Consider the following 230,686-nt stretch of genomic DNA (forward strand, 5'->3'; position numbering starts at 1 on the left):
CGCCATAGTAAAACTTCTGATACAGATGCTAGATTTTCTACAGCATACATATCATAATACGGATTTGCTGCTGCGGTCGTACTCTGTTGCAATACGCCTGTATTTACTGTCAATTTACTTTTATACTTGTCTGCAACTTCTTTAGAAGCTACCATTGCCTGATCTAAGAAATAGTTGATTTCACTGTCAATATTTCCACTCGGAAACTGATAATTGGCATTGTAATCTTTTAATTTCCCTGGCCATTCTGTTCCATTTGGAACAAAAGCTGTTCCTTTAAAATATTTCAACCAAGTTCCTTCATACAAAGCTACTCTGGACTTTATTAGAAGGGCAAGGTCACGATTTATCCGTGTGGTAGCCAAATCTTTGCTATTAAGCAAGGTTATTGCTTTATCTAAATCAGAAAGAATAAAACGTGCTACCTCATTACGAGGCATACGTTTGCTAGCTTCATTAAGAATTGTTTGGTCATCGGATAATGGTTCAGTAATGATTGGAAAATCACCAAAATTTTGATAACGGTTGAAATATTCAAGTGCACGTAATACATACATTTCACCAATAAAATGACGTACACTTCCTAAATCTCCTGTAATCGTATTATTGGCACCAGTAAGGTCTGTTCCGAAATTAGGTAAGACTCTTGAAAAAAAATAATTACAACGGTAAATATTTCCAAATGACCAGTTTCCTCCTGACTGAGGTACTTTCCACTGGCCTTCAAAGAAAATATCAGGAGAAGAACTTGCTATCTGATTATCAGTTCCTGCATCAGTAGCATAGTAACCATAGGAGTTATTAGCACTTCCAGGTAATATACGTGGGTACATATCATCTGAGTAAGCTTGTAGTTGCGAAGCAACTGTAAAATAGGATTCAGGTGATACACTAGATAAAGGCTCACGGTCGAGATAATCCTGACAGGAAGTCATTCCAGCAAAAACAAGTGCAAATAATGTTATATTGATATACTTTTTCATTTTATTAGTATTATAAAGTTAGACTTAAACCAAAAGACCATGTCTTTGATAGTGGATAAACATTTCCACCATTACCTCCACCAGCAGTTTCAGGATCAAACACATCAAATATTGAACTTAAGGTCAGCAAATTTTCGCCAGATATAAAAAAGCGACATTTAGAAATCCCTACTTTAGACATCAAAAAAGAAGGCAACGAATAACCAAACTGAAGGTTTTTTAAACGCATGTATCCTGCATTCTGCATGTAGCGGGTTTGAACTCGTTGATTTTTACCTCCACCTACATAACTTAACAGTGGACGAGGAAAATAAGCATCTAAATTGGCCGGAATTTCATGACCATCTAAGCCAATAGCTTCTGCACGGAAATAGTCATTGTGCTGTACGAATCCTCTATTATGAAACTCCCCTTTATTACCACGAACACCCCAGAAATATCCTCCGGCCCCTTCATCGTTTCCAGTAGAGTCTCCCCCAGGCCAAAAATCTTTTTTTGCAACTCCCTGAACAAAACAACGAATATCAAATCCCTTCCAATCGGCTGTTAAATCAACTCCATAAAAATAATGCGAGTAGGAATCACCAATTACTTTTAAATCTCCGTGATCACCTAGTGTATTGGCACCTGTTGAGATCTTTCCATCTCCATTCAGGTCTTTATACATGATATCACCAGCATCCCAGCTACCACCGATTGCTGTTTGTCCTCCATTTGGCAATGAAGCTAAGTGAGCATCCATTTCAGCTTTGCTCTTTGCAATACCAATTGTTTCGAACCCCCATATTAATCCGTCACGTTGTCCACTAATATAATTACTTAAAGAATTAGACTTATTGTTACTGTAACTGTCTATAAAAGTATTTTGGTCAGACAATGTCATGTTAATGCCATAATTCAAACCATTTTTTAAACGATCACGCCACACTAAAGAAAGCTCCCAACCTCTTGTTTGTAAATCACTGTTGTTAGTGTTTGGCGCAGAAATTCCCAACGTTGCTGGAAGCTCTGGTGATGGTCCCACCATATTTTTTGTATAACGGATAAAATAATCCGCAGAACCTGACAAACGATTATTGAACAGGCCATAATCCAATCCAACATTCCATGAGCGAACTGACTCCCAAGTCAGAGCAGTACTTATTAAACCACCAACTGAGGCTGTATTAGGTCTAGTTCCTCCCTGTAACCAGCTGCCATTTAGTGCTCCTAAACTCATACTTCTGTAGGTTGGATACCAATCATTTGTATTTTGATTACTTAATTGACCATAAGAACCACGTAATTTTAACTGATTTACAACATCACTAATTGGTTCCCAGAATTTTTCCTGTGCAATATTCCATCCAGCAGAAAATGATGGTGATCCTTGCCAACGTCTGTCACTACGAAAACGGGAAGTTCCATCGTAACGCATATTAAGTTCCAATAAATAGCGCCCCTTATAATCGTAATTCAAACGTCCAAAAAATCCGGCTGTAGCCCATTCGTTACTGTATCCGTTTACTGAAGCAGGAAGAGCAGCTCCATTAATTTCTGATATTCCACTTGTTAAATTAAATTCTGGAAGGTCTGTTAAAATTAATCCATTTTTGAAAGCATTAAAATCAGACTGTTTCATTTCTTCTGCCTGAAAACCCCCCATAATCTTAAAATTATGCGCTTCGGCTATTGACTGCGAATATTCGGTAAAAACATTCACATTCATGTAGTTTTCTTTTTTACTATCCTGATACAACCCCGTATTCTTATTAGCGTATAATATATTTTCTGTTGGCGTATATGTATAGTGTTGCAGAGTAACCTCTTTCACTCGTTCGTCCAAAATACGATAGTTAAGTTGTACATTTGTTATCCAATTTTTTACCGGTTGAATTATAAAAGCTGTTTGGTAGTAATGCTGATCGGTCTGAACATCGCGATCCCCGCCTGAAGCCAGCTCTACTGCATTAGGACCTATTAGGTGCCCGTTAGGATCATACATCGCTATAGTTGGCCAGTTTTGGCGTCCGTAAAAATTATAAAATGAGTCCCCAAAATATCTAGGTCGCCATACATTGTTGCGGGTAAATCGGGAAGTAAAATCAAGTTTTAACCAATTAGTCACCTCACTACTAAACTTCCCTGTTAAATTAAAACGTTTCATTCCATCTTCACCAATTTTAATCAAACCTCCCTGATCAAGAAGATTGAAAGAACCAAAATAGGTTGTTTTTCCTGAACCACCAGAAACACTTAGGTTGTGTTCTTGGGAATTAACATTCTTTTTATAAAGTTCATTATATATATCAGTATTAGCATAACCATTTCTATAAAGATCGTCCCATGCGTTTGGATTAGTTGGACTAACGTCAATTCCACCTGTTGAGGTTCCACCTGTAGCCTGAAAGTCAAGCATCTTTTGCATCTGAGCATCTGAAAAAAACTGAGCCTTACCACTATTTAATAAAGACTGGTTCATCATTACTGCGAATGTATAAGAGTCCATTGATTCCGGTAATCCCATAGGGCTAGCAATACGATAACTTGTATTGTAATTTATAGTTGTTTTTCCTGCTTTACCTTTTTTGGTAGTAACCAGAATGACTCCAAAAGGTGCACGAGAACCGTAAATTGATGAAGATGCCGCATCTTTTAATACTGATACATTATCAATATCCTGAGGATTTACAGTATTTAGATCTCCTTCCATTCCGTCAATTAAAATTAACGGTGAACCGCTAGAACTTCCAATCGTACCTGTTCCACGAACAGAAATACTCATGTTTTTGTCCAAAGCCCCATTATTAGTGCTAATTTTCAAACCCGGTACCAAACCTTGTAATGCCTGAACAGCTGAAGTAACCGGACGCCCCTCAATTTCTTTAGCCGTTGTAATACCAACAGCACCTGTTAAGTTCACTTTTTTTTGAGTACCAAAACCCACTACAACAACTTCTTCCAATGACTTGATATCTTCTTTCAATATAACTGTTAGTTTTTCATTTTTGCCCACTGCTATTTCTTGACTTTGATAACCAATACTTGTTATTACTAAGGTCGCATTTTGTTTTACCGATAATGAGAATTCTCCATTTAGATCAGTTACAATTCCATTAGCAGTTCCTTTTTCTACTACATTTGCACCAATTATAGGTAAACCATATTGGTCTTTCACAGTACCTGAAATAATTTGCTTTTGTTGCTGGATAGATATCACTACAGAAGCATTATCCATAGCTTCAATAGGATAACTTACAATACAACTTGCACCTAATAAAAAGGTTGCAAAATTTTTTCGATACCAACTAGTTAAATCTGGTTTCTTCATTTGTTTTTTGTTTAGTTAAAAAATTAAGGTTAGTTAACTCACAATATTTTCATATTAATGAGATTTACAAATGTATCGGGAGTATGCAAATCAAATAGCTGGTAAATCGTGCTAATAGCAAAGGTAAATTAGGCAAAAGCAATGATTATTTTAACGATAGTATAACAAATAAAATATTTAAAATATTGATTTTGATTGCTTTAAATCGTTTGATTAAATGCTAAGACCTTATGTGTATCCATCTTATACAATAAAAAGCAGGAAACAATCTACAGCATTTTTGTCGTATTTTTGTTTTGTCTCCTACTTATCTTTTTTATTATGCTACAAAAACATTTCATATCTTCTTTCTATCTGTTAATGACATGCTTATCTGGCATCGCCCAACCCTACAGCATAAAACATTTAGCAATAGAAAATGGTTTGTCTAATAATTATGTAACAGATATTGCTCAAGACAAACAAGGTTGTATATGGATAGCTACAGCATCAGGGCTTAACAGATTTGACGGAAAAAACTTTGTTACTTATCAAAAAAATAATTCTCAGCTAGGCAGCAATGGTCTTAATGCATTGTTCTATGATAAAGGAGATAATAAAATGTGGATTGGTAGAAAGGACGGTTTATCAATATTAGATTTATCAACTTATGAATATAATAATTATACTATTAAGGATAATGTGAAAATTAATAATGTTGTTCATATTTCCAGTTCAGTAAACAATGGTATATGGATTACAAATCATAGTGAGGGAATTGTATTTTATGACAAGTATAGAAAACAATTCCAATCTTATTCAGAAAAAAATGTAAAGGGTCTGAAAGGTAACAACTGGTGTTCTTTTGATGATGGCAAGGGACATCTTTATGTAGGGCATGCACAGAATGGATTAAGCATAATTGATTTAAAAAAGAAAACTGCTCGTAAGTTTTTGAATAATCCACAAAATCCAAAAAGTTTGCCTGGAAACAGTGTTTATTCTATTTGTATAGATCATCTAGGCAATATTTGGATTGGAACTAATGATGGTCTTGCATTATTTAATCCGCGAACGAATGAATTTTTATCTTTCAAACATGAAGAAAATAATACCAATTCATTAATAGCTGATCATATTTATTCTATCAAAGAAATGAAAGATGGGACTTTATGGATAGCCAGTGATATTGGCGGGATTAGTATTCTTGATTTACATAATATTACTTTTGTAAACCCAAAGAACATCCAATTTCATAATATAACTGTAAATAATAACAATAACGGACTTTCATCCGGTAATATAAGGAGTTTATTACAAGATTCATTTGGTAATATCTGGATTGGTAACTACAGTACTGGTTTAGATTTTATAAGTTATGCGCAATCTTCTTTCCATATACTTCCTTATTATCAAAGCAACAACGTTTTAAAAAACAGACCTGTATGGGGTATCTGTACCGATAAAGAACAACAAGTTTGGGTTGGAACAGAAACTGAAATTGCAAATTTTAAAGATTTTAAATTGAAAAAAACTTTTAATCTTGCACCTTCTTTTGCCAGATCTTATGGTCAGGTATTTTCCATTAAAAGCATTAAAAATGGACTACTTTTGGGTATTTATGACGATGGTCTTTTAAAATTTAACCTTCATAACAATCAAATTGAAAGAATCAAATTAGGTTCAAACTATCTGGATGTAATTACATTTTTTGAAGATTCGGATAATACAATCTGGATAGGTACTGAATATGGAATTTACACCTATACTAATAATGTGATTCATAAAGAAGACAAAATTAACAATCAACTCAGTGACAAATCTGTATATGGTATAGTAAAAGACAAACAGGGTAAATTATGGATTGGAACAACCGGAAGCGGTATTTTTGTTTTTGATAAAAATGAGAAACTATTACTCCATCTTACAGAAGATAATGCTTTAAAATCAAACTCGATTAATCAGCTTTATTCAGATTCTAAGGGAGGAGTTTGGGCTACAAGTCGTGATGGTATTGCCTATTTTAGAGATACTGAATTTCCAAGTAAAATTAAGATTTATAATGAAAAACAAGGTCTTAAAGACAGTTATGTAAGAGCTATTCAAGAAGACAGAAATGGTGGAATCTGGATTAGTTCAAATAACAGCATATCTTATTTGGACAAAACAAAAAAGAGATTTGACAATTATGATTACCGAGACGGTTTACCAACAGGAAATTTCATTGAAGGATCAGCTTGCTCAGCAAAAGGGTATCTTTATTTTGGTTCATTAAGTGGTGTATGTTATTTCAATCCGGATGATTTAATTACGAGAAATAAAGTTGCTCCAGTAAAAATTATTGATTGTAAAAGATTTAAGAGTCATACCGAAGGTAAACAGGATGAAGATTTAATATTACCAAAAGAGGGAGAAATAAGCTTAGCTTATAATCAAAACTCTTTCCGTATTTCTTATTCTGTTACTGATTTTACTCAAAATCAGCAAGTAGAGTATGCTTATATGATGGAAGGACTGGACAACAACTGGTATAACACATTACAAGAAAATTATGTAACATTTAGAAATATTCCTCATGGTAACTACATTTTCAAAGTAAAAGCCAGATTGAGAAATCAAAATTGGGATGAAGCTCACATAGCTTCTATTTCTATCTATGTCAGTCCTCCTTTGTGGTTAACCTGGTATGCAAAGCTTTTTTATGCAGTTATTATTTTCTTTGTTGCATACAAGCTGCTACGTGCATATAAACATAAACTTACTTTAAAAAACTCATTAGAGCTAGAAAGAAGAAACAGTATTAATGAACAAGAACTTAATAAAGAACGACTGCGTTTTTACACCAATATAACTCATGAACTCAGAACGCCACTTACATTGATTTTAGGTCCGTTGGAAGATTTAATTCATGATAAAAATTTATCTTCTTACCATGGCAGGAAGATTAATGTTATCCATAGCAGTGCTTTACGTTTGCTGAATTTAATTAATCAAATATTAGAATTCAGAACAACAGAAACACAAAATAGAAAGCTTACTGTTTGTAAAGATAATATTGGCAATTTAGTAACAGAGATTGGTCTGCGTTTTAAAGAGTTGAACAGAAACGAGGAAGTAACATTTCATATAAATATAGACACGATTGAAACTATTATTTATTTTGATTCTGATATAATTACCTCGATACTTAAAAATCTACTATCCAATGCTGTGAAATATACTGTAGAAGGAGAAATATATCTTATTCTTCGCTCAGTAAAAGAACAAGGGAATTTATACACAGAAATAGAAGTTAAAGATACCGGATACGGTATTAACGAAAAAGATCTTCCACGTATTTTTGACCGATATTTTCAAGTCAGAGGAGAACATCAGGCATCAGGTACCGGCATTGGACTTGCTTTGGTAAAATCACTTTCAGAACTACATGAGGGTTTTCTTTCTGTTAAGAGTGCAATTGGAGAAGGAACTAGTTTTACATTTCGCATATTAACTCAAAATACTTATCCTGATGCGCTTCATAAAGATGTTAATAATTTGCCTTCGGAAAACGATCTTTTTGTTGAAAACAATGAGACAGAAAAGGATGTTGTTGAGAAACCAATTGTTCTTGTTATTGAAGACAATACGGATATTCGTGATTACATCACCACTTCTTTAGAAAATGATTATAATGTAATAGTTGCTGAAAATGGAAAAACAGGACTGGAAATAGCACAAAATAATATACCAAACATTATTGTTAGTGATATTATGATGCCAATAATGGATGGTATAGCATTATGTCAAAGTATAAAAGAAGATGTTCGTACCAGTCACATTCCCGTAATTCTATTGACTGCTAAAGATTCTATTCAGGATAAAGAGGAAGGATATGAACACGGAGCCGATTCCTATATAACCAAACCTTTTAGTGCTAAACTTTTAAGGATTCGAATTCAAAACATATTGGAATCCCGTAAAAAATTAGCCGAGCAAATTGCATCACAAACTTCTAGATCCAGTTCAAATCTATCGGAAAATGAAACAAAGTTAAGCAAGCTGGATGAAAACTTTTTATCGAAAATTACCACTATTGTTGAAGAAAATCTAGAATCTGAAAAGCTGAATATCGCATTCATGATGGAAAAGATGAATATGAGCCATACAGCATTTTACCGAAAAGTTAAAGCCCTAACCGGCATGTCGGCTAATGAATTCATCCGTAAAATAAGACTTAAAAATAGTCTACAACTTATTCTAAGTGGTTCTTTTAATATTTCTGAAGCAGCTTATAAATCAGGTTTTAATGATCTGGGATACTTCAGAGAGTGTTTTAAAGAGGAATACAAAATTTCAGCTTCTGAATATATGAAGCAAGTACAAAAAATGAATAAAAATAATTAATTATTAACGATACTATATTTAAGAAAAATTTTAAACTTTTCTTTTTGTTTAAAAATTTATCTTTTAAAACCCTCACATCCTCACTCATTTTTTTAATCAAAACTTTAGCGTAATGTTGAGTGGTTCTCAAATTTTTATGACTAAGGATTTTACTAACACTTTCAATTGGAACTCCATTAGTTAAAGTACAGTCGTTGCAAAAGTATATCTAGCAATGTGAAAAGTTAATTCTTTTTCTATCTTGTAAACATCATCAATGTTTTTTTGTTTATATAATATATTTATTTTCTTACTTGTAGTAAACTTGTGTATATTTGATGTAATCTACTAGTTGAGATTATGGGATGATTTTTTATTTTTTTTATATGTTATCTTTTATTTATGATTTAGAAATAGAATAAACACAAAAGGTAATTCACTTATAATTTATTTTTTCACACACATTTAATGGCAAGTTCCCTAGATAAAGATTTAAGACTTAGTAATTCAATTGAATTAGCAAGCAGGAGTAAGCGCTTAATTCCAGAAATAAAACATTGGTGTTCGCATTTGAAAGTTCATTCTGAATATGGTGGTTTGATTGGTCAAATGGGCTTACCAACAATGAATTATGTATCTTGTCCACAAGCTGATGGAGGTGGCGGAATGAATTTAGAATGGGTTGCAAATGATTTCATCATTCAAAATTGTCAAAGCTGTCAGTTACATACCGAAGTTTTTCATAAGAACTTTGGACGGATGACAATTGAAAGGTATCGGGACTATAAAGAAAAACAAGATCGTGAGCAGGCTGAAGAAGAAAAAATAATTAATGAAGTAAGGTCAAAAATAAAGGGAAAAATCTTTGATCGTTATAAATCTTCAAAAACAACAGAAGTTTCAATCCTAAAATTAGTTAATAAACTTAATGTAGCTGATGATAGATTGTCTGTAGCACAGAGTGTTTTGGAATCAAGTAAACTAAAACCTGTTTTTTTTAATTCCTTGGCACTAGATTATCTAGTTCTATTTCTTGATGATGAAAATATTTCACAAGCTTTGGTAAATGTAGTGCTTCTTTTTCCAGACAAGCTATCTGATTTTTCAAGGGAGCGTGTTAAAGATTCAATTGCAAGAGGAGAAAATCACAATATTCTTATACAATTAGCTGATTGTTTAGAATTGCAAGAGAATGAGAAATTACTTTTAATTGACACGTTATTAAAAAGATATACAACAGAAGACATAATGGGGCATAGCGACCCTTTTGGAAATTCCAATCCTTTTATAATAAAGCACTTTAAAAAATTTTATCTTTCTACACCGTAAATTTTCATATCAGTTATAGAAAGTGCCTTAAAAAATCCTACTTCCTTAATTCGTAAAAATGTCTGCTTTATTTTGTACCAATTGTATTTGGTTATAAAAATATGGTTCTCTCTTTTCTTGATAAAATAATATTAGCATTTAATGTTGATGAAGATGAAGATGGCGGAGCAGATTGGGCGATTTGTCGTACTCTAATAAAGTTTTGCTACACTGATTGTAATTTGATTATAGAAAATATAGATAATTGTTATCTAAAATTATCTAAAGGTGGTAAAGTTCAGATTTTAAAATTTTATAATAAATTTTTGAAATCTGATGATTTGAGAGAATCTTTTCCTGAAGTAAGTGATATTCTTATTGATAAGATCATAGAATTCGCAGGTAAAAATGAATTAGAGGATGAATTAGACACGCCTTATTTAGTACTTAGAGATTTAACAAGGTCATATCCGGCAAAGTTTAATACTAAGATTGAAACATTTGTTGGTTTCTTGATAACTACTTTAAAGGAGAAAAATACATTCAATTGGTATAGAGAAAATCTGGATAAAAATAGGACAACATTTAATCCTCTTACGAATTTAAATGTTTATGAAATAATAGATAAGGAAACGAAAATTTCTTCAAAGCTTTCTAATGTTAGAGAGATGATTTCGAATGTACTACAAGTAAATCAATATATACACTTTGAAAACATTATAAAAATTATCCGAAACTTAGATTCAAAAAAAGATGATGAATCTGAATTAAAAATTTATTTGATAGATACTGTTCGTCGAGCAAAATGTTCCAACATAAATTTGGTTCAGATTCTTCCAGATCTTTATAATTGGATTCTCGATATGGATGCTTTGTCTGTAAGGATGGAAGCGCTTAAGCTTTTAGCCGTTTTAGTAGAAAAGCATTTTGAAATTCTACCACAAACGTTGATTGACTTATTGCAGATATTGATAAATGATACAGACGTTGTAATAAAAAAATTAGCGATTGATGCATACGGCAATATTTTTACAAAAAAGCCTGCTATAATTACAGAAGAAACAATTAACTTTTTACTTGATCAATATGATAGTAAATATATTGGTATTCATCAGGCGATGTCTGGGTTGACTTATAAACTTTTTGAAATTTTGCCTGTTGAGAAACACGGAAAGCTTTACGGAAAAATTGTCTTTCTACTTCACGCACATTCAAAGGAAGTAGATAAGAAACAAGAATTGTACGAAACACTTTTTCAGCAAGCACTATTTCTTAACCGAAAGGTTAATGGAGAAAAAGCAGTAATTTTTGAGCGTAATATTATTGAAAATTATTTGTTGCCAGATTGCTATACGAATGATTTTTATAAAAGTGAAAAAGCTATTAAAATGCTTTCAAATCTACGTTATAAAAATGATTCGTTAAATGATCTTTGGTTTAGAGTAGCATTAAATTTTATTTGTAAATATAAGCCTCATAGGCATGAAGGATCTATTTCTAATTCATTTAGAAAAGATTATTATAAAGAAATGTACAAATTAAAGCAGTCAGAAATTCTCAAAGAATATACAATAATAAGTGACTATATAGATAAACATGTAGTTGATATAGAACTTTATGATTATGATATTATAAACATGCTGAATGTTCTAGGTTATTTTAATTTGCATACTGAAATTTCTCAGTTATGTGATAATATTATTTCGAAAGTTTCTGAAGTTCCATCGCTTGTATATTTTTTTCGTGTTGTAAATGATCATAAATTTCTATCTGGATTAGCTATATCTTCTGAGAGTGATACTTTATCCCAATTTTTAAATAATATAAAATAATGGCTGTACTTTACGAATTGGATCTCGTTAAACTTCAAAAACAATTGCGTCTTGAAGTTGCAAAATTATTTTCGTCCTTTAGTCTTGATCTAATTTCGACCATTTTAGAGAAAAGAAAAAAAATTGAAGAATTACAGATAGCACTGATAACTGCTACAGTTGGTAGTAGGGAAAATTTAATTTTTAGAAACGAAAAACTGTTATTAGATAGTATTTTTATGCTTTTTGAATGGTGTGAGAAAGTATTATTGGGAAGCCAAGATGCAGAGATAAAAAGAAATGCTGCTATTGCAAACATTAATTTATTTGACTTAAATAGTTTTTCATATTTGGAAGTATTTGATCATAAAATATTAGAGATTAAGCTTCTTATTAATGAGATTGATACCAGTCATTTGGATAATGTAAAAAATGTGGTTAAATTATATCTTCAATTGCAACATCCAACGATTGCATATTTAAACTCTGATAATTCATATAAGATTGATTTTAGTAATAACGAAGAAGTAAAAGAGCTTAAAACTGAATTAATTGTGATTTCGCTTGAGTTTTATTTGCAAGAAACTCCGTGGGCAAATCCACAAGTATTAAAAGCAAAGGAAATTTATACAATTACAGGGTCATTAAAATTTAATAAATTTCCTGAAAACTTTAAAATACTGAAAATCTTGTCGGCTACAACTTCTTCAGAAATTTTTGAATTAAAATTATCTGATATTGAGATCACAAATGAATTAGAATATAAGGTTGAAGGAACACTATTATTTAAATATGCGCAAAGTAATTTTGAAGATAATTTATCAATTAAGCTTGTTCCTTACCTAATTGGAAACGCGAAAGAGGAATTACAGCCAGTGATAATTGGTTATGATGAATTAAACGCTAAAATTCTGGATCAGAATAATAGTTTGTTTCAGACAGGGTTTGAAACCATTAATAAGAAAGTATTTGAGATATATACCAATCCACTTTTAACAAAAATTGGTTTGCAGGATAGAAATGAATTCATAACCCTACTGAATGGCATTGCTAATTTTCAGGGATATTGCCTTCAGAGCGGCTTGTATAAAAATGTATCTTCTCTAAAAGAAGATCAATTTAGAGACAAACTTATTCAACACCTTATCGCTATCCCTCAAATTGGAGAGAAAATTGTAAAAGAGTCTCAAGTTGCAGGAGGAAGAGTAGAGATTTCATATAAAGGGCATATTGCTGAATTAAAAGTTGAAACAGTAACGTCAGACCGGGCAAAACTAATGAGTAAATTTTCCTCTCAGGCAGTGGCATATGCCTCGGGAAATGGAAAATTAGCATCTATAGTTTGCATTTTAGATTTGACAGAAAAATTACAGCCACCAGGTTCTCCTGCAAATAACATTATACTAAAATCTCCTTCGATTCATGGCTTTGACAGTGTTCAACCTAATGCTCATGTTCAGGTGTTTATATTCATTGATGGCAACACTAAAAATCCTAGTGATTATAGTAAATAATTTATTTATTGAATGTAACTTTTATAGATTATGCTTCAGAGTTAAGTGTTGCGGTCTATAATGAGGTAGTTATGATGTTTTAGTGATCAACTCTTCTTTTTTGTTTAAAAATTTATTTTTTAAAATTTTCATATCCTCACTCACTTTTCTGTCTAATACTTTTGCATAATGTTGAGTAGTTCGAAGGTTTTTATGTCCAAGCATTTTACTAACACTTTCAATAGGAACGCCATTTGTAAGAGTCACAGTTGTAGCAAAAGTATGTCTGGCAATGTGGCAGGTTAATTCTTTTTCGATTTCACAAATTCCGGCAATTTCTTTTAAATACTCATTCATTTTTTGGTTAGATAAGATGGGAAGTAGTTTATTTTGATTGCTGCTTTGTGGGTGGTTGTTGTATTTATCGATAATCATTTGGGTGACCGGAAGAATTGGAATTTTGGAAGCACTTTCTGTTTTTTGCCTGTGAGTGAATATCCATTTCTCACCATCAATTCCTAAGCTTATGTGTGACTTTGTTAGTTTTTTCACATCAATGTATGCCAGCCCAGTAAAGCAGCTGAAAACGAAGATATCTCGTACTAGTGATAATCTTTCTGTTTTGAAATCTTTTTCAAATATAGATTGAATTTCTGTTTCTGTAAGGTAAACTCGTTCAACTTCTTTGACTTTTGATTTATAATTGGCAAAAGGATTTTTCTCTAGCCAATCATTGGCCAAACAAATCTTGATAATCTTATTGAAGTTTTTGATGTATTTAACAGCAGTGTTATTGGCACAGTTTCTAACGCTTCGTAACCAAAATTCATAATCGGTTACAAAAGCATGATCTATTTTTTTAATATCGATATCTGAAACGTTGTATTTCCATTGCAAGAATTCAATAGTATGACTCAGTGAAGTTTTATAACGTTCTAATGTTCCTGAAGCGTATTCTTTTCCAATGAGTTCTTTTATTTTGTTGTTGAGGTCTTTAAAAATAGGAATAAGCATTCGTTTGGATTCAGACAAACCAAACAATTCATTCTTTAAATTTTCTGAATTTAAATTAATGTCTTTTTTGAAAAGTTTCTTCTCAGCTTCTAAAACTTGATTTTTTAAATAATCAAGATGGCTATTGATTGTTCTGGCTTCTTTTGTAGTGCCTTTAATTTTATTACCTTCTGAGGACCATTTATCAGGATTGATGTATTTGTTGGTGCTAAACTCAAATCTTTTGGCATTTACTGTAACTCTGGTGTAGATCGGACAAATCCCTAAATTATTGGTTTTTGCTCTCTTGATATAAAAGAGAATGGATACTGATGTGTTCATGGTTGGTGACCTTAAAGTTATTATTAAATTTATTTGATTTAATAACTACAATCAAGATGTACACTTTTTGAATATGCTGTTGAACACCCTGTAGTAGCGGTGTTTTTCGTTGTGAGGTGTCACTTAAAATTTGATTTTTTAGTGACACCTTGAAAGACACCTAAACTTTGAGATTTAATGAATAATTTGGTACAGCTTAAAAAGTAAAAACCCACTAAATTGTTGAATTTAGTGGGTTTTAGTACCGTTTGCTTTTCAGCTTGCGGAGAAAGAGGGATTCGAACCCCCGGACCTGTTACAGTCAACAGTTTTCAAGACTGCCGCATTCGACCGCTCTGCCATTTCTCCAATAAGTGTCAACCGTTTTGCGATTGCGAGTGCAAATATAGAATGTTTTTCCCGATAAAAAAATATAACACAAAGAAAAAATGAAATGTTTTTGATTTTTTTAGATAAGGTGTTTTTTTAGATTGAAACTTACGATAATCCAGAACTAATAATTGATATATTCTGTAATTTCAAGTCCATAACCTATCATTCCCACTCTTTTTGTTTGTGCAGAGTTAGATACTAAACGGATTTTTGAAATGTCGAGATCATGTAAAATTTGAGCTCCAATACCATAATCCTTAATGTCTATGACTACTTTAGGTGCTTTCATAGTTCCTTGGGCTTGTAATTCTTTTAACTCAGTAATGCGATTAAGTAAGTTTACTGCCGTCATATCCTGATTGATAAATATTACCGCCCCGCGTCCATTTTCATTGATAATTTTAAACATGGAATCCAATTGCTGGTCAACATTATTAGTTAAGGTTCCTAATAAGTCATTGTTTACTTGTGACGAATGGATTCTTGTTAGAATAGGTTCACCAAGATTCCAGTTCCCTTTTGTTAGAGCAATATGGATTTGTTTATTGGTTACTTGTTCGTAGGCTCTCAATCGGTAAGTTCCAAAACGGGTGTTGATATCAAAATCTTCTTTTTTAACGATGATACTATCGTGTTGCATTCGATAGGCAACAAGCGCTTCGATAGAAACAATTTTCATATCGAATTTTTTAGCAATTTTGACCAATTGAGGTAACCTTGCCATTGTACCATCTTCATTCATTACTTCAACAATAACTCCAGCAGGTTTAAACCCAGCTAATCTTGCGAAGTCTATTGCGGCTTCAGTATGACCAGTTCTTCTTAAAACACCACCTTCTTTAGCAATAAGCGGGAATATATGTCCAGGTCTAGCTAAATCATGGGGTTTAGTAGCAGGATTTGTTAATGCTAAAATTGTCTTGGCTCTATCTGATGCCGAAATTCCTGTTGTTACTCCGTTTCCTCTTAAATCTACCGAAACTGTAAATGCGGTTTCCATAGGATCAGTATTATTACTAACCATTACTTGTAGACCTAGTTCTTTACAACGACTTTCGCTTAACGGAGCACAAATTAATCCGCGACCGTGAGTGGCCATGAAATTAATCATTTCAGGAGTCGCTTTTTCTGCTGCGGCTAAAAAATCACCTTCATTTTCTCTGTTTTCATCATCAACAACTAAGATGATTTTTCCTTGACGGATATCTTCAATTGCTTCTTCAATTGTGTTAAGTTGTATTTTATCTTTTACCATTTTAGGTGTTTTTGTTTTTATTAGGGATGATTTTTTGAAAAAGTTTTTGAACAGGGGCTAAAATTACATCCATGTTTATTAAACCAATGTCATTTGTAGCTCGGTATGTTAATAATATTGCTAGTGGAGTTAATATTATTGAAGACATCCATGAGCCCATAAATGGTGTCATTCCATTTTCCTGAGCAAATCTTTTTCCAAAAGTGTTGATAAAGTGAAACGATATAAATATTAATACCGCAAAAATAATAGGTAAGCCAAGACCTCCTTTTCTGATAATTGCTCCAAGTGGTGCTCCAATAAAAAACATCATGATACAACCATAGGCAATAACAAACTTATCATATAAAGCCAATAAGTGTGTGTTGATATTTTTTTGTTTCACTTCTAGATTTGTTTTACTTCCTTCAATACTATAACCTACACTGTTTAGATTATTAGCAGCATTGGATAAAATGCTCACTTTTGCAGTGTTATCGTATAATGATAGAATATCCAAGGGTAATTTTTTTTGCTTTTTCTCTGCTGCTATATTTCCAGGATTGTTAAATGTAGTATTTTGGATAATAGTTCTTTGATTAATATTTTCAGAATAAGATGCAATTTCTGTTTTGAAATCTTTTTTCAAAGAATCTAGGGTATAATTTAATTCGTTTACATTAAGCATTGTATTCGAATTCGTAACTTTTTCTTTGTCGGCATCAATATCGTTTAATTGTGACAAATCAATATTGATTGTGTATTTTTTAAACGAACTTTTGGCAAAAGGATATTTCTTTCTGTCGTTAAATTGCCTAGGAGTAATGTCTTCGTAGTAATTACCATTGTTTAAAACGAGTTGTAAAATACTGGATTGTTCACTACTAATCAATTCTCCATCTTTTGCTTTAATAACGGTTTTGCCACCCTCACCACTCACAGGTTTTTTATGAATGGTAATTCCTTTAAGTATGTTGCCGTTTTCGCCTAATTTTTTATCAACTCTAATATTGTAAAAACCTACATCACTAAATTGTCCTTCGGTTATTGCCATAGCAGGTTTTAATTGTGCTATGTTTTTTCTGAAATTAATAAACTTATATTCAGCATAAGGAATTACATTATTAGCAAATAGGAAAGCAACAAAACTGAGGAAAATAATGAAAATAGTAAGACCTCTCATGGCTCTTTGCAAAGAGATTCCAGAGGATTTCATTGCAGCAAATTCATAATTCTCGGCAAGATTTCCAAAAGTCATAATTGATGATAGTAGTACGGAAAGGGGTAATACTAATGGAACAATTCTAGGCATAGAGAAAAGCAAGAATTTGATAATCATCGTGATATCTAAGTCTTTCCCTGCTAGTTCAGCTATAAATAGCCAAATAGTTTGCAATATGAATATAAAAAACAAGATTACAAATACCGTAGCAAATGTAATCAAGTATGTTTTTAATAAGTATTTATCGAGAATTTTCACGTAAAGGATTAATCTAATTTATTGATGTAGTAATTTGGATATTTATTAGCTACAAAGGTAAATTGATTTTTTGATAAAGGTTGATTGGTTTTAAAAGAATTAACGGTTAAAGTGGTTTTAGTCCCTTTTTTTCCAGTTTCAATTAAGTTGTAGATGTGTTTTGTTTGTACATCAATACCTAAAAGAATTTCTTTTCTTTGGTCTTTAGCGTTAATTGGGATTAATTTGATGTATTGAATTTTTCTTCCTCTTACATTTTGTAAAATATCCATTGAATATTTGTAACCACTATTAAAGAAAGTAAGCATTTTAGAAGGAGTCACAGCATTGTCATCATTTTCGTTTACAGATGAAATGTTTACTTCTTCGTCTTCAGGAACAATGGTATAGGTTTTTTTACCGTCAAATATTTTAGTCATTCCCATAAAGTTAAGTACATATTGATTTCCTTTTAGGGTAACATTTCCTTTGCTATCTTGATTGATATTTTCTTTACTATTATTAAGTGAGTATTTAAAATCAATTACAATATTGTTGTAGCTTTTTACTTTGGCGGTAACTTGGTCTAAAAGAGCTTTGGCTTTTTTGTCTTGTGCTTGGCTTGTAAAAGAAATAAGTAAAAAAAATGTAATTTGAATAAGCTTTTTCATTGTATTAATTGTTTTCTTCATTATTAAAAAATTGATCAAGAGCTTGCATGTCAGAGATATTAACAGCACGTGCTTTGCTTCCTTCAAAAGGACCTACAATTCCAGCAGCTTCCAGTTGATCAATTAGTCGGCCGGCTCTATTATAACCTAATTTAAGTTTACGCTGAAGCAAAGAGGCCGATCCTTGTTGTGCGTTTACGATAATTTCTGCTGCTTCTCTAAACAAAGAATCTCTTTCGGAAATATCTATATCAAGATTAATGCCATTTTCTTCTCCCACATATTCAGGAAGTAAGTAGGCGGTAGCATATGCTTTTTGTGAACCAATAAAATCGGTAATTTTTTCAACCTCAGGTGTGTCGATAAAGGCACATTGAACACGTACTACATCATTTCCATTAGTGTACAATAAATCTCCACGACCTATTAATTGATCAGCACCTTGCGTATCTAAAATGGTTCTAGAGTCAATTTTAGAAGTTACTCTAAAGGCAATCCTAGCAGGGAAGTTGGCTTTAATCAAACCTGTAATTACGTTTACCGACGGTCTTTGGGTGGCAATAATTAAGTGTATACCAATCGCACGGGCTAATTGCGCCAAACGAGCAATGGGGACTTCTACTTCTTTACCAGCGGTCATAATTAAGTCGGCAAACTCGTCTACTACAAGTATGATATAAGGTAAAAAGCGGTGTCCGTTTTCAGGATTTAATTTGCGCGATTTGAATTTTTCGTTGTATTCTTTAATGTTACGCACCATAGCGTCTTTTAATAAAGAATAACGGTTGTCCATCTCCACACAAAGCGAATTCAATGTATTGATTACTTTGGCATTATCAGTAATAATAGCATCTTCAACATCAGGAAGTTTTGCTAAATAATGTCTTTCGATTTTGTTGAATAAAGTAAGTTCTACTTTTTTAGGGTCAACCAATACAAATTTTACTTCGGCTGGATGTTTTTTGTATAATAAAGAAGTCAAAACAGCATTTAAACCAACTGATTTTCCTTGACCAGTTGCTCCCGCCATCAAAAGGTGAGGCATTTTGGCTAAATCAACGACAAAGGTTTCATTAGAAATCGTTTTTCCAAGCGCCACTGGTAATTCCATTTCGGCTTCTTGAAATTTAGTAGAGCCAATAACACTTTTCATAGAAACCATCGTTGGGTTCTTATTTGGTACTTCAATACCAATGGTTCCTTTACCAGGAATAGGAGCGATGATACGGATTCCTAAAGCCGAAAGTGATAAAGCGATATCGTCTTCTAAACTTTTAATCTTAGAAATTCGGATACCGGCTTCAGGAACAATTTCGTATAAAGTAACCGATGGACCTACTGTTGCCTTAATTTGTGCAATCTCAATTTTGTAATTACGAAGAGTATCGACAATTTTATTCTTGTTTTCCTCTAATTCTTCTTGGTTGATGGTGATACCACCTGTAGAGTATTCTTTTAGTAAATCAATGGTTGGGAATTTGTAATTCGACAAGTCTAATGTTGGGTCAAATAAACCAAAATCAGAAACCAATCGAGCGGCAAGATTTTCTTCAAGGACTTCTTCTTCAGAAGCTGCTTCAATCACAAATTCTTCATTGATGGCAACAGGAATAGCTGGAATTTTCTCAGCAGCAGGTGATTTAGATATTGGATCTAAATTAATTTCTGATGGGTGATTGATAGTTGGTTTTAAAGCTTCTTTGTTAATTTCAAACTGAGAAGGTTTAAATTCTGGAATTTTTTCGGCAACAACTTCTTGTACGTCTTCCTCTTCGGTGATTGCAAATTCTTCTAAATTATAGGCGGAAGCCGCATCCATTTTAGGGGCAGCAATATTATTTTCTGGTGTGATTTCGTTTTTACTACTTTCAAAAAAAGATTGAATCTTTTCGGGAGATAATTTTAGTTTGAAAATGGTATAAATTACTAATCCAAAAATTAATAGTAAAAGTGTTCCGGTTTTCCCGATATAATCTTGAAGTAAAATATTGATTTCGTAGCCAATAGTTCCTCCTAATTCAGGTAAAGATGTGGCAAAAAATCCAAACAGTACTGATACATTAATCATTACAAATAAGTCCCAAAACCAGATGTTTTTGAGTTTTCGGCTAGATAAACCAAGTATCAAGAAGATTCCGCTCAAAAATAATAAACGAACAAAAAGGAAAGAAGCTAAACCAAAACCTTGATAAACGATTAAATTAGCTAGGTAAGCACCAAACTTTCCTAGCCAATTTTTTACTGTTTCAGTTCTGTTCGATAGTTCAAGAACAGCACTTTGATCTTCTTGTCCATAAATATAGAAAGAGACAAAAGCAACTAATAAAGCAATAGAAAAAAGCACGAGTAAACAACCTAAAATAGTTTTATGCTGCTTGGACATTTCCCATGATTTAAAAACTTTAGTTTTAGAATTATTGTTCGCGTCTAAAGTCTCTTTTTTTGTTGTTTTTGCCATTCTATAATGTAACTTAATCTTTTAAATAAAGTGAGGTACGTATATGATTAAACCAATGATAATTGCTGTCATAGCTGCAAAAAATACAGAACCAGCAGCAATATCCTTTATGAAACCAATTTTTTCGTGGTAATCGGGATGGATAAAATCGGCTATTTTTTCTACTGCAGTGTTCAATCCTTCAATACTTAATACTAAACCAATTGCAAAAGTTTGAAATAACCACTCTGTTTGGTTTAATCCAATAACAAATCCTGTTATCGTTAAAATAACACCCAGAGAGGTTTGAACCATTACACTATGTTCAGTGGAGATGAGTTTTAAAGCACCTCTTACAGCGAAACCAACACTTTTTAACCTTCCAGAAACAAAGGTATTGTCTTTTTGAAAAGCCATTAATTAAAAATTAAAGTACTGCTAATGCAGCTTCATAATTAGGTTCGTTAGCAATTTCAGCAACTTGCTCAGTGTGTAAAATTGTTCCGTCTGCATCAGCTACAATTAACACTCTAGAATGTAAACCTTTTAGAGGACCATCAACAATTTCTAATCCATTAGCTTTACCAAAACTTCCTTCTTGAAAATCAGATAAATTGATTACATTTTCAATTCCTTCTGCACCACAAAAACGTTTTTGAGCAAATGGTAAATCTCTAGAAATACATAAAACAGCTGTGTTTTCTAAATTAGCTGCCGTTTCATTAAATTTTCTTACTGAAGTAGCACATGTTCCTGTATCAATACTAGGGAAAATATTTAAAACTAATTTTTTTCCACTAAAATCGCTCAAAGAAGCTACGGAAAGATCGTTTTTTACTAATTTAAAATCTGCCAATTTTGAACCTACTTTTGGTAATTCACCCGCAGTGTTTATTGGATTTCCTCCTAATGTAATTGAAGCCATAATTAATTTTTTTAATGAGGTTCAAAAGTATGAAAATTATTTAAGAATTGGGATTCTGATGAAAGATTTTAAATCAGGAAGGAAGGTTTTTTAATGCAGTGAAAATGGGAGAAATAGGGGTAAACGCAAAAAAATGCAATCAATAATGATGCATTTTAGTGCTTTTTTTAGGGTTTAAAATGTATTATTTGTCGATAGAACCCAATACTCTTTTCATAAAAGTATTTAATGCTTCTTTTTTATCGGTTCCGTCTTTAATTAATTTGTGTACTTCAAGTGCACCGTACATATTTGAAATTAATTCACCAATAACATCTAGTTCTTCGTCTTTAAGTGAAGAAACCTCTGTTAATGCTTCTAATACTTCAATAGTTTCGATGATATAATCTTGATCGTTTTCTTCAATAAACTGTGTCAGTTGTTTGATTACAGGTAATTTCATTTAGGTTTATGGTTTATTGTTAGTGGTTTGTTGTTAAAGTTTTTGGGTGAACCATAAACTAGAAACAACAAACTATAAACTTTTAAGCAATTTCGTTTACCAAATCAATTAACACTTCTTGCTTGTTTGTTTGTGTTTCGTTTACCAAATTTCCATTTACAAAAGTGGCAAACGTTGGTAAATTACTCACATTAGCTAATTTTCTTGATTCAGGTGCGTTTTCCGCATCAACCACTACAAAAGTCATAGCTTCATTTTCGGTAGCTAATTTTTTGAATTTTGGTTTCATAATTCGGCAATTACCACACCATGAAGCTGAAAATTGAACAACTACTTTCTCGTTTTGAGCCACTAAATTGGCCAAAGTATCTTCGTTTAATTCTATCAACATATCTTTTGATTTAAATTCCAATTGCTGTAAATCCCAAGTTCCTAATCTTACGATTGAATTCAGTACATTTTAATTTTTGGAATGTTAATGATTCTTTTAGAAAAAACTCCAAATCCCAAAATTGGAATTTGGAATTTTTAATATTTGGAAATTTGACTTCTTAGTTAGCGCTTAAGTAAGCAGCAGTACTATTTCTGTCAGCAGTCATAGCTTCTTTTCCTTCTTCCCAGTTAGCAGGACAAACTTCACCTTTTGTTTGAACGTGAGTATACGCATCTACTAAACGTAAATATTCGTTTACGTTACGTCCTAATGGCATATCATTAACACTTTCGTGGAAAATTTTTCCTGTTTCGTCGATTAAGTAAGTAGCTCTGTAAGTAACGTTAGAACCTTCCACTAAATAAGTGTCAGCATCTTCGTTGTAAACACCTGCCTCAGCATCTAAAATACCTAAAGCAGCTGATAAATTTCTTGTAGTATCGGCTAAAAGTGGGTAAGTAACACCTTCGATTCCACCGTTGTTTTTTGGAGTATTTAACCAAGCAAAGTGTACTTCGTTAGTATCACAAGAAGCACCAATTACGATTGTGTTTCTTTTTTCAAATTCTGGTAAAGCAGCTTGAAAAGCGTGTAATTCAGTTGGACAAACAAAAGTAAAATCTTTTGGGTACCAAAATAAAAGTACTTTTTTGTTGTTGTTTACTGCTTCTTCAAAAATGTTGATTTTCAAGTTATCACCCATTTCAGAAATGGCGTCTACTGCAATACTTGGGAATTTTTTTCCTACTAATGACATATTATTTGTTTTTAAAGTTATTATTTGATAGTGCAAAAATAAGGGTTTAAAGAAGTTTTTAGTAATAGTGGTTGATTATAAAAACTTATTTAGTAATAATATTTGTTTATTGTTTTTGTTTAACTCATTGAATTTCAATATATACAGGTGTTTTTCCAATGCAATTCACTCGAGATAAAAATTGTTGAGCAGCATTAATTTGGAATTCTTTGAAATCTTGATAGACTTCTATGACGCTGTAAGCCTTAGATAAATTAGGAATTAATGGCAAAACATAAGGATTTCCAAATACATATACCTCGCATTTTTGTGTTGACAATAATCTATCTAAAAATGCGAAAATAGCATCATCAATTTCAAAACGATTCAATGGTTTCGCTTTAGGAACAAATAATGCGATAGTTATTAAATCAAATGAGGCTAATTCTTTTTCTAATGAAACAAAGTCTAGGTTATTTATCGATTCAATTGCAAAAACGGCGCAGTTTGTTTCAGTTTGAATGCATTTAGAAAAATCATTTTCTACCGATTTGTATATAGAAAGAACTGCTTTTTTTGGATTGGTTAAGGTTACGTTAGTACTATTGTCAATTACTTTGGTAATGCTACATTCAGCTATTTGCGCATTTAATTCGGATGCTTTTTCAAAATCGAGTTGGGTTTCTTTTTCAGTTTGTAAATTAAACAAACCTACTTTTTCCTTGCATTTCCAGATTCGGTTGAAACTTTCGTTGATTCGTTCTTCTGAGGCATTTTCTAAAATAGCCTGAATTCCTTCGGGTACATTTTCGGCAAAGCACAATACATCATTTCCGGCATTAAAAGCTTCCCATTCCAAATGACCTTTTACATCGTATAATTTTGAAACACTATGCATGTTCAAAGCATCCGAAATCACCAAACCTTCATATCCTAATTGCTCTCTCAGTAATTTTTGAATAATGTTTTTCGAAAGAGTAGCAGAGGTGTTTTTTCCTTCGTTCAAGGCAGGAACAGCCAAATGTCCTATCATAATCGAATCGACTTGATTTTCGATTCCTTTAATAAACGGATACAATTCATTAGCTAATAATTGTTCTAAGTTTTCTTCTAAAATAGGCAATCCTAAATGTGAATCGACATTGGTGTTTCCGTGCCCCGGAAAATGTTTCAAACAGCCTAATACGCCTGCATCGCTCATGCCACGTAAATATTCCAAGGCAAAATTGGCTACTTTTTCTTTGTTTTCACCAAAAGAACGATAACCAATCACAGGATTATTTGGATTGTTATTGATGTCGGCCAATGGAGCCAAATTGTATTGAATTCCAGCCGATTTTAAATCCAAAGCAATTTGTTTTCCAACTTGGTAAACCAAGTCTTTTTTGTCTTCAGGCAAAGCCCCCAAAGTGATGGCATAAGGATATTGTGGTGTTTTTTCCACACGCATGGCTAATCCCCATTCGGCATCAATACTCATTAAAAGGGGAGTGGAAGCACATTTTTGATAACGAACAATCAATTCTTTCAATCGTTGGTAACTATCATCGTTGAATTCTACTTTTTTCTTGGATTCATAGTTGGTTGCCGCACTGGCACGACTATGGAAAAAAGTCAATCCGCCAATGTTGTATTTTTTGATTAATGCTTCGGTTGCCTGAATATTTTCTTCAGTATCATTGATAAAAACAGCAGGGAAAAAGAATTGTCCTATTTTTTGTTCGAGTGTCATTGTCGTTTATTATAATTGTATGCTTAGGGGCTAAATTAATTCCACGCAGATTACGCAGATTTAGCGGATAAGACAGATTTAAAATCTAAATCTGTGAAAATCTGTTTCATCCGTTTCATCTGTGTTCCTAAAAAATTGTTACTCCGTTTTCTTCCCGAAATCCTTTGGGTAAATCAAGAATCTGGATAAAATAATTCCCGGAATCGTAGCCAGTAAAACCCAGATAAAGAAATTTCCATAACCTAAATATTCCTGAATGTAACCACTAGCCATTCCTGGTAACATCATTCCTAAAGCCATAAAACCAGTAGCTATCGCATAATGAGAAGTTTTAGATTCGCCTTCTGCTACATAAATCAAGTACATCATAAAAGCAGCAAATCCAAAACCGTAACCAAATTGTTCCGCAATAACCGTGATATAGACATAGTAAACAGAAGCTGGGTGAAAATGAGCTAGTAAAATAAAGCCAATAATAGGTAAGTGCATGGCTAAAATCATAGGGAGCATCCATTTGCCTAATCCATTTTTAGAAATGGCAATTCCGCCTAAAATTCCACCAATAGTTAGAGCCAAAACACCAAAAGTTCCATAAATAACACCTACATCTTGGGTAGTCAACCCTAATCCGCCCACTTTTATATCGTCAATCAGGAAAGGAGTCAACATTTTTAATAATTGTGATTCCCCCAAGCGGAATAATAAAATAAAAGCTAATATCAAACCAATCTGTTTCTTTTGGAAAAAACTGCCAAAAACACTAAAGAAATTCGCTTTCGATTCTGAATTTTCGGATAGTTTGTTTTGGTTAGTTTCTGTTTTTGGCGTAGCAAAAAAGTTATAAACCGTAATCAAGGTCATTAATAATCCCACGAAAATCATGGTATACGACCAGGCTTTCTGGTTATCGCCATATCCTTGTTCCAAATAACCTCCAATGATTACTATTAATCCGTTTCCGGTAAGCATTGATAAACGATAGAAAGTACTTCTAATTCCTAAGAAAAAAGATTGCTGGTCTTTGGTTAAAGCCAAAAGATAAAATCCATCACTAGCTACGTCATTGGAAGCCGAAGCAAAGGCAGCTACCCAAAAAATAGCCAAACTAATCATGAAAAACTGATTCGTCGGAATCGTTAATCCGACAACTAAAAAAGCAATAGAAATAAGCAATTGCATGCTTAAAAACCATTTCCTTTTGGTCGAATACAATTCGATAAACGGACTCCATAGTGGTTTGATTACCCAAGGTAAATAGAGCCAGCTGGTGTACAGACCAATATCTTCATTGGAAATTCCTAGATTTTTGTACATGATTACCGAAACCGAAATAATAATAGCATAGGGTAATCCAGAAGCAAAGTTCAAAACGGGAATCCAGTACCAAGGTTTGTTATCTGTTTTCATTCGTGATTGTTTTTTTGTTAGAGGCTTTTAATAAGGTTGCTTGGCTTTCATTTCCAAAATAATCAATAAAAGTTAACGCACAATTATTGTGTTTTTCCAAGTATAATTTGGGGATATCTACGGTAATACTGTCACTATTATTTGCTACGTGAATTTTATCAATAATTTGGCTTGGATTAGTAATGTCGATTTGGTTTTTATGCGTTGCACCATATACCATCACATATCGAATTTTACTTTGCTTAGGGAAATCCAAAGTTACAATTGTAGTAGGACTTTGGTTGTTGATATTGGTGATAATTGGCGTATCCAAAACTTCTTTTCTTGAATTTGGAACTACGTAAGGCAAAGCTGGATATTGGTACTGATTGTCCTGCAATAATTGGGTAACCGCATTGTTTTTATTCACAAACCATTTGGCACTAAAAAAAGCATTTCCGTTAATATTATTAAAACCACGTGTTAAATCAATTTGGTTAGGGATTTCAGTAGGGTTAGACCATTTTTTATCCGAATCATTATTAATCTTGTAGCTTCCGTTTCCTATGTATAAAGCGGTGCTGTTATTAGTATTTTCAGACCACCATTTGGCTAACTTTGCATAAGATGCCTTAGGGTGATCGATGCTCCAATACAATTGTGGTAATAAATAATCGATATAATTGCCTTCCATCCAAGCCATTGGATCGGCATATAAATCATCATAATTGGTTTGTCCTGCCTGCGTGTCAGAACCTTTTGGATCTACTGATTTGTTTCTCCAAACACCAAACGGACTAATACCAAATTGAACCCAAGGTTTTAAATTTTTGATTGCGGTGTAAGTATTTTTTAAATAGGTGTTCACATTGTCACGACGCCAATCTTCACGACTTAGTCCTTTTCCATATTTTTTATAGGATGCCGTATCGTTAAATTCCAATCCTTTTATGCGGTACGGATAAAAATAATCGTCAAAATGTACTGCGTCAATATCATAATTGGCCACAACTTCTTCAATAACTGTTATTAAATGTTTTTGAACTTCAGGTAGTGCAGGGTTGTAATAGTATTTGTCACTGTATTTGATCATCCATTCCGGATGTTTAATTACGTCATGATTTCTGTTTAATTCGGCTGTATTTAAATCCATTGTTGCTCGGTAAGGATTGAACCAGGCGTGAAATTCAAAACCGCGATTGTGCGCTTCTTCAATCATCCATTCTAAAGGATCATAATAAGGTGATGGAGCCTGTCCTTGTTTACCCGTTAAATATTTAGACCAAGGTGCTAGTGTGGTTGGGTACAAAGCATCGCCAGATGTTCGTATTTGAACAATAACGACATTGTAGTTTAGTTTTTTATAAGTATCTAGAATTTCCAGAAAATCAGCCTTTTGTTTGGCTACCGAATCTGTATTTTTAACTGGCCAGTCAATATTGGCTACCGTTGCAATCCAAACAGCCCTGAATTCATTTTTAGGTTTTAAACTTTTTTGTTCTTGGCTGTAGCCAATATTAAGTATTAAAAAAGAAAGAAATAGGCAAAAAAGATTTTTAATTCTCATTGAAATATAAGTTTTACAGTTACCAAAAATAGTTTTTTTAGTGAAGTTTACGTCTTAAATAGGGATTAATTTTTCACAGATTTCATAGCACAATTTTTTTGCCAAAATAAAACAGCTATTTTTTTTCTTGATAAAAAAAACATTCGATAAGGGCTAAAGATTATTTTAATTATGGATATTATATATTTGTCAAATGATTTTATAAAAACCGTATTCAAAATACACAAAAGATAATTCGATTATGTCTAATTCACACACTTTAGAGCAATTGGCTGATTCTTTAGAAGGAGATCTTTTTTACGATAATTTACATAAAACCTTATATGCTACGGATGCTTCGGCATATCGTATTATTCCTCAAGCAGTTGCCTTGCCTAAGTCGGTGGAGGACATCGTTCGATTGGTACAATTTGCGATTGCTAACAAAACTACCCTCATTCCCAGAACCGCAGGAACTTCCTTAGCGGGACAAACTGTTGGGAACGGAATTGTGGTAGATGTTTCGAAATATTTTACCGGAATATTGGCTTTTGATGCTGAAAATAAAACCGTTACGGTACAACCAGGGGTCATTCGCGACGAATTGAATTTATTCCTAAAACCTCATGGCGTTTTTTTTGGACCCAATACTTCGACTTCTAATCGCTGTATGATTGGGGGAATGGTAGGAAACAATTCTTCGGGTACGACTTCCATTCGTTATGGGGTAACCCGTGATAAAATTGTAGAAATCAAAGCCGTTTTAGCCGATGGTTCGAAAGCCGTTTTCAATACCATAACTTCGGCTGAATTTATCGAAAAAACCAAAGGCGATTCTTTAGAAAGTGCTATTTACAGAAAATTGTACGAAGAATTATCCAATGAGGCGAATCAGCAGGAAATTAAAAACGAATTTCCAAAACCTGAAATTCACCGTCGCAATACCGGTTATGCCGTAGATGTATTGCTAAAATCGGATTTATTTGGAGGAACGGAACCAACCATTAATGTTGGGAAACTCCTTTGCGGAAGCGAGGGAACGCTTGCCATTACTACCGAAGTTACCTTAAAAGTAGACGATTTACCACCATCTAATAATATCATGGTGGTGACGCATTTTAATAGTATTCAAGAGAGTTTGGAGGCGGTGATGATCGCCATGAAGCATCATTTGTACACCTGCGAAATGATTGATGATACCATTTTGGATTGTACCAAACACAATAAGGAGCAAAGCAAAAACCGTTTTTTTATTCAGGGTGAACCCAAAGCGATTATGCTATTTGAGGTAGGTTCGTACATCAGTATGGACGAAGCCGAAAAACAGGCGGATGATTTAATCCGTGATTTAGAAGCGAGTAATTTTGGTTATGCTTCGCCAAAATTGTATGGTGCGGATATCGAAAAAGTAAACGAATTACGTAAGGCTGGTTTGGGGCTTTTAGGAAGTATCGTAGGTGATGACAAAGCAGCCGATTCTATTGAAGATACAGCGGTTGAATTGAGTGATTTGCCTAATTATATAGCCGATTTCTCAGCGATGATGGAACGCCACGGACAATCGGCGATTTATTATGCGCATGCGGGTGCGGGCGAATTGCACCTGCGTCCGGTGTTGAATTTAAAAACCAAAGAGGGCGTTTACCAATTTAGAAATATCGCTACCGAAGTGGCTATTTTGGTCAAAAAATACCGTGGTTCGCTAAGTGGTGAGCACGGAGACGGAATTGTAAGAGGGGAGTTTTTACCTTTTATGATTGGCGAAAAGAACTACGAATTACTAAAAAGAGTAAAATTGGCTTTCGACCCGAATTCAGTATTGAATATGGGGAAAATTGTCAATGCCTTAAAAATGGATGAAAACTTCCGTTTTGAAGCAGGCAGGGTAGAACCGGATATCAAAACCATTCAGGATTTCTCGGATAGTTTAGGGATTTTACGTGCTGCCGAAAAATGTAACGGTTCCGGCGATTGTAGAAAAATGCCTTCGGCAGGAGGAACTTTATGCCCAAGTTACCGCGCTACTCGTAATGAAAAAGATACCACTCGTGCGCGTGCCAACGCTTTACGAGAATATTTGACGCATTCAGACAAGGAAAATAAATTCGATTATAAGGAATTATACGAAGTTTTTGAATTGTGCGTGAGCTGTAAGGCTTGTGCCAGCGAATGTCCTTCGAATGTGGATGTGGCAACTTTAAAAGCCGAATTTTTATACCAATACCAAAAGGTAAATGGTTTTTCGTTGCGTAACAAATTATTTGCAAACAATGCCAAAATGAACAAGATGGGAAGTTTGTTTCCGTCGTTGACCAATATTGTTTCGAATCTTTCCATGGTAAAAAAAGCGATGGGAATTGCTCCGGAACGTGAAGTACCTCATTTGGCCAAAACGACTTTCAGGAAATGGCTGGAGAAAAACGGAAAAAACAAAAGCAATGGCATTGGTAAAAAAGTGGTGTTGTTTTGTGATGAATTTACCAATTATTACGATGTGAATGTAGGAATTGATGCTTTCGAATTGTTGACGCAATTAGGTTACGAAGTCATTACGGTGGATCATGAAGAAAGCGGTAGGGCTTATTTGTCAAAAGGATTCCTGGAAGAAGTCAAAATGCTGGCAGTTAAAAACGTGGCTACTTTTGCGCCAATCATTACCGAAGATTGTCCGTTAATTGGGTTGGAACCTTCGGCGATATTGACTTTTAGAGATGAATATTTACGTTTAGCGGAAGATAAAGATGCCGCGCAAAAATTAGCCAAAAACGTCTTTACGATTGAAGAGTTTTTCAAGAAAGAAATTCTGGCGGGACGTATTCATGCAGGACAATTTTCAACGGCTGAAAAGCAGATTAAAATCCACGGACACTGCCACCAAAAATCATTAAGTGCTGTTGAAGCTACTTTCGCGATGCTGAATGTGCCTAAAAACAATACTGTTACCATTTACAACTCCGGTTGTTGCGGAATGGCAGGTTCTTTTGGTTACGAAGCAGAGCATTACGACATTAGTATGAAAATGGGTGAGGACACCTTATTCCCTAAAATTAGGGCTACCGAAGCCGATGTTGCCATTGCAGCTGCAGGAACTTCTTGCCGTCACCAGATATACGACGGTACCAGCCGCGAAGCCCAACATCCGGTAAGTATTTTAAAAAGCTGTTTGAAATAAGACAATAACAATTGCAATGACAAATACAAAAAGCTATGCTTCGAAAGGAGTGTAGCTTTTTTTGTTTATTTGTAACGCTTTTCTTTTTTATGTAAGAAATATTTTTAAATTTGTTTAAAAAATAATACACAATAATTTAAACTAAAATATGCGAATAACATGTCGATAAGGAATATAACGGCTTTAATTTATGCGTGTATATATTAGTTGGCAGACATTTTAACCTAAAAAATTGTGAAAAGAATAATATTAAGCATTTTACTTTTCAATTTTATTAATTGTATTTCTCAAATATCGAAAGAATTAGAAAGTTTTATTAAACCTTTTGAGGATTATAAAACTTTCAATGCAATCGGTTGGAAAAATGATTCTATTTCAAAATTGCTAAACAAAAAAGCGACTGAAGAAGAATTAGTTTATCTTTCATTAAATGGTAAAAACACATTCACAAAAGGAATTTCAATTGAAACGCTAATAAATAGAAAAAGTGAAAAAGTGTTTGATGTTTATGATAATTTGATTGATTCGAAATACGCCTTAGTTTATGCAACTGAATGTTTATCAGATAGCACAAGTTTTCCAAACTTTATTTTTCAAAGTTTAACTTTTAATCAAAACTATTCAAAAGATGAAATAACTTCAAACAAAGAAATATTAATTCGTAAAATATTAAATAAAAATCCAGTAAATATAAAATTATTGGAAAGCATAAATTATTGGATTCCGCAAAATGAAGAATTCTATGAACCAATAAGAAATATTGTGATAGAAAATAAGTCTTCTGCCCTATTAGTCACTATTGCAAAATATAAAAAAGAAAAAGATATAGAATTAATTAAAAGCTTCGGAATTGATGCTTTACCTGCAATTGAAGAATTTCCAAACGAAAAATTTAGAGAAATATTAGAAGCTAATATTAAGTTTGATGACTTTCAATATATGTTTGCTTTAGCAAAATCTTGCACTCCCGAAACTGTTAAAACAGTTGAAAAAGCTATTCAACTCAAAATTGAAGATTTAAAAAATAATGATTGTGGGAATAACTGTTTAAGCACAATTTACAATCAAATTGAAATGAATAAATGTGAATTATTTTATCCAGCATTAGAAAAATTATGGCTTACAAATAAAATAATCTCATATAATATTCTCGATAATTATAAAAAAAGGCATTCAAAAATAGAGACAAAAAATTTCTTATTTAATGGTTTAATGCTAAAAGGAAAATCAGAAATTATTCATAAAAATATTTACGATGATAGTGATTTCGTAGAAAATATGGAAAGTGGTTTGACTTGGAATAAAGAAGGTAAATTAATCCATATCTTAAACGAGTTAAAAAAAATATCTAAAGAAGAATATTTAAAAGCTTTAGAAAATAACATAATCGAAAGCGAGGATTTAGGTTTGCCAAATTTTGTAAAAGAATTAAACGACAAAAAAAGTTTATTGATAGTTAAAAATTCATTCATTGAGAAACTCAAAATAAACGAAAATACTTACGGTTTGTTATTAATAATGGAAGCAATTAAATTATTAAAAGATAAAGAAACTTTTAATAAAGGTTTTGAAGTTTTAAAAACCAGAAAAGAAGAATTTAAAAAATTTCCGGGTTGGGAAAAAGACTTAAAAGATTTTGTAAAATTGAACAACCTAACATTAGAATAAAAAAAAACAGCTAGCGCGAGCATCTTGCTCGTGCTCATATCGAGAAGAGTTTGTATAGGTTTTAAAGGAGAAATATGAAAAATATATTTATAACACTTATTTTATTGTTATTTTCGAATATTACAGTATCGCAAAATACAATTGATGAGAAAGTTACAGGAAATTGAATTGTTAAACGAATAGTTAAATCAAATAGCAATCCTAACTTTAAAGAAATTACAGATAGTTTTGCCACAGTCACTTTATAAATTTATGAAAGACCATTCATTTTTAATGACTTCAAAAAGTAATTCAAAGTTATTCAAAATGTTAACCAATATGACCAATGGAAAAAAATGGATTACTCAAGACAATTCTATTATCCATATTAGGTCAAAAAGTGATAATTATAACATCATGAAAATAATTTATAAAGAAGAAAATAATTATATCACTTTTACAATTTATGAAAGTGATTTGGTTTTTGTGGTTGAAAAGCAAATATAAAACTGACTATGCAAAGTAAAAGAAAATCAGACTGTGTTGATTTACCATAATCGGCTATGTAGATTTATAATAAAAACTCCAGACCGCTCGGATATGATCGACAGTCGATAACAATCATAGCATAAATTGGTTTTTAGAATTACTAGATGAGATTGCCGCGCTATCGCTCGCAAAGACATCGTTGAGGAAAAATGGGTAGGATAGGTAGAAAAGCTTTTTTCTTACTAAAAAATGATGGGCATAAAGGGAATATTTATCGCTGATTGATGAATTTTGTTTTCGAACAGAACAAATAAAAAAATCCCGTCTCATTTATATGCGAGACGGGATTTTTCAGTTTTAAGACAAGCTTATTTTTTTAAATGCACATTAAAATAATCAGCAATTTTAGCATACATATGGATTCTGTCATAACCACCTACATTGTGTTCGTGGTTAGGGTATAAGAAGTAATCTACTTGTTTTCCTGCTTTGATACAAGACTCCACAAAGTTCATGCTATGTTGTTGCACCACTACAGGATCCTGAGCACCGTGGATGATTAATAATCTTCCTTTTAGGTTTTTAGCTTTATCTAATAAAGAGGCTTTAGCATAACCTTCTGGGTTTTCTTGTGGGGTATCCATGTATCTTTCACCATACATTACTTCGTAATATTTCCAGTCGATTACAGGACCACCGGCAACACCTACTTTGAATGTATCGGCTTGGTTGGTCATTAACGAAGTAGTCATGAAACCACCAAAACTCCAACCAAAGATTCCAATTTTATCAGCATCCACAAATGATTTGGATTTTAAGAATTCAATTCCTTTCATTTGGTCGGCCATTTCGTTCACACCCAATTGACGGTGATTCACATCGCAGAATTTCTTTCCACGATTATCACTACCACGATTATCCATAGTGAAGACAATATATCCTTGTTGTGCCATGTACAAATCAAAATAACCAGCACCCGTTAACCATTTGTTACTAACTAATTGCGCATGCGAACCACCGTATAAATACACCATTACGGGATATTTTTTAGTTGCATCAAAATTAGCCGGATAAATAATTCTTCCGTGCAATGGTGTTTTTCCGTCAGCGGATACTAAATCGACCATTTCGATTTTTGGTAAATTGATTTTTCCTGTGAAAGGATTTTCAGCCTTTACTAAAACGGTCGCTTTCGAAGGATTTTTAGCATCCAGAATCGAAATTTCATTTGGCGTAGCAGTGTTGCTGTATTGGTCTAAAATTAGACTTCCATCTGAAGAAACAGATGCAGCATGCACTCCAGAAATAGAAGTTAATTGTGTTGTTTTTCCTGATTTTAAATCTACTTGGAACAATTGCTGTTCTAAACCTGAATTTGTTACTCCTAGGTAATTGATTTTGCTGGCTGTAGCATCAAATCCCAGAACTTGTTTTACGATAACATCTTTGTAACCAAGATTTTTTAAAAGTTTTCCATCGGTATTGTATAAATACATTTGGTTGAAACCGAGGTTATCGGTTTGGTAAATAAATTGTGATGGATTGTTTGGAACAAATGTCAAGGCGTGTTGTGGTTCTACCCAAGTTGCTGCTTTTTCTTCGAATAAAGTTTTGACAAAAGAACCAGTTTTCGCATCATATTTGTTTAATTTTAGATGATTTTGCTCTCTGTTTAAAACGCCAATATAAATAAACTTACCAGTAGGTTCCCAAGTAACCATCGTTAAATATTGTTCTTTAGGTTCGTCAGTTTGGATAGTAATACTTTTTTGTGAGGCTACATCATAGACTACAACGGTGACATTTTCGCTGGTCATACCCGCCATTGGATATTTGATGTTATTGTTTACTGCTTCGCGTTCGTTCCAGTTGATAATTGGGTAATCACCAACCATTGTTTCGTCTTTTCGATAAAAAGCCAATTGACTTCCATCAGCGTTCCACCATATTCCGTTATCGATTCCAAATTCTTGACGGTGAACGTAATCGGAACCATTTACAATCCCTTTGTTAGTGTCATTAGTTACTTCAAGTACTTTTCCGCTAGGAGTTGTAATGCGAATGTTGTTTTCTTTTGTCCAAGCTACATTGTCGTTTGAGGCTATTTTTAGTTGTGCAGCATCATTAGGAAGAATTACTACGGCAGTTATTTTTTTGCTATTTACGTCAAAAGTTACTTTGTAATTGTTGTTTTTTCCTGTTACCTCAGTATCAAATGAAGTAGCGTTCTTCCATTTAATTTCGTAAGGAAATATTCTTAAACTAAAAATATCAGTTGGGATTTTGTCTTTAAGCGCTGCTTCAAATTCAGATTTGGTAGCCAAAGAGGTGGCTTTCCAGCCGTTTTGAGCGCTTTTTTCTAATAAAGTTGCATAATCATTACTTAAAAAGCTAATGGATTTGCTGTCTTTTCGCCATTGTTGGGCTACTTGAGTGATTGGGGCGTATTTTCGAGGACCTGTTACTGTTTCTTCAATGGTTAAATTTTGAGCCATTGCAAAACTACCCACTAATAAAAACCCTAGAATGTGTTTTTTCATCAAGTTTGATTTTTTAAATTAAGGAAACAAAAATAACAAATTGACTCGGAGTTTAATCTTTTAATTATCCGAACTATTAGGGAGAATCTGTTATATTATTGTTAAAATTCAACTTTGATTTATGGCTTTGTTTGAAGATAAAGCAATCGGATTCAGTGGGTATGCTTTTTTAGTGCAATGTTTATTTTTGTTGATTTATAACAAAATATCCTAAACTTTAAAGTTTAAACCAGTAAGAATTCCTTAATTTTGTCGCTCAATATATAAAAACATACAAAAAAAATATACTATGAATTCATTTGACGTAGTCGTTATAGGTTCGGGACCTGGAGGATATGTATCAGCGATTCGTTGTGCGCAACTAGGTTTTAAAACAGCTATTATCGAAAAATATTCCACTCTTGGAGGAACTTGTTTAAATGTAGGATGTATTCCTTCTAAAGCTTTATTGTCTTCTTCTCATCACTATGCTGAAATTGCTCATTTTGCAGATCACGGTATTGAAGTTGCAGGAGAAGTAAAAGTGAACTTAGAGAAGATGATTGCTCGTAAAAAAGCAGTCGTAGATCAAACTTCTGGTGGAATTAACTACTTGATGGATAAAAACAAAATTACTGTTTTCAATGGTTTAGGTTCCTTTGTAGATGCTACTCATGTTGCTATTGCTAAAGCTGATGGTACTTCTGAAACTATTGAAGCAAAACATACTATCATTGCTACTGGTTCTAAACCGTCTTCTTTGCCTTTTATCAAAATTGATAAAGAAAGAATCATTACATCTACTGAAGCTTTAAGCCTAACAGAAGTGCCTAAACACCTTGTGATCATTGGTGGAGGAGTTATCGGAATCGAATTAGGACAGGTGTATTTACGTTTGGGAGCTCAAGTATCGGTAGTGGAATTCATGGACAGAATCATTCCAGGAATGGATGGTGCTTTGTCTAAAGAATTGACTAAAGTCTTGAAAAAACAAGGAATGAAATTCTATACTTCTCACAAAGTGCAATCTGTTGAAAGAGCAGGCGATGTTGTAACGGTGAAAGCAGAGAATGCAAAAGGTGAGGTTATTACTCTTGAAGGAGATTATTCATTAGTATCAGTAGGTCGTCGTCCATACACTGACGGATTGAATGCTGAAGCTGCAGGTGTTAAAATCACTGAAAGAGGTCAAATTGAAGTAAACGATCATTTGCAAACTACCGCTTCAAATATTTATGCGATTGGTGATGTAGTTCGTGGTGCGATGTTAGCGCACAAAGCAGAGGAAGAAGGAACTATGGTTGCTGAAATCTTAGCAGGACAAAAACCACATATCGATTATAATTTAATTCCGGGTGTTGTTTATACTTGGCCAGAAGTTGCCGCTGTTGGAAAAACAGAAGAGCAATTAAAAGCTGAAGGTGTAGCATACAAATCAGGAAGTTTCCCATTCAAAGCTTTAGGTCGTGCAAGAGCAAGTGCTGATTTAGATGGATTTGTAAAAATCTTAGCAGATGCTAAAACGGATGAAGTATTAGGTGTTCACATGATTGGAGCAAGAACAGCTGATTTAATTGCAGAGGCAGTTGTAGCAATGGAATACAAAGCTTCTGCTGAAGATATTTCTAGAATGTCTCATGCGCATCCAACATTTGCGGAAGCAGTAAAAGAAGCAGCATTAGCAGCAACTGATAACAGAGCGATTCACGTTTAATAAACGCTGTTTTTAGATATAAAAAAAGTCCCGAGTTTTTATCCGGGACTTTTTTTTGGAGTAATTTTTAACCATTCATTTTGAATAAACCTTCGTAATTGTGCCAGTGGCTGTAAATAAGAAATATATTGCCTGCAAAGACTGCAATTGCTATAGGTAAATCTGTAGGTCTTAGAAAATAATTAATTAATAAAATATTGATGATAACAGGAAAAATTACAATGTTAGCAAGAGTAGTAAATTTTCCTGTCAAGAATGATAATCCACACAAAAATTCAACTGATTTTGCTAATGGCATTAAATAAGTTGAGGCAATTAATCCAACTTGAAAAGCTTTGAAATCACCTGTAGTAGCTGGTTCTGGATTGGAAAGGACAAAGTAACTAATAGAAGTACAAAGAAACATGGCTCCCATGAGCGTACGAACAATAAGGGTTGCGATTTTCATGATATATAGGGTTTATGGGTTAGCAAATCAAAAAAAATCTGTGCGGTTTGTCTCTTTCATGTTGGTGAAAACTCTCCCTTGGTAACCGTGTTCCATCAGAAAAACGATTGTTATTACAATCAAAGTTGGGGGTTTATTGTAATTTTGTTTTCTGTGTATCGTAAATTTACAAAAAAAATAAACTGAATTTTCAATTTTAAACAATTATTGCAGGAATATTTGTTAATTTAATAATTAATACACAGTTGTTTAGATGTAAATGTGAATGTTTTCTTTAGTTGTTTCTTTTTTCCTTTTGTGTTTTTTATTGAAATTATTCTTTAGAATTATATTTCTTAAATAAAAACCAAGCAGCTATTCCAATAATGAAAAACCACCAAATTTGTAAAATGAAAACAATAATATCGAGCAAAACATTCCATCCTGTTTTAAGAGAATCAATAATACGGAAACCAAGATTAGGCTTGTAATCATTGTAATCTTTAGTGTTAGCAATTAATTCTTGTTTAAAAGTCTCACTTTGGTAAATTTGGATTGTTAAGGTGCTAAAGTTGATTTGGTCTTGAAGGGATAAATTTTCAAGTGTAGCGGCATCTTTTTGTTCTTTTTGGTTGGCCAAATTATTTTCGGCATCCATGATGTCGTTGATTTTTTTACCTTTTGTATCAATCGCTTTTTCAACTCTTTTTTCTTTAGTAGCACTTCTTTTTTGCGAAAGTTGATTGGCGAGTATTTTTAATGAAACATCATCGGCTTTAATTACTCTATAATCCAGAAAATCAATTTGTTTAGCAATACTTTTTAGTACAGTATCTAGTCGTTTGTTTGGTACGCGTATTGTGATGTTGTTTTCTACAGAATAACGAGTAGTTTCTAGTGTACTGTCTTGACTAATTTTAGTTTTATTTTGTTCAATAATATTGCTTTGGAGATTTGTGAAACTAACAAATCCATCAAACTTACTAACAATGTTTTCAATGTAATAAGTGCTTTGGGGTACGTTTTTTACTTTGAATTTTAGATCAGCGGTGCGAATAAATTTATGTGTACTATCCTCTTTGGCTACTGCAGCTGAAGAAGATATTGTTTCGGTATTACTTAGTTGTACTTCACTAACTTCACTATTTTCATTTACTTCTGCTTTTTTACAACTAAAAATGATTGTTGAAATTGTTAGGACAATAAGGCTGGTTTTAGCGATTCTGTTCATAGAGAATTCTGTTTTTGAGGTTGGTGTTTTGTTTTTCGTCTCTCTAAATTCTTTAAAAAATTTATATCAAATGTATTAATTTTTAACACGAAAAATCTCTTTTAGAATTTATTTAACTAAAACGTTGTTTAGTGAAAAATCTTATAAGCCAACTCTTTTTTTTATTGTAATTTTACCTTTTAAAATTTTACTTTGAGAACATCTTTTATACAAGACATAACGGATCAAGACGATTTCAAAAGAAAGTTGTTATTGTGGTCACAACAATTTAGAGAAGTGACTTTTATGGATAGCAATAATTACCAACAAGAGTATTCAAATTACGATTGGATATTGGCAGTTGATGCTTTTACTTCTATTAAAACAGATTATTTTAATGCCTTTGAAGATTTAAAGCAATACCAACAATCCAGTAAAGATTGGCTTTTTGGGTATTTGTCTTATGATTTAAAAAACGATACTGAAGAATTGCAATCCAACAATTTTGACGGTTTGGGTTTTCCGGATTTGTTTTTTTATCAGCCTAAGAAATTGTTTTTAGCAAAAGGGAGCCAACTTGAAATTCGTTATTTGCACTTTTGTGATGATGAACTGGAAGATGACTGGAAAGAGATTTTGTCAATGGGAAGTGATTTTGAAACAAAGTCTTCAAAAGTTAATATCCAACAGCGTATTTCGGCTAAATCGTATCTAGAAAAAGCTAGTAAAATGTTGGATTACATTCATAGAGGGGATTTGTATGAGGCTAATTTTTGCATGGAATTCTATGCTGAAAATGCTCAAATCGAACCATTGGAAGTATTTTTAAAGTTAAATGAAATTTCGAAGCCACCTTTTGCCGTGTTTTTCAAAAATCACAAACAATATTTGTTATCAGCCTCTCCAGAGCGTTATTTGAAAAAAGAAGAAGATACCATTATTTCTCAGCCTATCAAAGGAACTGCAAAACGGTTTTCAGATCCAGAAGAAGATGAAAAATCCAAAAACGAATTAGCAAATAATGCTAAAGAACGTGCCGAAAATATCATGATAACCGATTTAGTTCGTAATGATTTATCACATACAGCACAAAAAGGTTCTGTTCAAGTAACGGAATTATGTGGTATTTATTCGTTCTTACAGGTACATCAAATGATTTCAACTATTACTTCAAAATTAGACCCGCAACATACTGCAGTTGATGCTTTAAGATTTACTTTTCCAATGGGGAGTATGACGGGAGCACCAAAGATTTCTGTGATGAAAATCATCGAAGAATTGGAAGAAACTAAAAGAGGTTTGTATAGTGGTGCGGTGGGTTATTTTACTCCTGAGGGCGATTTTGATTTTAATGTAGTTATTCGAAGTATTCTATACAATCAACAAAATCAGTATTTGTCTTTTTCGGTAGGTAGTGCGATTACGTCGCTTTCGGTTCCTGAAAATGAATATCAGGAATGTTTGCTCAAGGCAAAAGCGATGTTTGAAGTTTTAAAATAAATTATATTCCAAATCCATGCTCGATAAGCTCAAAGAACATATCAATCAAAATTTTCCTTTTTTGAATAAAAGCAAATTGCTTTTGGCTACTAGTGGAGGAATTGATAGTATGGTTATGGTTCATTTATTACATCAATTAAGGTTTGATATTGCGCTGTGCCACTGTAATTTTCAGTTGAGAGGTTTGGAAAGTTTTGGCGATCAAAATTTTGTTCAGGAGTATGCAAATACTAATCAGATTCCGTTGTTTTTGACCCAATTTGACACTGAAGCTTTCGCAAATGACTACAAGCTTTCTACTCAAATTGCAGCTCGTGAATTGCGCTACAATTGGTTTTATGAATTATTAGAAACAGAAGGATATGATTATATTGTAACAGCCCATCATGCTGATGATAACATTGAAACCTTTTTGATTAATCTGAGTCGGGGAACTGGTTTAGAAGGGTTAGTTGGAATTCCTGCTCAAAACGATAAAATTATCCGTCCTTTATTGGTTTTTTCCAGAGAAGAAATTCAGGAATATGCTAAGCAAAATCATATTCAATGGCGTGAAGATAGCAGCAATGCTTCTGATAAATATTTACGAAATAAAATCAGGCATCATCTTGTTCCTTTGTTGAAAGAATTAAATCCTAAATTTCTGGAAAGCTTTCAAAAAACGCAAACATATCTTCAAGAATCTCAAGAATTAGTTGAAGATGCAGCTGTAATGGTCTATCAACAAGTAGCGAAAGAAGAAGGTGATACTATTGTATTCAATTTAGAACAATTATTACGATTACCCAATTATAAATCCTATTTGTACCAATGGTTAAATGAGTTTGGTTTTACAGCTTGGGAGGATGTTTATGAATTAGTAGAAGCCCAATCTGGAAAACAGGTTTTTTCGGCTGATTTCCGTTTGTTGAAAGATAGAACGACTTTGATTTTAAGTCCGATTCAGGAGGAAGAAGCAGAAGTCTTTTTTATTGAAAAAGATATAAAAACTATTGAAACACCTTTGCAACTTTCTTTTTCAAAAGTAAGTAAAATTGAGAATGTTTCTCACTCGACTATTTTTGTGGACGAAGACCTATTGGTTTATCCTTTGGTATTAAAAAAATGGGAAGAAGGTGATAGTTTTCAGCCTTTTGGGATGAACGGAAAAACAAAAAAGTTAAGTAAACTTTTTAAGGATGAAAAATTATCACTGATCGAAAAAGAAAATACTTGGGTGCTTTGGTCTGGAAACCAGATCGTTTGGGTGGTTGGAATTCGTCAGGATGAAAGATTCAGGATTGATGATACCACTAAAAGTGTTTTGAGAATTAAATTAAACTCATAACATTTACCCTAGCCAACCATCTCTGTCCAAACTTCGATACTGAATAGCTTCGGCAATATGCGACGAACCTACTTCGGGAGAAGCTTCTAAGTCGGCGATGGTGCGTGCTACTTTCAAAATCCTGTCGTAGGCCCGAGCTGAAAGATTAAGTCTTTCCATCGCATTTTTTAATAAGTTTTTAGAAGCGTCATCTAATTCGCAAAATTCGCGAATGTGTTTGGTGTTCATTTGTGCATTATAATGAATTTTATCGATGTTCTCAAATCGCGCCGATTGAATTTCGCGGGCAGCAGTTACTCTTTCACGAATGGTCATACTGCTTTCTGCTTTTTGATTATCCGATAATTTTTCGAAAGGAACAGGTGTTACTTCTATATGAATATCAATTCGGTCTAATAGTGGACCAGAGATTTTACTCAAATACCGTTGCATTTCGTATGGCGAAGCGGTTTGGGCAGCATTAGGATCGTTGAAGAAACCACTCGGACTAGGGTTCATGCTCGCCACTAACATAAACGATGAAGGATAGGTAACTGTAAATTTGGCTCTGGAAATGGTTACTTCTCGGTCTTCCAATGGTTGGCGCATCACTTCCAAAACATCGCGCTTGAATTCGGGTAATTCGTCTAAAAATAGAACACCATTATGTGCCATAGAGATTTCTCCCGGTTGTGGGTAACTACCGCCGCCAACGAGTGCTACATTTGAAATGGTATGATGCGGACTTCGAAAAGGTCGTTGATTCATTAATCCCACCTCTTTTAATTTTCCAGCCACACTATGAATTTTGGTAGTTTCTAAAGCTTCGTGTAAAGTCATAGGAGGGAGGATGCTAGGTAAGCGTTTGGCTAACATGGTTTTTCCTGCTCCAGGAGGGCCAATTAAGATAATATTGTGTCCGCCCGCAGCAGCTATTTCCATACATCTTTTAATACTTTCTTGTCCTTTAACATCGGAAAAATCAAATTCAGGAAAATCTAAATCTTTGTAGAATTCGGCTCGAGTATCGATTTTTGTTGGTTCTAAATTGCCTTTTCCTTCAAAAAAATCAATAACTTCCTGTACATTTTCTACTCCATATACATCAAGTCCTTTGACAATAGCAGCTTCTTTTACATTGTGTTTAGGCAGGAAAAAGCCTTTAAAACCTTCTTCTTTGGCTTTGATTGCAATGGGTAATGCCCCTTTTATGGGTTGGAGACTTCCATCAAGAGACAATTCGCCCATAATAATATACTGGTCAATTTCATCTCCTTTAATTTGTCCCGATGCAACCAATATCCCTAAGGCAAGTGTCAAATCGTATGCTGAACCTTCTTTTCGTAAATCAGCAGGCGCCATGTTGATGGTTATTTTTTTACCAGGCAGCATATAGCCATTGTTTTTTAATGCAGCCGCAATTCGATAGCTACTTTCTTTAATCGCATTGTCTGGCAGTCCTACTAAATGATAGCCTACGCCTTTATCTATATTTACTTCGACTGTTATAGTAGTAGCTTCCACTCCAAAAACGGCACTACCGAAAACTTTTACTAGCATACTATTAATGTTTTAATGGAATTAGGTTTAATTTAAATTAGAATTATACAGGAAAGGCTAACCCAATTTGTTTTTTTACTTCGTCGACGATTTTAATGAGATCTAAACTGTTTTGATGCGACCATAATTGACTTTCTATCACATTGTTTTGGATGCATTGATGGCATTCCTCGATTTCGTAGGTATATCCCATGCCGTTAGTAGGTAAGGAGTATTTTGTTTTGGTATTGTTTTTAACTACGGTATAAGATTCGGCCATATGCCAAATAGTATCGATATTGATTCTGCCTTCAGAACCGCTTATGGTTGCCTTCATATTAGAAGTGTGGCAAATTCCGGAGTATAGAATAGCTTGTGCATCTGAATATTGTAAAATCATAGCTGTTTGAGCATCTACTCCTGAAGAGTGAAAAATAGATTGTGCATGAATTTTTTCTGGAATACCTAAAAGTGTATATGCTAGAAACAGAGGGTATACCCCTATATCCATTAGAGAACCACCACCCAATTTTAAATCAAATAATCTGTTTCTGTTTTTTCCTTTTGCTGAAAAAGCAAAATCGGCATTGATATAATGGATTTGACCAATTTCTCCTTTTTTTACATTTTCAAAAGTAGCTTTGAAAGAAGGGTTGAATCTTGTCCAGAAAGCTTCCATGAAAAACTTGTTGTGTTTTTTTGAAGCAGCTATCATTTTTTCGGCATCAGGATAATTTAGTGCTATTGGTTTTTCACAAAGTACATGTTTGTTATTTTCTAGGGCTAGAAGGCTAAGTTCGGCATGTGAATTATGAGGAGTTGCTATGTATAAAATGTCGATAGTATCATCTTTCATTATTGCTTCATAAGAGTCGTAGGCTTTTGCGCAATGATGCATATTGGCGAAAGTTTCTGCATTTTCTTTACTTCTTGAGGCAACTGCAACTAATTCAGCTCCATTTACTAATTTTAATTCATATGCAAATTTATGAGCAATATTCCCTAGTCCAATGATTCCCCATTTAATCGTTTTATTTTTTGGCATTAATTATTTCTTTTAGGTGTTTTTTTACATAATTGTATTAATGAATTTTAAAAATAAGTATTTTTTATAAACTAGAAAGTTAGAATGTAATTTTTTTTGTAAGAGATTGTTACAGCTTTTTGTTTTGTTTGTTTTTATTGTGTTTTTAACATACAATGTCTTTAAAATTATTGTTTTTTCAATAAAAATGACAGCATTACTCTGTTTTGGCTGTAGTATTTTCATTTTTGTGTTTAAATTCTTGCTTTTTAAGTAAGGAAAATCAAATAAAATGTTAATTTGGATTTTTTGAATTTAACAAATCGTTATTTTTTGTCTGTTTTATGGTTTTATGTATCAAAATTTAGGGGGGTAAACTGTTTAAATGATAAAAGTTAAAAGAAATAGGGGGTATTTTTATGGGGGTTATTCATAGTTTTATATTTTTGAGAAAATTTTAAAACCAAAAATAATGAGAAAAGTAAGTTTAAGTGTTATTATGATTGCGATGTTAGTCGTGACACTATTTTCAAGTTTTATCTTAACTGGAAACCCAGTTCCATCAGAAGCTGTTAAATTTGATACAGGTGATACTGCCTGGATGATTGTAGCAACAGCATTAGTATTAATAATGACTCCAGGATTAGGATTCTTTTATGGAGGTATGGTTGGTAAAAAAAATGTGATTAGTACAATGTTGCAAAGTTTTATGGCAATGATTATTGTAACTGTTTTATGGATTGTAGTAGGTTTTAGTTTGTCTTTTGGTACTACTATGGGTGGAATCATTGGAGATCCAACTACGTATCCATTCTTTCAAGGTGTAGGTACTAATACAGCATGGAGTTTAGCTGGTACTATTCCTTTTATGTTATTTGCTTTATTTCAAGCTAAATTTGCTATCATTACTCCAGCCTTAATAACAGGAGCTTTTGCTGAAAGAATTCGTTTTTGGGCTTATATGTTGTTTATGGTATTGTTTATCCTAGTAATTTATGCTCCATTATGTCATATGACTTGGCATCCTGATGGATTGTTCTTTAAAATGGGAGTATTAGATTTCGCTGGAGGAACAGTAGTACACATGAGTGCTGGATGGGCTGCACTTGCTGGTGCCATTTTCTTAGGAAAAAGAAAAGTACAAAAAGTAAATCCTGCTCGTATTACTTATGTATTATTAGGTACAGGACTATTATGGTTTGGATGGTTTGGTTTCAACGCAGGATCTGCTTTAGGTTCTAATGGATTAGCTGTTCAAGCTTTAGGAACAACTACAGTTGCTGCTGCTGCTGCAGGTATGGCTTGGGTATTTATGGATAAAATTTTAGGACATAAACTATCTGCAATGGGAGCTTGTATAGGAACTGTTGTTGGATTAGTTGCTATTACTCCAGCTGCTGGATTTGTAAGTTTACCACACGCAATCTTCATTGGATTATTCAGTAGTATCATAAGTAACTTTATGGTGAGTAAATTCCCTAAAGGTAAAATTGATGATGCGTTAGATGTATTTGCTTGTCACGGAGTAGGTGGTATGGTAGGTATGTTGTTAACAGGAGTTTTTGCTTCAAAAGATATTAACGCTGCTGTTGTTGATCAAGGACTTATCTTTGGTGAATCTACATTATTCATCAACCAATTAACAGCTTTAGTAATTGTATCTGTATTTGCTTTTGCTGCTTCTTATGCATTATTCTTTATTGTAAACAAAATCACTCCATTAAGAGTTAGTGAGGATAAAGAAGAATTAGGATTAGATATCTCTCAACACGGAGAATATTTGTAAAGAACTACCAAAGAATAGTCTTAACCAGATTATTATCAAATAGAAAAAGCTTAGTTGGTTTTCCAGCTAAGCTTTTTTTGTGGGTTATGGTTTATCCTTTTTTAAATTATTGATACTATTTAAAATTGTTTTATTCAAAACTTTATACTTGCCTAATGTCAAATGTATTTTATGTTACATATTAATTAAAGAAGAATTTATTTTATCTAAAAAAAGCTTAGTTGTGTAACTAAGCTCAATAATTTTAATTTTAACTATCTTTTAAAGAATTTTTTTAGTAGAGGTCGAGTTCTTTAAAAGTATTTCCTTGTTTAATATCTCCTGTTTTATATCCTTTTAAAAACCAATATTTTCGTTGTTCAGAAGTACCATGAGTAAATGATTCCGGAACTATATGGCCTTGAATTTTGGCTTGAATGGCATCATCACCTACAGCTTGTGCGGCACTTAAAGCTTCTTCTATATCACCTTGTTCAAGTATATTGTTTATTTGTTGATTGTAATGTGTCCATATTCCAGCATAAAAATCAGCTTGAAGTTCTAAAGCAACTGACAGTTTATTGGCTTCAGTTTTACTAAGTCCTTCTTGCATTTGCCTCATTTTTGCTGAAGTACCTAAAAGCGTTTGAACATGATGTCCTATTTCATGAGCAAGTACATATGCTGTTGCAAAATCGCCACCTTTGGCTCCAAATCTAGTTTTTAGTTCATTGAAGAAAGTCAAATCCATGTATACTTTTTGGTCTGCTGGACAGTAGAAAGGACCTGAAGCGGAAGTAGCATTACCACAAGCCGTTTGAACCCTTTGACTGAATAGGACAACAGTTGGTTTATCGTAAACTAAATTGTTTTCTTCGAAAATTTTAGTCCAAACCTCTTCGTTATCTGCTAATAGTGTTTTTATGAATGCCTGTTCTTCTAACTCATCACGAGTTAATTCTCTTTGCTCGATAGCTGAATTTTGTCCTTCGTTAAGTTGTTCTAAAACAGGAGTTATCATTTGAGCGTTTTCTCCGCCAAAAATTTGAACTAAAAGAATTATTAATCCAATTACACCACCTCCCACTATAGTTTTTCCTCCAGATGACATTCCTCTTCTGTCTTCGACATTGTTACTTTGTCTACGTCCTATCCATTTCATTTTATAAGGATTTATTATTTAATCCATTTTAGTAATGTTTGTTCTACGATACCTTTTACAATTGGTTTTGACACATAATCGTTCATTTGCATTTCGAAACATTTGTTTTTTTCGTCCTTTTCTGTGCCTGCTGTGATAGCAATAATAGGTACAATTATTCCTTTTTCAAGTTTTCGTATTGCTTCGGTAGCTTCATATCCGTTCATAATTGGCATTTGAATATCCATGAAAATGATATCAGGTAAAACATTTTCAAATTTAAGGATTGCTTCTTCTCCATTTGAAGCTTCGTATATTTGAGCTTCGGGAAGGCTATTTTTAATTATTGTTTTTAACAACAACATATTGATTTTATTATCTTCTACCAATAAAATCTTTGTATTTTGTAATTTGGGATTGATTCTAATAAGGTTAGAATGGTCGGCAATAGTATTCGGTACTGAATCTTGTTTGTTTTCGGTAATTTCGTTAATTGTCTTTAAATCAAGGTCAAAATAGAAACAACTTCCTTTTCCAAGTTCACTTTTAAGTTCTAAATGACTGTTCATCAAATTAAGAAGTTTGTTTGAAATAGTCAGTCCTAGTCCAGTACCTCCAAATTTTTTAGTGGTAGAGGTGTCTCCTTGTGAAAAGGCTTTGAATATTTTTGTTTGATTTTGTTCTAAAATTCCAATTCCGGTATCAACTACTGAAAAACGTAGGCGAGTTTGATCATCTGATTTTTTTTCTAATAAATCTACATTTAATTTTACGCTACCTTCTTCTGTGAATTTAACAGCATTTGACAATAAATTTATCAAGATCTGTTTGATTCGTACGATATCGAGCCAAACAAAATGGGGTACATTAGCATCAATATTTAGCTCTAGTTTTATTTTCTTTTGAGTGGCTTCGTATTGAATTAGATCGATTACTTGATGTAATAATTCTTTAATTTCATGTTTTTCGATGAGTAATTCGAGTTTGCCTGCTTCAATTTTAGAGAAATCTAATATATCATTTACAATTTCTAATAAGGTATGAGCCGATTGACTTACAGTGATCATGTGTTTTTCTTGGACATCATCAAGTTTCGTTTTCATCAATAAATCCGTAAAACCAATAATACCATTAAGAGGTGTACGAATTTCATGACTCATATTGGCTAGAAATTCAGATTTGGCTCTGTTAGCAGTTTCGGCATATTCTTTTTCTTTTATTGCTTTTTCTGCCTCTTTACGTTTGCTGATATCAAGCATGATACCTTCAATGTATTTTATTTCTCCATTTTTGACAACGGTGTCTACAAATTCGTCTATCCAAATAATGTTTCCTTTTTTATTAAAAATGCGATAAGTAAGGTGGAAAGGTTCTAATTTGGCAAGCTTTTGAGTTGATTTAGTAATTGTTTTTTCTAAATCTTCAGGGTGTATTAAATCTTTAAATACGATTCTTTTTTCTAGAAATTCTTCTTTTGGATATCCTGTAAGTTTTTCAATTTCATCGTTTAAGTATATTTTGCTAAAATCTTCATCATTTTCAGAAAGATAGACGGTTCCAGGAATATTGTTAGCTAACAATCTAAATTTTTCTTCACTTTCGTTTATGGCGATTTCAGTTTCTATTCGCTCAATAGAAGACCCAATATTCATTGTAAGGGTTTGTAAGATTTGAATTTCATCTTCGGCCCAGATACGGTTTTCGTTCAAATCATTCAACCCGAGTATTCCGTGAAATTTATTTTTTACGAATACAGGAAGTAGAATAATAGAAACTACCTCTAGTGTTTCTAATTTCTTTCTTAAATTTTGGTCTTCTATTTGCCAAATTTGGCATTGGTATACTTTGTTTTCAATCTTTTCAGGGTTGAATTCCCCAAAAAAAGAATAAGGTAAATTTTGATAGTTAGGATCAGTCTTATTTAGTTTATCATTCCCTTTTGTCCAACGGTGTTTTTGACTAAGTGTTTGATTTATAGGATCATTTTGGTAATAAAAACTGCGGTACGAATTTGTTGCTTTTCCAATGATAATTAATACATCAGCAAATACATCATCAATGTTTTTTACATTCAAAAATCGTTCTGTGCACAAGTTCATTGCTGAAAGCAATTCACTTTTGTAGGTGAGCCTTTGTTCTATTTGCAATCTTTTTTTGTATTCAAAAGCAAAGGCAATACTGTCCGCAATTGCTCGAGTAAAATTAATATCTTCATTATCCCATTGTTTTACTACATGGGAGGATTCGATACAAATTAATCCAACGAGTTCACCGTTAATAAATACAGGTGTTTTTATAAATGAGATCACATCCTGATTTTCAACAATAGTAGATTGTAGTTCTTTTGAAATTGGATAGTTTTTGATATTAGAAACTACGATTGGAGTTTTGTTTTCTAGAGCTTGAAATAATTGAGGATATTTTTCTTTGGTTAAAACAGTTCCTTCTGTAAATGAGTTGTTTCTTGAATCATAAGAAAGTAAACAAACAATTTTATCACTTGCATATTCCCAATAACTTGCTTTATCTGTTTCAATAGTTTGAGTAGTATTTTCTAAAATTGATTTCAGTTTTGATTCTATAGTATCTTCGCTCGAAAAACTTTTTGATGTAAATTTCTTTAGGCTTTCTGTGTATTTTTTATTTTTCTCGTTTCTTTTTTGTTTCTCTATATCTATATTTTTAACATAAGTAATGTCTCGGGAAATACTGGAGTATTTTTTGTTTTTACCAAAATCATCTCCTGAAATTATTACTTTTTGAGCAATCCAAATTATTTCTCCATTTTTTTTCAAAACAGGAATTTCTAATGTTGGAAATTCATTTTCTCCTTCCTCGGTACTATGATAAAATGATTTTAAAAAATCTAAATAATCTTTTCGAATAAATTTTGAATAGTGTTGGTTTAGAATTTCATCTTCCTCATAACCTAATGTTTTTAGGGTGTAATTATTTGCAAATACAATGTTTCCATTTAAATCGAATTCGTAAATGAAATCTAGTGCATTTTGAATTAGGTTTTTATATCGATTTTGAATTTGAATTTCATTAGTTATATCCTGTCCAATTCCGATAATCAAATTTTTAGAAAATTGTTTGTTTTTCCATTGAATGTATTTGATTTCTCCATTTTTACATTTTAAACGTCTGACAAAAATTCGGTCATTGATTTGACTTTCAAAAGATTCATTAACAATTTTATCTGGATGTTCCGTTAAGTTGTAATAACCAAAACCCATTAAATCGTCTATTTCATAGCCCAGTATGTCTTTGGCACTTTCACTACAAAATACAATTCTGTTTGTTTCGTCCTTAGCCATTACAAGGGAATTTCCTTTATTGATGATTTGGTTGTAAAATTCCAGTTTGTTACTGGAATTTTTATGCGACATATGTCGGATGTAATTAATAAAAATAATTATTAAGGTATAATTAAATACAACCGTGATTTTGTTTTCTGGAGCCCATTTTAGAAAAAAAGTAATACTTAAAAAACATAATGCAGCACCAATAAATAAAATATACAACTTTAATGGTTTGAGTGTTGTATATGAAAAATAAATAAATAATAAAAAACTTAAAAAAGGGATATTATCATTTTCTAATTTTATTAAATTGGAGGATACTTGTATAAAAGCTATCACATAGACAACTCGAAAAATTTTTTTAATATTCTGATAAATATATTTCGATTTATAGCTTAGATAAGCTATCCCCATAAGAATTAACGAAATAGCTGAATTGATAGAGAAAAGACTTTTAGGTCTTACTTTAAAATATTCAAAACTTAATTCTAATATGAGAACAATCAGACCTAAAAAAAGGAAATAAAGTTGGTATTCTTTTCTTTCAGCGTCATCTGAATTGAAATTTTTGATGAACTTGTTTCCAATAGAATATTTTATTTGATGAAATTTGTAGATTAACAAAAAAACAATCAAAAAAATAAAGGGTATTACTATGCGGTAGATGTCTTTATTGATAGTAAGTTGATCGAACAAATCAAACATGTTTATGGCATGAAAATTATTATTTCCAATATAATTAGTACTATTTAATAAAGTATTGAGCATATATTTTGTAATGTCTTCTTAGTTTTAAAACATTAATTTTTTTAGGATAAAAATGCTGATATAAATTTTTCTAAAAATAGTAATTATTTAAAAGAAAAAGGCGAAAGCGTTTAATTATAAAACACTAAATTTAATTTGAAAGGGATTACTTAAAATCTACAACTGTTTTAAAAATAGCATAATACATCGAGTATAAAAAGGGCAAAGTAAAAAAGAGACCAACAAAGAATACAAAAAAACCAGTCACAACAAAAATATAAGTAACAGCCATAATTAGTAAGAAAAGTAGTGGTTTTTTCGAAATTAAAGCAAAACTGTTATTTAGAGCTTCAAACGCTTTACAATCACTAAAAATAATAAAAGGAACAGTCAGTATACTGAGCAAAGAGATTGTTAAAGATCCCATTAATCCAAGGGCAGGAATTCCTGATGCATCTAATACGGATGAAATTCCAAAATTTAAAAGCGAAATAGTTAAAGTGGCTAGAAAAAGTTCCTTAAAATATTTGAATTGATAATATTCGAATGCTGTACTTACATGAAATTCTTCGTCAATATCAGCGCAATGAGCCATTTTAATTAATCCTGCTGAAAAGGGACTTACTAAACAACTAAATAAGGTTAAACTTCCGATGTAAATTATTAAAAATTCATCAGAAAATTTTTTAGGATCCAGATTTTCAGGTTGTATTACTTTCATGAAATTGTCTATTCCAAAGGTGAATGCTATTATGAAGAAAGCAATAATACACAAAAACACAGAGGAAACTAATACCAATAAACCTGCATAAAGAGCGATCTTTTTATAATTTTCAAAAGCTATATTAAATACATTTTCAAAAGAAATGTTATATCCATTGTTTTTTATTTCTTGAATTCTTTCTTTATTCGTTTTCATAAGATAATGTTGAATATTTTTGGTTGATTCGTTTTTTGTAGTTCATATTTTTTCTCTAAACGGCGTTCCAAATCACATCATCGGGTGTTGGAGCTACAATGGTAAGAGTTTCTTTTGACACAGGGTGAACAAAAATTAATTTTCGGGCATGCAAATGAATACCTCCGTCAGGATTACTTCTGTCAAAACCATATTTTAAGTCACCTTTTATAGGCGAGCCTATTGCTGCTAGTTGAGCTCTAATTTGATGATGTCTACCGGTATGAAGATTGATTTCTAGAGCGGTATAATTGTTTAGTTCTTTAATGATTTGGTAATCTAAACTAGCTAGTTTACTATCTGGAACTTCTTTTAAGTGCGCTTTAGAGGTATTGTTTTTTTCGTTTCGTTTAAGGTAATGAACTAGTTTAGCTGATTGTTGCGAAGGTTTGTTTTTTACAATAGCCCAATAGGTTTTTTGTGTTTCTCTATTTTTAAATAAATCATTTAGTCTTGTTAGTGCCTTAGAAGTTCTAGCAAAAACGACTATTCCAGTTGTTGGTCGATCTAAGCGATGAACAACACCTAAAAACACCTCTCCAGGTTTGTTGTACTTTTCTTTGATGTATTCTTTAACAACTTCACTTAGGGGTTTGTCGCCCGTTTTATCACCTTGAACAATATCGCCTACACGTTTGTTAACTACAATGATATGATTGTCTTCGTGTAAAACCTGAAGATTATTTTTATTTGAAATTACTTTCATTAATAACTTAATTTAATTACAAAAATAGTGGTTTTAAAGTTGTTATCAGTCGAAAAATAGAAGGCTCGAAATAACTTTTTTTATACAATTTTCTAATTAAGTATAAAATCGAAAGTTATTTCGAGCTACTGTGTAAAATTAAAAATAGCGAAAGTGGTTTAGGTTGAATTTATAGAAACTAATATTGTTCTTTTTCGTTGGGGAAATCCTTAGATTTAACATCTTCAACATATTGACTAACCGCTTGTGTCATTCCTTCGTATAAATTCATGTAACGTCTAAGGAATCTTGGGCTGAATTCATTGTTCATACCTAACATATCGTGAATTACTAAAACCTGTCCGTCTACACCTGAACCTGCACCAATTCCGATAACAGGAATAGATATACTTTTAGCAATTTGTTGGGCTAATTTGGCTGGTATTTTTTCTAAAACTAATGCGAAACAGCCTAATTTTTCCAATAATTTTGCATCTTCAATTAATTTTAGCGCTTCTTGTTCCTCTTTGGCTCTAACCGTGTATGTTCCAAATTTATAAATAGACTGAGGAGTTAATCCTAAGTGGCCCATTACTGGAATTCCAGCATTTAATATTTTCTTAATAGATTCTTTAATTTCTTTTCCTCCTTCTAATTTTACAGCATGACCACCACTTTCTTTCATGATTCGGATGGCAGAACGTAATGCTTCTTTCGAATCGGATTGATAACTACCAAAAGGTAAATCAACAACAACTAATGCTCTGTCAGCTCCTCTCACAACAGATGAAGCATGATAAATCATTTGGTCTAAGGTAATAGGGAGCGTTGTTTCGTGTCCTGCCATTACATTAGAAGCCGAGTCTCCTACAAGGATCACGTCGATTCCAGCTGAATCCACAATTTTAGCCATTGTATAATCGTAAGCTGTGAGCATGGAGATTTTTTCTCCCTGCGCTTTCATATCGATTAAGGACTTGGTTGTAATTTTTTTATAGTCTTTTTTTGCTGTTGACATAGTTCTAAAATTTAGGAAATGCAAAAGTACTAAAACAAATTTGGATGCAATGTACAAATGCTAATTAACTATTTTAGAAGATTGATGTAGGGCTTTATTTGATTGATTTGTTGTTTACTACTACGTTTTTAAGTTTTAAACCCGTAATGATACTTTTGTCTATGCTGTCTTTTTTGGCTTCAATTTTTAAGTTTTCAAAAGTAAAGTTGCTCAATTTATCGTATTCTGTGATAGCCATATCATAAAACACATCACATTTGATAGTAATGTTTTTCATGGTAATATTATCGCAGTAGGAAAGAGGTACATCTTTTCGCCCTTTTAAATCAAAAAATTGCGTCCATGGTTTTACGTAAATCATACTTTTAGCATAACCTGTAATGTTTTCTACTGTAATGAATTCATATTTTTGAGGGGTGTCAGGACGCATTTTTAACCATAAAAGGCGAACAGCATTATTTACGGTACAATTTCGAACAATGATGTTTTTGTTGTGAATAGCTTCGCTACCTGCAGTTAATGCTCCGTGGCAAAATCCAAAATCACAGTTTTCAATAATGATGTTTTCGTTTTTACCGTTACTTGCATTTTTATCTGCCCAAGGTCCTTTACCGCCTTTGAGAGCGATTGCATCATCATTCACTGCCATGTAACATCCTTTTATTAACATATTGGTACACACGTCAATATCAATTGCGTCTGTGCTTGGTGCTTTAACAGGTTCATGTGGTGAGGTAATGCGTAAATCAAGGATTTTAACATTATTGCATTGGTAGTAATGACTCGTCCAAAAACCTGAATTGCGCAATTTTACATCTTGAACTTGGACATTGTCGCATTTCCAGATAAATACTAGTCTTGGTCTTGAAACTTCAAGATTAGTACATTGTGGATTTTCTTTTCTTCTTTGCCAAAAAGCTTCCCAGTATTTTAATCCGTTTCCGTCAATGATTCCGTTTCCAGTAATTGTAAAACCATTTACTCCAAATGCATTGATCAGGGCTGAAAAATATTCGATACTTTGTCCTTCAATACGAGAAGGTAAATATGGGTAATCATTAATAGTATTGGAGCCTTTTAAAATAGCATTCTCTGATAAATGCAAATGTGTATTTGGTCTAAAGAATAAGGCGCCACTCATAAAAGTTCCTTTAGGAATAACTATCACACCACCGCCATTACGGTAGGCTTCATCTATGGTTTTTTGAATAGCCACTGTTTGAACTATTGTGCTATCATTGATAGCGCCGTAATCAGATATGGAATAGAATTTACCTAATTCATTTGGATTGATTTTGGTTGTGTCATGGAACCAATCAGGTATTAGAGTGCCATCAGGAAAAAGATCTTTGTTCTTTTTTTGTGAGAACGATTTAGGGGAAATTGTAAATAGAACAATCAGTAATAAACAGATTTTTTTCATGTTTTCGTATCTTGAATAATTAAAGAGATTTAAGCAGAAAATTGATTTTATAACAACCAAAATTTTGCGGTATACGAAGATAGGAAAACAATAATGTTTCTACATCCTGTATCTTGTGCAGGATAGCTGAATTTGATTATTGTAGATAGAAATGAGATGGAATATAGCTTCTATATTGAGTTTATTTTTTATTTCTAATAAAACGAATTAAAAAATAAATAAAAGATAATGAAGCTATCGCAATTGCACTACCGATGATTTCATTTTGAGTCAAATTTGATAAAAAATAAAGTATGATTGCAATACAAATAACAGGAACGATTAATCCGCCTGGAATTGTAAACTCATCGGATTTGGATTGGTGTGTATAACGCAATTTAATAACAGCCAAAACTACTCCTAAATAAACCATTAATATCGAACTACTTGCAATAACCACAAGACTTTCAAAACTTCCAGTAGCTGCAATTAAAAAGCCAATTGAAGCGTAAACTATAATTGAAATGTATGGTGTAGCAAATGAAGTATGTATTTTAGATAATGCTTTGATAGGAATAACGCGGTCGCGTGAAAGGGCATATAGTGTTCTTGGGTTATTAAGAATATCACCACTTAGGAATCCAAACATTGATATTGCTGCACCTGTAGTTAAAATTATGAAACCAATAGGACCAAATATTACATTTGCTGCAGCAGCTAGAGGAGTAGCAGTATGTTGTGGCAATTCATCACCCAAGACTCCTTGAGCGACAGTTTGAATTAGCATGTATAGAATGACAATTGCTGTGATACTGATAAAAATAGCTTTAGGAATGGTACGTTTTGGATTAATAACTTCGCCCGAAACGACAATTCCAGATTCGCAACCCTGAAAAGCAAAAAATAAGACTAACGAGGTTTTACCTAATTCTTGTATACCAGGTAAACTTTCAATGACTAAATTATCTACTGAAACCGCTTGCCAACCAAATAGAACTAAAAGCATCAACGGGATTAATTTGGCTACCGTATTGATTTTTACTAATCCGATTCCTTGTTTTACACCAATTACATTAATGAATGCCAAGCCACCAAAAACCAGAAATAGACATAGAATACGCATCCAAGCGAGTTCAAAAATAGGATGAGTGGATGCAAGAACATTAATTAAGGCATTAGAAACGGCTGCATCAGCCAAAAGAGTACCTGTTACGGTAAAAATTCCAGCTAAAAAACCAGCGTAAGGTCCAAAAGCTGTTTCGATGTAGGAATACACACCTCCTGTTTGGGTCACTTTACTCGACGCTTCGGCAAAGCAAAGCATGATAAGCGCCATTAATAGTCCGCAAAAGAAGTAAGCAATGATACTTGATGCTCCCATTGAAGAGGCAACTATAGCAGGAAGAGCAAAAATTCCAGCGCCAATAATTACATTCATAATATTAGCCGATAAACCGAATACTCCTATAGTTCGTTTGAATTCTTCTTCTTGCTGTATCATTTTAAATTGTATTTGTTTTGTTTTCTTATAAAAACGAAGTTAGGTAAAATAATTTTTTAAGCAACAAACTAATCGAATTTTGGGTGATAATATATTTTTAGGAAACGCAAAATTTGATATAGTTCTAATAAATCACTGCAATATTTCGGTTATTCTAAATGCGCGTTCTGTACCTAAATAGGATGGATTTCCATGTTTTTCTGACCAAAATCCATCTAGTAAGTCTTTTGATAAACATCGGTAGACAACCACTCCTTTGTATAGGTGGTTTTCTTCACCTTGGTATTTGAAATTGATAATCAAAATATTATCTCTGAAAAAACCGTTACCTGTTTGTATTTGTTCATTATTAATAAGCCATTTTGCTTTTATTCTTTTATTTTGATCTAAGCTTAAAGACAATATTCCTTTGTAATTATACACTTCGGCATCTTGATTGCTTCCAACGATTTCAAAACGTCCTACTAAATCTTCTATATTCATTTACTTTAGGTTTTTCCTTTTACTTCTTTTTGCAAGATTACTGATTTCTTATGGAAAAGGCATAAAAAAATCGAAGTTTTGAGGCTTCGATTTTGTTTGTGAAAATAATGTAAAAAGCTTTGAGGCTACCTTTTTGAAGGTATTTTTAAAAATGAAAGTGTTTTATTTTTTTGATGAGAATATTTGCGGGTTGATGTTTACCATTAAATACGCCCAGTTGTTTGTTGTGTCGTCTAAACCATTTTTTAAGACAGCCATTGAATTAGAAGCAAACATTTGAGAATAGCCAGCAATTAACGTAATGTCTTTTGTTGCTTTGTACACAGCAGTTAAATCAACTTCTGTTCCTAAATACGAATCTTGTGCAACTGTTCCTGATTTGATCGTATTAGGAGCGTAGAATAGGTGTGGAGCAACTGAAAGGTTTACTTTTTTGATAGGGAAATCTAATTTTAAAGATACATCTTGTAAACCAACAGAATTTAGATGATTTCCTACGTAGAAATAATCCATAAAACCGTTGAAAGCGTGGTTTGTACCAAAAATTGGGTTGAATGATTTTACCATTGGTGATGAAGGTGTTCCTTGATCTTTTCCAGATAAGAATTCATATCCTACTGTAGCTTTGAATTTTGGAGTAAAAGCATATCCTAAGTTAGCCGCTGTTTGCCATGCAGAAACTTTATTTGCTCCAATTTTTCCTGTTTGGCCATAGAAACTAAAATCAAGACTTAATTTTTTACCTGCATAATTAGCATAAGTACCTAAAGTTTGGTAATAATTGGTTTCTACTTCTGTTGTTTTTAAATATTCTTTTCCCACGTTTAAAGCTAAGAAACTTACGCCTAATTTTTTAATCGAAGTGTGGTACCAAGCATATTGAAAATCTTTAAAATCTAAGTCAGTACCAAAAAGTATCGCTGTTTGAGGATTTGGAAGTGTTTTTGATTCATCTTTTGCATTCATTGCAAATCCTAAATCTAATTGTGATTTAGCTCCTTTGAATTTGATTAAAGCCGCATCAAAACTACGTCCTTGATTTGCCCAATCTAATCCTCCAAAGATTCTTTGATTGTCGTAAGATATTATTTGGCGTCCTATTTTGGTGCTCCATTTTTGAGTAAAACTGTATTCTGCCCATCCTTCAAATAACACAAAGCTGTTAGTAGCATTTGAAACACCACCAGTAAGATGATTTACCGCTCCCCAAGTACGAACATTTTGTAATGCAACTTTGGCTTTTAATTTTGTATCAGTATAGTTTAAGGTAACTCTTGTACGATTCCCTACAAATGAAGTGTGTGAAGTTGTTGGTGTTAATAGGGTTCCGAAACCATTTGTGTATTCATAACGAGGTCTGATTTGAATATCTGAACTAAATTCCTGTGCTATTGCACTAGTTCCTATAAGTCCAATTACTGATAAAGAAAGTGTTTTAAGTAATTTCATAATAGTAGATTTAAAAAATTGTTTTTGTTAGTTATTACATGACAAATATACTTACGTAAATTTACTTATGTTTTATAGCTAGCGCAATAAAAACTAGTTTTTTAAACCTTTTTTACTTATATTTTTAAGCATATAATTTTTTGCTAAATAACATATTTTATGGATAAATTATTGATTTTTAGCTATTTTTAAATGTTTGTTGTACTTAGTGGTTTTGTGAAATGATGTTGGTGAATTGAAATTTATACGTAGTAATTACCTTTTGTTTTACTTTTAAAATAAATAAAATACGTAGAAATTTATTTAATGCTTATATTCTTGTGCAATAAAAAAGCCCGAGATAAACTCGAGCTTTCCGATTATAAATCATAGTTAATTAGCGATAATTTTAGATGTTCGCACCAGCACTTTATTATTGTGACATTTTAAAATAATAATCGGCGGAATGTTTTCCGCTTCCATACACCAAGAAGAATAAACAAATTGCTAATATAATCAAGGCTAAAAACAGATTTTCAGTTTGCATTTCACCTGTGAAATTGACTAAAATAGCACCCATTAAAATTGGTAATTGTGCAATAATAGCCCAACGGGTAAGCAATCCAAAAGCAATCATTATTCCGCCAATCATATGGGCAGGAGTAATGTAATGAACGAGGAACATTCCTCCTCCAATTTTGTCGATGGGTGAAATCAAATCCACTAAATAAGGAATATTAGTGATGAATTTTACCCCTTTTACGAATAAAAACACTCCAAGAGCAATTCGTAGCAAATCTAATGTGAAATAAGTGTGCGCATTGGCCCATTTATTCAGTTGTTTAACATTGTTCATATTGCTGTATATTAAAATTGGTACTACTAAGTTAGTAAATTTTGATATATAAGAAGTGAAAATGGATGTTAAATAAGCTGTTATTCAGTGTTTTAAAATGTGTTTTGACGTTTTTATTACTTTGTGTTTTGTTTTACTATCCAATTGAGTTCGGGATCGTTATCTTTAATGCGATCTTCTACATTGGGTTGAATTTCAATATCAGGAAAAACTCCTCGACCATGTATTTGGTTTTGATAAAATGGAGCAAAATGTATAGTTCCTATCCGAACTTTTAATTTTGAATTCGGTAATTCAATAATAGGCATAAAACCAGCAACGGTACCATTGAAATCACCACCAGTTTCTTGTCCTACAAACAAGGCTCTTTTGGATCCTTTTAAATTGGATGAAATAATACTAGAAGCCGAAAAACTACCGCCATTTATCATAACGTATAATTTATGTTTAAATGCATTTGGCTTTGGCTTTTGAGGATTGGTAGCGGTGGAAATATATTTTTTTCCATTTTTATCTGTACGGACAGTTAGTAATAAATAACCATACACAATGGGAGAAAATAGTGTTTTGGTCATTTTTACCGCAAAATTACCTTTGTTAAAATAGGCCCCTTCAAAAAGACTTCCTCTAGAAACTACTTCCGATTTTTGTAAAAATGTATAAGTCGAATCAGCAAGGTAGGAGTAAAGATGGATGATTTCACTCAAACGTCCTCCGCCGTTATTTCGTAGATCAATAATGAGTGTTTTACAATTTTGTTTCTTTATTTCGGTAAATGTTTGTCTGTAAAATTGTTTAAAATGCCCTTTGGTGAAGCTTCTAATTTTTAATAACGCAATGCTGCTATCCTTACTGACATACTTTAGTTCACGAATAAAAGTATTGGCACTTTTATCAAATCCATTTATTCTTTTTTTCTTGTTGATCATTCTTTGTTTGGCTCTATCAACAATTACTTTTTTATGTGAAGCTTTCTTTGTTTTTTGATTTAAACTGTCTGATTTTACCCTTTTTATAGTTATGTTTTTAATGCTATCATTGTATTTGAAAACATATTCCAAACTGTCTTTTATGCCATTTTCAATGGTAAAATAACGAACAAATCGGTTTGCTGCTGCTTCTTTTTTGAAACTGGTATTAAATCCATCTGAACTATAATAATTATCGTATTCAGATAGTAATTCATGCGGTTTTATTCCATTTACTGACTGAACCTCCGTTCCAGGGATTATTTTTTTATTATTTGATTTGTTTTTAACTACATATAATTTATCATCATAGTAAGTGAAATCAAATTGAGAAAAAGGTCCAACTCCTTTTTTAGTTAATGCTTTGGTTTCTTTCTTTGTGTATTGTTTTTCGGGAGGAATGACATAACTGTGTCCTTGTCTTATTGCTGCTACAACTGGACTTAATTTTTTGTAAAAGGTTAATGGAATTAAAGGGGTTTTAATACTGTTTTTTAAACTATCGAATTTAAAGTTTAGTTTTTCTGCACTAATGTAATAATCCAATTTAGGATGTAATCTTTGAAATTTTCTTCTAGTTAATTCAATATCTTGATGAAGCTGTTTTACAGCAATGGGCTTTTGTAAATGTAAATTGTATCTTTTTATAGAGCTGCATTCAACAAAAAGAAATAACAATACTAGCGGCATTATTCTTTTTACTAAAAAATGACTTTGAAACATTTACTGTGATTTTAAATTAGTCTCGTATTATTACTCTAAAATACAAATAGTATAGTTTGTTTTAGTTTTTAAAAGAATTTATGCTTGATTATTTGATGATTCCAATAGAACCTTCTTCGGAAGGAAGGAGTTCAAATATAGCATTTGGTGCCAAAGTAGGTTCGGCACGATGCGAAACATAAACAATAGTCATGTTAGATTCTTGTTTGAGTAAATTAATGAGTTGGCAAACTAAAGCAACACTTTCATCATCCAGTCCCTCAACAGGTTCGTCTAATATAACCAATGGAGGATGTTTTAAAACCGAACGAACGATCATCGCTAATCGTTGTTGTCCTACTGAAAGACGTTTGAACATTTTGTTTTTTAAATGTTTCATTCCAATCAGGTCTAGCCACTGGTCGGTGATGTTTTTTTGTAGGGTAGTAGGTAGGTCATACAAACCAATGGAATCAAAAAAACCGGAAAGAATCATTTGTTCTAATGTATGATTTCTAGTAAACAAACTGGTCATATTGGTAGCAAAATAACCAATGTTTTTCTTGATTTCCCATACACTTTCGCCACTTCCTTTTTTGCGCCCAAAAAGGTACATGTCTTGTCCGTATCCCTTGGGGTTATCACCATTTATTAGCGATAAAAGAGTGCTTTTTCCAGATCCATTAGGGCCAATTAATTGCCAGAATTCTCCCTGCTCAATGGTCCAATTTATATTTTTAACTACTGAACGACCTTCATAACTAACGGATACATTGTTCATTTGAACCAAAATTTTTTCCTTGTATTCTGGAGGATGAACAGCATGAGGAATTCCTGATTGGCTAATGATTTTAGTTTCGTGTATTTCTTGTGAAATATTTTCTAGTATAAAAGCGTCGGAATTAATTTGCCGATTATTAGTAATAAAAGGCAATATATCGGAGATACGATTAATGATTTGAATTATTTTGATATGTGAGGCCATTTCTTCTAAAGCTATCGCTAATTCAGCTCTTGAAGCCTGATCTAAATGATCCATTGGGTTGTCAAAAATGATATAATCTGGTTTTTGTGCAATACAATACTGTAAGAATTTCTTTTTGCGTTGGCCAGAAGAAAATGTGCTTAATTTTCTATTGGAATCTATAGCGGTTAATTCGATGTATTGGAATTCTTTTTGGATGAAATGATCAATAGCCAAATCTGAATATAAGATTCCTTTGAGTTTGTTAAATGGAGCTAGCTCTCCAATTGCATGACCAGAAAGAATGGTGTTTATAAATTCTTTTTTATTGATTTGATTGGAAAGTAAAATGTTCCAATGGGTAGCAGTATTCATCAAAAAATGTCTTTTTTATGGAGCGTAAAGATAAGGAGTTTGAAGTTAGAAAGTAGAAATTAGATTTTAGAACGAAGTTCAAATACCTTAAACAACTAACCACAATGCATAAACTACAAAACATATTTATTACTCAATATCCAATGATTTGATTTGATCTTCTAATGTTAGGGCATATTGATAACTGTATTCAAAAATTTCATCAGCGTTTTTAAGGTTGTAGAGACTGTATTGACTCATATTAGGTGGTTCAAAATAGACATCACAACTATGTGTTTTTTGTTCTACAGAACTTTTCATAGCCAAATGAAAACAACGGTCTAAGATGTTATTCATATTGACTTTGTCTACTTCTTTTTTTATCGAATTTACATAGCTACCTATAATAATATCACATTGATTTAATAATGGTTCAATAGGAAAGTTGTTCATCACGCCTCCATCAACATACAAGGTTTCATTGTATTTTACGGGATGAAATAAAATAGGCAAACAGGAGGAAGCTAGAATAGCATGAGATAAATTTCCAGAAGAAAAATAAACCAACTCTCCTTTTAAAATGTCAGTGGCTGCAATGTATAGCGGAATTTGTAAATCATCGAAGGAATTACTGGGAAAACATTCCAAATAAATATCATGGAATCCTTTCATTGCAAAAAGACCTTGCCTTTTAATCAAGAGATTCGAAAAACTAAAAATATGTCCTTTTTTGAGAATATTTAATATTTCGGTTGCTGAATAACCCGCTGCATAAAATGCACCTGCTATAGCACCAGCACTGGTTCCAGAAACTACTGAAGCTTTAATTCCAAATTCTTCCAAGGCTTTCAGCAAGCCTAAGTGAGCTATCCCACGCGCACCACCACCTGAAAATACAATTCCTACTTTAGTTTTCATTTTAAAAGTTTGTTGTTTATTGTTTATTGTCTTTCGCATTGTATTGTTTAAGATTCAATAAAATCTTCACTTTTAGGAATGCTCATAAGTGCTTGTATTGCAATTTCAGGAACAGGGTCAACTAATTTACGTGATTTGGTATCCATCCAGGCTCCATCAACGGTTAATGTAGCGCATAAGAGATTATCTTCGGTGCGAAATTCATGTGAAATAGACCAACGGGAAGCATCGACTCTCATTTTAGCAATAGTGGTATGTATATAAACCGAATCACCTTGTTTTATTTCTTTTCTAAAAAAACACTCTTCTCTAAAAAGAATAGGACCAAAATGCATTTTTTGAAAGACTTTTAAATTCAAGCCCAAACTGTCTAAGATTTCCATTCGGTGTTGGGCGGCACAATCGTAATAGACACTATGGCGAACATGAAAATTAGGGTCTAAATCAGCCCAGCGAAAGGTGAGATGTTTGTTGAAAGAGGTCATTTTTTGATTTTTAATTAATTATTGCTGAAATAAGTGAATCTATTTATAAATTTAAGAAATTAGATTTCATATCAGTAAAAAACGTATGTTTTAACAGTACTTTAATAACAAAAAAGCGATTTCAAATCATTGAAATCGCTTTGTTTTGTTCTATTTGAAGGCCGTTAATTATAGGTTAAAGTCCCATTTGTTTAGCCCATTGTTTCCATTTAGAAATCATTTCGTTTGCTTTTTGAGGTTTTTCTAAAATAATGTTTTTTGTTTCAGTTTTGTCATGAGAAAGGTCGTATAAAGCCCATTTTTCATTTGCCAAAGCAACAATTTTATAATTACCTGAAATTAAAGCTTTACCTCCTTCATGTTCAAAAAATAAATCTTTATAATTTGTTGCGTTTTTTCCTTTCATGATAGAAACTAAACTGTGACCATCTAATGTGTTAGTCTGATTTCCTTTGTAAATTGTTGGATAGGAAGTTTTAGATATTTCTAAGCAAGTAGGTAAAATATCCATTACATGTGCAAGGGAATAATTAGTTCCTTTTTTTATACCGGGTCCCACCATAATAAAAGGTGTTTTTGCTCCGCCGTTATAGGATTCTTTTTTCCAATATCGGTAAGGGCTGTTAAGAGCATTAGCCCAGCCACTTCCTATAGAAGTATAGGATACAGGACTTCCTATTTTGTCATACTCCGGACTTTCGTATTGTAAGGGAGTGCCATCGCGTAGGGCTGATGGTCTGTCGTATCCGGGTTGGTAACCAGGTACGTTTAACATTTCCGGAGAGGCGCCATTATCTGATAAAAAGAAAATAATTGTATTTTCATATTGATTGTTAGCTTTCAACTGTGCAATTAAACGTCCGACTCCCTGATCTACTTCATCTACCATTGCTGCGTGTGTAGCCATTCTTTTTGCAAAGTTTTTCTTTTTTTCCTCAGTTAATGTATTCCACTTTAAAGCTTCATCTTCTTCATTGACATAAGGGTAGTCTTCTTTAGTAATTATTTTTTTGGCAACCAGATTTTCGTATCTCTTTTTTCTAAGTGCATCCCATCCGTCTATATAAGTTTGTTCATATTTTTTAATTGTTGCCGCGGGTGCTTGAACTGGCCAGTGAGGTGCGTTATAAGCTAAATACATAAAGAAAGGTTTACTGTCTTTTTTGTATTCGTTGACATATTCAATTGCTTTGTTAGTAAAAGCGTGAGTAGTGTAAAAATCTTTAGGAATATTTTGAACTGCTTTTACACCATCAACTAAAGAAAAAGGCTCGTAATAATTAACGACTCCCCAAATTAGACCATAAAACTTATCAAATCCTCTACGGGCAGGGTAGGTGTCTACAGCTGCGAATGTCGAGTCGGGTGTATATTGGTGGTTGAGCCATTCGAGATGTTTTTTTTCATTTTTAATAGTTTTAGCTTCTGATAGGTGCCATTTCCCTACCATGGCTGTGTTGTAACCATTTTGCTGTAATACTTCAGCAATGGTAACTCCTGATTTGCTTAAACTGGCGCCGTTACGACCTAATCCTACTTTGTGTTGGTATTGCCCTGTTAATAATGAAGCTCTCGTAGGACAGCATCTGGCGTCATTATAAAAATTGTTCATCATCATGCCGTTATTGGCAAGTTGGTCTATATTTGGAGTTTGTATTTCACTGCCATAGCAACTTAAGTCAGAATAGCCCATGTCATCGACCATGATTACAATAAAATTTGGTTTTTTTTGGGCTGCAGTATTTATCCATAATATAATTGAAAAACAGATTAGTAGTTTGTTCATTTTTTTATTGTTGATGTTTTTAGATTATATTTTTTAGTATTGTAGTTTTATAGAGGCATAGCAATATATCAGTTAAGATTGTTATTCAATCCAGAATGATAGTTAGCTAACTAAATTAATCGTCAATTGTCTGTTCAGCTAAAACTTGGAATTTCCAAGAAGTAGCATCGGAAGTCTTTTGTGTTTGCTTTAGGATAATTCCAATTAATTCTTCTTTTGGGTCGGCAAAGTATTGTGTATTGAAATAACCACCCCAATTGAAAGTACCCTCGCTACCTTGACCGCCTAAATTTTGACCTTTCTCGTTTAAAATTCTAAATCCTAGTCCATGTCCAGCATCACTATTTGCCCACAAATCGCCCAACTGATTACTTAACATAAATTGTACAGTAGTTCGACTAAGCAATCGAATGCCGTTATATTCACCTTGGTTAAGAAACATTTGTAAGAAGGTTGCGTAGTCTTTAGCAGTACTTGATAGTCCAGCACCTCCTGAGAAAAAGCTTTTGGCTCCTTTTATTGGGTAGTTGGTGTCATAAAAAGTAGTTGGATACGGAATCCACTTTCCTTTTTCTTTGGTTTGAACAGTCACCAATCGGTTTGATTTTGTTTCAGGCAAATAGAAATAGGTGTCATTCATACCTAGTGGTTCGAAAATGTGCTTTCTGTAATATTCGTCCATTGGCATGCCTGACATGATTTCAATAAAATACCCAATAACATCTAGTCCTTCGCTATAAGTGAATTTTTCTCCCGGATTGTGGTGCAGTGGCAATTTGGCTAACTTTTTTACACTTTCGGCTATTGTAATTTTTTCGGTGGTAAATAAATCGGTAACACCTGCATCTTGATATATTTTTGTAAAACGGGAATCACTATCAATTTGACCGTACCCAATTCCAGATGTATGGGTGATTAAATCTCTAATGGTGATTTCTCTTTTTGCAGCTTTGGTTGTATATTTTCCATCTGGATATAATGAATCTAAAACTTGCGGATTTTTAAATTCAGGAATGTATTTTGAAATAGGATCATCTAATTTGAATTTACCCTCTTCCCATAGCATCATCACGGCAGTCGTAGTTATGGCTTTGGATTGTGATGCAATTCTAAAAATAGCATCCGTATTTAGTTTTTTAGATGAAGTATTATCGGCCATTCCAAAAGCCTTCAAATAAACAATTTTTCCATGACGGGCTACTAAGGCAACCGCTCCCGGAATTTCTGATTCGGCAATGGCTTTGTTAAGCATATTGTCTATTCGAGTTAGTCTTTCGCTCGAAATACCTACGCTTTCAGGTGTGGCTTCAGTAAGTTTAGGAGAATTTTTAATGGAATGTGTTTGCGCGAGTAGGCTTAAACTCCAAACGCTTAAAAGTGTTACTAGTGTTTTTTTCATGGTTGGTTGATATATAAAATAGATTTAATAATTTCTATTCGGGGATTTTTTCAATTAATATAGGATTATTAGCATTGTCATAATAAGTACAGGTCATTTCGATAATGTCCACGCGCCATTTGGCAATACCACAAATAGCAGCATGTTGACAAAAAGTAGAATAATCGGTTTGACCGTCTTGATGCATCACTAAAAATTCGATGAAGCGTTCTTTGTTGGCTACTGTAGAAATCGGAATAGCATCGTATTTTTTTTCCAAACTTACCTCAAAGTCATTGTCTCCATAATAGGAAACACGTCCATCAGTCACAATGGTGTCATATCCTTTTACGCCCAATTCGATAATTTCTTGAATGTATTTTGGGAAATCAGTTCCTGTTTTTACTTTGGCATGAGCCGCTTTAATTTGATCTATTGAAAACATCTTTATTTTTTTAGGTTTTCAAATATAGTTTAAAATCGAATAATTTTGGTTTTGAAATGTATTTACGAAAAGAGTAAGCCGTTTTTAGTCTAAATTACACAAAAGTCAAGGAATTAGGGGGTATCTCCTTAATATGACAGTCTTTTTTATTGTTTTTGTAAGTATGTCAGTTGGATTAAAATGCCATCTTGTCAGTGCTTTTTTTATAATGTTATTAAATTATGACAATTTTCATGAGGTTTTTAACTTGGCACAAAGATTGACTTATGCACGATGAGTTACTAAACTAGTATATTAAAAATTAAATATAAATAAAAATGGGTAAAATAATCGGAATTGATTTAGGTACGACCAACTCTTGTGTTTCTGTAATGGAAGGTAGTGAGGCAGTTGTTATTCCTAACGCAGAAGGAAAAAGAACTACACCATCTATCATCGCTTTTGTTGAAGGTGGAGAAATTAAAGTGGGAGATCCTGCAAAAAGACAAGCGGTAACTAATCCAACTAAGACTATTGCTTCTATCAAACGTTTTATGGGACATACTTTTGCTGAAACTGAAGAAGAAGCAAAAAGAGTTCCTTACAGTGTAGTAAAAGGGGACAACAATACGCCACGTGTGGATATTGATGGTCGTTTATACACTGCTCAAGAATTGTCTGCAATGACACTTCAAAAAATGAAAAAAACTGCTGAAGACTATTTAGGTCAAACAGTTACTGAGGCAGTTATTACTGTTCCTGCTTACTTTAACGATGCACAACGTCAAGCTACAAAAGAAGCTGGTGAAATCGCTGGTTTAAAAGTAATGCGTATCATCAACGAGCCTACTGCTGCTGCTTTGGCTTACGGATTAGATAAAAAAGGAAAAGATCAAAAAATTGCTGTTTACGATTTAGGTGGAGGTACTTTTGATATCTCTGTATTAGAATTAGGAGACGGAGTTTTCGAAGTATTATCTACAAATGGAGATACTCACTTAGGAGGAGATGACTTTGACCAAGTAATCATTGACTGGTTAGCTGACGAATTCAAAGCTGAAGAAGGAATTGATTTACGTCTTGATCCAATGTCATTACAACGTATCAAAGAAGCTGCTGAAAAAGCTAAGATTGAATTATCTGCATCTGCTGAAACTGAAATCAACTTACCATACGTAACTGCTACAGCTTCAGGGCCTAAGCACTTAGTGAAAAAATTATCTCGTTCTAAATTCGAGCAATTAGCTGATTCTTTAGTAAAACGTTCTATGGAGCCAGTTGCTAAAGCGTTAAAAGATGCTGGTTTATCAGTTTCTGATATCGACGAAGTAATCTTGGTAGGAGGTTCTACTCGTATTCCAAGAATCGTTGAAGAAGTGGAGAAATTCTTCGGTAAAAAAGCGTCTAAAGGAGTTAACCCTGATGAGGTTGTAGCTATTGGTGCTGCTATCCAAGGTGGTGTACTTTCTGGAGATGTAAAAGATGTATTATTACTTGACGTTACTCCATTATCTTTAGGTATCGAAACTATGGGTGGTGTAATGACAGTTCTTATCGAAGCTAACACTACTATCCCAACTAAAAAATCCCAAGTATTCTCTACTGCTGCTGATTCTCAACCATCTGTTGAAATTCACGTATTACAAGGAGCTAGAGCAATGGCTGCAGATAACAAAACAATTGGTCGTTTCCACTTAGATGGTATTCCACCAGCACCAAGAGGAGTTCCTCAAATCGAAGTTTCTTTCGATATCGATGCTAATGGTATCATCAAAGTTTCTGCTACAGATAAAGGAACTGGAAAATCTCACGATATCCGTATCGAAGCTTCTTCTGGTTTAACTGCTGAAGAAATCGAACAAATGAAAAAAGATGCTGAAGCTAACGCTGACGCTGACAGACAAGCTAAAGAAAGAGCTGAAAAATTAAACGAAGCTGACAGCACTATCTTCCAAACTGAATCTCAATTGAAAGAGTTAGGAGATAAAATTTCAGACGAGAATAAAACAGCTATCGAGTACGCTTTAACTGAATTAAGAATGGCTCACCAATCTCAAGATTTAGCTGCTATTCAAAAAGGTTTAGATAACGTAAACGCTGCTTGGAAAAAAGCTACTGAAGCTATGTATGCTCAAGGAGAGCAAGGTCAAGCTGCTGCTGAGCCACAAGCTGAAGGTGATAACGTTCAAGACGTAGATTACGAAGAAGTAAAATAATCTTTGTATTAAGTTTTTAGTACTAAGTATTAAGATAGAACCGAGCCAGAAATGGCTCGGTTTTTTTGTTATATTTACACTGTAATTAGAAAACAAGAAATGGAAAAATTAATAGTTAAAAATTTTGGACCAATTAAAGAAGCTGAAATAGATCTCACTAAATATGTAGTATTTATAGGAGATACCTCTACAGGAAAAAGTGTTTTGGCAAAGTTGATTTCTATTTTTAGGGATAACGATTTAACTTTTGCAATAGATAGACTCGAGGAATTAAGAAAATTATTCATCCATTATAATATTGATTTTAGCTTTAAAAAATCTTCGTTTGAATACATTAATGATAGTTTAAAGATAGCAGTATTTAATAGGGAGATAAAAGTTTTTGAAAATGAAAATTTATTGATTTTTGATGAAGACTCTGATAGACATAGATATACTAAAAAAGAAGCTTTAATAGATATTAATAATAGAATAAATAAGATTTTAAAAAATGATAAAAATCTCTATGGATTTGAAGAGATAGATGAAGTAAAAAAAATGCTTGAAGAATTTATAGCTGTGAATAAAAAATCACCTTATTCATTACCTATATATATACCTGCTGAAAGGATATTGGTTTCTATGCTTAGTACTTCTGTATCTGGATTATGGGCAAATAATGTAGCTTTACCTAGTTGTTTTAAAGATTTTTCAGCAAGATATGAGGTTGCAAGAAAAGAAATTAAAGAATTATATTTTGAACCATTCGGAATTCAATATAATTCAGATAATGAATCTGATTATGTCAAATTTGAGAATAATGAATATAGATTAACTCAAACTTCAAGTGGAATTCAATCATTAATGCCTTTGTTGTTGGTTTTTGAATATGAAATTAATTACAGTAATAATAAACTTAACAAAACAATTTTGATTGAGGAACCAGAATTAAATTTATTTCCTATTAAGCAAAAAAAACTTATTGATTGTATTATTCAGAAAATAAGGTTGACAGATCATAAATTAATTATAACAACACACAGTCCCTATATACTTTCATCTCTTGATACATTAATGTTAGCTAAAAATACCTTCAATGAACATTCTGATTTAAAAGAGGAAATAGCAGCAATTGTTTCAGAAGATAAATGGATAGATTACGATGATATTTCTGTTTATGAAGTAAGAAATGATGGAAAAGTATATTCTATCAAAAATGAAGAGTTTCGTAGTATCGATGCTAATGCAATAGATGGAGTTTCGGATATTATTTCAGAAGAGTTTGATAAATTAACAGAGTTAAGATATGCACACTGATTTTGATGAATTGATTGAAGCTCATCAAAATTGTTGTATAAAAAGCAAAGTAGCTTCAGAAAATGGAAAGCGATTTGAAATTGTTAAAAATGAAGATTTTACTAGAATTAGAATTGATAATTGTTTAATAACTTCACAGCAAGTTCAAAAATGTGATTTTGGTTTTGTCAGACATTCTAATAATGAATTTTATTTTGTGGAATTAAAAGGAAAAGAAGTGAATACTGCTTTTGACCAAATTGTTAGTGCCATCAATATTTTTGAAACTACTATTGTCAAAATTCCTAAAGAAAAAAGATTAGGTTTTATTGTGAGTTCTAAAAATCCTTTATCCGGTCAAAAGACAAATAATTTAAAGCAAGCTTTTGCTAAAAAGTATGGTAAGATTTTAGAAATTAAAAATATTCATTGTAAATATATTCCAAAGTAAACCGAGTCAGAAATGGCTCGGTTTTTTTTGTGCTTTATTTTTTTTAAACATGATTTTTAATTCGAAGAAAATTTTTAAAACATGATTTATCTCATAAAAGAGCATTGTATTTCAAGCTACTTTTGACACAATTAAAAGCATGTTTTTAAATTGTTAAGTTGTTCTTTTTTGCCAAAAGTTTTTCGTAATATTACTGTTATACCATTTAGAATATCAAAATAGTTCAATTTTAGAGGTATAGTGCCGTAGTATATTTCATTTAGTAGAATTTTTATTGGACTAATTTGAAATAACAAACGGTTTTAAATGATTTTTGTATGAGAAAAATAAAATATAAGAAAGCAAGGAAAGTACAACCTTACCAATTGATTTATACTGGTAAACACAAGAATCAAGAGTCTAAAATGCAGTTGTTTGTTTACAACGATTTAGATTTTACAGAATATCAGGATTTAAGAATACATGATTTTAGTGAGTGTATTGATACAACTCAAACAAATTGGCTTAATTTACATGGATTGAGTGATGTTAAAACAGTTGAAGGTATTGGAGATTTTTTTAATATTGATAATTATTTGCTTTCGGATATTTTAAATACTTCCAGAAGAACTAAAATGGAAGAATCCGCAAGTAGTTTGTTTTTCAATATAAAGTCAATTTTACCAACAGAAGATTCAGATAATATTAATGTAGAGCAAATAAGTTTCTTTGTGAAAGATGATATTTTAATTTCATTTCAAGAAAAAAGTAGTGATTTTTTCACTCACATACGAGAAAGATTGCGTACGCATTCGGGTGTGGTTAGAACAAAAAAAGCGGATTATCTTCTGTCTCTTCTTCTAGATGCAGTAATGGATAATTTTTATATTACCATTGAAAATGAGGAAGAAAAAGTTGAGGAATTAATCAATTTATCTAAAGTAAGTACCAATCAAGATATTTTGGTACGAATAGAAAAGCATCGTGATAATTTTAATTTTTTAAAACGTTCGATAGTGCCTCTTCGAGATTCTTTGTATGGAATTAAAACCTTAAAAGAAGATGTAGTTTGTAATGTAATTGAGGAAGATTCATATGTATATTTTTCCCGTTTGCACCAGAAAAGTTTGGAGCTTTTAGAACAAATAGAATCAGATTTGGAGATGCTAGAAAGCGCTTCAAATTTCTTTTTCTCTTTACAATCCCATAAGATGAATGAGATTATGAAAACCTTGACGATTGTCTCGGCTATTTTTATTCCGTTGACATTTATAGTTGGAGTTTACGGGATGAATTTTGATCATATGCCGGAATTAAGATATGAAAATGGCTACTACATAGTTATTGGAGTTATGTTTTTAATTAGTGTATTGATGGTTGTCTATTTTAAAAAGCGAAAATGGTTTTAGAAACAAACGCTCATTACTTTAAAAAAAAAATAATAGAAATAAAAAAAGGATTAAATCTAATAGAATGAACAAAGCTATTTATATCGCAACTTCAGAAAGTAATAGCGGAAAATCGATTATTACTTTAGGATTGATGAGTATGCTAATTGGTAAAACAGCTAAGGTGGGTTATTTCCGGCCAATAATTGAAGATTTTGAAGATGGAAAGTTGGACAACCATATTGAAACCGTAATTTCTTATTTCGGATTAGATATTCGCTTTGAGGATGCTTTTGCTATTACCAAAAGTCAATTAATCAAAAAGAAGAATAAAGGTAAAATCGGGGATGTTCTGGATTTGATTATTGAAAAATTTAAACATCTGGAAGAGCGTTTCGATTTTGTTTTAGTAGAAGGAACCAGCTTTAGTGGAGAAGGTACAGCTATCGAATTGGATATGAATGTGCTAATTGCTAAAAACTTGGGTATTCCAACAATTATTGTTGGTTCAGGTGTTGGTAAAACTCTGGAAGAATTTCTTGATGGAGAATACCTGGCTTATGATTCTTTCAAAAACAAAGAAGTGGAAGTTTTAGCTTTTATTGCTAATAAAATCCAACCGGAAAATTTAAAATTAGCAGAGGATGGCTTGCGTAGTGTTTTACCCAAAGAAGTTTTGGTAAGTGCTATCCCCGTTATTTCGAGTTTGAATAATCCAACAGTTAAAGAGATTGTTGAAGAATTAGATGCTACCGTTCTTTTTGGAAAAGAGTATCTTAATAATGAAGTGGGCAATTACAGCGTGGGAGCGATGCAGTTGCGTAATTATTTGTCTCATCTTAAAGAAAATGCTCTTGTAATTACACCTGGTGATAGAGCTGATATTATTTTAGGAGCATTACAGGCACATGAATCAGCTAATTATCCATCGATTTCAGGTATTATTTTGACAGGAAATATTCTGCCAGAGGATACTATTTTAAAACTAATTGAAGGATTGCATAGTGTTGTACCTATTATTTCGGTAGAAGGAGGTACGTATCGTATTACCAACCAAATAGGGTCTATTCAATCTAAAATATACGCAGAAAATAAACATAAAATTGAAACATCGATTACTACATTTGAAAAATATGTTGATATTGATGCTTTAGCAGATAAATTAAGCGCCTTTCAAGCTGAAGGAATGACGCCTAAAATGTTTCAATACAATTTGGTTAAAAGAGCCAAACAACATCGTAAACACATCGTTTTGCCGGAAGGAAACGATGATCGAATTATCATTGCGGCTTCTAGGTTGTTAGCAATGGATGTGGTGGATATTTCGATTATTGGTAGCAAAAAACAAATAGAAAACAAAGTAGCCGAATTAGGAATTGCATTCGATTTTTCGAAAGTGCATATTATTGTTCCAATAGAATCCCCTAATTATGAAGATTACGTTAATACGTATTACGAACTCCGAAAAAATAAAAACATTTCAATGGCTATGGCTAGGGATTTAATGGAGGATGTGTCTTATTTTGGAACGATGATGGTGTACAAAGGTCATGCAGACGGAATGGTTTCGGGAGCAGCTCACACCACACAGCATACTATTTTACCGGCATTGCAATTCATTAAAACCAAACCAAATTCAAGTGTTGTTTCCTCAATATTTTTCATGTGTTTAGAAGATAGGGTTTCAATTTTTGGGGATTGTGCTATCAATCCGAATCCTACTGCAGAGCAATTGGCCGAAATAGCGATTTCTTCAGCCGATTCAAGTTTGGCTTTTGGTATTGAACCAAAAGTAGCCATGTTGTCTTATTCTTCGGGTTCGTCAGGAAAAGGGGATGAAGTAGAAAAAGTGCGAACAGCAACTGAAATTGTAAAGAAAAAACGTCCCGATTTAAAAATAGAAGGTCCTATTCAATATGATGCTGCTGTAGATATGGAGGTGGGACAAAGTAAAATGCCAAATTCGGAAGTAGCAGGACAAGCAAGTGTGCTTATTTTTCCGGATTTGAATACAGGAAACAATACTTATAAAGCAGTTCAGCGAGAAACAGGCGCTTTGGCCATTGGGCCAATGTTGCAAGGTTTAAATAAACCTGTAAACGATTTAAGTCGTGGTTGTACCGTAGATGATATTATTAACACAGTCGTGATTACAGCGATTCAGGCACAGGGATTGTAATTTTTAAATTGTAATTTAATGAAAATAGTTATCATCAATTCAGGGAGTTCCTCTATAAAATACCAATTAATCGATATGCCAACCCAAGACGTAATTTGTAGTGGTATGATTGATAGAATCGGTTTGGATACTTCCAATTTCACTTATAAAACCAATAAAGATTCCATTGAGGATATTTTAGCTATTCCGAATCATAAAGTAGGATTGGAGAAGATTTCGACTTTGTTATTAGATGAAAAAGTAGGTGTAATTCAAAGTACTGCCGAAATTGAAGCGGTGGGACATCGAGTGGTTCATGGTGGAGCAAGTTTTTCGGATACGGTTTTAATTACTGAAGAAGTAAAAGAAAAAATAAAACAGCTTTTTGAATTAGCTCCCTTGCATAATCCGGCTAATTTAGAAGGTATTGTTGTTGCTGAGGAAGTATTTCCATCGGCGAAACAAGTGGCGGTTTTTGATACGGCTTTCCATCAAACCATGCCCGAAGTCGCTTATCGTTATGCAATCCCTAATTATTTGCTAACCGAAAACAAAATCAGAGCCTACGGATTTCATGGAACTTCCCATAAATATGTTTCCGATAAAGCAATTTCTTTTTTAGAAATAAACGGCAAAATAATTAGTGTGCATTTGGGGAATGGTTGCAGTATTACTGCTATTAAGGATGGTAAAAGTGTGGATCATAGTATGGGATTTGGTCCCATGAATGGATTAATAATGGGAACCCGAAGTGGCGATATTGACCAATCAGTTGTTTTTTATATGGTGAATACTTTGGGGTATGATTTAAACGAAGTTAATACTGTGTTGAATAAACAAAGTGGAATGCTTGGTATTACGGGGCTTAGCGATTTGAGGGACATTGAAGCCAATGCCGAAAAAGGAGATTTGAATTGTCAATTAGCTTTAGATATGAATGTTTATCGTATTAAAAAATACATAGGAGCTTATGCAGCGGCAATGAATGGGGTAGATGCTATTGTTTTTACTGCTGGAATTGGTGAAAACTCTTCTTATATCCGAAAATCAGTTTGTAAGGATATGGAATTTTTAGGAATTGAATTGGATGAAGCAAAAAACGAAATTCGCTCTAAAGAAATAAGAGAAATCAATACGGTAAATTCTAAAACTAAAGTTTTGGTAGTTCCAACCAATGAAGAACTAGAAATTGCAAATCAGGTTTATGATTTGATTTTGAAATAAATCACAAAACCCCTCTCGTTAGGGGTTTTGTTTTTTTGTGGGCAATTTACCTTCTCCTAAAAGTATTGAAAGTGGTTTTAAACTATCGGTACGGTCAGCAATGAGTTTTATGATACTCGTAAACGGAATAAATAAAATCATTCCCGCAGCGCCCCATAAAATACCTCCTAGTGTAATCATGATGATAATAACCAGGGTGTTTATCTTTAATCGGTTGCCAACTATATATGGAAAAATGATATAAGCTTCTAGGATTTGAACAATTCCAAAAACGCTAATTACACCTATTGGGTACCAAATTGAATCAAAAGTAATCCATGAAATAGCTATAGGTAATAGTGATGATATCATAATACCTACGTATGGGATAAAAGTTAATATGGCAGCTATAAAACCAAATGTAAATGGATTAGGGATGCCAATTATTAATAGTCCGATACTGTTTAAAAATCCCACAATGATATACACAAATAGCATTCCTTTTATGAAATTATGATAAGCACTGATGGTTTCTGTTAGAATTTCGAGAACATTATTTTTTTGATCTATGGGAAATGTATGAAGTAAAGCTTCTGTTAACATTTTTCGGTGAAAAAGTATCAATGCAGAAAATACGGGAATGATAATAGTGTAGTATAAAGTGTGTGAAAACGAATAAAATGATGATTCCAGAATAGCTAGTACTTGATTTTCCGAATGGTCTATTAGGTTTTTAAAGAAGATAATTTGTTCGGTATTAGTTATGTTAAAATATTGTGCAATTAACATACTTATTTGGTTGAGAGCTTCTAAAATTTTTATTTTAAAAGGTTCCCATTCCATAACAAATTCTTTGATTTGGAAAAAGAGTAAACTCAAAAGACTGATTAATAAAACAAAAACAATTGTTAAAGAAAGACCTATAGCGATAATAGGATTAATACCTTTCTTTTCTAACCATTTGCATACAGGATGAAGTATAAAGCTAATAAGTATAGCAAAACTTAAAGGGATAAAAAGTAGTTTCCCAAAATATAGAATTATTGATGCTAAAACAAAATATTGTAACAATACTAATCCTGAAATGTTCTTGTTGGTTAAAGGTATTTTAGGAATCAAGTCCATAATTAAGATTATTTTTGCTTTAAATTACTAAAAATAATCGATATACCGTCTTTTAATCCTTAAAAGTAATGGTGAAGGTAGAACCTTCGTTTACTTTGCTGTCTAATGAAATTTTGCCACCAAGATTAGTTACGTGTTTGTAAACTAAATACAAACCTATACCGTTGCTGTCAATGTGATTGCTAAACGTTTCGTATAGACCAAATACTTTGTTGTGTACTTTTTCAAGGTCAAAGCCTATTCCGTTATCAGAGATGATTAATTGGGTAGCATTGTTTGTAATTTCAGAACGAATAGAGATATTGGCTAATGTATTTGGTTTGGCATATTTGATAGAATTGGTGATTAAGTTTAAAAAAATACTTTTCAAATACGATTTATTGAATTTGATTATGTCAATTTTGGAAAAATCAATACTTATGGATGCTTGTGAATTTTGAATTAATGAATTAATTGAAATTAAAACTTCATTCAATGTGTTACTTAAGGAAATATCCTCTTTGTTTATGTTGTAGTTTTGGTTATTAGCATTTAAAAGTTTTATATATCCATTTAAGTTTTCTTTTAGTGTGTCGGTAGTGCTTTTAAGAATGTTAATGAATTCTAAGGTTTCAGAATTTTTGATGTCTGTTGTTTCTAAAAGTTCAAAAATCGAAATCATATTATTTACAGGTGACCTTAAATCATGAGCTGTGCTATAACTTAAATTTTTAAATTCTTCGTTAATTTCTGTAAGCCGTTTTAAGTGTAATTTTCGTTCCTCTTCAAGCTCTTTTTTGTGAGTGATATTTTTAGCTACTGCATAAATAAGTTGTTCTTCTTCAACAGGGATTGAAGTCCAGGATAGCCAAATAACGCGACCACTTTTAGTTACATATCTATTTTCAAAATCAAATAAAGGAACTTGATTCTTCAATTCATTTCTAGCTGAACTTGTTTTTTCTTTGTCATTTTCATGAACAAAATGATTAATCGGTCGTTCTAGTAATTCTTCATTTGTGTATTCTAATAGATTTGAAACTGAGGGGTTTATTCTCTTAAAATATCCGTCGTATCCAGAAATGCAAAACAAGTCATGAGAAAGATCAAAAAACCTTTCAAAATTGGTAAAAACCTCAAAGTTGCAAACAAATTCATTTTCTTTGTTCTTTGTCATAAATATTTACAAAATAGGGTTAGACTACAAGTAAATAGGTTTATTCAAAAAAAGATCTGGGGTGATTTTTATACAAAAATAATTTTTTTTTGGAATTTGGAGTGTTTTTTTTATAAAAAAAAGATTATATTTTTTTAATTACACCAGAGGGTAATAAAAAAGGCTTGTTAATCAACAAGCCTCTGTATCTGAATATTGCAGTTAGGTCATTTTTAAATTTTAAAAATTCCGCCAAAAGTTATAATTCTTTGGAAAAAGAAAAAATCTTGTTTTGCTTTATCATCTGTACTTTGAGTTGTACGAATGTCTTGCATATTGATGTATCCACCTTTTAATTCGCCTTGAATAAAGAAATGTTTGAAAAAAGTAATATTCAAACCCGCTTTTGCCGATAAACCATATCCCGAAACATGAAAATCATCATGACGCTCTTTACCTAACAAAGTGGTATTGGTTCTGGGGTATAAAAGCCCAGCTCCTAAACCTTCAGTGATGTTAATTTGTATTTTATCTGTATTTGGAAGCTTGAATAACGATGAAATGTCGTCAAATCGTGAAACTTCGGTATGCACATAATTCAATCCGTCTGTATGCTCATACATTAAAAAAGTTTCATCAGAAAAATTTACAGGTGTATTGTTATAGACCCCATTATGAATTGCTCCAGCTTCTGATAATGGAAGGTTGATATTTCCAGTAACATTTGCAGTTTGATTTTGAGTCATTACGTATTTCATGTGATCTACACCAATTGAAACGCTATAATGGTCGCTAATAAAATAACCTAAACGTAAATTCGTTTGCGGGATTGTCATTTTCGTTGGATTGATATAATCGATATGCCAACCTTTAGGTTTGTCATGTGCTACCATGTTGTCTACTGTAAAATGGTAGTTTTTACCCGTAAAAGTTACATCAGATTTCGAATAGGATTCTCTGTTACCTCCCCAGTTTATAAAAAATTTTCCTTTGTTGTGAGCTGTGTATTTTTCCTGCGTACTGATGGTTTCTTGCGCACTAAGGTTATTTATGAATACGAATGCTGTTATTGCAGCAGTGAATATATTTTTCACGTTTTTTATATTGTTTTTTAGAATGAATTAACCGTTTTTCTAATTGCTACTAATTTGGTCATTAAATCTTCAAAATAGTCTAAATGCAGCATATTAGCACCATCACTTTTGGCGTTAGCTGGGTCAAAATGGGTTTCAATGAAAATTCCATCTACACCTACAGCAATTCCAGCTTTTGCAATGGTTTCAATCATATCTGGACGACCACCTGTAACTCCTGCTGTTTGATTAGGTTGTTGTAATGAATGTGTAACATCGAGTACAGTAGAAGCATATTGTTGCATAGTAGGAATTCCACGGAAGTCAACAATCATGTCTTGGTATCCAAACATGGTTCCGCGGTCAGTAACCATTACATTTTGATTGTTGCAATCCAAAACTTTTTGAACGGCATGTTTCATGCTTTCAGGACTCATAAATTGTCCTTTTTTTAAGTTAACGGTTTTTCCTGTATTGGCAGCTGCTACAACTAAATCGGTTTGACGTACCAAAAAAGCTGGGATTTGTAAAACATCTACATATTGTGCAGCTTTGTCAGCATCTTCATTAGTGTGAATGTCGGTAACAGTTGGTACATGAAAAGTTTCAGATACTTTTCGTAGAATTTTTAATGCTTTTTCATCTCCAATACCAGAAAAGCTATCAATTCGTGAACGATTTGCTTTTTTGAATGAACCTTTAAAAACATAAGGGATTTGTAATTTATCCGTTATGCCAACTATTTTTTCAGCTATACGCATAGCCATTTCTTCTCCTTCGATAGCACATGGCCCTGAAAGTAAAAAGAAGTTACCACTTTCAGTATGTTTAATTTGAGGTATGTTTTGTATATTCATAAGTGATTATTAGAAGTTGCAAATGTAATTAGGATTTGCGACTTGGTGTTTTATTTCGTTTTTTATTCTATTTTTTTTATGGAAAGTCCCATTGGACACATTAAGTAGCCTTTTTCATAAATGTTAAGGTATAAGATTACAGGTTTTTTTTGTCCTTCCCAGCGAATTTCATAAACATTTAAAAATCCAGCTCCCATAGTTGTTCTTTTTGATGGAAAAGGACAGCAGCTTTCTAATTTGTTGTAAGTGATTTTTTCTCCTTTTGGTCCTGCCAAAGCATTTAAAAATCGTTCTTCGTTTAGTTTTTCGTTAGTGGTAGTGTAGTAAAAAATATTTATCGGGTAATCTTTATTATAGCCGTATCTTTTATCCTTGCTGTACTCCGTAATAATAAAGGTATTTTCTTTAGAAAGTCTAGGTGTTGGAGCATTATCATCAACATTGCGTAATGTAGATTTAGTACTAATACAAGAACTACTCAAAAACATAAGTATCAATCCAAGAATGATTTTTTTTGAGATTACAAAAGCGATAAGTTTTTTGTTTTCTTTAATTTTTTTGTAAAAAATATTGATTAATTGTGATTTCATAAAATTGAATTAACCCCTAATGTAGGTTTTATTAATACTAGTACAAAGATATTGAGAACTTCAATGTTTAGATTCATTTTTTTACTTTTTTTAAAAAATTGAATTCTTTTTGTCTTATGTAACCTTTCTCACATAGTTTTGGTATTTTAGTTTTTAAATTTGCATAAAAAATTATCAATATGGAGTTAATTTATCATACCTGGTCTTGGTATATTTCAGGTTTTGTAATTGGTTTAGTGATGCTAAGCTTAATTTATTTTGGAAAAACATTCGGTATGTCTTCTAATTTGCGAACCTTATGCAGTTTGGCAGGAGCTGGAAAAAAAGTTTCCTTTTTTAATTGGGACTGGAAAGCACAACGCTGGAATTTAGCAGTTGTGGCAGGTGCCATGTTAGGAGGTTTTGTTGCTACTCATTATTTGAGTGATGCTTCAAATGTGTCTATTAATCCTAAAACAATTGAGCAACTTCAGGCTATGAATATAGATGCGCCAAAAGGAAAATTGATGCCAGATGCTTTGTTTTCACCTGAAGTTATGAACTCTCCAAAAGGGCTATTGATTTTACTTATTGGGGGAGTACTTATTGGTTTTGGTTCTCGTTATGCTGGTGGTTGTACTTCAGGGCATGCGATTTCAGGCTTGAGTAACCTGCAATTACCATCATTAAAAGCTGTTATTGGTTTTTTTATAGGTGGATTAATTATGTCTCATTTTATTTTACCATTAATTTTTTAAGTTATGAAATTGATAAAATTTATTTTAGTTGGATTTGTTTTTGGAATCGTACTGACTAAATCAGAGGCCGTTTCATGGTATCGTATTTATGAAATGTTTCAATTTCAGTCTTTTCACATGTATGGTATAATTATGATAGCTGTTCTTACGGGAGTTATAGGGATTCAGTTAATCAAAAAGTTTAATGTAAAAGATTATTCAGGAGAACCTATAAAAATTGAAAACAAAGAACCATCAACAGTTCGTTATCTTTTAGGAGGATTAATTTTTGGTTTAGGTTGGGCTTTAGCTGGTTCTTGTCCTGGTCCAATTTTTATATTAATTGGAGCGGGTTTTAATACAGTAATTATCGTTTTATTGGGAGCTTTATTAGGTACCTTTCTTTATGGGGTATTAAAAGATAAATTACCACATTAATTTATTACAATTGAGCTTAAAAAAATGCATTCGCTACAAACGAATGCATTTTTTTTATGTGATAGTAAAGGAAAACTAAATAATCTCTGCACTAAGTCCTGCTTCTAAAAGCTGAGTACATTGTGGTTTTAATTTGTCCATAGGACCTGTTTTTACAGTACATTTTCCATTATAATGAACAATTAATGAACATTGCTCTGCTTGTTCTGGAGTGTGTTCACAAACACGCATTAAGGTTTCAATAACGTGGTCAAAAGTATTTACATCGTCATTATAAAGAATGATTTCATTGTTTTTAGTGGTAATTTCTTGGACACTAACTTTTTCTCTTACTTTTTCAATAGTACTCATTATAATCTTTATTTGTGCTATAATTATTTGATAATTAACAAAGTACTAATTTACATATTTTAGTGATACCCAATTGTTTCTTTCGAATTTTTTAACATAAGTTAGCCCTTTTTCTGTACAAGAAGCATCTATAAAAGGGATGTCTTCGTTGTAAAATCCGCTTAGTAATAAGGTTCCTTTTGGGTTCAAACAATCAACATAAGTTTGCATATCATTCAACAGAATATTTCTGTTGATGTTTGCAATTATTAGATCGTATTTTTTTCCTTTTAATAAAGATGCGTCACCTTCATAAACACTTATTTTTGTGCAATTATTACGTTCGGCATTTTCAATAGAATTTAAATAGCACCAGTTGTCAATATCGATAGCGTCAATTGGTTGTGCGCCTTTCATTTCTGCCAAAATAGCCAAAATAGCTGTTCCGCATCCCATATCTAAGGTTTTCAATCCTGTAACATCCATTTCTAACAAATGTTGAATCATCATGTGTGTCGTTTCGTGATGACCGGTTCCAAAACTCATTTTTGGTTCTATGAGAATGTCAAATTCAGCATCTGTTTTAGGATGAAAAGGCGCTCTTACATGGCATCTTCCATCAACGTCTATTGGTTCAAAGTTTTTTTCCCATTCTTCGTTCCAGTTTACCTGCTCAATTTCTTCATAGCTGTAGTCAATTTCAAATTCCTCAGAATGAAGAATGTTTACATTGTCAAGAATCATTTCGTCCCACAACTCTTTTTGAACAAAAGCTGAAATTCCAGTTTCGGTTTCAGTAAAACTTTCAAAGGCAAGTTCGCCTAATTCGGCAACTAAAATTTCCGAAGCCAATTGTTTAGCTTCTTCACTGTTATTAGTATTTTTTGGTTCAATACTAAAATGATAGGCGATATAAATATTTGACATAGTGTTATTTTTTGCGCAAAGGTAAGTAATTATTTCAGGAATAAATTAGTCTAATAGGCTTTAGAAAACTTTTAAAAAAATGTTTTTTAAATGAAGTCAATTAAAATTTTTCTCAAGTCATGTAGCGGTTTTAAAGAAATTTCAGTTCCACTTTCACCGTTGTTAGAATAGTCAAAAGGGTTATCCAAATCTTTAATTAGCAAAAACATATATGCAATTAAAAAAGTAACTACTAAAGTAAAAAATAGTGAAGCATAAAAAGGTTCCATCTTTATTATTAGCAAGCAGCTTCCTATAATAACACCCATAGCTTCTAAAATTGTATAAGCTGAACTCACAAAATTTGTATCTCTTATAGTATCAATCCTCAAAATCATTTTTCGCAGATTGTTTTGTTCGTTTTTCAATTTTAAAATATATGGCGGTGGAACCCCTTCTTTGTTAAGTTCGATTAAAAAGTGGTTCATGTCACTTATTTTCTTCAAAATATTTTTGGTTTTTTCTTTTTTGTAAAACCAATTTATAAGAGAGGTACAAAACATTTTTTGAAATTCTATAAATTCAAGTGCTGTTAATGTATTTTTGGTTTTATAAATGGTATAGGTATCATCAACTAACGATTTGATTGAAGCGGAAAGTTCGCTAGGTATCTTTTCACTTTCTTTGTAGTCAGAAAGCACACCACTAATTAAAAAACCAATTAAAAATATTGTACCTGCTACTAAACTCGTAAATAAGGCATTTAATTCAAGAACTTCCCATCCGAGATAATGTGTAAAAATTTTAAGTAGTGCAAGAATAATGATTAATGGTGTGATACGAATTGCGATTGACCATTTTTGCCAAATTTTGTTTGCTGAATTTTTGATTAGCTCTTTAGGTTCCATTTTTTAAACAATGTTTTTTAGATAACGTATTTCTAATGATAGTGGTATTTGAGTATTGTTTATTAATCAAAAAATCCTCAATCACGGCTGTGATTGAGGATTCTTATAAAAAAAGTATTTTATTAGATAGCTGTAACGATAGCTACGAAATCATCTGCTTTTAAGGCAGCTCCACCAATAAGACCTCCGTCTACGTCTGGTTTAGAAAATATTTCTTTTGCATTTTCTGGTTTTACAGAACCTCCGTAAAGGATAGTTGCATTTTCAGCGATTTCTTTACCATAGGCTTTAAAGATCGTTTCTCTGATAAATTCGTGCATTTCTTGCGCTTGTTCAGGTGAAGCAGTTTCTCCAGTTCCAATAGCCCAAACTGGTTCGTAAGCCAATACAATTTTGTCCCAAGCTTTAGCGTCGATTTGGAATAATCCATCTTTTAATTGGTTTTCAACTACGTTGAAGTGATTGTTAGATTGACGGTCTTTTAATTCTTCTCCAAAGCAAAAAATTACGGTCATATCGTGTTTTAACGCTGTGTTTACTTTATCAGCAATTAAAGCATCAGTTTCGTGAAAAATAGCTCTACGCTCAGAGTGACCAAGGATAACTGTGTTTACACCAACAGAAGTTAACATATCAGCAGAGATTTCTCCTGTAAATGCACCGCTTTCCGTTTGATGAACATTTTGAGCCGAAACACTAATGTTAGTTCCTTTTAGTTGATTTACTGCTGCAGCCAAGTTTACAAATGTTGGCGCAACAATTACTTGTGCTGTAGTGTTAGCAGGCACTTTAGCAATTAATTCGCTTAATAATTCGCTAGTTTGTGCTGCATTTTTGTGCATTTTCCAGTTTCCTGCTACAATTTTTTTTCTCATTTTCGTAGTGTTATATTTGATTTTGTTTTTAATTATTTTCGTTTTCTAATTGACTTAATGTATTGTTTATTTTTTCAAAATCGGTCTCAATAGCACGATATACAACTATTTTTCCTTTTTTATCAATAATAATAGTTCTTGGAATCCAGTCTAAATCTATCGCTTTGGCAAAAATACCTTTCATTTGGTCTTTAGCCATATAATGTATTCCTTTTAAATCGTATTTTTCTATTCCATATTTCCATTTTTCGGCAGTGTCATCCATCGAAATGTAAATGTAGGTAGCGTCTGGATGAGCGGCTTGTATTTCTTTAGCTTTCGGGATGTCTTTTATACAATCACGACACCAAGATGCCCAAATTTTGATTACAACATTTTTTCCTTTGTTTTGTGATAAAATCTTTTTAAAAGCAATAGGAGAGCCATCAGTGTTTAAGACAGATTCAGCTAGTGCTACTTTAGAAAAAGCTGTTTTTTGAGCGTTCGATTTTGAGCAAGATAAGGTTATAAATACCAATACTATTGCAATTGTGTTTTTCATTTTCTTCATAGGGACAAAGTTAAAATAAACCTATTTTGAATAGGGCTGTTTTTTGATTTTTATTAAAAAAAATAACAAATACAGTTGTATGAGTTATAAAAGTGACAATGAAAACGTAATAGTTGGTTTTCTAGTACTTATAAATTAATTAAAATGGCGATTTTTTTCATTCAAAAATGATTAAAAAGCACGGTTTAATCAGTGTTTTTTAGATTAACTTAACTTAAAAAAGCTCCTAATTGTCTTTTTACAGAACAAAATTAGGAGCTTTAATCTATTTATAATTTTAGTTTATCAGTATCGTTATAATGTACTTTTTGTTTTATAGTTCCTTTGTTAAGAATTACAATACTTGGATTGGCTCTTTCTACGGTTTTGAGTGCAATTGCGTCGCAGGTATAAAAATCAAATTTTAGATTGTATTTTTTTTGTGCTTTTGCAATTTCATCTTGTGATGAGTTGGTCATACCTATAACCTTGTATCCCTTAGAAGTTGCCTCTTTTTCAATAGCGCTAAGTTTTTGCATTCCTTCTTCTTTAGACGATTTCAAATCATAAGTAACAATCATTACTAATTTTGGTTCTAGAAGCAATTCGTCTTTATAATCTGAATTGTCTTTTGTCATTGTAAAATCATGAATAGGAGGAACGTAACCTTGGCTAATAATCTTGTCTTTTCTATCTACAAATTCAGCTCCTTCAGGTAGACTCATTAAATCTTTTTCACTGAATTCTTTTAGTGTACCATTTACTTTGTAAATAAAAATCATTTCTACCACAGGAGTTGGCGCTCCTGCTGGAATTTCCATTCCCTTTTGAATATTAGTGCCTACTTTGTAAGGTCTAAAATCGATATAAGGTAAATGGTTGATAACCATGTAAGCTATGAAAATGCATACGGCTAATCCTAAATATACAATAGCATTTTGAAAATTATTGTTATTAAATAAAGGTCGGATAAGTCTTTGGTTAACAAATAAAATAAGAATGAATACTAATAAAATAACGTCTTTTCCAAATGATTCCCATGGTGTTAGGTGTAAGGCATCTCCAAAACAACCACAATCTTTAACCACATTAAAATAAGCAGAATAAAAAGTAAGGAAAGTAAAGAATACAATCATTAATAGTAAACTCCAAATGGTCAACTTGGTTTTGTAACCTATGAGTAACATAATTCCTAAAACGACTTCTACAATAACCAAAAATACGGCTAAATATAAGCTAATAGGTTCTAAAAAGGGTAGGTTGAAAACAGGTTCACTAAAATATTCTGCTAGTTTATAGGAGAAACCTATAGGATCATTTAATTTAATCAATCCGGAAATGATAAATAAAATACCGACAAATAGTCTTGAAAATTGTGTGATGAAATTCTTCATATAGTATTATTTGTTATTAGTAAAACCCATTAATATTAATGCAAATACAGAGTAATTAATCATGTCCTGGTAATTAGCATCAATTCCTTCTGATACAAGAGTTTTTCCTTTGTTGTCTTCAATTTGTTTTACACGAAGTAATTTTTGCAAAATCAAATCAGTTAAAGAACTGACACGCATTTCTCTCCAAGCTTCACCATAATCGTGGTTTTTTGCTTCCATTAAATCTTTGGTCAATTGTACTTTGGCATCATACAGTTCACTTGCTTTTTCAACATTTAGATCTGGCTGGTCTACAACTCCAAGTTCTAATTGAATTAAAGCCATAATCGAATAGTTGATGATACCAATAAATTCACTTGATTCATCTTCGTCTACTTTTCGAACTTCATTTTCTTGTAAACTGCGAATTCTTTGTGCTTTGATAAAAATTTGATCGGTTAAAGAAGGTATGCGTAAAATGCGCCAAGCACTTCCGTAATCTTGCATTTTATTAACGAAAAGGGAACGACAAATTTCAATTATTTTGTCATATTCTTGAGAAGTATTCTTCATTATTATTACTGTATATTTGTCTAAAATTTTCCCAAAAATAGGGATAATATTTAAAATGTTTATTGTTTGCTATTTTAAAGTTCTCACAAACTAATTGTTTTTAAGACTTTACTAACTTTAAATACCAAACAGATAAAATTAATTAATTAAAGTATGACCATAAATTGCAAAGGAAAGCTCGTTGATTTATCAAAACCTAAGGTTATGGGGATTTTGAACATTACTCCAAATTCTTTTTTTGATGGTGGAAAATATACAAGTGACGATGAAATTATTGCTAAAGTTGAAAAAATGCTTAACGAAGGAGCCACATTTATTGATGTAGGGGCTTATTCGAGTAAACCTAGTGCTGAATATGTTTCGGAGGAAGAAGAGTTAAATCGTATTTTACCAGTTGTTCAATTATTGGTCAATAAATTTCCAGATATTTTACTTTCTATTGATACTTTTAGAAGTAAAGTGGCGAGCGCTTGTATTGAAAACGGAGCAGCTATAATTAATGATATTTCGGCAGGAAATTTAGATGATAAAATGCTCGAAATAATTGCTCAATATCAAGTTCCGTATATTATGATGCACATGCGTGGGACACCACAAACAATGCAAAGTTTGACTAATTATGAAGATATTATAAAAGAAATTCTTCTTTATTTCTCTCAAAAAATAAGTCAAGCCAGAAGCTTAGGAATTAATGATTTAATTGTTGATCCTGGTTTTGGTTTTGCAAAAACAATAGAACAGAATTATGAAGTAATGCAAAAAATGCAATTATTACATCATTTAGAATTGCCCATTTTAATTGGTATTTCCAGAAAATCGATGATTTATAAAACACTAGAAATATCTGCTGACGAAGCTTTGAATGGAACTACTTTTTTAAATACTTTTGCGCTGACAAAAGGAGCTCATATTTTACGAGTTCACGATGTAGCTGCAGCCGTTGAGTGTGTAAAATTGTTTGAAAAATTGAATGCTTAAAATGAAATATTTTAGTCTTATTGCTTTGTCTTTTTTGTTTTCTTGCGGAAATAAAGAAGATATTTTACTTCCTAAATCGGATACAACTGTGGTTAATGATGTTCAAGATCATTCGCCAATTTATTTGTTTTTTAGAGAACAAAATAACGATACACTAGTCGAAGTCAATAGAAACAATAGTATTATTACAACCAATTGGATTTTTAATATTGACAAACGATTACCATTAAAAATTGTTGTTCCTGAAGTAATCAAATTGCAGGAAAAAAAGCGAAAAGAAAAAGCGCATAAAAACGAAAAGGCTGAGAATTATTATGCTTATGCCGATTCTATCAAGAAAAATATGGCTTTTATTCCTTTTACAAAAGTGAATTATTATCTTAGAAAACCTAAAAAAAATGATTTTGTTATTGCTTTTAAAAAAGGGAGTGACAAGGTTTCTCTTAACGGAAGATTTGTAAAAAAATCAGATTTATTACAGGAATTTTTTAGTATTCAGTTTATAATTAAACCTCGTTTTGTAGTTCAATTTGATAAAAACATGTCTTATGGAGAATATATTCAAAACAAGATTTTATTACGAAAATTTGATTTGTATAATGTGAATCCTATTTCTCCTAACGAGTTTGTTAATTAAAGTTATGTGTTAAGTGTTATGAGTTTTAGGTTAGGATTGTTTATTTATTCTGCCTTCTAACTTCTATTGATGGTGATAAGGTTCGTTTCTTAAAATCGTAAAACCGCGATATAGTTGTTCGATGAAAAATAAACGTACCATTTGGTGAGAAAAAGTCATTTTAGAAAGTGAAATTTTGCCTTGTGCTTTAGCATAAACAGTATCCGAAAAACCATAAGGCCCTCCAATTACAAAAACCAAGGTTTTAATTCCTGAATTCATTTTCTTTTGTAATTCTTCCGAAAACCCTAAGCTGGAAAAGTTTTTTCCGTTTTCATCCAATAAAATTAATTGATCTGATGAACTAATTTTGGACAAAATTAATTCGCTTTCTTTTTCTTTTTGTTGGCTTTCGGATAAGTTTTTTACATTTTTAATATCAGGAATAATTTCCAAATCAAATTTGATATAAAAAGACAAACGTTTGGTGTAGTCGTCAATTAAACTTTGTAATGCTTTGTTATCTGTTTTGCCAATGGCGAGAAGTTTGATGTTCATTTTAGGATTATTTTCGAAGCAGCAAAGATATAAAACCATTGCTTTTTATTTTTATTTTGGGTTGTTTGTAGTGATAACAAATACAATTAAAATAGAATCTGTAGTATTTGTTAAGGAGTGAAAACCTTCGCCACTCATCGCAGTAATACTTCCTTTTTTTAGATTTTTTTTACGAATGATACCGTCTTTTTTTGTCATTTCAAGATATTCGCCTTCGCCATGCATAACAATATATAATTCTTCCTCATTTCGAGTTCCATGAGTGTGAAAACCCGCTTGGTCGCCTTTATTTAAAAAGACCATATAAGCACCAATACGATTGTTGGTTAATTCCCCTTCGTCAAACATTTGCAACAAATAAACAATTCCATTTCCTCCGTACATTGGATCGCGTTTGTCTACTCTCACAACGGTTTTTGCTGGCTTATTGAAAGGGGTAACACTAAGATCGATATATTGAGACACTAATTTGATTATTTCGTTGTTTTCAGCGGTGATATCAGTCATTTTGCAATGGTTTTCTTTGTGATGCTTATATTTTTTTTCAAATGTAAAACATAAATTGCTTTTCAAAATTACTTTGGAATAATTTTGGTTGGAATAGAAACAAATTTTCAATTCCACAAAATATGTTCTACTTTAGCAAGATATAAATTTGTAGTAAAAATGATTAGCGAAGCACAATTTCAAAACGAGTTAGAAGTATTAATAGCAAATGCCATTCGTGAGGATGTAGGAGATGGAGATCATAGTTCATTAGCCTGTATTCCTTCATCAGCGCAAGGTAAAGCCAAACTTTTAGTGAAAGACAATGGAATTATTGCTGGAGTAGAATTTGCTAAAATGATTTTTAATTATGTTGACGCTAATTTGAAAGTGGAAACCTTTATCGAAGATGGAACTCCAGTGCAATATGGAGATGTGGTTTTTCATGTTTCTGGAAGTTCGCAATCTATTTTAAAGGCAGAGCGAATGGTTTTGAATTCAATGCAAAGAATGTCGGCAATTGCAACTAAAACGAATAGTTATGTACAATTGTTAGAAGGTACCAATACTAAAATTTTAGATACTAGAAAAACAACCCCTGGTTTTCGTGTAGCCGAAAAATGGGCAGTGAAAATTGGAGGAGGGGAGAACCATCGTTTTGCTTTGTATGATATGGTGATGCTAAAAGACAATCATATTGATTTTGCTGGAGGAATTACTTTGGCTATTGCTAAAACCAAGGCATATTTGAAAGAGACTAACCGTGATTTAAAAATTATTGTTGAGGCAAGAGACCTTGATGAAGTAAAGGAAATTGTTGCAGCAGGTGGTGTTTACCGTATTCTTTTAGATAATTTTGATTACGAAATGACTAAAAAGGCTGTTGCTTATATTGGAAATGCTTCAATGACAGAATCATCAGGAAATATCAATGAAGAAACGATTCGTTTGTATGCTGAATGTGGTGTCAATTATATTTCTTCTGGAGCATTGACCCATTCTATTTATAATATGGATTTGAGTTTAAAGGCAATCGAATAATTGCCAAAGAAAATACAATTAATTAATGTCAGTAGAAATAGAAGAAAGGCTAAGAAAAATTCCAGTAGTTCGCAATTTTGTCAATTGGGCAAAAAAAGTGAAGTTGAAAAGACTAAGCGGGATGTCTTTGTATGATTTATTAGAATTGTACATCATAGGACTTACCGAAGGTGCTTTGTCTAATCGTGCGGGAGCGATTGCATTTAGTTTTTTTATGGCATTGTTTCCTTTTGCATTATTTATTTTAAACTTAATACCTTATATTCCTATTGAGGGTTTTCAGGATGATTTTTTAGAATTTGTTGCCGATGGAGTCCCGCCTAATACTTTTTATGCTATTAAAAATATCATTAACGATATCTTGCATAATAGTCACTCTGGATTAGTTTCTTCAGGTTTTTTATTATCCATTTTGTTGATGGCTAATGGATTGAATGCTATTTTAGGAGGCTTTGAAAATTCTAAGCACGTATTAGTTAAACGAGGATTTTTACATCAATATTTAGTAGCCTTAGGTATGTCATTGTTTATGGCTTTTTTGTTGATACTTACTGTGGCAATAATCGTTGTGTTTGAAGTTGTAATTCAACATCTCAACGCAAAAGATTTTTTAAGCGAAAAGATTCCGTTAATTGTAATGGGGCGTTATGCTTTCTTGATTTTGATGATTTTAATTACGACTTCTGTGCTGTTTAAATTTGGAACTAAAAATCAAGAAAATCGTTCTTTTATATCCATAGGTTCTGTGTTTACTACTATTTTAACGATTATTAGTTCTTATTTCTTCGGGGTTTGGGTAATTAAGTTTTCAAAATACAATGAATTGTATGGTTCTATAGGAACATTACTAATTGTTATGTTTTACATTTGGATTAACTGTATGATATTATTGCTTGGTTTTGAGTTGAATGAGGTAATGAATAAATTAAAAAAGAAGAAAGAACATTCTCTGGTACATTAATAGGGTTTGTGGAGAGTAGGTTTTTAATAGTAAAGAATAAGTAATAATAGATGTATTTTGTTGAAGTAATTTTGCCATTAGCACTCGCTAAGACCTTTACCTATAGTGTTTCTGAAGCAGAATACCATTATATACAAAAAGGAATGCGTATAGCAGTTCCATTTGGGAAAAGTAAAATATACACAGCTTTAGCAATCGATTTACATCAAAACCAACCCCTTTTATACGAAGCAAAAGAAATTCATCAAATCTTAGATGAAAAACCTATTGTTACTGAAAATCAAATTAAACATTGGCAATGGATTGCTTCGTATTATATGTGTGCCATCGGCGATGTGTATCGTGGTGCAATTCCTAGTGCATTATTATTGGAAAACGAAACTTTGATTACTCAAAAAGTCAGAGGTTTTGTGGACGAAAGTTTGTTAACTGACGATGAGTTTTTGGTCTTTCAGGCGTTGCAACAACAATCTTCTTTGCGAGTACAGGATGTGATGGGAATTTTGAATAAAAAAAATATTTTTCCCATTATTCAAAAAATGATTGATAAGAATATTGTGGTTTTGCAAGATGAAATCCAAGAATCGTACAAGCCTAAATTAGTTCGATATATTCGATTACATTCCCAGTACGAATCTAATGAAGGATTGTCTCAATTATTAGAAGTCTTAAAAAATGCTGCAAAACAACGAGAAATTGTACTTTCTTATTTCCAACTTAGTGCTAGAAATCATAATAAACCCATTGCAGTAAAAGAATTAACCGAAGCATCAGGGAGTACAGCGGCGGTAGTAAAGGCTTTAATTGAAAAGCAAATTTTAGAGGATTATTTCATTCAAGAAGATCGAGTAAATTATAAGGGTGAATCTAACGATGCATTATTAAAATTAAGTGAAGCGCAACTTCAAGCTTTTGATGGAATTAAAAACAGTTTCTTAGATAAAGAAGTTTGTTTGTTACACGGAGTAACTTCGAGTGGAAAAACAGAAATTTACATTAAGCTGATAGAAGATTATTTAGCAACTGGACAACAAATATTGTATTTGTTGCCAGAAATTGCTCTTACCACTCAATTGGTTTCTCGTTTGCAGGCGCATTTTGGAAACAAAGTGGCGGTTTTTCACTCCAAATACAATAATAATGAACGAGTAGAAGTTTGGAATCAGGTTTTAAGTAATTCAGAAAAAGCACAAATAGTCATTGGGGCTCGTTCGGCATTATTTTTACCTTTTTCAAATCTAGGTTTTATTATAGTTGATGAAGAACACGAGCAAACTTTTAAGCAAATGGATCCCGCACCCAGATATCACGCCCGTGACGCTGCAATTGTGTTGGCTAGTTTTTTTGAAGCAAAGGTTTTGTTAGGTTCGGCTACGCCAAGTATAGAGTCCTATTATAATACTACAACAGGGAAATATGCTTTAGTGGAACTTAAAGCGCGTTATGGAAATGTAATGTTGCCAGAAATCGAATTAGTCGATTTAAAGGATAAGTATTTTCGAAAGCGAATGACGGGACATTTTAGTGATGTTTTAATCGATGCGATAGCGACAGCTGTATCTTCGGGAGAACAAGTGATATTGTTCCAAAATAGGAGAGGGTATTCGCCTTTGTTAGAATGTATGACTTGTGGTCATGTTCCTCAATGTCAACAATGCGATGTGAGTTTAACCTATCACAAGCATAAAAACGAATTGCGTTGTCATTATTGTGGCTATTCGATTGCTAAACCTACCCGTTGTCATAGCTGTTCAGGAATCGATTTAACGACTAAAGGATTTGGTACTGAGCAAATTCAGCAAGAATTGATTCAATTATTTCCAGAACGGAAAATAGGAAGGATGGATCAGGATACTACTCGAGGAAAATTTGGTTTTGAAAAAATTATCGATAGTTTCAAAAACAGAGAAATTGATATTATGGTTGGAACCCAAATGTTAGCAAAAGGATTGGATTTTGATAATGTGAGTTTGGTAGGAATCATGAATGCAGATAATATGCTTTATCATCCTGATTTTAGAGCTTTTGAAAGAAGCTTTCAAACCATGGTACAGGTTGCTGGTCGTGCAGGTCGTTCAGAAAAACAAGGAAAAGTAATTATTCAAACCTATAATCCGCTACATAATACGATTCAACAAGTTACTAATAATGATTACTTAGGAATGTATAAAGAACAATTGTATGATCGTTTAATTTATAAATATCCGCCTTATTTTAGAATTATTAAATTAAGTTTAAAACATCGTGACTTTAATAAATTAAAAGAAGCTTCTATGTGGTTGTATCAAGTTTTGTCTCAAAATTTAGGAATTCCAGTTCTTGGGCCAGAGGAGCCACCTATTAATAGAATCAGGAATGAATATATCAGAACTATAATGGTAAAAATTCCTCAAGAGGTCTCCGTATTGGGTACAAAAAAAACTATCCAAAAAATATTGAATAGTTTTGAGAGTGTAGCTGCTTTTAGAGCTGTAAAAGTTACTTTAAATGTAGACTTTTATTAATATTTTTTTAAGCGTAAGAAAGAGCTTTGATTAAGTCTTCTTTCTTGTTTCTGCTTAATGGAATTTTAGTGGTTCCAATTTCAGCAAATTTACTATTGAAACGTTCAACTTTGTCAATGTTTATAATGTAGGATTTATGAACACGTACAAATTTTTTCCTTGGCAAGTCATTTTCAAAAGATTTCATGGTAGAAAGCACTAAGTGGCTATCGTCTTCAGTAACTACTCTAACATAATCTCCAAAAGCTTCTATCCATTTAATTCTAGCAGTGAATATTTTTAACTTTTTTAAATTACTTTTTATAAAGATGTGTTCTCCTTCTTCTTCTTTAATATCTTGTTTAAGAAGATAAAGGTCTAAAGCTCTTTTTACAGAAGCATTAAAACGATCTACAGCGATAGGTTTTTGTAGATAATCAGTTGCGTCATAATCAAAAGCTTTTAAGGCATATTCAGCCTTTGAAGTAATAAAAATAATTTGTGGTTTGGTTTTTAGACCATCTAAAAAGTCAAAACCACTAATAACAGGCATTTCTACATCAAGGAATATAAGGTCTACATTGTTTACAGACATGCAGCTCTTAGCTTCAATTGCATTAGAAAAATCCCCCACTAAGTGTAGGTTTGGGTGATTATTTACTAATTTTGCGATGATCATCCTTTGTATCGAACTGTCATCAACTACGACACAATTTAGTTTCATAATTATTTGATTTAAAGATTTGGTAGTGTAAAAGTAAATACATTTTTTTTAAAAAACTAATGTTTGTCGATTTTTTTTGCATTACATCGAATAAAAATGTATTACATCGATATTTTTTAAAATTAAATTTGGTGGTTGAATAAAAAGAACTATTTTTGCAGCCAATTTAACAAAATAAATTATTTCTTATGAATTATTATGAAACTGTTTTCATTTTAAATCCCGTTTTATCTGATGTTCAGGTAAAGGAAACAGTAAGCAAATTTGAAGATTTTCTTACTAGTAGAGGAGCAGAAATGGTAGCTAAAGAGGATTGGGGTCTTAAAAAAATGGCTTACGAAATCCAAAACAAAAAATCTGGTTTTTACCATTTATTCGAATTCAAAGTAGCTCCTGAAGTATTAGTAGCTTTTGAAACTGAATTTAGACGTGACGAAAGAGTTATGCGTTTCTTAACTGTAAGTCTTGACAAACATGCTATCTCTTGGGCTGAAAGAAGAAGAGCAAAACTTAAATCTCAAAAAGCTTAATTATCATGGCAACATTACAACAATCTGCTTCAGGAAAAAAAGACGGAGATATCAGATATCTTACTCCTTTAAATATCGAAACTAACAAAACTAAAAAGTATTGTCGTTTCAAAAAATCAGGTATCAAATATGTAGATTATAAAGATGCTGATTTCTTATTGAAATTTGTAAACGAGCAAGGTAAAATTTTACCACGTCGTTTAACTGGTACTTCTTTGAAATACCAAAGAAAAGTGTCTGTAGCTGTAAAAAGAGCTCGTCACTTAGCTTTAATGCCATATGTGGCTGACTTATTAAAATAATAATAATTAATTAAGTTGTTGCCTCGCCGTTGGCGGGCTAACTTCTAAAATACAAGGACAACAACATGGAACTTATTTTAAAGAAAGACGTTCAAAACTTAGGTTTTAAAGATGATATCGTAACTGTAAAAAACGGATACGGTCGTAACTACTTAATCCCACAAGGATTTGCTCAGTTAGCTACTGCTTCTGCTAAAAAAGTATTAGCTGAAAACCTAAAACAAAGAGCGCACAAAGAAGCTAAAATTATTGCTGATGCTAAAGCTACTGCTGAAGCTTTGAAAGCTCTTGAAATTAAAATCGCTGCTAAAGCAGGAGGTGAAAAATTATTTGGTTCAATCACAAATATCGACATCGTTGAAGCTTTAGAAAAAGCAGGTCAAACTATCGAAAGAAAATTCATCACTAGTGGAATTGTTAAACGTACTGGTAAATATTCAGCTACAGTAAGATTACACAGAGATGTTATCGTTGACTTACCTTACGAAATTGTTGCTGAAAAAGCATAATTTCTTATCACTTATACTAAAATCCCGATGCAAATCGGGATTTTTTTTTATAATTAATTTCTGTGTCTGGATTTAGGCGCAAAAAAATATTTAACATTAATGAAATATTCAAGATTAACCAAAGAACAGTTTGAAGAATTGCATCCAGAGTTTACTAACTTTTTAGCGACTCAATCTATTGATAAGGCAGAGTGGGATAAAATTAAAGTTGAAAAGCCAGAAGTGGCAGAGCAAGAATTAGATGTTTTTTCTGATTTAATTTGGGAAGGAGTTTTATCAAAGGCGGAATATTTAGAGCATTTTTCTAAAAATCATATTTTCTTGTTTCAAGCATTTGATAGCTACGTTCAGTCAATTGTTTTAAAATCGTTAGTTCCAGAAGTAGACTTTTTGACGAAAGAAGGTTTGCAATGGCTTAGTGATAATATGTTTACCGAAACTATTGAAATGAAAGTAGGTAAAAAAGTGTTTACGGAAGAGCGAAATACATCAATTTTTTCATTAATTCAACAAGGTGCTTTCTTGAGCGACGGACAATTATTTAAACAAATAAATTCTATTATTGAATCTTAAAATAAGATGTTTTTTATATTAAATTGGTTATTTTAGTGCGCTGTTTGCAGTAACTAAAATGACCAATTTTTTTATATGGATGTACTAAATACAATTCAAAAATTAAGAGAAGAACTGGATCTTCATAACTATAATTATTATGTGTTGGATAATCCAACGATATCCGATTATGAGTTTGATATCAAATTAAAAGAGCTTCAAGATCTAGAAAATTCACATCCGGAGTATTTTGATGCTAATTCGCCAACGCAAAGGGTGGGTGGTACAATTACTAAAAATTTCCAAACTGTTACGCATACGTATCGAATGTATTCTTTGGATAATTCCTATTCTAAAGAAGATTTATTGGATTGGGAAACCCGAATTCAAAAAGTTTTAGGTGATGTCGATTTGCAATATACTTGTGAATTAAAGTATGATGGTGCGTCAATTAGTATAACTTACGAAAATGGAAAGTTACTTCGTGCAGTCACTCGTGGAGATGGTTTTCAAGGGGATGATGTAACAAATAATATTAAAACTATAAAATCCATTCCATTACAATTAAAGGGTAGTGGTTATCCTGAAAAGTTTGATATTCGAGGCGAAATTATTTTGCCTTTTGCTGGTTTTGAAAAAATGAATCAAGAATTGATTGAAATTGGCGAAACCCCTTATTCGAATCCTAGAAATACAGCTTCCGGTAGTTTGAAATTACAAGATAGTGCTGAAGTAGCTAAACGTCCTTTAGAGTGTTTATTGTATTTTATGACAGGAGCTAGTGAAGTTTGTTGGTCTTCTCAACATGAAGCTTTGGAGTATGCTAATAATTGGGGGTTTAAAGTTCCTAAAAAAGAAAAGAAGCAGTATAAGTTTGCCTCTAATATGCAAGAGGTTTTTGAATTTATCGATTATTGGGATGTGCATCGTCATGATTTACCTTATGAAACCGATGGTGTGGTTGTAAAGGTTGATAATTGTTATTATCAAGAGGAGTTAGGTTATACGGCAAAGTCGCCTCGTTGGGCTATTGCGTATAAGTTTAAATCGGAACAGGTTGCTACCAGATTAGAGTCTATTTCCTATCAGGTTGGAAGAACGGGAGCTATTACTCCTGTGGCAAATTTGGAACCAGTACAATTAGCTGGGACCATTGTAAAACGAGCTTCTTTGCATAATGCTGATCAAATTGAAAAATTGGATATCCGAATTGGAGATTCTGTTTTTGTTGAAAAAGGAGGAGAGATTATCCCAAAAATTATAGCGGTTGATTTAGCGAAACGACCTGAAAATTCAGTGCCAACCATTTACATCACGCATTGTCCGGAATGTCAAACCGAATTGGTTAGAAATGATGGAGAAGCGAATCATTATTGTCCTAATTTTTACGGATGTCCTCCGCAAATTATAGGGAGAATTCAGCATTTCATTTCCCGTAAAGCGATGGATATTGAAGGTTTGGGTGGTGAGACGGTGGCTTTGTTGTATAATAATAATCTGGTTCACAATTATGCCGATTTATACGAATTGAAAGTTGAGGATATTTTGCCTTTGGAACGTATGGCGCAAAAATCTGCAGAGAATTTAGTAAATGGTGTGAAAAAATCGACAGCAATTCCTTTTGAAAGTGTTTTGTATGCTTTGGGAATTCGTTATGTAGGAGAAACAGTAGCTAAAAAATTAGCTAAGCATTACAAAAACATTGATGCTTTAACTAAGGCAACATTGATGGATTTAGTTTTAGTGGACGAAATTGGAGAACGAATTGCGCAAAGCGTAGTTGATTTTTTCGAAAATGAAGAGAATAAAGTGATTATAAGTCGCTTAAAAAATTATGGTGTTCAATTTGAAATTGTAGAAAAAGTAAATCTGAATGCTACAACTATCCTCGAAGGAAAAACCTTTGTGGTTTCTGGTGTGTTTACACAATTCTCTAGAGATGAACTTAAAAATGCTATAGAGGATAATGGAGGAAAAGTAGGTAGTTCGATTTCATCTAAAACAGATTATGTTGTTGCGGGGGATAATATGGGGCCAGCTAAATTAGAAAAAGCAAATAAATTAAATATTCCAATCCTGTCTGAAACTGATTTTATAAATATGATTACCACTTCTTAATTGTATTCCAAGGATTGTTATTTGCATTTTTTGATGAAAAATGTGTTAAGAATATAACAAATAGTTTTAAATCATCATTATACTTTTTTAGATTTGCCGCCTTTAGTCTGACTTAATTAATTAATTTTGTTTGCTTATAAAATAAGTTATGGTTATAAATTACTTGAAAGAATTTTTAGTTAAGAAAAAAATTAAAAGTAGTTTACTTACTGCGAATTTAGATTCTGATTTGGGTTTCATAAAAACAGTAGGATTAATTGTTGATGAGAGTTATTTTAAAGAAACACAATCTTTAATTGATGAAATCATCGCTAATGATATAGCCAAAGAAGATATAGAATTACTCCTTTTTAAAAGTAAAAGCACAGCAGATTTTGCTGTTAGAGTAGTTAGATTAGAATCGGGTTTTTTAGATAGAAAAGCAAAAATCACTAGTAAAGAGGTGAATGAATTTCTAGAAAAGAATTTTGATTTATTAGTTAATTATTATGATGTTGAAAAAGCAATTTTACTTGTTGTTTCAAGTCAATCGAAAGCCAAATTTAAAGTTGGTTTTTCGAGTATAGACAAGCGCTTGAATAATTTTATGATTACTACTAATCTGGGAAATTATAAAGTTTTTGTTCGAGAATTATTTAGGTATTTAAAAATTTTAAACAAAATATAATCTATAACATGCAATCATTAATAGGAACAGGTGTTGCTCTTGTGACTCCTTTCAAAGAAGATTTTTCAATTGACACTGAAGCTTTAATAAGAATCGTGAATTTATCTGTGGATGGTGGAGTTGAATATCTAGTAATTTTAGGAACAACTGCTGAAAATGCGACTTTAAATAATGAAGAGAAAGAGTTGGTAATTAAAACAGTTATTGAGGCTAATAACGGTCGTTTGCCATTAGTTCTAGGTGTGGGTGGAAATAATACGATGAAAGTTGTTGAGGAGTTAAAAACAAGAGATATGTCTCCTTTTGAAGCTATTTTATCTGTATCTCCTTACTACAATAAACCTACTCAGGAAGGAATTTATCAGCATTTTAAAGCCATCGCCGAAGCTTCTCCAATTCCTGTTGTGATTTATAATGTACCAGGTAGAACATCGAGTAATATGTTGCCAAAAACAGTTTTGCGTTTAGCAAATGATTTTGAAAATATCGTAGGGATTAAAGAGGCTGTTGGGGATATAGTCCAAGCGATGCAATTAATAAAAGACAAACCAGCAGGTTTTCATGTGATTTCTGGAGATGATATGACCGCTTTGGCTACTGTTTTGGCTGGTGGTTCAGGAGTAATATCTGTTATAGGGCAAGGGTATCCAAAAGAGTTTTCTGAGATGATTCGATTAGGTTTAAACCGTAAAGTTGATGAAGCCTACAAACTACAATATTTATTATCAGATTGTATTGATATGATTTTTGAACAAGGAAATCCAGCTGGTATTAAACAGGTATTTAAAGAATTAGGTATTTCAGAAAACACGGTTCGTTTACCACTTGTATCGGTAGATGAAGATTTGCAACAAAGAATTGCTAATTTTGTAAATACCATCAATAAATAGGAGTATTTGCGAGTATTTTTTTAAATAAAGAAATATTTTGTAGTCGCTAAATTAATAACTAAATTTGCCACCGAATCTTCGGTATGATTTTTTATAGGCTAACGTTGCCTTTTATAAGTAAAACACACAAAATAATGAAAAAAATTGTATCCTTTTTGCTTCTTGTTGTTCTTTTCGGTTCATGTAATGAATATCAAAAAGCTTTAAAAAGTGAAGATGTTTCGGTTAAATATAAAATGGCTGATACTTTATATGGTCAGGCAAAATATACAAAAGCATTACGTTTATTTGAACAAATAGCAACGGAGTATAGAGGAAAACCTCAGGCAGAAAAGATGTTTTATATGTTTGCACAATCGTACTATAAAACAAAGCAATTTTATTTGGCAGCTTATCAGTTTGAAAGTTTTGCTTCTAGTTATCCTAAAAGTGAAAAAATACAAGAAGCTTCTTTTTTAGCAGCAAAAAGTTATGCTATCTTATCGCCAGTATATAGTTTAGATCAGGCTGATACATTTAAAGCTATTGAAAAAATGCAAGGTTTTATCGATCGTTTTCCTAATTCAGAGTATTTAGGCGAAGCTAATATATTGACAAAAGAATTATCGGAAAAAATCGAGAAAAAAGTGTATGAAAATGCAAAAGGTTATAATACCATTTCTGATTTTAAATCGGCTATTGTTGCTTTCGATAATTTTTTAATTGATTATCCTGGTACAAAATACAAAGAAGATGCTTTGTATTATAAATTTGAATCTGCTTATCAATTAGGTATTAATAGTATACCTGATAAAATGAAAGACCGATTAAATGTTGCAAAAGTTTCGTATCAAAATTTAATTAAATTTAAAGGAGATACTAAATATAAAGAAAAGGCAGACGAAATGTATGCTCGAGTTGAACAAGAATTACAAAAATATACTAAATAATAAAGTCATGGATTTAAAAAAGACGAATGCTCCAGTAAACACAATAACGTATAACAAAACGCTTATTGAGCAACCTACTGGAAATGTGTATGAAGCAATTACCATTATGGCTAAAAGAGCAAACCAAATCAATTCTGAAATCAAAAAAGAATTGACTGAAAAATTAGAAGAGTTTGCTACCTATAATGACAGTCTTGAAGAAGTTTTTGAAAACAAAGAGCAAATCGAGGTTTCAAAATTCTATGAAAAATTACCAAAACCACATGCTTTAGCAGTTCAAGAATGGTTAGATGGTAAAATTTATTACAGAGAATCAAATAAATAAGATAAGATGTCAGTTTTAAGCGGTAAAAAAATTTTGCTAGGTGTTTCTGGCGGAATTGCCGCCTATAAAACAGCGTCTTTAGTTCGACTTTTTATAAAAGCAGGTGCACATGTCCAAGTGATAATGACACCTGCTTCTAAGGATTTTGTAACCCCACTTACATTATCTACCTTATCTAAAAATCCAGTTTACTCTACATTTTACAATCAAGACGATGAAGATGAAAAATGGAATAATCATGTAGAATTTGGACTTTGGGCAGATGTAATGATTGTTGCTCCTGCAACTGCAAATACCTTGTCAAAAATGGCATATGGTACTTGTGACAATCTACTTATAGCTACTTATCTTTCAGCTAAATGTCCTGTGTATTTTGCGCCAGCAATGGATTTAGATATGTACAAACATCCTTCTACAATTGCTAGTTTTAAAGCCTTACAACAATTTGGTAATATCATGATTCCTGCCGAAAGCGGAGAATTAGCCAGTGGTTTGTCTGGAGAAGGAAGAATGGCTGAACCCGAAAATATTGTTGCTTTTCTGGAAGCCGATTTAGAAAGTAAATTACCTTTAAAAGGAAAGAAAATTTTAATTACAGCTGGTCCTACTTATGAGGCTATCGATCCCGTTCGTTTTATTGGAAATCATTCTTCTGGAAAAATGGGCTTTGATATTGCTAAAAGTGCCGCAAATTTAGGCGCATCGGTAATATTAATTTCAGGACCTACGCATTGTGAGACTACTCATTCTTTGATTAAACTTGTTAAGGTAGTTTCTGCTCAACAAATGTATGATGCCTGTCATCAATATTATGCTGATGTTGATGTGGCAATAGCTGCAGCCGCCGTTGCAGATTATAGACCTAAAAATGTGGCGGATCAAAAAATTAAAAAAGCAGCCGAAAATTTCGTAATCGAATTAGAGAAAACTAAAGATATATTATCCTCATTTGGAGAAAATAAAAAACACCAATATTTAATTGGTTTTGCATTAGAAACTGAAAATGAAATTGAGAATGCAAAGGCTAAAATTCAGAAAAAAAACTTAGATTTGATTGTTTTAAATTCTTTGCAAGATGAAGGTGCTGGTTTTCAAAAAATGACAAACAAAGTTACTTTTATTGATAAAGAATTTACTATTGAACCGATGGAGTTAAAATCCAAAGAAGCAGTTGCTGATGACATTATAAATAAAGTAATAGCGCATTTTTATGAATAAGATAGTGGTCTTTTTTTTGTTTTTTAGTTTTGGTTTTGTTCATGGGCAACAATTGAACTGCACTGTAACTGTTAATGCGCAAAAAATGGGTAATCCCAACCAGCAAATCTATAAAACGCTGGAAACTTCCCTCAATGAATTTGTCAATAAGACAGATTGGACAGGACAAAATTTTAAACAACAGGAAAAAATTAATTGTTCGATGTATATCACTTTGATGTCGCATAGTTCGGATCAATTTGTTGCTACTATTCAAGTTCAATCTTCTCGACCTGTATTCAATTCGTCTTATGAAACTCCGGTATTAAATATCAATGATAAAGAATTTGGTTTTACGTATACTGAATTTGAAAATTTAGTATTTAATGTAAATACTTTTCAAACGAATTTAATTTCTGTGATTTCTTTTTATACCTACATTATTTTAGGTGCTGATCGCGATACTTTTGAAATGAAAGCTGGTGATGAAAATTTTCAAATTGCACAAACTATCGCAACTGTCGCGCAGCAAAGTGGATATAAAGGCTGGAGTCAATTAGACGGAAACCAAAATCGCTATTTTTTAATCAACGATTTATTGTCGCCTACCTATACTGAAATTCGAAAAACGGTTTTCGATTATCACCAAGGATTGGATATTATGACTGATAATGTGAAGACTGCTAAAGAAAAAGTGAAAACAGCCATTTTAGGACTGAATAAATTATATAATTCAAAGCCTAATGCGTATCTAACCCGTATTTTTTTTGATGCCAAATCAGATGAAATAGCATCCATTTTTACAGGAGGGCCAAGTATTAATATCACTGATTTAGTTGATAATTTGAATAAAATTTCGCCTATTAATTCTAGCAAATGGGCTGCTCTTAAATATTAATTTTTTTGAAATTTAAAATTTCTTTACAAAACCCATAATAAATACAAGTAATGATTACTGCGCTATCAATAAAAAATTATGCTTTAATTGAGAGATTGACGATTGATTTTTCTAAAGGATTTTCAATTATTACTGGTGAAACAGGAGCAGGAAAATCGATTATATTAGGCGCTTTAGGATTGGTTTTAGGGAAAAGAGCTGATTTAACCTCTTTAAAAAATAAAGAAGAAAAATGCATTATCGAAGCACAGTTTGATATTTCAAAATACAATTTAAAAGTTTTTTTCGAAGCAAATGATTTGGATTATGAAGAAGAAACGATAATAAGAAGAGAAATTCTACCTTCAGGAAAATCACGTGCATTTGTGAATGACAGTCCAGTAAACTTACAAGAATTGCAGGATTTAGGTTTGTTTTTAATTGACATACATTCGCAACAACAAACCAGAGAATTGACAGATGAAAACGTACAGTTTGATATTATCGATGCAATTGCAGTGAATCAAGAGATTATCACGGAATATCAGTCACTTCTTAAAAGTTATAAATCGGATAAGTCAAAATTGAATTCGCTCATAAAAAAACAAAGTGAATCTAATAAAGAAAAAGAGTATCATACTTTTTTATTGAACGAATTGCAAGCTGCTCAATTAAAAGCTGGGGAACAGGAAGAATTAGAAAGTGTTTTTGAAAAACTTAATAATGTTGAAAGTATTCGAGAGGCTATTGACAAATCTTTAGCTATTGCCAACGAAGAGCAATTTGGTGTTTCCGGAAATTTGAAAGAGATTAAAAATGCACTTTCTAAAATTGCGTCTTTTGCACCCGAATATCAGGAATTGTTGGAGCGAATTATAAGTTTATCAATTGAATTTGATGATATTTCTAGTGAAATGAATAGTTGTTCAGAAAAAATTGTTTTGGATCCAGAACAATTGGAACAAACTAATCAAAAATTGCAACTAATTTACAATTTACAAAAGAAACATCAAGTAGCTACGGTTGAGGAATTATTAGAAATTCAATCGCAATTAGAAAATGAAGTCGTTGAATTAGGAAATATTGAAGAGGAAATTGCTCATTTGAATGCTGAAATTATTCAAAAAACTACTCAATTAGATCTTTTAGCCAATACCATTCACAATAACAGGGTAGAAGCGATTCCTCTTTTGTCTGAAAAAATGATTGGAATTTTGGCTACACTTGGAATGCCTAACTCTCGCTTTAATATTGAAGTTACTCAAGGAGAAAGTTATTTTGCAAACGGAAAAGACGAAATACAATTTTTATTTTCGGCTAATAAAGGAACTGATTTTGGTTTACTGAAAAAAGTAGCTTCAGGAGGAGAAATGTCGCGTATAATGTTGGCTGTTAAAGCGATTTTGGCACAATACTCCAAATTACCAACATTAATTTTTGACGAAATTGACACTGGAGTTTCGGGTGAAATTGCCATTAAAATGGGGGAGATTATGAAGCAAATGAGTCATACAATGCAAATTTTTGCTATTACCCATTTACCACAAATTGCGGCAAAAGGAGATGCTCATTTTAAAGTTTCAAAATCTACGATAGGTGATGATACTCAATCGGAGTTGAAATTATTGACAGATGATGAAAGAGTGGTCGAAATTGCTCAAATGTTATCGGGTGCAATAATTTCTGATTCGGCTCTAAATCATGCGAAAGCCTTGTTGAACTAAAAAATTGCCCTATATTTGCCAACCAAAAATAATAGCTTTTTGATTAAAGTTGTTCATAGATTGCTTAAAGAAAAAATTAAAATATAATATTGATACATTATGATCATAGAACCTAGAATGAGAGGATTTATTTGCTTGACAGCACACCCTGCAGGATGCGAGCAAAATGTTAAAAATCAAATTGAATATGTTAAATCAAAAGGAGCAATTGATGGTGCTAAAAAAGTATTGGTAATTGGCGCTTCTACTGGATTTGGTTTAGCTTCAAGAATTTCAAGTGCTTTTGGTTCTGATGCTGCTACTATTGGAGTGTTTTTTGAAAAACCACCTATGCCTGGTAAAACGGCTTCACCGGGATGGTACAATTCTGCGGCTTTTGAAAAAGAGGCTCACAAAGCAGGTTTATATGCAAAAAGTATCAATGGAGATGCTTTCTCTAATGAGGTAAAAAGAGAGACTTTAGATTTAATTAAAGCCGATTTGGGTCAGGTTGATTTAGTAATTTACAGTTTAGCTTCACCAGTACGTACAAATCCTAATACAGGAGTTACACACCGTTCTGTTTTGAAACCAATTGGAGGAACTTTTACTAATAAAACTGTAGATTTTCATACTGGAAAAGTTTCAGAAGTTTCTATCGAACCATGTTCTGGTGATGATATCGAAAATACAATCGCTGTTATGGGTGGAGAAGATTGGGCAATGTGGATTGATGCTTTAAAAGCTGAAAATTTATTGGCACCTGGAGCTACAACAGTTGCCTATTCTTATATTGGGCCAGAGGTAACTGAGGCTGTATATAGAAAAGGAACAATTGGTAGAGCTAAAGATCATTTAGAAGCTACTGCTTTTACCATTTCAGATAGTTTAGCTGATATTAACGGTAAAGCATATGTTTCTGTTAATAAAGCATTAGTGACACAAGCGAGTTCGGCAATTCCTGTAATTCCATTGTATATTTCCTTATTGTATAAAACAATGAAAGAAAAAGGAATTCACGAAGGGTGTATTGAACAAATTCAACGTTTATATCAACAAAGATTATTTACAGGTGCTGAAGTTCCTGTTGATGAAAAAGGAAGAATCCGTATTGACGATTGGGAAATGCGCGAAGATGTTCAGGCTAATGTGGCTAAATTATGGACAGAAGCTACAACGGAAAACTTAGCTGAAATAGGTGATTTAGAAGGATACAGAAATGATTTCTATAACTTATTTGGTTTTGAATTAGCTGGAGTAGATTATAAAGCAGAAGCTGACGAAATGGTTCAGGTTGAAAGCATAGCTCAATAATTTTCAACAAAAATTACAAAGATAAATTAGTGATTCGCCTTAGTTTTAAATGTATAAAAAGCATTTAAAGTTAAGGCGAATTGTTGTTTAAAGTCTATCTTTGTTAAAAAATTACATTTATATTGTATCATTAATACCTTTTTTAAGAATATGTATTTTTCTTTGATTATTCCTGTATATAATCGTCCGGATGAAGTAGATGAACTTTTGGATAGTTTATCAAAATTAGATTATAAAGAAGCTTTTGAAGTTGTTATAGTGGAAGATGGGTCTTCTATTCGTTGTGATGATGTAGTCCGAAAATATGCAGGTAAGCTCGCAATGGCTTATCACTTTAAAGAAAACTCAGGACCTGGGGATTCTAGAAATTATGGAATGAAAGTAGCAAAAGGTGACTATTTTATCATTTTTGATTCGGATTGTATTATTCCATCTGAATATTTATCTGAGGTAGATAAGGCCTTGAAAGAGAATTATGTAGATTGTTTTGGTGGTCCTGATCGTGCTTTAAAAAGTTTTTCGGATATTCAAAAAGCAATTAATTTTGCAATGACTTCTTTTTTAACTACTGGAGGAATTCGTGGAGGTTCGGAAAAAATTGGAAAATTTCAACCTCGTAGTTTTAATATGGGAATTTCTCGTAAAGCATTTGAGGCTTCTAAAGGTTTTGGGAATATTCATCCAGGAGAAGATCCAGATTTATCCATACGTTTATGGAATTTAGGTTTTGAAACAAGATTGATTCCTACAGCCTATGTATATCATAAAAGAAGGATTGATTGGGATAAATTTTCTATTCAGGTGAATAAATTTGGTAAAGCAAGACCAATTTTAAATAGTTGGTATCCTCAGTATAGTAAGTTAACTTTCTTTTTTCCAACTTTTTTCGTTATCGGATTAGCACTTTCTGTTGCTTTATTGGTATTTACTTATGATTTTTTAGCTAAATTGTATTGTGTTTACTTTTTCATGATTTTTTTAGTTTCAACCTATCAAAATAGAAGTGTCAAAATTGGTTATTTATCGGTTACAGCAGTTTGGAAACAATTTTTAGGTTACGGAATGGGTTTTATGGAATCCTATTATAAAGTGATTATTTTAAAACAAAAACCGGAAGTCGCTTTTCCTAATTTATTTTTCAATGTAAAAAAATGAAGCCCAAAATCATTGGTTTAACAGGAGGAATTGGCAGTGGTAAATCCACAATAGCTAATTATTTAGTTTCTTTAGGTTATCCTGTTTATATTGCTGATGATGCAGGTAGGAAAGTGATGCAGGAGCAAGAAGTTCTAGATGCGATTAAAGAGAAATTTGGCCTAGAAATTTTTGAGAATAATCAATTAAACAGAGCTAAACTGGCTCAAATTGTATTTAATGATCCCGTTCAATTAAAAGCTTTAAATGCTATTGTGCATCCTGCTGTTAGGAAGGATTTTAAAAATTGGCAGACACAGCATCAAGAATCAAATTTAGTTTTTTATGAATCCGCTATTTTATTTGAAAGCGGTAGTTATACAGATTTTGACAAAATAATAACGGTAACAGCACCAATAGAAACCAGAATTTCAAGGGTTTTAGAAAGAGATGATACTGAAAGAACGCAAATTTTGAATCGAATGAAGGCACAATGGACAGATGATGAACGTATTTCAAAGAGTGATTTTGTTATAGAAAATATAAATATTGATCTTGCAAAGCGAAAAATGGATGAATTTCTTAAAATTTTATCGATTAATTAATTGAAACGCCAGATGTTAATGTTTGGTTAATGTATTATCAAGCATAATGTTAAAATATTAATTTTGTTTTGATGAATAAATTATTTTTTAGATTTCTTGTTCTTTTGATGAGTTTGTCCCTGATAGGGATAATACTTGTTCAGGTGTATTGGTTTAATACCTCTTTTAAAAACAATGATGATCAATTTGGTTATCATGTCACTCAAGTAATAGATAATGTTGCTGATAAAATTGAAAAGCAAGAGGCTTATAACTTTTATGCTAAATACAATAGTTATAAAGATAGTACAGGTAAGCTGCCTAAAAAAGAAGATTTATCCGAGATATATTACGTTCAAAAAGATTTAAAAACGAATAAAACAATCGTTTATTCTAATAGTATCATTTCTGAAGATTACGATATTACGGCTGATTTATTTAATAAAAAATTTAGTAGTGAACGTTTTAAAACTTTTAATTCTAAAAGAGTTACTGAGGTTTATAACAATAATAATGTTGATAAATCTAGTCTGCAACAAAGTTTGGTGCCGGATTTAAAAGTTGAAAAATCAGGAAATCTTGATATTTTAGGTAATGCTCAGTTTGAAATTTTTTTCAAAGACATAGCTTCTGCAATGCCTTTGGAAGAAAGGGTGTCTAAGGAAACCGTACAAAGACTCATTAAAAAAGAATTAGAAGTATATGGAGTTGATACAAAATTTGAGTTTGCAATATTAAGTAATGGAAGTGAGACCAAAATAAAATCAAATGGTTTTCATTTTGACAGAGAGGCTACCTATTCCGTTCCAATTTTATCAGATAATGAAGGGAATGAAAAATATCGATTATCAATTACTTTTCCTCAGAAGAAGCGATTTCTTTTATCAGAATTAGTAAGTATAACAATCTTATCGATCGTCTTTACGTTAATTATTTTAATTGCATACACTAGTGCTTTAAATCAGTTGATCCGTCAACGTCAAATATCGGAGATTAAGACTGATTTTATAAACAATATGACGCATGAGTTTAAAACACCTATCGCTACCATAAATTTAGCTTTAGATGCTATTAAAAACCCAAAGATTATTGAAGATAAGGAAAAAGTTTTTCGCTATTTACAAATGATTAGGGATGAAAATAAACGAATGCATGCTCAAGTAGAAAATGTATTACGTATTTCTAAACTAGAGAAAAAAGAATTAGATATAGAAAAAGGGTCAAGTAATGTCGAAGATGTTATTTATGATGCTATTGAGCATGTAAATTTGATTTTGCAAGACAGAGGAGGAGTAATAAGAAATCATTTTGAAGCTGTACGAACTACTGTTTTAATTAATGAAGTGCATTTTACAAATGTTATTGTGAATATTTTGGAAAATGCCATTAAATATTCTCCAGAAGATCCACAAATAGATATTTATACAGAGAATATCAAAGATATGATTCTCATAAAGGTAAAAGATCAAGGATTAGGAATGAGTAAGGTGGCTCAAAAAAGGGTTTTTGAAAAATTTTATCGAGAACATACTGGTGATTTACATAATGTTAAAGGTCATGGTTTGGGCTTGGCTTATGTAAAAAGAATAGTAGAGGACCATAACGGTCAAGTTTATGTAGAAAGTGAAAAGGGAAAAGGAAGTACCTTCATTATAAAATTACCTCTAATAAATTAGATTATGGAAAATAGCAATAAAAAAATTCTCTTAGTAGAAGATGACTTGAATTTTGGAGCTGTATTGAAAGATTATTTGATGTTAAATGACTTTGATGTTACTTTAGCAAAAAATGGTATGGAAGGTTTTGAGAAGTTTAAAAAAGATTCTTATGATTTGTGTATACTGGATGTAATGATGCCATATAAAGATGGTTATACATTAGCAAAAGAAATAAGAGAGAAAAATGCCGATGTGCCTATTATCTTTCTTACCGCTAAATCAATGAAAGAAGATGTTTTAAAAGGATATAAAGCAGGTGCTGATGATTATTTGAATAAGCCTTTTGACTCTGAAGTTCTATTGATGAAAATCAAAGCGATTATTCAAAGAAAAGCTTCTGATGTCAAAACAGAACAAGTACCATTTGAGTTCACTATTGGTAAATTCCATTTGAATTCTAAATTACGTTTCTTAAGTTTTGCTGGTGAAGAACCAGTTAAACTTTCTCCAAAAGAGAATGAATTATTAAAAATGTTAATTCTTCATGAGAATGATTTAATGCCAAGAGAACTGGCTCTTACTAAAATTTGGAGAGATGACAACTATTTTACTTCTAGAAGTATGGATGTTTATATTGCCAAATTGCGTAAATATTTGAAACAAGATGAAGATGTTGAAATTTTAAATATTCATGGTGAAGGTTTCCGATTGGTAATTAAAAATAAGGCTTAATAATTAAAGTTTTGAAGCTAAGATTGCCCCGATAGTATACACTTTTGGGGCTTTTTTATGAATTATTGTTTTTAAAAAATTGTCATGTTGTATTTGTTTTTAAGTGTGATTTGCAGCGTTTCGGTTGGGGTTGTTTTTAAAATTGCTAAATCAAGGTCGACTAATGCAAAACAAATTGTACTGTTTAATTACGTTTTTGCACTCTTACTTTGTTATGCTTTTTTTTCTCCTAAGGTGGAAAAAATTACTACTGAAGCTCCTTTATTTTTGTATGGCAGTTTAGGGGTTTTGTTACCAGTTGTATTTATGTTTTTAATTACTTCTATCAAAAACATTGGCATTGTAAAGACTGATGCGGCGCAGCGATTGTCTCTGTTTGTTTCTATACTTGCGGCCTGGTTGGTTTTTGGAGAGGTTTTTTCTATGATAAAACTTATCGGAATTGTAATTGGTTTTCTAGCTTTATTTTGTGTTTTGTATAAAACATCAGATGTTGAAAATACTAATTTGAAGTATCCAATTTTAGTTTTCTTAGGTTTTGGTGTAATTGATATATTGTTTAAAAAGGTTGCCGCATTTACTTTAGTACCCTATACGACTTCTTTATTTGTAATCTTTGCAATTGCGCTACTGATTATGTCAATTATTGTGGTATATGAAAACTTAAAATTGAAAAATACAATTGAAATTAAAAATTTTCTTTTTGGATTGCTTGTTGGATGTTTGAATTTTGGGAATATTCTTTTTTATCTTAAAGCGCATCAGTTGTACTCCACCAATCCATCCACTGTTTTTGCAGGGATGAATATGGGAGTTATTTTTTTAGGAAGTGTAGTTGGAATTATTGTTTTTAAAGAAAAGTTATCAAAACTAAATTTTGTTGGTCTTTTGTTGGCTCTAGTTTCAATTGTCTTTATAGTTCTTTCTGTTTAGATTCAATTTTAAAGTTTTTTTCAATTGCTCTAATCATTTCTCCTGCAATATCTTTATTGGTTGCTGTTTCGATTCCTTCAAGACCTGGGGATGAATTTACTTCTAATAGTAAAGGTCCTTTTGAAGAACGGATAATGTCTACTCCGGCGACTCTTAAATCCATAGCCTTTGCGGCTTTGATGGCAATTTTCTTCTCTTCGGATGTAGCTTTAATAACTGAAGCAGTCCCTCCAAGATGAATATTTGCTCTAAATTCACCAGACATAGCCTCACGTTGGATGGTGGCTACTACTTTTCCATCTACAACAAACAGACGAAGGTCTTTTCCATTGGCCTCTTTAATAAATTCCTGTACAAGAATATTTGCATTTAAACTTTTGAAAGCGTTAATAACGCTCTCAGCAGCTTTTTTAGTTTCAGCTAATACAACTCCTTTACCTTGAGTTCCTTCTAATAATTTGATAATAAGAGGAGAACCACCCACCATTTTGATTAAGTCGTCGGTATCTAATGGAGAATTGGCGAAACCTGTCGTCGGGATACCAATGCCGCTTTGCAATAATAGTTGCAATGAAAACAATTTATCTCTTGATTGTGTAATAGCTGTAGATGAATTCAAACAAAATACATTTAAGGCTTCGAATTGTCTGGTTAATGAGCAACCATAAAACGTGATACTTGGTCGAATTCTAGGGATAATAGCGTCAAATTCGTTTAATATTTTACCACCTCTATAATGAATTTCAGGTTTTTTAGCATCGAGTTTGATGTAGCATTCTTTGATGTTTAAAAAATGCATTTCGTGACCACGCATTTCTCCAGCTTCCATAATTCTTTTGTTGCTATATAATTCAGGATTGCTGGCTAACAAACCTATACGTAATCCGCTAGGTGCTTTTTCAGAATTTTTATAGATTTCTTTTATACTGTCGTTTGTGGGTTCTCCTAAAAGGAATTGCTGCTCAGGATCAACTAATATTCTGCCACTCATTGCCTCACGACCCAAAAGCATTCGGAAGCCCATAGTGTCCCTGTTTGTTAGTGTCATTTCTATAGGCCATGCCGATTCTCCAATTTTAAGATTGGTTTGTATTACATAGCGTTGTTCTCTATAGCCACTTGAGCTTTTTACAATTCTTTTGTCGATCAAAGGAGCTTCACAATGAATGATGGTTTTTGAATTGTTTTGGATAGGATTAATGTCAAACTTAACCCAATTGGCATCATCTTTAATAAATGGAGCAATATTAATAGCATGAAGAGCAGAGGTTTTTGCGCCAGAATCAACTCTTGCTTTAATTATTGGAATTCCTAATTCAGGAAAAGAACACCATTCTTCGCTGCCTACTACTAATTTATTCATTTTGATATTGGTTGAATTGGTCTGTGTTTTCAAACTTCAAATGTAGTTATTTGTTATTTATATTGATGGGAAATATGTTAAATGAATAAACCCGTTACGTTATGAAAACGTAACGGGTTTGGTTATGTTTTTTCGGAAGAGTTACAAATTAGTTGTTTCTCCTGCCTTGTTAATTTTAACTTTTAATTCTTGAGTGCCTTCTTCGATATCCATGAAAATTTCGTCACCAGCAGCTATTTTAGAAGTAATAATTTCTTCTGCTAAAGCATCTTCAACGTATTTTTGGATCGCTCTTTTAAGAGGTCTTGCTCCAAATTGTTTATCGAAACCTTTTTCGGCAATAAAAGCTTTTGCTTCGTCAGAAAGTTTTAAGATATATCCTAAATCAGCAATTCTAGCATATAATTTTTTCAACTCGATTTCGATAATTAAATCAATATCATGTTTTTCTAAAGCATTAAACACAATTACATCATCAATTCTGTTTAAGAATTCTGGCGCAAAAGTTTTCTTTAAAGCATTTTCAATGATACTTTTCGAATTATCATCTGCCTGAGCAACTTTAGCTGCTGTTCCAAAACCAACTCCTTGACCAAAATCTTTTAATTGTCGTGCTCCTACGTTAGAAGTCATAATGATTATGGTGTTTTTAAAGTCGATTTTTCTACCTAAGCTATCAGTTAAAAAACCATCATCTAATACTTGTAATAACATATTAAATACATCGGGATGCGCTTTTTCGATTTCGTCTAAAAGAACAACTGCATATGGTTTTCTACGTACTTTTTCTGTTAATTGTCCACCTTCTTCGTAACCAACGTATCCTGGAGGTGCTCCAATTAAACGAGAAATAGCAAATTTCTCCATGTATTCACTCATATCGATACGAACTAAAGCATCTTCAGAATCGAATAATTCTTTTGCTAAAACTTTTGCTAATTGTGTTTTACCTACCCCTGTTTGTCCTAAGAAGATAAATGATCCAATAGGTCTGTTAGGGTCTTTTAAACCAGCACGATTTCTTTGAATTGAACGCGCAATTTTAATAACCGCTTCTTTTTGACCAATTACTTTACTTTCAATAAGTTCAGGTAATTTAGCTAACTTGTTGCTTTCAGTTTGTGCAATACGATTTACAGGGATTCCAGTCATCATAGAAACAACATCTGCAACATTGTCTTCTGTTACTTGAATACGATTGCTTTTAGCGTCTTCTTCCCATTGTTCTTGTGCAATTGCTAAATCTTTTTCAAGACGTTTTTCGTCATCACGAAGTTTAGCAGCTTCCTCGTATTTTTGTTTCTTAACAACAGCATTTTTTAATTCTCTAATTTCTTCTAATTGACGTTCTAAGTCTAATATTTTCTTTGGAACTTCAATATTAGTAATATGTACACGAGAACCAGCCTCGTCCATTGCATCAATAGCTTTGTCTGGCAAGAAACGTTCTGACATGTATCGATTTGTTAATTTTACACAAGCTTCGATTGCTTCAGGTGTGTAAGTAACATTGTGGTGGTCTTCGTATTTGTTTTTAACGTTATTCAAAATGGTAATTGTTTCCTCTACAGAAGTAGGTTCTACAATAATTTTCTGAAAACGTCTTTCTAGAGCACCATCTTTTTCTATGTATTGTCTGTATTCGTCTAATGTTGTAGCTCCAATGCACTGGATTTCACCTCTTGCTAATGCAGGTTTGAACATATTAGAAGCGTCTAAAGAACCAGTAGCACCTCCAGCGCCTACAATAGTGTGAATCTCGTCTATGAAAAGAATGATATCGTCATTTTTTTCTAGCTCATTCATTACAGCTTTCATTCTTTCTTCAAACTGTCCTCTGTATTTAGTACCGGCAACTAAGCTAGCTAGATCTAGGGTAACTACTCGTTTATTGAATAGAATTCTGGAAACTTTCTTTTGGATGATTCGTAATGCTAATCCTTCGGCAATAGCAGATTTACCCACTCCAGGTTCACCAATTAGTAAAGGGTTGTTTTTTTTACGACGGCTCAAAATTTGGCAAACACGTTCAATTTCTTTTTCGCGTCCTACCACAGGATCAAGTTTGCCTTCTTCGGCCATATCTGTCAAATCTCTACCAAAATTGTCCAAAACCGGAGTTTTAGATTTTTTATTGGACTTATTAGCAGGATTATTAAAATTGCCTTCTTTTAGACTGTCATCTTGTCCTAAATCATCATTGTAAGAGTCAGTAGCTCTTGGTAAGTTTTCTAAGAATTCTTCTTCGTTTGGTGTCATATTTAAATATTGTTCTTTAGCTACATCGTAATCTATTTTTAGTTTATTCAATAGCTTGGTTGTAGGATCGTTTTCGTTTCTTAAAATACACAACAACAAGTGTGCTGTACTTACCGATGGGCTTTGGAAAACCTTAGCTTCTAAAAAGGTTGTTTTGAGCGCGCGCTCTGCCTGACGGGTCAAGTGCAAGTTTTTCTTTTCTAAATTGTTGTCTATTCCAGGGATTGCAGGGCTTAGGATTTCTACCTTTCTACGCAAATGATCAAGGTCTATAGATAAATTGTTTAATATCTGTATTGCTTTCCCATTACCATCTCTAAGGATACCAAGCATCAAGTGTTCTGTCCCAATGAAGTCATGACCTAGTCGTAAAGCTTCTTCTTTACTGTAGGTAATAACATCTTTTACTCTTGGTGAAAAATTGTCATCCATAATATTTATTTCTAATAATGTAAATTTAGTGAATTACTAATTGAAAAACAAAAACCGTACCCAAGTACTTCTTTTAGCTAATTGACAAAAAAAATGATAAAAACACCTGATTTTTATTTGAAATTAGTAAACAAAACCTAATGTTAATTTGTTAATAAATCGTTGAAATTAGTAGCTTGAAAAGCTTTTAGAAATTTCAAAAATCCGTATATTGGCACGTTTTGAAACGAATATAATTAATTAATATAACAACTTATGTCTGAAGGAGAAAAGTTAATTCCTATTAACATAGAAGATGAAATGAAATCAGCTTACATCGATTATTCGATGTCGGTAATTGTATCCAGAGCGCTTCCTGATGTTAGAGATGGTTTGAAACCTGTGCATCGAAGAGTACTTTATGGTATGTATGATTTAGGAGTAACTTCAAGATCTGCTCATAAAAAATCGGCAAGAATTGTTGGGGAAGTTTTAGGAAAGTACCACCCACACGGAGATACATCTGTATATGATACTATGGTGCGTATGGCACAGGAGTGGAGTATGCGTTATTTGTTAATTGATGGTCAAGGTAACTTCGGATCTGTAGATGGTGATAGTCCAGCTGCGATGCGTTATACCGAGGCTAGAATGAAAAAGATTTCAGAAGAAATTCTGGCTGATATCGAAAAAGAAACGGTTGATTTTCAATTGAACTTTGATGATACTTTGTATGAGCCAAAAGTAATGCCTACACGAGTTCCTACTTTATTAGTAAATGGAGCGACAGGTATTGCAGTAGGTATGGCTACAAACATGCCTCCACACAACCTTACTGAAGTAGTAAATGGTACATTGGCTTACATTGATAACAATGATATTGAAATCGATGAGTTAATGACTCATATTAAAGCTCCAGATTTCCCTACAGGAGGAGTGATTTATGGTTATGAGGGTGTTCGTGAAGCATTCAAAACGGGTAGAGGACGTGTTGTAATGCGTGCTAAAGTTGTTTTTGAGGAAGTTGAAGGAAGAGAATGTATTGTTGTTACTGAAATCCCGTATCAGGTTAACAAAGCAGATATGATTAAACGTACTGCAGATTTAGTTAACGAGAAAAAAATTGAAGGAATAGTCAATATTCGTGACGAATCGGATCGAAATGGTATGCGTATCGTTTATATTTTGAAACGTGATGCAACGCCAAACGTAGTATTAAATACTTTATTCAAGTTTACTCAATTACAATCATCTTTCAGTGTTAATAACATTGCATTGGTAAAAGGTCGTCCACAAATGTTGAATCTGAAAGATCTGATTCATTATTTTGTTGAACACCGCCACGATGTTGTTATTCGTAGAACACAATTCGAATTACGCAAAGCAGAAGAAAGAGCGCATATCTTAGAAGGATTAATTATTGCTTCTGATAATATAGATGAAGTAATTGCGTTAATTAGAGGTTCTAAGAATACGGAAGAAGCTCGTGAAAAATTAATCGAAAGATTCAATCTTTCCGATATTCAGGCTAGAGCAATTGTTGAGATGCGTTTGCGTCAATTGACAGGTCTGGAACAAGATAAGTTAAGGGCTGAATATGAAGAGTTAATGAAGTTAATTGAGCATTTAAAAGCTTTATTAGCAGATGTTAACTTAAGAACAAATGTTATCAAAGAAGAATTAATCGAGATTCGTGACAAATATGGTGACGAACGTCGTTCAACAATTGAATATTCAGGTGGTGATGTAAGTATAGAGGATTTAATTGCAGATGAAAATGTGGTTATTACAATTTCTCACGCTGGTTATATTAAGCGTACCAACTTATCTGAATACAAAACGCAAAACAGAGGAGGAGTAGGACAGAAGAGTGCAGGAACTAGAGATCAAGATTTCTTAGAACATATGTTTGTGGCTACAAACCACCAATACATGATGTTCTTTACTCAAAAAGGAAAATGTTTCTGGATGCGTGTTTATGAAATTCCTGAAGGAACGAAAACGGCTAAAGGAAGAGCCATCCAAAACTTGATTAATATTGAAAGTGATGATAAGGTTAAAGCCTTCATTTGTACTCAAGATTTAAAAGATCAGGATTATATCAAGACTCATAACTTAGTGATGGTAACTAAGCAAGGTCAGGTTAAGAAAACTTCTTTGGAGAAATATTCTAAACCAAGAGCTAATGGAGTTGCTGCAATTACGATTAAAGAAGGTGATGAATTATTAGGTGCTGAATTGACTAATGGAGAAAGCCAAATTATCTTAGCAGTTAAATCTGGTAAGTTAGTTCGTTTTGAAGAAACGAAGACGCGTCCAATGGGAAGAACTGCTTCTGGTGTTCGAGGAATTACCCTGAAAGACGAGAAAGACGAAGTAATTGGCATGGTAACTGTTGATAAAGATGCAATTAGTGATTCTCAAATTTTAGTTGTAACTGAAAATGGATACGGTAAACGTACTAAATTGGTTGAAGATGATGGTGTAGATGTATACCGAATCACAAACCGTGGAGGTAAAGGTGTTAAAACACTTAATATTACTGAAAAGACAGGAAGTTTAATTTCGATTTCTGCGGTAACGGATGCAGATGACTTAATGATTATCAATAAATCAGGATTAACTATCCGAATGGCTATTGAAGATCTAAGAGTAATGGGTCGTGCAACTCAAGGTGTGAAGTTGATTAACTTGAAAGGAAATGATTCTATTGCTGCTGTTGCAAAAGTAATGAAGGACGAAGAAGAAGAAGTGGTTGTTGACGAAGAAGGAAACGTAATTCAAGCAGAAGCAATCGAGCGAGTTAAACCTGTTTTAGAAGTATTAGAAGATGAAGGTCCAGTAGAGGATGACGATGAAGAGGAAGAGGAAGATGAAGAAATTATTGACGATGAATCTGATGATGATTCAAATGACGAAGATTAGTAATAACTACATTTAAACAATTATTAAATTTTAAAAATGAATATTATGAATGGTAAATTTATAATGCTTACATCAACTTTATTGCTTTCTTTTGCAACTTTTGCTCAGAAAAAAGAGTTAAAAGCAGCTGAAAAAGCTTTAAAAGGAGGTGATGCTAAAGAAACTTTAAACCTGTTAAAAGCTGCTGATGCTGTAATGTCAGCTGCAACTGATGAAGAAAAAGCCCAATATCTTTTTCTAGAAGGAAATGCTTATTTAGATCTTGTAGATAAAAAAATTGACGCCGATGCTAATATGACTTTGGCAGCTAATGCATATAAAAAGCTAATCGAAGCTGAAAAAGTTTCAGGCAAATTAAAATATTCTGCTCAAGCAGCAACTTCAGTTGACAAAATCAAAAATTTATTAATTAATAGTGCTGTTGCTGCTACTAAAGAGAATAATAACATTGATGGGGCAAAAAAATTGTACGAAGCCTATATGTTAGACAAAAAAGATACAATTAATTTGTATTATGCTGCATCAACTTATGTAAATGCTAAAGATTATGATAAAGCAATGGAGTTGTATTCTGAATTAAAAAGATTAAATTATTCAGGGAAAATGACGCAATACCTTGCTGTAAGTAAAATAAATGATCAAGAGAATAATTTTGCTACAGCTGCTGAAAGAGACAAAGCGGTAAAATTAGGTACACACGAAAAACCAAGAACAGAGGAAATCCCTTCAAAAAGAGGTGAGATTTATAAGAACATGGCTTTGATTTTAGTGGAGAAAGGTCAAATTGCAGAAGCTAAACAAGCAGTAGCTGATGCCGTTAAAGCAAACCCTGATGATAATTCATTAAAGTTAACAGAGGCTAATTTGTACTTGCAAACAAAAGATTTTGAAAAATACAAGCAAATCATAAATGATGTATTGGCTAAAAATCCTAACGACTATGCTTTAATTTATAATTTGGGTGTAATTGCTGCAAATAATAATAATAATGAAGAAGCAGAGAAATATTATAAAAAAACTATCGAATTAAAACCGGATTATTTGAATGCTTATATCAATTTAGCAGTTCTAAAATTGCAAAATGAAAAAGTGCTAATTGAGGAAATGAACAAATTAGGTACTTCTGATAAAGACATGAAAAGATATGATGTTTTGAAAAAGAAGAGAGAAGATTTGTTTAGAAGTGTTTTACCTTATTTGAAAAAAGCATATGAATTAGATCCTGAAAATGAAGATGTTGCTAAAACGCTTTCAGGAGTGTATTCAGCTTTAGAGATGACGGCAGAGAAAAATGCTATAAAAGAAAAAATGAAAAAATAAATTTTATTCATTCTATAAAATTTGAGCCATCTTTGATTGAATCAATGATGGCTTTTTTATTTTGTGAATGAGATTCAACAGGCTGTCAATTATTTGTAATTTTGATGCCAATAATAAGAACTCGATTTGGAGTTTAGTGAATTTATAAAACATTTGATTGTAATGATAATCATAAATAACAAACAATTTTTATTAGAAAATGTACTTTTTGTTTTTGCTTTGGAAATGGAAGCAGCGGCGGTTTTTGATAAACACAACACCTTGTTTGTTGGTGTAGGAAAAGTAAATGCTTCGTATCAATTAACAAAAGCAATCCATCAAAAAAGACCTGAATTGATTGTTAATTTAGGTTCGGCAGGAAGTAGTAAATTTCAAAAAGGAGATGTGATTTGTTGTACCCAATTTGTGCAACGTGATATGGATGTTAGTGGATTGGGCTATGAACGTTATGTAACTCCTTATACAAATATTCCTTCTGTTTTAGAATATGGTTTGCAAATAGAAAATCTACCTCATGGAGTATGTGGAACTGGGGATAGTTTTGAAATGGGGCATATCGAAACTAAATACAATGTAGTTGATATGGAGGCTTATGCGCTAGCTACAATTGCAAAAAATGAAGAAATTCCCTTTTTATGTCTTAAATATATCTCTGATGGAGCTGATGATAATGCTGCAGAAGATTGGCCGGTTTTGGTACATAAAGCAGCTGTTGCTTTTGGCGAGTTATTCCGAATTTAAGGTTTGTAATTTTCTACCCAATCGGAGGTTTTAATGGCCGAAACTAAATTTTCAGCATTTATAAAAACACGTAATTCTTTGTTGGCTACCTTTTTGGTATACATGGCTTTAAATCGATAAATAGTAGTTTTATTATCCTTATTTTGATATACTTCTGCTAATTGTAGGTCTATAAATGTGCCATACCACATTCGGTATTTAGTGCAAGTTTTTGATAATTTATCAATTGTTATGTTGTTGATTACGCTTTGTGTAGCTTCGTTACTAGTAAAAGGCTTGAATTTAGAAGTGTTACATGTCATTAATACGCGTTTACCTAGTTCATAAGCTTTGTTTTTCTGACTGCTACTGATTTGGTTAGAGGGTAGTTTTACTATATCATTTTCTTTTGGTTCGTCGTAATTAACTTTTTTTGATTTACATCCTACAACTACTATCAGACTTAAGATAAGTATTAGTTTTTTCATTTTAGATTTTAATTTTTAATAATAAATTAGGGTCAGGGCAATTTTCTTTATAAAAATCTAAATTAGATTGACTGCAAACACCAGGGTAATCGCCTCTATAATCACCAATATTTTTAATAATTTGAAAATGCAAATGCGGAGCATAATCCCCATTTATTTCAGCTATTCCTAATGTTGCTAGTTGGTTTCCTTTTGTAAAAGGCATTCCGATTTTTAGATTTTCTATACTTTCTAACGAAAGATGTCCGTATAAAGTATAAAAAGTTTCCTTTTTTATTGAATGTTTTAAAATGATCGTAGGGCCATAATCACCAATTTCAGTGTTATTGTTGAAGCTATGAACGATTCCATCAAGTGGGCAAATTACTGGAGTACCTGCCGCTGTCCATAAATCTATTCCTAAATGGATATTGCGTTCTTCGGTACTTTCGTTGTTAAAATGAGTACTTCTTTGGTACAAATTTCTTTTTTCTAAATAGCCACCAAAAGCAATTTTCGAATTGAATTGTTTTCTTTTTTCTTCAATATAATTTTCAACCGAAACGGCATCTGTTAGATTGACTTTTGATAATTCAGAATTGTAGACGGATAAATCCAAAGGAATATAATCCTTTTGCGAATGAGCATTAGCTAATAAATGGATTGGGTTGGTATTTTGAAAAATAGTTTCGATAACTATTAAATTTTTTGTTTTAAAGTTAAATAGAAAAAACCAAGCTGACAATCTGGTTTGGCATGATAACTTTTTGTAAATAACAATTTTAGATTGTTCTTAGAATTTACTTCAAATTCATTTCAAATTCATTTCAAATTCATTTGCAAGGCATAGCAGTTTTTATCTTCTTTGGTAATACTAAAAACAATACAATCATCGGATACATTCTCATGAATCATTACTTTATCTCTTAGCGAAAGTTCTTTCATGAAATTCATTTCAAAACTTTTGACTTTTTGTTTCAGAATAATATTTTCATCAACCAAATCCATACACCATTCCAGGTATTTGACATTATTTACATGATTAACAATATCCAAGTCAGATAAAATAACCGTTTTGCTAAAAACTTCTTCCTTTTCAGGATTAATGTCAATTTTAGAAAAACCTTCTTCTGTTGCCCGTACATCTGGATATAATTCAAAATGATCATGCGGTAAAGTTAATAATTCTGGACGACGTTTTTGAGTATTGAAAACAGCCCAGAAAGTTTCGCAACCCACCATTTTTTCACCATTCACGTACATTTCCAAAGCACGTACCGAACGTGAATTTTCTAAGCTATTAATCCATGTTTTTACCGTTACTGTATCTTTCCATTTGGGCAAAGCGCTAATTTCAACACGCATTCGACTCAAAACCCAGGCTTGATCAAATTCTTGCATATCACTAAAGCTGATACCACCAATTTCGGCATGTTCGGCTGCGGTCAATTGCAAAAGATTGCATAATTCGGTGTATTTTAAACTTCCTGACGGCAAACATTGGGTAAAATTGATTTCATATTCTTTGCTGTATATTGAAGTGAAATTAGCTACTATTGGCATTTTGATTTGTTTGTTGTTTTTTGTTTATTGTTTGTAGTTACGAACGTAATCAATAATTTCTTCTTTGTTGGTTAAATAATCAAACCATTTGGTGTTTTCCTCACGTTTGAACCAAGTTAATTGTCTTTTGGCAAAGCGACGGGTATTTTTCTTGATTTCTTCAATGGCAAAGTCCAAAGTGAGTTCTTTGTCAAAATAACTAAATAATTCTCTGTAACCCACTGTTTGAAGTGCATTTAACTCTTTGTAAGGATATAAAGCTTTGGCTTCTGCCAATAAACCTTCATTCATCATAATGTCCACACGCAGATTGATGCGGTTGTACAAAATATTTCTATCGGCTTCCAAACCGATGATAATAGGAGTGAAGCTTCTTTCGTTTTTCTTTTGGTTTAAAAAAGAAGAATAAGGTTTTTCGGTTCCAATGCAAACTTCTACAAAGCGCATCATACGTTGCGGATTAAGTAAGGTTTGTGGGTTTTCATTATTTATTTTTTCGAAATAATTAGGATCTCTTTCTTTGAGTTGCTCCTGTAAATAGTTAATTCCTAATTTTTCATATTTGGCATTTACTTCTTCACGGATAGCTGAATCTATTTCGGGGAAATCGTCAAAACCTTTTAAAACAGCATTTACATACAAACCTGAACCACCAACTAAAACTACATAATCGTTTGTTTTGAATAATTCTTCAATACAGTTGATGGCTTCTTTTTCATAATCACCAACGGTATAATTCTCAAAAATCGATTTATTTTGAATAAAATGATGTTTTGCTGCTGCTAATTCCTCAGGATTGGGAACAGCAGTACCGATAGTCATTTCCTTAAAAAACTGCCTGCTATCACAAGAAACGATATCGCATTTAAAGTGATTAGCAATTTGTATGCTCAAGGCTGTTTTTCCTATCGCTGTAGGACCGACAATGGTGATTAAATATTTCATAAATTACTTTGCTTAACTTGTTTAAGGGCTTAAAAATGAATGATTTTTAATGCTTTCTTTTTTCTGATGTAAGCTTGAATAATACGTTGAACATCTCTGTTGTTTTCCATCGGAATGAGGATGTTTTTTAAAATATCAGGGTTTGTTATTTGGTAATTTAAATCAAAAAAAGCATAGCCTTTGAATAGTCCATTTTCAACTAATACAGCACTTCTTTCATTTATATTTCGACCACGATCAATAATAATCATGTTTTTATTTTCAAATGAAAGGCTTTTAATGCAGTTTTGAACACGTTCATTGTAACTTTCTACAGGCTCTTGATTGATGCAGGCGCCTTTGCATTCTTTTAAATTATATTGGAAACATTCTTTTTTGGAATCATAGAGACCATTGATTTTTTGGCATAGTTCAAATTCTTCTGTTATTTTGTATAAAAATGATTTTCCTTCTTGTAGAGAGGCAAATGAAGTTATTTCCTTTTTTCGACCGTCTGTTTTTTGTAATTTAAGGTTTAAGTAGCCGTTAGTATCTGTTTCTAAATAAAGCGCATAGATAAAGATATTTTTACGCTGTGCTCGGTTAAGAATTGGTTTGTTGATTTTAATTTCTAAACTTTCTTTTAATAGCGCAATTAACTCACTTCCTGTTTCATCATAGTTTACGGTATAAACATCGTTTTGAATTCGTTTGCTTTTTTTTGTAATTCCAGTAAAATGTTGGTTGATTCTTTTTTTGATATTATTGCTTTTGCCAATGTAAATGATAATACCATTTTGATTGTGTATGTAATAGACTCCTGTTTTAGAAGGTAAACTTTCAATAATATCTAGTAGTTTTGGCGCAATTCCTTTTTTAATTTCTGTTTTGATTAGACCAGTAATGATTGTTTTTTCAAGGTCTTTTTCCAATAGCATTTTGAATAACTTAACCGTTGCCATGGCGTCGCCACTAGCACGATGCCTGTCGGCCATTGGAATACCCAAAGCACGAACTAACTTTCCTAAACTGTGAGAAGTTTGTTCTGGTAGTAATTTCTTTGACAGCTCTACAGTACAAAGCGTTTTAGTATTGAAATCATAACCCAAACGACGGAACTCTGTTCGAAGGATGCGGTAATCAAAATCAGCATTATGGGCTACCAAAATACAATCAGTAGTGATTTCAATGATGCGCTTAGCTACTTCATAAAACTTAGGAGCCGAGCGCAACATTGCATTGTTAATTCCAGTCAATTTTACCACAAACGGCTGAATGGGAATTTCAGGGTTGACCAAACTGATAAATTGATCCACTATTTGATGGCCATCAAACTTATAAATAGCAATTTCGGTAATGCCTTCTTCATTATATTGACCTCCAGTGGTTTCTATGTCTAATATTGCGTACAAAATAAGTATTCCGTTTTAAGTGTCATTGCGAGGAACGAAGCAATTTCATTAAGCTGTTTAAATGACTTTGTTCCTTGTAATGTCGAGTTCATGTTTATCTTCCTCCAAAAATACTGCTTCCAACTCTAATCATGTTGCTGCCACAATCAATGGCAACTTTATAATCTCCAGACATTCCCATGGACAAAGTTAGGAGTTGGATGTTAGAAGTTGGAAGTTGGTTTACCATATCAAAAATAGTTTTTAAATGAGTAAATTCTTTTTTGATTTGCTCCTGATTATCAGTAAAAGTAGCCATTCCCATTAAACCTACCACTCGAATGTTTTGTAATTCTTCTTTGTTGTTTTGAATAAAATCAAGGATTTCGTTCAATTCGGTTTCGTTAAGTCCAAATTTTGTTTCTTCTTCGGCAATATGCATTTGAAGTAAACAATCAATTATACGGTTGTTTTTTTGAGCCTGTTTGTTGATTTCTTGTAATAATTTCAGACTGTCTACTCCGTGAATCAAACTCACAAAAGGTGCCATGAATTTCACTTTGTTGGTTTGAACATGACCAATCATGTGCCATTGAATGTCTTTTGGCATTTGTTCCCATTTTTCAGTCATTTCCTGAATTTTGTTTTCGCCAAAAATTCGTTGACCTGCTTCATAAGCCTGCATTAAATCCGATACTGGTTTGGTTTTAGAAACCGCAACCAGTGTAACTTTTTCGGGTAAGGTGGATTTTATATTTTCTAAATTGGATTGTATCGACATGTTCAATATTTTATTTAACTAATTCAACTAAAGAAACTGTTTAGCAACCTTTTCTGCTTTTTTGCTTTCACTATAATCGTAAAATCCTTCTCCCGATTTTACACCCAGTTTTTTAGCATTCACCATATTGATTAAAAGGGGACAAGGAGCGTATTTAGGGTTTTTAAAACCATCATACAATACATTCATAATCGAAAGACAAACATCCAATCCTATGAAATCAGCAAGTTGTAAAGGCCCCATTGGATGCGCCATTCCCAATTTCATTACATTGTCGATTTCGCTTACACCGGCCACTTTGTTGTATAGCGTTTCAATAGCTTCGTTAATCATGGGCATTAAAATTCTATTGGCAACAAATCCTGGATAATCATGAGCTTCAACTGGAGTTTTGCCTAATTTTACAGATAAATCCATGATGAACTTTGTTACTTCGTTGCTGGTGTTATAACCACGAATAACTTCGACCAAAGGCATTATTGGTACTGGATTCATAAAATGCATTCCAATGACACGTTCAGGATGCGCCACAGTAGCAGCAATTTGTGTAATGGAAATAGAAGAAGTGTTTGTTGCAAAAACAGTGTTGTGCGAACAGTATTCGTTCAGCTTTCTAAAGATTCTAAGTTTTAAATCAAGATTTTCGGTAGCAGCTTCAATGACTAAATCAGCTCCTACAACGCCATCTTCAATGTCGGTATAGCAAATAATATTTGAAAGGGTTTTTATTTTATCTTCGGCAGTAATGCTTCCTTTTTTTTGCATTCTGTCCAAATTGGTAAAAATAGTATTCATGCCTTTTTCTAAAGCTTCTTCGGAAATGTCAACTAATTTTACCGTAAAACCGTTTTGAGCAAAAGTATGAGCAATTCCGTTGCCCATTGTTCCTGCACCTATTACTGCTACTATTTTCATTCTCTAAATTTATTAAATTTAAAAAGTTTAAGGTTTAGAGTTATTAATAACAACTTTAAACCTTAAACTTTGAACTTGTTTTTTGAATTATTTCTTAAAACAAGCTATAATTTGATGCGCTACTCTTAAAGCATCGGTAGCTTGATCCAGTGTTACAATTGGTGTTGTATCGTTGTTAATGGCATCTGCAAATGTTTCTAATTCGTCTAAGATGGCATTGTTTTGCTGTACATCAGGATTTGAAAAATAGATTTGTTTTTTCACACCTTCAGCATTTTGCAAAATCATATCAAAATCTCCCGGAACTTCAGGAGCGTCTTTCATTTTTACTACTTCACATTTCTTTTCTAAAAAATCAACTGATATGTAAGCATCTTTTTGAAAAAAACGGGTTTTGCGCATGTTTTTCATCGAAATTCGGCTGGCTGTCAAGTTGGCAACACATCCATTTTCAAATTCGATTCGGGCATTAGCAATATCCGGAGTTTCACTAATTACCGATACTCCGCTAGCACTAATGTTTTTTACTTTTGATTTTACCACACTCAAAATCACATCAATATCATGGATCATTAAATCCAAAACCACTGGAACATCGGTACCTCGAGGATTGAATTCAGCCAAACGGTGTGTTTCAATAAACATTGGGCTTTCAATCATGTTTTTAGTAGCTATAAAGGCTGGATTAAAACGTTCTACGTGACCAACTTGCCCTTTAACATTGTACTCTTTAGCCAAAGCGATAATTTCTTCTGCTTCTTCAATAGTATTAGCGATTGGTTTTTCAATAAAAACGTGTTTCCCTGATTTTATGGCAGTTCTTGCACATTTATAGTGGGAAAGGGTAGGAGTTACAATATCAATTACGTCTACGGCATGAATTAATTTAGCAATGGTATTAAAGTTAGTATATCCAAATTCTTTAGCAATTTTTTGAGCGTACTCTTGATTTTCATCATAAAAACCAACCAATTCGTATTTTTCAGACTGTTGTAATAAACGCAAATGAATTTTTCCAAGATGACCAGCACCTAAAACTCCTACTTTTAGCATGATAATGTATTTTTAACAAAAGTAGGAAATTCAAATTGAAAAAATAGTATAATTGATTTGGATTTTGGATTTTGCTTTTTGGAATTTTTACTGTTATTTTTACAAAAAAATAAACCCTAAACATTGAAAGATACTGCCAAACATCAAGGACTTCGCAATCAATTAGTAAGCACTTTGCAACAAAAAGGGATTACTGATCTAGCAGTGCTTGATGCGATTAAAAAAATTCCAAGACATCTGTTTTTAAACTCCAGTTTTGAAGATTATGCCTATCAAGATAAGGCATTTCCTATTGGAGCAGGACAAACAATTTCCCAGCCTTATACTGTTGCTTTTCAATCGCAGTTATTAGAAGTGAAAAAAGATCATAAAGTATTGGAAATTGGTACAGGATCTGGTTATCAAACAGCAGTATTGTGCAAAATGGGGGCTAAAGTTTACAGTGTAGAAAGGCAGAATGAATTGTTCAAACAAACCTCGGTTTTGTTGCCAAAATTAGGAATCCGACCGAAGCATCTTACTTTTGGAGATGGTTATAAAGGCTTACCAACTTATGCGCCTTTTGATAGCATTATTGTAACTGCTGGCGCACCGGTTATTCCACAACCTTTAATGGCGCAGTTGAAAATAGGAGGAAGATTAGTAATTCCATTAGGTGAAGAAGTACAAATTATGACCTTACTTATTCGTAAAAACGAAACCCAATTCGAAAAACATGAATTGGGTGAGTTTCGTTTTGTTCCTTTATTAGAAGATAAAAATTGATTTAACAGTCGGATAAACTTACTGCAACTGCTAATCCTCCCTCTGAAGTTTCTTTGTATTTATAGTTCATGTCCTTAGCGGTTTCCCACATGGTTTTGATTACTTTATCTAAAGGAACTTTTGTGTTTTTGGGGTCGGTTCCTAAGGCTAATTCAGCGGCATTAATCGCTTTAATTGCGCCCATTGTATTTCTTTCAATACAAGGAATTTGAACTAATCCACCAATAGGATCACAGGTTAATCCCAAATGATGTTCCATAGCAATTTCGGCAGCAATTAAAACTTGCTCCGGAGTTCCGCCCATTAATTCGCATAGTGCTGCGGCTGCCATTGATGATGAAACACCAATTTCGGCTTGACATCCACCCATTGCAGCAGAAATAGTTGAACCTTGCTTAAAAACACTGCCAATTTCGCTGGCTACCAATAAAAATTGTTTGATTTCGTTTTCGTCTGCTTGATGATTTTCGATGACCATGTAATACATTAAAACAGCTGGAATTACACCTGCACTTCCGTTAGTAGGAGCGGTAACCACTCTTCCCAGTGAAGCGTTGACTTCGTTTACAGCTAATGCAAAACAACTTACCCATTGTAATATTTGTCTAAATTTAACTTCGGTCAAACGAATTTGTTCCAGCCAACTTTGTGGAGCATCGTATTGTGATAAACCAATAAGGTTTTTGTGCATGTCAAATGCTCGTCTTCTTACATTAAGTCCTCCAGGTAAAATTCCTTCTGAATGGCATCCAATATACATGCATTCAAGCATGGTGTCCCAAATTCGCATTAAGCCATTATGTAAATCTTCTTCTGAATGCATTGACTTTTCATTTTCGTATACAATTTCAGATATTTTTTTATTCTCGGCTTGGCAATGTTTTAATAATTGGTCAGCATTATCAATTGGATAAGGAAAAGCGCATTTGAGTTCTAATTTGTTTTTTGCTTCTTCACGTTCTTCATTTACCACAAAACCACCACCAATTGAGTAATAGGTATTACTGTATGTTTCATCATTTTTAGTAGTAATCGATAGGGTCATTCCATTGGCATGAAATGGCAAAAACTGCTTGTTGAAAATAATAGCATTGGAAGGATCAAAAGGGGTTACTATTTCATTTCCTAAATTGATTTTCTTTTCTTGTTGAATCTTTTCGATTATTGTGTTTATGTTTTGTACCGGAATATATTCGGGGTCTTGTCCGCTGAGTCCTAACATAATCGCTAAATCAGTAGCGTGACCTTTTCCGGTAAGGGAAAGTGAACCATAAAGATTAACTTCAATTGTTGCAACTGTATGTAGAAGTCCTTGCTCTCGTACTTCTTTTAAAAATCTTTCAGCAGCACGCCACGGACCTAAGGTATGGGAACTTGAAGGGCCAATACCTATTTTAAGCATATCAAAAACTGAAATACATTCTTCCATAATACAAAACTTTTTTTGGGGTTATTCGAAATAGATTCTTAGGATTCATCTGATTTGTATAAAGAAGTTTCGGGTGATTTTAATCAATTAAACGATTTCTTGATTCGATCTAAATCCCTTTTAGTATCCTGTTCTTTTAAAGATTCTCGTTTATCGTAATTTTTCTTACCCTTACAAAGTCCAATTTCTAGTTTAGCAATTCCTTTTTCGCTTGTAAATAATCGAAGAGGTATGATTGTTAAACCTTTAGCTTGTACACTTCGGGCAAGATTTTTTAATTCGCGTCTGTTCAAAAGCAATTTTCGTTCACTTCTGGATTTATGATTAAATTGATTTCCAAAAGCGTATTCTTCAATATAGGTGTTAATTGCGAAAAGTTCGTTTTTTTCATTAAATTCACAGAAGCTTTCAGTAATATTCGCTTTTCCTAATCGGACGGATTTGATTTCAGTTCCCGCCAGTACAATTCCAGCAGTATATTTTTCGATTATCTCGTAATCAAATCGCGCTCTCTTGTTGAGTATGTTGACTGTCTTTAGCATAGCTACAAATGTAGAAACAATTAGTAAAAAACCACAATTTTTAAACGAATTTGAATTATTTTTGCATTTATGGAAAAACCAATATCAAATGATCCGCTTCATGGTGTAACTTTAAAAGTTATAGTAGAAAAATTAGCCGATTATTATGGATTTGATACTTTAGCCGAATTGATTCCTATACGCTGCTTTTCTCATGATCCAAGTGTAAAATCCAGTTTGACTTTTTTACGAAAAACCAATTGGGCTCGAAAAAAAGTAGAGGAATTGTATGTAAAGTCCTTGTCTAAGTTTGATTAAATAATTTCAATTATAAATTTAGAGTTGAAAGTTTTATTGGCATCAATAATCTGGATTCCTTCTTTATTAAAAAGATTTCCATCAGATCCATTAGTGTCCGAATAGCCATACCAAGGTTCAATGCAAAGAAAAGGAGCGTTGTTTGGAGTCCAAATCCCTAAATGTGGAAAACCTTGAAAATGTACTTTTAAAAAGGGATTTTTATTTTTTAAGAGACTTACACTTTTTGATTCTAACTTTTTAAAAATTAAAGCGTCGTTTTCAAAGAGTTGATGTCGTAATTCAACTAGACCTCCTTTTTTTTCTAAAAATTCAGTTTGATTTGAAATTAAATTATTCTCTAGTAAATTGAATTCGAGTGGTTCATTTTTTTCAAATTCAAGTTGGTAATCCTCAAAATTTCCATCTAATGTAAAAGCTGGGTGTGCACCAATTGAGAAAGGTAATTTTGCAGCTGTTTTATTGAGGACTGTATATTCAATATTTAATTTGTTTTCCTCAAGACTATATCGGATTTGTAATTCGAAATCAAACGGATATACTTTCAAGGTTTCATCAGAAGATTGAACTGAAAAGGTAGCACTATTTTCATGTTTATCTATCAATTCAAATGTCATGTCTCTGGCAAACCCATGTCGGTTTAATTCATAATCTTTGTCGGCAATATGATATTTATTGTCTTTAAGCGTACCAACAATAGGAAATAAAATAGGGGAATGTTTTCCCCAATAATCTGGATTGCCTTCCCAGATGTATTCCTGATTGTTTTTTAAGGATGTTAAAGAAAATAATTCAGCTCCTTTGTGATTGATTTTGGCCGAAAGTATAGAATTAGATATAGTAGTTATCACTGTATAAAATAATTAAAGCTTAAGCGAATGTAGCGATATTTGGTTTAATGCTCAGGAAAAATATCTTAAAATTCAATTAAATTTATAAAACATCGAAAACATATGTATATTTTTTTATTAATTTGTCTAAAATAGGAAAAAATATGAAAATAAATAAGTTTAGCGCTATTTTTCAAATAGTAGTATTACTGGGAGGAACTTCGCTTGTAGCACAAGAAAACACTCCGTCAAAACAAGTTTCTAATTATAATTATCGTGATGCTTTTGCTCCTTTTTTTTATGAAAACAATGGAACATTAACACGTTCAGCCAGCGGACAGCCAGGTGCTGCTTATTGGCAAAATAGAGCCGATTATAAATTAACGGCGGTATTGAATGAAAAAACAAATGAAATTACTGGAACTGATATTATTAGCTACACTAATAACAGTACAGATTCAATGTCTTTTTTATGGTTGAATTTAGATCAAAATTTATTCAAATCAGATTCAAGAGGTGAGGCTGTTGTTCCTATTACAGGAAGTAGAAATGGCCGACAAGGACAGGTTTTTGATGGAGGTCATAAAATCAAATCGGTTAAAATTACTAAAATCGATAACAAACCAATTAATCCAGTTGAAGCTAAATTTGTCATTACAGATACTCGTATGCAATTGTTTCTTCCATCTGAATTAAAAGCAAAAGGTGGTAAAGTAGAGTTTAAAATTGATTTTTCATACATCTCTCCAAACGAAGGTTCGGACAGAACAGGTGTTTTAGAAACTAAAAATGGAAAGATTTTTACAATCGCTCAATGGTATCCAAGAATGTGTGTATACGATGATGTGAGAGGATGGAATACCAATCCGTATTTAGGTGCTTCTGAATTTTATTTAGAGTACGGTAATTTTGATATTTCGATTACTGCTCCATCTAATCATATTGTTGTTTGTTCAGGAGAATTAATTAATCCTACGGAGGTTTTTTCGGCAGATGAATTAAAAAAGTACAACGAAGCAAAGGCTAGTGATAAAACAGTAATGATTCGTTCGCTAGAAGGAGTTTTGGCTGCTAAAAATAAAGGAACAACTACTAAAACTTGGAAATTTAAATTATTGAATTCTCGTGATATTTCATGGGCTTCTTCGGCAGCATTTATAGTTGATGGTGCTCGAATTAATCTGCCAAGTGGAAAAAAATCTTTAGCCCTTTCGGTTTATCCAGAGGAAAGTGCCGGAAATCAGGCATGGGGTCGTTCAACAGAATATGTAAAATATTCAATAGAAAATTATTCAAAAAGATGGTTTGAATATACTTATCCAGTGGCAACGAATGTTGCTGGTAATGAAGGAGGAATGGAGTATCCAGGAATTGTTTTTTGTAGTTGGAAATCAAAAGGACAAGGATTATGGGGCGTTACTGACCATGAATTTGGGCATAACTGGTTCCCAATGATTGTTGGTTCTAATGAACGCTTGTTTGGATGGATGGATGAAGGATTTAATACTTTTATCAATAGTTTAAGTAATCATGATTTTAATAACGGAGAGTACAAGCATGAAAAAGAAGACATGCATGAAGCCAGTCTTATTTATACTGACCCCGAATTAGAACCAGTTATGACTTCTCCTGATAATATGAAAGAAGCTAATATTGGTGAATTGTGTTATTCTAAACCAAGTGCTGGTTTAGTAATTTTAAGAGAGCAAGTTTTAGGACCAGAGCGTTTTGATTTGGCTTTCAGGACTTACATTAAACGTTGGGCTTTCAAACATCCACAGCCAGATGATTTCTTTAGAACGATGGAAAATTTAGGAGGAGAGGATTTGAGTTGGTTTTGGAGAGGTTGGTTCCAAAATAATTGGAAGTTTGATCAAGGTGTAAATTCAATTAAATATGTAAAAAATAATCCTGCAAATGGAGTGTTTATTACTATAGAAAATTTCGAAAAAATGCCTATGCCAGTTATAATGGATATTAAATTTAAAAGTGGCAAAGTAGATAGAGTAAAATTGCCTGTTGAAATTTGGCAAAAAAATATTGAGTGGACTTTCAAACATCCTTCAACTGAAGAAGTAGAAAGTATTACCCTTGACCCGGAACATGTGTTTCCAGATAGTAATCCAGAAAATAATATTTGGAAAGCAGGAACAGGCTTAGTAGAAAAAGCAATTGATCCTGCGCCATATATAGGATCTTATTCTAATCCAAGAGTTCCTTATAAAATTACCGTATCTGAAAAAAATACTTTTTTAAACGTAGATATTCCAGATTATGCTTCTTTTATTGTGGATCCGATAGGAGAAAATTTATTCGAATCAAAACGTACAGGGTTAAAATTTAAATTTAAAGATGATAAATCGGGATTTGATATGATTGTAGATGCCGAAACAACCATTCCATTTACAAGATCAAAATAATTTCTTTTTAAAAATTTTATCAAACGGCTGTTGACATTATCGACAGCCGTTTTTGTTGTTAATTATATCAAGGAATTTTTTGTATGCTAAACTTAAAATAATGTACTTTTATCGTTTTAATGACAACCTATTTAGAAGACTTATATTTTGGATAAAAAGATTACAATTGCAATAGATGGTTTTTCATCTACAGGGAAAAGTACTTTGGCTAAACAATTGGCTAAAGCCTTGGGTTATGTATATGTGGATACAGGCGCTATGTATCGTGCGATTGCTCTTTTTTCAATGCAAAATGGCTTCATTAAAACCGATTATTTAGACAAAGAATCCTTGATAAAAAGTTTGCCAAACATTCAATTGCAGTTTCAATTCAATCCAGATTTAGGTTTTGCCGAAATGTATTTAAATGGTGAAAATGTAGAAAAACAAATTCGTACCATTGCGGTTTCTAGTTTTGTGAGTAAGGTGGCCGAAATTCCAGAAGTTCGTTCGAAATTGGTAGAACAACAGCAACAAATGGGCAAAGACAAAGGTGTCGTGATGGACGGAAGGGATATAGGAACAGTAGTTTTTCCTGATGCTGAGCTTAAAATTTACATGACAGCAAGTGCACAAACCCGTGCGCAAAGACGTTATGGCGAATTAATTCAAAAAGGCGATATGGTAACTTTTGAAGAGGTGCTGCACAATGTAGAAGAACGCGATTATATTGATACCCACCGTAGTAATTCTCCTTTAGTTAAGGCAGAAGACGCTGTCGAAATTGATAATTCCAATTTAAACAGAGAAGAGCAATTCGATTTGGTTTTAGATTTGGTACAACAAAAATTAGTATAGTGGTTTCTTAAAAACTACAAACGCTAAAAGAAAAAATATATTTCTTCTTTTAGCGTTTTTTTATTGGTTACTTTCTCTTGCGTCCCCACCAGATTATAAAACCGGTTATTGGAGCTGTTGCCGCAACTAGACAAACTAAAAAAGCAATAATTTTAGTGGGTAAACCATAAATACTTCCTGTGTGAATAGGGTAAATAATCCGTCTTAATTTATCGCCTTGACTAAAAGATTCATAAGGTTTAGTCTGAATGTTTGCACCTGTATATCGGTCAAAATAAGCGATGCTAGATTGATTTGGGATTGTTTTTTCTGTATTTTCTTTGGTTACTAAAATACTATTTACTGTATCATTGGGTAAACGTATTTGAATGTTTCCTTGGTACGGAAAAAGGGTATTGGTCTGGTCTATAATATTTTGATAAAAATAAGTTTGATGATTTATGTTTTGCGGTTTTGGTGGGTTTGCGACTTTGATGGATGGTTTTTTTGCAACACCGTCTGTTATATAATACAGGCTGTTTTCAAACCATTTAAACGACCAAGTTAATCCTGTAAGTGCTATGATTAATAAAAATAAAAAACTGTAAAAACCTAAAGTAGAATGAAAATCCCAATTAACTCTTTTAAACGAAGCCTTCCATTTGATGGTTAATCTTTGTTTGAGGTTTTTACGTTTTTTGGGCCACCACAAACACAAGCCACTGATAAGTAATATTATAAAAGTCAAACAAGAGATTCCCGTTATTAATTTTCCTGTTTTACCTAACAAAAGATTTCGGTGTAAGTGATTGACTATTGTAAAGAAATGTTTTGTTGGTTCGATACTTCCAATAACTTTTGCAGTATAGGGATTGATAGCAAAGTAAAATGTTTTTTTGTCTTTCGTTTTTGCAATAATTAATGCTGTTTTTTGAGCTTCCTGATAAGTGTAAATACGTTGAATAGAATCAATTGCAAATGATTTGTTTAAATTTTTAATTGCCTCGTCAATGGGCTTTTTAGTTGAACCAATGTTCTCTACCTTATACAATTCAGGATGTAAAAAGGAATCAATTTCTTTTTCAAAGACCAATAAACTTCCCGTTAATGCTACTATGAATACAATAAGCCCGGACGAAAGTCCGAGCCATAAATGTATTTTTCCAATGCTTTTTTTTATTGTTTTGTCCATTAATCAATAGTGTGTTTGTTTACAAATAAACTGCAATTAGAATGTATATCCAAGAGTTAATAGCCAGTTTTTAGGAGCTCCCGGGAATAATCGGATGTAGTCGTATCCTCCAACCCAATAGGTTTTATTAGCTAGATTATTAGCGTTCAGCTGTATTTTGAATTTGTTAATATTGTAATACAAAGCGGCATTCATGATCGTATAACCCGGAATAGTTTGCGTAGCATTATTGCTTAGGTTTCTTGTAGTTACAAAGTTAGATCCAAAGCCAATTCCAAAATCTTTTAATACCCCATCGGTAAAATTGTATTTTGTCCAGATGTTTCCTTGGTGTTTAGGAGTATTTGGTTTTTGTCGTCCTATTTCGCTAGCTACAGGGCTGTCGGTAATACTGGCTTCATTAAAAGAGTAAGCTGCCGAGATGCTCCATTGGGTATTGATACGTCCATTGATGTCAATTTCAATTCCTTTAGATTCTTGTTCGCCAATTGCTCTCATTAAATCAACATTACTGCTGTCATTGGCACTATACAAACTGTTTTTTTCTTTTATTTTATAAAGTGATAAGGTTACTAATAAACTTTCGTTGAACCATGATGATTTTCCTCCAAATTCAATCATATTGCTTTCTAAAGGATCAAAAGGTCCTCCGGCATTAGGATTAGCAAGTACTGAAGCGGTTTGCGGATTGTATCCTTTTACGTAGGTTCCGTATAAATTGATATTTGAGTTTAAGGTATAGGTAAGACCTAATCGTGGTAATAACGAATGTTGTTTTACTTTCTTTTCATTTTGTTTAGTGTAATTTTCTCTGTCGATATACTCATCGTAACGCAATCCAATTAAGGCTTTCAAAGGGCCTAATTTTATTTGGTCTTGCAAATAAACACCATAAGTAGAATAGAAAGTAGGATCATATGCTCTCGTCGTATAAAAATATTTACTGATATCTTTTAATTGCTGTGAACTGTAAGGATTTGATAAGTCAAAATGAGCAACATTAGGAACTGGATTTCCATTAGCATCTAATAAATAAGCGCTTTTATTGTTTGGATTGTAAGTGTTAATAGCGCCTGTGTTAGCGGCATTTCTATAACCTTTGGCTTCTAATTGAGAACCTCCTGCCGGAAGTTTTTCCTGTGCATAATCATATCCAACAACAATGTTATGATCTAGTTTTCCGGTTTGTGTTTTGTACACAAAAAAGTTGGAAATATTATCAATATATCTTTTTCTTTTTCTCATGAAAAGCTGCATTTCAATTGCGGTAGGAATAGAATTACCATCACCATCTACTGCATATTTGTTAGCTCCACGGTGTTCCAATAAATCCTCATTGTATCCTGTTCTAATGTAAGAAGCCGAAAAGGATAGTTTGTCAGTAAATTGATGATTTAATGAAGTAGTAAGAATATAAGTTTCTTCATTAAGATAATCATTTGTTGCGTTTAGAGACTGTCTAATATTAGTAGAATACAAATCATTCTCATACGTAGATTGACCTCTGTCGAGAATACTTTTGGAGTTATTATAAATTAAATCAAAGTTGACTCTTGTTTTATCATTAGGTAAAAATGAAAAGGATGGTGCAATCACTATGTTTTTGTCAAATTGTAAATCTCTAAAAGAATTGGCATTTTCGTAACCCAAATTTAAACGGTACAAAAGTGTTTTTTCTTCGTTCAAAGGTCCGGTGAAATCCCCCAATGTTCTTAATGTGTTGAAACTTCCCGTAGAAAAACTAATGCTATTTGCTGCTTGCTCCAACGGCTTTTTGGTTACACGATTGACCACTCCACCTGGCGAAGCGTTTCCAAATAGGGCGGAAGAAGGTCCTTTTAATACTTCGACTCTTTCTAAGTAGTTCGTTAATGGTTGTTTCCAGAAACCGGTTGAAGTACGTAATCCGTTCAATAATTGCGTGTTGCTTTGTCCGTTTATTCTAAACCCACGTATCGAAATGTCGTCATAAAAGGTATATTGTGTTACACCGCTAAAATTTTTAACTACTTCACCGATGCGCATTGTTCCTTGGTCGGCAATTAATTCTTTAGTAGCATACGATACTGATTGGGGTAAGTCTTTTAGTGCGATTTCAGTTTTTGCTCCAATAAAAGAACGGGTGTTTTTATATGATTTTTCTTTTCTACCAGTTATTTCAACTGTTTGTAAAGCGTTGATGTTTTCTTTTAAAATTACATTGATGTTTTTGTTTTCATTATCGCTAATAGTTACTTTTTTTTCTTGATTGATATAACCCAATGCTGTGAAAAGTAAGGTATAGGTGCCAGACTGTAAATTTTTTATAGTATAGTTTCCGTTTTTATCAGCATCAACTTGTTTGTTGTTTTCTTTGATAATAACCGATGCATATAGGTATTCGGGGGTGTTTTCGGTTTGTATTTTTCCTTTTATGGAACTGATTTGTGCTTTTCCTATTGATGTTATAGTTAGCAATAGCATTATGTAAATTGATTTCATAGAGATGTTAATTTTTGCACAAAGTTATTTTTATTTAGAATAAATACAAATAAAAACATGCTTTAATTCTGAACTATTTTGTAAGTTGTTGTTTATTAGTTGTTTGTTTTTATTCGATAAAAACGATTTTCTAATAGAATAGTTTGAGTTTTAATTTAACGAACAAAAAAAAAGAGTTAGTGGAAGCTAACTCTTTTTTGGTTCATTTGTCGTTGGTGCAAGCGTTACGCTCGTTCCTGAGAAGTAATTTTTTATTGTGTTTGATTCTAATATTTAGTTGGTTTCGATTTAGGAATATTAACCACTCCGGAGCCATCAACTAAAGAAATACCGTTTTTTTCTATCACTTTTAAGGTTATTTCAAAATTTGGTGCTGATTTACCTTTTACAAACACATAATCATCAAGTGAATCGATTTTTTTTATTTCAAATCCCTGATCGTCTGAATCCTGTGCGTTGATAATTGGGTCAAAATCCAATCCTAATTCCGGGTCAGCTGTAGTAGCCGAATCTAATAGCTGTTAGTATTGTTCAATGAAATTTGGAGTTACATTTTTATTTTTTGAAAGCCATTCCAAAGTTTCAATACGTGGATTAAGAAAGTCTTTATTGTAATCGTTAATGAATTTCAGCGCTACGGTGTAATCTTTGTTGTCACTCGATCTTGAGTGTGCTTTTTTTGAATGAATAGCTTCTTTACAACTGAAAGTTAGTAATAGGATGATTATATTGGATAGTGTTTCATTTTAAAATTGGTTTGCTGGTGCGAGCGTCACGCTCGTACCTAATAAAAAAGGTTTTACTTATTTGCTACGGGCACGAGCAAGATGCTCGCGCTAGCTGGAGGCTAGAATTTTTTATTTCCATGATATAAATCTTTTGGTGTGTCGGATATTATTTGAAATCCAAAATCTTTATCTTCAATTTTGTATTCTTTTAATAGTAGTTCTTTACTTATAAATTTTATTGATTTAAAGACTTTATCATCAATTGCTGCTAAATCACCCTCGAAATTTTCGTTTAATACTCTGTCATTAATTATATATTGGACGTTGTTGTCATCTGTAGAATTAACTAAATTTTGATATTCAGTAGATTTAGATGTAAAATATTTCCAATATCTGTTTTTGCAAAATTTTTTAGTTTCTATATAAACTACACCGTCTTTTCCATCTTCTCCCAGTAAATCATAAGCGTTTTTGTCTTTATAAACTGTTACAGAACTAATTTCATTAGGATTGTATTTTTGTAAATCTTCTTTTTCTACGCTGATGCTATCAATGAAAAAAATAGGATTGGTGCCAATTTTTTTAACCATTCTTTTAGGTGATTGTGCAAACGAAATGGTGAATGAAAACAGAGTAATTAATAGGTATTTCATAGTTTTTTTATTGATTGGTTTTGTTTATTTGTTGCGGGCACGAGCAAGATGCTCGCGCGATCTGGGTAGTCGTTCATTCTTCAAATTTGTAGGGAGTAAACAATTCAACTTCCGTTTTTCCTAATGACCAAAGAGTAAAATCTTTTAGAAATGAATATTTTGAAATTACTTTTTCAATTTCTTTCAATGTTTTCTCATCAGTGTTATTTTCTTTTATGTGTTGATGTTTATCAATTTGATATTGAATTAAGTTTAATATGTCTTCTTTAGTTTTAGTTGTTGTTTCAGGACTTAAGTTTGATTTTGCTTCTTCAAAAATTGGTTTAGTTAAGGAAGATGTCATTTTCAATAATGAATTTGTCATCTTTGTTAAAGGATCGTCATCCTCGTTTTCAATTATTAAATTTTCTAAAGTTGAATTTAAATAGTTTAAATACTTCGTTGAATTGTCTAGAAAATCAAAAGGATTTAAAAATATTTTAGATTGATTGTTTTTATAAATTAGCATAGTATCTTTTATAAAAAGACCCTTTTCATTCTCTTTAAAATTATGTTGAAGCCTTTCAATAACATTGTCATCAATCGCAATGATTGGATAAATAGCGGCTTGTTCAAGTTTGTAGGCTTTTACTAAACCACCTGAAAAAATCATGTTTTTATCAGCATAGAAACTACCTATTGATATCCCACCTCTCACAAAAAAACCTTTTTGCATCATTGCTAGTTGATATGCTTTTACGATACTTGATAAAGAATGGAATTGGATATGAAAATCATTACCAAATTCAATAAATGGAAGCGAAATACAAATACAATCAGAAAACATTCTATACTCTAAATATTCTTTTACATCAGTTTGACTTTTTGGGTCAATCATCTTTTCAATTGATAATTTAATTGCAATTTCTAATGTATCGTGAAGTTCGTTTAAGATGTTTGAACTTTCATCAGAATCATATTCTTCAATGATTGCTGAAAAACCCAGAATATCCATAAAAGCAACTATTCGCAGTTCAGTGTCAACTAAATTATTTTTAAATAATTTTTTTGGTGTATCTAAAATGTTAACTTTCATTCTACCCCTTTTCGAAACTTTGATAAAACATTCTTCAAATATTAAAGCAATTTCGTTTTCTATGATTGTTAAATCAATTTCTTGCTGATTTAACAAAATGCTTGTTTGCTTTTCAATTTCTGAGATAATAAGATTAATGCTGTCATAGAAATTATTTTTTTCATCAAATGTTCCGTTGTCAAATTTCACTTCTAAACATCTACGAATTAGAAAATCTATTTCTGTCATAATTTTAGTCCAGAAGGTACTTACATCCAGGTCTTTTTGATGTTGAAAATGATATTTTCTAATATTTCTTTTAAATGAGTCTACGAATATTTTTGAATTTTCGTGCTTAAATTCTTCTTCAACAGTAAAGTTTTTTTCTAAAATATTGCTAATTACTTTTGTTGCCCATTGAGAAAAATGAATTCTTATAACTTCATTAAATGGGGTTTCAAGCTCGTATTGTTGAGAAACTGGAAAAATATTCGAGATTAGGTCGTCAGCATAAATTTCCAATATTTGTTCAAGAAAAATTTGCCCAGTATGCTTAGACCAGGCATTTACATTGACAGCGTCAAAAAAGACTTTCTTGTTTCCATCAAAATTTATTGTTTTGGCAATGGCTTTAAATTCTCTGCTTATTGTTATATCAGGAGTTCTAAACCGCTCTTCACAATAGCGCTTAATTTCACCTCGAATGTCATCGGTAATAATTATTTCGGTTATGTTAGGACTTAAAAATTTTTGCTCTTTTATAGTTTCTAAAAGACTTGAAAAATACTCTTGGTTGTGTTCAACAAATTTTTCAGAATCAATAGTGTAAATTTTATATACTATCATTGTTTTTTATGATTTGTTGTGTCGAACGATTACCACTAACTTGTTTATATACTCAGTTTTTACTCTTTTAGTTGAGCTAATACAACCAATTTCGGTTTGATAAGCTCAACTCAAGTTGTGTTTTATTTGTTTTCAAATATATCAAAATATTTTTACAAAAAGTAGTTATGGAAAGGATATACGATAGATAGCCCTGATGGAAGCGGTATCCTTTTTATTTTGTCCTTCGACAGGCTCAGGATGACAAAATAAAAAGATAGAGCGGACAGCAGGAGGGAAGTGGTTTTGGAAATCAGTGCGTTCTGCTTCAAAAACAAATAAGAAGCACCGTTAAGGTTATTATTTTGATTTAGTTGTGATTATGAGTGGAATTTGTTTTGTAGTTAGAGAATAATGTTTTAATTTTGCGCACCTTTTGGTGAATAAGAGTTTCCTTTAGGTATCAACAATTTATATCAACAACTTCTGTTGTTTTCTCTCACATTAAGAAGCTCAAGAGGACACAGAATACAAATTTACAAATCAGCATGTCTGAACAATTAAAATCACAAGAAGAGTTTTTAGCAAATTTTAACTGGCACAATTTCGAAGAAGGTATTGATGCAGTTGATGAGAAAAACTTACAAGAATTCGAAGAATTAGTATCTAAAACTTTCATCTCTACAGATCAAGAAGAAGTAGTAGAAGGAGTTGTTGTAAGAATTACTGATAGAGACGTTATCGTTGATATCAATGCTAAATCTGAAGGTGTTATCTCTTTAAACGAATTTCGTTACAACCCTAACTTAAAAGTTGGAGATAAAGTAGAAGTATTAATCGACATCCGTGAGGATAAAACAGGTCAATTAGTATTGTCTCACAGAAAAGCTCGTACAATCAAATCATGGGATAGAGTTATTGCTGCTAATGAAACTGGAGAAATCGTTAATGGTTTCGTTAAATGCAGAACTAAAGGTGGTATGATCGTAGACGTATTCGGAATCGAAGCGTTCTTACCAGGATCTCAAATTGATGTTAAACCAATTAGAGATTACGATGTTTACGTAAACAAAACTATGGAATTCAAAGTGGTAAAAATCAACCACGAATTCAAAAACGTTGTTGTATCTCACAAAGCGCTTATCGAAGCTGATATCGAGGTACAGAAAAAAGAAATCATCGGTCAATTACAAAAAGGACAAGTTTTAGAAGGTGTTGTTAAAAACATTACTTCTTACGGTGTATTTATTGACTTAGGTGGTGTTGACGGATTAATCCACATTACTGACCTTTCTTGGTCAAGAATCAACCACCCTTCTGAAGTTCTTGAATTAGACCAAAAATTAAACGTTGTTATCCTTGATTTCGATGATGAGAAAACAAGAATCCAATTAGGATTGAAACAATTAAACGCTCACCCTTGGGATGCATTAGATGCAAACTTAACTGTAGGTGATAAAGTTTCTGGAAAAGTAGTTGTTATTGCTGATTACGGTGCTTTCATCGAAGTTGCTGAAGGTGTTGAAGGTTTAATCCACGTTTCTGAAATGTCATGGTCTACTCACTTACGTTCTGCTCAAGATTTCGTAAAAGTAGGAGATGTTGTTGAGGCTGTTATCTTAACTTTAGATAGAGACGATCGTAAGATGTCTTTAGGTATCAAACAATTGACTCAAGATCCATGGACTGATATCACTGCTAAATACCCAGTAGGTTCTAAACATACAGGTATCGTTAGAAACTTTACAAACTTTGGAATTTTCGTAGAATTAGAAGAAGGAATTGATGGATTAATCTACATCTCTGACTTATCTTGGACTAAGAAAATTAAACACCCATCTGAATTTGTAAACGTTGGTGAAAAATTAGACGTAGTTGTATTAGAATTAGATGTTGAAGGACGTAAATTATCTTTAGGTCACAAACAAACTACTGCTAATCCTTGGGATCAATACGAAGATTCATTCGCTGTTGGAACAATCCACAACGGAGAAATCTCTGAAATCGTTGACAAAGGAGCTACTGTAGAATTTGGTGATGATATCGTTGCTTTCATTCCTACTCGTCACTTAGAAAAAGAAGACGGTAAGAAATTGAAAAAAGGTGAATCTGCTGATTTCAAAGTAATCGAATTCAACAAAGAATTCAAAAGAGTAGTTGCTTCTCACACTGCTATCTTCCGTGAAGAAGAAGAGAAAAACGTGAAAGCTGCTGCTGAAAACACTGCATCTGCTACTTCTACTAATGCACCTGCTGCTACTTTAGGAGATAACAATGATGTATTAGCTGCTTTGAAAGCTAAAATGGAAAAATCTGAGAAAAAATAATTCTCAACTTTCTTATAAATCTAAAAGTCCCGAGTAATCGGGACTTTTTTTTTGCTTCTATTTATTTATCAATGATTTAGGTTTTTTAAACCTTGAGTATTTTATGAGAATGAATTGTTTTAGTCTTTTTTAAAATTAAATATTTTTTTGAAAGATTGTTATAAACTGTATTTTGTTAGGTTTTTTACAAAATTTTGCTACTTTATTTCTTACATTAGCGTAATATTCTCAAAACTACCTTTAAATAATGTGCGTATGAAAGTAAAAATACTCTATTTTGTAAAAAACAACTTTCTAAAATTACTCCTCTTTTTTCTTTTTATTTTCTCTGCTAATTCCTATTCACAGTGCGCAGGATCTGATGCTACAATAACAATTTGCGATTTGGCTAATCCAGCAAACCAAAGCATTAATTTGTATAGTTATTTAGGAGGTACTCCCACACCAGGAGGAGTTTGGAGAGATAATTCGAAACCGCTATCTTCCAACACATTCAATGGTATTTTGAACGCTCAGTTAATTCGTAATAGTGGAGCTTATACCTTTACTTATATTCAAGATCCTTCTTCTTGTTCGGATAATGAAGCGACTATAACCGTAAATATAGGTCCATATGCTGGAGTTCCAAGTCCCAATGTAACGGTTTGTGATGATGATGGTTCATTTAATTTATTTCAAGCATTTGATGGTACAAAATTAGCACCGCAACAAAATGGAAAGTGGACAGCAAATACTAATTCTTCATCATTGGTGGGAAGTACGATTAAACCCAATGTATTAAGAGAAGGTTATTATTCTTATACTTATACTATTCCAGCTTTAGGAACATGTCCAGAACAATCAGCTGAAATTTTTGTTTCGATAGTTAGAAAACCCGTTTCTGGAGCACCTTTAAATTTGCAAATTTGTAGTACGGTTGATTTTAATTTGTATAAAAATGTAAATTTAAATGATTTACTTTCTAATGAAGATCCTGATGGTGCATGGTTAGAGCAATCAGGAACCACCGAATTATCTTCGTCTGGGGATAATATCATTGACGTTCAAAATATTTATAATACTTTGGGAGCAGGAACCTATAGTTTTGCTTATAAAGTTGAATCTCCAAATCCTATTTGTACATTTTCTCAGTCGGTAGTAGAAATCGTTATCGAAGACCCACTGGATTTTAGAGGTTCAACCTTAACTGTAAATTCGGATATATGTGAAGACCAAATTGCAACAGCAACCTACAATGGTGTTTTAAAAAGAGGACCACAACCTATTCCTGATGGAACTTATGCGGTAACTTATTCCATAAATTCAGGAACTTCTACACAAAGTGTTTCGGTTAATGGAAATTTTACTAATGGAAATTTTAATTTTACACTTGATCGTTCTAAATTTCCTGCAGTAGGGGATTACACGGTTACGATAAATAGTATTATAAAATCGACTTCTACGGGTATTTGTAGTAATCTTTTAGGAACCATATCAGATGTGGTAAGTATTTTTGCAACTCCTAAAATTAATTCGGCTACTTTAAAAATAGATCCTATTTGTTCTGGTTTTGATGCTAATGTTGAAATTTCAGGAAATACAAACCTAGGTAATGGTACTTACCGAATTACCTATTCGCTTTCAGGGGATAATACAGTTGCTAACCAACAAATCGATTTCACAGCCGTTAATGGTGTCGCTACTTTTACTATTCCGGCTAATTTGATTCCAAATGCAGGTACTAACACTGTTTTTGCAATTAGCAATATCGTTAATCTTACTTCTACCTGTTCTAGTGCAGTTAGTCTATCAAAAACATTTGTTATCAATCAAACTCCTGATGTAGCCGCCATTGCTGTGAGTATCGAAAATGAATGTTTAGAAGGGGATACGGTTGTTCAAATTACAGGATTAGATAAAGTTACAAATGCTACTTTAACCTATTCATTATCGGGTGCGAATAGCATTTCTAATCAAACTATCGAATTAAATGTGGAATCGACGAATGCTAGTTTTATAATTCCAATGGAAAATTTAACTAATTCAGGAACGAATACATTTACACTTCACTCGGTAAAAAATACGACAACGCAATGTAGTATAGAAACAACTACAAACAATACCGCTTCTTTCACACTTGAAAATTGTAATTTTTTAATCCCTGATGGTTTTTCACCTAATGGAGACACTGTAAATGATACTTTTAGAGTTCCTAAAATTGAATTTATCTACCCTAATTTCACTTTAGAAATTTATAATCGTTATGGGAATTTAATGTTTAAAGGAGATAAAAACAAAACAGAGTGGGATGGTAGAAATTCAGATTACAAAGTAGGAATTGATGGAATGGCTCCTAATGGAGTATATTTTTACATTCTTCAGCTTAATAAAGGAAACAAAAAACCAATCCAAGGAAGACTATATCTTAACCGATAATAGTTAGCATTACTTTAAATTAAATTTCGAATGAAAAAAATAATATTCAGCATCAGTTTTTTATTGTTTATACTAAAAGTTTCAGCCCAGCAAGACCCTGAATACACTCATTATATGTATAATATGAATGTGGTAAATCCAGCTTATGCAACAGGAACTCAGGCTATGTTAGATTTTGGGGTTTTATATCGTTCTCAATGGGCAGGAATGGTTGGTGCACCAAAAACTTTTAACTTTTTTAGCCATATTCCATTGAATAAAAAAGTAGAAATGGGAGTTTCCATAATTTCTGATGATATAGGGGATGGCGCTAAAAAAGAAGATAATTTTTATGCTGATTTTGCCTATGTACTTGATGTAAATAGCAGTGCTAAATTATCTTTAGGTTTGAAAGCGGGTTTTACTTCATTTAAGACAAATTTTAATGGATTTGTTTTTGAAAGTGGAGATTCATCTACAGATATGGCTTTTTCAGAAAATGTCAATTCTATCTTTCCTAATATAGGAGTAGGGGCTTACTATTTTACCGATCGCTACTATGTTGGATTCTCAGCGCCTAATTTATTGTCTTCAAAACATATTGAAGAGCGCTCTGGAATTAATGCTTTTGGTTCTGAAAAAATACATATGTTCTTAACAGGAGGTTACGTTTTTGACTTATCGGATACTTTTAAACTAAAGCCAGCTTTTATGACTAGAATTGTCCCAGGTTCAGCGGCTTCTATGGATGTTTCGGCAAATGTGTTGTTTAATGAAAAATTTGAATTAGGTGCTTCTTACCGTATCGATGATTCAATAAGTGGTTTGATGAGTATCAAAGTTTCTCCAAGTATTAGAGTGGGTTATGCTTATGATCACACAACTTCAAATTTGGGGCAATTTAACTCAGGAACACATGAGTTTTTTATGTTGTTCAACATAGATTTATTAGGCAAAGGATTCGACAAATCACCAAGATTCTTTTAATATGATAGCAATGAAAAGAATATACCTTATTTTAATTGTATGTAGTATACAATTCACTCAAGCACAAACACAGCAATCTATAAGAGCTAAACGTTTATTTGATAGAACGCATTATAGTGAAGCGATTCCGTTATACGAATCACTTATAAAAAATAATCGCTCATTTGAAATTGTTCAAAATCTAGCCGATTGCTATTATAACACGAATGATTATGGGAATGCGCAAAGCCAATATCGTTTTTTAATTGCCCGATTCCCTGAGGCTGCTACGGCTGAAAATTATTTTAAATACGTCCAAACGTTAAAAGCTTCTGGTAATTATGAGGAAGCTAACAAGGTAATTAAGGAGTATTATGTTAGTACAAATAATCAAAAAGCAATTGAAAAATTAGATAAAGATAATTTGGTTTTAGAAAATATTTCGGCTTTAGGTGATCGATACAAAATTAAAAACATGAGTATCAATACACCAAATTCGGAATTTGGAGCTGTTCCTTATGGACAAAAATTAGTTTTCTCGGCGGTGAATATAAAGCCTTTTCTTTTTGAAAAGATGTATAAGTGGAACAATCAAAGTTATTTGAATTTGATGTCTGTTGAACTTAAAAATCCAACTTCAGATTCGATTCGAAAATTTGCTATTGAATTAGAAACACCTTTGCACGAATCCAATGCTATTTTTACTAAGGATGGAAAAACAATGTATTTTACACGTAACAATTCTGTTGACGGAGTAAGAGTAAAGAATACGGATAAAGTTTCGACTTTGAAAATATACAGAGCAGATTTAATAGATGGTAAATGGCGAAATGTAACTGCTTTACCATTTAATAGCGATACTTATTCTGTAGAGCACCCAGCATTAAGTACGGATGAAAAAATCTTATATTTTGCTTCCGACATGCCAGGAAGCTTAGGTTCTTTTGATATTTATAGTGTTTCAATTTCAGGGGGAAATTTTGGTACACCTAAAAATCTTGGTCCAAGTATTAACACAGATCAATTAGAACAATTTCCATTTGTATCAAAAGATAACAAATTATACTTTTCTTCGAATGGTCATGCTGGATATGGGATGTTAGATGTATTTGTTTCGGAAATCAAAAACGGAGAATTTACTACCGCTCTAAATGTTGGTTTACCTATCAATTCGGGTTATGATGATTTTTCATTTGTAATTGATTCAGCAACTAACAGCGGTTATTTTGCTTCGAATAGAAAAGGCGGTAAGGGTGCAGACGATATTTATGAAATTAGTGAATTACAGCCTTTGATAGTTGAAAATTGTATGCAATATATATCTGGTGTCATAACGGATGTTGATACAAAACAAGCATTGGCTAACGCTAAAGTAACATTGCAAGATGCTAATAAAAAAGAATTGGAGTCTGTAGTTACTTTGGCTGATGGGCGCTTTAATTTTACGGTAGATTGTGAAAAAAGTTATACTGTTTTCGCATCGAAAGAAGAATATACCAATGCTTCTAAATTCTTAAAACTGTACAAGGAGAGAAAGAAAGTAAATGATGCTTCATTAGCATTAAAATCGAATGAAGTGATTAAAAAAGAAAACGAGGAACTGCTTAAGAAAGCTAAAATAGACAAAGAAATAGCATTGAAAAAAGCAATTACTGATTCTGTAAATAAGAAAAAACAAAAAATTACTTTGATTATAGATTCTGAGAAAGATATTATAAAAGATAAAGATCGATTATTGATAAAGACAGATCCAATTTACTTTGATTACGATTTATGGTATATTCGAAAAGAATCAAAACCAATCCTGAATAAGGTAATTGAATTGATGAAAAAATATCCAGAAATGGTAGTTGAGATTGGTTCACACACGGATAATCGTGGAAATGCTAAATACAATGCTGAGCTTTCATCAAAAAGAGCTAATTCAACACGTGAGTATTTTATTAGTCAAGGGATTCCAGCTAAACGAATCTTGGCTAAAGGTTATGGAGAATCAGTTCAAATTGTAAAATGTGAACCAAGTGAATCTTGTACCGAAGAGCAGCATGAATTGAACAGACGAAGTGAGTTTGTAATTAAGAATTTATAACTATACCATTTAGGATTTAAAGGAAGGTTTTCAAAGTGTAATTTGAAAACCTTTTTTTTATGTAGTTTAATTCTAATTATTAAAGTGTGTTTTAATTTAATAGAGAAAGATTTTAATGAACCCCGATTTCAGCTTTGAAATCGGGGTTTTTATTTGTGTTTAATAGGTTCGTTTTTAATGTTTTAGTGGTTTGATATGATTTTTATTTGATTTTTATTTGATTTTTTTAAAACCAAAAGAAATCTATCATCGTAAATGCTTTTATATAACTTAAAATATTTTTTATGAAAACTAAAAACCTATTATCAGCAGTAATTATGGCCTTTGTATTTGGAGCTACATCTTTTGCACAAAAGGCAGTTACAGTAGGAGGTGCCCCAATGTATCCTACTAAAAACATTATTGAGAATGCCGTTAATTCTAAAGACCACACTACTTTGGTCGCTGCTGTTAAAGCAGCAAAATTAGTAGAAACTTTGCAAGGAAAAGGACCATTCACCGTTTTTGCCCCAACAAATGCCGCTTTTGGTAAATTACCAAAAGGAACTGTGGAAACATTATTAAAGCCTGAAAACAAAAAAATGCTACAAACTATTTTGACTTATCATGTGGTTGCTGGAAAAATGAATGCTTCAGATATTGCAAAAGCAATCAAAGCAGGAAATGGAAAAGCTACACTGAAAACCGTAAGTGGTGGTACATTAACAGCTTGGATGAAAGGTAAAAAATTATATATCACGGATGAGAAAGGTTCGATGTCTGAAGTTACAATCGCTGATGTAAATCAATCGAATGGAGTGATACATGTTGTTGATAGCGTTTTGCTACCTAAGGCATAGTTAGATTTGGTTAACTATATTTTGTTAGAAATGAAAAACCCATTCGCTTTGGCGAATGGGTTTTGATTTTTATAAGTTCTAATAGAATTATCGTAAAGAAGCTCCAAGTTCCGTTTCAAAATTCTTTTGCAACTTGCTCATGATTTTATCAATTTGAGCATCAGTAAGTGTTTTGGAGTCGTCTTGCAAAATGAAACTCAAAGCATAAGACTTTTTGCCTTCAGGAAGATTTTTTCCTTCGTAAACATCAAAAAGGTTAATATTCTTTAACAAACTTTTCTCTGTTTGTCTGGCAATGGTGTAAATGCTATCGTAGCTTACATTTTGATCAATTAATAAAGCTAAATCTCTTCTTACCTCAGGGTATTTAGTGATTTCGCTGAATTTTATTTTAGTTGGAATTGTTTTTAATACTGTTTCCCAATTAAAATCGGCAAAGAAAACTTCTTGTTTGATACCAAAATGTTTTAAGATGGATTTTTTTACCACACCAAATTCAACTAAAACATTATGTCCAGAAGTAATTGCTATCCCCTCAGAAAATATATCCGATTTTACAGGAGAATTTTGTGTTTTTGCAATCCCTAATCGGGTAAAAATACCTTCTACATAACCTTTAAATAAAAAGAAATCAGATGGTTTTTGAGTGTTAGTCCAATTTTCTTGATTTCTGTTTCCAGTTACAAACATAGTAAGATGTTTGTGCTCTTCATAACCGGCTAAAAATTTATGGTAAGATTTGCCAAATTCGAATAATCTTAAATCGGAATTTTTTCGATTAATATTGTATGCAATCGCTTCTAATCCTGAAAACAATAAGGATTGACGCATGGCAGCTAAATCGTTACTCAATGGGTTTAACATCGTAACATTGTGTTCTTCTTTGAGCATTTCAGAAAGTTGAACATAAGAGGCCGTTGTTAACGAGTTAGCCATCATTTCGTGGAATCCTTGCGAGTTTAATTGATTCCCAACGATGTTTTGTACTTTGTAATCTTCGTTTCTAGGTGCATTAAAAACGGTTGCACTCAATTTGTTTGAAAAATCAATTTTATTGTAACCGTATACTCTTAGGATTTCTTCAATTACATCAATTTCTCTTTGAACATCAACACGATATGCAGGAATCGTCAAACCTAAACCAGCATCCGAAACGCTATTGATTTTAATATCTAATGATGCTAATATTTTCTTTATAGTGTCTTTTGGAATTTGTTGGCCGATGATTTTAGTCACTTTATCAAAGTTTACAAATACCGAGAAATCTTCTATTTTTTTAGTGTAAACATCTAAAACTTCAGAAGTGATTTGTCCACCTGCTACTTCCTGAATTAATAAAGCTGCACGTTTTAAGGCATAAGCCGTAATTGATGGATCAATTCCTCTTTCAAATCTAAAAGAAGCATCAGTATTAATCTGGTGTCTTTTAGCTGTTTTTCTAACACTAACAGGATTAAAATAAGCACTTTCTAAAAAGATAGAAGTGGTATTATTGGTTACTCCTGAGTTTTGTCCTCCTAAAACACCAGCAATACACAATGGCCCTTTGTCGTCACAAATCATTAAATCTTCTTCATGTAACGTTCTTTCTACCTCGTCAAGCGTTGTGAATTTTGTTCCCGCTTCAACTGTTTTTACGTGTATTTTACCATTTATTTTGGCAGCGTCAAAAGCGTGAAGTGGTTGTCCTAAATCGTGCAATACATAATTAGTTACATCGACAATATTGTTTTTTGGATTAATTCCAATGGCTTTTAATCGATCTTGTAACCAAGCTGGCGATGGTTTTACAGTAACACCAGAAATGGTTACTCCGCAATAACGAGGGGCTAATGTTGGAGCTTCCACATTCACGTCAATTTTTAAAGTACGCATATCTACTCTAAAATTGCTTATCGAAGGAGTGATTAGTTCGACACTTACACCATTTTGTAATAATCCAGCTCTCAAATCTCGGGCTGTTCCTAAATGGCTCATGGCATCGGCACGGTTAGGTGTTAATCCGATTTCAAAAACTTCGTCATTTTCAATTTTGAAAACTTTAGCAGCAGGAGTTCCAGGTACTAAGTCGTTATCTAATACCATAATTCCGTCATGACTGTTACCTAGGCCTAATTCGTCTTCGGCACAAATCATTCCATGACTTTCCTGTCCACGGATTTTTCCTTTTTTTATGGTAAATGCATTTCCTTCTTTATCGTATAAAACGGTTCCAATGGTTGCTACAGGTACTTTTTGACCTGCTGCTACATTGCTTGCACCACAAACAACTTGAATAGGTGCTCCGTTTCCTAAATCAACGGTAGTTACTTTTAATTTGTCGGCATCGGGATGTTTTTCGCAAGTAAGAACGTGACCTACTACAATACCTTCTAATCCTCCTTTTACAGATTGATATTTTTCAACAACTTCTACTTCAAGTCCTAAATCAGTAAGTAATGCTGCTGTTTGTTCAGAATTCCAATCGGTTTTAATGAATTGTTTTAACCAGTTGTATGATATTTTCATTTGAGTATTTTAATAAGGCTGCAAATATAAGGATTGCGATTTGGAGAAAGAAACAATTTTTAGCTTTTTTACGTAGTTTAAAGCTATGTTTTAATTGATGTTTTTTTGTTTCTAATGCTGTTTTTAGTATAATAAATTATTAATAGTTTAGTAAAAACAACTTAAAAAAATAGATATGTAAATTTTGTGCTATAAACTGAAAAGATAGTGCTACTCTTTTGTTTTTCATAAAAGTAAATTTGATAGAATTAAAAAATTATACATTATGAGTGATATAGCACAAAGACCTGAATTTAAGGCAAAGTATGATAATTATATTGGGGGTGCGTTTGTAGCACCAATTAAAGGAGCTTATTTTGATGTAGTTTCTCCAATTGATGGAAAAGTTTTTACTCAGGCAGCACATTCCGGGAAGGAAGATTTAGAACTGGCAGTTGATACCGCTTATCAGGCTTTTCAAAGTTGGGGAAAAACTTCAGTAACAGAAAGGAGTAATTTATTAAATAAGATAGCGCAGCGAATAGAGGATAATTTAGAATATATTGCAACAGTTGAAACAATTGATAATGGAAAAGCAATAAGAGAAACTCTTGCCGCAGATATTCCACTGGCAATTGATCATTTTAGATATTTTGCAAGTGTAATACGTGCAGAGGAAAGTTCCATTACTGAGTTAGATTCGCAAACGGTTTCCATTGCGTTGAGCGAACCTTTAGGAGTTGTAGCACAGATTATTCCATGGAATTTCCCAATTTTAATGGCGGTCTGGAAATTAGCTCCGGCGTTAGCTGCCGGAAATACCGTTGTTTTAAAACCAGCTGAAAGTACTCCAATTTCTATTATGGTTTTAATGGAATTAATTGGTGATATTCTGCCACCCGGAGTTGTAAATATTGTTAATGGTTTTGGGGCTGAATTAGGGCGAGCTTTGGTAACGAATAAAAAAGTATCTAAAGCTGCTTTTACTGGTTCAACAGCTACAGGGCGTTTTGTGATGCAATATGCTACAGAAAATATTGTGCCGGTTACTTTAGAGTTAGGAGGAAAATCGCCTAATATTTTTATGAAATCAGTAGCTGATGCTGATGATGCTTTTTTTGATAAAGCAGTAGAAGGAGCGGTTCTTTTTGCTTTGAATCAGGGAGAAATTTGTACTTGTCCGTCCCGATTGTTAGTTCATGAAGATATTTATGAGCAATTTATTGCCAAAGTGATTGAAAGAACGGCAGCAATCAAAACCGGAAATCCATTGGATAAATCGACAATGATGGGCGCACAAGCCTCTTTGGTACAAAAAGAAAAAATTATGTCTTATTTGAAATTAGGAAAAGAGGAAGGTGCTGAAGTATTGATTGGAGGAGATGTAAATCAGCTTGAAGGTGATTTAGAAGGAGGATATTATATTAAACCTACTATTTTTAAAGGACATAATAAGATGCGAATTTTTCAGGAAGAAATTTTCGGGCCTGTATTGGCAGTAACGACTTTTAAAACTACAGAAGAAGCTATTGAAATAGCTAATGATACCATGTACGGATTAGGAGCAGGAGTCTGGACACGTGATGCGCATGAAATTTATCAGGTTCCAAGAGCCATTCAGGCAGGAAGAGTATGGATTAATCAGTACCATTCGTATCCGGCTGGAGCTCCTTTTGGAGGATACAAACAATCTGGAATTGGACGTGAAAATCATAAAATGATGTTGGGACATTATCGTCAAACTAAAAATATGCTGATTTCTTATGATAAAAATAAATTAGGTTTCTTTTAAAAATGAATTGTCCATCAAAAAAAGGCGAGTTTAGGCTTGCCTTTTTTTATAATTTAAAAAGTATGATAAAAAGAATTGATGCAACAGATGAAGCGATTGCGCTTATACAGCTTTTAAAAGAGAAGCATGGAGATCTTATGTTTTATCAGGCAGGTGGATGTTGTGAAGGGACTCAACCACAGTGTTTTGAGAAAGGAGGGTTTTATCAGCGTATGGGCGATGTTTGTATTGGGAGTATTGAAGATACTGAATTTTGGGTAGATAAAGATTTATTTGAATACTGGAAACATGCTCATTTTACTTTAAAAGTAATTGATGCTTTTGGTGTTGGCGGATTTTCATTAGAGGCGCCTTTGAAGAAAACGTTTCAAATTGAATATCGTATTTTTACACCCGAAGAAGAAAAGGATTTAGAACCTTTAAAGTACATTGAATAGTTTAGTTAATGTGTAAAAGCTGGTATTGTTTAGGTGTGATTCCTTCGTATTTTTTGAAAATGCGAATGAAATAATTACTGTCTTCAAATCCGGACATATAACATACTTCGTTTATTTGTATTGCAGGGTTTTTTAGTAGTTGTTTCGCATGTCTGATTTTTTCATTAATTACAAATTCAATCGGACTCATTCCTAGTTCTCTTTTGAAAAAACGGGAGAAAGAAGTAGTACTCATGCATGCCGTTTCGCTTAATTTTTTTAAGCTTATATTTTCTCTTATATTTAATCGGATGTATTCTAAAATTTCGTTTATTGGTGAATCCGGATTAGTAAAAACACCATCATTAATCGATTTTGCAGTTTGAGTTTGTATAATACGAATCAGCAATTCCTGTAAAGTAAGATCAGCAAGAATGTCTTTTGTTACTGATGTACTCATACATTCTTTAATGAGTTTGTTCATAGTAGTGGCGAGCTCTAAATTATTATAAAAATAATAGTTTTGATAGTTAAGTTGCCAAAATTGATTAGCTCCTTCTTTAGGATATCGTTCGTTTAAAAATTGCAATGTATCGTTAATTTTGGTCTGATCGATGGTCAAAGCCAGACATTGTGTCGGATTTTGTACAGAAGCTTCCGGAAAATCAATTTTCATTTCTACGTTTGAAGGAATCATAACTGTTTCTCCAGGCAGATAGTCAAAACTGGGATCATCAAAAAGATGCATCACTTTTTTTCCTCTAAGCATGCTTGTAACAACTAAATCATTGAATTTTAAAGGAATTAATTCAGAAGATTTATAGGTTTCAAATAAGTTTAATTCACAATGATTTAAGTTGTAAACCGTTCTGTTTTCTACTAAAGTTTTTAATGATTTTTCATTCGATAACTTAGGAGGAGTAATTAAAGCACGATTTGTATTCATATGTAGAAATACTTTAAAGTGAACTTTAAATTTAATAAAATTATTTTCTAAAACTGGTAACGAAATGTTATAATTTTAAATGATTTCTTTTAGTTAGTTTTTTTTAAATAATCTAAGAATTAATCTGTCAGAAGAAAGAAAAAAAGTCGCTTCAATTTTTAATTGAAGTGACTTTTTAAAATGGAAATTATATTTGGTTTGTGTGGTTTAATGAAAATTATAGACAGTGGTGAGCATCAATATAAGTCCCTATCGCGCTTTCCGCGTCTTTCACTTGTTTTTTAGTATATCCTCCTGCTTCGGCTGGTAAAATAAAACTTCCATTTACAAATGCATTTGTAACGTTGATACCATTAAAATAAGAATCAATAATTGTAGCATAGGCAGCAACTTCAGCTTCAGCATTACTCAAGCGAACTGCTCCAAGTTGGAAAAAAGCATTTAATGTTGTGTCTTTACCTTCGCCATTATTGAGATCCCATAAGTTCATTCCCTCAGCCTGAGTATATGAAATACCACCAATTATTAATCCATTTGCCCATAAATCAGAAGCTCTATTGTTAGTAGCACCGTTAGCAAAGAAATAACCTTGAGAGTAAGAACAACGGTCTTCTTTCGGACATCCAGGAGCAGGAACTGTACCTTGGTTGCAAGAAGAGCCAGCTTTAATCCATGCAGCACTTGTTGCAAATGTTTTATATCCACGATCAAATTGAATTACAATTGTCCAAGAATTAGCAACAGAAAATGAAGGGAATTTAATAAAGTTAGAGGTTGTTTCTTGTGGATTACACCCTGTTCCAGAACCTTCTGTTTTAGAAATATCGGTTGGAATTCCATTAATTGAAGCGGAAATAACATCACTAAAAGTAGCACTATTTTCTCCACAATTATCAAGACTGATAATAAAATGACTTAATGTTTTAGCATTTGCTTTTGCTTTTGTGATAGTGTAAGTCCATAAAGAACCGTCAGGACTAACTGAAACAGCAATGTTGTAATCTGAAAAATTACTGGTTGAAGCTAAAGAAGCTTTTTATGTTGTAGTTAATTTTGAAGTTAGGTTTGTTAAATCAGAATCGTTTGCTACTGCTGTTTCACTGTTTAGTGTTTCATTTGTACAGCTAAAGATTGCTAAAGCGAAAAAAGAGAGTAATATTTTTTTTATATTTTACAGAAGATTAATTTACTAATTGTAAGTTTTTATTTTGAAATCTTTTATAAATATTGTTATATAAATAGTTTGAATAAAAAAAAACGTTGAAACTATTTTAAAATCGATAAAGTGTAGAAATGATGTTTTGAAGACTTAGTTATATGTAATTAATATGTTGTATGAGTGTTAATTAATTGTGTAAAAATTTGTTTTTGGAGTTTTTTGTAAAGAATATTTCAAAGAATTTAAAAATGTTTTTTTACGGTTAAACAAGGGTATTTCCTAAAAAAAGCATAGTTATATAATTTCTTCTACATGCTTTTTTATGTTTTCTGCTATTTTAGTTGTTGGTAAATCATTAGCATCGTGTCCAAAAGGTTCTTCAATTTCTTCGGCAATTAGTTCTAAACTTGCCAAAACATAAAAGATGAAAATGACAACGGGAATAACAAAATAACCGAGGTTGAAAACATAGCCAAAAGGCAAGGTCATTACATAGAAAAATATAAATTTTTTCAAGAAAACACTGTAAGAATAGGGTATGGGTGTGTTTTTAATTCGCTCACAAGCGCCACAAATATCAGTTAGGGATTGGATTTCGCTGTTTAGGATAATCAATTGATCTCCTGATATTTTTTTCTCTTTGTATAAATCATTTATTTTTGAAAAAAGTATTTTAGCCACTTGATTTGGTTTGTGGCTATGAGTCTCATTCAGTTCGATATCTTCATCTAATTGTTTTCCTGTTGCTTCATCTTTAAGATGTTTGTTTAGAATAGAAGCATAGAGTGGGATGATTTTTCTAAAAAAACACCTGTCTTTTTCATCTTCAAGAATAGCATGGAGTTTGATGGCTAGATTACGACTGTTATTTACTAATGCACCCCAGGCTTTTCGTCCTTCCCACCAACGGTCGTAAGCGGTATTGGTTCTAAAAACCAATAAAAGTGAAATAACAAACCCCAGCATACCATGCATGATTGATATGTTTTTTACTCTACTATCATCAGGTAAGTGCCAATATTCTAATTCCAAATAGGCAATTAGCGCAGAATACACTCCTATCAAAATAATAAGCGGCAATAGTTTTCTAAAAGTATCGGCTTTATGAAAACGAAATATAAAAGTGAACCAGTCTTTTGGATTGTATGAGATCATGAAAATAAATTTTGCAAGTAAAAGTAAAGGATAATTTTTGGACTAAAACAATCCTTTGGCAATAAATTAAGAATCAAAGCTATGCTAACTAATGTAATTCCAGATGTTCTTTTTCTTCGTTAATTCCATATAAACCGTTTTTAAAACGGCATGTTCGGGCTTGTTTAATCCCATATCCGAATTGATAATTTGCATGGCGTGTGCTCTGGCTAAGGAAAGAATTTCTTGGTCTTTGACTATATCGGCAATTTGAAGGTTTAAAACACCACTTTGTTGGGTTCCCATTAGGTTTCCGGGACCTCTTAACTTCAAATCTACCTCGGCAATTTCAAATCCATCATTGGTACGAACCATCGTTTCCATTCGGGTTTTACTGTCAGAACTCAGTTTATGGTTTGTAATTAGGATGCAATAACTTTGTTCGGCACCACGACCTACACGACCTCTTAATTGGTGTAATTGCGAAAGTCCAAAACGTTCCGCACTTTCGATAATCATTACTGAAGCATTAGGTACATTAACACCAACTTCTATTACGGTAGTAGCGACCATAATATTGGTTTTTCCTTCAGAAAAGCGTTTCATTTCGGCATCTTTGTCAGCTGGTTTCATTTTGCCATGAACAATAGAAATAGCATATTGAGGCAACGGAAAATCACGGGAAATACTTTCATAACCATCCATCAAATCTTTGTAATCCATTTTTTCCGATTCCTGAATCAACGGATATACAATGTATATTTGGCGTCCTTTGGCTATTTCGTCCCGAATAAATTTCCAAATCTTCAAACGATTACTGTCGTAGCGATGCACGGTTTGAATGGGTTTTCTTCCCGGAGGCAGCTCATCAATTACGGAAATATCCAAATCTCCATATAAACTCATGGCTAATGTTCGCGGAATAGGAGTGGCGGTCATCACAAGAATATGTGGCGGAATATGGTTTTTTTTCCATAATTTGGAGCGTTGTTCTACCCCAAAACGATGTTGTTCGTCAATAATAGCTAAACCTAAATTATGGAATTTTACCTTGTCTTCTATAAGAGCATGGGTTCCAATTAGAATTTGTAAATTCCCATTTTCGAGTTCTTTATGAATAATTTTTCTTTCTGAAGTTTTAGTTGAACCCGTAAGAATTTTGATGCTAACATTGAGTTTGTTTGCTAATTCTGAAAGTCCTAAAAAATGTTGGTTGGCTAGGATTTCTGTGGGAGCCATTAAGCAAGCTTGAAAGCCGTTGTCTAAGGCTAAAAGCATGCTCATAAATGCCACAATGGTTTTTCCTGAACCTACATCTCCTTGTAGCAAACGATTCATTTGGGCATTGCTTCCCATGTCCGTTCGGATTTCCTTGATTACTCTTTTTTGAGCGTTTGTCAGTTCAAAAGGAAGATGGTTTTGGTAAAAATCATTAAAAAGTTCGCCAACCTTTGTAAAAGGATGCCCTTTTATTTTGTGTTTTTGAATCAGGTTTTTCATGATCAATTGTAGCTGAATGAAAAACAATTCTTCAAATTTTAATCGGAATTGGGCTTTCGCTAAAGCTTCGGCGCTCTTTGGAAAATGAATATTGAATAATGCGGCATTCTTTGGAATCAACTTCAAGTTTTCAATGAGGTAATTAGGTAAAGTTTCTGAAAACAAGGCTTGTGTTTCCAAAAATAATTGCTGCATCATCTTGTTGATAACCCTATTTGAAATTCCCCGATTCGTCAAAGTTTCGGTTGAAGGATACACCGCCTGCATAGCCGAACGCAAACTCTGTTCGTGTTCGCTCCAGAGTTCGATTTCAGGATGTGCCATATTGTAGACACCATTGAAGGATGTACATTTTCCAAAAATGACCATCAATTCATTTATCTTCAAAGATTCGCGAATCCATTTGTGTCCCTGAAACCAAACTAATTCCATTTGACCGGTATCATCCACAAAAGTGGCCACCAATCGTTTTTTGCCTTTGGCAAATTCAACGGTTTTGACGTTGATGATTTTCCCGATAATCTGAACCTCAGCAATGTTATTTTGCAGTTGGTTGATTTTGTAATATCGGGTTCGGTCAATGTAACGGTTGGGGTAAAAATTCAGTAAATCTCCATATTTGTGAATCCCTAATTCCTTACGAAGCAATTCGCCCCTGCTGGGACCAACGCCTTTTAAGTATTCGATAGGAGTGAGTAGGAGATTGTTAGAAGACATGTATTGATTTTTAATTTAAGAATGCTGATTTCAGATTTTAGATTTGGAGGCGGTTGTTTTTGTACCAATCTTTAAATTTTCAAATCATTTAATCTTTAAATTTCAAAAACGAAGATAGTTCTTAATTGGGAATTTTAAAAATGGGATTTTTTTGAAGAATACTTGATTTTAGCTATCGTCTTAAAAGGTGATATTCTTAATTATCGCTTAATTTGACGATATTTTAAATTATCGCTTAATTTGGCGATATTTTTTTGTATCTTGCATTAAATTTCAAAATATGAAAGCAGTAATTACAGGAGATATTATCAATTCCAGAAAGGTAGCTTCGGGTTTGTGGCTGGAAGATTTAAAGAAAGTACTCAATGTGTATGGTAGCGAACCTAAGGATTGGGAGATTTACCGTGGAGATAGTTTTCAGCTGGTTTTAGTCTCCGAAAAAGCACTAGAAGCAGCATTAATTATCAAAGCAACAATCAAACAATACAAAGAATTGGATGTACGTATGGCAATAGGTCTTGGTGAAATGGACTATATTGCAGATAAAATAACCGAATCTAATGGTTCGGCTTTTGTCAATTCAGGGGAATGTTTTGAAGAGTTGAAAAAACAAACATTAGGTATTAAAACGCCTTGGGCAGCATTTAATAGTAGTTTTAATCTTTTATTTTCTTTTGTGTTGATGGTGGCAGATAACTGGTCGAGTACATCGGCAGAAATTTTGAAAAAAGCGCTTGAAAATCCAGAATTTAATCAAAGTCAATTAGCACAGTCCTTGAATAGAAAAAGTCAAAGTTCTATCAGTGCGTCGCTTAAAAGAGCGGGTTATGAAGAGCTGAAAAACATGATTGCTTTTTATAAACAACAAATACAAAAACAATGACAGCATTATTTTTAAGTTTCATTTTGGCGCATTTGCTTGGGGATTTTTTATTACAGCCAACAGCTTGGGTTAAAGACAAGAAAAAAAAGAAAATTAAATCGCAGTATCTGTACTATCATGGTTTGCTGCATTTGCTATTGCTGTTAATTACTACCCAGTTTAAAAGTGATTATTTTTTAGGAATCCTGGTAATTGTGTTAAGTCATATCGGGATTGATTGTGCCAAAATCTATTTTGAAAAAAAGAAAACGGCTAAGCTGTGGTTTTTTGCCGATCAATTATTGCATCTGTTAATTATTGCCATAGTGGTGTATTGCTATTTCCCGTACACAATTCCTCTTGATTTATTGTATTCCAAACAGAGTTTAGCCTTAATTACTTCTTTGGTTTTGGTAACCTATGTAAGTGCTATTGTGTTGAAAGTATTGTTATCCAAATGGAGTGCTCAAATCACAAAGCCAGACACGGCTAATACAAACAATGCCGGAAAATACATTGGGATTTTAGAAAGATTATTCATTTTCTTTTTTGTGGTGATAAATTTCTGGGAAGGAATTGGTTTTTTAATGGCAGCCAAATCTATTTTTAGATTCGGAGATTTAAAAGAATCTAAAGACGTCCGATTAACCGAATACATACTGATAGGAACTTTATTGAGTTTCGGTTTAGGAATTTTGTGTGCAATGCTGTATCGAACTTTAATTTAACCGCAAAGGACACAAAGAAATCGCTAAGCTCGCAAAGAAAATTTGTGATAATTTGTGATTAAAATATTTAACCGCAAAGATTTGAAAGTTCATCGCAAAGTTTTCAAAGAAAATAATCTGTGATAATTTGTGTAACCCGTCTACCAGCGAAGCAGGTTTGTGACCAATTATTTTTAAAACATATAAGTCATATAAGTTTTTGAGTTTTTAAAAAGAGAATAAAAAGTTTAGATGAGTTATTTTCATTAATGAAAACTAGAAATAAATCTGCTAAAATCCGTAAAATCTGCGTGCCAAAACTTTTTATACAGATTTAAAAACAACAAAGCCTCGCAGGTTTTTTTTTTGAAACTTTGCGAAGCTTTGCGGGAACTTATTTTCTTTGCGGTAGGAAATAATTAAACCTTATTCTGGGATTTGCTGACTCAAGCAGTGTAAAGTCCCAAATCCCCAGATTAAATCAATTGCGCTAATACCGATAACTTCTCTGTCTGGGAAACATTCCGCCAAGATGTTCAATGCTTTTCTGTCGTTCACATCGTTAAATGTGGGAACCAATACACAATTATTCAAAATCAAGAAGTTAGCATAACTCGCTGGTAAACGTAAATCTTCAAAATCCAATCTTTTTGGCATCGGAAGTGTAACAATTACAGGCGATTGTCCGTTTTCTAGTTTAGCGTTTTGCAAACGTTTTAAGTTGTCTTGCAAAGGCTTGTAATTTGAATCATTAGGGTCTGTTTCAACGATAGTTACAATCGTATCTTCGTTGACAAAACGAGCTAAATCATCAATATGTCCGTGCGTGTCATCACCTTCCACACCATCACCAAGCCAAATCACATTGGTAACACCAAGATATTCTTTAAAAACCGCTTCGTAATCCTCTTTGGTAAATCCGGCATTACGCACCTGGATACTAGGGTGCATCAGGCATTCCTCCGAAGTTAATAACGTACCACGACCGTTTACATCAATCGCACCACCTTCTACAATTACGGGTTTTCCTTTATAAGTTACCTGTGTCAAAGGCATTTGCAAAGCATCCGCCACCTTAGCAGGAACGTGTTTGTCCAGTTGGTAATTTTTGTATTTCGCCCAACCGTTAAAGTTAAAATTCAAAGCCTCTCTTTTGCCGTCTTTGTACACCACAATAGGTCCCGAATCACGCATCCAGCTACGATTCGTTTTTTGAAGAATAAATTGCACCTGATCCAAATTGACACGTGCTCTGTCCAGCATATCGGTAACCTTAGCCTGAAGTTTTTCGTCAATAACAACTAAGAAGACCTTTTCGTAAGTAGCCACTTTTTTAATAAACTCCACAAAAGCCCATTGAATCGCTTCGTATTTCCCTGGCCAATCGTTTCCGTTGTGCGGAAAACAAAGTAAAATTCCCTCTTGTTTTTCCCATTCAGCAGGAAAACGTCTGTTAGTAGTTGTCATAAAAAAGGCGTATTATTTTAAGACCGCAAATATAAGCATTCAGGAGGATTATAAAAACCGAGCCGAACAAAAGTGCAACATTAGATCATTTCATTTTTCACCATTAATGAGCTAAAGGAATTAAGCAAAATGAGATTCGTATTTCAAGGAGCTATTTCCAGCCCTCTGTTACAAGGTATTTGGGATTTCCTTCTTTTTCTAAGCGCTGGCAGGAGCTTCTTGCAGTCGCTCTGCCAGCACAAGAAAAAAGCAAGGCTCTCCCTGCATACGCTTTTCACTTGGGTCTGGGCTAGGGAAGTGGTGTTTTTTAAAAATGTGATTTTTGATAAATTAACATTTCAAAGATTTTCGAAACGATTTTCTAACACGACATCTATTCTTGTTAATTATTAAATAATATAGGCTTAATCCTAAGCTTTCATGTTGCTTCTACTTTTGTGGCAAACTATCAAAAATAATAAAACATGAAAAATTTTGGAATTTCATTAGTTGCAGCCTTGTTTGTTTTTTGCAGCTGTGAGAATGATAAAGTAAAAGACAACGAAGAATTTGAAGTAAATGAAGACGTAGCCAGTTTTAAAGAAGTAGGAACAATCACTATTGGTGGTGCAGGAGCTGCTGAAATTAGTGCCTATGACGAAACTACTAAAAGACTTTTTACGGTAAATAACAGTACTACGAATCAAATTGATGTAATTGATTTATCAAATCCGATGAGTCCGGTAAAAATTGCTTCTATCAATTTGACTCCTTACGATGGTGCTTCGAATAGTGTGGCGGTTTATGGAGGTAAATTGGCTGTTGCTATGGAATCGGTTAGTAACAAACAAAATAATGGTAAAGTAGTTGTTTTTAATACTTCTGATTTGAATGTAATTAAAAATATTACGGTTGGTGCTTTGCCAGATATGGTTACTTTTTCTCCAGATGGAAAATACATTATGACGGCCAACGAAGGAGAACCAAACACTGATTATACGGTAGATCCTGAGGGTTCAGTTTCGATTATCGAAGTAAACAAAGATTATGCAGTTACTACTTTGAATTTTGCAGGTTTTGCGAGTCAAGTGGCTACATTAAGAACGCAAGGATTTAGAGTTTCAAAAACGGCTACGAGTTTTGCTGCTGATATTGAACCAGAATACATCACAATCGACGCTGATTCTAAAACGGCTTGGGTTTCCTTGCAGGAAAACAATGGAGTGGCTAAAGTAGATTTGGCTTCTAAAAAAATCACTTCGCTTTTTGGATTGGGATACAAAGATTTCAATACTGCTGATAATGCGATTGATGTAAGTGACAAAGATGGGGCTATTGCTTTTAATCCTTGGAAAGTAAAAGGTATGTATATGCCAGATGCAATTGCCAATTATACAGTAAACGGAACGCCTTATTTTGTAACGGCTAACGAAGGTGATGCTAGAGAATACGGAACTTATGCTGATGTAGCAAGATTAAAAACATTAAATTTAGATGCTACAATTTTCCCCAATGCAGCTACTTTAAAAGCAGATGCTTCTATGGGACGTTTGAACTTGATTTCAACTGAAGGTGATACGGATAACGATGGCGATTTGGACGAATTAATCAGTTTTGGTGGACGTTCATTTACGATTTGGAACGGAAACACAGGAAGTTTAGTTTACGATAGCAAAAACGATTTAGACAAGCGTTCGAATGATTTTGGAACTTATGATGATGCTCGTAGTGATGATAAAGGTTCTGAACCTGAAGCGGTAGTGGTGGCTAAAATGGGTACTAAAAACATTTTATTCGTAGGTTTAGAAAGAACAGATACAGTGATTGTTTATGATATTACCAATCCTTCTGCTCCACAATATTTACAAAGTATCAAAACAGGTGATGCTCCTGAAGGTTTACTTTTTGTCCCTGCCTCTAAAAGCCCTAATCAAAGAAGTTTATTAGTGGTAAGTAGTGAAGGGGATGGAGTAGTTAAATTCTTCCAACCTGATTTGTTGTAGTTTGTAACCGCAAAGAATGCAAAGTTTTACACAAAGAGCTCAAAGTTTTAAGCTGTAAAATTTGTTATAATTTGTGGTGAAGAAAATTAACTGCAAAGGGATTAAAGAGAAATCTGCGTAAATCTGCTGAATCTGCGTAAAAAAAATAGCACGCAGATTTTGCAGTTTTTTTTTGTAAACCGCAAAGTTTTTTAAGGTTTCGCAAAGCCCACAAAGATTAGGAAAAAGAAATTTGTGCTAATTTGTGTAACCCGCCTGCCGGCGAGACAGGTTTGTGGTGAAATATAAGGTAAAAAAAAATGGACTAAAGCAAGTTGCCTTAGTCCATTTTGTATTTATAAAAAGAAGGATTAGTCAATCGCTCTTTTAGTGATATCTCCAAAAGCATCAATTCTTCTATCTCTGAAGAAAGGCCAGTTTTGACGAACATTTTCTTGTAGGTCTAAATCAACCTCAGCAATTAGGATTTCTTCTTGGTCGTGTGAAGCCTGTGCTAAAATCTCTCCTTGTGGACCACAAATGAAGGAAGCTCCCCAGAATTCGATTCCGGCTGTATCTGGTAAATATTTTTCTAAACCAATTCGGTTAGCTGCCGCCACATACACTCCGTTAGCTACAGCGTGCCCTTTCATTACGTTCATCCAAGCTCCGTATTGGTTAGCTCCGTATTGCTCTTTTTCTGCTGGATGCCATCCAATTGCTGTTGGGTAAAATAAAACCTCAGCACCTTTCAAAGCGGTAATACGCGCTCCTTCTGGATACCATTGGTCCCAACAAATCAAAGTTCCAATATTTCCTTTTTTAGTTGGATTGTTTTTGAAACCCAAATCACCAGGTGTGAAATAGAATTTTTCATAGAATGCAGGATCGTCTGGAATGTGCATTTTGCGGTACAAACCTGCCTCAGTTCCATCTGTATCAATGATGTAAGCAGAGTTATGGTAAATTCCTGCCATTCTTTTTTCGAAGAAAGGAACAATAATTACCACTCCTAATTCTTTAGCCAATTCGCTAAAAGCAATAAAGGAAGTGCTGTATAAAGGTTCGGCCAAAGCAAAATTATCTACATCTTCACTTTGACAGAAATAATGACTACTATATAATTCAGGAAGCGAAATTACTTCTGCACCTTTTGCAGCAGCATCTCGTACCCAAGCGATACATTTTTTAAGATTATTTTCGGCAACATCATTCAAATTCAATTGAATAACCGCTATTTTGTATTTTTTATTTGGCATCGATAAAAATTTTAGATTGCAAAAATAGTTATTTTTATGAAGAGTAGGAATAGTGGAATTTATAAATGTGGAGATGATTTTTTTAACCGATACTATATTTAACTCTAAAATCATTAGATTACACGTGTTAATCTTACATTTTATTAGTTCATTCGATAATATATTTATATTTTTGTCAGAAATTTATAGATTCTGATTTATGTTTAAAATCCTCCGGATTTCGGTTTATATTTTTGCCTTATTCATTCTTTTCGATGGTGATGTTATTTTTGCAAAAGTTTCCAATATTGAATCCAAAGTTGAATTTGTAGCTCCAAGTGTCAATTTTACCATTGATAATCCTAACAGTTGTTCTGGAACACCCATTACCTTTACTCCGATAGTTAGTGGTGACGCACCTTTTACTTACGAATGGGATTTTGGGGATGGAACAACTTCGAATGAAAGCAATCCAACGCATATTTTTACTGCTTTAGGATGTGGTAATAAGGATTTCAGTGTGAAATTGACAGTTAAGGATAGAAATGGGTTGAGTAGTAGTCCTGTTACTAAAACGGTAAGCGTGCAACAAAAACCCGATTTGAAATTTGTGAATTTAAATGCTGGTTCGACCTCTGTCTTTGAACGTTGTGGTGATAATAATACTAGTCCCACTTATACAATTAATGTTGGCAATTCTTCCCCTTCTTCTTCCTGTGTCAGTTCCTATAACATTGATTGGGGGGATGGCAATAAAGAAACCAATGTTAGGTTTCCTAAGGCGCATACCTATCAACGCTTAGGATCTTATAATATGGTCATAACCGCTATTGGAAGTTCGGGATGCAATAATAGTATTTCATACATTGTTAAAAATTCAAACAATCCTGCGGGTGCTTTGTTTACTCCAGGAAATACGACCAATTTTTGTGCACCAGGTACCCCTATTAATTTTGCTATTAGCTCCTGGGCTTTGAATACATCAGATACCAGTTATTTGGTTAATTATGGTGATGGTTCTTCAAGAACCTACACTCAGGCTGAGTTAGAAAGTTCACCATATTATAACGCTTCAAATCCTGTCGCTTCACAAAATTTTCCTATTCCACATAGCTATACTAGTGCGAATTGTCCAAGTGGGAGTATGGTAACTTTGACGATAACCAATTCATGTAACAATACCAATTCGTCTGTTGGACCTATTATTGTATTGGACAAACCAACGGTACGTTTTAGTTCTCCAAGCATAGCATGTGTTAATTCTTCGGTGTTTTTTTCCAATAATACCGCTGCAGGATTTACCAATAATTGTAGTACTGAAGGCGTCTATACATGGGACTTTGGAGATGGCACACCTAAATCAAATGCGGTGAGTCCTAGTCATGCTTATTCGTCCCCAGGGAATTATACCATAACTCTGGATGCAGTGACACCTTGTGGAGTAGGAGTTCGGTATAGTAGAACCATCTGTGTAGAACCTGTTTTGTTACCTAATTTTACTTTTGGTAATGCTTGTGTAAATTCAAATACATCAATAACTAATACAACTGATACCAGAGATGCATGCGGCCCTCAACTTTATGAATGGTCTATAATCTCTTATTATGATCCTTATTGTAAAAATATAAATGGGAGTTGGTTTTTTACAGCTGGAACGGGTTCTAATTCTAAAAATCCTGTAATTAATTTTTCACTTCCTGGAAATTATACGCTTAGATTGATAACAGAGAATTCCTGTGGTATAAGAAATTCTATTTCAAAAATTATTGAGGTAAAGAAACCGCCAACTATTTCCTTAGATCCTATTTCTAATTTCTGTAATTCGGCAACTATAAATCCGATTGGAAAAATAGTTGAATATTGCGGTCCAAGTTCTGATCTTTCATATTCGTGGAGTTTTCCTGGAGGAAGCCCGTCATCATCCACTTCTTTGAATCCAGGACCTATTAATTATACAACCAGTGGAAATTACACAGCTACTTTTAGTGTAATAACCAGTTGCGGAACAGTTACGAGGTCGCAAACTTTTTCTGTAAATACAGTTTTATCGCCTATAATTTCAGCTAAAACAGCTAGAATTTGTAGTGGTAGTAGTTTTACGATAACGCCTAGAACTGGAGGAGGAGATAATGTGCCGTCTGGAACTACTTATACTTGGTCAACACCCGTTGTTTCTCCCGCTGGAGCCGTTAGTGGGGCTTTTTCTCAATCTTCTGGAACGAATTCGATCAGCCAAACGCTCACTAATAATACAGCTAATCCAGCTACCGTTACTTATACGGTTTCTCCAACAGCAGGAAGTTGTCCAGGACCTAATTTTACTGTAACTGTTAATGTCGATCCATTAATCAATGCTAATCCTGTTATCAAGAATAGTAGCTGTTTTGAAGGTAATGATGGAGCCATAAACATAACAGTAAGAGGAGGAATTCCATTTACAACTGGTGCTCCCTATCAATTTTCATGGACCGGACCTAATGGATTTAGAAGTACAAACGAGGATATTTCTAATTTGGTTGCAGGAACTTATACTTTAAATATTACGGATAATGGTAATTGTCCTTTTTCGCAAAATTTCACTGTTGGACAACCTAATCAATTTAGTTTTAGCGGTTCTTCAAGAGATATTAGTTGTCATGACCGCAATGATGGTCAGATTAGCTTAAATGTAGGCGGAGGTACTGCACCTTATACTTATGTGTGGACAAAAGACGGAAATCCATTTACAGGTACAAATAATCTTAGAAATCTGGCAGCAGGTGTATATAAGGTTAAAATTACCGAAGCGAATAATTGTAATGTTCTAGAAGATACTTACACTATTGTCAATCCTCCGCTATTAGAAGTTACATTGGGCAGTCAAACGGATATACTCTGTTATGGCTACAACACGGGGGAAATTAATGTTGATGTTATTGGCGGACGCCCTACATCCATAGTAGGTGGTAATGCTAATTATAGTTATTTCTGGATAGGTCCAAATGGTTATTCAAGTACCGTTAAAAATCCTCGTAATTTATATGCTGGAAATTATCGATTGCGAGTTACAGATAATTCAGGATGTACAGCTGATTTAAATGTTGTTTTGGAGCAAAATCCTGAAATTAAATTAAGTGCAACCAAGACTGAAATCTCTTGCTATAATGATGCTAATGCTTCTATTACGATTACCGATATAACAGGAGGTGTGCCTTTTGCCACAGGAGAGCCTTATATTATTAAATGGAGTAATCTTGGTACAGGTAGAAAGCAGGAAAATTTATCCGCAGGAACTTACACTATTACGATCGAAGATGCATTAGGATGTCCTAAAGTTTTTCCAATTGTTATTGATAATGTTCCCGAATTCTCCATTAATCCTGATGTTAAGGATGTGAGCTGTTTTGGTGAAAAAAATGGTCACATTCGATTGAATTTGGTCGGGGGTGTTGCTCCAATAACCTTAGTTTGGAGTGATGGTTCGACTGCAGGTACAGAGCGAAATAATCTTGGTCCAGGTCGATATTCAGTGACAATTACAGATAAAAAAGGTTGTGTAATTAATGAACCATTTATCATTAATGAGCCTTCAAAACTGAAAATAAATGCAGATGTTTCGAATTCGTTAAGTTGTGATAATGCTAATACAGGAAAAATAAATTTGGTCGTTACAGGAGGAACTGCTCCGTATACGTACAAATGGTCTAATGGCGCCACTACAGAAGATTTAGAGAATTTAACGCCCGGTAATTATACGGTTTTGGTAACTGATGTAAATGGCTGTAAAGAAACTGATTCTTGGGAAATTAGCCGTTTTGGGCAACTGGTTCCTACCGTTGAAACTATAACGGATTATAATTGCGAAACTAAATTTGTGAAACAAACCTTTGTTGGTCATGTAAAAGGAGGTGTACCGCCTTATACTTTTAGCTGGTCAGATGGAGTGGTTAGCGGTGACAAAAATCAATACATGAATACGAATAATAACGGATTAGTCGTTTTTACAGTAAAAGATAGTTTTGGCTGTGAAGCCGAATTTCCTATCACTGTGAATACACCTGTTTTAGGTATTGCTAATTTTTCGTATGATTCCTACGGACATGATGTGTACAATTTGTATTCGATTTTTGACCCTATTTTGTTTACGAATCTAGCAACAGGCGATTTTACTAAAATAGCTTGGGATTTTGGAGATGGTAGTTTTTCTGATGAAGAAAATCCTTCTCATGTTTATACTAGAGTAGGTACATATACTGTAAAACAAACGGTTACTTATCCTTTTGGATGTCAATATGTATTTACTTCTACTATAAAAATTGAAAAGGGATATACGGTAGAAGTACCAACAGCTTTTACTCCTAATAATGACAAAATCAATGATACTTTTGCGCCTGTATTCTTGGGACTTGTCGAAGTTACTTTACATATCTATGATACTTGGGGAAGTTTAATATATACTGAAACAGCTGAGACAATCAAAGGATGGGATGGTAAAGTAAAAGATTTGGATGCTGAAAATGGTAATTATTACTTTAAAATGATTGGAAAAACGTTTTACAATCATACCATAGCTCAAGAAGGAGCCTTAACATTAATCAAATAAAAGAACGTTCGTACAAATGAAAATTAAATTGATTAGCTTACTGATATTGTGTTTCTTTTATTCGAATGTTCAGGCACAAGATCCTATTTTTTCGCAGTATTTTTTAGTTCCTGAATCCTTAAATCCAGGTTTTACAGGTTACATGGAGACAACTTATTTGGGAATTATTCATAGAGAACAATGGCCCGATTTGAATTTGAAAATAAAAACCGATTATGCGTTTTTGAATACTTGGAGTGAAGAAATGAATTCTGGTTTAGGTGTGAGTTTTTTAAACCAAAGAGAAAGCGCAACAAATTATAACTTTTCGCAATTGAATGCAAACTATGCTTACCGAGTTCGGGTGAGTGACGAATGGGATTTTAGACCCGCCATTGAAGTAGGATTTGGTTATAAGTCATTTGCTTTTCAAAATTTATTATTGGAAGATCAAATTAATATTCGAACAGGGTTAAACAATGCCTCTTCGATAGATCCTGCACTACAAAATGACAAAGTAGGATTTTTTGATATTGGAGCAGCTATGGTTTTTAATACCGAAGATTTATGGATTGGTCTATCAATGAAACATCTCAATAAACCTAATATTGCTTTTAATAAAGATGGTAATTTGCCTTTGAATACCTTTTTTTCTTTGAGTACAGGATATGAGTTTCTTTTAGCCGACTATATTGATGTGCAATTTTTTCCGTATGCAACCAAAATGTTTGCTACGGCAAATTATATGCAACAAGGACGTTATAATCGATTGGATTTAGGCGCTTCAATATTGTTTGAGAAAATGTTTTTTGGTGCAACTGCAGTAACTAATCCTGCTAAAAACGGTATCGATAGTCATTTGCTAACTTCTGTGAATCTATTTACGGGATTGCAATACGACCATTTACGATTAGGACTTTCGTACGATATGAATACAACTAAAATTGGAAAAACAGGAGGAGTCTATGAGTTGTCGCTGACGTATCAATTTAATTTGGATAAAAAATGTTTTGGTTGTCCCAATTATACGGGAAGATAAAAATAGAATAAGAAAAGGCTGTTTCTGGAAAATCATGAAACAGCCTTTTTTATCTTATCATTCAGCGGTTACAGGGTCAATGATTGCTGAAATTTTAGCGATTGAATTAGCAGGAAATCCGCCTTGTTTAGCATGTTCAACGATTAATTCCTCGTTAGGAGCGTTGTAAATACAATAGATTTTGTTATCAGTAACATAACTGTGAACCCATTGGATTTCGGAACCTAATTTACTCAAAACCCCGCAAGAGGCTTGTGAAATTCCTTTTAATTGTTCAGAAGTTAATTTTCCTGCATCAGGAATTTCTCTTTCAATAACGTACTTAGGCATAATGTTGAATTTTAAATTAACTTACTCTTTTGGCTTTTCAGATACGCCCCGTTTTTGAGATGGTTTCTGGTCTCCATTTGAAGGTTAAGGTATTGAAAATGAAAAGATTTTGAAGGGATTACGCTAAGTTACGAAAATTAAAAATGGGAATAAAAAATAAGTTAATTGATTACTAGTATTCTTTATTTTTTTATCACTTTTTTGATTAGTGTTACTATTCCTAAAGTAAGAAAACCAAAAATAAGACCAAAAGCAAATTCTTTCAGTATATCAGGAAATTGCGGTGCAAAATGGTGTAAAAATTCAATATTATGAGCAAAAATTCCTCCAGCAACCATAATTAATGCAATCGTACCAATTACACTTAAAGCTTTGATAACTTTAGGTAATGCAAGCACAAGTATGTTTCCGAAATATTTTGTAAAACTCTTTTCTTTAGTACTCATTGCAATCAATTTTAATCCCAATTCATCCATGCGAACAATTAAGGCTACGATACCATAAACTCCCACAGTGGCTAATAAGGCGATAATTGAAACAACTGCAATTTGTGACATTAAATCTTGTTCAATAACCGTTCCCAAGGCAATAATAACAATCTCGACAGACAAAATAAAATCGGTAACAATGGCTGATTTTATTTTGGTTTTTTCAAGAGCCAATATTTCTTCCTCGGTAAAAGTTTCATCAGTGATTTCAATTTTGTCGTGATGATGAGGGAAAAAGAATTCGTAAATTTTTTCGGCTCCTTCATAAGCCAAATACAATCCTCCTAAAACTAAAATAATGATTATCGCTAAAGGAGAAAAAGCACTCAATAAAAATGCAATCGGTAAAATGATAATTTTATTCAATAGCGAACCTTTGGTAATAGCCCATAAAACAGGAAGCTCTCTTGAAGAAGCAAATCCCGATGCTTTTTCGGCATTTACAGCCAAATCATCTCCTAATATTCCTGCTGTTTTTTTTGCAGCGACTTTGCTCATTACTGCTACGTCGTCCATTAATGTTGCTATATCATCTAATAAAGCGAAAAAACCTGATGCCATTTAATTATGTTTTAAAATTATTTTGTCAACTAAATTGACAGTTAAAGATTGTAAAAATACTGTTTATTATAAGTTTTAATTTAAGAAATTTAATCATTTTCAGAATCAAAAAAATCATCCGGATTAAAAGGAATATCATCATCAGGGTCTTTATCGTGTGCGCTGATACCTGGAGGGTTAAAAAGTCCCCAATTATCTTTGATGTAATACCAAACATCAAAATTTTCGACCCAATCAATAAATAACAAGCGAAATTCCTCAATTTCGTTTCTTAATAGTTCTATGTAGTCCTGATTTTCAATAGCTTCTTCGTGCGCTAAACTTCCTGCATATACATAAAGTTCTCTGGCAGCCTTGCGAATTAAGGTTGCGTTTTCCATTTTTAAATCATATAATTCTACTGAATGTGCACCAGCAATTTTCGCAGGAATTAACATTGCATTTTCCATCATAAAACGTACGGTTGTTTGTTGAAGGAATTCATTATCAGCGGGAACAATTTCGACCAATCCTCTTGTTATTTGGTAGATTTGTTCTGCTTTTTGATATAAAGGAAATTGTTCTAATTCGTCTCGTTTTGACATTGTTTGGATTAAATGGATTCAATTACACTTTCTAAAGCTCTTCTTGATTTTGGAGTGACTTCAATACGATTAAAATCATCTTCAGCTCCGTAACCCACGGCCATAGCAAAAAGCGGTTTATATACTTTCATGTCCAGTATGTCTCTGTATTTATCGGATTCGATACCTTCCATAGCGGTAGAATCTAATCCTAGCGCAATACTGGCGGTTAATCCAACTCCTAAGGCAATATACACTTGTTTGGCTAACCAAGTTTTTAAATCGGCTTCTGGTGTATTGGCTTTTATTTGGTTATACCAATCTCTTCTGGCAGCTGGTAATTCTTCATCTACAATTTTTTGGAATGCATCCAAATCGTCGGCTACGCTAAAAACTACCAGTAAATGTGCCTGATTGATTTTCTCCGTATTGTGCATGGAAACCGAAGCCAATTTCGATTTCATTTCCGGATTTTGTACAAAAGTAAATTTCCAAGGCTGGATATTAATTGAAGAAGGTGTAAGACGTAAAATTTCTTTTAATTCTTCTATTTTATCTTGTGGAATCGCTTTGTCTGACTGGTAATGTTTGGCAGTATATCTTTTTTGAATTAATTCTAAAATATTCATGATTTTCTCTTTGTTTTCCTGCAAATTTAAGTTATTTCTTCGAGATGCTATTTGGTTAAGTATCTAAAATTTTACTTACAGTCTTTCTCCAAAAGTCAATAAATTATTATCCGGATCGAGTAGGGCAAACTCCTTTTGTCCCCAAGGTTTGGTTTGTAATGAACCGTTAGGATGAATAGGGACTTTTTTGTCTATAAAAGATTGGTACAAACTTTCAATAGTATTGGTTCGAATATACACCTGACCATAATTTTCTTTCGGATTTAATGTCTTGAATTCAAAAAAATTAATTTCAATGTTGTCCTTTTGGACTAACAAATAATCGCCATAGTCCGCGATTTCAGTAAAGCCTAAAAGTTCGATATAAAATGCCTTTGTGGCATTTTTATCTCTCATGGGTAATTTAGGATTGATGGCGGTGAGCATGGCTGTGGGTTTTAGAATTATAAATTTAAAAGTTTTTTTGACTTGACTAACTTTTGAGAATTTATGATTAGCTACAATCTTGTCATGCTGACGAAGGAAGCATCTCAGTAAGCAGGCTTATTTGCTCACTGTTGCGGGCACGGATTGCAATTCTGCTATCGTTTTTTTTTAGTTTTTAAAATATTATTTATTGATTTAATATTTTAATTTGTTGTTTAGAATATTCTATTGCTTGTTTATCTCCAAATTCAATAGTTTTTTGGTAATATTCAATTGCTTTATTTTTATCTCCTTTCAATTTGTAACCTTGAGCTATATTTGAAAGTACAATAAAATCTTTTGGATTAATTTTTTCTGCTTTTAGTAAGGCTTCAATTCCTTTATCATATTCTCCAGTTAATAAATATGTAATTGAAAGATTAGAAAGGCTTTCAATATGATTTGGATAAAATTTTAGAACTTCATTAGCAATATTTCTCATATTTACAAGTAAATTATCATTTTGTGTATTATAAAGTTGAACCTGATAATCTTGAAGGGAAGAAAGGAAAAAGTCTTTTCCATTTTCTTTTTTAATGTTATTTGTCCAAGTCCATTCATTATTATTTTTAGATGAATAGTCAATTGCTTTAATGATTTCAGAAGTGAAATAATCCCAGTTTTCAATCATTCCCAAGACATAAATTTTACCGAATCTCATATCCAATCTGTTTGGATATAAAGAAATCCCTTTGTCAATTTTATTAAATCCTTCCTGATATTCTTTAGGAACATAATATACTTGGCTTCCCAGATATCCCGCTGTATTATTTAAACTATCTATTAGTGTATATGATTCTCCTTGTGGTTGTTTAGTAGTTAGGCTTATGGTTTCTTTTTTTGATTTTTTGATATAGTAGTTAAAATAGCTTGTGAAAAGTTCGGCATTATTGGGTTCTGCCTTTTCCCATTTAGTCAATACTTTTAGTTGGTTAATTGTGTCATTATCTTGTAAAAATTTTTTAAACTCTGTTTGATAATTTTGTGCGATTCCTAACTGGAAAAACAGGAATAGTGTTAGGTATAAATATTTTTTCATTTGACATTTTTTTGATTATTTAAAGTATTCATTATTTTTTTATTCTATGTAATACCATGGAATATTAAATAGCCCTTTTTTTAAGTCAATTTTTATTGTTTGACCAATATCAATTTCATTATATTGACTTTTTGGAACTGAAATTTCTTCTATCTCGTAATGATTTCCCCAAGGTGTCACTTTTATATAATAAGTTGTAGATCTTCTCCCTTTAGAAATTGATTTGTTAACCACTTTTGCATTATAAACTGTTGGTTCAGAATAGTCGTATACACAATTTGCACCATAAGTACCTGCATAACTATATATAAAAACATTAGAAATTAATGATAAATAAATCCATATTTTACTTTTGGTTGTTTCTTCAATTAGTTTATGTGTTATAAAAAGGATTAGCAACATGAATAAAAAAGATATTGTTCCTGCAATTATGATGCTAAAAAAATTTTCAAATTCATAATCCATTAATACCCTAATTAAAAGTATCCAAGCTGCAAAATCAATAAAATCAGCTACATCATATTTGTCACTTCCATCATCATCTTTCGATATTTCGACAAGACTTGCTACACTTGGTCTACCTGTTAAACCGTTAAGAAAAAGACCCAAAACAGGAATGCAGAGTAAAATTGTAAAAAGGATGTCGTATGGTTTTGGGTAAAACAAAAACCATAGACCTATTCCAATTGTTAAATATTCCAACCAATTAAGCTTATGAAAAGTTAGTTTTGAAAATGTTACTTTACTTCGTTTATTTTTGTTATGTTTCAATTATATATTTTATTTTATCAAAAAAATGTTTATTCTTATTTAAACTCAAATATATTAAAATATTCTTACAAAATATATTTTGGAAATAATTCGTTCTCAATAGCCCTGATCGAGCTGATATCCTCGTAGAGATAAAAGCGAGAGCAGGAGGGGAGTGGCTTATGGAAAACTTTCGTTATGCTCTTAAATAAAAAAAAACACCAATCGGTTAGGACTGGTGTTTTAGGATTTTGATATTTATGAGTCATTGCGAGCGATAGCGCGGCAATCTCACCAAGTTTTTAGCAACTGACTTTTAATAGTGAGATTAGCTAAAGCTCAATTCGTTGCACTCGGGTGCCGCGTTCCGATAGCCATCGGAACTCGCAATGACTTAGACAGCGGCTGTTTCGCTTTGGTTTCTGAAAACCAATTGACCGTCGAAGGAATCCAAAAGAATGATACTGTCGGTAGTGATTTTACCGGCTAGAATTTCTTTAGACAATTGGTTCAAAACCTCTCTTTGAATCACACGTTTTACCGGACGGGCACCAAATTGCGGATCAAATCCTTTTTCTGACAAGTAAGTAATTGCCTCTGGAGTGGCGTCCATAGTAATGCCTTGTTGTGCGAGCATTTTAGTAACGCTTTTCAATTGTAAGCCTACAATTTGAGCAATGTTAGCATTGGTCAACGGTGTAAACATCACAATTTCGTCAATACGGTTGATGAACTCTGGACGAACGGTTTGTTTCAACAAGCCTAACACTTCCGCTTTGGCAGCTTCCGTAGCGGCTTCGATGCCACCTTTTAAGTTTTCAAATTTCTCCTGAATAATCTGGCTTCCCATATTAGAAGTCATGATGATAATAGAGTTTTTAAAGTCGGCCAAACGTCCTTTGTTGTCTGTCAAACGTCCTTCATCCAATACCTGTAACAAGATATTGAAGGTATCCGGATGGGCTTTTTCAATCTCATCCAAAAGAATAACAGAATAGGGTTTTCTACGTACCGCTTCGGTTAACTGTCCACCTTCGTCATAACCTACATATCCCGGAGGTGCACCTACTAAACGGCTTACTGCATGACGTTCCTGATACTCACTCATATCGATACGGGTCATGGCATTTTCGTCGTCAAATAAATACTCAGCCAAGGCTTTTGCCAATTCGGTTTTACCCACACCGGTTGTTCCTAAGAATAAGAAGGTACCCACCGGTTTTTTCATATCCTGTAATCCGGCACGGCTACGGCGTACGGCATCACTTACGGCTTCGATGGCTTCTTCCTGACCAACCACTCTGCGGTGTAATTCTTCTTCCAGATGCAACAGTTTTTCCCTTTCGCCTTGCAGCATTTTCACTACTGGAATTCCGGTCCATTTGGCTACTACTTCGGCAATGTCCTCACGGGTTACTTCTTCTTTAATCAATGAGCTTCCGCCTGATTGGTTTTCCTGTAATTCTTTGCTAAGGTTTTCCAATTCTTGTTGGGCTTCTTTGATTTTTCCATAACGAATTTCGGCTACTTTTCCGTAGTCACCTTCACGTTCGGCACGTTCGGCTTCGTGTTTAAAATCTTCAATTTCTTTTTTAACTGCCTGAATGTTTTCTACGATATCTTTCTCCGATTTCCATTTGGCAAAAATCTTATTGCGGTCTTCTTTTAGGTTGGCCAATTCCAATCCTAAAATTTTAAGTTTGCTTTCATCATTTTCACGTTTGATCGCTTCAATCTCAATTTCAAGCTGCATCACTTTTCTATCTAACACGTCTAATTCCTCTGGTTTTGAGTTGATTTCCATACGGATTTTAGAAGCTGCCTCGTCCATTAAATCGATCGCTTTATCTGGTAAAAAACGGTTGGTTATGTAGCGTTGTGACAATTCTACAGCTGCAATAATCGCCTCGTCTTTAATTTGTACTTGATGGTGTGTTTCGTATTTTTCTTTGATACCACGCAAAATTGAAATGGCACTTTCTGTATCCGGTTCGTCAATTAGTACCTTTTGGAAACGTCTTTCAAGTGCTTTGTCTTTTTCGAAGTATTTTTGGTACTCGTCCAAAGTGGTTGCTCCAATCGCTCTTAGTTCACCACGAGCCAAAGCCGGTTTCAGAATATTTGCCGCATCCATAGCACCTTCACCACCTCCGGCACCAACTAGCGTATGAATCTCATCGATGAATAAAACAATATCACCTTCTGCAGAAGTTACTTCTTTTACCACCGATTTTAAACGTTCTTCAAACTCTCCTTTGTATTTCGCCCCTGCAATCAAAGCTCCCATATCCAGAGAGTACACAATTTTTTCTTTCAAATTTTCAGGTACGTCGCCATCTACAATACGATGCGCCAAACCTTCGGCAATAGCGGTTTTACCCACACCAGGCTCACCAACAAGCATCGGATTATTTTTGGTACGGCGAGTAAGGATTTGTAGCACACGGCGGATTTCTTCATCACGTCCGATTACAGGATCCAGTTTACCACTACGAGCCAATTCGTTAAGGTTTTTTGCGTATTTATTTAGCGAATTATAAGTTTCCTCAGCAGATGCCGAAGTTACTCTTTCGCCTTTACGCAATTCTTCGATAGCCGCTTTTAAACCTTTTTCAGTAACTCCCTGATCTTTTAAAATTTGAGATACCTTAGATTTTGAAGCGAAAATCGCCAAAATTAAATGTTCGATAGAAACATATTCATCGTTCATTTTTTGCGCAATAATTTCGGCTTCAGTCAAGGTTTTATTCGCTTCTCTCGAAAGCATAATGTCTCCTCCTGAAACTTTAGGAAAGCTTTGGATAGTGCTGTCTAAAACCTGTAAAAAGAGCGGTACATTGACGTTCAGTTTTTTCAAAATGAAAGGAGCCACATTTTCGTCTACTTCAAAAATAGCTTTGAAAATGTGCTCGTTTTCTATTTGTTGTTGGCCGAAACGTTGTGCCAATTGTTGCGAAAGCTGAATGGCTTCCTGCGATTTGATTGTAAATTTATTAATGTTCATATTGATTTATCGATTTGGTTTAAACTTATTAATTACCTTTGCGGAGGTTTGGACAAATTATATTCCATATCAAATTTACAGACAAAACGGCGGTTAAAACCTGATTTTTATCAGTTTTAAATGTCAAAAAGTCATAAAACAGGTCAAAATATGAGTTTTTTTAAAAATATCTTTGGGAGTGATGAAGCTCCAAAACAACAGGAATCCAAAATAAACTGGGAATTGCTAACGGATTTGGATCAATTGGGTGAAATTATGTTTAATTCGAATGAGAAACCAGCGGTCATTTTTAAGCACAGTACACGTTGCAGTATCAGTAGAATGGCTCTGAAACAATTCGAAAACGAATTTGCTTTACAGGATAAAGTTACGCCCTATTTTTTAGATTTATTGAACTACCGTGAAATTTCTAACGAAATAGCGAATCGTTTTCAGGTAATACATCAGTCACCACAAATTTTGGTGATTAAGGACGGTCAATCGGTTTATGATGCTTCGCATTCGGATATTGATGCGGAGACTTTGAAGGAACTTATTTAAATATTTACCGCAAAGTAAAAAAAGTTTTTCGCTAAGTTTTTTAGTCTTTTTAAGATGAAATTTTAAGGAACACAGACCTGTCTGCCGACAGGCAGGTTGAAGAAATAATAATTAATCTGCCAAAATCTGCTGAATCTGCGTGAAAAAATATAGCACGCAGATTCAGCAGATAATCGCAGATTTTTTCTTTAGTTACTTTGCGAAATCTTTAAAACCTTTGCGGTTAAAGTTATTTCGTAAATAGATAGAAACAAAGAAGCCACGAATTCAATTTCCGTGGCTTTTGTTTTTTATGTTGAATCTATTAATAAGCAGACTCCATTTTTTCTTTAATCTCATTCAGACAAAGGTTGTTGATACTTCCTTCGTGAGTATGTTTGGTTGCTTTTGGTGATTGGTAATTTCCTGCTTCGATTTGCAAGGCTACTTCTTTGTAAGCATCTCTAAAAGGAATTCCTGCTGTTACCATTTCGTTCAGAGTATCTACCGTAAACAAGTAATCGTATTTTTTATCTTCCAAAATGTTTTCTTTTACCTTGATATCCGGAATAGAGAAAATAGCAATATCCAAACAAGCTTTTAAGTTCTGAATAGCAGGGAAAACACCTTCTTTTAAAAGTTGTAAATCTCTGTGGTAGCCACTTGGTAAATTGTTAGTAATTAAAGTCAATTCGTATGGTAATGCCTGAATTTTGTTGCATTTTCCACGAATTAATTCAAATACATCCGGATTCTTTTTATGAGGCATGATGCTTGAACCTGTAGTCAAATTGGCTGGTAAACCAATAAAATCAAAATTCTGACTCATATATAAACATACATCATAAGCGAATTTTGATAGCGTACCCGCCACACTTGCCATCGCAAAAGAAACAGTTTTCTCTGATTTTCCACGACTCATTTGTGCAGCTACTGAGTTGTATTTCAATGTAGTGAAGCCCATTACCTGAGTAGTAAACGTTCTGTCAATAGGGAAGGAGCTTCCATATCCTGCAGCCGAACCTAAAGGATTTTGATCCACCACTTTTAAAGCAGCATTAAGCATGCTCATATCGTCAATTAAACTTTCTGCATAAGCTGAAAACCACATTCCGAATGAACTTGGCATTGCAATTTGTAAATGCGTATATCCTGGTAATAAAACGTTTTGGTATTTATCGGCAGAAGCCATTAATAAATCAAAAAGGGCTTTTACTTGTTGTTTCAATTGAAGTACTTCTTCTTTTAAATACAAGTTCATATCTACTAAAACTTGGTCATTTCTGGAACGGGCAGTGTGGATTTTCTTTCCGGCATCGCCTACTTTTTGAGTTAGCAAATATTCGACTTTTGAATGTACGTCTTCAAAAGAATCTTCGATAGTGAAATTTCCAGCTTTGATATCTTCCTGAATTTCAGCCAATGCGCCTAATAAATCTTCGCATTCCTGAGGGGTAATTAAACCGATTTTGGCCAGCATTTTTGCCTGAGCGATATTTCCGGTTACATCGTGTTTTGCCAAAATCAAATCCAATTCACGATCGTTTCCAACCGTAAATAAGTCGATTTGTTTATCTGTTGGTATTCCTTTTTCCCAAAGTTTCATAATTGTATTTTTTATTGAAGGGACAAGTCGTGACTTGTCCGTACTATATATTATTAAAGAAATCGCCTAGTATTTTGATGTACAATTCGATTCCTTCTTCAATTTCGTTTAAATAAATAAATTCATCAGCCGAGTGGGAACGCAAGCTGTCTCCAGGTCCTAATTTCAAAGACTTACAGTATAATACGGATTGGTCAGAAAGGGTAGGAGAGCCGTATGTGGTTCTTCCTAATGCGATTCCGGCCTTAACTAAACCGTGTGAAACAGGGATAGAAGAGGCATTTAGGTGCATTGAGCGCGGATTTACCTCGGCATTGACATTGGCTCTTACGGTTTCTAGAATTTCAGTATTGTTGTAGCAATCGTTTACACGAATGTCTACTACTAACTCACATTCTGACGGAACTACATTATGTTGTTTTCCGGCATTGATTTGGGTTACGGTCATTTTTACAGGACCTAAAACCTCAGATATTTTTTCGAATTGGTAGTTTTTGAACCACTCAATTACGGGTAATGTGTTGTAAATAGGGTTGTCCGGATTGTTGTGTGCTGCGTGACTCGCTGTTCCATTTACTTTTACATCCAGAACAAGCAAACCTTTTTCGGCTACAGCCAATTGCATTAAAGTTGGCTCACCAACAATAGCACATTCTAATTCCGGTAAATGTTTTAAAACACTGTTCAATCCATTTTTTCCACTGCTTTCTTCTTCTGCAGAAGCTACAATCACAATGTTGTATGGCAGGTTTTCGATAGCGTAAAAATGAGTGAAAGTTGCGATTAAAGAAACCAGACAACCTCCTGCATCATTGCTTCCTAAACCGTATAATTTTCCGTCTTCGACAATGGCTTTGAACGGATCTTTAGTGTATGATTTATTAGGTTTAACTGTATCGTGGTGGGAGTTTAAAAGTATAGTAGGTTTATTTTCGTCAAAATATTTATTGAATGCCCAAACATTGTTATTCTCTCTCTTGAAAGGTATTTCGTTTTGTTTAAACCAATTTTCTATTAAAAGTGCTGTTTGTTGCTCTTCACTTGAAAATGAAGGTGTTTCAATCAGATTCTTTAATAATTGAATGGCTTCTTGAGTAAGTGTTATAATGTTTTTCATTTTTTCTTTTTTTTCCGTTTGAGTACTACTCTTAGGAGGTTTTTTAGAAGTTTACTTCTAATTTTTAACGATAATCAGAATTTAATTTGAGGCTAAAAATGATTATGTTTATAATTGAATGGTTGTACAAGCTGCATCTGCTTTTTTCAACATTTGGTGATGTCCAATTTTAATTTTCTGAACGCCTTTAGATAAACTGTTGAAACAATTATCCAGTTTAGGAATCATTCCCGAATGGATAGCTCCTTCTTCTTTTAATTTGGCGTATAAAGTGGTGTCGATTTGAGCAATCACAGAAGAATCGTCTTCAGCATCGTATAAAACACCTGGTTTTTCAAAGCAGTAATTTAGGGTTACATCAAAAACTTCAGATAATCCAATCGCTAATTCGCTGGCAATAGTATCTGCATTTGTATTTAAAAGCTGACCGTTTTTATCATGTGTAATTGCGCAAAAAACAGGTGTGATTTCCAAACCTATTAATTTTTGCAATAAAGGTGTGTTAATCTTTTTTACATCACCTACAAATCCGTAATCGATGGTAGGATGATTTCTTTTTTCAGAAAGGATTAAATTTCCGTCAGCACCTGTAAAACCAATGGCATTTGTGTTGTTAGCCTGTAATTCGGCTACCACATTTTTATTGATTTGACCTGCATAAATCATAACAGCAATGTCCAGCATAGGAGCATCGGTAATACGGCGTCCATCAACCATTTTTGGTGTTAAGCCTACGCTTTGCGCCATTTTAGTTGCTGATTTTCCACCGCCATGAACTAACACTTTAGCGCCTTCTATTTTAGAGAAATCGGAAAGGAATTGTGTTAATTCTGTTGGATTATCGATAATGTTTCCACCTATTTTTATTACTGAAAGTTGTTGTTTCATCTTTTAGGGTACTGAGTTACAAACTTACTTAGAAATTGTTTTTAATATTTTTTTCAAAACTAATTGTGCAGAATACGTTCTGTTATTTGCTTGTTCAATAACAATTGAATTTTCGCTGTCAATTACTTCGTCGGCTACAATTACATTACGTCTTACAGGTAAACAGTGCATGAATTTAGCATTGTTCGTTAAAGCCATTTTCTCAGCAGTTACTGTCCAATTTGGGTCGGTATTCGTAATTTTTCCGTAATCATTATAGTTACTCCAGTTTTTAGCATAAATGAAATCGGCATTTTCAAAGGCTTTATTTTGGTCGTATTCTATTTTAGAATCTTTGGTAATTTCCGGATTTAATTCGTATCCCTCTGGGTGAGTAATAACAAAATCAGCGTCTTGTTTTTGCATCATTTCTACAAATGAATTGGCAACAGCCTGTGGCAAAGCTCTAGGATGTGGCGCCCAGGTTAACACCACTTTGGGTCTATGTGGTGTTTTATATTCTTCCATTGTAATGGCATCTGCCAATGATTGTAAAGGGTGTCCTGTACAACCTTCCATATTTACAATAGGCACTGTAGCATGTCTTAAGAAACCGGCCAAAACAGTTTCGGCATTGTCTTTCTCTTTATCTACTAAACCTGCAAAAGCCCTAATTGCAATGATATCGCAATATTGAGAAATTACTTCGGCTGCTTCTTTGATATGTTCTGAAGCACCTTGGTTCATAATTGCACCATCCTCAAATTCAAGCGTCCATCCTTCATTAGTAAAATTCATTACCATCACATTCATGCCTAAATTCAAAGCTGCTTTTTGAGTGCTCAAACGCGTCCTTAAACTAGGATTAAAAAACAACATTCCTAAGGTTTTGTTTTTTCCTAATTTCCTGTGCTTTAATGGATTCTTCTTAATTTTAAGAGCTTCTTTTACCCACTCAGACAAGTTGTCGATGTTTTGAATTGAAATGTAATTCATATTTATATGTTTTTGAACGCTGATTAAACGAATTTGCTAAGCAAATAACGCTGATTCATACGAGTTTATAATTCTATTAATTACTTTAAAAATTATACAATTTTTGTGAATGCTATAGTATTTGCAATTGCATTTAGTATAAAATTGTCATTAAGGCCATTTACTACCCAAGTTTCAATATTGGCGCTTTTTGCAATAGCTGCTGCTTCAATCTTAGATTGCATTCCACCTGTTCCATGTGAGGATTTAGAATCACCAATTTCTTTTTCCAAATCTTTCAAATCATCAACTGATGTGATGGTTTCAGGAATTCCTTTTAACATGGATTCTTTAGTGTAAAAACCATCGGTGTTAGTCGCAATGATTAAAATATCAACTTTCAATAAAACGGCTGTCAAAGCAGCTAATTTATCGTTATCTCCAAATTTAATCTCATCGGTAGCAACAGTGTCGTTTTCATTGATGATAGGAATGTAATTGTTTTTAACCAATACATTGATGGTGTTGACAATGTTTTTCTTGGTTTGTTCCTTTTCGAAATCCGAATACGAAAGTAAACATTGTGAGGTGTTTAAGCCTAAATCCTTAAAATTTTCATTGTAGATACGCATCAAATGGGGTTGACCAATAGAAGCCAAAGCTTGTTTGACAAAAACATCTTTATCGTTGTTGTCTAATTTAACAAACTGTTTGGCTGCAGCAATTGCACCCGAACTCACAATGATAAATTCATATTTATCATTTAGAGAAGCGATTTGCATACCAATATCCTCAATCTTTCCTCTGGAAATATGATTGGTTTCTTTGGTTAATGTATTACTTCCTATTTTTAATAAAATTCTTTTCTTTCCCATGGTTTAACCGCGAAGGTTTTTTTTAACCGCAAAGAGCGATAAGTTTTCGCAAAGAGCACTAAGCTGTATTTGTTTTTTACCGCAAATTCGCAAATTATTTTATTTAATAGCTACTGTCTAAAATCTAAATTCTGAAATCTGCCTTTTGCTACCTAATCTGTCCTTCACCGTAAATATACCATTTATTGGTTACCAAATGTTGTAAACCAATTGGTCCGCGTTGGTGTAATTTATCGGTACTAATCGCTAACTCTCCACCTAAACCAAATTGTCCACCGTCTGTGAATCGAGTAGAGGCATTGTGATATACAGAAGAAGCATCAATGTTTTCCATGAACTCCTGAGCAATGGCTTTTTCTTCGGTAATAATGGAAGCCGAATGTCCTCCACAATATTTGTTGATTTTTTCAATCGCTTCGTTATTTGAATTTACGGTTCCAATAACAATTTTGTAATCTAAAAATTCTTCGTACCAAATCAAATCGTTTTCTATAGCAGGAACATTCGTCGCTTTTGCAACAGCTTCATCTCCTAAAATAGTAACATTATAGCTTTTTAATTTAGCCACTAATTCATTTGCGAAAGCCTCCCAATCTGCTAAATTAACATCAATTAATACTTTATCTAAAGCGTTGCAAACTGATATGTTTGAGATCTTTCCGTTAATAATAATAGCCATAGCTTTTTCTAAATCAGCATTGGCATTGATGTATAAAAAGTTATTTCCACGACCACTTACAATTACTGGACAGCTGGCGTGTTTTTTGGTAAATTCAATCAGTTTTTCCCCACCACGAGGTACAATCAAATCGACTTTTTGTGATGGTTTTTCTAAGAAAGCCTGAGTTTGTGCTCTGTCATAATTCAAATATTCCACCCAGTCAGTACTTACTCCGTTTTCTTCCAAAGCCTGATGCCAAAGGCTCACAATCTTTAGATTCGAAAGCAAAGATTCTTTACCACCTTTCAATAAAATTTTATTTCCTGATTTAAAGGCAATTCCACCCGCTTCCACAGTTACATCAGGACGTGATTCATAAATAATTAAGATAGTTCCAAAAGCAGCTGTTTTATTGCTGATTCTCATACCATTGTCATGAGTGAATTCGTAACGAATTTGACCAACAGGATCTTCCTGACTTGCTAGTTGTTGTACGGAAAGTATCATTCCGTCTACCTTAGCGTCATCAACGAGTAAACGTTTCTCCATAGCCAGATCTTCACCATTATAATTGGCTAAATCTTGCTGATTGATGGCTTTTAAAGCTTCTCTTTCTTGTTCTAAAAGAGCCGCCATTCTTGTCAATACAGCGTTTCTTTTTTCTATGGATAATAATGTGCTCATTTTTTATATTTTTTGTTTGGGCGTGTCCCTTCGGGTCGGGCTATTCGCTTCAATCTTTTTTTATTTCCGCTACGCTACAATTAAAAAAAGGATTTTCGCTGCTATCCCTCACGCAAACGAATTTTAGTTTTTCAATTCAGCTAAAGATTCCTGTAACGCTTTGATGAATGTATCGATAGCATCAGTCGTAATCGTTAGCGGAGGAAGGATTCTCAATAAGTTTTTATTGTTAGCTCCTCCTGAAAAGATATGTTTTTCAATAATCATTTTCTTTCTCAAGACACTCACGTCGAAGTCAAATTCAACTCCAAGCATTAATCCTCTTCCTTTTACCTGTTTGATTTCTGGAATTACTTTAATCGCTTCAAAGAAATATTCTGATACTTTGTTTGTGTTTTCGATTAGTTTTTTGTCTTCCATCACATCTAATACTGCAATTCCTGCGGCACAAGCCAAATGACTTCCTCCAAAAGTAGTTCCTAATAATCCGTAACTCGCTTGGAATTTAGGAGAAATCAAAACCCCTCCAATCGGGAAACCGTTCCCCATCCCTTTAGCAGTAGTTACGATATCCGGATGGATTCCATGGTGCTGGTGAGCAAAGAATTTTCCACTTCTTCCATATCCTGATTGTACTTCGTCTATAATCAAAACTACTTCATTTGCGTGACAAGCTTTTTCTAAAGCTTGGAAGAATTCGGTTGTTCCTTGGTCTAATCCACCAACTCCTTGAATTGGTTCGATAATCACCGCACAAACATCTCCTTTTTGTAATTCTGCTTCTACCAATTCAATTTGGTTCAAAGGAAGGAAAGTAACCACCTGTTGCGCATTTAACGGAGCCACAATTTTCTTGTTGTCAGTTACTGCAACAGCAGCAGAAGTTCTTCCGTGGAACGAATTATCAAAAGCAATTACTCTTGATTTTCCATTGTGGAAAGAAGCTAATTTTAATGCATTTTCATTTGCTTCAGCTCCAGAACTACATAAGAATAAGCTAAAATCAGTTAAACCGGATGCTTTTCCTAATTTCTCTGCTAATTCTACTTGTAATGGATTTTGAATCGCATTCGAGTAAAAACTCAAATTATCCAATTGTGCTTTTACTTTAGCCACATAATCTGGTTGGGTGTGACCAATTGAAATAACTCCGTGTCCAGAGTATAAATCTAAATATTCTGTTCCTTTTTCGTCGTAAATAATACAATCAATTGCTTTTACAGGCGTAATAGGATATAATGGGTAAACGTCAAATAAGTTCATTTTCTTTATTATTTAAAGATTTAAAAATTTAATGATTTAAAGATTCCAAGTTTGTATTGAATTTTGAAATTGATATAAGAGTGAAATTTTTTTTCAATCTTTAAATTCTTCAATTTTTCAATTTCTTAGAATCCACATGGTTTTAGGTGTAATCCTGTAGTTTCTTCCAATCCAAACATTAAATTCATGTTTTGAACGGCCTGACCAGAGGCACCTTTTAATAAATTATCAATAGTTGATGTAATTAAAACCCGGTTTCCTTTTTTCATTAAACTAATGATACATTTGTTAGTTTGTACTACCTGTTTCATATTGATGTTGGTAGTTGTCACAGTTACAAATGGCTGATCGGTGTAGAAAGCTTCGTATTTAGCAACTAAATTTTCTAAACTCTCTTCTGATTTTGTATATAAGGTTGCAAAAATTCCTCTTGGGAAATCTCCTCTGTTTGGGATGAAAATTAATTCATCATTAAAAGAAGCCTGCAATTGTTTGATACTTTGATTAATCTCACCCAAATGTTGGTGTTCAAATGCTTTATAGTGAGAGAAGTTGTTGTTTCTCCAGCTAAAGTGAGAAGTAGCAGCCAATCCTACACCGGCACCTGTACTTCCTGTTGTTGCATTGATGTGAACATCTTCAGTTAAAGCACCCTCAGCAGCCAATGGTAATAAAGCCAATTGGATAGCAGTTGCAAAACAACCAGGATTGGCAATATAACTTGTAGCTTTGATAGCTTCTTTGTTTAATTCAGGTAAGCCGTAAACAAATGATTTTCCGTCGAAATCTTTATCTTTTGTTAAACGGAAATCATTACCTAAATCGATAATTTTTGTGTTATTAGAGAATTTGTTGTTCTCTAAAAACGCAATTGATTTTCCGTGACCTAAACACAAGAATAATACATCTACATCAGGATTGATGGTGTCTGTAAAGTTCATTTCAATATCTCCCAAAATATCCTGGTGAGCGATTGATAATGGTTTTCCTGCATTGGTTGTACTGTAAACAAAATCTAATTGGGCATCCGGGTGAAACATCAGGATTCTGATTAATTCTCCTGCTGTGTAACCTGAACCACCTATTATTCCAACTTTAATCATAGTTTCTATATTATTTTAGTCTGAACAAGTCAGACTGAATTAAATGAACCATTAAGAAATTAAGAAACATTAAGCTTAATGAAACTTAATTTCTTAATGGTTGAAATTTTGTTTTAGCGATTCTTATTAAAGAAAGGCTTATTCGTAAGTCTCTTTATTTACCGAAGAGAAAATGTTTTGAGCGTTACCTAAGATTTTGATAAATCCTTTAGCATCTTCAGATGTCCAGGCATTGTTCATTTCTCCGTATTGACCGAAACCAGTGTTCATCAAGTCGTTTTCAGATTCGATACCATCTAAAGAGAAGTGGTAAGGTTTCAAAGAAACAAATACTTTTCCGTTTACTGTTTTTTGAGTGTCTTTCAAGAAAGTCTCGATGTTTCTCATTACAGGATCCAAGAATTGGCCTTCGTGGAATAACATTCCGTACCAGTTACCCAATTGCTCTTTCCAGTATTGTTGCCATTTACCTAAAGTGTGTTTCTCTAATAAATGGTGCGCTTTGATGATGATTAGCGGCGCAGCAGCTTCAAAACCAACTCTTCCTTTGATTCCTATGATAGTATCACCTACGTGAATGTCTCTACCGATAGCATAAGCGTTAGCCAATTTCTCCAAAGCAACGATATTATTTGATGGTTTGTCAGCAACTCCATTAATAGCTACTAATTCCCCTTTTTTGAATTCTAAAGTTACTTTCTCTTCACCTTCTTTTTGTAATTGAGAAGGGTAAGCTTCGCTAGGAAGCGGATCTTTTGAAGTTAAAGTTTCTTTTCCTCCAACAGAAGTTCCCCAAAGCCCTTTGTTGATAGAATATTGTGCTTTTTCCCAAGAATAGTGTACTCCGTTTTTGATTAAGTAATCTACTTCTTCTTGTCTTGATAATTTCAAGTCACGGATAGGAGTGATGATTTCGATTTCCGGCGCAATCGTTTGGAAAATTAAGTCAAAACGAATTTGGTCGTTTCCAGCCCCTGTACTTCCGTGAGCAATAGCACTTGCACCAACTGATTTAGCATATTTAATAGCCTCAATCGCCTGAAAAACGCGCTCAGCACTTACTGATAGTGGGTAGGTGTTGTTCTTTAAAACATTACCGTAGATTAAATATTTAATCGCTTTGTCGTAATATTTGTCAAGAATAGTAAGATTAGCGTGTTGAGCGCTTCCTAATTCGTAAGCTCTCTTTTCGATGGCAGCTAATTCTTCTTCATCAAAACCTCCTGTATTAATTAATACGGTGTGAACTTCATATCCTTTTTCATTTTTTAAATATTTAAGGCAATATGAGGTGTCTAGACCTCCACTATAAGCTAATACAACTTTTTTCATTTTTCTCGATCTATGGGCTGTTAACTGCTCTTTATATAGAACTTAGCGTCCAGCTGATTATATAATTAAATTTTATTCGTTATTATTTGTTCTCTAAAAAGAGTGCCTGTTTAATTTTTTTCAGGCGATTCCAAATTCTCACATTGAATGGATGTTTTGGTGGGTCTTTTGGTTTTTCGGCAGGATCGTAAAGCATTCCTGTACACAAACACATTTTATAATCTTTACTCTTTAAGATTTCATAATTGGTGCAGGTTTTACAACCAGACCAAAAAGTAGGGTCACTCGTTAATTCAGAAAAAGGAACCGGTTTGTATCCTAACTCCGAATTAATTTTCATAACCGCTAAACCTGTTGTGATTCCAAATACTTTTGCACCTGGATATTTTTTTAAAGAATAATCAAAGACAAAACTTTTAATTTTCTTAGCTAAACCAAGATTTCTAAAATCAGGATGTACAATCAAACCTGAATGAGCAACAAATTGTCCGTGTTGCCAACTTTCTATATAGCAAAAACCAGCAAAATCACCATTTTTATCCAAAGCGATAACGGCATCCCTATTGGTCATTTTCTTTTGGATATATTCGGGAGTTCTTTTAGCAATTCCGGTTCCTCTCAATTTGGCAGAAGATTCTATAGTATCACAGATAATTTCTGCATACTTAAAATGTTCTTCTTGAGCTATAAGGATAGAAATATTCATTTCAAAAGATGAATTTTAGATTAAAAAAAGTGAAAAAATTATAATTCGATATTGAACCTTTTTTGAAATTGTCTGCAAAATTAACATAATAATGCCAACTTGAAATATTGTGACAGAATAAAATGTTTAAAATTTTGTTTTTTGGATATATTAATCCAACGGATAACGGCTGTAATTTCAATTTTGGACAAATAAAAAATAATGAATAAATAGACAAAAAAGCGTTTAGATACTATATAAGTATCCGTACTTCGGGCGAAGCGATAGCTTTGTCTATCCGTGACAATGTGGTGATATGTACACTTTTGTAATTCATTGATGCAAAAATACACTTATTTTTCAATTTGAACAGGCTTTTATAATTTATTTTAATATTTGATTTGTTTTTGTAACTATTTGAATAGTAAACAAATACGCTTTTAATTACAATTTGTTTTTCATCAAAATGCCTTTCAGTTTTACTTTTAAATCTTCTCCTGTGTTATAAACCATTTGTTCGTTGCTAGGAAAAGGAAGTAATTTTCTTGAAAAATAAGGATAGTATGACTCATCTGTAGCTCTTTTATCACCGTTGTAGGTTGAGTAATCATTTTTGAAAATAAATTCAGAAGCGATAGGGAACGAGTGTAAGAGTTGTTTGTTTTTAAAATCGAGATAATCCACATTTGCCGTAATTTGGCACGCTTTAAATTGGTTGAACTCTTTAATTCGAATGACAATTGTTTTCAAATTATCTACTTTAATAGCCTTTCCTAAGCTATCTTTTACAATTCTACCATTTTTATCCAGCAGGTCTTTTACACCATCTTTAATTTGTTTTTCCTTAACGAATTCTTTTTCTTTGATTTGTTCTGGACTGATGTTTATTGTTCTAAAATCAACAACAATTTGGTAATCATATTTAACTTGTTTTTGAATCGTTTTATGATAAACGGTCCAAATATCATTGAGACCTAAAGTGTTAAAATCTAATAAATCAGCTTGCAAATCCGAAGGGATAATCATATTCGTTTGATTACGTAAAACCACAGATACATAATGTTTTCCTTTACTTAAAGCCTCTTCCTGAAGTTGAAGTGTGTTTTGATAATTTGGGTTAATTTGGTTCAAATACACTAAATCATCATAGGCTTTTCTTATATCCATTTTGTTTGACGACTTTAGTAAAGCCAAACTATTTGCATATAAAAATTTAGACAAGGCATTTTTGCTGTCTACAATTTGTTTGTTGTAATTATCAAAAGTGAATTTTGCATTTCTCCCTTCTTTGATTAATTGTAATGGAAGCAACGGTTTGATTTTTTCCTGACGATTATTTAATTGCAAGTAAGTGTTGTAAATACGTTCCAAATTAGCCGTATTTTTATCTTGTTCTAATAAATTCAAGTTGTTTAAATCTCTTTCGGTCGCTTTAAAAAAAGCTTCTTCCAGGAGATATACATAATCCTGGTTTCCTTTCTTGTCTTTATTAGCACGCAAATTAGCAATGGCATTGTCTATAGCTTCATCATAATTCCCAGAAGTCAATAAATTTCTAGTTTGTTTTATACCACAAGAAAAGAATAATAAAAAAGTAAAAAGTAGAAGTAATAGTTTTTTCATTTTCAAAAATTTAGAACAAATATATTTTTTTTAAAATTAAATTATCCAAATACATGTCGATTTGATTCAAGATTGTATCTAAAACAACAAAGCCGTCAAAATTTGTTTAATTTGACGGCTTTACGGTTGTTTTTTTACTAATTTTAATGTCCTCCTCCTTCAGATTCCACATGAGCTATACCTTGTTTTTTTAGAATTTTAGGGCAATAAAAACCGTAAAATGCCAAATAAGCAAAACCTAAAAGCGGTATAATATATGAAAAGTGGGTCCAAGAAATTCCAAAAATTCCTTCTGGACTACTTAAGTCAAAATCACAAATTTTACCTTGAATTAATGGAATAACACCTCCACCTAGAATCATCATGATTAAGAAAGAGGAAGCTTTACCTGTGTTTTTTCCTAAACCAGCAATGGCTAAGTCAAAAATAGAAGGCCACATAATAGACAAGAATAATCCACCTGAGATAAAGAAGAATTTAGCGATTTCTTTATCCGGAAATACAAGTCCTAATAACATCATTGCTAAACCAGAGATTCCATATAACATAAGTGTTTTTCCGGCATTTTTACCTCCAAGAAAACTCATAAAAATGAATAATAATATCCAAATAGGGTAGATGTAAAATGCAGAAACATCATGTTTTGCAAAAACATTAGTACCTATAATTACTCCGAAAGCGATAGTAGGAACAATGAATTTTAAAAGTAAATTTACCGTTTTAGAAGTGTTAAAAACATTCACTCCTCCGTTCCAACGACCAATCATTAAACTTCCCCAATACAACGCAATAAATGGAGGGATGGCTTCCTCTAAAATATTTCCAAATTCAGCTGTTTTTAATAGAGCTGGAAGATTACTAATGATAGAAACTTCAGTACCTACATAAATAAAAATAGCTAACATTCCCAAGTATAATTGTGGGTAATCAAGTATTGTGAAGTTTTTATGTCCGTGCTCAATAACAGCTTCTTCTTCCTTAACAGGATCTTCAATTTTAGAAAAAAGCATAAAAAGAGCCACAATTATAAAAGCGCATCCTAAGATGATAAATGGTAGTTTGATATCTTCTAATGAAAGTGAAGTGTTTTTGCTGTCTCCCATTCCAAATAATGCAATTCCTAACAAAATAGCACCAATTGTGGTTCCGAATGAGTTAACTCCTCCAGCTAATGTTAAACGATGAGCTCCAGTTACAGGGCTTCCCATCTTGATAGCTAGTGGATTAGCTACAATTTGTTGGATAGAAAATCCTAAACCAACTGTGAAAAGGGCAGCTAAGAAAAATCCAAAACTTTCCATTGTGGCAGCTGGAACAAATAAGAAAGATCCAACAGCTGATAGTACTAATCCTCCTGCTAATGTTTTTTTGTAGCCAAATTTTTGCAATACATCTGATTTCAAAGAAATTAGAAAAAAGATAATAGAACCCACAAAATAAGCCGCATAAAATGCCCAGGCTACTAGTTGTGATTGGACTTGTGATAGGGTAAATACTTTTTTAAATACAGGGATCAAAATGTCGTTTGCAGATCCTACAAATCCCCAGAAGAAAAAAACGGTTACAAGGGAGATGAATTGTCCCCATTTGGTTTGTAAATTTTCAGAATTCATAATTTTTTAGTTGTTTTTTTAAGGTGTGTTTTTTTTTATATCGGGTAAAAGTATTTTTTAAAATTTGAATAAAAAAATATTATGTAGTTAAAATCGGTTTTTTTGAACGATAAATACAGGGTATTGTTCAAAATGGAATATTTTTGTTAAATTTATCCATATCCGACCTCTTTTTTGATTTTTATAAAATTCAAAAATTACTGTTTTTACGGACTAATAAAACGTTTAACTAAAAAAGTTTAAACAGCTAATTTTCTTAAAAATTTTTACAGTATGAAATATGTTATTTTGTCTTTGTTTACCTATGTCATGGTTCAAGCTCAAATCAAGAAAGAGGATTTGAATTTGATGCCTTGGCCACAATCTGTTTCATTGTCGAATGCTTCGTTTGTTTTAAATAAGAATTTCAGTATTAATTGTAAGGCTGAAGCCAATTCAAGAGTGTTTAAAGCGGCTACCCAATTTTTGAGAAATTTAGACGAAAGAACAGGTTTGTTTTTTAATCAAGGTTTTGTTACTTCAACAGACGCATTACCTCAAGCGGATTTGCAAATCAATTGTAGTCGAACAGGTAAAATGGTTTTAAATGAAGACGAAAGCTATCATTTAAAAGTGACATCAACTAAGATTGAAATTACGGCAACTACCGATTTAGGTGCATTGCATGCTTTAGCTACTTTGTCGCAACTACTTCAAAATAATGGAACTCAATTTTATTTTCCTGGAGTTGAAATTGATGACAAACCCAGATTTGCCTGGCGTGGTTTGATGATTGATGCTTCCCGTCATTTTCAGCCCGTCGATGTGATTAAGCGCAATTTGGACGGGATGGCAGCCATGAAAATGAATGTTTTTCACTGGCATTTAGTAGATGATCAAGGCTGGAGAATAGAATTGAAAAACCTACCTAAATTGACAGCATTGGGTTCAGATGGGCAATATTACACCCAAGAGGAGATCAAAAATATTGTAAAATATGCCGATGAAAAAGGGATAATGGTGATTCCGGAAATCGATGTTCCCGGTCACGCTTCGGCTTTATTATCGGTTTTTCCAGAAATTGGAAGTCAAACCACTTCCAAATATGCAATATCGAGAAAATCAGGTATTCACGATGCGGCACTCGATCCAACGAATCCTAAAACCTATCAAATGCTGGAAGCTATTTTTGACGAAGTTTGTCCGTTGTTTCCAAGTACTTATTTTCATATAGGTGGTGACGAAAATAATGGAAAGGAATGGAATGCTAATGCTAAAATTCAGGAGTTTAAGAAAAAGAACAAACTGGAATCGAATCATGATTTGCAAACGTATTTCAATATGAAATTGGTTCCGATGCTCAAAAAGCATGGCAAACAATTGATGGGATGGGAGGAAATCATGACGCCAGACATGTCTAAAGAAGCTATTATTCATGCTTGGCGCGGAGTCAATGAAGGTTTACAGCCGGGAGCTTCTCTTGCTGCAGCGGCCAAAAATGGTTATAAAACTGTGCTATCAAATGGGTATTATATTGATTTGATGTTGTCTGTTGATTCCCATTATCTAAATGACCCAATGCCTAAAAATGTGACTTTTACTGATGAAGAAAAAGCTCGAATTCTGGGTGGAGAGGCTACTATGTGGAGTGAACTGGTTACACCACTGACTATTGATTCCCGTATTTGGCCAAGAACAGCCGCAATTGCAGAGCGTTTATGGTCGAATGAAAATGTTAGGGATTTGGAAGATATGCGCCGAAGATTACGTAAAATTTCTTTTTATTTAGAGAAAATAGGTTTGACCCATATTCGAAACAAAGAAGTGATTTTGCGTAATATTTCTAATAACCAAGGTATTAAAGCGCTGAATGATTTTAGTAATATTTGTGAACCGTATAAAATTTACAAACGAAATGGAGGCGGGAAGAAGTATTTCATGTATTCGCCTTTGACCTTATTTGCTGATGCCTGTGCTGCCGATGCTCCAGATGCGTATGAGTTTAACAAAATGGTTAATCGATACCTAACGGACAAAGATGATTCATCAAAAACGGAGATTGTTTATTATTTAAATCAATGGATTAATATGGATGTCGAACTGAATGTGTTTAGTAAAAATGCACCTTTGATTCAGCCGCTATTGCCTTTGTCAGAGCATTTAAGTGCTGTTGCTAAAGAATTATTGAAAGGATTTGAACAAAATCAAACTTCTAATAAAACGGTATTAAATAGTTTGCTAGCAGAAATCAATGCTCGCAATAATGCCGATGTGGAACTGGCAATTTATGATAGTTTAAAGAAATTAGCAGAATTGTAAAATAACCATTTTGTAAAACAAAAACTCGTTTGTCTTATTGTGGATAAACGAGGTTTTTTTTGTTTGATGAGATAGTGATATTAATTGCTTATTCATTTTATTAATTTTGATGAGATTCCTCCTTCGTCGGAATGACAAACTAGGTGTTAAAAAAGGAATGTTATTTACCTAATATACTTCCGCAATCTTGTCATTCCAACGAAGGAGGAATCTCATTTAGTAATTCGACAAAGTTGCTCATCGTTGCAAATATGGAAAAGATTTCCACTTTATCGTTTTTTATTTTAAATTTAGTTTTTCAATTAGCCCTTCTTTTTTTAATTCATTCAAAAAGTTTTCTGGAGACTTTTTGTTGTCAATAGAAGCAAATTCTGTCTCGTCTCCAATCTTTTTAAAACAGTTGTTTTTACTACAATTTAATTTAGTCCAAACAGTTTTAAAAGCTTTGCATTTTTCAATTTTATATAAAAATTTTGGTTGCGTATTAATTGTATCTGTTTCGCTTTCCCAATTGTATTCTTTTTGGATAACAGTAGAATTGAATTTTAAATTTACGGTATCATTTTCTATTTTATATTTGCCACTATAATAAGTGTCTGTGTCCAAGCAGTAATCAACGCAAATAAAAATTTCATTATCCAAAAACAAATAATTACTGCTACAGCAATCACATTCTCCAAAGGATTTGCAATTTTTTGAATCAAATTCAGGAGCTAAAAGATAAAGTTGGTTGGATAGAGAAACAATTTTAGAATTTCCTTGCTTATTGATTTCTGATTTATCTATTTTATTGAAATTATCTTCTTTTTTGACTTGATTGCAACTTGTAACAAGAAATATCAAAAATAAAAGTGTTATTCTAATGCTTTTTTTCAATGTTGTTTTATTTGAAGTTGATTTCTTTAAAATTACGTTCTATAAAATTATACCCCAAATTGTAAGTTTCAGGTTCTTTGCCTTTAAATTCAAATTTAAAAAATTGTCCGTCTGTTGTTATTGAACTTATTTCATATTTATGTTGTCTGGCTTCATTTGGATCAGGTCCCCAATAAGTGTAATTTCCATTAAAAATCACCTTATATTTTGATTTAAAATTTCCATTTGTTTGTTTTGATTTTTTTAACTCAGTCCATAAATAGAAACTTTCTGATTTTTCAAGATATAAATTCAAATCACCTTTTTTAAAAGAAAAATAATTAAGTTTAGGATAAAAAGGTTCATCAAAGGGTAATCTTTTTAGATGAATTTTTTTGTGCATTTTCGAAATTGCAATATAAGCCCATATTAATTCCTTAGTACCTGCCATTCCATAATCATGAATTGTTTTAATAATTTTTCCGCTTTTTACAAATGTTGTTGTTAAAGATTGGTCGTCAGTATGGTTGACTGAGTAAGAGTCTTTGAGATTTAGAGGGTTTGCACATCTGAATTTATTAAAAATATAATTTTTTGTTTTGTGGTTAATTTTACCAGAATAAAATCCAAGAGGAGTTGTATATCCTTCTCCTTGGAATAATATATTTCCTTCTTTAGTAATTGAAATATCAATTATAGGGCATGAGCCATAACATCCTGAACTTGAGAAAATTATTTGGTCGAAATTAATCGATTTGTCAAGGTTGTAATTAAGCTTTTTGAAAAGAACGAAGGTTGTATCGTCAATTGCTAATTTCAAAGTGTCATTTTTTCTACTGACAAATTTCCATTTGAATTCCCACTGACCATTTGAGAGGCTTTTTATATAGATGCTATCATTATTTATTTTGTATGAAGTGCTATTACCTAGATATTGCATTTTATATCTCCCTTTTTTGTCTAGACTATCTTTAAAAAAACCTAAATATGACTCAATACTGTCATTTGAAAATTTCATTCCTTGAGGTATTGTAAAAAGTGGTGGTAGTACTATATGACCATTAATTATTTCTCTTTTTTTTGGAATAATTATCATTCCCCAATCGCCTTTTATGTTTTTAATAACCTCTTTATTTTTTTTAATTTCTGTGATATAATTGCAACCAAAATAAATGATTACTATAAGTAAAAGAATACTAATAGGGATATTCTTTTTAAATTTAAAAGTAAATTTTTTAACCATTTTATTTTGAAGATTTATAATTTGATTGATTATAAGTAAATTTATTTAATTCCAAATATATCAAATATTCCTACAAATAACATCAATACTTTTCAACAATCCACTGTTTTGAATTCCTTTTATAAGAATGCTAATAAGAAGCTTATTTTTTGTACTTTTGCGGCAAATTTTATAAAAGATATTCATGTTAACAGTAAATAATTTATCAGTTCAGTTTGGCAAGCGAATTTTATTCGACGAAGTAAATACTACATTCACTCACGGTAATATCTATGGTGTCATCGGTGCTAATGGTGCTGGAAAATCTACTTTTCTTAAAATAATATCTGGCGATATGGACCCAACTTCGGGACATGTGCAGCTAGAGCCAGGAAAACGTATGTCGGTTTTGAACCAAAACCACAACATGTTTGACGAACATACCGTTCTTGAAACGGTTATTATGGGGAACAAAGTTCTGTATGCCGTAAAGAAAGAAATGGACGAATTGTATCTGGATTATAATGATGCAAATGCAGACCGAATTGGAGAATTGCAAGTGCAATTTGAAGAAATGAACGGTTGGAATGCTGATTCGGATGCCGCTTCGTTATTGTCTAACTTAGGTATTGGCGAAGAGTACCATTATACCTTAATGTCGGATATGGAAGGAAAGATGAAAGTACGTGTGCTTTTGGCACAAGCGCTTTTTGGAAATCCTGACGTATTGATTATGGATGAGCCTACCAATGACTTGGATTTTGAAACGATCTCTTGGTTAGAGAATTTCTTAGCGAATTATGAAAATACAGTAATCGTTGTTTCTCACGACCGTCACTTTTTGGACGCAGTTTGTACACACATTTCGGATATTGATTTTGGTAAAATCAATCACTATTCTGGAAACTATACGTTTTGGTATGAGTCTAGTCAATTAGCAGCAAAACAAAGAGCACAACAAAACAAGAAAGCAGAAGAGAAGAAACAAGAATTGGAAGAATTTATTCGTCGTTTCTCTGCTAACGTGGCGAAATCTAAACAAGCGACTTCTCGTAAAAAAATGATTTCGAAACTGAATATTGCCGAAATCAAACCATCAAGCCGTCGTTATCCTGCGATTATTTTTGACCAAGATCGTGAGGCTGGAGATCAAATTTTAAATGTAGAGAATTTAAGTGCTTCGATTGATGGAGAGCTTTTATTTAAAGATGTAGATTTGAATATGGCAAAAGGCGATAAAATCGTTTTATTCTCTAAAGATTCTCGTGCTACAACTGCTTTCTACGAAATCTTAAATGGTAATCAGAAAGCCGATTCTGGAACTTTTGATTGGGGAGTAACTACTAATCAAGCGTATTTACCAGCTGAGAACCATGAATTCTTTAAAAACGATTTGACTTTAGTAGACTGGTTACGTCAATATGCAAAAACAGAAGAAGAGCGTGACGAAGTGTTTATTAGAGGATTTTTAGGGAAAATGATTTTCTCAGGAGAAGAAGCCTTAAAGAAAAGTAATGTATTATCAGGAGGGGAAAAAGTACGTTGTATGATTTCAAGAATGATGATGGAGCGTGCCAATGTTTTAATGCTTGATGAACCAACAAACCACTTGGATTTGGAATCGATTACAGCTTTCAATAACTCTTTGAAAAACTTCAAAGGTTCGGTTATTTTTACTACACATGACCACGAGTTTGCACAAACGGTAGGTAATAGAGTAGTGGAGTTGACTCCAAATGGAGTTATTGACCGTTATATGACTTTTGATGAGTATTTGGATGATGAAAAAATCCAAGAACAAAGAAAGAAAATGTATAATTTGTAATTAGATTGAAAGTTATAAAAAAAGGCAGTTTCATCATTTTGAAACTGCCTTTTTTGTTTGGGTTTTATTGACTTATTTTCTAACTAATTGATAGCTTGTACCTTTAGTTGTTGGAAAAATGATTTGGTAACCTTTATCTGTTTTTTGAGAAGTAATGTATGTGTTTTCTAATTTTAAAGGAACATTAGAAACCAGTATACATTCGGCACCGTTTAATGATTTTACAGCAACGGTTTGTAATTCTTGATTGTTCCAGTTCATGCTAATTTCAAATCCACCTCTTGCCACAAGTCCTTTAACTTGGCCTTCTTTCCAAGCTTTAGGTAAGGCTGGTAACAATTGGATATAACCATTGTAACTTTGTAATAACATTTCGGCCATACCTGCAGTTCCAGCAAAGTTTCCGTCAATTTGGAAAGGCGGATGTGCATCAAAAAAGTTAGGATAGGTTCCTCCAACTCCCGAATTACGAGCTAAAGGGTCTACATAGTTTAATAATTGTCTTATCAAATTATAGGCATGATCACCGTCTTGTAAACGAGCCCACCAGTTAATTTTCCATCCTTTACTCCAACCCGTACCTTCGTCGCCACGTATTTCTAAGGTTTTTTTGGAAGCATCTAAAAATTTAGTATTCGATGGTGTAATTTCTCTTCCTGGATACAATCCGAATAAGTGTGATACATGTCGGTGGTGAATATCGGTTTCTTCAAAATCTTTATACCATTCCATCAAAGCACCATTTTTACCAATTTGTAATGGGTATAATTTGCTTTGTTTGGCAATTAAAATAGCTCTAAATTCTTTATCAATATCTAAAATTTCAGAGGCTTCAATAAGGTTACGGAATAAGTCTCTAATAATAGACATGTCCATAGTTGTGGCAACAGAAACAGCTTGTTCATTACCATTTTTGTCTTTAAATTTATTTTCAGGAGTAGTTGATGGGGCAGTAACTAAATATCCATTTGCATCTTCTACTAACCAATCTAGCGTAAAGATAGCGGCTTCTTTCATAACGGGATAGGCTTTTTCGGCTAGGAATTTTTTATCCCCTGTAAATTGATAGTGTTCAAACAAGTGTTGCGATAACCAGTTTCCACCCATCCACCAGTTTGCCCAAACTGGATCGCCATCGCCACGGTCACCTACAGGATTACTTAATCCCCAAATATCAGAGTTGTGGTGAACAACCCAACCTTTAGCGCCGTAAAATTCACGAGCCGTAACCGCTCCTGTTTTGGCTGCATCTTGAATCCAATCTAAAAAAGGTTGGTGCATTTCAGAAAGATTTGTTACCTCTGCTGGCCAGTAATTCATCTGAGCATTGATGTTTGTTGTATAGTTAGAACTCCAAGGAGCACGAAGTTCTTTATTCCAAATACCCTGTAAATTAGCTGGTGGTCCTCCAGGGCGTGAAGAAGAAATTAATAGATACCTCCCAAATTGGAAATATAAAGTTTCTAATCCCGGATCATAGGCTCCATTTGAATACTCTTTCAAGCGTTCATTCGATGGAATTGTTTTTTGTTTGTTAGCTTTTAAAGTATCTTTTACTGTAAATGTTACTCTGTTAAAATACTTTTTAAAATCGGTTATGTGCTTTTTAAACAAATCACTATAGTTCTGTTTAGCCGCTTTTTGGATTAAATCAGTAGCTATTTTATTTTCATCTTTCCCATCTTTATCAGGACATTTATCAAATCCGTTGAAGCTAGTCGCCGCAGCTACATATAATGTTACTTCTGTCGCATTTTGAACATTGATTGCTGCATTAGCAACGGTAACTTTACCATCTTTAGCCGAAGCTTTTATACGGTATTGAAAACGCATACCATCGCATCCAGTTGGATCTTCGTAAACAATTGGATTTCTTCCTCCTCCAGGATTATAGTAAGAAGGGTCAGCGTTTGCAGGAGCTTTTCCGTTAATAACAAGTTCATTGTTTCCTATTGTTTTAGGAGTGAATCGTAACTGGCTTGAGCTAGAAACAGTAAAATTTAAAGCTCCTTTTTTAGTTGCCGAAATACGAATTAATAAGATATTATCTGGCGCAGAAGTAAAAATTTCTCTTTTATAAGTAATTCCATTGATCGTAAATGTAGTGGTCGCCACAGCTTTTGAAATATCTAAATCTCTATAATACGAAGTTGGCTTTGCGTTATTGAAATTTTGCTTAATATGAATATCCCCTAAAGGCAAATACGATTGTGAGTAGAAACCTTGCATGTTTTTAGTAAGTAGGTTTGCCTTAGTATAATCTTCTTCTTTTAAGAGAGCTTCTCTAATTTTAGGTAAATAGGTTTTGGATTCTGGATTTACGTTGGTTTTTACGGGACCACCGCTCCAAAGCGTACTTTCATTAATTTGCAATAATTCGTCTTCAATACCACCAAAAATCATAGCACCTATTTTACCGTTTCCTACGGGTAAAGCTTCGACCCATTTTTCAGAAGGCTTGTTGTACCATAGTTTTAAATCTTGCTGATTTGATTGGGGATTTTGTGCATTAGCATTAGCGCTAAACAAAGTGTTTAAACCTATAAACGCAACAATTTTGAGGTGGTTTAAGTGTGTTTGTTTAAAAAATAACATAAATGTAGAATTTTTTTAATATTTCCCCGAAGTTATAATTTTTACTGGGATTTTTTATAAATCAATTGTAACAAAACAGATATAATTGTTATAATTAACAATATTTAATGTAGTTATTTAAGGAAGCTGAAAAAAGAAAACTTTTGTGTAATATAATTATCATAAGAATTGATAGATTTGAATTTGTATATTTGCACAACCCAATATAACTCTTTATTATGACTCAAAAAGTTTTGCTTAATTCCAAAGAAGTCGATATTATTTTACATCGTTTAGCTTGTCAGCTAATTGAAAAACATCTCGATTTTAAGGATACTATTTTGATTGGAATTCAACCAAGAGGAACATTTTTAGCAGAACGTCTTAAAGAAGTATTAGAAAAAGATTATCAAACTCCTGAAATTCAATTAGGATACTTAGATATTACTTTTTTTAGAGATGATTTCAGAAGAACCGAAAAACCTCTTGAAGCCAACAAAACAAAAATTAATTTTATCGTCGAAAATAAGAAAGTAATTTTTATCGACGATGTTTTGTACACTGGAAGAAGCATAAGAGCAGCATTAACAGCGGTGCAGTCATTTGGTCGTCCATCAGAAATTGAATTATTGGTTTTAATTGATCGACGTTTTAGTCGAAATTTGCCTATCCAGCCTGATTATCGAGGAAGACAGGTAGATGCTATTAATAATGAAAAGGTAAAGGTAAGTTGGAAAGAAAATGATGGTGAAGATGCCGTTTATGTAGTAACTAATTAACACTGTCTTATTTAAAATTCCATCTTTATAAAATAATAATCGTAGAAAAAAATGAAAGAATTAAGCGTAAATCATTTATTAGGTATCAAATACATTAACAAAAATGATATAGACCTTATATTTGAAACGGCCGATCATTTTAAAGAAGTCATTAATCGTCCAATTAAGAAAGTGCCTTCGTTACGAGATATTACCATTGCTAATATATTTTTTGAAAATAGTACCCGAACCAAACTTTCTTTCGAATTAGCTCAAAAACGACTTTCAGCAGATGTAATTAGTTTTTCGGCAGCTCAGTCTTCTGTAAAAAAAGGAGAAACGCTTATCGACACTGTAAATAATATCCTTTCGATGAAGGTAGATATGGTAGTTATGCGTCATGCTAATCCTGGAGCGGCACACTTTTTATCCCAAAATGTAAAAGCAAGTATTGTAAATGCTGGAGATGGAGCCCATGAACATCCTACACAAGCCTTATTAGATAGTTATTCGATTAGAGAAAAATTAGGAGATGTAGCAGGAAAAAAAGTAGTGATTGTAGGTGATATTTTGCACTCCAGAGTTGCTCTGTCTAATATTTATGCATTACAAATGCAGGGAGCCGAAGTAAAAGTTTGCGGACCTAAAACTTTAATTCCTAAATATATTGAATCATTAGGTGTAAAAGTAGAATCAAACTTAAGAAACGCTTTAGAGTGGTGTGATGTAGCGAATATGCTTCGTGTTCAAAACGAAAGAATGGATGTGAATTATTTTCCGTCAACTCGTGAATATGCACAACAATATGGTGTTGACAAAACTTTATTAGAATCATTGAATAAAGAAATTGTGATTATGCACCCTGGACCAATTAACAGAGGGGTCGAAATCACATCTGAAGTAGCTGATTCAGGACAATCAGTTATTTTAAATCAAGTGGAAAATGGAGTAGCTATTCGAATGGCAGTTATTTATCTTTTGGCTTCAAAAATTCAATAAATTAAAAAAAACAAAGTAACTTTAGAAGTTGTTTTTGATTAATATTTATTTTTAAAATATTGATTGTAAATGTTTTAATGTAAAATTTTGTTAGACAAAAACAAGCAAGATAAATTTAGTCCGACCAACCATTAATTTAACAGCTATGAAAGTAGATCAAAAAGAACATACAATAACTATCAAGGATACTCAGGGCGATTTTGATTCATTCTTAACAAAGGTTAGTAGTCAATATAAAAGTTTTGAAAATCACAATATAATCATTGATTTATTAAGTTATAAGGAAGAAATAACCGTAAGTAACTTAAAATTGTTTTTACCTTTATCAAAACAACATAAAAAATCAAAAAAATCATTTGTTATTGTTGTTGCTGATTCTGATTATAATGCATTACCAGAAAAATTAACCGTTGTTCCTTCCTTGTTAGAAGCTCATGATATTATTGAAATGGAAGAAATAGAGCGTGACTTAGGTTTTTAAATAGTTTAATTGTTTATTCGTTTAAAGTTTAATCGAATGATTTTCTATTTTACGATTAAACAAATATAACCAGTTAACTAAATACACTTTGAAATTAACAATACTTGGCTGTTATGCAGCAACCCCTCGTACTTTTACTAATCCAACGGCGCAGGTTTTAGAAATCAAAAACCGTTTATTTCTTATCGATTGTGGTGAGGGAACTCAAGTACAACTTCGCAAAAACAAAATTAAATTTTCTAAAATTAACCATGTTTTTATTTCGCATTTGCATGGTGATCATTTTTTTGGATTAATTGGTTTAATTTCTACCTTTTCGTTGCTCAACCGAAACAATGATTTGCATATTTATGGTCCAAAAGGAATTAAGGAAATCATCAAGCTTCAATTACGTCTCTCTAATTCCTGGCCTAACTTCAATTTGCATTTTAACGAATTAAAAAATACCAATAGCGAAATTATTTTTGAAGACGAAAAAGTGTCTGTGAAAACCATTCCCTTGCAACACCGCATTTATACTAATGGTTTTTTATTTCAAGAAAAGCTTGACGAACGAAAATTAAATATTGAAGCTGTTGAACATTATCAAATCGAAAAGTGTTATTATCAGAACATTAAGAATGGTAAAGATATTCTATTGGATGACGGTAGGCTTATTGCCAATTCTGAATTGACTTTCGATCCCCTAAAACCTAAAAGCTATGCTTTTTGTTCGGATAGTTGTTATTTTGAACCAATTATTCCTATTATCAGTAATGTTGATGTTTTGTATCATGAAGCTACTTTTTTACAATCAGAAGAAAATTTAGCTTCCAAAACCATGCATTCAACAGCCATTGAAGCGGCAACTATTGCAGCAAAAGCCCAAGTTAGTCAACTCATTTTAGGGCATTATTCAACACGATACGATTCGATAGATTTATTTAAAGAAGAAGCCGAAACTGTTTTTCCAAATGTTTTATTAGCAGAAGATGGCAAAACTTTTGATTTATAACATGAATACTATTAATTAAACACATAAACATGGAAGATTTAAGTAATTACAGAAGATCATATGAAAAAAGTGAATTATTAGAATCTAATGTTCCTGAGGATCCTATTAATCTTTTTCATCGTTGGTTTCATGAGGTGGAAGATTTTGGCGGTTCAGAAGAAGTGAATGCCATGACTGTTTCCACAATGGGTATTGATAGATTTCCAAAAGCCCGAGTGGTACTTCTAAAAAAATACAACGAAGAAGGTTTTATTTTTTACACCAATTATCATTCGGAGAAGGGGAGAGCTATCGCAAATAATCCAAATGTTTGTCTCTCTTTTTTTTGGCATACTGCCGAACGTCAAGTCATTATTAAAGGAATAGCTGAAAAAGTTCCCGAAACAGTTTCGGATAATTATTTCGATTCCAGACCTGATGGCAGTAAGTTAGGTGCTGTTGTTTCTAATCAAAGTGAGGTTATTCCATCGCGTGAATTTTTAGAAGAAAATTTAAAATCCTTAGAACGCAATTTCGAAAATAAATCTATTCCTCGTCCTAGTCATTGGGGAGGTTATTTAGTGCGTCCAGTTCAAGTTGAATTTTGGCAAGGAAGAGCCAATCGTTTGCATGATAGAATTCGTTATTCGCTTCAAGAAGATTACACTTGGAAGAGAGAACGTTTAGCTCCTTGATGTAAGATAATACTTTTTCATAAGCCAAAAAGGTGTATTTCGTCGATTTTTTTTGTAGTTTAACGATAAAACGTTGTATGTTTGAATCAGAAATAAGAACAATAACTAATCATTTAAAGAGTTTGCCCCACAATCTACTTTAAACTTAAACTACTAGCTTATGAAAAGAAATTTACACACGTTAATAATATTTTTTGCAGTATTATTTACAATGAATTCATGTTCATCAGACACAACAGTAGAAACTGCTGATTCAACAACATCGTTGCTAGTAGAAAATTATACTTATTCTGAATTAGAATTAGAAACATTAGATTTAATCAATAAGCATAGAGTAAGTGTTGGATTGAAAGCTTTGGAAAAAATCAATCATATTTCTTCTAAATCTGAAGAGCATGATTTTTACATGATTGAAAAGAAAGCGGCTAGTCATGACGGTTTTGTGGAAAGAGCAAATAATATTAAAAAAGTATTAGGAGCAAAATCAGTAGGAGAGAATATTGCTTACAATTATAAAAGTGCCTTAGCAGCAGTAACGGCTTGGTTAAATAGTCCTACGCACAAAGAAAATATAGAAGGTGATTTTACTCATTTTGGAATTGCAATACGAGAAGACGCCACAACAGGAAAAAAATACTACACAAACATTTTTGTGAAAATATAAAGTAAGGTTGGAATTGGTTTTTAATTAAGTACGATATTTTGCCCCAAATCTATCAACTTAATATCAAAAAAAAAGAGTTTATAATCCCCCAATTATAAACTCTTTTTTTTATTTTATATGATTATTCAGTTTTCTCCAAAAATTAGATTTTTAGAATAATCTATTAATCATTTTTTAGGAATTACTAAACTGCAAATTGCTAAGGTTTTTATAGATACCGTTTTCTAAAGTAATCAGTTCTTGATGAGTTCCTTGTTCGCTAATTACCCCATTATCAATAACTAATATTTGGTCAGCTGAACGAATAGTTGAAAGTCGGTGCGCGATAATAATACTCGTTCTTCCTTCCATTAAAACCTCTAATGCTTCCTGAACTAACTTTTCGCTTTCACTATCTAATGACGATGTAGCTTCGTCTAAAATTAGGATACTTGGGTTTTTCAATAATGCACGAGCAATTGCAATTCGTTGCCTTTGACCACCTGAAAGTTTAATTCCTCGTTCTCCAACAATGGTTTCCATTTTTTCAGGAAAACTTTCTATGAAACTCAAAGCGTTTGCTTGTTTTGCTGCCAAAGTGATTTCTTCATCGGTAGCATTAGGTTTTCCGTAAGCAATGTTTTCTTTGATGGTTCCTCCAAATAAAATTACATCTTGAGGAACAATACTCATGTTGCCCCGTAAATTTTCTAAATCGTAATCATAAATATTTTTACTATCAATCATTATTGAGCCTTTATCAATATCATAAAAACGCAATAACAAGGAAGCAATCGTTGATTTTCCAACACCACTAGGTCCTACAATGGCGATTTTTTGACCATAGTTAGCTGTGAAGTTTACATCTTTCAATACTTGAATTTCTTTTCGAGATGGATAGCTGAAAGCAACGTTTTCAAATGTCACATTTCCTTTAATTTTTTCAATGTTAGGGATATGCGCTTCAGCATTGATTTTCTCTGGAGTTTCATCTAATAATTCAAAAACACGTTCGGTAGCGCCAATTGCTTTTTGAACCTGAGCGTACAGTTCGGCAATTCCACCTGAAGAGGCTCCTACATAGCTAGAATATAAGATAAAAGTAAATAATTCTCCAACGGTGATTTCACCAGCAATACTCAACTGAACACCATACCAAACTACCGCTACGATGGTTCCAAACAAACAGATGATGATAAAAGAAGCAAAATAACCTCTTAATTGACCACCCTTAATAGCTACTTTTACTACTTCTTTGATCTTACTTTTGTATCGTGCAATTTCGTACCATTCATTAGCAAAAGCTTTTACAATGCTAATTCCCTGCATCGTTTCTTCGACTACAACTTGACTTTCAGCAACCTGATCTTGTACTTTTTTGGAGTATTTTCGAATAAAACGCCCAAAAAGTACCGCAGCAACTCCTACCAGAGGAACAATAGAAACCATCATTATTGTTAATTTGATATTGATGCTTGCCAACATTACAAAACTTCCGATGATTAAGATAAACTGACGAAGAAATTCGGCTATGGTGGTAGTTAAAGTGTCTTGAATTTGTGTAATGTCATTACTAATTCTGCTGTTTAGTTCTCCTACACGTTTTTGAGAGAAAAACGTCATTGGTAATTTTACCAAGTTGGTGTATAATGCTAAGCGCACATTAGCCAAAGTGTTTTCGGTAAAATTGACAAACAATGACAATCTGAAAAATGAAAAAACCGATTGTAGAATTAAAACTAATCCTAATCCTAAAGCAATTTGGTTAGCTAATCCTGCGTCTTTTTTATTGACACAATCAACTAACATACCCATGAATTTAGGAAAAGCTAAGGCTGTTACACTGGTTAGTAATAAAAAAAGCAAACCAACATAAAATTTCCAACTATTGTTGCCTGCGTATTTAAAGATAATTTTTGCTTTACTTAGTGAGCTTGCAGTTATTTTTGATTTGGGTAAATCGTTTTCTTTATATCTTCCCATCTGTATTTTTAAATTAGAACACAAATGAACTACTATACGAGAGTGTTTACAAAAAAAAAAATGAAGCCTGTAAAAATGGCTAATGCGTTGTTTTTGAATACTCCACAAAAAGCACTAAAAATTTTATTGATTTATTTTGATTTTTTGCTTGCAAATATAAAATCTAGCTGTATATTTGCACTCGCAATCAGCAATGATAGCAAAACAAAATAGGGCGATTAGCTCAGCTGGTTCAGAGCACCTCGTTTACACCGAGGGGGTCGGGGGTTCGAACCCCTCATCGCCCACCAAGAAACTCCTTAAGCAATTAAGGAGTTTTTTTTTTATGCTTTACTTTTAACTTTCTATTAGTATTTTATTGTATTGATCCCTTTTTTACAAAGTGTATTTTTGTGGCTTCAAATTAGTAGCAAACTTCATGGCAACAAAAACACTTTCACAAATTAAAATTTCAGTTCTTGACTTAGCAATTGTAAGAGATGGAGGGAATCCAGCGGATACTTTCAAGAACAGTTTAGATTTAGCACAAAATGCAGAGAAGTGGGGTTATAATCGATTCTGGTTAGCTGAACATCATAATATGCAAGGGGTTGCCAGTAGTTCTACGGTTGTTCTTATTGGGCATATTGCTGCAGGAACATCTACTTTAAGAGTAGGTTCAGGAGGGATTATGCTTCCTAATCATGCTCCTTTGGTTGTTGCAGAGCAATTTGGAACATTAGCTACGTTGTTTCCTAATCGAATCGATTTAGGATTAGGAAGAGCGCCAGGAACCGATCAATTTACGGCTGCGGCTTTAAAAAGAGATGAGCATGCGGTAATGGAATTTCCTGCTAATGTTCAGGAATTACAAATGTATCTCTCTGAAGGCAATAAAAATGGTCGCGTACGTGCCATTCCTGGTGAAGGTTTAGATATTCCTATTTGGATTCTGGGTTCCAGTACAGATAGTGCTTACTTAGCAGCTTCAATGGGATTACCTTATGCTTTTGCTAGTCATTTTGCACCTGCACAATTGTATAAAGCTTTGACTATTTATAGTAATAATTTCAAACCTTCTGAATATTTAAAAGAGCCCTATACAATTGCTTGTGTTAACGTAATTGCTGCCGATACTGATTATGAAGCTCAAAGGTTAGCTACTTCATTTAAAAGATTGTTTTGGGGTATTATTACAGGAAAAAGAGAGCAATTGAAAGCGCCTGTAAAACCTGAAGATGATTTTAGAAACCCTTTGGAAGAGGCCGCTTTACAGCAAATGACTCAATATACATTTATTGGTAGTCCTGAAAAAATAGAAAAGGATTTGAATCAATTTATTGAATTTACACAAATTGATGAGTTAATGGTTGCTTCTGCCGTTTACGAACATACGGCTCGAATCCATTGTTACGAAATTCTAGGTGAATTAAATAGAAAGAGCTAAATTAATTCAAAGTTAAAGCACCCAGAATTTCTTCAGACATAAATGGTCCGCCGGGATATTTCGCTGTATAATCCAGATTAAGCCAAATTTGATTGCGTTCATCAATATGATAATGCAATTGTTTACCATAGCTTTCTTTAGCAAAAAGCTTATTTTTAATTAAGAAATTGACTGTTTCTAGGTCGTTCATGCTTCCAATTAAAATTTCAGGATAGATATGACCTTTAGTATGGATTAATCTTGGTGTTCCACCAATTGCTCTTACACATGCAGCCATTAAGATAGAATGATCGTCACAATCTCCAGATAAGTAATTTAAAGATTCGCTGGCACTGGCAATATAATCGCCATCTTTAGGGTCGCTCACATAATTCCAACGATTATTAATTTCTTTGAAAACAGCAAAACATTGAATAGCAACCCTGTAATCTGAAAAGCCTTTTACATCTTTAAAATGTTTGTTAACCGCCATAATTGCAAAATTTCGAACCTTAGGGTTTTGATATTCAATTGCATTGAGAATTTGTGACTTATTAGGAAATGGTAATAACTTTGAAATAATAATATCCTGAGGAAAGGGATTGTCAGACATGGTGTAAACCATTGAGTCGTAATCTTCATAGATACTTTGAAAACCATAATTCCCTGATAATGTACCGTAAGTTAAAACAATTAAATACAGCACTATACAAACAATAATTATGGTTCGAAGTAAACGAAGAATGAACTGAACACTAATTAAAATGAATAGAAACAATAAAATACGATCCAGATTAAAAATCCAGTTTAACTCGATTAAATTTTGATGTGCAATGATAAAGGCAGGTATTGTAATCAATACATTTAAGACAAAAATAATTACATCATCCCAAGGCTTCTTGATCTGAAGTTTTTGTTTTATATCTTGAAAAGAAAGATTTCTAAAGTTTATCATGTGGAGCAAAAAAGGTAAAACTAAAGCGTTTTAACTATTTCATCAAAAGTACCTATTTTATCAATAATTTTAAGTTCTAATAACTGATTTTGAATTTTGTTTAACATTTCTTTACTTAATTGCTGTTGAGACCAATCGGTTAATGAAAGCCATTCTTGAATATCTTCCCTTTTTTGATGGTACTTTTCAGCTAAAACAGCATCAATATCAGGTGTTGATTTGAAAGAAATTGTTTTTTGATTGATAATGTTGAGAATTTGTTTAATGATTTCAGGATTATTTTCTAAGACCTCATTTCTAACCGCAATTACAAAACACGGCCAAGGAGTAGGGCAGTCGGCAATTCTTCTAAAAATTCCCTTGTCAACCAATGGTTTTGTCATAAAACGTTCCCACATAAAATAATCGGCTGTACCCTCTGTCAAAGCAATAACCGCTCCATCAATAGTATTTACAATTTCGAATTGAAGATTATCAGTTTTCCAATTCTGATTGTTAGCATTTACGTAAGCCATTAGCTGCGAACCCGAGCCTAATCGAGAAATAGCGGCTTTGGTATTTTCTAAATCGGCAAGTGTTTTGAATTTTGATTGAGCGCCAACATGAATTCCCCAAATCAAAGGGGAATCAACATAAGCCTGAACTATTTTAGATGGATTTCCTCCCACGATATCTTTTACAATTCCCTCTGAAAGAATTACCGCAATATCGGTATCTCCATTGCGTAACATTTGGCACATTTTTCCAGTTCCCTCTGGAACATCTGTCCATTGTAAATCAATATTTATACTTTCGAATTCTTTATTCTCAATGGCTAAATGCCAAGGTAAATTAAAATGTTCCGGAACTCCAGCTATTTTTATTTGTTTCATGATATCTTTTTTTTAGGAACTCTGATTAGAGAAGTTTAACTAATTAAATTCGTTTAAATCATTGTTCTTTTTGTGATAATTATTAAACTAACTTTTCTAATGTATAACGAATCAGATTATCAATAGTTTCATAAGGTTTGTTGCTAAAAGTACCATTGGCACGATTGGCAATAATCGCATTCAAAGAAATAGCCCGATGGCCTAAAAGCGCTGCCAATCCATAAATAGCTGCTGTTTCCATTTCGAGATTGGTAATTTTGATCCCATCAAACTCAAATTGATCTATTTTTTGGTTCAAATGCGAGTCTTGAATGTCTAATCTCAGAATCCGTCCTTGGGGACCGTAAAAACCACCAGCTGTTGCTGTAAATCCTTTATGTATTTCTGAAGAATCAAATTGATTTTTTAAAATTTCACTAGAACGAATAACATAAGGTTTTCCTTTTTGTACATCCCAATTGGTTTGTTTAATAAAAGCCATTTCTATTTCAGGAATAGAAACCGAATCGATACAGTAGGAGCGAAGCATATTGTCTAAACCAATTGCATATTCACTCATTAAAACGCTATCAACAGGAATATTAGGTTGTAATGACCCTGAAGTTCCAATTCGAATAATAGTTAAAGAGGTTAATTGGTCTTTTATTTTTCGGGTTTCAAAATCAATATTGACTAAGGCATCCAGTTCGTTTAAGACAATATCAATATTATCCGGTCCAATACCCGTAGAAATAACGGTGATTCTTTTTCCTTTATAAATACCAGTTTGGGTTTTAAACTCTCTTTTTTGAGTACTAAATTCAACCGAATCAAATAAGGCAGTTATTTTTTCAACTCGGTCTTGATCACCAACAAATATGATGTCTTTAGCAATATTTTCGGGCTTTAGATTAAGATGGTAAATGCTGCCATCTGGATTTAAAATCAGTTCTGATTCTTGTATCATTTTTTTTTATTTAACCGCAAAGAACACAAAGTTTTTCGCAAAGTTTACAAGTTTTGTTGAGAATTGAAGGCTTCCTTCTGCTTTCTGCCTTATGTCTTCTGAAAACTGATTTATCCTCCTACACGTTTGGTTTTAAAACCTTTTTCTTGTAAAATTTTCATGATTTTATCACGATAATCTCCTTGAATGATAATAGCTCCGTCTTTAAAACTTCCTCCAACACTCAGTTTGGTTTTAATTTCTTTAGCCAATATTTTAAAATCTTCATCATCTCCTTCGTAGCCTTCAATAATTGTTGTAGGTTTTCCTTTTCGCTTTTCAAATTTACAAATCATAGGTTCTTTCTGAACAAATAATTCGTGAATTGTTTCTTTTACTTCCTCTGGTTCGTTGCTTGGAACGTGGTCTGGGAATAAGTTTTTTAATTGTTCTTGTAAGTCCATAATTATTTCTTATTGAACACAGATAACACTGATTAAACTGATATCCGCTGATATTTTATTTTCTATTATTTTGATATATTTTTCTAATAAACTCTGGTTTTTTTCCAAAATTCAAAAGTAGTCCAACCTCGCAATTTGTTGATTTTAGATAATTGATTAATTGAAATTCATTTGCTTCAACCAATGATTCTTGTGCTTTTAACTCTAATATTATTAAATCGTTTACAACTATGTCAGCAAAATATTCGCCTACTTCAATTTGTTTATAGAAAACCTTAATTTTCTTTTGAGCTTCAACTTTAAAACCATTGTTCTTTAGTTCGTAATATAAAGCGTTTTGATATACTTTCTCTAAAAAACCATATCCTAACTCGTTATATACATCATAAAAATGCTTTAAAATGGATTTAGTTAAATCTTGATGCAAAATACTACTCATATTTAATTATTTTAAAATAATTAATCTGTGTTAATCCGTAAAATCAGCTTCATCTGTGTTCTTAGAATTACTTTTTTATTAATCCTAAATCCACTAATCTTTCGTAAAGAAAATCTCCAGCGGTAATGTCTTCAAATTGTTTTGGATTTTCATTATCGATACATTTCTCTAAACAATTCAAAGGCATATCACTTACAGGATGCATAAAAAACGGAATAGAATATCTAGAAGTTCCCCATAATTCCCTTGGAGGATTCACTACTTGATGTATAGTCGATTTTAATTTATTATTAGTGTGTCTGGAAAGCATATCGCCTACGTTGATGACTAATTGATCCTCATCGGCAATGGCATCAATCCATTCTCCATTGTGATTTTGAACCTGTAGTCCTCGACCTTGTGCTCCCATTAAAAGAGTAATTAGGTTAATATCACCATGTGCTGCAGCGCGAATCGCATTTTCAGGTTCTGAAGTAATAGGTGGGTAGTGAATAGGCCTTAAAATAGAATTACCTTCTTTGACATAGTCGTCGAAATAGAATTCGTACAAACCTAAATGTAAAGCTAAAGCTCTTAGAACATAGATTCCTGTTTTCTCTAACATTTGATACGCTTCTTTTCCTACGGAGTTAAAACGAGGTAATTCATTTACAATTACATTTTGAGGATATTCTGAAGCGTATTTTGAGTTTGGTTCTACATATTGCCCAAAATGCCAAAACTCCTTTAAATCGCCTTCTTTACGTCCTTTAGCGTGCTCTTTTCCAAATGAAACATAACCTCTTTGTCCTCCGATGCCTGGAATTTCATAATTTCTTTTAGTTTCTACTGGTAAATTGAAGAAAGCCCTGATTTCGCTATATAATTCTTGAACTAAATTTTGATCTAAAAAATGTCCTTTTAAGGCAACGAAGCCAATATCTTCAAAAGCGCTTCCAATTTCATTAACGAATTTTTCTTTTCGGATAGGATCGTTTGAAAGGAAATCGCTCAAATCAACACTAGGGATGTTTTGCATGGAGTAATTATTTTTAACAGATTTGAAACTGATTTTATCTTTGATTTACAAATGTATTTAATAATTATTTTAATTAGAATTATAAAAACTAAAATTGACGAAAGTTTAGAGCAAAAAAAAACGCTTCAATTGCTTGAAACGTTTTAGTGGGAAGAGCAGGATTCGAACCTGCGAAGGTTTCCCAACGGATTTACAGTCCGTCCTCGTTGGCCGCTTGAGTATCTTCCCGATACCTTGTGGTTAAACACTTATTTTTTGTAAGCGGTTGCAAAGATAGAAACACTTTTGACGTGTGCAAACTATTTTTTAAAGAACTGAATTTATTAATAAAAAAACGCTTCAATTGCTTGAAGCGTTTTTGGTGGGAAGAGCAGGATTCGAACCTGCGAAGGTTTCCCAACGGATTTACAGTCCGTCCTCGTTGGCCGCTTGAGTATCTTCCCCGACCATTGTCTTACTTGTTGTAAGCGGTTGCAAATATAGGAACACTTTTGACGTTTGCAAACATTTTCAGCGCTTAATTTTAAACTTTTTTTAATCTTTTTTTAAAGTGCTGGTCTTTAGTAAAATAAAAAATCTCCGCTAGGGAGATTTTTTATTTCTTTTCTTTAAAAAGAGCTTATTTAGCTAAAAGTTCTTTGATTTTTGCTTTTAATTCTTCACCTCTTAAGTCTCGAGCGATAACTTTTCCAGAGGCATCTAAAATAAAAGTAGCTGGTATTGCATCAACTTTATATTGGGCAGCAATTGGATCTTCCCATCCTTTTAAATTAGATACGTGTGTCCAAGTCAAATTATCTTTTGCAATTGCCTCTTTCCATTTATTTTTATCTTGATCCAATGAAACGCCTATTATATTAAGTCCTTTTGAATGAAACTCTTTATAGATAGCTACTACATTTGGATTTTCTTTTCTGCAAGGTCCACACCAAGAAGCCCAAAAGTCTACAATTGTAACTTTTCCTAGACTTTCTTTTAAAGAAATTACTTTTCCTTCAGGATTAGGTGCAGAAAAATCTGTTCTTCATTTAGCGCTTGGCGCTGCTGGAGCTGCTGGTGCACCAGGGATTCCTGTTTTAGCAGTTGTCAATCTTTCTTTGATTAACTTTCCAGGTTTTGTGTTTTTTAAATCATCTTCAAAACTGTTGTAGATTTTTTCAACTTTTTTAATATCAACAGTTGGATCTCCAAGCATACTTTGAACAATTAAAGCACTGATAAGTGATTTTGGGTGAGTTTCAGAGTAAGAAATGTATTTTTCTTTTGATTTATCACCTACTTCTTGTTGTAATTTTTGGTATTCAGCCATTAAACTATTGATTGTAGCAGTATCTTTAGTTTGTTGTGCTTGATTCATTTTAGGTGTGTTCACTTTTTGGAAATCCATTAATTTCTTTTGAACCACTTTCATTTCTTCGTTAAATTTCACATACTCATCATTGTTATAAGTACCAGAAATCTTAGTGTTTTGAATACTATCTTTGTTGATTTCGATATTGATTTCTCCTGATTCAAGGATAAAAGGGATTGGTTGATTAGCAGCTTCTAATTGAAGTACGTGAAAAGAAGGCTCTGTTACTTTTCCTTTGATTTCAAATTTTCCGTTTTCAACTTTTACAGTATCAAGGTTTATTAAACCACCCATTCCACTTGGGTCTTGTGTTTGAAGAATGATTGTTTTTCCGTTTTCGATTCCATTAGCAGTACCTGTGATAATGTACTCATCTTTACCAACTTTACTACAAGAAACTAGTACAGCAGAGGCAGAAAGAAATAAAAATAATTTTTTCATTATTAATTAGTTAAATTAGTTAAGTCTGCAAAAGTATTTAAATTTATAAAATAGCAATAATTTAAATCGCTAAATTTTTGTTATAATTACTATTATTTATATATAGTTATGAATAAATTTAAGGAATGATTAAATCAATATCAATAGTGTAATTTTCTATTCTTAATTAATAAGTATCTTTGTTCTTATTTCGTTTATAAATAGGATTAGATAATGGGTTTTAAAAGACTGTTAAGTGAAAAAGCATTAATAAAAGATGCTACAATTAATAAGGTTCAATATGATAAGGAGTGGTTTTTTAAACTAGATGATATCGCTTTTTATCTAAAAGAAGATTTATCGGAAGTAGAATTCATTTATCTTCCAATTTTAATTGATGGAGTAGAAGAGTATGTTAAGTGTTGTACTTTTGAAGATATTATGAGAGCGAGAAAGGAATTACTATAAAAAAAAGAGGAACTACTTCCTCTTTTTTTATCTATTATTAAGTCTGGCTTTTTCTCTAATAATATCACTTATTTTGCGATTCTCGATTTTGCTTTCTAACCATGAAATAATGTCAAGGTATAAAAAAGCTCTTTTTTCATAAGTGTTATTTTCTAATTCGATAAAGCGTTCTTTCATCTTGATGAATTCTTTTTTGATGTCATTTGGATAAATAGAATTCAAATTTTTTAAGAAACGAATGATTTCTTTTTGGACTTCATGTAAATCATTCATTTTAATCAAAAACTTATAAGTATTTTTTAATTGTGTTTCTAAATAATAATCTTTTCCTAATTCATAATGAGCAATTAAGCATAAAATACGAGCAAAACACATTAAATCTTCGCGCATGCTTAAATTCTTATTGTTTATTATTTTTTCTAGGTAAAAAATCGATTCGTTGTATTTTTCAATCCCAAAATAGATACTAGCAAACTTGTAGAAGAACAACATTTCATGATGTTCGTCTAGATGTTCATTATGAATTTTTAATTTATTGAGTACTTCTGGGATTAAATACTCACTTTCAGCAAATGAACCTTCCATAATATGGTAGTTCAATTTGTTGTTGTAAACATATAAAAAAGACAAAGAGGCAATGTTATCGTTAGTTGGAAAACGAGAATCGTTAATAGTTTGCTCTAATTTCGCTAAGGAATCTTTAAATTTAGTCTGGTATTTCAGCATATATAAAGATTCTAATAAATAATGATTTCCTTTTAAGAAAAACACGGGATTTAGAAAAATCATATTTGGGTTATCGTAAAAAAGAGTAACCCATTTAGAAGCAAATTTGTAGCTAGCTAAAAAATCTTGAACTAAAAAACTTCTCCAAAGATTAGCATTATAAAACCAATATTTTTCTCGAAATCCAAATTTGCTCTCGTCTAATTTTGATATATGCTTATTGAAATAATCATCAATGTATTTGTATTCTTCATCGCTTTTAACATAACCTGTCTTAAGCATGATTCCATATAATTGGAGTGATAAATTTGATAATTTACTGGAAATTGTATTTTGATAATTAATTTCTTTGGCTTGTACAACCAATTCATCTGCTCTTCCTTGAATGCTTCGCGTGATGTATTGAGATTCAATTAATTTTTCAAATTCAACTATCTCATAGGCCATTAGTTTTTCATCGTTTTCAATTGCTTGAGTTTTAGTTTTATCTAATATTTTCAAGCTTTGCTTATATAAACCTTTGTTGTATAAAATGGTTGCGAAATCTATTTGTTCTCTTAATTGGTAGCGAATATTTTGACTGGGAATATTAAGACGAATACTCACTAAAATCTGCTTGTATAAATAGGATTTTAAGTTCGATAATTGAACTTTTTTTATACTACCACTTTTGAGTATTAATTTTTCATCATAATGATCTGATTTATCTAAGATATTAAATAACTCAATAAATTTTGTATTCGAACTAGTCTCTAAACGACTAGCAAAAATCTTAAATTGTCTTTTTTCAGATTTAGATAAGGACTTTATTAGAACGAATAAAAAATCTTTTTGATGGTTAGCCATTGTAAAATATAAGGATTTAAGTAATTGATTATCAAATGTTTAAATTATCTTTAATAGACTTATAAACAGTATATTCAATTAAAATGAATTTTCTATCCAAAGTAAAGAATATATTTTTGTTATCAAGATGTGAAATTACATTAAATAAATTAAAATGAATAGAGAGAAAGTCCAAATTTTTGATACCACTTTGCGAGACGGGGAACAAGTTCCAGGATGTAAATTAGATACCAAACAAAAACTTGTTATAGCAGAACGCTTAGACAATATGGGGGTTGATATTATTGAAGCGGGTTTTCCTGTTTCAAGTCCTGGTGATTTTTTATCTGTTACTGAAATCAGTAAAATTGTTAAAAATGCATCCGTTTGTGGTCTTACTAGAGCTGTAAAAAATGATATCGATGTTGCTGCTCAAGCATTAAAACATGCTAAAAAACCTCGTATTCATACAGGAATTGGAACTTCTGATTCACATATTATACACAAATTAAATACTACAAGAGAAGATATAATCGCTAGAGCGAAAGCTGCCGTAGCACACGCAAAATCGTACGTAGAGGATGTAGAGTTTTATGCTGAAGATGCGGGTAGAACTGATAATGCTTTTTTGGCACAAGTATGTGAAGAGGTTATTAAATCAGGGGCTACGGTACTTAATATTCCTGATACTACAGGTTATTGCTTGCCATCAGAATATGGTGAGAAAATTAAATACCTTAAAGAAAATGTAAAAGGAATTGAAAATGTTACTATTTCTTGTCACTGTCATAACGATTTAGGAATGGCAACAGCTAACTCAATTGCTGGAGCTATAAATGGCGCGAGACAAATTGAATGTACTATTAATGGTATTGGTGAAAGAGCAGGAAATACAGCACTTGAGGAAGTGGTAATGATTTTCAAGCAACATCCAGATTTGAATTTATATACTGATATTGTTACCAAGCAATTAAACGAAATGAGCCGTTTGGTTTCTGAGAGTATGGGTATGATGGTACAACCTAATAAAGCTATTGTAGGAGCAAATGCTTTTGCTCATAGTTCAGGTATTCATCAAGACGGAGTAATTAAAAACAGAGCAACCTATGAAATCATTGATCCTGCTGATGTAGGTGTTAATGAATCTTCAATTGTACTTACTGCAAGAAGCGGTAGAGCAGCTTTAGCTTATCGTGCAAAAAAAGTAGGCTATGAGTTGACTAAAACGCAATTAGATGTGGTTTATGTAGAGTTTTTAAAATTCGCTGATGTTAAGAAAGAAATTTTAGATGACGACATCCATTTAATTATTGCAGCTTCTAAAATTGAAGGAGATTTAATTAAACGATAATAGCTCAAACATCCTAAGTAAATGGTTAATTTTACAGCTTATTATTAAAAGATAAGATTATGAACTTAAAAATAGCTGTATTGTCTGGAGATGGAATTGGTCCTGAAGTAATTTTACAGGCCAAAAAGGCTTTGTATGCAGTAGGAGTAGTTTATGAACATGATTTTATTTTTGAGGATGCTCTTATTGGTGCAGTCGCTATAGATAAAACAGGTTCAGCATTACCAGAGCAAACGCTGAATTTATGTTTAAATACAGATGCTGTTTTATTAGGTGCTATTGGTGATCCAAAATACGATTCTGAAAGTGATTCTAAAAATAGTCCTGAGCAAGGTTTGTTGAAGCTTCGAAAAGAATTAGGATTATTTGCTAATATCAGACCTTTAAAACCTTTTAAAGGTTTATTAGATGTTTCTCCTCTTAAACGAGAAATTGTTGAAGGAGTCGATTTTGTGATTTTTAGAGAACTAACAGCTGGAATTTATTTTGGTGAGAAAAAACTAAATGAGGAAGGTACAATTGCTTCTGATCTTTGTGAATATACTGAAGATGAAATAACGAGAATTACTCATTTAGCATTTCAGTCGGCGCAAAAGAGAAGAAAGAAATTAACCTTGGTAGATATGGCTAATGTCTTAGAAACTTCTAGATTATGGAGAAAAGTTGTTAAAGCAATTAGTGTACAATATCCAGAAGTATCTCTTGATTTTCTTTTTGCAGACAATGCTGCAAAGCAAATTATTTCAAATCCAAAACAATTTGATGTTATATTGACAAGTAATTTATTTGGTGATATTTTATCTGATGAAGCAAGTGTAATTACAGGTTCAATAGGTGTTTTAGCCTCAACATCATTAGGAGAAAACAATGTTTTATTTGAACCAATTCATGGTTCTTATCCTCATGCAAAGGGCAGAAATATTGCAAACCCGTTTGGATCTATTCTTTCAGCAGCAATGTTGTTAGAACATTTTGGGTTGTTAGAAGAAGCAAAAAAAGTTTATGAAGGCGTAGAGAAAGCGATAGAGTTTAATGTTGTTACTATCGATTTGAATCCAGATTCAAAATTCGGAACCAATGAAGTAGGAGAATTTGTATCTAATTTTATTTTAAATAAAGATGACCTTATGTATTTTAATAATGATAATGTGCATTTAGGCCAATCTACAATAGTTTAATAAAGAAAATGGTAAAAAATTGATATTATTGATAAGAAATTCTTAAAATTTTATTTTTTATTTTTTTAATATAAAGGTTTTTATACTTTTGTGTCATCAAAAAAAGAAAAGTGAAAAATTCAATTATTTTAGTTTCTGTCATTAATGTCATTGTTGTAACAACAAATGCATAAGGGAAGCTATTAATATAATTGAAAAAAAATATTAAATAACTCCCATAATTTGGGAGTTTTTTTTTGGTTTTAAATCAATAAATTTAAAAAGTTTAAATGGAATTGAATAATTATAGTAAAACAATCACACAGGATCAAACACAGCCGGCAGCTCAAGCGATGTTATACGGAATTGGTTTGACCGAAGAGGATTTGAAAAAAGCCCAAGTAGGTATAGTTAGTATGGGTTACGAAGGTAACACTTGCAACATGCATTTGAATGATCTTGCTAAAGAAGTTAAGCAAGGTGTTTGGGATGCCGACTTAGTGGGATTGATATTCAATACTATTGGTGTAAGTGATGGTATTTCTAATGGTACTGATGGAATGCGTTTTTCGTTAGTTTCTCGTGATGTTATTGCTGATTCGATAGAAACAGTAATGGGAGCACAATGGTACGACAGTATGATTGCTATTCCTGGATGTGATAAAAATATGCCTGGAGCAGTAATGGCAATGGGAAGAGTAAATCGTCCAGCTATTATGGTTTATGGAGGAACAATACACTCTGGAAAATGGAAAGGTGAATCTTTAAATATTGTTTCGGCATTTGAAGCTTTAGGTAAAAAACTAAACAATACCATTACTCCAGAAGATTTTAAGGGGGTAATTCAAAATTCTTGTCCAGGAGCTGGAGCTTGTGGAGGAATGTATACTGCTAATACTATGGCTTCGGCTATTGAAGCTTTAGGGATGAGCTTACCTTATAGTTCATCTAATCCAGCATTAAGTCCGGAAAAAAGACAAGAGTGCGCAGCTGCTGGTAAAGCTATTCGAATTTTATTAGAAAAAGACATAAAGCCAAGAGATATTATGACTCGTAAGGCTTTTGAGAATGCAATTACTATAGTTGCTGTTCTAGGAGGTTCGACCAACGCTGTAATGCACTTAATTGCAATGGCTCATTCGGTTGATGTAGAAATTACATTAGATGATTTCCAAGCAATCAATGATAGAACACCTGTACTTGCAGATTTAAAACCAAGTGGAAAATACATGATGGAAGACCTACATGCAGTAGGAGGGGTTCCAGCTGTTATGAAATATTTATTGAAAGAAGGATATCTTCACGGTGATTGTTTAACTGTTACAGGAAAAACATTAGCCGAAAATTTAGAATCTATTCCGGATTTACAAGATGGTCAGGAAGTAGTTTATGAAATTCACAAGGCTTTAAAACCTACAGGAAATATACAAGTTTTATACGGAAATCTAGCTTCAGAAGGTTGTGTGGCAAAAATTAGTGGAAAAGAAGGTGAATTTTTTGAAGGAACTGCAGTTGTTTTTGAAAGTGAATTTGAAGTGATTCCTGGAATTGCAAAAGGAATGGTAAAACCAGGTAATGTCGTCGTCATCAGGTATTGTGGACCAAAAGGTGGTCCAGGGATGCCAGAAATGCTAAAGCCAACTTCAGCGATTATTGGTGCTGGATTAGGAAATAGTGTTGCTCTAATTACAGATGGTAGATTCTCTGGAGGTTCACATGGTTTCGTGGTTGGTCACGTTACACCAGAGGCATATGATGGAGGAGCGATTGCTTTAGTTGAAAACGGGGATGTAATTACAATTGATGCTGTAAAAAACACGATTGATTTAAAAATTTCAGAAGAAGAATTTGCTAAAAGAAAAGCAAATTGGACACAACCACCATTAAAAGCCTCAAAAGGAGTTTTATATAAGTACGCAAAAACTGTTTCAAGCGCTTCAAAGGGTTGTGTAACAGATAAATAATAGATGATTTTTATTGGCTAAAATTATCAAAAAATAAAAAAAATAAAAAATGAAAATATCAGGAGCAGAAGCAGTTATCAGATGCTTATTAGCTGAAGGAGTAGATTTGGTTTATGGTTATCCAGGAGGAGCTATCATGCCAGTTTATGACGAATTATATAAATTTCAAGATCAATTGCACCATGTATTGGTTCGTCACGAACAAGGTGCAGCTCATGCAGCACAAGGTTTTGCAAGAGCGACAGGAAAAGTAGGAGTAGCTATCGCAACTTCTGGACCGGGAGCAACAAACTTAGTTACAGGTATTGCAGATGCTCAAATCGATTCCACTCCTATGGTATGTATTACAGGGCAAGTTGGAAAACATTTATTAGGATCAGATGCATTTCAAGAAACAGATATTATTGGAATTTCAACTCCAGTAACGAAATGGAATTATCAAATTACTGAGGCTGATGAAATCCCTGAGATTATGGCAAAGGCATTTTATATCGCTCGTTCTGGTCGTCCAGGTCCAGTATTAGTAGATATCACTAAAAATGCTCAATTTGATACTTTAGATTTTAGTTATAAAAAATGCACTGATATCAGAAGTTACCACCCGAAACCAGTTTTAAAATTAGACAAGGTTAAGGAAGCAGCTAATTTGATTAATAACGCAAAAAAACCAATGATTGTTTTTGGTCAGGGTGTAATTTTAAGTAAGGCTGAAGAAGAATTAAAAGCATTTATTGAAAAATCAGGTATTCCTGCTGCTTGGACTATTTTAGGACTTTCGGCTTTACCAACAGATCATGAATTAAATGTTGGAATGGTTGGAATGCATGGTAATTACGGTCCAAATATTTTGACTAACGAATGCGATGTTTTAATTGCATTAGGAATGCGTTTTGATGACCGTGTGACAGGAAATTTAGCCACTTATGCCAAACAAGCTAAGGTTGTACATTTCGAAATTGACTCAGCAGAAATTGACAAAAATGTTAAAACTGATGTTGCTGTTTTAGCTGATTTAAAAGAGGCCTTGACAGCATTATTACCTCATATTGAGAAAAATTCCCATGAAGAATGGCATAATGAATTCAAAAAGAAATACGAAATTGAATTAGAAGCGGTAATCAACGAAGAGTTAGCTCCAACCAATGGAAAAGGAATTTCTATGGGTGAAACTATTGAAATGATCAATAAACATTCAAATGGAGATGCTATTATGGTTTCTGATGTAGGTCAGCACCAAATGTTTACTTGTCGTTATGCAAAATTCAATCAAACGAAAAGCAACGTAACTTCGGGTGGATTAGGAACAATGGGATTTGCATTGCCAGCTGCAATTGGTGCTAAAATGGGTAGACCTGACCGCGAAGTAGTAGCGATCATTGGTGATGGTGGTTTCCAAATGAATATTCAAGAATTAGGAACAATTCATCAAACTAAGGTACCAGTAAAAATTGTGGTATTAAACAATGAGTTTTTAGGAATGGTTAGACAATGGCAGGAATTGTTTTTTGATTACAGATATGCATCAACGGTAATGATTAATCCAAATTTCTGTGCTATTGCAGAAGGATATTATATCAAAGCCCGAAAAGTAACTAAAAGAGAAGAATTAGATGAAGCAATTGCAGAAATGTTAGCTTCTAAAGATTCGTATTTCCTTGAAGTTATGGTTGAGAAAGAAAACAATGTATTCCCAATGATTCCAACAGGAGCTTCGGTTTCTGACATCCGATTAAGTTAATATTATGGAAGAAAATAAAACATTTACTATTTCTGTTTACACAGAAAATAACGTTGGCCTTTTAAATAGAATATCAGTTATATTCTTAAAGCGTCACATCAATATATTGAGTTTAAATGTATCAGAATCAGAAATCGAAAACGTTTCTAGATTTGTAATCGTTGTAGATACAACTGAAAAATGGGTACGTAATATTGTAGGTCAAATCGAAAAACAAATCGAAGTTATCAAAGCTTTTTATCATGTTGACGAAGAAACTATTTTCTTAGAAAGTGCTTTGTTTAAAATAGCTTCAAACTTATTATTTGACGAAAGACAAATTCAAAACATCATTAAAGAAAGTCATGCTGAAATTGTGACGGTATCAAGAGACTTTTTTGTGATATCAAAATTCGGAAGACGTCCAGAAATCGAAGAAATGTATGCTAAATTAAAACCATTTGGAATCATGCAATTTGTTCGCTCTGGAAGAATCTCAGTTTCCAAAGAAAAAATGGAAGTAACAAGTTTATTATTAGAAGAATTAAAATCATAAATTAAATATTAAAAAATGGCAAATTATTTCAATTCATTACCACTTAGATTACAATTAGAACAATTAGGCGTTTGCGAATTCATGGATCAATCAGAATTTGCTAATGGAATCGAAGCTTTAAAAGGTAAAAAAGTAGTTATCGTTGGTTGTGGTGCTCAAGGTTTAAATCAAGGTTTAAACATGAGAGATTCAGGTTTAGATATTTCTTATGCTTTACGTGCTGAAGCTATTGCTCAAAAAAGAGCTTCATTCATGAACGCTGCAGATAATGGTTTTAATGTGGGAACTTATGAAGAATTAATTCCAACTGCTGATTTAGTATGTAATCTTACTCCAGATAAGCAACATACAGCTGTAGTTACTGCTATTATGCCATTAATGAAACAAGGTGCTACATTAGCGTACTCTCATGGATTTAATATCGTTGAAGAAGGAATGCAAATTCGTAAAGACTTAACGGTTATTATGTGTGCTCCTAAATGTCCAGGTTCTGAAGTTCGTGAAGAGTACAAAAGAGGATTTGGTGTACCAACACTTATCGCTGTTCACCCTGAAAATGATCCAAACGGAGTAGGTTTAGATCAAGCTAAAGCTTATGCGGTAGCAACAGGAGGTCACAGAGCAGGAGTTTTACGTTCTTCTTTCGTAGCTGAAGTAAAGTCAGATTTAATGGGAGAGCAAACAATCCTTTGTGGTTTATTACAAACAGGTTCTATCTTGTGTTTTGACAAAATGGTAGCTGAAGGAATTGAGCCAGGATATGCTTCAAAATTAATTCAATACGGATGGGAAACTATCACTGAAGCTTTGAAACACGGAGGTATCACTAATATGATGGATAGATTGTCTAATCCAGCTAAAATCGCTGCGTTCAATGTTTCTGAAGAATTAAAAGATATCATGCGTCCATTATTCCAAAAGCATATGGATGATATTATTTCTGGTCACTTCTCTAAAACAATGATGGAGGACTGGGCTAATGATGATAAAAACTTATTGACTTGGAGAGCGGCTACAGGAGAAACTAATTTCGAAAAAACGCCTGCAGGTGATTATGAAATTTCTGAACAAGAATATTTTGATAATGGTGTATTAATGGTAGCAATGGTTAAAGCTGGTGTTGAATTAGCTTTCGAAGCAATGACTGATTCTGGTATCATCGAAGAGTCTGCTTATTATGAGTCATTACACGAAACGCCACTTATTGCTAATACTATTGCAAGAAAGAAATTATTCGAAATGAACCGTGTAATTTCTGACACTGCTGAGTACGGATGTTATTTATTTGACCACGCTTGTAAACCATTAATCGCTGATTACGTTAAAAATGCACCATCTAATTTGATTGGACGTCCATTCAATAACGGAAACAACGGTGTTGATAATAAAGAATTAATTGATGTGAATGATATCATCAGAAACCACCCTGTTGAAGAAGTAGGAGCTTGGTTGAGAGAATCTATGACAGCAATGAAAAAAATTGTATAATTACAATTATTGTTAATTCAAAAGGCGAAGTAAATTTTACTTCGCCTTTTTTGTTTCATTATATATTTAAGTTGAATTAAAAACAAATATTTTTTTTCTGTTTAATCTAATTTTATAATATTTTTGATTATTTTGCAAATTAGTTGTACAACTATTTCATTATATTAATTAAATAGTACCTATTAATACTATATTTTTTTATATGAATAGCGATAGATTTAATACATTTATAAAAAATACAAATAGAGAATGAGTTACTACAAAGTCGATAACCTAGAGCAATATTTCAAACATTATAATAAGTCAATTCGTGAACCTAGAAAATTTTGGGGAAAAATCGCTGAGGAAAATTTCACTTGGTACCAGCCTTGGGATAAAGTGGTAGAATTTGACATGGTAGAAGCAGACGTTCAATGGTTTGCAGGTGCTAAATTAAATGTTGTAAAAAATTGTATTGATAGACATCTCAATAAAAGGGGTGATAAAACGGCAATTATTTTTGAACCTAATAATCCAGAGGAAGAAGCACAACATATTACTTATAATGAATTACACCAAAGAGTGTGTAAAATGGCTAATGTATTACGTGAACAAGGAATCAAAAAAGGAGATCGAGTTTGTATCTATCTTCCGATGATTCCTGAACTAGCAGTTTCTATATTAGCTTGTGCACGAATTGGAGCAATACATTCTGTGGTTTTTGCCGGATTTTCTTCTAAAGCTTTAGCTACGAGAATTAACGATAGTGAAAGTAAAATGGTAATTACTTCTGATGGTGGTTATCGCGGTAATAAAACAATCGAATTAAAAGAGATTGTTGATGAAGCACTTGAAAAATGTGAATCAGTACGTACTGTATTAGTTGTTAAAAGAACAAACAGTGCTGTTAAAATGAAAGAAGGAAGAGATATTTGGTTGCAACCTTTATTAGATGAAGCTTCTGATAATAGTGTTGCCGAAATTATGGATGCTGAAGATCCTCTTTTTATTCTGTATACTTCCGGGTCTACTGGAAATCCAAAGGGGATGGTTCATACTAATGCAGGTTATATGGTTTTTACTGCCTATACTTTTAAAAATGTATTTGGGTATGAAGAAAATGATATTCACTGGTGTACTGCCGATATT

The 230,686-nt window shown here is 32.8% G+C and carries 188 protein-coding genes, 4 tRNA genes and 1 pseudogene (2 of these 193 cut by a window edge); 80 read left to right on the top strand and 113 right to left on the bottom strand.

Annotated elements, in window-relative coordinates:
• A protein-coding gene (locus ACFPTQ_RS08880) for a RagB/SusD family nutrient uptake outer membrane protein (protein WP_379776513.1) crosses the window boundary here: on the bottom strand, window positions 1-983 show its 5' portion. 1,042 nt of this gene lie to the left of the window's left edge; the window shows 983 of its 2,025 coding nt (coding positions 1-983); the start codon lies at window positions 981-983; its stop codon lies off the left edge, out of view.
• 10 nt (window positions 984-993) lie between these two features.
• The gene (locus ACFPTQ_RS08885) at window positions 994-4,293 is read right to left on the bottom strand and encodes a SusC/RagA family TonB-linked outer membrane protein (protein ID WP_379776516.1); all 3,300 of its coding nucleotides are present in this window, start codon (window positions 4,291-4,293) and stop codon (window positions 994-996) included.
• Window positions 4,294-4,614: 321 nt separating this feature from the next.
• Here ACFPTQ_RS08885 and ACFPTQ_RS08890 point away from each other — a divergent pair, with 321 nt between their 5' ends.
• The 4 genes from ACFPTQ_RS08890 to ACFPTQ_RS08905 all read left to right on the top strand — a co-directional run bounded on the left by ACFPTQ_RS08890 (window position 4,615) and on the right by ACFPTQ_RS08905 (window position 13,270).
• Window positions 4,615-8,658, top strand: coding sequence for a two-component regulator propeller domain-containing protein (locus tag ACFPTQ_RS08890; RefSeq protein WP_379776518.1), 4,044 nt, complete (start codon window positions 4,615-4,617; stop codon window positions 8,656-8,658).
• A 447-nt stretch (window positions 8,659-9,105) separates the two neighbouring features.
• Window positions 9,106-9,966 carry a hypothetical protein gene (locus tag ACFPTQ_RS08895; protein WP_379776521.1) on the top strand — a complete coding sequence of 287 codons (861 nt, stop codon included), beginning with the start codon at window positions 9,106-9,108 and terminating at the stop codon, window positions 9,964-9,966.
• A 101-nt stretch (window positions 9,967-10,067) separates the two neighbouring features.
• A complete protein-coding gene (locus tag ACFPTQ_RS08900; RefSeq protein WP_379776524.1) occupies window positions 10,068-11,777 on the top strand; it encodes a hypothetical protein in 1,710 nt (569 codons plus the stop codon).
• A complete protein-coding gene (locus ACFPTQ_RS08905) occupies window positions 11,777-13,270 on the top strand; it encodes a hypothetical protein (protein ID WP_379776527.1) in 1,494 nt (497 codons plus the stop codon). Before ACFPTQ_RS08900 ends, ACFPTQ_RS08905 begins: the two co-directional genes overlap by 1 nt.
• 69 nt (window positions 13,271-13,339) lie before the next feature.
• Here ACFPTQ_RS08905 and ACFPTQ_RS08910 read toward each other — a convergent pair whose 3' ends face one another.
• The 14 genes from ACFPTQ_RS08910 to ACFPTQ_RS08975 form a co-directional block, all read right to left on the bottom strand.
• Window positions 13,340-14,584: a site-specific integrase gene (locus ACFPTQ_RS08910; RefSeq protein WP_379776530.1), complete on the bottom strand. Its 1,245-nt coding sequence runs from the start codon at window positions 14,582-14,584 to the stop codon at window positions 13,340-13,342.
• A gap of 263 nt (window positions 14,585-14,847) precedes the next feature.
• Window positions 14,848-14,932 (bottom strand) — tRNA-Ser (locus tag ACFPTQ_RS08915).
• A 145-nt stretch (window positions 14,933-15,077) separates the two neighbouring features.
• Window positions 15,078-16,211: a 3,4-dihydroxy-2-butanone-4-phosphate synthase gene (gene ribB / locus ACFPTQ_RS08920; RefSeq protein WP_379776533.1), complete on the bottom strand. Its 1,134-nt coding sequence runs from the start codon at window positions 16,209-16,211 to the stop codon at window positions 15,078-15,080.
• 1 nt (window position 16,212) lies between these two features.
• Complete coding sequence (locus tag ACFPTQ_RS08925; RefSeq protein ID WP_379776536.1) at window positions 16,213-17,670, bottom strand: LptF/LptG family permease; 1,458 nt, start codon at window positions 17,668-17,670, stop codon at window positions 16,213-16,215.
• Between the two features lie 8 nt (window positions 17,671-17,678).
• Window positions 17,679-18,320: a LolA family protein gene (locus ACFPTQ_RS08930; RefSeq protein WP_278035466.1), complete on the bottom strand. Its 642-nt coding sequence runs from the start codon at window positions 18,318-18,320 to the stop codon at window positions 17,679-17,681.
• Between the two features lie 4 nt (window positions 18,321-18,324).
• Window positions 18,325-20,778, bottom strand: a complete 2,454-nt coding sequence (locus ACFPTQ_RS08935; protein WP_379776539.1) for a DNA translocase FtsK — start codon at window positions 20,776-20,778, stop codon at window positions 18,325-18,327.
• A 21-nt stretch (window positions 20,779-20,799) separates the two neighbouring features.
• Window positions 20,800-21,174 carry a diacylglycerol kinase gene (locus ACFPTQ_RS08940; RefSeq protein ID WP_278035468.1) on the bottom strand — a complete coding sequence of 125 codons (375 nt, stop codon included), beginning with the start codon at window positions 21,172-21,174 and terminating at the stop codon, window positions 20,800-20,802.
• Window positions 21,175-21,184: 10 nt separating this feature from the next.
• Window positions 21,185-21,682 carry a thiol peroxidase gene (gene tpx, locus ACFPTQ_RS08945; RefSeq protein WP_379776544.1) on the bottom strand — a complete coding sequence of 166 codons (498 nt, stop codon included), beginning with the start codon at window positions 21,680-21,682 and terminating at the stop codon, window positions 21,185-21,187.
• A 184-nt stretch (window positions 21,683-21,866) separates the two neighbouring features.
• Entirely contained in the window at window positions 21,867-22,124 is a 258-nt protein-coding gene (locus ACFPTQ_RS08950; protein WP_278035470.1) for a DUF6952 family protein, read from the bottom strand.
• A gap of 82 nt (window positions 22,125-22,206) precedes the next feature.
• Window positions 22,207-22,515 (bottom strand): thioredoxin family protein, encoded by a 309-nt coding sequence (locus ACFPTQ_RS08955; protein WP_278035471.1) that lies wholly within the window; start codon window positions 22,513-22,515, stop codon window positions 22,207-22,209.
• A gap of 160 nt (window positions 22,516-22,675) precedes the next feature.
• Window positions 22,676-23,314, bottom strand: a complete 639-nt coding sequence (locus tag ACFPTQ_RS08960) for a peroxiredoxin (protein ID WP_278035472.1) — start codon at window positions 23,312-23,314, stop codon at window positions 22,676-22,678.
• Window positions 23,315-23,438: 124 nt separating this feature from the next.
• Window positions 23,439-25,025: a glycoside hydrolase family 3 protein gene (locus ACFPTQ_RS08965; protein WP_379776547.1), complete on the bottom strand. Its 1,587-nt coding sequence runs from the start codon at window positions 25,023-25,025 to the stop codon at window positions 23,439-23,441.
• 138 nt (window positions 25,026-25,163) lie between these two features.
• Window positions 25,164-26,432 carry an MFS transporter gene (locus ACFPTQ_RS08970; RefSeq protein WP_379776550.1) on the bottom strand — a complete coding sequence of 423 codons (1,269 nt, stop codon included), beginning with the start codon at window positions 26,430-26,432 and terminating at the stop codon, window positions 25,164-25,166.
• Window positions 26,419-27,978 carry a glycoside hydrolase family 10 protein gene (locus tag ACFPTQ_RS08975; protein ID WP_379776552.1) on the bottom strand — a complete coding sequence of 520 codons (1,560 nt, stop codon included), beginning with the start codon at window positions 27,976-27,978 and terminating at the stop codon, window positions 26,419-26,421. Before ACFPTQ_RS08975 ends, ACFPTQ_RS08970 begins: the two co-directional genes overlap by 14 nt.
• Window positions 27,979-28,219: 241 nt before the next feature.
• Here ACFPTQ_RS08975 and ACFPTQ_RS08980 point away from each other — a divergent pair, with 241 nt between their 5' ends.
• The 3 genes from ACFPTQ_RS08980 (at window position 28,220) to ACFPTQ_RS08990 (ending at window position 33,283) form a co-directional block, all read left to right on the top strand.
• Complete coding sequence (locus ACFPTQ_RS08980) at window positions 28,220-31,129, top strand: FAD-binding and (Fe-S)-binding domain-containing protein (protein ID WP_379776555.1); 2,910 nt, start codon at window positions 28,220-28,222, stop codon at window positions 31,127-31,129.
• A gap of 381 nt (window positions 31,130-31,510) precedes the next feature.
• Window positions 31,511-32,797 (top strand): hypothetical protein, encoded by a 1,287-nt coding sequence (locus ACFPTQ_RS08985; protein WP_379776558.1) that lies wholly within the window; start codon window positions 31,511-31,513, stop codon window positions 32,795-32,797.
• A 252-nt stretch (window positions 32,798-33,049) separates the two neighbouring features.
• Entirely contained in the window at window positions 33,050-33,283 is a 234-nt protein-coding gene (locus ACFPTQ_RS08990) for a hypothetical protein (RefSeq protein ID WP_379776561.1), read from the top strand.
• Between the two features lie 350 nt (window positions 33,284-33,633).
• Here ACFPTQ_RS08990 and ACFPTQ_RS08995 read toward each other — a convergent pair whose 3' ends face one another.
• A complete protein-coding gene (locus tag ACFPTQ_RS08995) occupies window positions 33,634-35,805 on the bottom strand; it encodes a S9 family peptidase (RefSeq protein WP_379776564.1) in 2,172 nt (723 codons plus the stop codon).
• 289 nt (window positions 35,806-36,094) lie between these two features.
• Here ACFPTQ_RS08995 and lpdA point away from each other — a divergent pair, with 289 nt between their 5' ends.
• Window positions 36,095-37,498, top strand: a complete 1,404-nt coding sequence (gene lpdA, locus ACFPTQ_RS09000) for a dihydrolipoyl dehydrogenase (protein ID WP_379776566.1) — start codon at window positions 36,095-36,097, stop codon at window positions 37,496-37,498.
• 67 nt (window positions 37,499-37,565) lie between these two features.
• On the opposite strand, the gene ACFPTQ_RS09005 is transcribed toward lpdA, so the two are convergent.
• Both ACFPTQ_RS09005 and ACFPTQ_RS09010 read right to left on the bottom strand, forming a co-directional pair.
• Entirely contained in the window at window positions 37,566-37,946 is a 381-nt protein-coding gene (locus ACFPTQ_RS09005; protein ID WP_278035481.1) for a DoxX family membrane protein, read from the bottom strand.
• Between the two features lie 313 nt (window positions 37,947-38,259).
• Window positions 38,260-39,156, bottom strand: coding sequence for a DUF4349 domain-containing protein (locus ACFPTQ_RS09010; RefSeq protein ID WP_379776569.1), 897 nt, complete (start codon window positions 39,154-39,156; stop codon window positions 38,260-38,262).
• A gap of 192 nt (window positions 39,157-39,348) precedes the next feature.
• Between ACFPTQ_RS09010 and ACFPTQ_RS09015 the strand changes: the two genes are divergently transcribed.
• Window positions 39,349-40,635: an anthranilate synthase component I family protein gene (locus tag ACFPTQ_RS09015; RefSeq protein WP_379776570.1), complete on the top strand. Its 1,287-nt coding sequence runs from the start codon at window positions 39,349-39,351 to the stop codon at window positions 40,633-40,635.
• 16 nt (window positions 40,636-40,651) lie between these two features.
• On the top strand, window positions 40,652-41,962 hold the full coding sequence (tilS, locus tag ACFPTQ_RS09020; protein WP_379776573.1) for a tRNA lysidine(34) synthetase TilS: 1,311 nt from the start codon (window positions 40,652-40,654) through the stop codon (window positions 41,960-41,962).
• 3 nt (window positions 41,963-41,965) lie between these two features.
• Here the strand turns inward: tilS and ACFPTQ_RS09025 are convergent, their stop codons facing one another.
• Complete coding sequence (locus ACFPTQ_RS09025) at window positions 41,966-43,501, bottom strand: YifB family Mg chelatase-like AAA ATPase (RefSeq protein WP_379776576.1); 1,536 nt, start codon at window positions 43,499-43,501, stop codon at window positions 41,966-41,968.
• Window positions 43,502-43,544: 43 nt separating this feature from the next.
• Window positions 43,545-44,525 (bottom strand): Gfo/Idh/MocA family protein, encoded by a 981-nt coding sequence (locus tag ACFPTQ_RS09030; RefSeq protein ID WP_379776578.1) that lies wholly within the window; start codon window positions 44,523-44,525, stop codon window positions 43,545-43,547.
• A gap of 451 nt (window positions 44,526-44,976) precedes the next feature.
• Between ACFPTQ_RS09030 and ACFPTQ_RS09035 the strand changes: the two genes are divergently transcribed.
• Window positions 44,977-46,290, top strand: coding sequence for an ammonium transporter (locus ACFPTQ_RS09035; RefSeq protein ID WP_379776581.1), 1,314 nt, complete (start codon window positions 44,977-44,979; stop codon window positions 46,288-46,290).
• 274 nt (window positions 46,291-46,564) lie between these two features.
• Here the strand turns inward: ACFPTQ_RS09035 and ACFPTQ_RS09040 are convergent, their stop codons facing one another.
• The 17 genes from ACFPTQ_RS09040 to ACFPTQ_RS09120 form a co-directional block, all read right to left on the bottom strand.
• Window positions 46,565-47,431: a neutral zinc metallopeptidase gene (locus tag ACFPTQ_RS09040; protein WP_379776584.1), complete on the bottom strand. Its 867-nt coding sequence runs from the start codon at window positions 47,429-47,431 to the stop codon at window positions 46,565-46,567.
• A 14-nt stretch (window positions 47,432-47,445) separates the two neighbouring features.
• A complete protein-coding gene (locus ACFPTQ_RS09045; RefSeq protein ID WP_379776586.1) occupies window positions 47,446-50,937 on the bottom strand; it encodes a PAS domain S-box protein in 3,492 nt (1,163 codons plus the stop codon).
• A gap of 691 nt (window positions 50,938-51,628) precedes the next feature.
• On the bottom strand, window positions 51,629-52,381 hold the full coding sequence (locus tag ACFPTQ_RS09050; protein ID WP_379776589.1) for a hypothetical protein: 753 nt from the start codon (window positions 52,379-52,381) through the stop codon (window positions 51,629-51,631).
• 55 nt (window positions 52,382-52,436) lie between these two features.
• Window positions 52,437-53,126, bottom strand: coding sequence for an RluA family pseudouridine synthase (locus tag ACFPTQ_RS09055; protein ID WP_379776592.1), 690 nt, complete (start codon window positions 53,124-53,126; stop codon window positions 52,437-52,439).
• Between the two features lie 178 nt (window positions 53,127-53,304).
• A complete protein-coding gene (gene panB, locus ACFPTQ_RS09060) occupies window positions 53,305-54,123 on the bottom strand; it encodes a 3-methyl-2-oxobutanoate hydroxymethyltransferase (protein ID WP_379776594.1) in 819 nt (272 codons plus the stop codon).
• A 94-nt stretch (window positions 54,124-54,217) separates the two neighbouring features.
• Window positions 54,218-55,546 carry a glycoside hydrolase family 28 protein gene (locus ACFPTQ_RS09065; RefSeq protein WP_379776597.1) on the bottom strand — a complete coding sequence of 443 codons (1,329 nt, stop codon included), beginning with the start codon at window positions 55,544-55,546 and terminating at the stop codon, window positions 54,218-54,220.
• Between the two features lie 181 nt (window positions 55,547-55,727).
• Window positions 55,728-57,026 (bottom strand): APC family permease, encoded by a 1,299-nt coding sequence (locus ACFPTQ_RS09070; protein WP_379776600.1) that lies wholly within the window; start codon window positions 57,024-57,026, stop codon window positions 55,728-55,730.
• Between the two features lie 132 nt (window positions 57,027-57,158).
• The gene (locus ACFPTQ_RS09075) at window positions 57,159-57,509 is read right to left on the bottom strand and encodes a hypothetical protein (protein WP_379776603.1); all 351 of its coding nucleotides are present in this window, start codon (window positions 57,507-57,509) and stop codon (window positions 57,159-57,161) included.
• 162 nt (window positions 57,510-57,671) lie between these two features.
• Entirely contained in the window at window positions 57,672-58,958 is a 1,287-nt protein-coding gene (locus ACFPTQ_RS09080; protein WP_379776606.1) for an alginate export family protein, read from the bottom strand.
• A 412-nt stretch (window positions 58,959-59,370) separates the two neighbouring features.
• Window positions 59,371-59,793, bottom strand: coding sequence for a DoxX family protein (locus ACFPTQ_RS09085; RefSeq protein ID WP_379776609.1), 423 nt, complete (start codon window positions 59,791-59,793; stop codon window positions 59,371-59,373).
• A gap of 116 nt (window positions 59,794-59,909) precedes the next feature.
• A complete protein-coding gene (locus tag ACFPTQ_RS09090) occupies window positions 59,910-61,484 on the bottom strand; it encodes a S41 family peptidase (protein ID WP_379776612.1) in 1,575 nt (524 codons plus the stop codon).
• Between the two features lie 88 nt (window positions 61,485-61,572).
• Window positions 61,573-62,802: an ATP-binding cassette domain-containing protein gene (locus tag ACFPTQ_RS09095; protein ID WP_379776615.1), complete on the bottom strand. Its 1,230-nt coding sequence runs from the start codon at window positions 62,800-62,802 to the stop codon at window positions 61,573-61,575.
• Between the two features lie 129 nt (window positions 62,803-62,931).
• Window positions 62,932-63,699 (bottom strand): patatin-like phospholipase family protein, encoded by a 768-nt coding sequence (locus ACFPTQ_RS09100; RefSeq protein ID WP_278035500.1) that lies wholly within the window; start codon window positions 63,697-63,699, stop codon window positions 62,932-62,934.
• A 47-nt stretch (window positions 63,700-63,746) separates the two neighbouring features.
• Window positions 63,747-64,184 (bottom strand): acyl-CoA thioesterase, encoded by a 438-nt coding sequence (locus ACFPTQ_RS09105; RefSeq protein WP_379776619.1) that lies wholly within the window; start codon window positions 64,182-64,184, stop codon window positions 63,747-63,749.
• A 175-nt stretch (window positions 64,185-64,359) separates the two neighbouring features.
• On the bottom strand, window positions 64,360-65,970 hold the full coding sequence (locus ACFPTQ_RS09110) for an arylsulfatase (protein WP_379776622.1): 1,611 nt from the start codon (window positions 65,968-65,970) through the stop codon (window positions 64,360-64,362).
• Window positions 65,971-66,085: 115 nt separating this feature from the next.
• Window positions 66,086-67,369 carry a serine hydrolase domain-containing protein gene (locus ACFPTQ_RS09115; RefSeq protein WP_379776625.1) on the bottom strand — a complete coding sequence of 428 codons (1,284 nt, stop codon included), beginning with the start codon at window positions 67,367-67,369 and terminating at the stop codon, window positions 66,086-66,088.
• A gap of 34 nt (window positions 67,370-67,403) precedes the next feature.
• A complete protein-coding gene (locus ACFPTQ_RS09120) occupies window positions 67,404-67,793 on the bottom strand; it encodes a DUF1398 domain-containing protein (protein ID WP_379776628.1) in 390 nt (129 codons plus the stop codon).
• A gap of 317 nt (window positions 67,794-68,110) precedes the next feature.
• Between ACFPTQ_RS09120 and dnaK the strand changes: the two genes are divergently transcribed.
• The 6 genes from dnaK (at window position 68,111) to ACFPTQ_RS09150 (ending at window position 76,463) form a co-directional block, all read left to right on the top strand.
• A complete protein-coding gene (dnaK, locus tag ACFPTQ_RS09125; RefSeq protein WP_278035505.1) occupies window positions 68,111-69,988 on the top strand; it encodes a molecular chaperone DnaK in 1,878 nt (625 codons plus the stop codon).
• A 99-nt stretch (window positions 69,989-70,087) separates the two neighbouring features.
• A complete protein-coding gene (locus ACFPTQ_RS09130; RefSeq protein WP_379776632.1) occupies window positions 70,088-71,284 on the top strand; it encodes an AAA family ATPase in 1,197 nt (398 codons plus the stop codon).
• Window positions 71,274-71,714, top strand: coding sequence for a hypothetical protein (locus ACFPTQ_RS09135; protein ID WP_379776634.1), 441 nt, complete (start codon window positions 71,274-71,276; stop codon window positions 71,712-71,714). The genes ACFPTQ_RS09130 and ACFPTQ_RS09135 overlap by 11 nt, the downstream gene beginning before the upstream one ends.
• 317 nt (window positions 71,715-72,031) lie before the next feature.
• Entirely contained in the window at window positions 72,032-73,102 is a 1,071-nt protein-coding gene (corA, locus tag ACFPTQ_RS09140; protein WP_379776636.1) for a magnesium/cobalt transporter CorA, read from the top strand.
• A 64-nt stretch (window positions 73,103-73,166) separates the two neighbouring features.
• Entirely contained in the window at window positions 73,167-75,260 is a 2,094-nt protein-coding gene (gene pta / locus ACFPTQ_RS09145) for a phosphate acetyltransferase (RefSeq protein ID WP_379776638.1), read from the top strand.
• Between the two features lie 18 nt (window positions 75,261-75,278).
• Window positions 75,279-76,463, top strand: a complete 1,185-nt coding sequence (locus tag ACFPTQ_RS09150; RefSeq protein ID WP_379776640.1) for an acetate/propionate family kinase — start codon at window positions 75,279-75,281, stop codon at window positions 76,461-76,463.
• A gap of 18 nt (window positions 76,464-76,481) precedes the next feature.
• Here the strand turns inward: ACFPTQ_RS09150 and ACFPTQ_RS09155 are convergent, their stop codons facing one another.
• The 5 genes from ACFPTQ_RS09155 to ACFPTQ_RS09175 all read right to left on the bottom strand — a co-directional run bounded on the left by ACFPTQ_RS09155 (window position 76,482) and on the right by ACFPTQ_RS09175 (window position 81,120).
• Window positions 76,482-77,567, bottom strand: coding sequence for an AI-2E family transporter (locus tag ACFPTQ_RS09155; protein WP_379776642.1), 1,086 nt, complete (start codon window positions 77,565-77,567; stop codon window positions 76,482-76,484).
• A 52-nt stretch (window positions 77,568-77,619) separates the two neighbouring features.
• Window positions 77,620-78,723, bottom strand: a complete 1,104-nt coding sequence (locus ACFPTQ_RS09160; protein ID WP_379776644.1) for a PAS domain-containing sensor histidine kinase — start codon at window positions 78,721-78,723, stop codon at window positions 77,620-77,622.
• Window positions 78,724-78,935: 212 nt separating this feature from the next.
• Window positions 78,936-79,796, bottom strand: a complete 861-nt coding sequence (locus ACFPTQ_RS09165; protein WP_379776647.1) for a hypothetical protein — start codon at window positions 79,794-79,796, stop codon at window positions 78,936-78,938.
• A gap of 17 nt (window positions 79,797-79,813) precedes the next feature.
• Window positions 79,814-80,632: a 3-deoxy-8-phosphooctulonate synthase gene (gene kdsA / locus ACFPTQ_RS09170; RefSeq protein WP_379776649.1), complete on the bottom strand. Its 819-nt coding sequence runs from the start codon at window positions 80,630-80,632 to the stop codon at window positions 79,814-79,816.
• 62 nt (window positions 80,633-80,694) lie between these two features.
• The gene (locus ACFPTQ_RS09175) at window positions 80,695-81,120 is read right to left on the bottom strand and encodes a 2-dehydro-3-deoxyphosphooctonate aldolase (protein ID WP_379777200.1); all 426 of its coding nucleotides are present in this window, start codon (window positions 81,118-81,120) and stop codon (window positions 80,695-80,697) included.
• Window positions 81,121-81,401: 281 nt separating this feature from the next.
• On the opposite strand from ACFPTQ_RS09175, the gene ACFPTQ_RS09180 reads away from it, so the two are divergent.
• Window positions 81,402-81,959, top strand: coding sequence for a YeeE/YedE family protein (locus tag ACFPTQ_RS09180; protein ID WP_379776652.1), 558 nt, complete (start codon window positions 81,402-81,404; stop codon window positions 81,957-81,959).
• A 3-nt stretch (window positions 81,960-81,962) separates the two neighbouring features.
• Window positions 81,963-82,376 (top strand): DUF6691 family protein, encoded by a 414-nt coding sequence (locus ACFPTQ_RS09185; RefSeq protein WP_379776655.1) that lies wholly within the window; start codon window positions 81,963-81,965, stop codon window positions 82,374-82,376.
• Window positions 82,377-82,451: 75 nt separating this feature from the next.
• Here the strand turns inward: ACFPTQ_RS09185 and ACFPTQ_RS09190 are convergent, their stop codons facing one another.
• The 7 genes from ACFPTQ_RS09190 to ACFPTQ_RS09220 form a co-directional block, all read right to left on the bottom strand.
• The gene (locus ACFPTQ_RS09190; protein WP_278035518.1) at window positions 82,452-82,727 is read right to left on the bottom strand and encodes an ATP-dependent Clp protease adaptor ClpS; all 276 of its coding nucleotides are present in this window, start codon (window positions 82,725-82,727) and stop codon (window positions 82,452-82,454) included.
• A gap of 45 nt (window positions 82,728-82,772) precedes the next feature.
• Window positions 82,773-83,633 carry a 50S ribosomal protein L11 methyltransferase gene (gene prmA / locus ACFPTQ_RS09195; protein ID WP_379776658.1) on the bottom strand — a complete coding sequence of 287 codons (861 nt, stop codon included), beginning with the start codon at window positions 83,631-83,633 and terminating at the stop codon, window positions 82,773-82,775.
• 86 nt (window positions 83,634-83,719) lie between these two features.
• The gene (locus ACFPTQ_RS09200) at window positions 83,720-84,520 is read right to left on the bottom strand and encodes a hypothetical protein (RefSeq protein ID WP_379776660.1); all 801 of its coding nucleotides are present in this window, start codon (window positions 84,518-84,520) and stop codon (window positions 83,720-83,722) included.
• Window positions 84,521-84,642: 122 nt separating this feature from the next.
• Entirely contained in the window at window positions 84,643-85,395 is a 753-nt protein-coding gene (tpiA, locus tag ACFPTQ_RS09205; protein ID WP_379776663.1) for a triose-phosphate isomerase, read from the bottom strand.
• A gap of 28 nt (window positions 85,396-85,423) precedes the next feature.
• Window positions 85,424-85,945 carry a TlpA family protein disulfide reductase gene (locus ACFPTQ_RS09210; protein WP_379776665.1) on the bottom strand — a complete coding sequence of 174 codons (522 nt, stop codon included), beginning with the start codon at window positions 85,943-85,945 and terminating at the stop codon, window positions 85,424-85,426.
• Between the two features lie 269 nt (window positions 85,946-86,214).
• Window positions 86,215-87,318 carry a BT_3928 family protein gene (locus ACFPTQ_RS09215; protein WP_379776667.1) on the bottom strand — a complete coding sequence of 368 codons (1,104 nt, stop codon included), beginning with the start codon at window positions 87,316-87,318 and terminating at the stop codon, window positions 86,215-86,217.
• A gap of 6 nt (window positions 87,319-87,324) precedes the next feature.
• Window positions 87,325-87,873 carry a DUF1599 domain-containing protein gene (locus ACFPTQ_RS09220; RefSeq protein WP_379776670.1) on the bottom strand — a complete coding sequence of 183 codons (549 nt, stop codon included), beginning with the start codon at window positions 87,871-87,873 and terminating at the stop codon, window positions 87,325-87,327.
• 153 nt (window positions 87,874-88,026) lie between these two features.
• Between ACFPTQ_RS09220 and folP the strand changes: the two genes are divergently transcribed.
• Entirely contained in the window at window positions 88,027-88,851 is an 825-nt protein-coding gene (gene folP / locus ACFPTQ_RS09225) for a dihydropteroate synthase (protein WP_379776672.1), read from the top strand.
• A gap of 1 nt (window position 88,852) precedes the next feature.
• Window positions 88,853-89,488 (top strand): hypothetical protein, encoded by a 636-nt coding sequence (locus ACFPTQ_RS09230; protein ID WP_379776674.1) that lies wholly within the window; start codon window positions 88,853-88,855, stop codon window positions 89,486-89,488.
• Window positions 89,489-89,551: 63 nt separating this feature from the next.
• Here the strand turns inward: ACFPTQ_RS09230 and rlmH are convergent, their stop codons facing one another.
• Both rlmH and ACFPTQ_RS09240 read right to left on the bottom strand, forming a co-directional pair.
• Window positions 89,552-90,025, bottom strand: coding sequence for a 23S rRNA (pseudouridine(1915)-N(3))-methyltransferase RlmH (gene rlmH, locus ACFPTQ_RS09235; RefSeq protein ID WP_379776677.1), 474 nt, complete (start codon window positions 90,023-90,025; stop codon window positions 89,552-89,554).
• Window positions 90,026-90,076: 51 nt separating this feature from the next.
• Entirely contained in the window at window positions 90,077-90,532 is a 456-nt protein-coding gene (locus tag ACFPTQ_RS09240) for a cupin domain-containing protein (RefSeq protein WP_379776680.1), read from the bottom strand.
• A 159-nt stretch (window positions 90,533-90,691) separates the two neighbouring features.
• Here ACFPTQ_RS09240 and nadC point away from each other — a divergent pair, with 159 nt between their 5' ends.
• From nadC to priA, 3 genes are read left to right on the top strand one after another with little or no spacing between them, the layout of a single operon-like run.
• On the top strand, window positions 90,692-91,552 hold the full coding sequence (gene nadC, locus ACFPTQ_RS09245) for a carboxylating nicotinate-nucleotide diphosphorylase (RefSeq protein WP_379776683.1): 861 nt from the start codon (window positions 90,692-90,694) through the stop codon (window positions 91,550-91,552).
• A 25-nt stretch (window positions 91,553-91,577) separates the two neighbouring features.
• Entirely contained in the window at window positions 91,578-92,513 is a 936-nt protein-coding gene (locus ACFPTQ_RS09250) for a YihY/virulence factor BrkB family protein (protein WP_379776686.1), read from the top strand.
• Window positions 92,514-92,563: 50 nt separating this feature from the next.
• Window positions 92,564-95,017: a replication restart helicase PriA gene (gene priA / locus ACFPTQ_RS09255; RefSeq protein WP_379776689.1), complete on the top strand. Its 2,454-nt coding sequence runs from the start codon at window positions 92,564-92,566 to the stop codon at window positions 95,015-95,017.
• A 7-nt stretch (window positions 95,018-95,024) separates the two neighbouring features.
• On the opposite strand, the gene ACFPTQ_RS09260 is transcribed toward priA, so the two are convergent.
• Entirely contained in the window at window positions 95,025-95,720 is a 696-nt protein-coding gene (locus tag ACFPTQ_RS09260) for a LytR/AlgR family response regulator transcription factor (RefSeq protein WP_379776692.1), read from the bottom strand.
• A 188-nt stretch (window positions 95,721-95,908) separates the two neighbouring features.
• On the opposite strand from ACFPTQ_RS09260, the gene rpsF reads away from it, so the two are divergent.
• From rpsF to ACFPTQ_RS09350, 18 genes are all read left to right on the top strand, one after another.
• On the top strand, window positions 95,909-96,250 hold the full coding sequence (gene rpsF / locus ACFPTQ_RS09265; RefSeq protein WP_379776695.1) for a 30S ribosomal protein S6: 342 nt from the start codon (window positions 95,909-95,911) through the stop codon (window positions 96,248-96,250).
• A 5-nt stretch (window positions 96,251-96,255) separates the two neighbouring features.
• The gene (gene rpsR, locus ACFPTQ_RS09270; RefSeq protein ID WP_026715037.1) at window positions 96,256-96,552 is read left to right on the top strand and encodes a 30S ribosomal protein S18; all 297 of its coding nucleotides are present in this window, start codon (window positions 96,256-96,258) and stop codon (window positions 96,550-96,552) included.
• A gap of 65 nt (window positions 96,553-96,617) precedes the next feature.
• Complete coding sequence (gene rplI, locus ACFPTQ_RS09275) at window positions 96,618-97,061, top strand: 50S ribosomal protein L9 (RefSeq protein ID WP_379776698.1); 444 nt, start codon at window positions 96,618-96,620, stop codon at window positions 97,059-97,061.
• A 99-nt stretch (window positions 97,062-97,160) separates the two neighbouring features.
• Complete coding sequence (locus ACFPTQ_RS09280) at window positions 97,161-97,634, top strand: DUF6495 family protein (RefSeq protein WP_278035534.1); 474 nt, start codon at window positions 97,161-97,163, stop codon at window positions 97,632-97,634.
• Between the two features lie 75 nt (window positions 97,635-97,709).
• Window positions 97,710-99,731, top strand: coding sequence for an NAD-dependent DNA ligase LigA (ligA, locus tag ACFPTQ_RS09285; RefSeq protein WP_379776701.1), 2,022 nt, complete (start codon window positions 97,710-97,712; stop codon window positions 99,729-99,731).
• A 148-nt stretch (window positions 99,732-99,879) separates the two neighbouring features.
• A complete protein-coding gene (locus ACFPTQ_RS09290) occupies window positions 99,880-100,398 on the top strand; it encodes a DUF6913 domain-containing protein (protein ID WP_379776705.1) in 519 nt (172 codons plus the stop codon).
• A gap of 8 nt (window positions 100,399-100,406) precedes the next feature.
• Window positions 100,407-101,288, top strand: a complete 882-nt coding sequence (gene dapA, locus ACFPTQ_RS09295; protein WP_379776708.1) for a 4-hydroxy-tetrahydrodipicolinate synthase — start codon at window positions 100,407-100,409, stop codon at window positions 101,286-101,288.
• A 134-nt stretch (window positions 101,289-101,422) separates the two neighbouring features.
• Complete coding sequence (locus ACFPTQ_RS09300) at window positions 101,423-102,217, top strand: outer membrane protein assembly factor BamD (protein WP_379776711.1); 795 nt, start codon at window positions 101,423-101,425, stop codon at window positions 102,215-102,217.
• A 7-nt stretch (window positions 102,218-102,224) separates the two neighbouring features.
• Complete coding sequence (locus ACFPTQ_RS09305; protein ID WP_278035539.1) at window positions 102,225-102,542, top strand: DNA-directed RNA polymerase subunit omega; 318 nt, start codon at window positions 102,225-102,227, stop codon at window positions 102,540-102,542.
• Window positions 102,543-102,548: 6 nt separating this feature from the next.
• Window positions 102,549-103,760 (top strand): bifunctional phosphopantothenoylcysteine decarboxylase/phosphopantothenate--cysteine ligase CoaBC, encoded by a 1,212-nt coding sequence (coaBC, locus tag ACFPTQ_RS09310; protein WP_379776714.1) that lies wholly within the window; start codon window positions 102,549-102,551, stop codon window positions 103,758-103,760.
• Window positions 103,753-104,637 carry a DUF4835 family protein gene (locus ACFPTQ_RS09315; protein ID WP_379776717.1) on the top strand — a complete coding sequence of 295 codons (885 nt, stop codon included), beginning with the start codon at window positions 103,753-103,755 and terminating at the stop codon, window positions 104,635-104,637. Before coaBC ends, ACFPTQ_RS09315 begins: the two co-directional genes overlap by 8 nt.
• Before the next feature lie 50 nt (window positions 104,638-104,687).
• On the top strand, window positions 104,688-106,340 hold the full coding sequence (gene recN / locus ACFPTQ_RS09320; protein WP_379776720.1) for a DNA repair protein RecN: 1,653 nt from the start codon (window positions 104,688-104,690) through the stop codon (window positions 106,338-106,340).
• Window positions 106,341-106,439: 99 nt separating this feature from the next.
• A complete protein-coding gene (gene fabV / locus ACFPTQ_RS09325) occupies window positions 106,440-107,633 on the top strand; it encodes an enoyl-ACP reductase FabV (protein ID WP_379776723.1) in 1,194 nt (397 codons plus the stop codon).
• Between the two features lie 150 nt (window positions 107,634-107,783).
• Window positions 107,784-108,788 carry a glycosyltransferase gene (locus tag ACFPTQ_RS09330; protein WP_379776726.1) on the top strand — a complete coding sequence of 335 codons (1,005 nt, stop codon included), beginning with the start codon at window positions 107,784-107,786 and terminating at the stop codon, window positions 108,786-108,788.
• Window positions 108,785-109,372: a dephospho-CoA kinase gene (gene coaE / locus ACFPTQ_RS09335; protein WP_379776729.1), complete on the top strand. Its 588-nt coding sequence runs from the start codon at window positions 108,785-108,787 to the stop codon at window positions 109,370-109,372. The genes ACFPTQ_RS09330 and coaE overlap by 4 nt, the downstream gene beginning before the upstream one ends.
• Before the next feature lie 71 nt (window positions 109,373-109,443).
• The gene (locus ACFPTQ_RS09340) at window positions 109,444-111,027 is read left to right on the top strand and encodes a sensor histidine kinase (RefSeq protein ID WP_379777203.1); all 1,584 of its coding nucleotides are present in this window, start codon (window positions 109,444-109,446) and stop codon (window positions 111,025-111,027) included.
• Window positions 111,028-111,030: 3 nt separating this feature from the next.
• Window positions 111,031-111,741 (top strand): response regulator transcription factor, encoded by a 711-nt coding sequence (locus ACFPTQ_RS09345; RefSeq protein WP_278035547.1) that lies wholly within the window; start codon window positions 111,031-111,033, stop codon window positions 111,739-111,741.
• Window positions 111,742-111,825: 84 nt separating this feature from the next.
• A complete protein-coding gene (locus ACFPTQ_RS09350; RefSeq protein ID WP_379776733.1) occupies window positions 111,826-112,674 on the top strand; it encodes an EamA family transporter in 849 nt (282 codons plus the stop codon).
• Here the strand turns inward: ACFPTQ_RS09350 and rimK are convergent.
• Window positions 112,655-114,037, bottom strand: coding sequence for a 30S ribosomal protein S6--L-glutamate ligase (gene rimK / locus ACFPTQ_RS09355; protein ID WP_379776736.1), 1,383 nt, complete (start codon window positions 114,035-114,037; stop codon window positions 112,655-112,657). The genes ACFPTQ_RS09350 and rimK overlap by 20 nt on opposite strands.
• A 141-nt stretch (window positions 114,038-114,178) precedes the next feature.
• Entirely contained in the window at window positions 114,179-116,728 is a 2,550-nt protein-coding gene (locus ACFPTQ_RS09360; protein ID WP_379776739.1) for an ATP-dependent Clp protease ATP-binding subunit, read from the bottom strand.
• Window positions 116,729-116,983: 255 nt separating this feature from the next.
• Here ACFPTQ_RS09360 and gyrA point away from each other — a divergent pair, with 255 nt between their 5' ends.
• The 3 genes from gyrA to ACFPTQ_RS09375 all read left to right on the top strand — a co-directional run bounded on the left by gyrA (window position 116,984) and on the right by ACFPTQ_RS09375 (window position 121,693).
• The gene (gene gyrA / locus ACFPTQ_RS09365; protein ID WP_379776742.1) at window positions 116,984-119,632 is read left to right on the top strand and encodes a DNA gyrase subunit A; all 2,649 of its coding nucleotides are present in this window, start codon (window positions 116,984-116,986) and stop codon (window positions 119,630-119,632) included.
• Between the two features lie 45 nt (window positions 119,633-119,677).
• Complete coding sequence (locus ACFPTQ_RS09370) at window positions 119,678-120,952, top strand: tetratricopeptide repeat protein (protein ID WP_379776744.1); 1,275 nt, start codon at window positions 119,678-119,680, stop codon at window positions 120,950-120,952.
• Between the two features lie 162 nt (window positions 120,953-121,114).
• Complete coding sequence (locus ACFPTQ_RS09375; RefSeq protein WP_379776746.1) at window positions 121,115-121,693, top strand: nucleosidase; 579 nt, start codon at window positions 121,115-121,117, stop codon at window positions 121,691-121,693.
• Here ACFPTQ_RS09375 and ACFPTQ_RS09380 read toward each other — a convergent pair.
• The 8 genes from ACFPTQ_RS09380 to ACFPTQ_RS09415 form a co-directional block, all read right to left on the bottom strand.
• On the bottom strand, window positions 121,690-122,160 hold the full coding sequence (locus ACFPTQ_RS09380) for a hypothetical protein (protein ID WP_379776748.1): 471 nt from the start codon (window positions 122,158-122,160) through the stop codon (window positions 121,690-121,692). The two genes, ACFPTQ_RS09375 and ACFPTQ_RS09380, sit on opposite strands and share 4 nt — an antisense overlap.
• Before the next feature lies 1 nt (window position 122,161).
• The gene (locus ACFPTQ_RS09385) at window positions 122,162-122,758 is read right to left on the bottom strand and encodes a peptidoglycan DD-metalloendopeptidase family protein (protein WP_379776751.1); all 597 of its coding nucleotides are present in this window, start codon (window positions 122,756-122,758) and stop codon (window positions 122,162-122,164) included.
• Between the two features lie 203 nt (window positions 122,759-122,961).
• Window positions 122,962-123,702: an acyl-[acyl-carrier-protein] thioesterase gene (locus tag ACFPTQ_RS09390; protein ID WP_379776753.1), complete on the bottom strand. Its 741-nt coding sequence runs from the start codon at window positions 123,700-123,702 to the stop codon at window positions 122,962-122,964.
• Window positions 123,703-123,726: 24 nt separating this feature from the next.
• Entirely contained in the window at window positions 123,727-124,647 is a 921-nt protein-coding gene (gene miaA, locus ACFPTQ_RS09395; RefSeq protein WP_379776756.1) for a tRNA (adenosine(37)-N6)-dimethylallyltransferase MiaA, read from the bottom strand.
• A 29-nt stretch (window positions 124,648-124,676) separates the two neighbouring features.
• Complete coding sequence (locus tag ACFPTQ_RS09400; protein ID WP_379776759.1) at window positions 124,677-126,038, bottom strand: exonuclease domain-containing protein; 1,362 nt, start codon at window positions 126,036-126,038, stop codon at window positions 124,677-124,679.
• A gap of 94 nt (window positions 126,039-126,132) precedes the next feature.
• On the bottom strand, window positions 126,133-126,798 hold the full coding sequence (locus ACFPTQ_RS09405; protein WP_379776762.1) for a YggS family pyridoxal phosphate-dependent enzyme: 666 nt from the start codon (window positions 126,796-126,798) through the stop codon (window positions 126,133-126,135).
• 27 nt (window positions 126,799-126,825) lie between these two features.
• Window positions 126,826-127,713: a 3-hydroxyacyl-CoA dehydrogenase family protein gene (locus tag ACFPTQ_RS09410; RefSeq protein ID WP_379776765.1), complete on the bottom strand. Its 888-nt coding sequence runs from the start codon at window positions 127,711-127,713 to the stop codon at window positions 126,826-126,828.
• 87 nt (window positions 127,714-127,800) lie between these two features.
• Entirely contained in the window at window positions 127,801-128,766 is a 966-nt protein-coding gene (locus tag ACFPTQ_RS09415; RefSeq protein WP_278035558.1) for a Gfo/Idh/MocA family protein, read from the bottom strand.
• Window positions 128,767-128,889: 123 nt separating this feature from the next.
• Between ACFPTQ_RS09415 and ACFPTQ_RS09420 the strand changes: the two genes are divergently transcribed.
• Complete coding sequence (locus tag ACFPTQ_RS09420; RefSeq protein WP_278035559.1) at window positions 128,890-129,531, top strand: protein-L-isoaspartate(D-aspartate) O-methyltransferase; 642 nt, start codon at window positions 128,890-128,892, stop codon at window positions 129,529-129,531.
• Between the two features lies 1 nt (window position 129,532).
• Here ACFPTQ_RS09420 and ACFPTQ_RS09425 read toward each other — a convergent pair whose 3' ends face one another.
• Together ACFPTQ_RS09425 and smpB are read right to left on the bottom strand one after the other, a co-directional pair.
• Window positions 129,533-130,960, bottom strand: a complete 1,428-nt coding sequence (locus ACFPTQ_RS09425) for an L-serine ammonia-lyase (RefSeq protein WP_379776769.1) — start codon at window positions 130,958-130,960, stop codon at window positions 129,533-129,535.
• An 83-nt stretch (window positions 130,961-131,043) separates the two neighbouring features.
• Window positions 131,044-131,502: an SsrA-binding protein SmpB gene (gene smpB, locus ACFPTQ_RS09430; RefSeq protein ID WP_379776772.1), complete on the bottom strand. Its 459-nt coding sequence runs from the start codon at window positions 131,500-131,502 to the stop codon at window positions 131,044-131,046.
• Between the two features lie 69 nt (window positions 131,503-131,571).
• Here smpB and ACFPTQ_RS09435 point away from each other — a divergent pair, with 69 nt between their 5' ends.
• Entirely contained in the window at window positions 131,572-131,799 is a 228-nt protein-coding gene (locus ACFPTQ_RS09435; protein ID WP_379776775.1) for a VF530 family DNA-binding protein, read from the top strand.
• Here ACFPTQ_RS09435 and ACFPTQ_RS09440 read toward each other — a convergent pair.
• On the bottom strand, window positions 131,796-132,650 hold the full coding sequence (locus ACFPTQ_RS09440) for an aldose 1-epimerase family protein (protein ID WP_379776778.1): 855 nt from the start codon (window positions 132,648-132,650) through the stop codon (window positions 131,796-131,798). The two genes, ACFPTQ_RS09435 and ACFPTQ_RS09440, sit on opposite strands and share 4 nt — an antisense overlap.
• Window positions 132,651-132,793: 143 nt before the next feature.
• Between ACFPTQ_RS09440 and ACFPTQ_RS09445 the strand changes: the two genes are divergently transcribed.
• Window positions 132,794-135,049 carry a M1 family metallopeptidase gene (locus ACFPTQ_RS09445; protein ID WP_379776780.1) on the top strand — a complete coding sequence of 752 codons (2,256 nt, stop codon included), beginning with the start codon at window positions 132,794-132,796 and terminating at the stop codon, window positions 135,047-135,049.
• Between the two features lie 147 nt (window positions 135,050-135,196).
• Window positions 135,197-135,886, top strand: coding sequence for a (d)CMP kinase (cmk, locus tag ACFPTQ_RS09450; protein ID WP_379776783.1), 690 nt, complete (start codon window positions 135,197-135,199; stop codon window positions 135,884-135,886).
• Between the two features lie 67 nt (window positions 135,887-135,953).
• Here cmk and ACFPTQ_RS09455 read toward each other — a convergent pair whose 3' ends face one another.
• The 5 genes from ACFPTQ_RS09455 to ACFPTQ_RS09475 all read right to left on the bottom strand — a co-directional run bounded on the left by ACFPTQ_RS09455 (window position 135,954) and on the right by ACFPTQ_RS09475 (window position 142,819).
• A complete protein-coding gene (locus ACFPTQ_RS09455) occupies window positions 135,954-137,057 on the bottom strand; it encodes a PepSY-associated TM helix domain-containing protein (protein WP_379776786.1) in 1,104 nt (367 codons plus the stop codon).
• A 36-nt stretch (window positions 137,058-137,093) separates the two neighbouring features.
• Window positions 137,094-139,538 carry a TonB-dependent siderophore receptor gene (locus ACFPTQ_RS09460; protein WP_379776789.1) on the bottom strand — a complete coding sequence of 815 codons (2,445 nt, stop codon included), beginning with the start codon at window positions 139,536-139,538 and terminating at the stop codon, window positions 137,094-137,096.
• A gap of 266 nt (window positions 139,539-139,804) precedes the next feature.
• Complete coding sequence (locus ACFPTQ_RS09465) at window positions 139,805-140,017, bottom strand: hypothetical protein (RefSeq protein WP_379776792.1); 213 nt, start codon at window positions 140,015-140,017, stop codon at window positions 139,805-139,807.
• 368 nt (window positions 140,018-140,385) lie between these two features.
• Window positions 140,386-140,919: a hypothetical protein gene (locus ACFPTQ_RS09470; protein WP_379776795.1), complete on the bottom strand. Its 534-nt coding sequence runs from the start codon at window positions 140,917-140,919 to the stop codon at window positions 140,386-140,388.
• Window positions 140,920-140,992: 73 nt separating this feature from the next.
• Window positions 140,993-142,819: a hypothetical protein gene (locus ACFPTQ_RS09475; protein ID WP_379776798.1), complete on the bottom strand. Its 1,827-nt coding sequence runs from the start codon at window positions 142,817-142,819 to the stop codon at window positions 140,993-140,995.
• A gap of 527 nt (window positions 142,820-143,346) precedes the next feature.
• Here ACFPTQ_RS09475 and rpsA point away from each other — a divergent pair.
• The 5 genes from rpsA (at window position 143,347) to ACFPTQ_RS09500 (ending at window position 151,413) form a co-directional block, all read left to right on the top strand.
• The gene (gene rpsA, locus ACFPTQ_RS09480) at window positions 143,347-145,125 is read left to right on the top strand and encodes a 30S ribosomal protein S1 (protein ID WP_379776799.1); all 1,779 of its coding nucleotides are present in this window, start codon (window positions 143,347-143,349) and stop codon (window positions 145,123-145,125) included.
• 255 nt (window positions 145,126-145,380) lie between these two features.
• A complete protein-coding gene (locus tag ACFPTQ_RS09485; protein WP_379776802.1) occupies window positions 145,381-147,540 on the top strand; it encodes a gliding motility-associated C-terminal domain-containing protein in 2,160 nt (719 codons plus the stop codon).
• A gap of 30 nt (window positions 147,541-147,570) precedes the next feature.
• On the top strand, window positions 147,571-148,506 hold the full coding sequence (locus ACFPTQ_RS09490) for a type IX secretion system membrane protein PorP/SprF (RefSeq protein ID WP_379776805.1): 936 nt from the start codon (window positions 147,571-147,573) through the stop codon (window positions 148,504-148,506).
• Between the two features lie 10 nt (window positions 148,507-148,516).
• Window positions 148,517-150,574: an OmpA family protein gene (locus tag ACFPTQ_RS09495; protein ID WP_379776808.1), complete on the top strand. Its 2,058-nt coding sequence runs from the start codon at window positions 148,517-148,519 to the stop codon at window positions 150,572-150,574.
• Window positions 150,575-150,858: 284 nt separating this feature from the next.
• The gene (locus ACFPTQ_RS09500; RefSeq protein WP_379776811.1) at window positions 150,859-151,413 is read left to right on the top strand and encodes a fasciclin domain-containing protein; all 555 of its coding nucleotides are present in this window, start codon (window positions 150,859-150,861) and stop codon (window positions 151,411-151,413) included.
• 87 nt (window positions 151,414-151,500) lie between these two features.
• On the opposite strand, the gene pheT is transcribed toward ACFPTQ_RS09500, so the two are convergent.
• On the bottom strand, window positions 151,501-153,921 hold the full coding sequence (gene pheT, locus ACFPTQ_RS09505; RefSeq protein ID WP_379776814.1) for a phenylalanine--tRNA ligase subunit beta: 2,421 nt from the start codon (window positions 153,919-153,921) through the stop codon (window positions 151,501-151,503).
• A gap of 265 nt (window positions 153,922-154,186) precedes the next feature.
• On the opposite strand from pheT, the gene ACFPTQ_RS09510 reads away from it, so the two are divergent.
• Both ACFPTQ_RS09510 and ACFPTQ_RS09515 read left to right on the top strand, forming a co-directional pair.
• Complete coding sequence (locus ACFPTQ_RS09510) at window positions 154,187-155,692, top strand: aldehyde dehydrogenase family protein (RefSeq protein ID WP_379776817.1); 1,506 nt, start codon at window positions 154,187-154,189, stop codon at window positions 155,690-155,692.
• Between the two features lie 62 nt (window positions 155,693-155,754).
• Complete coding sequence (locus ACFPTQ_RS09515; RefSeq protein ID WP_379777206.1) at window positions 155,755-156,129, top strand: DUF779 domain-containing protein; 375 nt, start codon at window positions 155,755-155,757, stop codon at window positions 156,127-156,129.
• 1 nt (window position 156,130) lies between these two features.
• Here ACFPTQ_RS09515 and ACFPTQ_RS09520 read toward each other — a convergent pair whose 3' ends face one another.
• The 4 genes from ACFPTQ_RS09520 to recG all read right to left on the bottom strand — a co-directional run bounded on the left by ACFPTQ_RS09520 (window position 156,131) and on the right by recG (window position 161,564).
• Entirely contained in the window at window positions 156,131-157,054 is a 924-nt protein-coding gene (locus tag ACFPTQ_RS09520) for an AraC family transcriptional regulator (protein ID WP_379776819.1), read from the bottom strand.
• 217 nt (window positions 157,055-157,271) lie between these two features.
• Entirely contained in the window at window positions 157,272-157,544 is a 273-nt protein-coding gene (locus tag ACFPTQ_RS09525; RefSeq protein ID WP_379776822.1) for a hypothetical protein, read from the bottom strand.
• Window positions 157,545-158,507: 963 nt separating this feature from the next.
• A complete protein-coding gene (locus tag ACFPTQ_RS09530) occupies window positions 158,508-159,368 on the bottom strand; it encodes a bestrophin family protein (protein WP_379776825.1) in 861 nt (286 codons plus the stop codon).
• 84 nt (window positions 159,369-159,452) lie between these two features.
• Window positions 159,453-161,564 (bottom strand): ATP-dependent DNA helicase RecG, encoded by a 2,112-nt coding sequence (gene recG, locus ACFPTQ_RS09535; protein WP_379776828.1) that lies wholly within the window; start codon window positions 161,562-161,564, stop codon window positions 159,453-159,455.
• 280 nt (window positions 161,565-161,844) lie between these two features.
• On the opposite strand from recG, the gene ACFPTQ_RS09540 reads away from it, so the two are divergent.
• Together ACFPTQ_RS09540 and ACFPTQ_RS09545 are read left to right on the top strand one after the other, a co-directional pair.
• Window positions 161,845-162,447: a transcriptional regulator gene (locus ACFPTQ_RS09540; protein WP_379776831.1), complete on the top strand. Its 603-nt coding sequence runs from the start codon at window positions 161,845-161,847 to the stop codon at window positions 162,445-162,447.
• Complete coding sequence (locus ACFPTQ_RS09545) at window positions 162,444-163,154, top strand: DUF3307 domain-containing protein (RefSeq protein ID WP_379776834.1); 711 nt, start codon at window positions 162,444-162,446, stop codon at window positions 163,152-163,154. Before ACFPTQ_RS09540 ends, ACFPTQ_RS09545 begins: the two co-directional genes overlap by 4 nt.
• Before the next feature lie 405 nt (window positions 163,155-163,559).
• On the opposite strand, the gene ACFPTQ_RS09550 is transcribed toward ACFPTQ_RS09545, so the two are convergent.
• A complete protein-coding gene (locus ACFPTQ_RS09550) occupies window positions 163,560-164,600 on the bottom strand; it encodes an agmatine deiminase family protein (RefSeq protein WP_379776837.1) in 1,041 nt (346 codons plus the stop codon).
• 464 nt (window positions 164,601-165,064) lie between these two features.
• On the opposite strand from ACFPTQ_RS09550, the gene ACFPTQ_RS09555 reads away from it, so the two are divergent.
• A complete protein-coding gene (locus ACFPTQ_RS09555) occupies window positions 165,065-166,582 on the top strand; it encodes a choice-of-anchor I family protein (protein WP_379776840.1) in 1,518 nt (505 codons plus the stop codon).
• A 350-nt stretch (window positions 166,583-166,932) separates the two neighbouring features.
• Here the strand turns inward: ACFPTQ_RS09555 and ACFPTQ_RS09560 are convergent, their stop codons facing one another.
• The gene (locus ACFPTQ_RS09560; protein WP_379776842.1) at window positions 166,933-167,820 is read right to left on the bottom strand and encodes a carbon-nitrogen hydrolase; all 888 of its coding nucleotides are present in this window, start codon (window positions 167,818-167,820) and stop codon (window positions 166,933-166,935) included.
• A 199-nt stretch (window positions 167,821-168,019) separates the two neighbouring features.
• On the opposite strand from ACFPTQ_RS09560, the gene ACFPTQ_RS09565 reads away from it, so the two are divergent.
• Together ACFPTQ_RS09565 and ACFPTQ_RS09570 are read left to right on the top strand one after the other, a co-directional pair.
• Window positions 168,020-172,381 (top strand): PKD domain-containing protein, encoded by a 4,362-nt coding sequence (locus tag ACFPTQ_RS09565; RefSeq protein ID WP_379776844.1) that lies wholly within the window; start codon window positions 168,020-168,022, stop codon window positions 172,379-172,381.
• A 16-nt stretch (window positions 172,382-172,397) separates the two neighbouring features.
• Complete coding sequence (locus ACFPTQ_RS09570; RefSeq protein ID WP_379776846.1) at window positions 172,398-173,399, top strand: type IX secretion system membrane protein PorP/SprF; 1,002 nt, start codon at window positions 172,398-172,400, stop codon at window positions 173,397-173,399.
• Window positions 173,400-173,456: 57 nt separating this feature from the next.
• Here ACFPTQ_RS09570 and ACFPTQ_RS09575 read toward each other — a convergent pair whose 3' ends face one another.
• The 8 genes from ACFPTQ_RS09575 to clpB form a co-directional block, all read right to left on the bottom strand.
• Window positions 173,457-173,729 (bottom strand): DUF4242 domain-containing protein, encoded by a 273-nt coding sequence (locus ACFPTQ_RS09575; RefSeq protein ID WP_278035588.1) that lies wholly within the window; start codon window positions 173,727-173,729, stop codon window positions 173,457-173,459.
• 182 nt (window positions 173,730-173,911) lie between these two features.
• Entirely contained in the window at window positions 173,912-174,778 is an 867-nt protein-coding gene (locus ACFPTQ_RS09580; protein ID WP_379776849.1) for a DUF808 domain-containing protein, read from the bottom strand.
• 89 nt (window positions 174,779-174,867) lie between these two features.
• Window positions 174,868-175,362: a hypothetical protein gene (locus ACFPTQ_RS09585; RefSeq protein WP_379776851.1), complete on the bottom strand. Its 495-nt coding sequence runs from the start codon at window positions 175,360-175,362 to the stop codon at window positions 174,868-174,870.
• Window positions 175,363-175,370: 8 nt separating this feature from the next.
• Window positions 175,371-175,970: a nitroreductase family protein gene (locus ACFPTQ_RS09590; RefSeq protein WP_379776854.1), complete on the bottom strand. Its 600-nt coding sequence runs from the start codon at window positions 175,968-175,970 to the stop codon at window positions 175,371-175,373.
• Between the two features lie 75 nt (window positions 175,971-176,045).
• Window positions 176,046-176,396 (bottom strand): bleomycin resistance protein, encoded by a 351-nt coding sequence (locus tag ACFPTQ_RS09595; protein WP_379776857.1) that lies wholly within the window; start codon window positions 176,394-176,396, stop codon window positions 176,046-176,048.
• 187 nt (window positions 176,397-176,583) lie between these two features.
• On the bottom strand, window positions 176,584-177,474 hold the full coding sequence (locus ACFPTQ_RS09600; RefSeq protein WP_379776860.1) for a tetratricopeptide repeat protein: 891 nt from the start codon (window positions 177,472-177,474) through the stop codon (window positions 176,584-176,586).
• A gap of 39 nt (window positions 177,475-177,513) precedes the next feature.
• Window positions 177,514-178,176: a hypothetical protein gene (locus ACFPTQ_RS09605; protein ID WP_379776862.1), complete on the bottom strand. Its 663-nt coding sequence runs from the start codon at window positions 178,174-178,176 to the stop codon at window positions 177,514-177,516.
• A gap of 442 nt (window positions 178,177-178,618) precedes the next feature.
• The gene (clpB, locus tag ACFPTQ_RS09610; protein WP_379776865.1) at window positions 178,619-181,228 is read right to left on the bottom strand and encodes an ATP-dependent chaperone ClpB; all 2,610 of its coding nucleotides are present in this window, start codon (window positions 181,226-181,228) and stop codon (window positions 178,619-178,621) included.
• A gap of 150 nt (window positions 181,229-181,378) precedes the next feature.
• Between clpB and ytxJ the strand changes: the two genes are divergently transcribed.
• Window positions 181,379-181,768, top strand: a complete 390-nt coding sequence (gene ytxJ / locus ACFPTQ_RS09615; RefSeq protein WP_379777209.1) for a bacillithiol system redox-active protein YtxJ — start codon at window positions 181,379-181,381, stop codon at window positions 181,766-181,768.
• Between the two features lie 304 nt (window positions 181,769-182,072).
• Here ytxJ and argH read toward each other — a convergent pair whose 3' ends face one another.
• The 12 genes from argH to ACFPTQ_RS09675 all read right to left on the bottom strand — a co-directional run bounded on the left by argH (window position 182,073) and on the right by ACFPTQ_RS09675 (window position 196,151).
• Window positions 182,073-183,353, bottom strand: coding sequence for an argininosuccinate lyase (argH, locus tag ACFPTQ_RS09620; protein ID WP_379776867.1), 1,281 nt, complete (start codon window positions 183,351-183,353; stop codon window positions 182,073-182,075).
• Between the two features lie 43 nt (window positions 183,354-183,396).
• On the bottom strand, window positions 183,397-184,470 hold the full coding sequence (locus tag ACFPTQ_RS09625) for a M20 family metallo-hydrolase (protein ID WP_379776869.1): 1,074 nt from the start codon (window positions 184,468-184,470) through the stop codon (window positions 183,397-183,399).
• Between the two features lie 108 nt (window positions 184,471-184,578).
• Window positions 184,579-185,358, bottom strand: a complete 780-nt coding sequence (argB, locus tag ACFPTQ_RS09630) for an acetylglutamate kinase (protein WP_379776871.1) — start codon at window positions 185,356-185,358, stop codon at window positions 184,579-184,581.
• Between the two features lie 24 nt (window positions 185,359-185,382).
• Complete coding sequence (locus ACFPTQ_RS09635; RefSeq protein WP_379776874.1) at window positions 185,383-186,333, bottom strand: N-acetylornithine carbamoyltransferase; 951 nt, start codon at window positions 186,331-186,333, stop codon at window positions 185,383-185,385.
• A 92-nt stretch (window positions 186,334-186,425) separates the two neighbouring features.
• The gene (gene proB / locus ACFPTQ_RS09640; RefSeq protein WP_379776877.1) at window positions 186,426-187,187 is read right to left on the bottom strand and encodes a glutamate 5-kinase; all 762 of its coding nucleotides are present in this window, start codon (window positions 187,185-187,187) and stop codon (window positions 186,426-186,428) included.
• Between the two features lie 148 nt (window positions 187,188-187,335).
• The gene (locus ACFPTQ_RS09645; RefSeq protein WP_379776880.1) at window positions 187,336-188,532 is read right to left on the bottom strand and encodes a glutamate-5-semialdehyde dehydrogenase; all 1,197 of its coding nucleotides are present in this window, start codon (window positions 188,530-188,532) and stop codon (window positions 187,336-187,338) included.
• 123 nt (window positions 188,533-188,655) lie between these two features.
• Window positions 188,656-189,795, bottom strand: a complete 1,140-nt coding sequence (locus ACFPTQ_RS09650; RefSeq protein WP_379776883.1) for an aspartate aminotransferase family protein — start codon at window positions 189,793-189,795, stop codon at window positions 188,656-188,658.
• A gap of 125 nt (window positions 189,796-189,920) precedes the next feature.
• Window positions 189,921-190,898, bottom strand: a complete 978-nt coding sequence (argC, locus tag ACFPTQ_RS09655; RefSeq protein ID WP_379776886.1) for an N-acetyl-gamma-glutamyl-phosphate reductase — start codon at window positions 190,896-190,898, stop codon at window positions 189,921-189,923.
• 138 nt (window positions 190,899-191,036) lie between these two features.
• Window positions 191,037-192,230: an argininosuccinate synthase gene (locus tag ACFPTQ_RS09660; RefSeq protein ID WP_379776889.1), complete on the bottom strand. Its 1,194-nt coding sequence runs from the start codon at window positions 192,228-192,230 to the stop codon at window positions 191,037-191,039.
• A gap of 82 nt (window positions 192,231-192,312) precedes the next feature.
• Window positions 192,313-192,936: a GNAT family N-acetyltransferase gene (locus tag ACFPTQ_RS09665; RefSeq protein WP_379776891.1), complete on the bottom strand. Its 624-nt coding sequence runs from the start codon at window positions 192,934-192,936 to the stop codon at window positions 192,313-192,315.
• Window positions 192,937-193,359: 423 nt separating this feature from the next.
• Entirely contained in the window at window positions 193,360-194,538 is a 1,179-nt protein-coding gene (locus ACFPTQ_RS09670; protein WP_379776893.1) for a hypothetical protein, read from the bottom strand.
• 143 nt (window positions 194,539-194,681) lie between these two features.
• Window positions 194,682-196,151, bottom strand: coding sequence for an MFS transporter (locus tag ACFPTQ_RS09675; protein ID WP_379776896.1), 1,470 nt, complete (start codon window positions 196,149-196,151; stop codon window positions 194,682-194,684).
• A 273-nt stretch (window positions 196,152-196,424) separates the two neighbouring features.
• Between ACFPTQ_RS09675 and ACFPTQ_RS09680 the strand changes: the two genes are divergently transcribed.
• Complete coding sequence (locus ACFPTQ_RS09680) at window positions 196,425-198,449, top strand: beta-N-acetylhexosaminidase (RefSeq protein ID WP_379776898.1); 2,025 nt, start codon at window positions 196,425-196,427, stop codon at window positions 198,447-198,449.
• Between the two features lie 279 nt (window positions 198,450-198,728).
• Here the strand turns inward: ACFPTQ_RS09680 and ACFPTQ_RS09685 are convergent, their stop codons facing one another.
• Together ACFPTQ_RS09685 and ACFPTQ_RS09690 are read right to left on the bottom strand one after the other, a co-directional pair.
• Window positions 198,729-199,325 carry a hypothetical protein gene (locus ACFPTQ_RS09685; RefSeq protein WP_379776900.1) on the bottom strand — a complete coding sequence of 199 codons (597 nt, stop codon included), beginning with the start codon at window positions 199,323-199,325 and terminating at the stop codon, window positions 198,729-198,731.
• A gap of 7 nt (window positions 199,326-199,332) precedes the next feature.
• Window positions 199,333-200,547: a DUF6438 domain-containing protein gene (locus ACFPTQ_RS09690; RefSeq protein ID WP_379776903.1), complete on the bottom strand. Its 1,215-nt coding sequence runs from the start codon at window positions 200,545-200,547 to the stop codon at window positions 199,333-199,335.
• Window positions 200,548-200,731: 184 nt separating this feature from the next.
• Between ACFPTQ_RS09690 and ACFPTQ_RS09695 the strand changes: the two genes are divergently transcribed.
• Window positions 200,732-202,351: an ABC-F family ATP-binding cassette domain-containing protein gene (locus ACFPTQ_RS09695; RefSeq protein WP_379776905.1), complete on the top strand. Its 1,620-nt coding sequence runs from the start codon at window positions 200,732-200,734 to the stop codon at window positions 202,349-202,351.
• Window positions 202,352-202,423: 72 nt separating this feature from the next.
• On the opposite strand, the gene ACFPTQ_RS09700 is transcribed toward ACFPTQ_RS09695, so the two are convergent.
• A complete protein-coding gene (locus tag ACFPTQ_RS09700) occupies window positions 202,424-204,946 on the bottom strand; it encodes a glycosyl hydrolase family 95 catalytic domain-containing protein (RefSeq protein WP_379776907.1) in 2,523 nt (840 codons plus the stop codon).
• A 218-nt stretch (window positions 204,947-205,164) separates the two neighbouring features.
• Between ACFPTQ_RS09700 and pyrR the strand changes: the two genes are divergently transcribed.
• From pyrR to ACFPTQ_RS09730, 6 genes are all read left to right on the top strand, one after another.
• A complete protein-coding gene (gene pyrR / locus ACFPTQ_RS09705) occupies window positions 205,165-205,704 on the top strand; it encodes a bifunctional pyr operon transcriptional regulator/uracil phosphoribosyltransferase PyrR (protein WP_379776911.1) in 540 nt (179 codons plus the stop codon).
• Between the two features lie 51 nt (window positions 205,705-205,755).
• Window positions 205,756-206,682, top strand: a complete 927-nt coding sequence (locus tag ACFPTQ_RS09710) for an aspartate carbamoyltransferase catalytic subunit (RefSeq protein WP_278035680.1) — start codon at window positions 205,756-205,758, stop codon at window positions 206,680-206,682.
• 145 nt (window positions 206,683-206,827) lie between these two features.
• The gene (locus ACFPTQ_RS09715) at window positions 206,828-207,163 is read left to right on the top strand and encodes a ribonuclease Z (RefSeq protein ID WP_379776914.1); all 336 of its coding nucleotides are present in this window, start codon (window positions 206,828-206,830) and stop codon (window positions 207,161-207,163) included.
• An 88-nt stretch (window positions 207,164-207,251) separates the two neighbouring features.
• The gene (locus tag ACFPTQ_RS09720) at window positions 207,252-208,157 is read left to right on the top strand and encodes a ribonuclease Z (protein ID WP_379776917.1); all 906 of its coding nucleotides are present in this window, start codon (window positions 207,252-207,254) and stop codon (window positions 208,155-208,157) included.
• 29 nt (window positions 208,158-208,186) lie between these two features.
• A complete protein-coding gene (gene pdxH, locus ACFPTQ_RS09725; RefSeq protein WP_379776919.1) occupies window positions 208,187-208,831 on the top strand; it encodes a pyridoxamine 5'-phosphate oxidase in 645 nt (214 codons plus the stop codon).
• A gap of 160 nt (window positions 208,832-208,991) precedes the next feature.
• Window positions 208,992-209,495 (top strand): CAP domain-containing protein, encoded by a 504-nt coding sequence (locus ACFPTQ_RS09730; protein WP_379776922.1) that lies wholly within the window; start codon window positions 208,992-208,994, stop codon window positions 209,493-209,495.
• Between the two features lie 174 nt (window positions 209,496-209,669).
• Here ACFPTQ_RS09730 and ACFPTQ_RS09735 read toward each other — a convergent pair whose 3' ends face one another.
• Window positions 209,670-211,457, bottom strand: coding sequence for an ABC transporter ATP-binding protein (locus ACFPTQ_RS09735; RefSeq protein WP_379776924.1), 1,788 nt, complete (start codon window positions 211,455-211,457; stop codon window positions 209,670-209,672).
• A gap of 212 nt (window positions 211,458-211,669) precedes the next feature.
• Between ACFPTQ_RS09735 and ACFPTQ_RS09740 the strand changes: the two genes are divergently transcribed.
• Both ACFPTQ_RS09740 and ACFPTQ_RS09745 read left to right on the top strand, forming a co-directional pair.
• Window positions 211,670-211,747: transfer RNA gene (locus ACFPTQ_RS09740), tRNA-Val, on the top strand.
• Window positions 211,748-211,875: 128 nt separating this feature from the next.
• Window positions 211,876-212,883, top strand: coding sequence for an LLM class flavin-dependent oxidoreductase (locus tag ACFPTQ_RS09745; protein WP_379776926.1), 1,008 nt, complete (start codon window positions 211,876-211,878; stop codon window positions 212,881-212,883).
• A gap of 1 nt (window position 212,884) precedes the next feature.
• Here ACFPTQ_RS09745 and ACFPTQ_RS09750 read toward each other — a convergent pair whose 3' ends face one another.
• The 10 genes and pseudogenes from ACFPTQ_RS09750 to ACFPTQ_RS09795 form a co-directional block, all read right to left on the bottom strand.
• A complete protein-coding gene (locus ACFPTQ_RS09750) occupies window positions 212,885-213,817 on the bottom strand; it encodes a transglutaminase (RefSeq protein ID WP_379776929.1) in 933 nt (310 codons plus the stop codon).
• Window positions 213,818-213,837: 20 nt separating this feature from the next.
• Window positions 213,838-214,689 carry a substrate-binding domain-containing protein gene (locus ACFPTQ_RS09755; RefSeq protein ID WP_379776932.1) on the bottom strand — a complete coding sequence of 284 codons (852 nt, stop codon included), beginning with the start codon at window positions 214,687-214,689 and terminating at the stop codon, window positions 213,838-213,840.
• Between the two features lie 82 nt (window positions 214,690-214,771).
• Entirely contained in the window at window positions 214,772-215,635 is an 864-nt protein-coding gene (locus tag ACFPTQ_RS09760) for a nucleoside phosphorylase (protein WP_379776935.1), read from the bottom strand.
• Window positions 215,636-215,745: 110 nt separating this feature from the next.
• The gene (locus tag ACFPTQ_RS09765) at window positions 215,746-216,078 is read right to left on the bottom strand and encodes a translation initiation factor (RefSeq protein WP_379776938.1); all 333 of its coding nucleotides are present in this window, start codon (window positions 216,076-216,078) and stop codon (window positions 215,746-215,748) included.
• A gap of 55 nt (window positions 216,079-216,133) precedes the next feature.
• Window positions 216,134-216,517: a GxxExxY protein gene (locus tag ACFPTQ_RS09770; protein WP_379776941.1), complete on the bottom strand. Its 384-nt coding sequence runs from the start codon at window positions 216,515-216,517 to the stop codon at window positions 216,134-216,136.
• A gap of 67 nt (window positions 216,518-216,584) precedes the next feature.
• Window positions 216,585-217,535: an isopenicillin N synthase family dioxygenase gene (locus ACFPTQ_RS09775; RefSeq protein ID WP_379776943.1), complete on the bottom strand. Its 951-nt coding sequence runs from the start codon at window positions 217,533-217,535 to the stop codon at window positions 216,585-216,587.
• Between the two features lie 147 nt (window positions 217,536-217,682).
• Window positions 217,683-217,763, bottom strand: a tRNA-Tyr gene (locus ACFPTQ_RS09780).
• A gap of 131 nt (window positions 217,764-217,894) precedes the next feature.
• Window positions 217,895-217,978, bottom strand: a tRNA-Tyr gene (locus ACFPTQ_RS09785).
• Between the two features lie 176 nt (window positions 217,979-218,154).
• Window positions 218,155-218,541 (bottom strand): annotated as a pseudogene (locus ACFPTQ_RS09790) (TlpA family protein disulfide reductase); the annotation flags it as partial.
• A gap of 18 nt (window positions 218,542-218,559) precedes the next feature.
• Entirely contained in the window at window positions 218,560-219,327 is a 768-nt protein-coding gene (locus ACFPTQ_RS09795) for a DUF4369 domain-containing protein (RefSeq protein ID WP_379776946.1), read from the bottom strand.
• Between the two features lie 213 nt (window positions 219,328-219,540).
• On the opposite strand from ACFPTQ_RS09795, the gene ACFPTQ_RS09800 reads away from it, so the two are divergent.
• Window positions 219,541-219,774 (top strand): hypothetical protein, encoded by a 234-nt coding sequence (locus ACFPTQ_RS09800; protein ID WP_278035667.1) that lies wholly within the window; start codon window positions 219,541-219,543, stop codon window positions 219,772-219,774.
• A 27-nt stretch (window positions 219,775-219,801) separates the two neighbouring features.
• Here the strand turns inward: ACFPTQ_RS09800 and ACFPTQ_RS09805 are convergent, their stop codons facing one another.
• Window positions 219,802-221,346: a hypothetical protein gene (locus ACFPTQ_RS09805; RefSeq protein WP_379776948.1), complete on the bottom strand. Its 1,545-nt coding sequence runs from the start codon at window positions 221,344-221,346 to the stop codon at window positions 219,802-219,804.
• 154 nt (window positions 221,347-221,500) lie between these two features.
• Between ACFPTQ_RS09805 and ACFPTQ_RS09810 the strand changes: the two genes are divergently transcribed.
• The 7 genes from ACFPTQ_RS09810 to acs all read left to right on the top strand — a co-directional run.
• The gene (locus tag ACFPTQ_RS09810) at window positions 221,501-222,676 is read left to right on the top strand and encodes a 2-isopropylmalate synthase (RefSeq protein ID WP_379776951.1); all 1,176 of its coding nucleotides are present in this window, start codon (window positions 221,501-221,503) and stop codon (window positions 222,674-222,676) included.
• Between the two features lie 59 nt (window positions 222,677-222,735).
• Window positions 222,736-223,854, top strand: coding sequence for a 3-isopropylmalate dehydrogenase (gene leuB, locus ACFPTQ_RS09815; RefSeq protein WP_379776954.1), 1,119 nt, complete (start codon window positions 222,736-222,738; stop codon window positions 223,852-223,854).
• A gap of 269 nt (window positions 223,855-224,123) precedes the next feature.
• A complete protein-coding gene (gene ilvD, locus ACFPTQ_RS09820) occupies window positions 224,124-225,797 on the top strand; it encodes a dihydroxy-acid dehydratase (protein WP_379776957.1) in 1,674 nt (557 codons plus the stop codon).
• 49 nt (window positions 225,798-225,846) lie between these two features.
• Window positions 225,847-227,535, top strand: a complete 1,689-nt coding sequence (ilvB, locus tag ACFPTQ_RS09825; protein ID WP_379776959.1) for a biosynthetic-type acetolactate synthase large subunit — start codon at window positions 225,847-225,849, stop codon at window positions 227,533-227,535.
• A gap of 4 nt (window positions 227,536-227,539) precedes the next feature.
• Complete coding sequence (gene ilvN, locus ACFPTQ_RS09830; RefSeq protein ID WP_379776962.1) at window positions 227,540-228,070, top strand: acetolactate synthase small subunit; 531 nt, start codon at window positions 227,540-227,542, stop codon at window positions 228,068-228,070.
• A 15-nt stretch (window positions 228,071-228,085) separates the two neighbouring features.
• Window positions 228,086-229,558 carry a ketol-acid reductoisomerase gene (gene ilvC / locus ACFPTQ_RS09835; RefSeq protein WP_278035660.1) on the top strand — a complete coding sequence of 491 codons (1,473 nt, stop codon included), beginning with the start codon at window positions 228,086-228,088 and terminating at the stop codon, window positions 229,556-229,558.
• Window positions 229,559-229,807: 249 nt separating this feature from the next.
• A protein-coding gene (gene acs, locus ACFPTQ_RS09840) for an acetate--CoA ligase (RefSeq protein ID WP_379776965.1) crosses the window boundary here: on the top strand, window positions 229,808-230,686 show its 5' portion. 1,029 nt of this gene lie beyond the right edge of the window; only the first 879 of its 1,908 coding nucleotides appear in the window; its start codon is at window positions 229,808-229,810; the stop codon falls past the right edge of the window.

It is taken from the genome of Flavobacterium sp. GCM10022190 (genome assembly GCF_042656445.1).
GTDB lineage: Bacteria > Bacteroidota > Bacteroidia > Flavobacteriales > Flavobacteriaceae > Flavobacterium > Flavobacterium nitratireducens.

What these genes read in the sequence shown, in the direction of transcription:
- ACFPTQ_RS08885 (WP_379776516.1), bottom strand. Translation starts at nt 4,293, where the DNA reads ATGAAGAAACCAGATTTAACTAGTTGGTATCGAAAAAATTTTGCAACC.
- ACFPTQ_RS08890 (WP_379776518.1), top strand. Translation starts at nt 4,615, where the DNA reads ATGCTACAAAAACATTTCATATCTTCTTTCTATCTGTTAATGACATGC.
- ACFPTQ_RS08895 (WP_379776521.1), top strand. Translation starts at nt 9,106, where the DNA reads ATGGCAAGTTCCCTAGATAAAGATTTAAGACTTAGTAATTCAATTGAA.
- ACFPTQ_RS08900 (WP_379776524.1), top strand. Translation starts at nt 10,068, where the DNA reads ATGGTTCTCTCTTTTCTTGATAAAATAATATTAGCATTTAATGTTGAT.
- ACFPTQ_RS08905 (WP_379776527.1), top strand. Translation starts at nt 11,777, where the DNA reads ATGGCTGTACTTTACGAATTGGATCTCGTTAAACTTCAAAAACAATTG.
- ACFPTQ_RS08910 (WP_379776530.1), bottom strand. Translation starts at nt 14,584, where the DNA reads ATGAACACATCAGTATCCATTCTCTTTTATATCAAGAGAGCAAAAACC.
- ribB (WP_379776533.1), bottom strand. Translation starts at nt 16,211, where the DNA reads ATGGTAAAAGATAAAATACAACTTAACACAATTGAAGAAGCAATTGAA.
- ACFPTQ_RS08930 (WP_278035466.1), bottom strand. Translation starts at nt 18,320, where the DNA reads ATGAAAAAGCTTATTCAAATTACATTTTTTTTACTTATTTCTTTTACA.
- ACFPTQ_RS08935 (WP_379776539.1), bottom strand. Translation starts at nt 20,778, where the DNA reads ATGGCAAAAACAACAAAAAAAGAGACTTTAGACGCGAACAATAATTCT.
- ACFPTQ_RS08940 (WP_278035468.1), bottom strand. Translation starts at nt 21,174, where the DNA reads ATGGCTTTTCAAAAAGACAATACCTTTGTTTCTGGAAGGTTAAAAAGT.
- tpx (WP_379776544.1), bottom strand. Translation starts at nt 21,682, where the DNA reads ATGGCTTCAATTACATTAGGAGGAAATCCAATAAACACTGCGGGTGAA.
- ACFPTQ_RS08950 (WP_278035470.1), bottom strand. Translation starts at nt 22,124, where the DNA reads ATGAAATTACCTGTAATCAAACAACTGACACAGTTTATTGAAGAAAAC.
- ACFPTQ_RS08955 (WP_278035471.1), bottom strand. Translation starts at nt 22,515, where the DNA reads ATGTTGATAGAATTAAACGAAGATACTTTGGCCAATTTAGTGGCTCAA.
- ACFPTQ_RS08960 (WP_278035472.1), bottom strand. Translation starts at nt 23,314, where the DNA reads ATGTCATTAGTAGGAAAAAAATTCCCAAGTATTGCAGTAGACGCCATT.
- ACFPTQ_RS08965 (WP_379776547.1), bottom strand. Translation starts at nt 25,025, where the DNA reads ATGACACTCGAACAAAAAATAGGACAATTCTTTTTCCCTGCTGTTTTT.
- ACFPTQ_RS08970 (WP_379776550.1), bottom strand. Translation starts at nt 26,432, where the DNA reads ATGAAAACAGATAACAAACCTTGGTACTGGATTCCCGTTTTGAACTTT.
- ACFPTQ_RS08975 (WP_379776552.1), bottom strand. Translation starts at nt 27,978, where the DNA reads ATGAGAATTAAAAATCTTTTTTGCCTATTTCTTTCTTTTTTAATACTT.
- ACFPTQ_RS08980 (WP_379776555.1), top strand. Translation starts at nt 28,220, where the DNA reads ATGTCTAATTCACACACTTTAGAGCAATTGGCTGATTCTTTAGAAGGA.
- ACFPTQ_RS08990 (WP_379776561.1), top strand. Translation starts at nt 33,050, where the DNA reads ATGAAAGACCATTCATTTTTAATGACTTCAAAAAGTAATTCAAAGTTA.
- ACFPTQ_RS08995 (WP_379776564.1), bottom strand. Translation starts at nt 35,805, where the DNA reads ATGAAAAAACACATTCTAGGGTTTTTATTAGTGGGTAGTTTTGCAATG.
- lpdA (WP_379776566.1), top strand. Translation starts at nt 36,095, where the DNA reads ATGAATTCATTTGACGTAGTCGTTATAGGTTCGGGACCTGGAGGATAT.
- ACFPTQ_RS09005 (WP_278035481.1), bottom strand. Translation starts at nt 37,946, where the DNA reads ATGAAAATCGCAACCCTTATTGTTCGTACGCTCATGGGAGCCATGTTT.
- ACFPTQ_RS09010 (WP_379776569.1), bottom strand. Translation starts at nt 39,156, where the DNA reads ATGAACAGAATCGCTAAAACCAGCCTTATTGTCCTAACAATTTCAACA.
- tilS (WP_379776573.1), top strand. Translation starts at nt 40,652, where the DNA reads ATGCTCGATAAGCTCAAAGAACATATCAATCAAAATTTTCCTTTTTTG.
- ACFPTQ_RS09025 (WP_379776576.1), bottom strand. Translation starts at nt 43,501, where the DNA reads ATGCTAGTAAAAGTTTTCGGTAGTGCCGTTTTTGGAGTGGAAGCTACT.
- ACFPTQ_RS09030 (WP_379776578.1), bottom strand. Translation starts at nt 44,525, where the DNA reads ATGCCAAAAAATAAAACGATTAAATGGGGAATCATTGGACTAGGGAAT.
- ACFPTQ_RS09035 (WP_379776581.1), top strand. Translation starts at nt 44,977, where the DNA reads ATGAGAAAAGTAAGTTTAAGTGTTATTATGATTGCGATGTTAGTCGTG.
- ACFPTQ_RS09040 (WP_379776584.1), bottom strand. Translation starts at nt 47,431, where the DNA reads ATGAAATGGATAGGACGTAGACAAAGTAACAATGTCGAAGACAGAAGA.
- ACFPTQ_RS09050 (WP_379776589.1), bottom strand. Translation starts at nt 52,381, where the DNA reads ATGAAAACGAATAAAGAAAGAATTCAAGAAATAAAAAACAATGGATAT.
- ACFPTQ_RS09055 (WP_379776592.1), bottom strand. Translation starts at nt 53,126, where the DNA reads ATGAAAGTAATTTCAAATAAAAATAATCTTCAGGTTTTACACGAAGAC.
- panB (WP_379776594.1), bottom strand. Translation starts at nt 54,123, where the DNA reads ATGTCAACAGCAAAAAAAGACTATAAAAAAATTACAACCAAGTCCTTA.
- ACFPTQ_RS09065 (WP_379776597.1), bottom strand. Translation starts at nt 55,546, where the DNA reads ATGAAAAAAATCTGTTTATTACTGATTGTTCTATTTACAATTTCCCCT.
- ACFPTQ_RS09070 (WP_379776600.1), bottom strand. Translation starts at nt 57,026, where the DNA reads ATGATACAGCAAGAAGAAGAATTCAAACGAACTATAGGAGTATTCGGT.
- ACFPTQ_RS09075 (WP_379776603.1), bottom strand. Translation starts at nt 57,509, where the DNA reads ATGAATATAGAAGATTTAGTAGGACGTTTTGAAATCGTTGGAAGCAAT.
- ACFPTQ_RS09080 (WP_379776606.1), bottom strand. Translation starts at nt 58,958, where the DNA reads ATGAAATTACTTAAAACACTTTCTTTATCAGTAATTGGACTTATAGGA.
- ACFPTQ_RS09085 (WP_379776609.1), bottom strand. Translation starts at nt 59,793, where the DNA reads ATGAACAATGTTAAACAACTGAATAAATGGGCCAATGCGCACACTTAT.
- ACFPTQ_RS09090 (WP_379776612.1), bottom strand. Translation starts at nt 61,484, where the DNA reads ATGTTTCAAAGTCATTTTTTAGTAAAAAGAATAATGCCGCTAGTATTG.
- ACFPTQ_RS09095 (WP_379776615.1), bottom strand. Translation starts at nt 62,802, where the DNA reads ATGAATACTGCTACCCATTGGAACATTTTACTTTCCAATCAAATCAAT.
- ACFPTQ_RS09100 (WP_278035500.1), bottom strand. Translation starts at nt 63,699, where the DNA reads ATGAAAACTAAAGTAGGAATTGTATTTTCAGGTGGTGGTGCGCGTGGG.
- ACFPTQ_RS09105 (WP_379776619.1), bottom strand. Translation starts at nt 64,184, where the DNA reads ATGACCTCTTTCAACAAACATCTCACCTTTCGCTGGGCTGATTTAGAC.
- ACFPTQ_RS09110 (WP_379776622.1), bottom strand. Translation starts at nt 65,970, where the DNA reads ATGAACAAACTACTAATCTGTTTTTCAATTATATTATGGATAAATACT.
- ACFPTQ_RS09115 (WP_379776625.1), bottom strand. Translation starts at nt 67,369, where the DNA reads ATGAAAAAAACACTAGTAACACTTTTAAGCGTTTGGAGTTTAAGCCTA.
- ACFPTQ_RS09120 (WP_379776628.1), bottom strand. Translation starts at nt 67,793, where the DNA reads ATGTTTTCAATAGATCAAATTAAAGCGGCTCATGCCAAAGTAAAAACA.
- dnaK (WP_278035505.1), top strand. Translation starts at nt 68,111, where the DNA reads ATGGGTAAAATAATCGGAATTGATTTAGGTACGACCAACTCTTGTGTT.
- ACFPTQ_RS09130 (WP_379776632.1), top strand. Translation starts at nt 70,088, where the DNA reads ATGGAAAAATTAATAGTTAAAAATTTTGGACCAATTAAAGAAGCTGAA.
- ACFPTQ_RS09135 (WP_379776634.1), top strand. Translation starts at nt 71,274, where the DNA reads ATGCACACTGATTTTGATGAATTGATTGAAGCTCATCAAAATTGTTGT.
- corA (WP_379776636.1), top strand. Translation starts at nt 72,032, where the DNA reads ATGAGAAAAATAAAATATAAGAAAGCAAGGAAAGTACAACCTTACCAA.
- pta (WP_379776638.1), top strand. Translation starts at nt 73,167, where the DNA reads ATGAACAAAGCTATTTATATCGCAACTTCAGAAAGTAATAGCGGAAAA.
- ACFPTQ_RS09150 (WP_379776640.1), top strand. Translation starts at nt 75,279, where the DNA reads ATGAAAATAGTTATCATCAATTCAGGGAGTTCCTCTATAAAATACCAA.
- ACFPTQ_RS09155 (WP_379776642.1), bottom strand. Translation starts at nt 77,567, where the DNA reads ATGGACTTGATTCCTAAAATACCTTTAACCAACAAGAACATTTCAGGA.
- ACFPTQ_RS09160 (WP_379776644.1), bottom strand. Translation starts at nt 78,723, where the DNA reads ATGACAAAGAACAAAGAAAATGAATTTGTTTGCAACTTTGAGGTTTTT.
- kdsA (WP_379776649.1), bottom strand. Translation starts at nt 80,632, where the DNA reads ATGAATATACAAAACATACCTCAAATTAAACATACTGAAAGTGGTAAC.
- ACFPTQ_RS09175 (WP_379777200.1), bottom strand. Translation starts at nt 81,120, where the DNA reads ATGTTTTTGAGTAGTTCTTGTATTAGTACTAAATCTACATTACGCAAT.
- ACFPTQ_RS09180 (WP_379776652.1), top strand. Translation starts at nt 81,402, where the DNA reads ATGGAGTTAATTTATCATACCTGGTCTTGGTATATTTCAGGTTTTGTA.
- ACFPTQ_RS09185 (WP_379776655.1), top strand. Translation starts at nt 81,963, where the DNA reads ATGAAATTGATAAAATTTATTTTAGTTGGATTTGTTTTTGGAATCGTA.
- ACFPTQ_RS09190 (WP_278035518.1), bottom strand. Translation starts at nt 82,727, where the DNA reads ATGAGTACTATTGAAAAAGTAAGAGAAAAAGTTAGTGTCCAAGAAATT.
- prmA (WP_379776658.1), bottom strand. Translation starts at nt 83,633, where the DNA reads ATGTCAAATATTTATATCGCCTATCATTTTAGTATTGAACCAAAAAAT.
- ACFPTQ_RS09200 (WP_379776660.1), bottom strand. Translation starts at nt 84,520, where the DNA reads ATGGAACCTAAAGAGCTAATCAAAAATTCAGCAAACAAAATTTGGCAA.
- tpiA (WP_379776663.1), bottom strand. Translation starts at nt 85,395, where the DNA reads ATGAGAAAAAAAATTGTAGCAGGAAACTGGAAAATGCACAAAAATGCA.
- ACFPTQ_RS09210 (WP_379776665.1), bottom strand. Translation starts at nt 85,945, where the DNA reads ATGAAGAAAATGAAAAACACAATTGCAATAGTATTGGTATTTATAACC.
- ACFPTQ_RS09215 (WP_379776667.1), bottom strand. Translation starts at nt 87,318, where the DNA reads ATGAAGAATTTCATCACACAATTTTCAAGACTATTTGTCGGTATTTTA.
- ACFPTQ_RS09220 (WP_379776670.1), bottom strand. Translation starts at nt 87,873, where the DNA reads ATGAAGAATACTTCTCAAGAATATGACAAAATAATTGAAATTTGTCGT.
- folP (WP_379776672.1), top strand. Translation starts at nt 88,027, where the DNA reads ATGACCATAAATTGCAAAGGAAAGCTCGTTGATTTATCAAAACCTAAG.
- ACFPTQ_RS09230 (WP_379776674.1), top strand. Translation starts at nt 88,853, where the DNA reads ATGAAATATTTTAGTCTTATTGCTTTGTCTTTTTTGTTTTCTTGCGGA.
- rlmH (WP_379776677.1), bottom strand. Translation starts at nt 90,025, where the DNA reads ATGAACATCAAACTTCTCGCCATTGGCAAAACAGATAACAAAGCATTA.
- ACFPTQ_RS09240 (WP_379776680.1), bottom strand. Translation starts at nt 90,532, where the DNA reads ATGACTGATATCACCGCTGAAAACAACGAAATAATCAAATTAGTGTCT.
- nadC (WP_379776683.1), top strand. Translation starts at nt 90,692, where the DNA reads ATGATTAGCGAAGCACAATTTCAAAACGAGTTAGAAGTATTAATAGCA.
- ACFPTQ_RS09250 (WP_379776686.1), top strand. Translation starts at nt 91,578, where the DNA reads ATGTCAGTAGAAATAGAAGAAAGGCTAAGAAAAATTCCAGTAGTTCGC.
- priA (WP_379776689.1), top strand. Translation starts at nt 92,564, where the DNA reads ATGTATTTTGTTGAAGTAATTTTGCCATTAGCACTCGCTAAGACCTTT.
- ACFPTQ_RS09260 (WP_379776692.1), bottom strand. Translation starts at nt 95,720, where the DNA reads ATGAAACTAAATTGTGTCGTAGTTGATGACAGTTCGATACAAAGGATG.
- rpsF (WP_379776695.1), top strand. Translation starts at nt 95,909, where the DNA reads ATGAATTATTATGAAACTGTTTTCATTTTAAATCCCGTTTTATCTGAT.
- rpsR (WP_026715037.1), top strand. Translation starts at nt 96,256, where the DNA reads ATGGCAACATTACAACAATCTGCTTCAGGAAAAAAAGACGGAGATATC.
- rplI (WP_379776698.1), top strand. Translation starts at nt 96,618, where the DNA reads ATGGAACTTATTTTAAAGAAAGACGTTCAAAACTTAGGTTTTAAAGAT.
- ACFPTQ_RS09280 (WP_278035534.1), top strand. Translation starts at nt 97,161, where the DNA reads ATGAAATATTCAAGATTAACCAAAGAACAGTTTGAAGAATTGCATCCA.
- ligA (WP_379776701.1), top strand. Translation starts at nt 97,710, where the DNA reads ATGGATGTACTAAATACAATTCAAAAATTAAGAGAAGAACTGGATCTT.
- ACFPTQ_RS09290 (WP_379776705.1), top strand. Translation starts at nt 99,880, where the DNA reads ATGGTTATAAATTACTTGAAAGAATTTTTAGTTAAGAAAAAAATTAAA.
- dapA (WP_379776708.1), top strand. Translation starts at nt 100,407, where the DNA reads ATGCAATCATTAATAGGAACAGGTGTTGCTCTTGTGACTCCTTTCAAA.
- ACFPTQ_RS09300 (WP_379776711.1), top strand. Translation starts at nt 101,423, where the DNA reads ATGAAAAAAATTGTATCCTTTTTGCTTCTTGTTGTTCTTTTCGGTTCA.
- ACFPTQ_RS09305 (WP_278035539.1), top strand. Translation starts at nt 102,225, where the DNA reads ATGGATTTAAAAAAGACGAATGCTCCAGTAAACACAATAACGTATAAC.
- coaBC (WP_379776714.1), top strand. Translation starts at nt 102,549, where the DNA reads ATGTCAGTTTTAAGCGGTAAAAAAATTTTGCTAGGTGTTTCTGGCGGA.
- ACFPTQ_RS09315 (WP_379776717.1), top strand. Translation starts at nt 103,753, where the DNA reads ATGAATAAGATAGTGGTCTTTTTTTTGTTTTTTAGTTTTGGTTTTGTT.
- recN (WP_379776720.1), top strand. Translation starts at nt 104,688, where the DNA reads ATGATTACTGCGCTATCAATAAAAAATTATGCTTTAATTGAGAGATTG.
- fabV (WP_379776723.1), top strand. Translation starts at nt 106,440, where the DNA reads ATGATCATAGAACCTAGAATGAGAGGATTTATTTGCTTGACAGCACAC.
- ACFPTQ_RS09330 (WP_379776726.1), top strand. Translation starts at nt 107,784, where the DNA reads ATGTATTTTTCTTTGATTATTCCTGTATATAATCGTCCGGATGAAGTA.
- coaE (WP_379776729.1), top strand. Translation starts at nt 108,785, where the DNA reads ATGAAGCCCAAAATCATTGGTTTAACAGGAGGAATTGGCAGTGGTAAA.
- ACFPTQ_RS09340 (WP_379777203.1), top strand. Translation starts at nt 109,444, where the DNA reads ATGAATAAATTATTTTTTAGATTTCTTGTTCTTTTGATGAGTTTGTCC.
- ACFPTQ_RS09345 (WP_278035547.1), top strand. Translation starts at nt 111,031, where the DNA reads ATGGAAAATAGCAATAAAAAAATTCTCTTAGTAGAAGATGACTTGAAT.
- ACFPTQ_RS09350 (WP_379776733.1), top strand. Translation starts at nt 111,826, where the DNA reads ATGTTGTATTTGTTTTTAAGTGTGATTTGCAGCGTTTCGGTTGGGGTT.
- rimK (WP_379776736.1), bottom strand. Translation starts at nt 114,037, where the DNA reads ATGAATAAATTAGTAGTAGGCAGCGAAGAATGGTGTTCTTTTCCTGAA.
- ACFPTQ_RS09360 (WP_379776739.1), bottom strand. Translation starts at nt 116,728, where the DNA reads ATGGATGACAATTTTTCACCAAGAGTAAAAGATGTTATTACCTACAGT.
- gyrA (WP_379776742.1), top strand. Translation starts at nt 116,984, where the DNA reads ATGTCTGAAGGAGAAAAGTTAATTCCTATTAACATAGAAGATGAAATG.
- ACFPTQ_RS09370 (WP_379776744.1), top strand. Translation starts at nt 119,678, where the DNA reads ATGAATGGTAAATTTATAATGCTTACATCAACTTTATTGCTTTCTTTT.
- ACFPTQ_RS09375 (WP_379776746.1), top strand. Translation starts at nt 121,115, where the DNA reads ATGATAATCATAAATAACAAACAATTTTTATTAGAAAATGTACTTTTT.
- ACFPTQ_RS09380 (WP_379776748.1), bottom strand. Translation starts at nt 122,160, where the DNA reads ATGAAAAAACTAATACTTATCTTAAGTCTGATAGTAGTTGTAGGATGT.
- ACFPTQ_RS09390 (WP_379776753.1), bottom strand. Translation starts at nt 123,702, where the DNA reads ATGCCAATAGTAGCTAATTTCACTTCAATATACAGCAAAGAATATGAA.
- miaA (WP_379776756.1), bottom strand. Translation starts at nt 124,647, where the DNA reads ATGAAATATTTAATCACCATTGTCGGTCCTACAGCGATAGGAAAAACA.
- ACFPTQ_RS09405 (WP_379776762.1), bottom strand. Translation starts at nt 126,798, where the DNA reads ATGTCGATACAATCCAATTTAGAAAATATAAAATCCACCTTACCCGAA.
- ACFPTQ_RS09410 (WP_379776765.1), bottom strand. Translation starts at nt 127,713, where the DNA reads ATGAAAATAGTAGCAGTAATAGGTGCAGGAACAATGGGCAACGGAATT.
- ACFPTQ_RS09415 (WP_278035558.1), bottom strand. Translation starts at nt 128,766, where the DNA reads ATGCTAAAAGTAGGAGTTTTAGGTGCTGGTCATCTTGGAAAAATTCAT.
- ACFPTQ_RS09425 (WP_379776769.1), bottom strand. Translation starts at nt 130,960, where the DNA reads ATGGAAGAATGTATTTCAGTTTTTGATATGCTTAAAATAGGTATTGGC.
- smpB (WP_379776772.1), bottom strand. Translation starts at nt 131,502, where the DNA reads ATGCTAAAGACAGTCAACATACTCAACAAGAGAGCGCGATTTGATTAC.
- ACFPTQ_RS09435 (WP_379776775.1), top strand. Translation starts at nt 131,572, where the DNA reads ATGGAAAAACCAATATCAAATGATCCGCTTCATGGTGTAACTTTAAAA.
- ACFPTQ_RS09445 (WP_379776780.1), top strand. Translation starts at nt 132,794, where the DNA reads ATGAAAATAAATAAGTTTAGCGCTATTTTTCAAATAGTAGTATTACTG.
- ACFPTQ_RS09455 (WP_379776786.1), bottom strand. Translation starts at nt 137,057, where the DNA reads ATGGACAAAACAATAAAAAAAAGCATTGGAAAAATACATTTATGGCTC.
- ACFPTQ_RS09460 (WP_379776789.1), bottom strand. Translation starts at nt 139,538, where the DNA reads ATGAAATCAATTTACATAATGCTATTGCTAACTATAACATCAATAGGA.
- ACFPTQ_RS09470 (WP_379776795.1), bottom strand. Translation starts at nt 140,919, where the DNA reads ATGAAATACCTATTAATTACTCTGTTTTCATTCACCATTTCGTTTGCA.
- ACFPTQ_RS09475 (WP_379776798.1), bottom strand. Translation starts at nt 142,819, where the DNA reads ATGATAGTATATAAAATTTACACTATTGATTCTGAAAAATTTGTTGAA.
- rpsA (WP_379776799.1), top strand. Translation starts at nt 143,347, where the DNA reads ATGTCTGAACAATTAAAATCACAAGAAGAGTTTTTAGCAAATTTTAAC.
- ACFPTQ_RS09485 (WP_379776802.1), top strand. Translation starts at nt 145,381, where the DNA reads ATGAAAGTAAAAATACTCTATTTTGTAAAAAACAACTTTCTAAAATTA.
- ACFPTQ_RS09490 (WP_379776805.1), top strand. Translation starts at nt 147,571, where the DNA reads ATGAAAAAAATAATATTCAGCATCAGTTTTTTATTGTTTATACTAAAA.
- ACFPTQ_RS09495 (WP_379776808.1), top strand. Translation starts at nt 148,517, where the DNA reads ATGAAAAGAATATACCTTATTTTAATTGTATGTAGTATACAATTCACT.
- ACFPTQ_RS09500 (WP_379776811.1), top strand. Translation starts at nt 150,859, where the DNA reads ATGAAAACTAAAAACCTATTATCAGCAGTAATTATGGCCTTTGTATTT.
- pheT (WP_379776814.1), bottom strand. Translation starts at nt 153,921, where the DNA reads ATGAAAATATCATACAACTGGTTAAAACAATTCATTAAAACCGATTGG.
- ACFPTQ_RS09510 (WP_379776817.1), top strand. Translation starts at nt 154,187, where the DNA reads ATGAGTGATATAGCACAAAGACCTGAATTTAAGGCAAAGTATGATAAT.
- ACFPTQ_RS09515 (WP_379777206.1), top strand. Translation starts at nt 155,755, where the DNA reads ATGATAAAAAGAATTGATGCAACAGATGAAGCGATTGCGCTTATACAG.
- ACFPTQ_RS09520 (WP_379776819.1), bottom strand. Translation starts at nt 157,054, where the DNA reads ATGAATACAAATCGTGCTTTAATTACTCCTCCTAAGTTATCGAATGAA.
- ACFPTQ_RS09525 (WP_379776822.1), bottom strand. Translation starts at nt 157,544, where the DNA reads ATGAACTTATGGGATCTCAATAATGGCGAAGGTAAAGACACAACATTA.
- ACFPTQ_RS09530 (WP_379776825.1), bottom strand. Translation starts at nt 159,368, where the DNA reads ATGATCTCATACAATCCAAAAGACTGGTTCACTTTTATATTTCGTTTT.
- recG (WP_379776828.1), bottom strand. Translation starts at nt 161,564, where the DNA reads ATGTCTTCTAACAATCTCCTACTCACTCCTATCGAATACTTAAAAGGC.
- ACFPTQ_RS09540 (WP_379776831.1), top strand. Translation starts at nt 161,845, where the DNA reads ATGAAAGCAGTAATTACAGGAGATATTATCAATTCCAGAAAGGTAGCT.
- ACFPTQ_RS09545 (WP_379776834.1), top strand. Translation starts at nt 162,444, where the DNA reads ATGACAGCATTATTTTTAAGTTTCATTTTGGCGCATTTGCTTGGGGAT.
- ACFPTQ_RS09550 (WP_379776837.1), bottom strand. Translation starts at nt 164,600, where the DNA reads ATGACAACTACTAACAGACGTTTTCCTGCTGAATGGGAAAAACAAGAG.
- ACFPTQ_RS09555 (WP_379776840.1), top strand. Translation starts at nt 165,065, where the DNA reads ATGAAAAATTTTGGAATTTCATTAGTTGCAGCCTTGTTTGTTTTTTGC.
- ACFPTQ_RS09560 (WP_379776842.1), bottom strand. Translation starts at nt 167,820, where the DNA reads ATGCCAAATAAAAAATACAAAATAGCGGTTATTCAATTGAATTTGAAT.
- ACFPTQ_RS09565 (WP_379776844.1), top strand. Translation starts at nt 168,020, where the DNA reads ATGTTTAAAATCCTCCGGATTTCGGTTTATATTTTTGCCTTATTCATT.
- ACFPTQ_RS09570 (WP_379776846.1), top strand. Translation starts at nt 172,398, where the DNA reads ATGAAAATTAAATTGATTAGCTTACTGATATTGTGTTTCTTTTATTCG.
- ACFPTQ_RS09575 (WP_278035588.1), bottom strand. Translation starts at nt 173,729, where the DNA reads ATGCCTAAGTACGTTATTGAAAGAGAAATTCCTGATGCAGGAAAATTA.
- ACFPTQ_RS09580 (WP_379776849.1), bottom strand. Translation starts at nt 174,778, where the DNA reads ATGGCATCAGGTTTTTTCGCTTTATTAGATGATATAGCAACATTAATG.
- ACFPTQ_RS09585 (WP_379776851.1), bottom strand. Translation starts at nt 175,362, where the DNA reads ATGTCAAAACGAGACGAATTAGAACAATTTCCTTTATATCAAAAAGCA.
- ACFPTQ_RS09590 (WP_379776854.1), bottom strand. Translation starts at nt 175,970, where the DNA reads ATGAATATTTTAGAATTAATTCAAAAAAGATATACTGCCAAACATTAC.
- ACFPTQ_RS09595 (WP_379776857.1), bottom strand. Translation starts at nt 176,396, where the DNA reads ATGCTCACCGCCATCAATCCTAAATTACCCATGAGAGATAAAAATGCC.
- ACFPTQ_RS09600 (WP_379776860.1), bottom strand. Translation starts at nt 177,474, where the DNA reads ATGAAAAAATATTTATACCTAACACTATTCCTGTTTTTCCAGTTAGGA.
- clpB (WP_379776865.1), bottom strand. Translation starts at nt 181,228, where the DNA reads ATGAACATTAATAAATTTACAATCAAATCGCAGGAAGCCATTCAGCTT.
- ytxJ (WP_379777209.1), top strand. Translation starts at nt 181,379, where the DNA reads ATGAGTTTTTTTAAAAATATCTTTGGGAGTGATGAAGCTCCAAAACAA.
- argH (WP_379776867.1), bottom strand. Translation starts at nt 183,353, where the DNA reads ATGAAACTTTGGGAAAAAGGAATACCAACAGATAAACAAATCGACTTA.
- ACFPTQ_RS09625 (WP_379776869.1), bottom strand. Translation starts at nt 184,470, where the DNA reads ATGAAAAACATTATAACACTTACTCAAGAAGCCATTCAATTATTAAAG.
- argB (WP_379776871.1), bottom strand. Translation starts at nt 185,358, where the DNA reads ATGAAACAACAACTTTCAGTAATAAAAATAGGTGGAAACATTATCGAT.
- ACFPTQ_RS09635 (WP_379776874.1), bottom strand. Translation starts at nt 186,333, where the DNA reads ATGAATTACATTTCAATTCAAAACATCGACAACTTGTCTGAGTGGGTA.
- proB (WP_379776877.1), bottom strand. Translation starts at nt 187,187, where the DNA reads ATGGGAAAGAAAAGAATTTTATTAAAAATAGGAAGTAATACATTAACC.
- ACFPTQ_RS09645 (WP_379776880.1), bottom strand. Translation starts at nt 188,532, where the DNA reads ATGAGCACATTATTATCCATAGAAAAAAGAAACGCTGTATTGACAAGA.
- ACFPTQ_RS09650 (WP_379776883.1), bottom strand. Translation starts at nt 189,795, where the DNA reads ATGAACTTATTTGACGTTTACCCATTATATCCTATTACGCCTGTAAAA.
- argC (WP_379776886.1), bottom strand. Translation starts at nt 190,898, where the DNA reads ATGATTAAAGTTGGAATAATAGGTGGTTCAGGTTACACAGCAGGAGAA.
- ACFPTQ_RS09660 (WP_379776889.1), bottom strand. Translation starts at nt 192,230, where the DNA reads ATGAAAAAAGTTGTATTAGCTTATAGTGGAGGTCTAGACACCTCATAT.
- ACFPTQ_RS09665 (WP_379776891.1), bottom strand. Translation starts at nt 192,936, where the DNA reads ATGAATATTTCTATCCTTATAGCTCAAGAAGAACATTTTAAGTATGCA.
- ACFPTQ_RS09670 (WP_379776893.1), bottom strand. Translation starts at nt 194,538, where the DNA reads ATGAAAAAACTATTACTTCTACTTTTTACTTTTTTATTATTCTTTTCT.
- ACFPTQ_RS09675 (WP_379776896.1), bottom strand. Translation starts at nt 196,151, where the DNA reads ATGAATTCTGAAAATTTACAAACCAAATGGGGACAATTCATCTCCCTT.
- ACFPTQ_RS09680 (WP_379776898.1), top strand. Translation starts at nt 196,425, where the DNA reads ATGAAATATGTTATTTTGTCTTTGTTTACCTATGTCATGGTTCAAGCT.
- ACFPTQ_RS09690 (WP_379776903.1), bottom strand. Translation starts at nt 200,547, where the DNA reads ATGGTTAAAAAATTTACTTTTAAATTTAAAAAGAATATCCCTATTAGT.
- ACFPTQ_RS09695 (WP_379776905.1), top strand. Translation starts at nt 200,732, where the DNA reads ATGTTAACAGTAAATAATTTATCAGTTCAGTTTGGCAAGCGAATTTTA.
- ACFPTQ_RS09700 (WP_379776907.1), bottom strand. Translation starts at nt 204,946, where the DNA reads ATGTTATTTTTTAAACAAACACACTTAAACCACCTCAAAATTGTTGCG.
- pyrR (WP_379776911.1), top strand. Translation starts at nt 205,165, where the DNA reads ATGACTCAAAAAGTTTTGCTTAATTCCAAAGAAGTCGATATTATTTTA.
- ACFPTQ_RS09710 (WP_278035680.1), top strand. Translation starts at nt 205,756, where the DNA reads ATGAAAGAATTAAGCGTAAATCATTTATTAGGTATCAAATACATTAAC.
- ACFPTQ_RS09715 (WP_379776914.1), top strand. Translation starts at nt 206,828, where the DNA reads ATGAAAGTAGATCAAAAAGAACATACAATAACTATCAAGGATACTCAG.
- pdxH (WP_379776919.1), top strand. Translation starts at nt 208,187, where the DNA reads ATGGAAGATTTAAGTAATTACAGAAGATCATATGAAAAAAGTGAATTA.
- ACFPTQ_RS09730 (WP_379776922.1), top strand. Translation starts at nt 208,992, where the DNA reads ATGAAAAGAAATTTACACACGTTAATAATATTTTTTGCAGTATTATTT.
- ACFPTQ_RS09735 (WP_379776924.1), bottom strand. Translation starts at nt 211,457, where the DNA reads ATGGGAAGATATAAAGAAAACGATTTACCCAAATCAAAAATAACTGCA.
- ACFPTQ_RS09745 (WP_379776926.1), top strand. Translation starts at nt 211,876, where the DNA reads ATGGCAACAAAAACACTTTCACAAATTAAAATTTCAGTTCTTGACTTA.
- ACFPTQ_RS09750 (WP_379776929.1), bottom strand. Translation starts at nt 213,817, where the DNA reads ATGATAAACTTTAGAAATCTTTCTTTTCAAGATATAAAACAAAAACTT.
- ACFPTQ_RS09755 (WP_379776932.1), bottom strand. Translation starts at nt 214,689, where the DNA reads ATGAAACAAATAAAAATAGCTGGAGTTCCGGAACATTTTAATTTACCT.
- ACFPTQ_RS09760 (WP_379776935.1), bottom strand. Translation starts at nt 215,635, where the DNA reads ATGATACAAGAATCAGAACTGATTTTAAATCCAGATGGCAGCATTTAC.
- ACFPTQ_RS09765 (WP_379776938.1), bottom strand. Translation starts at nt 216,078, where the DNA reads ATGGACTTACAAGAACAATTAAAAAACTTATTCCCAGACCACGTTCCA.
- ACFPTQ_RS09770 (WP_379776941.1), bottom strand. Translation starts at nt 216,517, where the DNA reads ATGAGTAGTATTTTGCATCAAGATTTAACTAAATCCATTTTAAAGCAT.
- ACFPTQ_RS09775 (WP_379776943.1), bottom strand. Translation starts at nt 217,535, where the DNA reads ATGCAAAACATCCCTAGTGTTGATTTGAGCGATTTCCTTTCAAACGAT.
- ACFPTQ_RS09795 (WP_379776946.1), bottom strand. Translation starts at nt 219,327, where the DNA reads ATGAAAAAATTATTTTTATTTCTTTCTGCCTCTGCTGTACTAGTTTCT.
- ACFPTQ_RS09800 (WP_278035667.1), top strand. Translation starts at nt 219,541, where the DNA reads ATGGGTTTTAAAAGACTGTTAAGTGAAAAAGCATTAATAAAAGATGCT.
- ACFPTQ_RS09805 (WP_379776948.1), bottom strand. Translation starts at nt 221,346, where the DNA reads ATGGCTAACCATCAAAAAGATTTTTTATTCGTTCTAATAAAGTCCTTA.
- ACFPTQ_RS09810 (WP_379776951.1), top strand. Translation starts at nt 221,501, where the DNA reads ATGAATAGAGAGAAAGTCCAAATTTTTGATACCACTTTGCGAGACGGG.
- leuB (WP_379776954.1), top strand. Translation starts at nt 222,736, where the DNA reads ATGAACTTAAAAATAGCTGTATTGTCTGGAGATGGAATTGGTCCTGAA.
- ilvD (WP_379776957.1), top strand. Translation starts at nt 224,124, where the DNA reads ATGGAATTGAATAATTATAGTAAAACAATCACACAGGATCAAACACAG.
- ilvB (WP_379776959.1), top strand. Translation starts at nt 225,847, where the DNA reads ATGAAAATATCAGGAGCAGAAGCAGTTATCAGATGCTTATTAGCTGAA.
- ilvN (WP_379776962.1), top strand. Translation starts at nt 227,540, where the DNA reads ATGGAAGAAAATAAAACATTTACTATTTCTGTTTACACAGAAAATAAC.
- ilvC (WP_278035660.1), top strand. Translation starts at nt 228,086, where the DNA reads ATGGCAAATTATTTCAATTCATTACCACTTAGATTACAATTAGAACAA.